Source organism: Sphingobium psychrophilum (assembly GCF_012927105.1).
GTDB lineage: Bacteria > Pseudomonadota > Alphaproteobacteria > Sphingomonadales > Sphingomonadaceae > Sphingobium > Sphingobium psychrophilum.
In genome coordinates, this window is record NZ_JABBFV010000001.1 from 445,001 (window position 1) to 667,053 (window position 222,053).

The window sequence follows — 222,053 nt, forward strand, 5'->3', positions numbered from 1 at the left end:
CACCGTCGATTGCACCGATCCGGTTGTGGGATCGACATAGACCATCTCGCCGCGGGTCGATACGACGATCAGGCGGCCGCCAGCCAGCAGCGGGCCGGTCCAGCGGATCGCCTTGTCCTTCTTCTTTTCCTTCTGCCAGCGGCGCAACTGGCTGACCCAGCGGATCTTGCCGGTGGCGCGCGCGACGCAGAGCAGCCGGGCGTCGCTGGTCACCGCGAACACCCATTCGCCGACGACGGCCGGGGTCGAAATGCCCGCAATGTTGATTTCCCACAGGCGCTGGCCGCTGGTCAGTTCGTAAGATGCCATGCGGCCGCCCTGGCCGATCGCGAAGACGCGGCCGCGGTCGATCACCGGATCGGCGTCGATGTCGGTCAGCGACGCCACGGCGGTCGAAATGCTGGTGCGCGACAAGGCGTCGCCCCAAAGCGTGCGGCCGTTTTCGTACCGATAGGCGTTGATTTCGCCCGAACTATAACCTGCGATGACCGTGCCCTGCGCAGCGGCGGGGGCCGCGACGCCGAAAATGCCGGTGACCTGCAACGTGCCGCTATCGGTCCACTGGGTTTCGCCGTCGGACTGGTTGAGCGCGAAGACCTGATTATCTTGGCCCATCACATAGACATGGCCGTTTTCCAGCGTCGGCGCGCCGCGCAGCGGGCCGGACAGATGCTTTTTCCAGAGGATCGCGCCGTCGGCGCCATTCAGCGCGAAGACGTCGCCAAAGCCCGTGCTGGCGAACACCCGGTCGCCCAGGACGCTGACGCCGCCGCCGAACAACACGCGGCCATTGCCCTTCCCCTCGGAGGGCAGGTTGGTCTGCCACAGCTTTGCGCCGCTCGCGGCGTCGAAGGCGATGACATGTGCGCCCGCGTCGGTCACGAACAGCTTTCCGCCGGCGACGACCGGCGATGCCGCCAGGCGCGCCTGGGGCGAGCTGCCCTCGATCGAGGCGGTCCAGACCTGCGCGGGCGATCCGCCCAGCGAGACATGGCCCATCGCCTTGGACGGGTCACCGCCCGGCTGCGACCAGCTGTCGTTGACATAGGGGGCGGGCAGCGTGACCTGCACATCGGCCAGGCTAGGCTCGATCTCGACGCCCTGTTCGTTGTTCAGGATCGACGTGCGGTTGCCGACGACCGGCGTCTTGGGGCCACCCTTCTTGCCGCCGATCACGCCGCAGCCAGCCAGCAGGGCGACCATTGCGGCCATCGTTACGACACGGCCTATCGGCGCGAATTTCATGCAGGTCATTCCCATCCGCTCGGTCATCCTTCGCTCGGCTCGGCCGGAATCTCGACCGCGTCGATCCCCATTAATCCTGCCATCTGTCGCGCGCGTGAACGGATCGACTGCGGCACATTGGCGTCCTTCGCCATGGCGGCGAAGATCGGACCGGCCAGGTCGGTCTTGCCCATCTTCATATAGGCGATCGCCACCAGTTCACCGGCGCTGCCGAACCAGGGCGCGCCCTCGATCGCCAGCGGCTTCAATCGATCGACCACCTGCTGGGGCTTGAGGCTTTCGAACTCCAGCGCGGTCTGGCGGATCAGCGCCAGGTCGCGATAGGGCTGGTCCAGATTGGTGTCGGCGGCCATCGCTGCATAAAGCGCGATCGCGCCCTTGGCGTCGCCTTTACGCGACGCGGCGCCGGCCTGCGTCAGCAGCGCGGACGCGCGATAACCCGGCTGGTCGGCCTTGGTCAGCGCATCGAGCTGCTTGGCGTCGGGCGTGCCGCCGCCGGCCGCCGTCGTCAGCACCGCGTCCATCTGCTCGGATACCGCTTGCGATTGGGTCTTGCTGTAATGCTGCCAGTAGAGCCAGCCGCCAAAGGCGACCAGGCCCAGTATGACGGCGACCAGAATCCAGCGGCCAAAGCGCTGCCAAAAGCCCAGAAGCTGGTCCTGGCGGACGGCATCGTCCACCTCGCGCATGAAGGCTTGGCTATTTTGCGGCGTCAGGGCCACGATATTCTCCGAGAAATGGATCAGAAACTAAGCGCACAGGGCGCGATCAATAGCGGTGCTTATGCCACAGGCAAATCAATTTTTAGGTCGATAGACCTGATCGTCGGTGGGAAAGGCGCGGGTCCGTACTTCGGCGGCATAGCGGGCGGCCGCGCCGTCGATGGTCTGCGCCAGATTTTCATAGCGCTTCACGAAGCGGGGCACCCGATCGAACATGCCCAGCATGTCTTCGGTCACCAGCACCTGCCCGTCGCAATGGGCCGATGCGCCAATGCCGATGACGGGTACATCCACGCTGTCGGTGATGGCCACGGCCAGTTCCTCCATCACGCCTTCCAGCACCATGGCGAAGGCGCCGGCCTGCGCCACCGCGCGGGCGTCGGCCATGATCTTGGCATGTTCCTGCTGGCTCTTGCCGCGTGCGCCATAGCCGCCCAGCGCGTTCACCGCCTGCGGCGTCAGGCCGATATGCGCCATCACCGGGATACCGCGCTGGCTGAGGAAGGAAATCGTCTCCGCCATCGCCTCGCCGCCCTCCAGCTTGACGGCAGCGCAACCGGTTTCGGCCATCACCCGGCTGGCGCTGGCGAAGGCGTGTTGGGGCGAAGTTTCGTAGCTGCCGAAGGGCATGTCGACCAGGACGACGCTGTGATAGCTGCCCCGCACCACCGCCGCGCCATGGGCGATCATCATGTCGAGCGTGACGGCAAGCGTGGAGGGCAGGCCGTAAATCACCTGGCCCAGCGAATCGCCTACCAACAGCATGTCGCAATGCGGGTCGAGCAATTGCGCCTGGCGCGCGGTATAGGCGGTCAGCATCACGAGCGGTTCGGCCGTCTTCCCCTCAAACTTGCGCCGCTGGATGGCGGGCACGGTCAGGCGCTTCATCGGTGCGGGCGTGGGGTTGGCGCGGCTGGTCGCGGTGTCGATCGTGAAGGTCGTGGACATGGACGCGCTCTACCGCAGCCCGGCGCGGCGCGCAAATGCCGGACGGGCCGAAGCGGCATGATGCGCCGCCCCGGCCCGTATCGCTATGATCAGAAGGAAACCTTGATCGTGCCGCCCCAGGTCTGCGGATCGCCGACCTGGCCGGCGATCAGGCCGGTGTTGCCCGGCGCGACCTGGAGATTTTCGATATAATCGACGTCGAAGGCGTTGCGCACCCAGCCGAAGATGTCGAACCCTTCGCCACGGAAGCCGGCGCGGAAGTTGGTCAGGGCATAGCCCTTCACGTCGGTATAGATGGACGGCGAGGCGTTGCTGTTCCAGTGCGACCGGTAGTTGCCATCGACGCCCAGATAGGCCTGACCTTCTTTAGCCAGTAGCGTGACAGGGATGTTATATTCCGCGCCGTAGGAGAAGGCCCATTTCGACACCCCGGGCAGGGTCTGGCCGGAAATGTCGCACTGGCGCGGGCTGAGCGCACCGGGGACGCCCGGCTGCGAATAATCGGCCGCCTGGCCAGATGGCTGCAACGTGCCCCCCGACAATTCGGGCGGGCAGGGGGCGTTGGTGAACTTCTTATATTGGGCGTCGGTGTAGGCGCCATTGGCATAGGCGGTGAAACGGTCGCTCGCGACGATCTTGAGGTCCGCCTCGATCCCCTGCGACCGGACCTTTTCCGCATTGGCGAGGTAGCCACGCACGGTGCCGAACTGACCGCCATTCACGGTCGCCTGGAAATTCTTGATGTCGGTGCGGAAGGCGGAGAGGTTGAATGTTGCCCGGCGATCCCAGAACTGGGTCTTGAGGCCGATTTCATAATGGTTGACCGATTCCGGCTTCACCGTGCCGGCGTCATAATTGACGCTGTTATCGGCGTTGAGCGGCAGGCCGTTCTGGTTGATGCCCAGCGTCTTGAAGCTCTTGGCATAGGTCGCATAGGCAAGAACGTCGCGCGCGACCTTGTAATTGACGTTGAAATCATAGGTGAAGTTCCAGGCGCTGTCGGACGGCGCGCTGACCTGCGGCTGATAGACGCCGCACTGGGCGGCCAGCACCGATCCGGCGGTCGGCGTCGGCGTGCAACTGATGACCGCGCCGGCACCATTGGTGACGATGCGTTCGTAGAAGCCCGATTTCTTGTCATAGTTGATGCGCGCGCCCGGCTGGATCGTCAGCGCGTCGGTGACCTTCCAGCTGACCTGGCCGAACAGCGCGGCGCTGGTGCTCTTGAGCCATTGCGTGTTGCTGGCGGTCAGCCCTTCCAGGACGCTCGGGTCGTTCGCCAATGCGCCGGTCAGGCTCCACTTGCTGGCGGCGCTGCCCTGCTGTTCGGTGCCCTGGGTGTCGATCCGCTGCTTGAAGCCGAACAGGCCGAGGACGAAATCGACCTTCTCGCTTTCGTAATTATAGCGGAACTCCTGGCTATACTGATCCTGCTGCGACGGGTTTTGCGATTTGGCGACGATCGACAGGCCGGTGAAGTCGCGGTCATTTTCCGGTTTCCAGTCCCAGAAGCGCCAGGCGGTGACGGAGGTCAGCGTACCAGGGCCGACATCCCATTTGATCTTGGCCGACACGCCGCCGATCTTGTTGCCGGCGTTCAGGTTGCTGTCTAGGTCGGATAGCCGATCGTAGGGATTGCGGCTGGGGACGACATAATTTTGCGCGGCGGCCAGCGCATCATATTGGCGGGCGAGCGCGCGTTGGGTCTTGCCCACGCGCACGAAGGTCGTGCCGCAACATTCCGGGTCTTGCTTGCTATAGTCGCCCGACAGGGTGACGCTGAAATCGTCATTGGGCTTGAACAGCAACTGGCCACGAATACCCAGATTATCCTGTTCGTTGATCCAGCGCTGGCTCGTCACATTGTAGAGCGTGCCGCGGCGGCTGGTCGCGGCGATCGCGATGCGGGCGGCGATCGTGTCGGTCAGCGGACCGGACACGGCGGCCTTGGCCTGCTTGTAATTGAGGTTGCCGACGGTCAGTTCGGCGCGGCCTTCGAAATCGAAGGTCGGCTGGTTGGTCGTGATGTTGATCGCTCCGGCCGTCGTGTTCTTGCCATAGAGCGTGCCCTGCGGCCCGCGCAGCACTTCGACCTGGGCCACGTCGAGGAAGTCGAAGGTCGCGGCGGCCACGCGGCTGTTATAGACGTCATCGACATAGATGCCGACGCCCTGTTCGAAGCCGTCGCTGGTCAGGCCGAACGGCACGCCCAGGCCGCGGATATTGACAGACGTGTTGCGCGGGTTGGTGGTGTAAACCTGCAATGTCGGCGCGAGTTGCTGGAGCTTCACGATGTTGAAGTTACCGGTCGCCTCGATGCTGTCACCGCGGATCACGGATATAGCCAGTGGCACTTCCTGCGCGGTTTCCTGACGGCGGCGAGCGGTGACGACGATCACATCGCCGCGCACATTGGGTTGCTGGACGTCATCGGCGGCCGGCTGAGCCGCATCCTGCGCAAAGGCGTCGGGCGTGATGATGGAAGCGCCCGCGACGCTCGCGAGCAACAGAAAACGCGCAATCATGATTATCCCCTTTATCCGGCTGTCCGGTGATCATTTTATCGCGGCATTTCCGGTGGTCCGGTCAAAGCCGATACTATGGGAATGAAATGGCAATGCGGCTCACCCCCTGCCGCCTGGGCCGCTTGTCGCAGCCCGAAACTCTATGGCCCCCACCTGATCGCTCAGTTGGACAAGCGCGTTTTTTCCGTCACGTCGATCTGGACCACGCGCGCATCGTGTACGGTCAGCGTGATCGATCCGAAACGCAGCGCCTCCAGCACGCTGCGCACCTTGTCGACGCTGGCGGCGATGTCGGGACGCAGCTCTGCGCGAGCGCCATCGATACGGGCGTGGCGGAGTTCGATCGGTTTATGTTCGCTCATGGGCACCTCTGGCTCCGTCTAATATCTCAACTACAAAGATAGACAAAAAAGCAAATATAAGGGGCGCGCAAGTTTGTCTTGTCGCGCCCCTTTGGGGTGAGTCTCTACGGGTGGATGGTCGGGCGCACGGACTTGCGCTCCTGCTGGGCCATCGGCAGCGCCGGGCGCATCTGGCGCATGGCCGACGCCTGTTCCTGTGCATTGTCGATCAGCCGTTCGAGCAAAGATTGCCCAAACTGCCAGTCGCCCAGGCCCGATTGCGCGTTGATGTGGCCGGCATGGCCCGCATCGACAAATTGACTGCCCCAATATTTGCCGACGCTATGGGCGCGTTCGAAGAAGATATAGGGGTCGTCGCGACTACCCACCAGGATCGAGGGGAAGGGCAGTTGCGCGCGCGGGGTCGGGCCGAAGCCGCCGATCGTCTCTGGCGTTTCCATCCGGTCGCAGTCGGGCGGCGCGACCAGCAATGCGCCGGTCACCGGCCAGCCATAGGCTTGGCTTTGCAAGGCGCCCCACCAGGCGACGGCCAAGCAACCCAGGCTGTGCGCCGCCAAAATCACCGGGCCGTTCGCTTCGCGAATGGCGGCGTCGAGCCGCGTCACCCAGGCATTGCGATTGGGGCTGGCCCAACTGCCCAGGTCCACCCGCTCGCAATCGCCGCGCGTTTCTTCCCAGATTGTCTGCCAGTGACCCGGCCCGCTATTGTTGAGGCCAGGGATGGTCAGCACGACCGGTTGGCGCGTGTCACCCGAAAAACCGAATCGCTCCATGGTCTGATCCTCATCCTTGCTATCGAGGCTCTGACAATAATTCTATTTATCTGGTAGACAATAGGCAAGCGGCGAAATGTGGTGAAATCTAGGCAGCCGGAAAAACGCTCATCAAGCCGGATCGTCAACAGCGATGCGGCCGGACCGGCATGATGCCGGCCCGCCGATCGGTGGTGCTTGGCGGTGATTTACCAAGGGTAGATGAGGCCATAATATTGGTAGACGTTGCGGCCATAGCCGTCGTCATAATGCGGCCGCTGGTCGGCGCCGTAGCGCGGCGCATCGTCGAGCAGTTTCTTGTCGAGGTCGACGACATAGCCGTGCTGGCCGGTGTCATAGGCCAGCATCGACCAGGGCAGGGGATAATGGTCGTGCCCGATGCCCAGAAAGCCGCCGAAGGAGAGGACGGCGTAGCGCACCTGTCCGCTGCGCTTGTCCACCATGAAGTTGGAGATCTTGCCCAGGCGGTCGCCCTGGCGGTTGTAGACCGCGGTGCCTTCCACCCGGTCGGACGCGATAAGGTCGCCATGATTTTCCATCGTCAGGTCAGTCATTGTCATGCTCCTGTGAGAAATGACGCTATGATGATGCAACCATGGGGGACCGCTGGGGTTCCTCCGGCTCATACAACCACGCATCATCGGGAGCATAGGCCATGAAGATCAATCGCAGCGGTTCGGCAGTCTGGACGGGCGGCCTGAAAGACGGGAAGGGCGCGATCTCTACCCAGAGCGGCGCGCTGGACGCCTATCCCTATGGTTTTGCGACGCGCTTCGAAGGACAGCCGGGCAGCAACCCGGAGGAGTTGATCGCCGCCGCCCATGCGTCCTGCTTCACCATGGCGCTGTCGCTGATCCTGGGCGAAGCAGGGCTGACGGCGGAGAAGATGGAGACGACCGCGGTCGTGACGCTGGAAAAGCAGGATGACGGTTTCGCCGTGACCGCAAGCAAACTGACGCTCAAGGCGACCATCCCCGGCACGGACGAGGCGACCTTTCAGGAACTGGCTGGCAAGGCCAAGGCGAACTGCCCGATCTCCAAGCTGCTGAAGGCCGATATCAGCCTTGAGGCGGAACTGCTGAGCTGACCACCGGACGCCTGGCGCGGACATGTTCGCGCCAGGCGATATAGAGGCCGCTGGCGACAATCAGCGTCGCGCCGGCCCAGGTCGTCGCCATCGGCCAATTCTCCCCGATCGCGACGCCCAGCAGGGTGGTCCAGATGATCGTCGTATAATCCATCGGCAGTACCACCGACACCGGTCCCCAGCGCAGCGCGGCGGTCAAGCAGAGTTGCGCGATGCCGCCGAACAGGCCGATCACCAGTAGTAATCCCCAGGTCAGCGCATCATGCGCCTGCGCGACGAAGGGCATGGCGATGCCCAGCGGGATCATCGACAGGACCGTGAACCAGAAGACGACGACGCCCGCCGATTCGGTCCGGCCCAGTTCGCGCAGCACCAGGCTGACGCTGGCGGTCACCAGGGCGGCGGTGATGGCGACGGCGACCCCCTGGATCGGGAAATGGCCCGCATCCGGGCGTACGATCACCAGCACGCCGACGAAACCGACCAGCACCGCGGCCCAGCGATGGATGCCGGTCGCCTCCCGCAGAATCAGCGCCGACAATATCGTGCCGAAGATCGGCATGGTGAACCCGATCGTCGCGGCTTCTGCCGGGGGCAGCAGGATGTAGGACAGGAAATTGAGCAGCATCCCCGTCAGCCCCAGCATCATGCGGCTGGCATGGATGCCGATCCTCTGGGTGCGCACGGTGCGCAGGCCACCCGCCAGCGCGACCCAGATGAGGATCATCGGCAGTGCAAAGGCCTGCCGGTAAAAAAGGGATTCGACCACATGGACGCCATGTTCGCTCGCCACCCGCACGGTCACGAACATCACCGACAGGCACAGCACGGCGATCAGGCGCAGCCCGATGGCGAAGAGCGGGCGATGGGGACGGGTAGGTGCGGTCACGCCGCCGCCTTAGAGCGATTTCTAATCAGATGGAATCATCTGATGACTCGGAAATCGCGGTAAAACATAAACCTTGAGCGGTTGATCCAATGTAATCGGATCAACCGCTCAAGCCCGGTTGCGCCGTGACGCAACCGGGCCAGTCCTTATTTAATAGGCTTGCGGAATTTCAGCGTCATCCGGTCGCTTTCGCCGATGGCCAAATATTTGTCCTTGTCGACATCCTTCTGGCTGAGCGAGGGGGGCAGGGTCCACACGCCCTTGGGCCAGTCGGCCGTATCCTTGGGATTAGCGTTCACTTCCGACGCGCCGACATATTCGAAGCCGGCCGCCTGCGCGATGCGGCGGATGGTGGAAACCTTCAGGTAACCGCTGCTCTTTTCCAGCGCACTGTCGCGATCTTCGGGCAGGCGATGATCGACCACGCCCAGCGTGCCGCCGGGCTTGAGCATGTCGAAAAAGGCCTTGAAGGTCGCGGCCTCGCTCCCGGCCATGACCATGTTGTGGACGTTGCGGAAGGTCAGCACCGTGTCGACGCTGCCAGCGGGGATACTGGCGGCTTCTTCGGGATAGGCGGCGACCTTCACCTTGTCATAGACGGCCGGATTGGCGGCGAGGAACGTCTTGTAGCCGTCCAGATAGCGGCCGGTGGGCTGGAGCGCGTAGAAAGTGCCATGGTCGCGCAGCAGCGGCGCCAGGACTTCAGTGTACCAACCGCCGCTCGGGCTATATTCCACAACTGTCTGACTCGGTGTCACACCGAAGAAGGCGAGCGTTTCGGCCGGGTGGCGATATTGGTCGCGGGCGACATTTTTGGGCGTGCGGCTGGGGGCTGCAATGGCGGCGGCGATCGGGTCTGTCGCCTGGTGGGCGGCGTGATCGGCATGTTGAGCGGCGAGCGGCAGCAGCGGCAGGGCGAGGCCGGTCAGCAGCAAGGCCGTGCGGGCGAGACGATTCATCGGGGGCATCCTCTCTTTTCAGGGAGAGGGTGATGTGCCGGTCCCTTGTGCCGGGCGCAAGGGGGCGGTGGGGACAAATCCCCGCCAGCCAAATTATCTCATGCCAAAGCGCGATGATCATGACGCATCGGAGACAGTGATGGTGCTCCCCGGCGAAGGCCGGGGTCCAGTCCAGAGCGTAGAACTGGACCCCGGCCTTCGCCGGGGAACACCATGCTATAGGTGCCTGGTCAATGCAGCTTGATATTAAAGACAGGCTTCCAGGAATGGCTGGTCGAAGCCGAACATGCGCGCCTTGTCGAGCGTATAGGGACGCAGGCCCATCGAGCGATATTCGCCGATGATCTTTCCGCTGTCATCCTCGTCATGATATTCGAACTTGAACAGTTCCTGGGTGACGATGACGTCGCCTTCCATGCCGATGACTTCGGTAATGTTGGTGATGCGGCGCGAACCGTCGCGCAGGCGCTTCACCTGGATGATCAGGTCGACCGAATCGGCGATCTGCTTGGAAATCGCTTCCTTGGGGATCTTGATGTCGCCCATCAGGATCATGTTTTCCATACGGCCCAGACATTCGCGGGGCGAGTTGGCGTGGAGCGTACACATGGAGCCGTCATGGCCGGTGTTCATCGCGGCGAGCAGATCGAAACATTCCGCGCCACGAATTTCGCCCAGGATGATGCGGTCAGGGCGCATACGCAGGGCGTTCTTGACCAGGTCGCCGATGGTGATCGCACCATTGCCTTCCAGGTTCGGCGGACGGGTTTCCAGCGGCAACCAGTGCGGCTGCTGGAGTCTCAGTTCCGCCGCATCCTCGATCGTCAGCACGCGCTCGCCCGGATCGATCATCTTCGACAGGGCATTGAGCATCGTCGTCTTGCCCGAACCCGTACCGCCTGAAATGACCACGTTGAAGCGGCACGCGCCCGCGATCTTCAGGGCGGTCGCCATTTTCGGGCTCATCGCGCCCCATTGGGCCAGCATGTCGATGGTGATCGGCTTGGCGGAGAATTTACGGATCGAGATCGCCGTGCCCTTCAGGCTGAGCGGCGGCACGATCACGTTGACGCGCGAACCGTCGGGCAGGCGGGCGTCGGCCAACGGCGTGGTCTGATCGACGCGGCGGCCAACCTTGTTCACGATCCGCTGCGCGATCTGGAACAGATGCTCCTCGTCGCGGAACTTGATCGGGGCGATGATCAGCTTGCCCTTTTTTTCGATATAGGTCTGGTCCGGCCCGTTCACCATGATGTCGGTGATGTCCGGGTCGTTCAGCAATTCTTCGAGCGGGCCAAGGCCGAGCAACTCGTCGACCAGCACCTTTTCCAGCGCGAACTGCTCGCGCCGGTTGAGGGTCAGCTTCAACTCCGCCAGCACTTCCATGATGATCGGGCGGAATTCCTCCGCCAACTCATCCTTGGTCAGCGTTGCGGCGGCTTCGGGGTCGACCCGTTCCAGCAGGCGGGGGAGTACCTGTTCCTTGATCTTGTGGACGCTGGCTTCGAACCCCTGCGGCCCGGCGTCGGGCACATGGTCGGCATTGGCGCGGTCCGACAGGCGGGCCATCGCGTCGGAATTGCGCTGCATCTGGGTGGTCGGGGCCGACAAGGGGTCGAACGGGATTTCGCCCGGCAACGCCGCGATGTCGAGCGGGGGGAACTGGTCGCCGCCGCGCGGCGCTTCCTCTTTGGGGCTGCCGCCCTGCATCGGGCGGGCAACGCCAAAGCCGGGCTTGATACCGGCGGGTCCATTTTTCCGTCCAAAGGCGCTCATATTTCTCCGCCATCTCGTCGCGATCGTTCCGGTCGGTCCCTGAGGGCGCCGACCCGATCTGGGTGATCAAGGTGAATAAGCTGGAAACTTTGACAAATGGCTAATGGCACGTTGCCGTAATGCCAGCATCGCCAGCAGCAGCAGCGCGACCAGGCTGATGCCGCCGCCCAGCGTTTCCTGCCACAGGCGCAGCCGTTCGACGCGATAGAGGCCCGGCGTCGCCTGGAAATGCAGCAATGGTCCGCTGCTGGGCACGGGGCGGCCGTCGCGGGTCACTTGCCAGATGGGGAAGGCGGCATGGCCCAGCGTCACCGGGCCCGCCCGTTCGACCAATATCGCGTCGCCACGCGGCAGCGCGCGCCACGGCGTCAGATCGACCCAGCGATTGCCAGGCCGCACGCGCGATAGGTCGAAGCCGCGCGGCAGATATTCGGGCGCATCCGGCGCGACCCGCGCGATCAGCGCCTGATCGACGGGCTTGCGCAGGAAGGCGGCGGTCAGCAGGCCACCGAATAGATAGGGGAACAGCAGCAGCACGCCAGCGCCGACCAGCAGCGCCGGGCGCAGCCGACTGCCCGCCAGCGCGGTGATCGCGGCGAACTCCGTGATGCAAAAGACGCGCCAGGGAAATTGCACCTTGTTCAGCAAGGATATCCCCCAGACGAAGGGGATGAGGCGGACGGACAGCAACGCCGTCAATATCGCGATCACCCCCCATGGCGTCCGTGCCGCAGGCCAGGCGAGCAGGATCAGCCCCAAGGCCAGGCAAGGGAAGAGTTCGAAACTACTGTTCCAGATCGACCAATCGGTCGCCCGGTAATCCTGTACCCATAATATCGACGTCGACACATGGGATTGCAGCGTCAGCGCCGGGATCAGGAAGAAGGCGGCAAGCGCAAAGGCGAGAGCGCCCGCTGCGATGGCCGATGGCAATATCGGCGCGCGCTGCCACAATCGCCAGCCGATCAGCGGCGCGATCACCAAAAGGCCGGTCAGCATGGCCAGCGGCAGATGGCTGATCAACAGGCTCGCATAGGCCGCCGCCAGCAGCATGACGCCCCGCCTAGCCGGGAGTCGGTCGATCGCCAGCGCAATCAGCGGCAGCCAGACGAACGCGGTCGCTTCGGCCAGCGCGCCGCGCACATAGATGTCATAAAGATGATAGGGTGCGGCCATATAGAGCATCGCGCCCAGCAACGGCCGGGTGCCGCGCGTCGCCAGCCAGTGATGCATGGCCAGGCCAGACGCTACCAGCAGCGCCAACCCGGTCAGATTGACCGCCGTCGGCACGGTAAAACCTGCCGCATGAAAGGCGCCGCCTATCCAATAGGCAAAGGGCGGATAAAAATAGAAGGTGGGGCTGCCCAAACCCTCGAAGCTGCCACGCAACCAGCGCTCGTAGAGTTGACCGGCGGCCATTTCCTGCCCGAAATGCGCGGTCCAGAGCAGATTATACTGGTGCGAATGGGTGAAGCCCGGTCCCCACAACAAGGCCGGCAGCATCAGCAAGACGCCAAATAGCGTCAGGATGCAGGCGGGACGGCGGATGAACGGCAGGAAGCGCGATCGCATAACGACGCCATGCCGGAATATGGTAAATAAATCCTGTGCATGCCTAGGCGCTTACGCGCCGTTAACCATTTCGGCCGATAGCAGGGGGGTTCTCTGGTGAAAGTTGCGCACGATGTCGACCCTGTCCATCGTCATTCCTGTCTATAATGAGCAGGATGCGATCTCGTTGTTCCTGGACGCGGCGCGCCCGGCGGTGACGGCGGCGCTCGCGCTGATCGGGCCGGATGCCCGCGCCGAATATCTGTTCATCGACGATGGCAGTTCGGATCGGACCGCCGACATATTGGCGATCCTGGCGCGCCTGAACCCCGACATACGCTGCCTGTCGCTGTCCCGCAATTTCGGCAAGGAAGCGGCCTTGGCCGCTGGCATTGACCATGCCGCGGGCGATGCCGTCATCCCGATCGACGTCGATCTGCAAGATCCGCCGGGCGTGATCGTGGACATGGTGCGCGCCTGGCTGGCCGGGGCGCAGGTGGTCAACGCCCGCCGCGCCGACCGGTCAAGCGACAGCTGGCTAAAGCGCGCGAGCGCGCAGGGCTTCTATGCGCTGCTCAATCGGCTGTCCGACTATCCCATCCCCGAAAATGTAGGCGATTTCCGCCTGCTGGACCGGCAGGCGGTGGACGTCATCAAGCAGCTGGGCGAACAGGCGCGCTTCAACAAGGGGCTTTTTTCGTGGATCGGCTTTCGCGTCGCGACGGTGGACTATGTCCGTGCCGCGCGCGGAGCGGGCACGACCAAATGGCGGCTGGGCAAGCTCTGGTCGCTGGCGATCGACGGGATCACGACATCCACCACCATGCCGCTGCGCATCTGGTCCTATATCGGCGGCGGGATTGCGCTGCTGGCCTTCGCCTATGCCACCGTCCTGGTGCTGCATACGATCGTCACCGGGGTCGATGTGCCCGGCTATGCGTCGATCATGGTCGCGGTGCTGATGCTGGGCGGCCTCAACCTGCTCAGCCTGGGGATCATCGGGGAATATCTGGGACGGGTCGCGCGCGAAGTCCGCAAGCGGCCGCTCTATGTCGTGGACGCCCCCGTCGCGCACGCTGCGCATCAACCGCTCGAAGAAGAGACATTATGGACCGATCAGCCTATGCGAGCATGAGCGCGCAGGAGGGGACCCATTGGTGGTTCGTCGCCCGTCGCGCCATATTGGATCGGTTGATCCACACCCAGGTCGCGCCGCGTGCCGACGCCCGTATCCTGGAAGCGGGGTGCGGCACCGGCGGCAATCTGGCGATGCTGGCCCGCCATGGCAGGGTGGAAGCGCTGGAATATGATGGCGAGGCGCGCGCGCTGGCGACGGCGCGCGGGGTGGCGCAGGTGGAACCGGGCATGTTGCCGGGCCGGATCGGCTTTGGTGAGCAGCGCTACGACCTGATCGCGCTACTGGACGTGCTGGAACATGTGGAGGAGGATCGCGCGTCGCTGAACGCCCTGCGGGGGCGACTGGCGGCAGGGGGGCGCATCCTGCTGACCGTCCCGGCGGTGCCCTGGCTCTGGTCCGACCATGACGTGCTGCATCATCACAAGCGCCGCTATACGCTGTCGGGACTGCGCAGCGTGGCGGAGGCGGCCGGGCTGAAAGTGGAATCCGTCGGCTATTTCAACAGCCTGCTGTTCCCGATCGCCGTCGCCACGCGGACGGCGCATCGTCTGCTCCGCCGTAAGGGCGGGCTGGATGCCGAGCCTTCGCCGATGGTCAATGGTGCCTTGCGGACGATATTCGGGTGGGAGCGGCATGTGCTGGGCCGTTTCCGCTTTCCGATCGGCTTGTCGCTCTACGCCATATTGTCAGCGTAGAAATTCGTCGGGATGATACCAATGTCCGTCCCAGCAGCGGGTGGGTTCGTCGGCGCTGACGCGCGTGGGATTGATCGGCCGTATCAGCCCCGGCATGGCGTCCAGCGGGGCGAGATACGACCCCATCGGGAAATAGGCGAAAGTCTGTTGCCAGGCCTTCACCACGGTACAGCGAACTTCAGGTGCGGCGGGGTGGACGAGCGCGCGGCGCACCTCATGAAAGCCGGTGACGGTGCCGATCAGCAGCGGCAGGATTAGCCAGGGGCGGCTGCGCGGTACGTGGATTAGCGCGTCGGCGACCATCACCGCCAATATGGCGAGCGCGCTGATCGATGCGCGCATCATGAAGTCGATCGACCAGCCGATCTGGACGAAAGGAATGGCAAGCAGTAGCAGGGCGAGCAGCGCCAGCGTGTCGCGCCCGAAGCGCGGTTGGCGTACTAGGAGGGCGAGCGGCACGACATAGACCAGCACCTCCAGCAGTTCGAACAAGCCCCATTGCAGCGGGACGAATGTCATCAACCGCGCCCCCACGCCGTCATTCGCCGCGCCGAGATAGAGGAGGCCGGGAATGCACAACAGGGTGGCGAGCGCCGGGACGCCAATGTCGTCCAGGCGCAATTCGCGTCGCAGAAGCGATCGCACCCCGGCCAGCGCGGCGAACGGCATCGCCCCCATCAATCCGAGCGGCGACCAAAGGGCGGTGAGCGGCAGCAGCGCCAGCACCGCGCCCAGCGGCGCTTTGCCACCGCGCCAGAGCAGATAGGCCAGCGCCCCGATCCACCCCGACAGCGCATGTTGCGGCACCCAGAAGGCCAGGGTGATGGTGGAGCTATATTGGAGATAGGCCCAGTTTTCGAGATGATCGGACAGGCCGCCGCGAAACAGGATACGGCCCAGCGCGTCCAGGCCCGAAAAGCCGATGACGACGGCCAGCGCCACCAGCCTGGCGCGGCGCGTGTCGAACAGGGTGGAACCGAGCGCCAGCACCGTGCCCAGCATCAGGGCATTCTGCACCAGGAGGGCAATGTCGCCCGCCCGCCCGCCCAGCGCCTTGGCGATCAGCGCCGGGGCCAGGAACATGCCGATCGGCGCGCGCAGCACATCGGGCGCGCCGCGGGCGGTGTAGACGAAAGGCCAGGGATTGACGACCATGTCCCGCATCGCCGCCAGCCGCACCTGCCAGTCGAGATTGGCATAGAAGAAGCGCCCCTCGCCACCCAGCAGCAGCAAGAGCAGCGCGATGGCGATGCATGTCAGCAGCGTTGCGGGCGGTGGTCCGGCAAAGCCGCGTGCGGCGCGTACGATCAGGACGCAGAGCGTCGCTAGCAGGACAGCGCCCAGCGCATAGGCCCATAAGGGCATGACATCGAGAAAGCGCCACAGCAGCAACTGGCCGACCCCCAGCCAGCCGGCCATCCCCGCGACCAGCCAACCGCCCGGCAGGGGACGGGCGATCGGGGACGAGGTGGGTAGGGCAGGGGCAGAGGCGGTCATCTGCATCGTTTCATGACAAGGATGCGGCGGCGCGGCAATGCGGGAAATGGTCAAGTCGTAGGCTTGGCACCCGTCGTGACCGGGCGGGGGCAGGCGATGGCCTTCCGGCAAAATATTTCCATTATATTTCTGTTACTTTTCCTACATCGGTCCGTTCATTGCCCTGCAATTGACACCTCCCATAGCCAAGCATAGAGATTCGCCGTGCCAGAATGGTTTCGTCAACGGTATCTCGACTTACTCGGGTCGATCTACATTTATAACGAGCATCGCGGCTATACGGCCATCGATCGCGTGCTGGATGCCATTCGCGTCCGCTCGCCGGAAGATTTTGCGCTGATTGCCGCGGTAGAGAAGCACCGCGCCGACGAACGCAAACATTATCTCATGTTCCGGCGCTGGTTCGAATTGCGCGGCACCATGCCCCTGTTCGTCGATCGCGCCTGCGGGCATATCGATCGCTTCGTGGAGATCATGTTCCGCACCGGGATCGACCAGCTCGATACGCAAAAGATCATCGATAGCGACGATCAGTTCGAAAAACTGTGCCGTGTAATCTCGCTGACGGAAAAACGCGGTTTCAAGCAGGTCGAGATATTGCTCACACATCCGCTGGTGCGCAACGACAAGGTGCTAATGACAATCCTGGCGATCGTCCACAAGGACGAGCCTAGCCATTGGGCACCTTATGACGGCTGGCTGCTGCATCATCGCCGGGGCGGATCGACGCGGTGGGAACGGGCGATCGACGGCTTCATCCATTCCGAATTGCTGTTCGTCAAACTGCCGCTTTTATTCCTCAGCCCCTTTTTGCGCCGGCGCGCGGACTGGCCCGACGCCGTCGACCGGGTCGAGGCGGGGGCGGCGCATTTCGACCTGGCTTGAGCCTGTCGCGCCACGCAAAAGGGGCGCCAACGGCACCCCTCCTGACGACCAAGCCGCGTGCGGCCGGTCGATTGCATATTCAGCGATGGCTGCGGTCAGCCGGCCTTTTCGGCCAGGACCGTCAGGCCCTTTTCATTCACTTCGGCAAAGCCGCCTTCGACCGGGATGATTTCCGGCGCGGCACCTGCCGTCGCGAAAATCTGGATGCTGCCGTCGCGGACCGTCGACATGAAGGGCGCGTGGCCCTCCAGCACGCCGAAGTCGCCATCGGTGCCGGGCACCACGACCTGCCAGACATCCGCCGAGCGGACGAGCTTTTCCGGGGTTACGAGTTCGAAATGCAGTGCCATTTTTTCTTACTCCCCCCTCCCTTTAGGGAGGGGTCGGGGGAGGGGATGTCATTGGCGAAGGCCTATTACAGGCCCTCCCCTAACCCCTCCCTAAAGGGAGGGGAATTATCAGCTTACGCCGCTTCCGCAGCCAGCTTCTTGGCCTTTTCGACCGCTTCGTCGATGCCGCCGACCATGTAGAAGGCGTTTTCGGGCAGATGGTCATATTCGCCGTCGACCACGGCCTTGAACGACTTCACCGTGTCTTCGATCTGGACGAACTTGCCGCTGATGCCGGTGAAGACTTCGGCGACGTGGAAGGGCTGCGACAGGAACTTCTGGATCTTGCGCGCGCGGGCGACGGTCAGCTTGTCCTCTTCCGACAGCTCGTCCATGCCCAGGATCGCGATGATGTCCTGCAACGACTTGTATTTTTGCAGGATCGACTGGACCGCGCGGGCGGTGTCATAATGTTCCTGGCCCACGGTGCGCGGCTCCAGCACGCGGCTGGTGGAGTCGAGCGGATCGACGGCCGGGTAGATGCCCAGTTCCGAAATCGCACGGTTGAGAACGGTCGTCGCATCAAGATGCGCGAATGAGGTCGCCGGCGCCGGATCGGTCAAATCGTCGGCGGGGACGTAGACGGCCTGAACCGAGGTGATCGACCCCTTGTTGGTCGACGTGATGCGCTCCTGCAACTGGCCCATGTCGGTCGACAGGGTCGGCTGATAGCCCACCGCCGACGGAATACGGCCGAGCAGAGCGGACACTTCCGCGCCTGCCTGGGTAAAGCGGAAGATGTTGTCCACGAAGAACAGCACGTCCTGATTTTCGACGTCGCGGAAATATTCGGCGATGGTCAGGCCCGACAGGGCGACGCGGGCACGCGCGCCCGGCGGCTCGTTCATCTGGCCATAGACCAGCGCGACCTTGGAGCCTTCGCTTATGGCGTTGCCGTCGGCGTCCTTGGCGATAACGCCGGCGTCGAGAAATTCGTGGTATAGATCGTTACCCTCACGGGTGCGCTCACCGACGCCTGCAAAGACCGAGGTGCCGCCATGGCCCTTGGCGATGTTGTTGATCAGTTCCTGAATGAGCACGGTCTTGCCGACGCCCGCGCCGCCGAACAGGCCGATCTTGCCGCCCTTCGCATAAGGGGCGAGCAGGTCGATGACCTTGATGCCGGTGACCAAGATGGAGCTTTCGGTCGACTGGTCGACGAACAGCGGCGCAAGCGCGTGGATGGGCGAGCGCATGTCGGTCTGCACCGGGCCGCGCTCGTCGATTGGTTCCCCGATGACGTTGAGGATGCGGCCGAGCGTGGCGGGGCCGACGGGGACGCTGATCTGCGCGCCGGTGTCGGTCACTTCCTGGCCGCGGGTTAGACCCTCGGTCGAGTCCATCGCGATGGTGCGGACGGTGTTCTCACCCAGATGCTGGGCGACTTCCAGCACTAGGCGCTGGCCGTTGTTGCTGGTTTCCAGCGCCGACAGGATCGACGGGAGCGCATCGGGGAAGGTCACGTCGACGACAGCGCCGATGACCTGCGAAATGCGGCCTACATTGTTGGTGGTTGCCATGACTTCTGTCCTTGCGTGCGGGGTCTTAGAGGGCTTCAGCGCCCGAGATGATTTCAACGAGTTCGGTGGTGATCGCGGCTTGGCGGCTGCGGTTATACTGGATCGTCAGCTTGCTGATCAGGTCGCCGGCGTTGCGCGTGGCGTTATCCATCGCGGTCATCGACGCGCCCTGTTCGGATGCGTTGTTTTCCAGCAGCGCCTTGAACAGCTGGATCGAGATGTTGCGCGGCAACAGATCGTCCAGAATAGCTTCCTCGCTCGGCTCATATTCCACCGTGGCGGGGATGGCGTTGCGGTCGGCATCGGCCGGGATCTTGACCGGGATGATCTGCTGCTCGGTCGGGATCTGCGCCAGCGCTGACTTGAAGCGCGAATAGAAAAGGTGGGCGATGTCGAACTTGCCGTCGAGGAACATCTTGCTGAGTTCCTGCCCGATCGCCTGCGCTTGATCATAGCCGGGCTGCTTGGCACCGGTGGTGTCGAACTGCGCGACGATCTTGCCCGGATATGCGCGGTTGATGACCGGGCGACCCTTGCGACCGATCAGGTAGAATTGCACCTTCTTGCCGTCCAGCTCCAGCGCGCGCGCCTTGGCCAGCGCGGCCTTGACGATGTTGGCGTTGAACGCACCGGCCAGGCCGCGATCGGAGTTTGCTACGACCAGCAGATGAACTTCGTCCTTGCCGGTGCCTGCGAGCAAAGGAGAGGCGCCTTCGCCGGTGCCGCCCGCGATCTTCGATGCCAGGCTGGCGACGACCGCTTCCAGGCGGCTGCTGTAGGGGCGTGCGGCCTCAGCCGCGGCCTGCGCCTTGCGCAGTTTCGCGGCGGCGACCATCTGCTTCGCCTTGGTGATCTTCTGGGTCGATTTCACCGACCCGATGCGGATCTTCAATTCTTTGAGGCTAGCCATGACGAACCCTTCAGTTCGTCATCCCAGCCTTCGCTGGGATGACGAAATTTATCTTATGCAAACGTCTTGCCGAAGCTGTCGAGCGCGGCTTTCAGCTTGCCCTTGGCGTCGTCGCCCAGATCCTTGGTATCGCGGATCATGGTCAGCACGTCGGCATGCTCGTGACGCAGATAGGCGAGCATCAGCTCTTCATAGCGGGTCACGTCCTTGACCGGGACGCTGTCCAGATAGCCGTTGGTGCCTGCGAAGATCGACGCGGTCTGCTCTTCGAACGGCAGCGGCGAGAACTGGCCCTGCTTCAGCAGCTCGGTCAGACGTGCGCCACGGTTCAGCAGCTTCTGGGTCGAGGCGTCGAGGTCGGACCCGAACTGGGCGAAGGCCGCCATTTCGCGATACTGGGCCAGCTCCAGCTTGATCGAGCCGGACACCTTCTTCATCGCCTTGGTCTGCGCGGCGGAACCGACGCGCGACACCGAGAGGCCCACGTTGATGGCCGGACGGATGCCCTGATAGAAGAGGTTGGTTTCCAGGAAGATCTGGCCGTCGGTGATCGAAATCACGTTGGTCGGGATGTACGCGGAAACGTCGCCCGCCTGGGTTTCGATGATCGGCAAAGCGGTCAGCGAGCCCGAGCCATTTTCCTTGTTCATCTTGGCAGCGCGCTCCAGCAGGCGGCTGTGCAGATAGAAGACGTCGCCAGGATAGGCTTCGCGGCCCGGAGGACGACGCAGCAGCAGCGACATCTGGCGATAGGCCACGGCCTGCTTCGACAGATCGTCATAGACGATGACCGCGTGCATGCCGTTGTCGCGGAAATATTCGCCCATGGTCACGCCGGTATAGGGGGCGAGATACTGGAGCGGGGCTGGTTCCGACGCGGTCGCGGCGACGACGATGGAATATTCCATCGCGCCATTTTCTTCGAGCTGCTTGACGATCTGCGCCACGGTCGAGCGCTTCTGGCCGATCGCGACATAGATACAGTAGAGCTTCTTGCTCTCGTCATCGCCCGCATTCGCGGCCTTCTGGTTGATGAAGGTGTCGATCGCGACGGCGGTCTTGCCGGTCTGGCGATCGCCGATGATCAGTTCGCGCTGACCACGGCCGACGGGGACGAGCGTGTCGATCGCCTTGAGGCCGGTCTGCACGGGCTCATGGACCGAGGTGCGCGGGATGATGCCGGGCGCCTTGCGTTCGACGCGCATACGCTGGTCGGACACGATCGGACCCTTGCCGTCGATGGGATTGCCCAGGCCGTCCACGACGCGACCCAGCAGACCCTTGCCGACGGGAACGTCGACGATGGTACCGGTGCGCTTGACGGTGTCGCCTTCCTTGATCTCGCTGTCCGAGCCAAAGATCACGACGCCGACATTGTCGGCTTCCAGGTTCAGCGCCATGCCTTGCACGCCATTGGCGAATTCGACCATTTCGCCCGCCTGGACGTTGTCGAGGCCATGGACGCGGGCGATGCCGTCGCCCACAGTCAGCACGGAACCGACTTCGCTGACCTGCGCTTCGGTGCCGAAATTGGCGATCTGGTCCTTGATGACCTTCGAAATTTCTGCGGCGTTGATATCCATGACTTAGCCTTTCATCGCCTGGGCGAGCGTATTCAAACGTGTGCGGATGGAGCTGTCGATCATTTGGCTGCCGATCTTGACGACCAGCCCGCCCAGGATCGCAGGGTCGACCTTTGCGTCGAGCATGACGTCGCGGCCGACGCGCGCCTTCAGGTTGCTGGTCAGGGCGCCGATCTGGGTCTTGGTGAGGGGGTGGGCGCTCGTTACTTCGGCGCGGACCTCACCCTTGTGATTCGACAGCAGCGTTTCATAGGCGCGGATGACCGCGGGTAACTGGCCAAGGCGCCGGTTCTGGGCGAGCACGCCCAGAAATTTCGTCGTCAGCGGGTCGGTCCCCATGGAGGATGCGACGGCGGCGATCGTCTTGCCACTTACATCCCGGCTGAGCACGGGGCTGTTGATCAGACCCTTGAAATCGGGGGATTGGGCGACAGCCGCCTTCAACCCGGCCAGGCTGTCCGCCACCGTGTCGAGCGATTGCGCGTCGCGAGCCAGATCGAACAGCGCCACCGCGTAGCGGCCGCTGAGGCTAGCCTGAATGCCGCTGTTAATCTCCACGCGCTTGCCGTCCTCCGTAATTGCGGGTCATGCAAAAAGAGGGCGCGGTCTGATCCCGTCCCGTGCCCCTGTTGCCCGGCCGGTTAGCAGTGGGATTATGACTATGCAAGTCATGTGACGCGATTCCATCGATAGTGCGAAATCGCACCTATTTGCCTGAGTATTTCAGCCGCGACGAATCGGTTATTCGGCAGGATCGGCCGGGGCAAGCCGTCCTTTTTGGCAATGATACACAATCCGCTCATTGGACTGAGGCGGAAGCAACGCTGTCAGGTCGCTCTGGAGCGTGGCGATCCGGGCGAGCCGGTCGGAGTCGGTGCCGCAGCCCTTGATCGGCGCCTTGCCCGTCTCGTCCTTCAAAAGCGCGCGGGCTTTGTCCATCGTATCGAGATCGGGCAGCCAGCGCTGCACCCGCAGCGTGCCGGTCGCCGGGTCGAATTGGCTGGTGGACACATAATTGGCCTCGTCGGGTACGCTTGCCCGCTGCCATAGCGTGCCGGACGCGACATATTGGGTGTCGCCATTGACGCAGCCGCCTTCTGCCCAGTTGAGGCCGACGTCGTTAGGCTGCGATATGGTCAGCCTGCTGCGCGCGAGGTCGATCTTGCAGATATTCTCACCGGCCCAGGCGAAGGCGGTGTTGCCGACGATCGACGTGTCCGCGGGCAGCTTCACTTTTTCGTCGATGCTGGAAAAACTGGGCTTGAGGAAGAAGATGCCCAGCGCCGCGAACAGCAGCACGCCGCCGCCCGCCAGGAACCAGGTCGACTGCTTTTCCTTACCCTGGGTGTAGAACAGCCCACCCGCGCCCATGCCCAGCACGGCTAGCGCCAGCAGCACGGCGGCACCGGCCATCGCATTTTCGCGCGCGGTGATGACGTCGCGTTCTGCCGCGTCGCGGGCGCGGGTCATGGCGTCTTCGCGCGCATCGGCGCTGGCCCGGCTCTTCTGCTCGGTCGCCTGCGATTCGCGCTGGGTGATGCTGGATTCCGCCGCGTCGGCTTCCGCCATGGAGCGGCAGGGGACGATGGTGTGGAGCGAGGAGACGCCCGCCTGGCGCAGGAAGGACGCGACCTCCCGCCATGATACGGCGAATCCGAACTCCGCGTCGTTGCCGTCCGATACGGACCCGAAGCTGTTGACCCCCAGAACTCGGCCGCAATCGTCGGTCAGCGGGCCGCCGCTATTGCCAGCCGCGAGCGGCGCGGTGTGGAGCAGCGTGTCGAAGCTCTGGCTGGCGCGGCCGGACGAGACATTGCCGCTGGTCTTCACCGTCGCGAGCGGCTCGACCATCTGCTTGAGACCCAGCCCCTGCGCCCGGTCGACCGTGCCGGGATAGCCGATCGCGGTGACATGCTGCCCGTCGCTGACCGCGCCCGCGTAAAAGGTCGATACCGGCAGGCGGCCTTCTTCCAACTGGATCAGGGCCAGGTCGTTGCCCGGCGAATAGGCAATGATTCGCCCGCCATAGGTTTTGCGCCCTTCGGACGGGATCACGCCGATAACGAGATTTTTCTCCTCGCGCGCCAGTTCGACGACATGGGCGTTGGTCAGCACCTTGTCCGGGGCGACGGCAAAGCCGCTGCCATGGCCGACGAAATAGGCGTCCGATCCGTCGGTCGCGACCAGCGCAACGCGCACCACCCCGCGCGCGGCGGCGGCGATGTCCTGCTGTTCGGCATGGAGCGAGGCTGGCGCAAGCAGGGCGAGCGCGCAGGCGAAGGCAGGGGTGAAGCGGCGGAGCAGGGCGACCATAGATGCGCGCATACATATTGGATGCCGGGCGCGGCGCAATCGGGAAATGCCCGACCTTTGACAGCAAGGCGCGGGAAGCATGGCCAAGCGCGCATGGCTATTCCATAGGCATGAACCAGATGACTCGCCGCAAACCCGCCCCGACGCCCGTTGCCGACGCCATGCCGGATGATGACGCATGCTGGGACGCTTTCCTGGCGCGCGACCGGGCGATGGATGGACGCTTCGTCGGCTGCGTCGCGACGACCGGCATCTATTGCAAGCCCAGTTGCGCCGCGCGGCACCCGAAGCGGGAAAATATGGCCTTCCTGCCCGATCCGGCGGCGGCGCAGGCAGCGGGCTATCGCGCCTGCCTGCGCTGCCATCCCGATGCGGTCGGGCGCGACCGGCTGGCCGTGGCGGCGGCGATCGCCTTTATAGAGGCGGCGGAGGAAACGCCCCGGCTGGAGGCGATCGCGGCGCATGCGGGCTATGCGCCGCATCATTTCCACCGCCTGTTCAAGCGCGAGACGGGGCTGACCCCCGCCGCCTATGCCCGCGGCGTGCGGGTTGGGCGGCTGAAGGCGACGCTGGCGCAGCCGGGCAGCGTGACCGCGGCCATCTACGATGCGGGCTATAGCGCGCCCAGTCGCGCCTATGCCGACGCGCGGCAGCATCTGGGCATGACGCCGAGCGCTTGGAAGGATGGCGGACGCGGCGCGACGATTCGCTGGCGCGTGGTGGATAGCAGCCTGGGTCCGATGCTGGTGGCGGCGACGGACAAGGGGCTGTGCCGGATCAGCTTCGGCGAAGGGGAGGCGGAACTGCGCGCTCGCTTTCCGCACGCCGCGTTACTGCCTTCGGATGACGCGCTCGATGCGATGGCGCAGCGGGTGTCGGCGCTGGTCGATGATCCTGGCACGCACGTCGACCTGCCGATCGACGTGCGCGGCACCGCCTTCCAGCAGGCGGTCTGGGCGGCGCTGCGCGCGATCCCGCCGGGCGAGACGCGCAGCTATGGCGAGATCGCCGCAGCGGTCGGACGCCCCGGCGCGGTCCGGGCGGCGGGGACGGCGTGCGGCGTCAACAATCTGGCCGTCCTCATCCCCTGCCACCGCGTCGTGCGTGGCGACGGCACTCTGGGCGGCTATGCCTGGGGCGTCGAAAAGAAGCGGGCGCTGCTGGCGCAGGAAAAGGGCAAGTAGCGGATTAAATTCATCTTTTCATTTCCGCCGCGCTCCCCCAACTTGGCCATGGTCTTTGGGGATATAGACGGATGATGCGATTCTGGATGAAGGCGCTGGTCGGATTGGCGCTGGCGCTGGGCGGCATGGGGACGGCCCATGCGGCGTGGTGGCAGGCGCAGACCCGGCATTTCACCGTCTATAGCGAAGGCAATGACGAAAAGTTGCGCGGCTTTGCCGAACGGCTGGAGAAGTTCGACTTCCTGCTGCGGCGATTGACCGGCGTGGCCACTCCCGAAGCAGGCAGCCCGGTCAAGGTCTATCTGTTGTCGAGCGAGGCCAAGGTGAAGGCGCTGGCGCGCAATCCCAATATTGCGGGCTATTATACGACATCGGAACGCACGGCCTATGCGTTCCTGTCGCGCGGAGGGAAGGACAGCAAGTTCGACATGGGCGCGGAAGAAGTGCTCTTCCACGAATATACCCATCATTTCATGCTGCACCATTTTCCCGCCGCCTATCCGACATGGTATGTCGAGGGGTTCGCAGAGTTTTTTTCGGTCGTGAAGTTCCCGAAGGATGGCTCAATCCAGTTCGCCCATGTCCCCATGGCGCGGGTGCCGGGGCTGGTGCTGGGCCAACCCTATCCGCTCAAGCAACTATTCGCCCGCGACACCGAAGGACTGAGCCTGCGCGATGGCGATCGCTATTATGGCACGGCATGGTTGCTGACCCATTATTATTTTCAGCAGAAAAATGCGCGAACCGCAGAAATGACGCGATATTTGAGGGATCTGGCTGGCGGGGTGCCAGACATCCAGCCGGACCGCTATTTCGATGGCGGACTGGACGCTCTGGAGAAGGATCTGAAGGCCTATATGCGCCATCGGCTCAATATTTCGGTGCTGACCCCCAAGGAAATGGTGATCGGTGAGATCGCCATCAGCCCGGTCGATCCGGCTCAGGGCGCGCTGTTGGAGGATGAATTACGGCTTATCCACCGCCCGCCCGCGGAAGAACTGCCTGGAATTGCCACCACGATCCGCACCGAGGCGGCGCAATATCCCGGCAGCGCCTATGCCCAGGCCCTGCTCGCCGAAGCCGAATGGGCGGTCGAGCAAAAGGAGGCTGCGCTGGCCGCCGCCGACCGGGCCATCGCGATCGATCCCCAATCGGCGCGTGCCTATGCGGTGCGGGCGAACGTGCTGCTGGAACGTGCGCAGGATAGCGATGCGGAAGGCGATTGGAAAGCCGCGCTCACATCCATCGTGCGCGCCAATCGGGCCGATACAGAAGATCCGGTGCCGCTGGCGCTTTTCTATCGCTATCATGCGATGCGCGGCGGCAAGATGCCTGACCTGGGCTATGACGGCCTCTACAAGGCGTTCACCCTGTTGCCGCAAAACCCCAATTATCGTTTCAACATGGCGCAGGCGATGGCGTTTCGCGGCGAATATGAGGCCGCATCGATCCTGCTCGATCCGATCGCCTTTTCACCCCATGGGTCGGGGATGCGCGACGCGGCGCTGAAGATGAAGGCGCAATATGAGGCGCGAGGTGAGAAGAAGGCCGCTGCTAAGCCCGGTGTTGGGCCGGCTGGAAATCCCGCACCCGCTTCATGACGGCGGCGCGCGCCGCTTCTGTCATGCTGCGCCAATGGACGATCTCATCTATCGTCCGGCCGCATCCGGTGCAGCTTTTCCGCTCCCGGTCGAGGGCACATAGATTACGGCAGGGCGTCTCCATCACATGAAGCTGTAGGGATCGACGTCCACCGCGACGCGCGTTCCCGATTTCCAAGCCAGATTGCCCAGCCATTCGCGGATCGCCGCCTGGATATCCACCGATCGCGTCGCATGGATCAGCAACCGATGCCGATGCCGCCCGCGCAGGACGGACAGCGGCGCAGGCGCAGGGCCATAGACGCGCATCCCCTCGATTACCGGGGCCGACTTGCCGATCAGCCGCGCGGTCTGCGCCGCCTCGTCCGCATTTTCGCTGGAAATGATGATCGCGGCGAAGCGGCCGAAGGGCGGGGCGTTGGCACGCCGCCTGTTCTCCGTCTCGACCGCATAGAAGCGTTCGGTATCGCCCTGGATCAGCGATTCGATGACTTCGCTGGTCGGCATCCGCGTCTGGATGAACACCTTGCCCGGCTTGGCCCCACGCCCGGCGCGGCCTGCGACCTGCACGATCTGCTGAAAGGTGCGCTCCGCGGCACGCAGGTCGCCGCCTTCCAGCCCCAGGTCCGCGTCGATCACGCCGACCAGGGTCAGGTTGGGGAAATGATAGCCTTTGGTTATCAATTGCGTACCGACGATGATGTCGATGTCGCCCGCCTCCACCGACTTGACGAAATCGGCGGCGCGGGCGGGGGAGGATAGCGTATCGGACGTAGCGATCGCGGTGCGCGCCTGCGGCCATAGCGCCTTCACCTCGTCGGCGATGCGCTCGACGCCGGGGCCGCAGGCGACCAAGCTGTCCTCTTCCTTGCAATCCGGGCAGCGGCGCGGGGCCGGGATCACATGGCCGCAATGATGGCAGGCGAGGCGATGGGTCAGCCGATGTTCGACCATCCAGGCGGTGCAATTGGGGCATTGGAAGCGATAGCCGCAATGGCGGCACAGCGTCAGCGGCGCATAGCCACGCCGGTTGAGGAACAGCAGGCTCTGCTCGCCCTTCGCCATCACCTCGTCGATCGCCTTGACCAAAGGCGGCGCGATCCAGCGGCCGCGTTCGGGCGGGTCGGTCAGCAGGTTGATGCCCTCGATCGTGGGCATCTCCGCCCCGCCATAGCGCGAGGGCAGCTTGATCTCCGCATAGCGGCCCAGTTCGACCTGATGCCGCGTTTCGATCGCGGGGGTCGCCGACGCCAATATGACGGGGAATTTCTCTATGAGGCCACGCATAACCGCCACGTCGCGGGCATGATAATGGACGCCATCCTCCTGCTTGAAGCTCGCCTCATGCGCTTCATCCACGACGATGAGGCCGAGGTTCGGATAGGGCAGGAACAGTGCCGAACGCGCGCCTACCACGACTTGCGCCTGACCCGTCGCGATCGCGCGCCACGCCCGCCGCCGTTCGGTCTGGCGCAACCCGCTATGCCAGTTGACCGGGATGGTGCCGAACCGTTTCTCGAATCGCTCCAGAAACGGCTCGGTCAACGCGATTTCCGGCAGCAGCACCAGCACCTGCCGGTCCGCGCGGATCGCCGCCGCGATCGCCTCGAAATAGACCTCCGTCTTGCCGGACCCGGTGACGCCATCCAGCAGGAAAGGCGCGAAATCATGCGCCCGCACCGCATCTGCCATGATGGTCGCGGCACTGGTTTGCGCTTCCGACAGGAGGGGTTGCGCATGGCCGGGATCGGGCATGGGAAAGGGGGTGTCGACGCTCACCTCCACCGGCTCGAAAATATCCTGCTTGATGAGGCCGCGGATAACCGCGTCGCTGACCCCGCCGATCATCGCCAGTTCGCGAATCAGACCCTGCCGATCGCCGATCCGTTCCAATGCCTGCGTGCGCTGCTCGGTCATCCGTTCGGGCACCGCCCCGGTCGCGCGATATTCGATCACCGTGCGCGTGCCCTCCAGCGCCGCCATGGATGACAAGGCCATGCGCAGCACGGCGGCAGGGGGGCTAAGATAATAATCCGCGGTCCATTCGATCAGCCGGCGCAGCGTTTCGGGCAAGGGCGGCGCGTCCACCACCTCCAGCAGGTTACGCAGGCGATTGTCGCCGACCGTCTCCACATCGGGGAAGCTGCCTTCCTCCCACACCACGCCGATCAACTGGCGCGGCCCCAGCGGCGCGACGACGATGCTGCCGGGCCTGACGGTCATGCCATGGGGCACGCGATAGTCGAGCGGCCCCAGGGCGGCATTGAGAATGAGGACACGGGCGCGCGAAGACATGGACCGTCCTTTAGCGCGCCGGGCGCGCCAGGCAAATCGTCACAGCCGCCAGCTCAGCGTCAGCCAGGGAATATGGGCGACTGTATCGGGCCGTCCGTCGCGAAAATTCTGCTGGCGCATATAGAGAAATTGGGCGTCCACCGCGCTGGCGATCGGGTGGCGCAGGCCGATCTGGTTGCGCATCGTCGCGAGGCCTGTCCGGTCGCTCGGCCGCGCGCGGTTGAGGTGGAAGAAGATTTCGGTCGCCGCGATCACGGTCCATCGCTTCGCCCGGTCGATCGGCACCGCCGCCTGCACCCGCTGGCGCAGCCGCCAGCTGGCCTCGTTCGCCGTGCTGAAGAAACGCTGCTCGATCCGGGTGCGACTGATCCAGATGCCGCTGGTCAGCGTGGCTTGCTGAAACAGGCGCATTTCCTGGTCCACTTCGCTGCGCAGATAGGCAATGCCGCTGCCCAGTTGCAGCGCCGGGGTGATCCGATGATCGATGGTGAGGCGGGCGAGAAACTGCTCGCCGCCGCTCTGGCCGTCGGACCGGATACGCTGGCTTGAATCGATAGTGACGATGTTTGTGTCGCCGGCATGCAGGATCGCCTGCTCCGTGGTCCAGGCCTGTGTTTCTTCCGTCGCGGCCCGTGCCGGCGATGCGCCCCACAGGGCCATCGGAATCGTCAGCAGACGGGCGTGGCGCTTCATATTTGGTCCTTTGGAAAGGTGCGTCGGCCTTAATCGCGCGCGTCAGGCGATGCAATTCATGCCGTCGCCATGGCGAATCCGGCCGCCAGCGGTTAAAGGAGCGCGATTCGCCCTATCCCCGGAGTCCCCCATGAAATTCTTCGTCGACACCGCCGACACCGCCGACATTCGCGAACTGGCCGCCACCGGCCTGCTGGACGGCGTCACCACCAATCCCTCGCTGATTCACAAGTCGGGCCGCAAGTTTCTGGAAGTGGTCGAGGAAATCTGCGGCATCGTGGATGGCCCGGTGTCCGCCGAAGTCGTTGCGCTCGACCATGAGACGATGATGCAGGAAGCCGCCGTGCTGCGGAAGATCGCCGACAATGTGTGCATCAAGGTGCCTCTGACGATCGACGGCCTCAAGACCTGCAAGGCGCTGACGGACGACGGCGCGATGGTCAATGTCACGCTCTGCTTCTCGGCCAATCAGGCGCTGCTGGCGGCGAAGGCCGGCGCCAGCTTCATCTCGCCCTTCGTCGGCCGGCACGATGATAACGGGTTTGACGGCATGGCGCTGATCGCCGACATCCGCCTGATCTACGACAATTACGGCTTCGACACCGAAATCCTGGTCGCGTCGGTCCGGCACCCCATCCATGTGCTGGAAGCGGCTCGTATCGGTGCCGACGTCATGACCGCGCCGCCTTCGGTCATCAAGATGTTGTCCAAGCATGTGCTGACCGACAAGGGGCTGGAAGGCTTCGCCGCTGACTGGGCCAAGACCGGCCAGACGATTCTGTGATGTGACGGTGCCGGCCCGCGGCCCCACCCGGCTTTCCACAGTTTATCTTGGAAGGTCGGGTGGTGCCGCGAGCCGGTGCGGCCTTCAAACAAAGATGTCGCTGGAACCAGCGGCCGGCCCCGCTCATTGTCCTTGGACAAAGGAGGTTGCCGATGTTCGTCGCGGTCTATTGGTGGCGGGTCCATCCGGGCAAGGAGGATCAATTCCGTGCCGCCTGGCGGCGTGGCACCGATCTGATACGGGAAATTTATGGCAGCTATGGTTCACGACTGCATCGCGATGCCGACGGTCGCTTCGTGGGCTATGCCGAATGGCCGGATGAGGTGACATGGCGCAAGGCGTTCGACCAAAAGATGGTCTATGATGATCCTGCAACCCGCGCCGCCTTTATCGATGCGATTGCGCAAGTGCCGACCGATGCCGATCCTATCTTCACCATGTCCGTGACCGACGACTTGCTCGCGCGGGCAACATCCCGGCAAAGGCAGCCATGACATGTGAGATCCTGATGCGCCCGATTATGGCTTTCTATGGTTCGCCTTGCTGCTGACGTTCATCGGCCTTGGCGTCATGCTTTTTGGCGTTTGAATGGTGACCCCGGCGTGATTCGAACACGCGACCATTCGCTTAGAAGGCGAATGCTCTATCCAACTGAGCTACGGGGCCGTGCGCGTGTCGCGATAGCGGGCGTCAAGCCAGCTTGCAATCACCTGACCACGCGATATGCAGGTTCGCATGAGCGACGGGGCAGTTCACAAAGTCGATGCAGGGGCGCTGGGTGCGCGGCCGCTGCGCTATTATGACTTCTTCATGGCGGCTTTCGTCGCCATCCTGCTGCTGTCCAACCTGATCGGCGCGGCCAAGCTGTCGACGCTCGGCGGGTTCACCTTCGGCGCCGGCATCCTCTTTTTCCCCCTGGGCTATGTCATCGGCGACGTGCTGACCGAAGTCTATGGCTATGCCCGCGCCCGCCGCTGCGTGTGGGCGGGGTTTGGCGCGATGCTGTTCATGGCGTTGATGAGCTGGGTGGTGGTCGCGCTGCCGCCCGCGGACGGCTGGCCAGACCAGAAAGCCTATGAGGCGGTGTTCGGCAGCACGTGGCGCATCGTCTTCGCGTCGCTCGTCGCCTTCTGGGCGGGCGAACTGGCCAACAGCTTCGTTCTCGCTCGCATGAAAATAAGGACGCAGGGGCGGCATTTGTGGATGCGCACCATCGGCTCTACCGTCATCGGCCAGGGGGTAGACAGCCTGATCTTCTATCCACTCGCCTTCTGGGGCGACTGGAGCAATGCGCAGGTGCTGACGGTGATGGTCACCAATTGGGCGATGAAGGTAGGCTGGGAAGCGGCGTTGACGCCGGTCACCTATATGGTGGTCAATGGCCTCAAGCGCCGCGAAGGGCTGGACGTCTATGACAGTGGCACCGACTTCACGCCGTTTCGCACTCGCCTCTGACAATTGTACAACCGCGCGGCGGCGTAATCGCCTGTTTACCATTTGCCGTGCAAGAGCGAAGGATGAGCAGGCAGTCGCACCGGCAGTTCACCGGAACATTTTTACGCAAACCTTTTCTTGCATCGGCTCAGGTCGTTGCGTTGGACGATACGGCGGCCTCTGCCCTCGCGCTGGCGCAGCGCCGGTTCGAGGCGACCTTTCTCCATGCCCCGGTCGGTATCGCCCATGTCGGGCTCGACGGTCGCTTCCTGTTGGTCAATCCGCGCTTTTGCGAAATAAGCGGCTATGACGCGGAAACGCTGATCCGCACCGGCTTCCAACAGATCACCCATCCGGACGATCTCAACGCGGACGAAGCGCTGCTGGCGCGGCTCAATGCGGGCGAATTGCCGCGTTACGCGATGGAAAAACGCTATATCCGTGCCGACGGAACGATCATCTGGATCAACCTGACGGTCGCGATGGTGCGTGACGATGATGACCGGCCCGAACTGTACGTAGCGGTGATCGAGGATATGTCGGACCTGCGCCAGGCCAGTTTCGAGGCAGTGCATGATCCGCTGACCGGGCTGCTCAACCGCCGTGGTTTCGCGTGCCGCGCGAAAGACGTGCTGGCTCATGCGGCCCATGCCCGGCATTGCATCAGCCTGCTGTTCCTCGATCTCGATGGCTTCAAACAGTTGAACGACGAGCAGGGCCATGCCGCCGGCGACGCCTGCCTGGTCGATATCGCGCAACTGCTGAAAGCGCAGGCCGATGCGGGCGATGTCGTTGCACGGATCGGGGGAGACGAATTTCTGGTCCTGCTGGCGGATCGGGACGCACAGGCGATCCAGGCCTTTGGCGAGGAAGCGCGGCTGGCGCTCGCGGCCTATGGCATGGGCATCAGCGGCAGCTTCGGCCTAGTCACCGCAGACGCGCCCGATCTTGCCGATCTCGACCGGCTGATCGCCTGCGCCGACGATGCCATGCGCGCCGCCAAGCGGGCCGGCAAGAATCAGGTCTGCGCCGCCGCCTTCATCTGAAAGGCGCGTCAGGATAGGCCGCCTGCACGAAATACAGCCCGTCCGGCGGCGCGTTGAGGCCCAGTGCCGCGCGATCCTTCGCCTCCAGCGCGGCGCGTAGATCGTCCGCACGCCATCGTCCCATGCCGACCATCGCCAGGCACCCGACCATCGATCGCACCTGATGATGCAGGAAGGAGCGGGCCGCCGCATGGATCGCGATCCGATCGCCGTCGCGTATCACATCCAGTCGGTCGAGCGACTTGACCGGGCTTTGCGCCTGGCAATGGGCCGACCGGAAAGTGGTGAAGTCGTGTTGCCCGACCAATAGCTGCGCCGCGTCCTGCATCGCGGGTACATCAAGCGGCTGGATCACCCGCCATGTCAGACCCCGCTCGAACGTCAGCGGCGCACGGCGGTTGGCGATGCGATAGATATAGGATCGCCCGATACAGGAAAAACGCGCGTGCCAGTCATCGTCCACCGGCTCGCACGCCAGGATGGAGACGGGGGCAGGGCGCATCCGGGCGTTGATCGCCCCCATCAGTCGAAAGGGCGCGATGGTCTTGTCGATATCGCCATGGGCGCGCATGGCCAGGCCGTGAACGCCAGCATCGGTGCGCCCGGCGGCATGGATCACGGCGCGCTCGCCGGTCACGGCGAAGATCGCATCCTCGATCGTCTGCTGCACGCTGGGGCCATGCGCCTGGCGCTGCCAGCCCATGAAGGGGCGGCCATCAAATTCGACGGTGAAGGCGAAACGGGTCATGTCCGGGCTGCGTTCCGCCTATTCATCCACCCGGCTCCCGGCTGGCATTTCATAACCGCGCAGCAATTCGCCCGGCGACATCGCCGCCTTGCCCGCGCGCTGGATCAGCGTCGGGCGGATCGCATCATGGCCGCAGCCGATCAGCAGGCTGTCGTCCAGCAGTTCGCCCGCTGGCCCTGCATGATGTTCGACATGGGCGGCCAGGATGCGGAAGCGTTCGCCGCGATATTCGAAGAAGGCGCCGGGGAAGGGATTGAAGGCGCGCACCTGCCGTTCGACCTGATGCGCGGAGTGGCTGAAATCGATCCGCGCCTCCGCCTTGTCGATCTTCGACGCATAGGTGACGCCGTCTTCCGGCTGGGCCATGGGGGGATGCTGCGTGATATCGTCCAGCACCTCGACCATCAGCGCCGCGCCCGCCTGCGCCAGTTCGGCGGTCAGTGCGCCCGCGGTCTTGTCCTCGATCGGGGTGACATGCTTGGCGCGCATCGGCCCGGTGTCGAGGCCTGCTTCCATGTCCATGATCGTGATGCCGCTCAGATTGTCGCCGGACAGGATCGCCCGCTGGATTGGCGCGGCACCGCGCCAGCGGGGCAGCAGGGAGGCGTGGATATTCAGGCAGCCATGACGCGGCGCATCCAGCACGGCGCGCGGCAGGATCAGGCCATAGGCCGCGACCACCGCGACATCGGCGTCGAGCGCGGCGAAGGCGGCCTGCACATCGCTGTCCTTCAGCGATATCGGCGTTCGGACCTCTATCCCCATCTCTTCGGCGCGGGCGTGGACGGGGGAGGGGCGTAACGCCTTGCCGCGACCGGCCGGGCGGGGCGGCTGGCTGTAGACCGCGACGATGTCATGACCCGCCTCCGCCAGCGCGTCGAGCGCCGGAACGGCGAAATCGGGGGTGCCCATATAAATGATACGCATAGTCTGTTTCCAGTTTCCGCACCGGCGCGAAATGCGCGGCGAGGCGCATTTCCAAAGAAGCTGCTCAAACCCCTTGTCTCTCCCGGTTGCAACCCCTTATCTCACGATATGGCCTCACCAGAAATCGAAGCGTTGACCCAGGCGTTGTCCCGCCTGCCCGGCCTTGGCCCCCGTTCGGCCCGGCGCGCGGTGCTGCACCTGCTGAAAAAGCGCGAGGGCGCGATGGAGCCGCTGCTGCGCGCGCTGGAGGCGGTGAACGAACGGCTCGTCACCTGCCATGTCTGCGGCAATGTCGATACGGTCGATCCCTGCGGCATCTGCGCCGATCCGCGCCGCGACGCCCGCGCGCTCTGCGTGGTGGAGGATGTCGCGGACCTTTGGGCGCTCGACAAGTCGCGGCTCTTCCCCGGTCGTTTTCACGTGTTGGGCGGGCGGCTGTCGGCGCTGGAAGGGATAAGGCCGGAAGATCTGACCATCGACGCGCTGGTCGCGCGGTTGGAACCGGGCGGCGTGGACGAAGTGGTGCTGGCGATGAACGCGACGCTGGAAGGCCAGACCACCGCCCATTATCTGGCCGAGCGGCTGGAGCGATTCCCCATCCGCCTGACCCAGCTCGCTCATGGCGTGCCGGTCGGCGGCGAGCTGGATTATCTGGACGAAGGCACGCTGGCCCAGGCGCTGCGGGCGCGCAGGCCGGTGGGGTAGGCGACGCATAGCGCCACGCTGTCCTACAGGATCATTTTCCGTTAAACGGTCTGGCGTGCTAGCGGGTTTTATAGTTTAATTTCCTATTATTGATCTGGAATTTCAAGATTGGCGGGAAATATGCGAAGTTAAGCGTCTGTCCGGCCGCCGCTGATGCGGACGTGCGTCGGTCTGCCCGCCTTCTTGAAATATCGCGCCGTTCCATCTATGTTCGGGCCATGGCAATCCTACCGATCCTTGAAGCGCCCGACCCGCGCCTGCGCACCATTTCGACCCCCGTCGATACGATCGACGACGATCTGCAACGGCTGATCGACGATATGTTCGAGACGATGTATGACGCACCGGGCATCGGCCTGGCCGCGATCCAGGTCGGCGTGCCAAAGCGTGTGCTGGTGATGGACCTGCAGGAACCCGAATCGGAAGAAGAAGACGCCAAACCGGTCAAGAAACCGATGGTCTTCATCAATCCGCAGATTTTGAAGGGTTCGGAAGAACTGTCGGTCTATCAGGAAGGCTGCCTGTCGGTTCCCGACCAATATGCCGAGGTGGAGCGCCCCGCGGTGATCCGCGCCAGCTGGATGGACCGCGACGGTCGCATCCATGAGGAGCAGCTTGAAGGCCTGCTGGCGACCTGCCTCCAGCATGAGATGGATCATCTGGAAGGCGTGTTGTTCATCGACCATCTGTCGCGCCTGAAGCGCGATATGCTGCTCAAGAAACTGAACAAGGCCCGCCGCGCGGCCTGAGCAGACTTATCGGCACATACAAAAACGCCCCAAGTCACCTTGGGGCGTTTTTTATGGCCATCGCCGGGGATGGTTCAGCCTATCCCGTCGGTATCCAGGGCATAGCCCGCCGACCGCACCGTGCGGATGATGTCCTGATACTGCCCGTCGCCGTTGATCGCCTTGCGCAGGCGGCGGATATGGACATCCACCGTGCGCAGTTCGATGTCACTGTCCTGGCCCCAGACGCTGTCGAGCAGCCGCTCGCGCGAGAAGACCCAGCCGGGATGCTCCAGGAAATGCTTGAGCAGGCGAAACTCGGTGGGACCGAGCGGGATCACCTGGCCGCTGCGGCGCACTTTGTGGCCGACCGTATCCATCTCCACGTCGGAGAAGGTCAGCGTCTCGCCGGCCAGCGCCGGGCGCACGCGGCGCAGCACCGCACCGACGCGCGCTACCAGTTCGCGGGGGCTGAACGGCTTGGTGACATAATCGTCCGCGCCGGTTTCCAGGCCCCGGACCCGATCCTCTTCCTCGCCGCGCGCGGTCAGCATGATGATCGGAATGTTCGCGGTGCCGTTCATGCGGCGCAGTCGGCGGCACACTTCGATGCCGGACAGGCTTTCGACCATCCAATCGAGCAGCACGATGTCGGGCACATTTTCCTGCGCCATCAGCAACGCTTCTTCGCCGTCGACCGTGTGGGCGACCTCGAAATCCTCGCGCTTGAAATGCCAGATGAGGAGTTCGGCCAGCGCCGCATCATCCTCGACCAGAAGCATTTTCGCTCGTGCCATGGTCTAGTTCTCCGGCTGCATGTCGGCGCCGCGCTCACGCTCCGGCAGGGTCTGGCCGGTCGCGGCATAATAGACCATTTCCGCGACATTGGTCGCATGGTCGCCGATCCGTTCGATATTCTTGGCGATGAACAGCAGATGCGCGCACTCGCTGATCGTCTTGGGATTTTCGACCATGAAGGTGACGAGCGTGCGGAACACGCTGTTGTAGAAATCGTCGACCACCGTGTCGCGCTCCACCACCGCCAACGCAAGGTCCGCGTCGCGCGCGGCAAAGGCGTTGAGCGCATCATGCACCATTTCGCCCGCAACCTGGCCCATGGAGGGCAACAGCGAAATGGGTTCGAGGATACGGGTGTTGGTGGCGATCAGCGGCACGCGCTTGGCGATATTCTTGGCATAATCGCCAATGCGCTCGACCACGCTCACGATCTTCAAGGCCGCGATCACGTCTCGCAGATCGTTGGCCATAGGCGCGCGGAGCGCAATCACCTGGATCACCAGCTTTTCGACTTCCGCCTCGATCGCGTCGATCCGCTTGTCGCCCTCGACCACCTCGGCGGCCAGCACCTTGTCCTGTCGTTGCAGCGCCAGCATCGCATTTTCGATCGCGGCTTCCGCGCGCCCGCCCATTTCGGCGATCAGCCCGCGCAGCCGGTCGATTTCCTCGTCAAATGCCTTGATCGTATGTTCAGCCATTGTCTCTCTCCCCCGGATCAGCCGTAGCGGCCGGTGATATAATCCTTGGTCCGCTCCTGGCGGGGATTGGTGAAGATGTCGGACGTCACCCCATATTCGACCAGGTCGCCCAGGTGGAAGAAGGCGGTGCGTTGCGACACGCGCGCGGCCTGCTGCATGTTATGCGTGACGATGACGATCGCATATCTGCCGCGTAGTTCGTGGATCAGTTCCTCGATCTTGGCGGTCGCGATGGGATCGAGCGCCGAGCAGGGTTCATCCATCAGGATGACTTCAGGCTCCACCGCAATGGCGCGGCCGATGCACAGCCGCTGCTGCTGGCCGCCCGACAAGGCCGTACCGCTTTCGGTCAGCCGATCCTTCACTTCTTCCCACAGGCCTGCACGGCGCAGCGACTTTTCGACGATCACGTCCATGTCCGCCTTGCCCGCGGCCAGGCCGTGAATGCGCGGGCCATAGGCGATATTCTCGTAGATCGACTTGGGGAAGGGATTGGGCTTCTGGAACACCATGCCGACCCGCGCGCGCAACTGCACCACGTCCATCGACGCAGCATAGATATTCTCGCCGTCCAGCGTAATCTCACCTTCGACCCGCGCCGATGCGACGGTGTCGTTCATGCGGTTGAGCGTCCGCAGAAACGTCGATTTGCCACAGCCCGACGGGCCGATGAAGGCGGTGACATGGTCCATGCCGACGTCGATCGACACGCCCTTGATCGCTTGCTTGTCGCCATAAAAGACCTTGACGTCGCGTGCCGACATCTTCGGGTTTTCGATGGCCAGCTTGGTTTGTTCTTCTGTCATGGGTGCGTTTACCACCGTGTTTCAAACTTGTTGCGCAGGTAGATTGCGAGGCCGTTCATCGCGAGCAGGAAGGCGAGCAAAACGATGATCGCGGCGGAAGTCTTTTCGACGAAGCCTTTTGAGACTTCATCGGACCAGAGGAAGATCTGCACCGGCAGCACGGTCGCCGGATCAGTGATGCCGCCCGGCGGGGTGGCGATGAAGGCGCGCATGCCGATCATCAGCAGCGGCGCGGTTTCACCCAGCGCGCGGGCCATGCCGATGATCGTGCCGGTCAGGATGCCGGGCAAGGCGAGCGGCAGGACATGCTGGAACACGACCTGGACGGGACTTGCCCCGATGCCGAGCGCCGCGTCGCGGATGCTGGGCGGGACCGATTTGATCGCGTTGCGGCCAGCGATGACGATGACCGGCATCGTCATCAGCGCCAGCGTCATGCCGCCGACCAGCGCGGCGGATCGCGGCAGATGCGCCAGGTTCAGGAAGATCGACAATCCCAGCAGGCCGAAGATGATCGAAGGCACCGCCGCCAGATTGTTGATCGACACTTCGATAATGTCGGTCCACCAGCTTTTGCGGGCATATTCCTCCAGATAGAGCGCCGTGGCGACGCCGATGGGGAAGCTGAGCAGCAGCGTCACGATCATCGTCAGCAGCGACCCCTTGAACGCGCCCCAAATGCCGACCTGGGTCGGATCGGTGCCGTCGCTGGCGGTCAGGAAGCTGAAGTTGAAGCCGGTGGACAATACGCCCTGTTGCTTAAGCCGCGCCGCCGCGGCCTCCATTTCCGGCGAACCATTGCTCTTGGCGGCCAGATCCAGCCCAGTCGAGGCGGGCACGCTGATCGTCTCGGTCCGGCTCAATATCTTCGGATCGGCCTTGATCGCATCGCGAATGCTGATCCAGGCGGTCGGCGACAGCAGCGCGTCGGCATCGGCGCCCAGCAGCTTTTTCGCGACCGTGTCCGTCACCATCGGCAGATTGGCCTGGTTCAGCGATTCGTCCGTGATCGCGGCGGGATCGAGCAGTAGCGGCGAAGCCGGGAAGTCGATCTTGAGGGCGATTTCGGTCCTGGTGAAACCACGCAGGCCGTTGCCCATCATGGTGAAAAGCAGGAAGGCCAGGAAGGAAGCGGACAGGACGACCGCGAACAGGCCTGCGAACTTGAAGCGGCGTTCGGCGGCGTAACGCCCCGCGATCCGCTTCTGCATAATATCCGACTTCCAGTCGGTGGGGGTGCGTGTCGCGCTCATTCGTAAGCCTCGCGATATTTCTTCACGACCCGCAGGGCCACGATGTTGAGCAACAGGGTGACGATGAACAACACCAGGCCCAGCGCAAAGGCGGCCAGCGTCTTGGCACTGTCAAATTCCTGGTCGCCGGTCAGCAACTGGACGATCTGGGTCGTCACCGTCGTTACGCTGGCAAAGGGATTGAGCGTCATGTTGGCGGCAAGGCCCGCGGCCATCACCACAATCATCGTTTCACCGATGGCGCGGCTGACGGCCAGCAATACGCCGCCCACCACGCCGGGCAGGGCGGCGGGGATCAGCACCTTGCGGATCGTCTCGCTGGTGGTTGCGCCCATCGCCAGGCTGCCGTCGCGCATCGATTGCGGCACGGCGGCGATACTGTCGTCGGCCATGGAGGACACGAACGGGATAATCATCACGCCCATGACGAGGCCGGCGGCGAGCGCGCTTTCGGACGATGCGCCGTGGATGCCGATCATCACCGCGAAATCGCGGAGTGCAGGGGCGATGGTGAGCGCGGCAAAATAGCCATAGACCACCGTGGGCACGCCAGCCAGCATCTCCAGCGTCGGCTTCATCCACTTGCGGACCGTCGGGCTGGCATATTGGGTCAGGTATATGGCGCTCATCAGGCCGAGCGGAATGGCCACGATCATGGCGATGATCGCGCCGATGAAGATGGTACCCCAGAATAGCGGCACTGCGCCGAACGCATCGTCATTGCCATATCCCATGGCGGCCGACTGCGGCGACCATTTGGTGCCGAACAGGAAGTCGATGGGATTGACCATCGAGAAGAAGCGGAAGCTTTCCCACAACAGCGAAGCGACGATGCCGACCGTCGTGACGATCGCGATCAGCGACGCGATCAGCAGCGACGCCATCACCAGCCGCTCAACCCGCGTACGCGCCCGGAAATCGGGGCGGACGCGGGTGAAGGCATAGGCGCCACCGGCAAAGGCCAGCACCAGCGCCAGCACCCCGCCGGCCACGCCATATTTGTTGAGGGCGGCGCGATAGGGTTCGACCAGGCCCTGCGACAGCGGGTTGAACGCGCCCGCCTGATCGCCGCTGGCGATCGCCCGCGCTTCGCCAAGGATGGCGGAGCGGGAGAAGCCGTCCAGCGGCAGGCTCTGGGCCGCCGGGTCCGCCAGCACGCTTTGCGTGACCAAGCCGGGGGCGACATTGGCCCAGATCGCCAGGAAGATGACCGCCGGGATCAGGGTCCATAGCGCGACATACCAGCCATGATAGCCCGGTAGCGAGTGGACGGCGTCGCGCCGCCCGGTCGCCCGCGCTACGGTCTGGAGCCGCATGGCGCGGGCGCGGGCGCTGACCCAGGCGATCGCGCCCAGGCCCGCCAGCAGCAGGATGATGGCTGGTCCGGTCATATCGCCCTTACTTCAGCTGCGAACCGTCAAGGACGGTCAGCGCCTTGACGATCTCGGCGCTCTTCTTGCGCACGTCTTCGGGCGCGGCAACCATGCCACGCTTGGTCAGCGGGCCATCCGGGTTCCAGTTGGCAGCGAAGGCGTTCAGGAAGCCCTGAAGACCGGGGATGGCCGTCATGTGCGCCTTCTTGACATAGATGTAGAGCGGACGCGCGCCAGGATATTGGCCTGTCGATACGGTTTCATAGGTCGCCTCGACGCCGTTGATCGACACGTCCTTGAGGGTATCCTTGTTCTCCTCAAGGAAGCTGTAGCCGAAGACGCCGACCGCATTGGGATTGGCGCCCAGCTTCTGCACGATCAAATTGTCGTTCTCACCGGAGTCGACATATTTGCCGTCTTCGCGAACGCGGGTGCAGGTCGCCTTATATTCGTCCTCGTTCTTTTCCTTCAGCGCCTTCATCGCCTCGTCCGACTGGCAACCCTTTTCCAGGATCAGTTCGGCAAGCGAATCGCGCGTGCCGCTGGTCGACGGCGGGCCAAAGACGGAGATGGCGATCGCGGGCAGGCTGGGGTCGACGTCCTTCCAGGTCTGGGCCTTGTTAGGCCCCTTGCCATAAGGATTGGCGGCCAGCGCCTCATAGACGATCTTGGGGGTCAGCTTCAGGCCCGGACCCTGCTTCGATTCGGCAAAGGCTAGGCCATCGACGCCGACCTGGATCTCGATGATATCTGTCACGCCGTTGGCGGCGCACATATCGAATTCTGCCTTCTTCATGCGGCGCGATGCGTCGGCGATGTCGGGATGCTGGGCACCCACGCCCGCGCAGAACAGCTTCATGCCACCGCCCGTGCCGGTCGATTCGATGATCGGCGACTTCATGCCGGCGTTGCTCTGCACGAACAGTTCGGCGACCGCGGTCGCGAAGGGATAGACGGTGGAGGAGCCGACCGCGCGGATCTGGTCACGCGTCTGGCCTGCGCCGCCACCGGACTGGTCGCCGCAAGCGGCAAGGCTGAGAACGCTCACGGTCGTCGCGGCGAGCAAGGCGAATGTCTTCACGGGAACCTCCAAACAACAGAGCCGCGATTCGCTTGTCGCCGCCCCCTTGGGAAGCGCCCTAGTCGCGGACCATCGCGCCTTTGTGACAGTCAGGTTTCATTTTCATGACATAGTGCCCGAAAGCGCTGAGGGACGCCTTTTCTCGTCGCTTTTATTTGGCACGTCTTCCATCGGCGGGGGCAGCAGCACGGTGATAGTGGTGCCCTTGCCCAACGTACTGGCAATGTCGAAGCGCCCACGATGCCGCTCCACGATATGTTTGACGATGGCTAGGCCCAGGCCCGTGCCGCCCATCGCCCGGCTGCGCCCCGAATCGACGCGATAGAAACGCTCGGTCAGGCGGGGCAGGTGATCGGGGCCGATGCCTTCGCCTTCATCGGCCACGGTCAGGCGCGTCATGCTACTCGGCCCCTCATTCAGGATAACCCGAATCGGCGTGCCGGGGCGGCCATATTTGACCGCATTGCCGATCAGATTGTGCAGTAGCTGGGATAGCTGCGCCCGGTCGCCCTGGACGCTGGGCAATTGCGGCGCGATCTCCATCTCCACTTCGCGGCCGCGATCGCCATGGCTGGATCGGAAGACGCCGACCACTTCGGCCGCCAGTTCCGACAGGTCGACCAGCGTGTCAGGCGCGCGATATTTTTCTGCCTCGATCCGGCTCAATGAAATGAGGTCATCGATCAGCCGTTGCATTCGCCGCGCCTCGCCATCCATGATCTTCAGGAAGCGCTGGCGGGTTTCATCGTCCTTGCCCAGTTCGGGATCGGCCAGCGTTTCGATGAAGCCCAATATCCCGGCCAGCGGCGTGCGCAGCTCATGGCTGGCATTAGCGACGAAATCGACCCGCATCCGTTCGGCCGCATGGGTGCCGCTATGGTCGACGAGATGGACGAGGCGGCGCATATCGGCAACCTGCCCGATGGGCGCGATGCGCATCTGCCAGCGCTGGTCGCGGCTACCCAGGCCGACAAGTTCGACCATGACCGGCTCGGCAAGCGGCGCGGTGCTGGCCAGCCGCTCGGCGGCGGCGGGGTGGCGGATCGCGATACGCGCATCCTCACCTTCGATATGCGTGCCCAGCAGGCGTTGCGCGGCGCGATTGGCACGGACGATGCGGCTGCGCTCGACCAGCATCAGAGGATCGGAAATCCCCTCCAGCAGGCTGATGAAATCGGGATGGCCGATCAGGTCGGGCACTTCCTGCGCGACGGGGGCTGACTGCCGCGTCGCCACGCCCTGCGCGCAGATCAGCAGGACCAGCAGGCCGCCCAAAATCGGCAGGGCTATGGTGATGGGCGATGCGCCCAGCAATAAAGCGCCTCCGGTGCCAAGCAACAGCATGGCGAGGGAGGCGGTGATCTGCGAAGTTGTCAGTCGATTCATGGTTACCGCGCTGGATTTGTCGCGCAATTGCTGCGATGGCTTATTGCAATAGCGTGCAATCTTTACGCTTTGGCAAGCGTGACGAGCGGATCATGATGATATGAGCGACCCGAAGCCCGAACAAGATAGCCCCGAAGCCCGCGATGACGCGCCATCGCTGGCCGTACCGTCGCGTCGCCAATTGCTGATGGGCGGCGCGGCCGCGGCATCGGCGATCGTATCGATCCGTCCCGCGCTGGCCAACACCGCTGCGTCGGTGCTCAACTGCACCATTCCCGTGCCCGACCAAAGCCGCGCGGGTAATTTCATCGCGCCCAACGGCCAACTGGTCCCGGCCGGCACGCCCGGCGCCTATCCCGGCACCGGCCGCAGCTTCACCGGCGAGCAGGTCAAGCAGGCGCTGCGCGGCCGTCCGCTGCCCGGCACCGGCTATGAGCAGAACCAGGCCTATCTCAATTATATCCGCCGGCTACAGCGCGGAACGAGCGGATTTACCTGCTACGCCTCGCTGCAAATGCCGCGCTGAACCGATCGTCGCACCCGTAATGGTTTGAACGGATACGGATTGCCCGCGTTGACGACGTCGAACCTGCAATGGTTCGACGTTTGGCGAGGCACATTCCATGTTTCAGTTCGGCCGCCCTGCGGGGCGCGCTTTTTCGGTGGCGGTCTATCTGTACCAGCCGGGTGATGGCGGCCTTGATCGCGTCGCCATACTGCTCGCCAATCATCTGCTCCAGCGCGGCGTCCCGGTCGAATTGTGGATGGCCCGCACTGATGGTCCGGCCGCGCACCTGATCGATCCCGCACTAACGGTGCGGCGCGTGCCCGCGCCCGGCGGCAAGCGTCGCCTGTCGATGATCGCCCAATTCCCGGCGCTGGCCGCAATGGTGCGGCGCTATCGGCCCGACATCCTCTATTCGGCCGGTAACCAGAGCAATATGCTGGTCGCGCTCGCCGCACTGGGCACCGATACGAAAGCAGTGGGCCGCATTTCGAATCCCATCGTGCGGCCTGGCCAGCGCGGCCCCGGCGCAATAGCCCGCTTGCTTCGTTTCCGCGGCATCGCCCGTCTGAGCGATCTCACCATCGTCATGGGCGAACATGACCGCGCCCTGCTGGCGCAAAGCGGCGACATCCGTCTGCTGCCCCGCCCAACGGTGACGCGCGCCATGGAACAGGCCCGCAACGGGCGAACCGCGCGCGATCCGGGCGATCCATGCCGGCTGTTGATGGTCGGGCGACTGACGCCGCAAAAGGATCAGGCGACAGCGCTGGCCGCGCTGGCGCGACTACCCCATCTCGACTGGCGGCTGACCATCGCCGGGCAGGGGCCGCTCCGCGCCGATCTGGAGCGGCAATGCGCGGCTTTGGGCATTGCCGATCGCGTGGATTTTGCGGGCTATGTGGGCGACCCCGACGCCCTTGCCGCGCTGATGGCCGACGCGGACTTGTTGCTCCAGCCGTCTCGCTGGGAAGGCCTGTGCGCCACCCTGATCGAGGCGCTGGCCTGCGGCGCGGGCGTAGTGGCGACCGACAGCACGCCCAATATCGGCCCGCTGTTGGCGGCAGCGGGCCAGCATCCGGCGGTGCGCGTAGGTGACGCGGCGGCCTTCGCCCGCGCGATCGAACGGACATTGGCGCACCCTGCGCCGCCTGCAATGCTGGCGGCGGCCACGCGCGATCATGGTGTCCAGCGCGCGCTCGACCGCTATCTGCGCACGTTCGAAGGGTTGGTCGGCGCGCCCGCGCCGCAACCCGTCCGGTCGCCAGCGCTATCCTGATGCGTTAGGCACTTGGCTACGCCTTCGCGCTACAGCGAGATGGACAGTAGTTTGGGATGCCGGATTTGGACGGAGTGACAGCCTATCGCCGGGACGAGGCGGACGCGGTGGCGACCTGCGTCCTCGACGACCTGACTCTGCTCTACCATCATCGGTCGGGGCAGACCCATATGGTCATCAGCCCGGTGCCTGAGATATTGGAGCGCATGGCCGACGGCGCACCGGTTACCGTGCAGGCGATGCACGACCGGCTGGCGCGCGACTATGATCTGGGGCCAGTGGACGATGCCGTGGTGGAGATCGGCGTGCATCTCGACGCGCTCGTCGCGCTGGGTCTGGTGCGTCCGGCATGAAGCACGCCATCACCCTACGCATCGGCCCGGCCACCTTCCGCATCGGTTCTGCCTGGCGACAGCCGATCGCGGACCTGGCGCGGCTCTATGCCGCCTATCCCGATATGGGCGGCGCGATCGCCGATTTCACCGTCCGGCTTCAGCCCACCAGCCTGGCCCGGCGATGGGTGCGGCCGTCCATCTTCATCACCGGCGATCATGGCCTGGCCGACGCCGCGCCGATGAGCCTGGCGCATGGGCTTCTGGCGGCCGAAATGGGCATGAACCTGCAAATGGCGTTGGGTTGGCGGCGGCACCTGCTGCTTCACGCGTCGAGCGTGGAGAAGGACGGGCGCGTGCTGGTGATGACCGGCGAATCGGGGTCGGGCAAATCGACGCTGGCGGCCTTGCTGGGGGAGCGCGGCTGGCGATTCATGGGCGACGAGTTCGCGCTGCTCGACATGGATAGCGGGGCGATCCTGCCCTTTCCTCGCCTCGTCAGCCTGAAGAACCGGGCGATCGAGGTGGTGACGCAGGCAGTCGGCGACGCGCGCATGGGACCGCTGCTGGCCGCGACGGCCAAGGGCGACATCCGCCATATGGTGCCGCGCACCGACGCGGTGGCGCGCATGGGCGATGGCGGTATGCCGGCTTTGCTGCTCTTCCCCCGGTTCGGCCATGATGCGGCGGTGCGGCCGCTGGGGCAGGGCGAAATCTTCATGCGGCTGACCCAAGCATCGACCAATTATGTCGCGCTGGGCGAGGCTGCTTTCACCGCGCTCACCCGCTTCGTCGCCCATGTCCCGGCGCGGGCGATCGATTTTCCCACCGGCGACGACGCCATCGCCATGGTCGATCGGCTGTGGGAGGAACTGGCATGAGCGCGGTTTTGTTGGTGCGTACGCTGCGCGATCCGGCATCGGTCGGGGTGCTCGACGCAGATGGCTGGAACCGCCTGCTCGCCGCGGCGCGGGCGGAAAGGTTGATCGGGACGCTGGCCTATCGGCTGGAGGGCGTCGCCCTGCCGGACGCGGTGCGGCCGATCCTGGGCGACGCCCGCCGCGACAGCGGGCGGGAGGCGCAGCAGGCGCTGTGGGAGGCGGACCGGGCGGCACAGGCGCTGCGCGGCCTCGACGTCAAACTGGTGCTGCTCAAGGGCGCGGCCTATGTAGCGGCGGACCTGCGCGCCGGACAGGGGCGGTTTATCGGCGATCTCGACATTCTCGTGCCGCGCGACGCCATGCCGGCGGTGGAGGCCGCGCTGATCGTGGCGGGATGGGAATGGGTCAAGGAAGACCCCTATGACGACGCCTATTATCGTCAGTGGATGCATGAACTGCCGCCGATGATCCATGTCGATCGCGACCGGATGATCGACGTGCATCATACTATATTGCCGCTGACTGCGCGCCAGACCCCGGATGCGACGGCGATGATCGCCGATGCGGTTCACATAATCGATGGATTATATATTCTGTCGGTCGAGGACCGGATCGTCCATTCGGTCGCGCATATGCTGGCGGATGGCGACATGCAGGGCGGCCTTCGCAACCTGTGGGACATATATTGCCTGCTGCCCGATGCCGATCCCGCCGCGCTGGCGGCGCGCGCGACGCGCCATGGCGTTGCCGCCCATGTGCGGCAGGCGCGGCGACTGGCGGGTGCCGTCTATGGCGCGGGCGCCCGCCTGACCCTGTGGGACCGGCTTGTGCGTGCGCGATTGCTGGCGCGCGACGGATGGGGCCGGGAAAGCCGCAAGCTGCTGGTCTTCGCCTTCTTCGTGCGGTCGCATTGGCTGCGGATGCCGCCGCTGATGCTGGCGCGGCACCTGCTTACCAAATGGCGCAAGGGGCATCGCCCGCAATAGGCGAATCGTCCCGGCAGACAGTCAGCCTTCGTCCAGCATCGCCGCGATCGCCAGCCCCGCCATGTCCGCGACAGCGACCAGCCGATCCGTAGACGTCCCTGCGCGCGCGTCCGCCGACAGGCCCGACATGACCGTCACCATATAATCGGCCACGACCTGCGCCTTGTCGGCATGGGTCGGGATCAGGAAATCGCGCACCCGCTGCGCGCTCGCCGCCTTCCAGTTGCGGGCGCAGCAGGCGGCTTGCGCATCCGCGCCACGCGCGCCCTCCAACACCATGCAGCCGGCCGTCTGCGGATCAGCGGCGTAGATGCGCGCGGCCTCGCGCAGCAGCGCACCCAGCGCCGCCGCAGGTTCTGCACCCGGCGCGAGCAATGCGTCGATCGGCAGGCCGTTGCGCGCATAACGGCCCAGCACCTCGTCGAACAGGGCGGCCTTGCTGCCGAAGGCGGCGTAAAGGCTGGGCGGATTGACGCCCATCGCCTGCGCCAGCGCGGCCACGCCGACTCCGTCATAGCCCTGCGCATGGAACAACGCCTGCGCCTGGTCCAGCGCGGCGTCCCGGTCGAAAGCGCGGGGGCGCCCGCGGCTTTTCGATTTTTCTTTAACGGTCACTACATAATTCCTTGACCCGGTCGATCGTCGATTTATATAGCGATCATTACACAAATACAAGGAAGACGAAGATGACCGATTCCACCTCCAAAAAAGCCCTGGTCCTGGGCGGCAGCCGGGGCATTGGCGCGGCCATCGTGCGGCGTTTTGCTGCCGACGGCGCGCAGGTCGCCTTCACCTATGCCGGGTCGCACGATGCCGCGCAGGCGCTCGCCGCCGACACCGGGGCCAGCGCGATCCGCTCGGACGCGGCCGATCGCCAGGCGGTGATCGATGTCGTCGCCGGGCAGGGGCCGCTCGACATATTGGTGGTCAATGCCGACGCTGCGATCCTGGGAGATCCGCTGGAGCAGGATGCCGACGCGATCGACCGAATGATCGATCTCAACGTCCGCGCGCCCTATCACGCCGCGGTCGAAGCGGCGCGGCGGATGCCGGACGGCGGCCGCATCATCGTGATCGGATCGGTCAATGGCGACCGGATGCCGTTCGAAGGCGGGGCGGCCTATGCGCTCACCAAGTCGGCCCTGCAAGGCATGGCGCGCGGACTGGCGCGCGATTTCGGAGCGCGCGGCATCACCGTCAACATCATCCAGCCGGGTCCGACCGACACCGACATGAACCCGGCCGATGGCCCGATGAGCGGCCTGATGCACGGTTTCATGGCGATCAAGCGCCATGCGACGGGGGAAGAGATTGCCGGCCTGGCCGCCTATCTGGCAGGACCGGAGGCCGGCATCATCACCGGCGCGATGCACACGATCGACGGCGGCTTCGGCGCCTGATCATCCGTCAGGCGGCGACGATGCCCGGCGGTTGCAGATCGTCGGACATCAGCCACATTTCCGCCGGCAATTGCGAGGAAAAGGCCGCGACGATCGCCTTGCCCAGCCGCGCGCGGACGTAAAGCTTGTCCGCGACATTGGCGACCAGGATCGCGACCCGGTCGGTGGGCAGGTAGGTGCGATTCATATGCCACAGGATACGCGCCTCGATATCATGCGCCTGTCGTTCCGCCTCGGTCACGTCGGACAGGATGCGGATCGGCAGTCCGTGGCGTCGCCGGTCGTCCAATATGAGGGTAAGATGGCTATAATGGCGATCGACGTCGGCGATCGTCCATACGCCGGTAGCGTGCACGAAGATGATTCCGTCGGGATCGTCCAGTTCACATGCGATCATAGGGCACCTTAAGGATCGCGGTGAGCATAACGCTGAATATGTTTCGGTAGCAAACGGCTTTCCACCATGGTTGCAGGAAAATATCGTCCTGCAACCATGGCTGCGCAGTTTTATTTCTTCATTATATCGAGCGCCAGCATTGTCATAGCCTCGCTGGCGGTGGCGATCACCTTGTCGGCTTCCGGCGCCCAGAAAGGACTGTGCAGCGACGGCAGGCTGGTCTGGCCCGCCTGCGCCGCCGCCAGCTTTTCCGCTGGCACACCTCCGACCCAGAAGATGAAGCTGTTGATGCTCTTGTCAGCACGATAGAAACGGCTGAAATCTTCGCCGCCCATTACTGCGCTCGTCTTGATCACCCGGCCGTCTGGGAAGTGGCCTTTGAGCAGGCCCGCCATCTGTTCGGCAAATTCGGGCGGGTTGAAGGTGGAAGGGGTGAATTCATCCTTCACGCTCACCACCGGCATCTTGTCTTCCGGCATGCCCGCCGCGATCGCTTCGCCGCGGCTGATTCGCCTGATCCCTTCGATCAGCTTTTCGCGCGTCTCGTCCGAATAGCTGCGGATGGTGAGCAGCAGCTTCGCCTCGTCGGGAATGATATTATGCTTGGCCCCGGCCTGGAAGCTGCCGACGGTGACGACGGCGGGATCTTGCGGATCTTGTTCGCGGCTGACGAGGGTCTGCAAGGAGGTGACGATGCGCGCGCCAAGCACGATCGGGTCGCGGGTCGTCTGCGGATAAGCGCCATGACCGCCTAGGCCTTTCACCAAAATATCGACGCTATCGACATTGGCCAACGCATAGCCGGGGGTATAGCCGATCTGCCCCGCCGCCATATTGGCCGCGTCGTGGAAGGCGATGGCGTGGGTCGGCTTGGGGAAGCGGGTGTAAAGCCCGTCCTCCAGCATCATCCGCGCGCCCTTGCCCACTTCCTCGGCCGGTTGCAGGATCATGACCAGCGTGCCCTTCCACTCGTCCTTGCGGGCGGCGAGCAGCTTGGCCGTCTCGATAAAGGCGGTCATGTGCGTGTCATGGCCGCAGGCGTGCATGACGCCGGTTTCAACGCCTTCGGGCGTTTTGGTGCGGACCTTGGACGCGAAGGCGAGGCCCGTCTGCTCGACTACCGGCAGCCCGTCCATGTCGGCGCGGATCAGCAGGGTCGGGCCGGACCCGTTCTTCATCACCGCGACGACGCCGGTGCCGCCGACCTTCTCGGTCACGTCGAACTTGAGGGCCTTCAACCGCTTGGCGAGCTTGGCCGCGGTGTTGACTTCCTGCAACGACAGTTCGGGATTGGCGTGTAGGTCGCGATAAAGCGTCATCAGGCCATCCATGTCCTTAGCGACCGCCGAGCCGAGGGCGCTCTGCGCGGTGGGAGCGGGCGGGGCGGCCGGGGGCGGCGCTGTCTGGGCGGTGGCGATGGATGAAAGGCTGGCGGCGGCCAGGACGGCCGTGAGCGCTTGGCGCATGTTGATAATCTCCCTTGCTGGGTATGAGCATAAGGGGATTTTACGACTGTTAAAGGGGGAGTTTTGCCGACCGTAGGGTGCAGCAGCCCCGACACGCCTGCCGCCACATGCCGGCCGGATGGCGCATCCTTGCAATTTTGCCGCCGCGACACTATTTCGCAAGTGAAAGGAACAATCTGGCGCGCCATGCGTCTTTATGATTGTCCGCCCGTGTTGCGCCATGGCTGCGTCTGCGCTGATCCTCACGCGCCTCCCTGCCGCCGCTCCGTTCTAATCCCTCGCTCGAAAAAAAGGAGCCTGTCCCATGGCCCAGACATCCGCATTCTGCCTTGCGCAGCAATCGTTGCATCAGGCGCGCGCATCGTCCGAAACCCTGCCCAATGCACGTCAGATCGCGCAGCGGGCGGCCAATGCCTGGGGACGGGAGGCGGAATTGGCCGCTGGCGCCGAACGCCGCCGCGCCACCCGCGCGGTCCTGTCGGAAGACGAAGCGATCGCCGCCGAATTTCGCGCCGAAGACGACGCTGCCCTACTCGCCGCGCGCTGATATTTGCTGATTTTCAGGAAGGACTGACCATGGCCAAGAGCCAGAAGAAATCGAACCGTGAAGTGCGCAAGCCCAAGGCGGAAAAACCGCCCAAGGGCAATGCATCCAACCCGTCGTCCAAGCCCGGCGTGGTCGGCATCGTGACGTTGAAGAGCTGAGCATGGCGGACGATATACCTGCCGATCAGGCCCAGGCCCCCTCGACCGGAGGGCGCAGCATGTCCGGGCGGCGCTTTACCCCGCGTAATGCCGTGCGCTTGGCCCCCGATGCCGCCGAACGGCAGGGGCGCATCACCCGCATGGCGATAGAGACGCTGGGTGCGTCGGACGCCATCCTGTTCCTCAACAGCCAGCATGACGGCCTGGCCGATCGCCCGCTGGCGCTGGCGACGACCAGCGAGGACGGGTTGCAATCGGTGCTGCGCCTGCTGACGCCGGCGGCGACCTGACAGCTATGAAGCCCATCGGCCGTTCATCGGCCGATGGGCATTTCTATGCTACTGCGCGGTCCAGCCGCCATCGATGCTGAGATTCGCGCCGGTGATGTTGGCCGCGGCATCGCTGCACAGGAACAAGGCGGTGGCCGCGACCTGTTCGGCCGTCACGAACTCTTTGGTCGGCTGGCCTGCCAGCAGCACATCGTTCATCACCTGATCGCGCGTCATGTTCCGCGCCTTCATCGTGTCGGGGATCTGATTTTCGACCAGCGGCGTCCAGACATAGCCTGGCGAAATGCAGTTGGCGGTGATGCCGTCGGTCGCCACTTCCAGCGCCACCGTCTTGGTAAAGCCGGCCAGCCCGTGCTTGGCGGTCACATAGGCGCTCTTGAACGGTGACGCGACCAGCGAATGGGCCGACGCGGTCTGGATGATGCGCCCCCATTTTTTTGATTTCATGTAGGGAATTGCCAGCCGGCTGGTGTGGAAGGCCGCGTTCAAATTGAGCGCGATGATGAGGTCCCATTTGTCGATCGGGAATTCCTCGACCGGCGCGACATGTTGCATCCCGGCATTGTTGATGAGGATATCGACCCCGCCGAACATGTCGGCGGCTTGCTTCATCATCGCCTCGATCTGGTCGACCTTGGTCAGGTCGTGGCCGCAATAGAGCGCCTTGGCACCGCTGAGCGCCTCCAGCCCGACGCGCTCCGTCTCGATCGCGTCAGGGTCGCCGAAACCGTTGATGACGATATTGGCGCCTTCGCCGGCCAGCGCCTTGGCATAGGCAAGGCCGATGCCGGATGTGGACCCGGTGATCAGCGCGGTCTTGCCTGACAAGCTCTTGCTCATGCCTTTTTCTCCTTGAGATGATCCGGTTCGTCGAGGTCGAACGTCGCGCTCTTGCCGTCGAGGATGTTGCGCGCGATCAGATCGCCCTTGTGCATGACTTCCTCCACCGCCTCGCGGCCCTGGCTCCAATGGTCGAGCATGGTCGAACGGGAAAATTCGAAATCCTTCGCGCCGCTTTCCCAGGCGCGTGACCTGTAGATCAGGTGGACGATGTTGACCGATCCGCCATCCAGCATTGCGCGCAGCTTTTGCGCTTCGGCATTGTCGCACAGTTCGGGTGGCAGCTTGTCGAGCAACGCCTTGATCGCGCCATGCTCGCGCCGCAGCTGTAGATACTGGTCCGTCACCTGGCGGGTACGGCTGCTATACTGGATGTCCTTCATGCGCGAATAGACATCGGTCATCTGCCGCGGCATCGGCCCTTCGGCGGGGAAGAGGTCGACCTGGAACACCAGCATGTCTTCCGTCTGGCGGCTGAGCACATGGGACAGTGGCGTGTTGGACACCAGGCCGCCGTCCCAATACCAGCGCCCGTCAATCTCGACCGGCGGCAGGCCAGGGGGCAGCGCGCCCGACGCCATGATGTGGCGCGCGTCGATCCGCGTGTTGCCGCCGGGACCGCGCGTATCCCAATAGGCAAAGTTGCCGGACTCCACGTCAACCGCGCCCACGGACAGGCGGACTGGACCATCGTTGAGAAGATCCCAGTCGATGCAGGCGTCCAGCGTCTCCTTCAACGGCGCGCTGTCGTAGAAGCTGATCGCGCCCTGCGAGCCTTCGGGCATCATCATCGCGGGCCACAGGCGCGGGCGAAACATGCCGGGCACGCCGAAGGTCGCGACCGTGCCCGCAGCGGCCAGATGCACCGCCTCGCGCACATGATCGATATCGGGCAGCAGGATATTGGGCATGCCGCCCGAAACGGTGTACCAGAATTTCTTGAGACGGCTGATCCGGCGATGCGGCAGGTTGCCGGCGATGATGGCGGCGTTGATCGCGCCGATCGATATGCCCGCGACCCAGCTGACATCGACCCCCAGTTCATCGAGCCGTTCATAGACGCCGGACTGGAACGATCCCAACGCCCCGCCGCCCTGCAGCAACAACGCGACTTCACGGGGGAGGGGGAGGGGTGTGCGGGCGCGGCGAAGCGGTTTCGCTTCCTGCGCCTTGGGTTCCATATCTGCCATGTCGCAGTGCAATATAGTCTTTGGCGTCATGATTCCAACTTAATGTATCGTAACAAATCACCTGTCGCCGCAACCTTCGTGTTGGCTGACTGTTCCCCGAACGCATTGAATCGCGTAGGCAACGATCAAGAGAAAGGGAGGGCGTCATGCGGCTCGACGACGAACAAGAAAGCAGTCATTACGAGGTGCAGGACGGCCGTGGCGGCGGCGGTGGTGGCCTGGGCGGCGGCCTTGGCATGTTGCTGCCGCTGATCGGCAGCCGTTTCGGGTGCGGCGGGATCGCCGTGGTGCTGATCATCATGGTGGTGATGGGTATGAACCCGTTGAGCCTGATCGGCGGCGGCGGCGGTGGACAGCAGGTTCAGACCGAACGCCCGGCGACCGGCGAACTCAGCGCGGTTCAGCGCACCTCGCTCAAGGTGCTGGGATCGACCGAACGCCGCTGGACCGACATTTTCAAGGCGGAGGGGCAGCAATATCCGCCGCCGACCCTGGTCTTCTTCAGCCAGAATGGCCAGTCGGGCTGCGGCGCGGCGCAATCGGCGATGGGGCCATTTTACTGCCCGGCCGACCAGCGCATCTATATCGACACCGATTTCTTCAACGAGATGGAAAGCCGCTTCAACGCGCCTGGCGATTTCCCGATCGGCTATATCATCGCGCATGAGGTCGGCCATCACATCCAGACCATCACTGGTGAGGCGGACAAGATCCGCAAGGCGCAGCAGCGCGCCAGTGAGGCGGAGGGTAACGCGCTACAGGTGAAGATGGAATTGCAGGCCGACTGCTATGCCGGGGTCTGGGCCGCGCGCGACACCAATTTGATGGAGGCGGGCGACCTGGAGGAAGGGATGCGCGCGGCGCAGGCGATCGGCGACGACACGCTTCAGAAATCGGCCGGGCGGCGGCCTGTACCCGAAAGTTTCACCCACGGCACTGGCGCGCAACGGATGGAATGGCTGCGCAAGGGGCTGTCCACCGGCGATCCTGCCGAGTGCGACACGTTCCAGGGCGCGATCTGACCCTTATTCCGAATTGGGCGATCCGGCGGGGGCGTCCTGCGGCGAAAAGCCAGCGGCCATGCCCCCGGTCATCGGCGGCGCGGATGTGTCGGGCAGGCCGGTGCCGGGCATCATCGCCGGTTGGTCGGCCCCGACCATCGGCTGGCCGAAGGCGGATGGGGCATCGACCGATGGCGCGCCGGGCGTCACCACCGGTGCGACTGGCATGGGTGGCGGCGGGGGCGGTACATCGGGCTTGATGGCCGGTTCGCCCTGTTGCTGCGGGGTGCCGGGTTTGGGCAGCAGAGCCTGAGTCGCCATCACGATCAACGGCGCGGCCAGCAGCGTGGCGATGGCGAAATTGCGATACATCATAAATGTGCGACTTTTCTGGAACGATAATCGCCGACTTTTATCCGAAATGGGTAAATAAAGCCCTGCCATGCCCTCACCCTGGACGGCTGGTCGCTCCCGTCAATGGCGGTCGAGCTTCGCCAGCAGCGCCATCATGTCATCGGGCACCCCATCGCGTCCGGGCGCATAAGTGGCGCGCAAGGCGTTGCCAACGCCTTCATAAGGCTCCGGCAAAGCGACGGTCACGATGCGGCTGCCGCCGCCATCGCGTCCCGGTGCCGATCGGCCATAGGCTTTGCGCTGGATATCCATGGAGCGTGAACGGCCGGAGAGGCCAAAAGTTTCTGGCATTCGTCGCAAGCCCAAGCGATAGCGCCCGGACATAAGGGAGAGCAGACGTGACCGACTGGCTGGAAACGCAGGCCCGGATCAGGGGCCATTCGCCTTTTTTGACACGCGCGCTAGATCGTTTTCCTGAGGTGACCGGAAGGCTGGCGGCCGGTGACCATGACGGCGCGCTGGCCGCGGCGCAGGCGGCGGGAAGCCCGGAAGACGGCGTGGCCCGGTCGCTGCGCCGCCGTCGCGGGGCGATCGCGCTGGCGGTGGCCGCCGCTGACCTGGCGGGCGCCTGGGACATGGATCGCGTCACCCGCATCCTCTCCGACTTTGCCGACCAGGCGCTGGAGGAAGCGCTCGCCGCCGCAATGCAGGAACGCTATCCCGATGCCGAGCATCGCGGCTTCGTTGTGCTCGCGCTGGGCAAGCATGGTAGCCGGGAACTCAACTATTCGTCGGATATCGACCCGATCCTGCTCTACGATCCCGCCACCCTGCCGCATCGCGAGCGGGAGGATGTGGCCGACGCCGCCGTGCGTATCGGCCGCCGGATGAGCGAGTTGCTCAGCGCCCGCGATGGCGATGGCTATGTCTTCCGCGTCGACCTGCGCCTGCGGCCCTCGCCCGAAGCCACGCCGATCGCGTTGCCGGTGGAGGCGGCGATCGGCTATTATGAATCGACCGCGATGGGATGGGAGCAGGCCGCCTTCATCCGCGCGCGTGCCGCAGCGGGCGACATCGCGCTCGGCGACTATTTCATGCGCCAGATCCGGCCCTTTGTCTGGCGACGCAGCCTGGATTTCGGCGCGATCGACGCGATCGTCGACATCAGCCGCCGCATCCGCGACCATTATGCGCAGGGTCAGGCGTTCGGGCCGGGCTATGACCTGAAACGCGGACGGGGCGGCATCCGAGAGGTCGAATTTTTCGCCCAGGTTCACCAGCTCATCCATGGCGGCCGCGACCGGTCGCTGCGATCGGGTAACACGCGAGAGGCTCTGGCGGCGCTCGCGGCGGCGAACGTGATCGAGGGCGACGTCGCCGCGCGGCTGGACGAGGCCTATATCCTATTTCGCACGATCGAACATCGGCTCCAGATGGTGGAGGACCACCAGACCCATGAGCTGCCAAAGTCGCCCGCCAGCCTCGACAATGTCGCGCGCTTGCATGGCCTGCCGGACGCCACGGCGCTGCTCGATCTGTTGCGCCCGCATGCGGAATGGGTCGGCCGCAACTATGATCGCCTCAGACCGCAAAAGGACGATGCCGGCCTCTCCCAGGACGAGGAGCGGTTGAAAGCGCAACTGATCGAGATCGGTTTTGCCGACCCCGAAACGCCGATCGCCCGCATTGCCCACTGGCGCGGCGGCACGATCCGGGCGCTGCGCAGCGCGGCGTCGCGCGACGCGCTGGAGGCGCTGATGCCCGGCCTGATGCGCGCGCTGGCCAAGGCGCCCGATCCCAGCCGCGCGCTCAACCGGCTGGACGATATGATCGGCCGCCTGCCCAGCGCGATCAACTTCTTCAAACTGCTCGCCGCACGCCCCGCCTTGGTCGAATTGCTGGCGGAGATATTGAGCCATGCCCCGACCCTGGCCGATGCGCTGGGACGCCGCGCGGAACTGATCGATGGCCTGATCGACGCCACCGCCTTCGACCCGCCACCGTCCGTGCCGCAACTGGCGCAGCAACTGGGCGCGCTGGAGCCGGGCGAGGATTATCAGGCGCTGCTTGACCGGGTGCGTCAGCGGGTCGGCGACCGCCGCTTCGCATTGGGCGTGCAGATCATCCGCGGGGGCGATCCGCTGGAGGCGGGCAGGGGCTATGGCCGCGTTGCCGAAGCCGCGATCGAGGCGCTGGCCACCGCCACCGTCGCCGAATTTGAAATCGCCCATGGCAAGGTGCCGGGCGGCGAGATGGTGATCCTGGCGCTGGGCCGCATGGGCGGTGGGATACTCACCCACGCTTCAGACCTTGATCTCGTCTATCTTTTCACCGGTGATTTCTCCACCGAATCCGATGGTCGCAAGCCGCTCGGCGCGACCCAATATTTCAACCGCCTTGCGCAGCGCGTCACCAACGCCCTGTCGGTCGCCACGGCGTTCGGCCCGCTCTATGAGGTCGACACGCGGCTGCGCCCGTCCGGCGCGCAGGGACTACTGGCGGTCAGCCTCGACAGTTTCGCCAAATATCAGCGGGAGGACGCCTGGACCTGGGAGCATCTGGCGCTCACCCGCGCCCGTCCTGTCTTCGGATCGCCCCATGCGCGCGCCGCGATCGACGCGGTGCTGACCGAAACCTTCCAGCGTCCGCGCGATTTCGACGATCTGGCGCGGCAAGCGGTGAAGATGCGCGGCGATATCGCCAAGCACAAGCCGCCGGCCAGCGCCCTCGATGTCAAACTGGTGCCGGGCGGCCTGGTCGACCTGGAATTTCTGATCCATGTGAACCAGTTCCATTATCGCATGGCCTTCGACCCGGATCTGGGTCAGGCGCTGGCCGAATTGGTCGCGGCTGGCCATCTGCCTGCCGGCCTTATCGCCGCGCATGACCTCATCACCCGCTATCTGGTGGTGTCGCGTTTGGTTTCGCCCAAATCGATCGAGCCGGCGGAGGCCACCCGGCCCCTGGTCGCCCGCGCCTGCGGCATGAACGATTGGGATGGGCTGCTTGCAAGCTATGCCAAGGCGCGGCAATGCGTAGGCGAGGCCTGGGCCGCGCTTGCCGCGCCCTATCAGGAGGAAATATGATGCTGGAACAGGGTGAGTCCGTCCCCGCCGTGACGCTGACCGACGCCGATGGCGTGGACTTTGCGCTGGACGTCTATCAGGGCAAGCCGCTGGTCGTCTATTTCTATCCCAAGGCGGACACGCCCGGTTGCACCAACCAGGCGAAGGATTTCACCGCGCTGGCCGATGATTTCGCCGCCGCGGGCGTGCCGATCGTCGGCATTTCCAAGGACAAGCCGGCCAAGCTCAAGAAATTCGCCGACAAATATGGCCTGCGCGTCATCCTGGCGTCTGACGAATCGGGCGCAGCGTGCGAGGCGTTCGGCACCTGGGTCGAAAAGTCGCTCTATGGCCGGAAATATATGGGGATCGAGCGTGCGACCTTCCTGATCGGGGCGGACGGCGCGATCCTGCGGGTCTGGCCCAAGGTGAAGGTGAAGGGCCACGCCGCAGAGGTGCTGGAGGCGGTGCAGGGGCTTTGACCCTGCCCAGCGCTGTGAGCAGCGTGGGCGCGGGGTGCGCCCATGTCCTGCTGACGCCCGATCCGCGCGCTAAGGTCATGGCGGCGCGCGCGGTGGCGCGGGCATGGCGGCAGGAGCGGCTGGCGCATCGGTTCGACGTCGCCTTGCCGGATCGCCCCGCGCGACCCGCCACGCCCGCATTGTTGCCGCCCGGCCAGATGCCCCGGCGCGGCAAGATTGGATCGGAGCGGGCAAGGATCGCCATGGTCCACGCGATCGCCCATATCGAATGCGTCGCGATCGATCTTGCCTTCGACATGATCGGCCGTTTTGGCGGGCAGTTTCCCGCGGCCTTTACCGACGAATGGATGCAGGTCGGCGCGGAGGAAGCGATGCATTTCGCGCTGCTGGAACGCCGTCTGCGCCAGATGGGCAGCCATTATGGCGCGCTGCCCGCCCATGATGGCCTGTGGCAGGCGGCGGAGGAGACGGCGGGCGACGCGCTGGCCCGGCTTGCCATCGTGCCCATGGTGCTGGAGGCGCGCGCGCTCGACATCACGCCCGCCACTATCGACCGGTTCGAAGCGGTGGGTGACATGACATCCGGCCGCATGCTGCGACGCATCATGACGGACGAGATTCGCCATGTCGCCGCGGGGACGAAATGGTTCGTCGCGGCGACGAACGGAATGGGCGTGGATGCGGCCAACCATTACCAAATGCTTGTGAAACGCCATTTTCGGGGCAGCGTTAAGCCACCGTTCAACGACTCGGCGCGTCGACAGGCCGGTCTGACGGAAGAATTCTACGTCGCGCTTGCAACATGACCGGCGATTTGCAGTCTGCATCCGGCGGGGGCGATCCAGGTCGCCAATAAATTAAACACGGGAAGCGCCGAGGGGCATAAAGCCTCCGGTGACATAGTCGGGGTCTGCATGTCGGTTCTTCACACGGTAAATGCTCGCGGTTCGCGTTGGTTCCAAACGAGCAAGGTTAAGACAATTTTAGCCAGTATCGGGATTGTCGGCGCGCTTTGCGCAACCGCCCCGGTCCACGCCACCGAAGGCGACGACCCCTATGGCGACGCTTCGGAAATCAACACCAGCGCGCTTGGCCCGTCCGATGTGGGCTTCTCCAACCTCTTTTCCAGCCTGCAACGCCTCGACGGCAACGCCAAGACCGCGGCCTACATCCCGTCGGGCCGCCCGGTCGAAAAGCTGATCCTGACCTCGAACTTCGGCGTCCGTTCCGACCCGTTCAACCGCGCTGCCCGGATGCACAAGGGCATCGACATTCCCGGCCCGATCGGCACGCCGATCCACGCCACGGCCGACGGCATCATCAGCCGCGCCGGCTGGGCCAGCGGCTATGGCAATCTCGTTCAGATCTCGCACGGCAGCGGCATGGAAACGCGCTACGGCCATATGTCGAAGCTGCTGGTCGCTGAAAATAGCTATGTGAAGCGCGGCCAGATCATCGGTCTGATGGGCTCGACCGGCCGCTCGACCGGCAGCCACCTCCATTATGAAGTCCGCGTCGATGGCGCGGCGATCAACCCGCTGCCTTTCGTCGCCGGCCCCGATTATCTGGTCGCGATGAACACCAAGCCGCCGCTCGCCATGGGCGGCCCGACCAAGGCGCAGGAAAAAGCTGCCGACTAAGGGCCATTTCCCCGACATTCGCACAAGGCCCGGTGGTTATTCGACTCCGGGCCTTTTTGTTTGCCCGTCAAATGTGTGCCGGCGAGTGCTGGCTATTTCGGTCAGGTTGAGGCGAAAATGGGGCTTTCTGAGAACCGGCGCGCATCGTGCTCAATGAACGTGAGCACCGGAAGCGAAGGAAAGTGCCATTTGCAGCCCGGCCTGGGCGAAATGGTTAGCATTCGCGGGTTGCCGGGCCTTTTGCTTGACCCTATCTAGGCACCATGGCCGACATTGATCTCACCCCTTCCGCTGCCGCGCGTGTCGCTGCGATCGCCGCAAAGCAGGGCAAGCCCGCGATCCTGCGATTGGCCGTGGAGGGCGGCGGCTGTTCCGGCTTCCAATATCGCTTCGGCCTGGCTGATGCGGTGGAGGCTGAAGACCTGTCGGTCGAGCGCGACGGCGTGACCCTGGTGGTCGATGACGTCAGCCTGGACCTGGTGCGCGGCTCCGCCGTCGATTTCGTTTCCGACCTGGGTGGTCAGGCCTTCAAGGTGACCAATCCCAACGCGACCGCCGGCTGCGGCTGCGGGACCAGCTTCTCGGTCTGAATCCTTCCGTTTGAAAATCCGCGTGCGCCTGCGTAGGCAGGAACCCAGACCGAACCTTGGAACTGGGCTCCTGCCTGCGCAGGAGCACGCATAGATTGAACGGATTGCCAGCCATGCGCATAGCCACCTTCAACATCAACGGCATCAAGGCGCGCTTGCCGCGCCTGCTGGAATGGCTGGGCGAAACGCAGCCCGACATCGCCTGCCTTCAGGAAATCAAGACCAGCGACGAAACCTTCCCGGTCAAGGATATCGAGGCGGCCGGTTACGGCGTGATCTGGCACGGGCAGAAGGGGTTCAACGGCGTCGCCATCCTCGCGCGTGGCGAAACCCCGGTCGAGGTGCGCCGCGGCCTTGAGGGCGAGAGTGAGGATGAGCATAGCCGCTATCTGGAAGCCGACGTGAAGGGCGTGCGCGTCGCGTCCATCTACCTGCCCAACGGCAATCCGCAGCCCGGCCCCAAATTCGATTATAAATTGCGCTGGATGAAGCGCCTGCGCGACCGCGCGACGCAAATCTGGGCGGAGGAAATCCCCGCGATCCTTGCGGGCGATTATAATGTCATCCCGCGTGACGTGGACACTTTTTCGGTCAAGGCGATGCAGGACGACGCGCTGATGCAGCCGGAAAGCCGCGAGGCCTATCGCCGGCTGCTGGGCGACGGCTGGACCGATGCGCTGCTGACCCGCCATCCCGCAGGCGGCGTGTGGACCTTCTGGGACTATCAGGCGAACAGCTGGCCGCGCGACGCGGGCTTTCGCATCGATCATCTGCTGCTCAGCCCCGCCGCCGCCGACCGCTTGGTCGATGCGCAGGTCGACAAAGAATTTCGCGGCCGGGAAAAGGCCAGCGACCACGCGCCGACCTGGGTCGAATTGCGCGCCGATTAATTACCCGGATAATATTGACTCAATTAAATCCGGGTAATAATGGCCGTGCCGAAGGAGATTCGGTATGGAACGGACATTGACGGCTTTTGCAGGCGATCTGTGGATCGCCACCGGCGATGAAGCGGAGGTGCGGGATGCTTTGCGCGCCATGGGGGACGATGCGCAGGCCGTCCTGCTGTTCGACGACGCCACCGGCCGTCAGGTCGATATCGACCTGCGCGCCAGATCGGCAGACGCGCCACGGGGCAGGGGCCGTCCGAGGCTGGGCGTGCAGCCGCGCGAAATCACATTGCTGCCACGCCATTGGGACTGGCTCGCCAGCCAGTCGGGCGGCGCATCCGCCACGGTGCGGCGACTGGTGGAAGCGGCGCGCAAGGCCGACGCGGACAAGCCCAGCCCGCGTGCCGCCATGGATGCAGCCTATCATTTCATGACGGCGATAGCGGGTGACCGGCCCGGCTATGAAGCGGCGATCCGGGCGCTCTATGCAAAGGACGAACAACTGTTCAACTCGTTGTCTCAGGACTGGCCATCGGGCATCCGCGACCACGCCCGCGCGCTGGCGGGACCGGCTTTTGGGTAGTATCGCGCAGTTGCGGACTTTCGAGCGTTGAGCCATCATCCAAACATGGCAACGCTTCTGCACGAATATTGGGAAAACGATGATGGAGCCGAGTTCGCCGTAGTGAGGGAACGAAATGACGAGTTGCGGCCAGTTCTAACGCCGAACGCGCGCCTTGTATTCAGCGTGTTGGCAACCTCATGGCATGAGGCCATGCAGCTTCAATATGACCGTTTGGATTATGGCACATATGATGCGGTTGGCTTAGAGAATTACATCTACACTGATGATGAAGCGGTGCAGCAACAAGAATATCTGAAGCATCGGAACGACAGCTAACCACTCATTCGAGCGGCCCTACAAAGCCGTATTTCAGTAGCGCCCTTAAGCCGCCAGTCGCAGGAACGGCACCGGCTGGGTCGATCGCAGGACGATCGGCTTGCCTTCGGACGCTTCGAACAATTCGCCGTCCAGTATCACGCTGCTCCGGTCGCCCTCGATGCGGATCACGTCGCCCTGTTCCAGATGGATGCCCTGCATCTTATGCTTGCCCACCCGCTTGAACAGGCTGGCCCATACCAGCCGCAGCAAGGATGGCAGATTCTGGTCCACCGCCATCAGTTTCATATTGCCGCTCCTGCTGTCGCCGGGGTCTACGCCCAGCAGCAGCCGTTCCAGCGTGGTCACGATCAGCACCGCAAAACGCCCGACCAACTGGCCGTCGCGAATCAGGGAAATCCGCACCGGGTTGCCTGACGGCGGCAGAAACTTGGCGCTGATGCCAAACAGCAGCGAAAACACCACCGCCAGCGCGGTGATGACATGGCTCAGGCCATTGGACAGGCCCAGCGGATAGATCTGGTTGCGGCAATAGAGCATGTAATCTGCCAGCCCCGCTCCCCCTAAGAACATGCCCAGCACCGGACGGCTGCCGACCGCGCCGTCGGACAGGGCGATCAGTTCGCGCGCGACGACATGGTCGTCCACGCCCGCCTTGGCGATCGCCACGATCCGCTCCAGCGCCTTGATAGGGTCGCCATGGATGCCAAGGTCCAGGGCGATCAGGTTGGTCTTGCCATTGGGCAGCACCGCGATCGGCGGCACCCGGCCCTTGAAATGTTCGCCCTGGTAGAGTTCGGTCAGCGACGCCTGCACCGTGCCGTCGCCGCCATTGATGACGATGACGACCGGATCGACGCGAGCGATCGTCTGGAACGCCCGGCCGATCTGGTCGACCTGTTCCACTTCATAATGGAAAATGTCGGGGTTGCTGGCGCAATAGCTGCGCACGAGGGGAAGGGTCTGCCGGTTGCCCGTGGACTTCGGATTGGACAGGAGCGCGACGCAGACCATGGCTTTGGATCACATATATTTGAGGTTGATCGTGATTTTCGTCACGCCCGGTCCAACATGAAAGGCCGCCTTCTCCACGCCTGGTTTCCCCAGGTTGAAGATGCTGATCGATGGATTGTTGGAAAATCCACCGCCATCGCGCGAAATGTCCGTCTTGCCATTGCCGTCGCGATCGTGCCGCACGGCGATGCCATATTCGCCTGCTCTGGGCACCGGGACGCAAAAGCGCATCGCCCCATTGGCCGGTCGTACCGCCGTGTCGATGCGGTTGAGCCATTCACCCTTGGCGAGCCACGCCGCCTTGGTGGCGGGATAAGACTGGACGCGCACCTTGCCGGTGGCGGCGGTGAAACCGCGCACATCGACCAGCACGGCCGGGCCTTTGGCGCTGCTTTCGCACCGCCCCAGATCGTTCGCGATTTCCTCGCCATGGGCCATGGCCGGTATCGCCGCGATCATCGCTGCACCCGCCATCACACCCATTGCAACTTTTACCATGACCATCAGACTCCTGGAAGCTATAGCCGCCGATATGGACCGGCGGACAAACCCCTGTTCGCCCCGCTTTTCTACCTGACTCGCATATGAGATGGGTTTGCGGCCAAAACATGGTGATGGGACGACGACTTAGAGAATGCTGACCGCCACCGACCGTTATCTCGCCCGCCTGATCGCGGTGCCCATGCTGGGTACGCTTGTGATCGCCGCGATGCTGCTGGTGCTCGACAAGATGCTCAGCCTGTTCGATTTCGTCGCGGCGGAAGGAGGGCCGGTCAGCGTCGTGTGGCGGATGCTCGCCAATATGCTGCCCGAATATCTCTCGCTCGGCATCCCGATCGGTTTGATGCTCGGCATCCTGCTCGCCTTCCGCAAGCTGGCCCTGTCGTCGGAACTGGACGTCATGCGCGCGGTCGGCCTGTCCTATGGCCGGCTGCTGCGCGTGCCCTATATGTACTGCGTCGCGCTGGCCCTGCTCAATTTCGGCATCGTCGGTTTTGTCCAGCCGCTCTCTCGCCATGCCTATGAAGCACTGCGATTCGAACTGCGATCGGGTGCGCTCGGCGCCTCGATCAAGGTCGGGGAGTTCACCAATTTGGGCAAGCGCATGACCCTGCGGATCGAGCGCAGCCTGGACGAAGGTCGCAATCTCCAGGGCATCTTCGTCCGCGCGGTGAGCCGCGATGGCCAGTCGGTCGCGGTCACGGCGGCGCAGGGCACGTTCCTGGCCACCGACGATCCCGACGTCATCATCTTCCGCCTGCGCAACGGCGTGCTGGTGAATGATGCGCCCAAATATAAGACGCCGCGCATCCTCTCCTTTTCCAGCCATGACCTGCCGATCGACCTGCCGCAGATCGAAAATTTCCGCGGCCGCGACGTCGACAGGGAAAAGACGATTCCCGAATTGATGGTGATCGGCAAAAATCCCGCGACGCCGGAAAAATTGAAGGACGAAGTGCGCGCCAACTTCCATTTCCGTATGGTCGAGGTCGTGTTCATGTTCCTGCTGCCGCTCGCCGCGCTGGCCTTCGCCATCCCGCCCAAGCGATCGACCTCGGCGCTCGGCGTCTTCCTCTCGATCGTGTTCATCGTCACCTATCATAAGGTGAACCAATATGGCGAAGGCATCGGCGCGCTGGGGAAGGTCGATCCGATCATCGCGCTGTGGGGACCGTTCCTGCTCGCCTCTGGCCTGGTGCTATGGATGTATCATGTGATCGCCAACCGACCCGGCGGCCAGCCGATCGGCGCACTGGAAGTGGCCTTCTCCAAGCTTGGCAAGCAGATCGTCCGGCTGCTGCGCTTCGGGCGGCGACGTCCCGTTGCGCAAGGAGCGGCCTGACCCATGCAGTTCAACTTCTTCCCGTCGCGCCAGATCAGCTGGTATATGGCGCGCCTGTTCCTGACCCGCACCTTCGCCGTGCTGATGCTGCTGGTGGTCGTCCTCCAGACGCTCGACCTGCTGGGCAATTCGGGCGATGTGCTTTCCTATCCCGGCAATGGCGACCCGGAATTATGGCATTATGTCGGTCTGCGCGCGCCGCAGATCGTCGCGCGCTTCCTGCCATTCTCGGTGCTGCTGGGCACGCTGGTCATGCTGGCGACGCTTAACCAGAATAGCGAAATCATCTCGATGAAGGCGGCGGGCCTTTCCGCGCACCAGATACTAGCGCCGCTGATCGCGACAGCGCTCGGCGTATCGGTCATCAGCTTCGTCTTCAACGAACGGATCGTCGCCCGCTCGACCGCGGCGCTCAGCGCCTGGCAGGCGGTCGATTATGGCCCGATCCCGCGCGACAGCGGCGTCAAGAGCAATCCCTGGGTGCGCGACGGCAACAATCTGGTCAACGCCGCCATCGTCGCGGGGCGCGGCAATGAAGTGCAGCTGCGCAAGGTCCAGATCTACAATCGCATCAACAACAGCCTGACGACCATCGTCCAGGCACCCAGGGGCCGTTACGACGCCGCCAGTAAAAGCTGGCTGCTGGAAGGCGCGCGCCAGTTCGATGTAGCGCGCGGCACGGTCCGCAATGTCGGCACCGTCCGCTTCGGCCGCGACATCCGCCCGGACCAGTTCACCCTGGCAAAGGTCGATCCCGACGCGCTGACCTTCCGCGAACTGGAAGCAGCGATCTCCGACCTGCATGACGCCGGCCGTCCCACCGCGGAGTTGGAGGGTAGTTTGTGGCACAAATTGTCGGGTCCGCTCTCCGCGTTGCTGATGCCGATCCTGGGATCGGTCGCGGCGTTCGGTCTGGCGCGATCGGGCCAATTGTTCATGCGGGCGGTGCTGGGCATGGCGCTCGGCTTTGCCTATTTCGTCGCCGACAATTTCTCGCTCGCGATGGGTAGCCTGGGCGCCTACCCGCCGGTGCTCGCCGCATGGGCGCCCTTCTTCCTTTTCCTTCTGGTCGGCGAAACCGTGCTGTTCCGAACAGAGGAATGAAGGCCGAATAAAAAGGCCCCGGCGACCAAGGGACGTCGCGCGGGGCCTCCAGAGGGGGCGTTCCGATCCTCATAGGGGGAGGGAAAGAGACCGGAACAACCCAGATATAAGTCGGGTCAAATCAGGTTTCAACAGGCAACTGAAATAATATGCAGGCCTGTTCCCAGCCTCTTACCGCCACAACTTGGCAAGCGTCGCCAGCAGGCCAGCCTCATCCGCGGCGTTGCCCGCCCTTGGAGCGCCATAGCCGCGACATTCCAGGCAGTCGGCGCGGACACCTGCGCCCATGACCAGGGCTTTGACGTCCGACACTGCCTGCATCGCCCAGCCGCGCTGGATCAGCGCCTGGCGCGCGAGCATGTCGCGCGGGGCGCTGGCGTCGCCCTGTTCGCGGTCGGCGATCGACTGGACGAAGGCGGCGAAGCTGTCGGGCTGCTTTTCGATATAATAGGCTTTCGCCTTGGCGGGATCGAGTTTCGCCCGGCGCGCGGCTTCGGCGATGGCGTCCTCCAGCCCGCCGAACCGATCCACCAGGCCGATCTGGCGCGCGGTGCCACCGTCCCAGACGCGGCCCTGCGCGATGGCGTCAATCGCTTGCGGAGACTTCTTGCGTGATTGCGCGACGAGGCCCACGAAGCGGCGGTAGATATCCTCGACGCCCAATTGCATGATCTGGTCGAATTCCGGCGTGGTGCCGCCGGCTACGTCGGGCTGGCCGGACAGTGGCGTGGTGCGCACGCCGTCGGTGGTGACACCGATCTTCGCCAGCGTCCCTTCGAAGCTGGGCAAGATGCCAAACACGCCGATCGATCCGGTGATCGTGTCCGGCTCAGCGAAGATGACGTCGGCCGGGGTCGATACCCAATAGCCGCCGCTGGCCGCGACATTGGCCATGGAAACGACCACGGGCAGCCCATCAGCCTTGGCCTTGAGGATCGCGCCGCGGATCTTCTCCGAAGCCATGACGGAGCCGCCGGGCGAATCGACGCGCACGACGAGCGCCTTCAATTCCTTTTCATCGAGCGCGGTCAGCAGCAGGTCGGATATAGTGTCGCCCGCCGCCGTGCCGGGACCGGCTTCGCCATCGACAATGTCGCCTGCGATGGTCAGCACGCCGATCTGGCCGTCATTGGCGGGCTTATGCGCCTTCACATAGGCGGCGAGGTCAATCGTGGCGAAACTGCCCGCCTTGGCGCTGGCCGCTTCGCCTGCAATCTGGGCCACATGTTCGCCGAAGGCGGCTTCGTCGCCCAGCTTGTCGACCAACCCGTTGGCCAGCGCTGCCTTGCCCATGTCGCCCCCGACCGCCTGCGCGGCGGCCAGCGGGTTGGCGGCATAGGCGGCGATCTTCGCCTTGGGCCGCGCTTTCGCGACATCGTCCTGCCAGTTCTGCCACAGCGCCCCGGCCAGCGCCTGGTTCGCCTGCTTCGCTTCGGGCGATTGTTCGGTGCGGGTGAAGGGTTCGACGAAGCTCTTGTAGGTGCCGACGCGATAGACATGGGTGTTGATGCCCAGCCTGTCGATCAGCCCCTTATAATAGAGGTTCGATCCGCCCCGGCCCATGATCGCGACGCCGCCCAGCGGGTCGCTCCACACTTCGCTGGCATGGGCGGCGATCTGGTAGCCATCATCACTATAGAGAGTGGCATAGGCCAGCACCGGCTTTTTAGCGGCGCGCACCGCGTCCAGCGCCTTGCCCACGCGCGCCATCGCGACCTGACCGCCGCCCATGAAACCGTCGAGGTTCAGCACGACCGCCTTGACCTTGTCGTCGCCCTTGGCTGCGTCGAGCGCGGCGACGATGTCGGATAGGCGATATTCCTTGGCGTCCGGGCCAGAGCCGGAAAGCAGGGCCATCGCGCCGACTTGCGCGGGCTGTTCGACGATGCTGCCGTCCAGGTCGAGCAGCAGAGCGCCCGACGATACGGTCTTGCCGGGCTTTGGCGAGTAGGAGAGGGCGGCGTACAGCGCACCGAAGAAGAGCAGCAGGAAGAGGAGGACGAGGCCGTCCTTGATCGCGACCAATATGCGCCAGGCGCCCTTCACAAATGCCAATTGCTGCTCCTGTTGTTATACCCTGCCGGGCTATCGTAACGACGCGCCGACTGCAATGTGGGGGGCGTAGATGGGGCGACAAGCTTGCGCGTGCGATTTAGCGCGTTATGGGAAGGCGATCATTCGCCGTTATCGTGCAGGAGACGCGCCCAATGCCCACTCTCGTCCTCATCCGCCATGGCCAGTCGTCGTGGAACCTGGAAAACCGCTTCACCGGATGGTGGGACGTGGACGTGACCGAGAAGGGCGCGGAAGAAGCGCGCGCCGCCGGTCGCCTGATGGCGGAGAAGGGGCTGGATTTCGACCAATGCTATACCAGTTTCCAGACACGCGCGATCAAGACGCTCAATCTGGCGCTGGAGGAAATGGGGCGGCTGTGGCTTCCGGTCGAAAAGGACTGGCGCCTGAACGAGCGCCATTATGGCGGCTTGACCGGTCTCAACAAGGCGGAGACGGCGGCCAAGCATGGCGACGACCAGGTCAAGATCTGGCGCCGCAGCTTCGACATTCCGCCGCCGGTGTTGGAAGCGGGCAGCGAGTTCGACCTGTCGGCCGACCGCCGCTATGACGGCATCGCGATCCCCTCGACCGAAAGCCTGAAGGACACGATCGCGCGCGTTCTGCCTTATTGGGAGGCAACGATCGCGCCCGACTTGAAGGCGGGCAAGCGCGTGTTGATTTCGGCGCACGGCAATTCGCTGCGGGCGCTGGTCAAGCACCTGTCGAACATTCCTGACGATGAGATCACCCATCTGGAAATCCCGACCGGCCAGCCGATCGTCTATGAACTGGCGGACGATCTGAGCGCGACCGATCGCTATTATCTGTCGGAACGCTGACGGTCTAATAGCAAAGCTACATTGACTGGAACCTACAGCACGTTGTTCCCCGGCGAAAGCCGGGGTCCAGTTCAGACGCTGAAACTGGACCCCGGCCTTCGCCGGGGAACGCCATGATATCCCCAATGAGCCAGTATAATCGCGCTTTGGTATAAGCAGCGCCGCGCGTATTGCGGCCGCCGGCAAGATGACAAAAAGGCGCCCTTCCGTACGGAAGAGCGCCTTCTTTCACCGTTGCTATCGGTTCAGAACTTGAACCGGCTTTCCACCCCAATCACACGTGGCTGCGCGACCGACTGGGCGTAGCCGCGATAGATCACGCCGTCATTGACCTGGCCATAGCGGGTCAGGTCGTTGCCGATGCCGGTGATCGCATATTTGTCGAAGATGTTGTTGGCGAACACCCCGATTTCATAAGCGTCGGTCTTGTAGCTGATGTTCGCGCGGCTCATCGTGTAGGACGGGATGTGCTCGCCGCCGCCACGCAGGCCGGCGCGGCTGTAGATGCCGCCGGTATAGGTGGTGGTCCAACCCAGCACGATCGCATTGTCGCCCATGGGTATGTCATAGGTGATGCCTATCGCGCCGCTATTCTTGGTCGAACCGGGCAGGCGATCGCCCGCAAAGGCGCCGACCAGATCGCCACCGGCGACGGAGAGCAGGGCGGGTACGTCTTCGGTCAGCTTCGCGTCGAGATAGCTATAGTTACCGCGGATGGAGAGGCCCTGGATCGGTCGCGCATCGAAGGAGAATTCGATGCCCTTCGATTCCGCCGCGCCGCCATTGGTGATGATGCCGATCGCGCCATTGACGGTCTGGCCGTCCAGCTGGATGCCGTCCCATTTGATCTTGAACGCCGAAAGGCTCATCGACAATTTGCGGTCGAACAATTGGGCGCGAACGCCGATTTCCGCATTTTTTACCTTGTCCGGGCCGTAGGATAGCTCGTTATCCAGCGCGCAGAGATTCTGGCCTGCCGGGAGCGGCAGGACGCACGGCGCGACGCGGTTGACGCCGCCGATGCGATAGCCCTTCGAATAGGTGGCCCACGCCATCAGGTCCGGCGTTATGTTGTAGGAAGTGTTGAATTTCCAAACCGTGCCGTCCTTGCCGGTCGAACCGGCGCGCGAACGGAAATTGATGGCGGGGAAGGTCTGGAAGAGCGGCAGAGCGGTGCCGCCCAGAACGTCGGCGGCATATTTGAAATAGCGGATACCGGCCGTAACCTGCCATTGCGGCGTGATCTTGAAGCTGCCTTCGCCGAAGATCGCCTTTTCGTCGAGCTTGGTCTTCACATAAGACGCATATTCGACTTCGTCGGGCCGGTTGATGCCCGCATAAGCCGGGTAGCCAGGAACGATCTCACGATAATCGGAATTGGTGTTCTGCCGATTCCAGAAGCCGCCCAAGACCCAGCTGAACGGGCCGCCATGGGTGGAAACCAGCCGCACTTCCTGGTTATATTGTTCGTCCGTGCCACGCGACTGGGTGTAGCCGGAGAAGGCCGGGAACAGCTCATAATCATAGTCGAGGTCAAGCAGCAGATCGGTGACGTCGATCGAGCTGCGGCGCTTCTTGTTGGTGTAAGCCGACACGAATATCGCCTGCGCAACGTCGGCGATATTGCCCTGCACTTCGAGCGAGACGAGCTGCGAAGTACGCTTGGACGGCTCGGCGGAGCGCCATGGCGCTTCATATTTGCCTTCGCCAATCACGTTGCCGCCAGTTGCCTGACGGCCCTGGGTCTTGGTCTGCTGGAAAGCGTAGGTGAAATAGGCCTGGAAATCCTCGCCCGTGAAACCGAGCTGGTTGCGGCTGGTAAAGGTCTTTTCGGAGTTCAGATCCTTGCGGCCAGCAAAGTTCGCCGCCTTGTCGGCATCGGTGCCGGTGGGGTTGGCGACGCTGCCGGGCTGGGGCAGGGACGTGCCGGGCGACTTCAGGATGAAGGGATAATCGATGAAGCCGGGATCGTAATAATAGCCGGTGACGGTGCGGAACGCGATCACGTCCTTGACGATCGGGATGTTGAGCACGCCATAACCGACATAGCCGATACCCTTGCTATGGGCGACGTCGTAGGCGCGACCATAGACTTCGCCGCTGAACTGGGTCGGATCGGGACGGTTGGGAATGTAGCGGATCGCGCCCGCCAGCGTGCCCAGGCCGTAAAGCGTACCTTGTGGCCCCAGCAGCGTTTCGACCCGCTCCAGATCGATCAGCTTGTAATCGACATAGAGTGGCACGTCGCCCAGATAGATGCCGATCGCGGTATCGCTGTTGCCGCCGGTCGAGCTGGTGTCGCTGGCCGACAGGCCACGCATCACGATGTTGGCGGCACCATAGGGGCCGGTATCGGTAATGGTGATGCCCGACGTGAAGGCGGCTATGTCGCGAATGTCATCGATCTGCTGGCTGGCCAGCTGTTCGGCGCCCACGGCCGAAATATTGATCGGCGTTTCCATCAGCGTGGTGCTGCGGCGGGTGCCGGTGACGACGATGACGTCGCCGTCCGCTTCGGCCGCTGCCTGCGGGGGCGCGGTCTGGGCCATGGCGGGCATGGCCGCCGCAGCGCTGGATATGATCGTCGCGGACAATAGTCCCAGCTTGAGCTTTGCGCGATACGACATGGTCTTCCCCTTCATTTGCAATATTCTTCCCCGGTCGTAATCCTCTGCCTTGATCGGCCATCGCGCGCAGGTGACGCATCAATGGCACGGCGGGTGGCATGAACTGCCGCCTCTTGGTCTTTGGCTTGGGAGGAAGTTATGGAGCGCGCAGGCACACAAACATGGGGCATTTGACGTAGCATGGCCGCCTCTCCCGGCATGGGGTGGTCCTACGTCAAACGCCCCATTGGGATGGAAGGGCTGGTCCGCCTACCCATCGGGTCGAAGGCGGATTTTCCGTCCCTTATCTGACGCCTATGCCCGCTTGCGGGGCTGGAGACTATGCATGCCGTCAATGACCGCCATCACCGGATGGAGCATGGCCGGGATCGCGGCGATCGGCGCTGTGGTCGCCGGAACGCCCGACCGGAACGCCGGCACCCCCGCGATGCAGACGCCGCTGGAAGACGATATGGGCCGGCCCAAGCCGCTGGAACTGCCAAAGGATGTCGAGGCGAAACTGGCGGGCGTCGACAAGGCGAAAGTGGATTTCCTGAAAAGCGGCGTTACCGGCCGCTACGTCGAAAAGGACGCGCTGTTCGACCGCATCCGCAAGGGCAAGCCGGAAGAGATCAGCACCTATATCGACGCGATGCAGGCGCTGCATGCGCAGGTTGAATATAAGGCCGGGCGCGATCTGGCCGCCATTCCGCTGAATACCAAATCTCCCTGGTTCAACGCCTGGAAGGCGAAGCGGTCGGGTGCGCTCGATCCCAAGCGGGCTGCGGGTCCGATCGAACTGACCCGCTATATCGGCGGCTGGGGCGGCGGCTTCGCGACTTTTGCGGGCGCGCCGGTGGCGATGACGCCGGAAGATCTGAAGGCCGGGAAGGTGGACGTCGCGATCGTCGGCGCGCCGCTGGACATGGGTTCGGGCTGGCGCAACGCGATCGACGGGCCGCGCGCCATGCGCATGACGGGCGGCGCGGCCGGCAATGACATGTATTCCATGATAAACCCCAATGCCGCGCTCAAGATCGTGGATTATGGCGACATCGCCATCGACCAGAACAGCACCGAACGCAGCGTCGATCACGTCCGCGACATGGTGGGCGAGATCGCAAAGACCGGCGCGATCCCGATCGTCATCGGCGGCGACCACAGCCTGGAATATCCCAATGTCGCGGCGGCCGCCGACGTGCATGGCAAGGGCAATGTCAGCGTCATCCACTTCGACAGCCATTATGACATCGGGCGCGGGCGCGTGCACCTGCTCGACCATGGCCAGCCGGTCTATCGCGTCATCAGCGAAGGCCATGTCCGCGGTAGCGACTATATTCAGGTCGGCCTGCGCGCGCGCGGGCCGGACCTCGAAACCTTCGGCTGGATGCGCAACAAGGGGATGCGCTATCACACCATGGTCGAAGTCGAAAAATGGGGTTGGGACAAGGTCATGGCCCGCGCGCTCAAGGAAGCGCGAGAAAAGGCCAAGAAGCTGTGGATCAGTTTCGACGTGGACGTGCTGGACCCCGCTTTCATGCCCGGCACCGGCACGCCGGTCCCCGGTGGCCTGACGATGCGCGAAGCCCAGCCGATCATGCGCAACCTGTGCGCCCAGAATGACATTGCCGGCATCGATATCGTCGAAGTCGCGCCCTATCTCGACACCAGTTACAAGACGGCGCTCAACAGCAATTTCCTGCTGAACGCCTGCCTGGCGGGCATCGCCATGCGCAAGAAGGGGCTGAAGCCCGGCTATCTCAACCCTGTTTCGGTCGATCACGGGCTGGACGCTTATTATGGGAAGAAGAATTGATGGCACGCTCCACCTTGCTGGCGCGGTGCGCCGCCGCCTGCCTGACCCTTGTAACGCTGTCCGCACCCGCATTCGCGCAGAGCGATCCGCTCGCCAGCTTGTCGCCTGAGAAGAAAGCGTTCCTCTCCGATCCGGCGACGCTGGAGCGCTTCGGCCTGACACCAGAGAAGCTCCAGATCGCGCTCGCTGGCCGTCCGGCGGCCGATGTCGATGCTTATGCGACCGCGCTGATGGCGGTCGTCGAGGACAGCAAATATAAGGCTGGCCGCGACCCGGCGGAAATCGCGCTCAACCCGCAAGCGCGCGGCTGGAACGCCAGCACCACGGTCCGTCCCAAGATGTTCGACAAACTGGCGCGCGACGACGGCCCGTTCAGCCTGAAACGCTATATGTTCCAGAAGGGCGGCATCCCAACCTTCGCCGACGCGCCGGTCGCGATCCGCAAGGAAGATCTGGTCGCGGGCAAGGTGGAGGTCGCCTTCGTCGGCGTGCCGCTCGATTTCTCGTCGGGCTGGCGTGATGCCAAGCACGCGCCGATGGCGCTGCGCGGCATGGACGGCCTGGTGGGGGCGGATGCCGATGGCGGGGTTGATCCGGGCCTTGTCCTCTCTATCGCCGACTATGGCGACCTGACCCCCGATTATATGGCGCCCGACCGGGGCCTCGACCATATTCGCGCCATGATCGCCGAAATGGCGAGCGTGGGGGTGGTGCCCTTCATCGTCGGCGGCGATCATACGATCATGTTCCCCGATGTCGCCGCGATGGTCGATATCTATGGCGCGGGCAAGGTCGCGCTGGTGCAGTTTAATGCCCATGCCGACGCCGAACTGAACGGCGACCATCTGATTTCCGACAATCAGACGCTCACTCGCCTGCTGGAGCAGAATTTGCTGCGCGGCAGCGACGTGACGCTGGTCGGCCTGCATGGCCGCGATGCTGGCCCCGCCACGCAAAAGCGATTGATCGATGCTGGCGCGAAGATCGTCCCGACCACGGCGATTCAGGAAAAGGGCTGGCAGGCGGTTACGACCGATCTGATCGCGGGCCTGAAGGCGGGGCCGGAAAATATCTTCGTCTCCTTCGACATGAGCGTGCTCGATCCGGGCGATGCGCCCGCATCCGGTCGCCCGGTGCCCGGCGGTATCACCATGCGCGAAGCGATTCCGATGATCCGCCAGCTATGCGCCCAGACCAAGGTGGTGGGCTTCGACCTGCTCGACGCCGCCCCAATTCTGGACCCTACCTATGTCAGCCGGATGAGCGCCAACTATATCCTGCACGCCTGTTTGAGCGGCATCGCAATGCGCAAGACGGGCGCGACGCCGGTCCAGACCGCCAAGCGCTGAACCGGGGAGAACCGCCATGCCATCGATCAATGCGATAAGCGGATGGGGCATGGCGGCGGCCGCGGCAGCCTCCGCCGTGGTGGCGGGCAACAGCTTTGACACGCCCAACCCGCCGCCGCCCCTGCCGCAGGAAGATATTATGGGCGAACCCAAGCCCATCGATCTGCCTGCCGATGTCGCGGCAAAATTGACGGGCATCGCGCCGGAAAAGGTCGCGCTGATTAAGGAGGGGCGCACCGGCCGCTATGTCGATAAGGATGCGCTGTTCGACCGCATCCGCACCATGCCTGCCGCCGAACTCACTACCTATATCGACGCGATCGCGGCGCTCCATGCGCAGGTCGAATATAAGGAAGGGCGCGACGCCAAGACGATCCCGCTCGACACCCGATCCGCCTGGTTCAACGCCTGGAAGGCCAAGCGCCCGCTGGTGATGGACCCGAAGCGCGATGCCGGGCCAATGGACCTGGGTCGCTATATCGGCGGGCGGCGCGGGGGCTTCGCGACCTTTGCAGGCGCGCCGGTGGCGATGACGCCGGAAGATTTGAAGGCGGGAAAGGTCGATGTCGCGATCGTCGGCGCGCCGCTCGACATGGGATCAGGCTGGCGCAACGCCATCGACGGGCCGCGCGCAATGCGCATGACCGGCGGGGCGGGCGGCAACGACATGTATGCGATGATCAACCCCGGCTCCGTGCTTGAGATCGTCGATTATGGCGATATAGCCATCGACCAGAACAGCACCGAACGCAGCGTCGCGCACGTCCGCGAGATGGTCCGTGAAATCGCCCAGACCGGCGCGATCCCGATCGTCATTGGCGGCGACCACAGCCTGGAATATCCCAATGTGGCGGCGGCCGCAGACGTACATGGTAAGGGCAATGTCAGCGTCGTTCATTTCGACAGCCATTATGATGTCGGCCGCAATGGCGTCCATTGGATCACCCATGGATCGCCCGTCTATCGCGTGCTGCACGAAGGGCATGTGCGGCCGCAAGATTATATCCAGGTCGGCCTGCGCGCGCGCGGCCCCGACCTCGAAACCTTCGGCTGGATGCGCAACAAGGGGATGCGCTATCACACGATGGTCGAGGTGGAGAAATATGGCTGGGACAAGGTGATGGACCGCGCCATCGCCGAAGCGCGGCAGAATGCCAAGAAACTGTGGATAAGCTTCGACGTCGATGTGCTGGACCCCGCCTTCATGCCCGGCACCGGCACGCCCGTTCCCGGCGGCCTGACCATGCGCGAAGCGCAACCGATCATGCGGCGGCTGTGCGCGAAAAACGACATTGCGGGCATCGATATCGTCGAAGTCGCGCCCTATCTCGACACCAGCTACAAGAGTGCGCTCAACAGCAATTATCTGCTGAATGCCTGCCTGACCGGCATCGCCATGCGCAAGAAGGGCCTGCCGCCCCGCTACTGGAGCCCGGTGTCGTCCGAACATGGGCAGGATGCTTATTATGGTGCAAAAAAGAAATCCTGACACTCGTCAAGATTCTGATGGCGGATTGCGCAGCCGCCATACGTCATTTGGGCAATAGCGCCGTTCGAGCGCCTGCTTAGGCTTCGACATGCGCCCAGGGCAAATGGCCGGGTGCGAAGGGGGACATACAGGGTGAAGCGGCTTCCCGTCACGAAATTTGGCCTGTTGGCGCTCTTCTCCGCGTCGGTCGTGTTCGCCCAGGCCGATGGCGGCCCGAATGGCGCGACGCTGAAGGAAACGGAGGCGGGCATCCCTGTCACCGATCCGCTCGTCGCCGAAAAATGCAGCGCCTGCCACGCCGCCGATGCCAAGGGCAATTTGTCGCGGATCAGTTGGGTCCGCACCACGCCGGAGGGCTGGGCGCAGGCGATCAAGCGCATGGTGCGGCTGAACGGCCTGGCGATCACGCCGCAGGAAAGCCGGGCGATCGTCAAATCTTTGTCCGCCTCGCACGGATTGGCGCCCGAAGAGGCGAGGCCGGTCATGTACCTGCCCGAAAAGCGGATGCTCGATGAGGTGCTTCCCAACGAAACCATGCGCGGCGCCTGCGCCAGCTGCCACAGCTTTGCCCAGCCCCTATCCTGGCGCCGGTCCAAGCTGGAATGGAAGACGTTGCAGGACTTGCACGTCGCCCTTTATTCGCAGGCCGACGCCCAATATCGCCGCCCGGCCGAGGACAGCGAACAGCCGGTCGGCCACGATCCCAAGGACAAGCTGACCCGCGGCGATTATGCGCTGACCTATATGCCCAAGGTTGCCCCGCTCCATACGCCCGAATGGGCTGCCTGGCGCGCGCGCCAGCGCAATCCGCGCCTGGCTGGCGATTGGCTAGTTGTCGCATCGGTGCCAGGCAAGGGCCGCTATGTCGGCGAACTTACGGTGGCACCGGGCAAGCAAACGGACGAGTTTACCACTAGCGCGACCCTGCGATCGCTGACGGACGGCGGCACGATCGGGCGGACCGGCACCGGCATCGTCTATGCCGGGTACAGCTGGCGCGGGTCGTCCACCGGCGCAGCCGCGGCCAAGCCAGATGACCTTAGCAGCGCCGCGCGCGAAGCGATGTGGTTCGCGCCCGACCAGCAAAGCGCGCAGGGTCGCTGGTTCTGGGGCGACTATCAGGAATTTGGCTATGACGTGAAGCTGGTCCGCGCGACCGCTGCGCCTGCGATCCTTGCGGTGATGCCGGGGCCGGTGAAGGCTGGAACGAAGGGCGTGCAACTGCGCATCCTGGGCCATAATCTGCCAGCCTCGCTCAGCGCCGCCGATGTCGATCTGGGCGCAGGCGTGACGGTTACAAAGATCGTGTCCGCCAGCCCCAAAGAACTGGTCGTTACCGCCGATGTCGCACCCGGTGCCTCGTCCGGCCAGCGCGACGTCGCCATAGCGGGCGCGGTTCTGGAGCAGGCCTTCCCGGTCTTCCACAAGATCGACTATATCAAGGCGACGCCCGAAACCGCATTGTCGCGGTTGGGCGGCATCAAATTCCCCAAGGGCTATCAGCAGTTCGAAGCGATCGGCTATGAAAACGGCCTCGACGGCAAGCCCAATACGTCCGACGACATCGCCGTGGGACCGGTTGAGGCCGACTGGGCGATGCAGGAATTTCTGTCGGTCTTTTACGACGACGACACCAAATATGTCGGCGCGCTCAGCCCCACCGCCTTCTTCACGCCTGCCGAGGAAGGGCCGAACCCGGCCCGCCGCTTCGGCCGCAACAATTATGGCGAAGTCTGGGTCGTCGCGACCGCAAAGACGGAGAAGGACAAGTTCGGCAAACCGCTGAGCGCCCGATCCTACATGGTCGTGACCGTGCCTGCCTATCAGAAATGGGATCAACCGGAGGTGTCGCGATGACCGTCATGCAGGCCCCCGGCTATCGCCGCGCTGAATATCATGGGTTCGAAGCGGGCGGTGGCCACTTCGTCTATCTGGTGAGCGCAGGTGCGATCTTCGAGATCGACGCGGATGTCCGCGCTGTGCTGACCCGGCTGGATGGGCAGGAACTGTCCCATGCTGCGTTGGTGCGCGAATTGTCGAGCGACGGGACCGATCCGGCCGATGCCGAAGCGCTGGTCCGCGAACTGCGCGCCGCCCGGCTGATCCAGCTTGGCGCGGCCGCGCCGGTCATGCCGCAGGCACCGCCGGCCGATTTTCCGCTCCAGGCGCTGGTGCTGAACGTCACCAACCAATGCAACCTTGCCTGCACCTATTGCTATGAATTTGGCGCGGACAAGATCGCGACGCCGGCGGGCAAGCCCAAATATATGACGCTGGAAACGGCGCAGGCTTCGGTGGATCTGCTCATCAGAGAAGCCGTCGGCCGCAAGGCGGTGCATATCACCTTCTTCGGCGGCGAAACGCTGATGAATTTCAAGCTGCTGCGCGATGTAGTGGACTATGCCAACACGGCCACGGCCGCGGCGGGGAAGGGGATCACCTACAGCCTCACTACCAACGCGACGCTGCTGACCCCGGAGATCGTGACCTTCCTGTCCGACAACCGCATCGGCGTGACCGTATCGATGGACGGCCCGCCCGAATTGCAGGACAAGCATCGCGTCTATAAAAATGGCAAGGGCAGCTATGCGGTGATCGAACCGCGCCTGCGCACGCTGATCGCGCATCACAAGACCCGCGCCATCACCGCGCGCGTGACGCTGACCGAAGGCGTCACCGACGTCGTGCGCATCTTCCGTCACCTCAAGGATGATCTGGGCTTCCACGAAGTCGGCTTCGCCCCGGTGACGACGGGGGAGGAGCGCGCCTATTCGCTGGACGATAATGGCATGGACAGCGTGCTGGCGCAGTTCAGCCTGCTTGCGGACGAATGGCTGGAATATGCGCTGCGCGGCGAATCGCACGGCTTTACTAATGTCAGCGAGACGATCAGCGAGTTGATATCGGGCGTCAACAAATCGCATCCTTGCGGCGCGGGATTGGGGCTGATGGGCGTCAGCCCGTCGGGCGACCTGTCCCCCTGCCACCGCTTTACCGACGCCGACACGCACAGCATGGGCCATGTCTCCAGCGGCATCGACCGCGCCAAACAGGGCGCGTTCCTGAAAAAGGGGCATGTCGAGGCCAAATATGACTGCCAGAGCTGCTGGGCGCGGCCGCTTTGCGCGGGCGGATGCCATCATGAGGCGTTTGTGCGCTATGGCGACACCGGCCACGCCAACCTCCATTATTGCGACTGGATACGGCAATGGACCGACACCTGCCTGCGCATCTACGGCGTTCTGGCGGTGCAGAATCCCGGCTTCCTCGAACGCTTCGCTGAACGAAAGGGCCTGTCATGAAGCATCTTCGTGCCATCAATAAAAAGGCGCGCGCGATCGGCGAAGCAGTGGCCGAGATTGAGGCCGCGTCGGCCGGGACACCCGCAGACATGGAAGAGGATGTGGTCGCCCTCCAGCAGCAACCGCGCCCGCATGTGCCGATGGGCTGCACCCTGTCCTTTTCGCCCGGCTGGGAAGTCGATGCCGGCGGCGGCACGGCGGGCCTGTGCCAGCCGGTAGAGCGCGACATCTACGACTGCTACGTCACCTGCTTCTGGCCCGTTCAGGTGCCTGACCATGTGAATTATTCGCCCGACTGGGCCAGCAACTGCGCCACCGCCACCAAGGACTGGCGCAGTCTCGATCTCGTTTTTCCATGAGGCGCGCCATGTCGATCTATCGCACTATCGTCGCTGCCGGATTTGCGGCGCTCGCCGCTCTCCCGGCGTCCGCCGCCACCCTGTTCATGGGCAGCTATCCCGACGAACTGCTGGTCTTCGACGAAGGCAAGGCAGCGGTGACGGGCAAGATCAAGCTCGACACCGGCCTGCCGACATCGATGCTGTTGTCGGATGATGGCAAGCGCATCTATGTCACCACCATCACCACCAGCGGGATCGAAGTGATCGACACCGCGACGCGCAAGGTGATCAACAAGTTCAGCCTGAACGACAGCACGACCCGCTATCGTTTTTGGGGTGGGACGGCCGATCCGACAGGGCGCTATTTTTACACCGTCATCAGCCGCTTCGACAAGGAAATCGACCGCTACAAGGTTAGCAAGCCGATGTACGGCGTGGTCGACCTGAAGCTGCAAAAGGTCGTGCGCACCGTCGATATCGACAAGGAAGACGAGAAGGCCGGCGGGGGCTATCGCGCGGCCTATAAAGTGTCGCAAGACGGCAAATATCTCTACATCTTCGGCGACAAGGTGCTGATCCTGACCGTCGCGGACATGAAGGTCATCGACCGCATCGACCTGGCCAAGCCCGAAGGGACGGGCCTGGAGAATGTAGGCTTTGGCGGCGCGATCGACACGATCCGAACGCCTGGCCAGTTCGTGTCGCTGTTCAACGCGGCCGACCCCTATATCCACAACAAGATGTTCGGCCTCGCCCGCTTCGACCTCAACAGCCGCCAGTTTGATTTCACCCCGATCGGCCCTGCGCCGGACAATATGGCCGGCCTGCAAATGACGCCCGACGGCAACCAGGCCTATACCGTCGTGACCAACGGGAAGCTCGGCAACAAGCGCTGCGAATTCTGGCACATGGACATGAAAACCAACGCGGTCGTGGACAAGGCGGAGTTTCAGTGCCGCTCCCGCTTCCGCTTCGGCATGTCGATGGATGGGAAGAAGCTTTATATCTATGGTGCCAGCTATGACGTGGAAGTCTATGACGCCAAGACGTTGAAGCTGGAAGCGACCTGGGATCTGGGCAACGACACCACTGGCGCCGGCATGGTCGCGGTGGAATGAAGTTCACTATGTCCTCCGTTCGCTTCGAGCGAAGTCGAGAAGCAGGTAGCACCACCCATGCGTTTAGCCCCGCTGAACTCGGCTTTGCCTCGTTTCTCGACTGCGCTCGAAACGAACGGACTTTGAGGTAATGACCATCGTCGCCATCCGGGGCAGCGGCATCGCCGCCAAAGGATGCGCGCATATATTGGCTGGCGCGGGCTTTCGGGTCGCAATCGAAGAACGCCGCCGCCCGTCCGTGCCGACGATCATGCTGAGCGATCCGGCCCTGCGCCTGATCCGCGGCGTGTTCGATCGGCCGGACCTGTTTGCCGACCGGCCGCGCGTAAAGCGGCGGATGGTCGCCTGGGGCGGGGCACCAGTGACGGTGCCCCATGACGCAGCGCTGGCGTCGGAGGATCAGGTCCAGGCGGCCTTGCCATCCATCCCTGCGTCCGAAGCAGGCCCGGTTGACTTCACCATCCATGCCGCGCCGCCCGCGCCGCTGGGGGACATGCACATCTTCGGCGAACGCAACGCGGTAGCGACCAAGGTGACATTGCGCGATCCCGCCTGCATCGAAGAGGCGCGGATCGAAGCCGTGGCGGCAGGCTGGCTCTATCTGGTGCCGGCGGAACCGGGCTTTGGCTGGTTGCTAGGCGTAGGTGGCTTGCTCGACAAGCTGTTGGGGCAGAGCGCGCTGATCGCGCCGGTCGTGGATGCGGTCGGCGCGACATCAACGCCCTTTCCGGCTGCGCCGCGCCTGCAATTGCCGCTCCATGGCGATGATTGGCTGGCCTGCGGCACGGCGGCGCTGGGCTTCGACCCGATTTGCGGCGACGGCACGGCGCAATCGGTGCGCGAAGCAATACTGGCGGCGGCGGTCTTCATCGCGATCGCCGAAGGTGGGGATCGCGCCGCGCTCCTCTCCCACTATCAATCGATGCTGATTGCGGCGATGCGCCGCCACCTGCTGCTTTGCGCGAAATTCTACGCCAATGGCGGGCAGGGCGATTGGTGGCGCGCGCAGCATGACGCGCTGATGGAGGGGCATCATATGTGCACCGGTTTGCTGGCTAGGCTGCCCGAACCACGCTTTATGCTGGACGGTTTCAGGCTGGTGCCGCGGCAGGTCGCGGCATGATTCGTGTCGCCCCACCACAATGTGTTCCCGCGCAGGCGGGAACCCATTCCTACCGTCCGAACTGGGTTCCCGCCTACGCGGGAACACGATGGAAATGAGCGGCCAGTCCCCACCCCCCATCGCCGATTGGGGCACCTACAAACGGCTGGCGCCTTTCCTGCGCCCCTATCGCGGCGCTTTGCTCGTCGTGCTGGCGATCAGCCTCGTCTCGACCATGCTCGGCCTCGCCCAGCCCTATCTCTCCAAGCTGATGATCGACCAGGCGCTGCTCAAGCGTGACATGGGGGCGCTGGTCAACATCGCCGCGATCATGGTCGCCGTCACCATCGCGGGCTTCGCCGTCAATATCCTCGCCAGCTATCGCTATGTCTCCCTTTCCGCCGCGATGCTCTACGACATCCGCGCTGCGCTGCTCCGCCATCTCCAGACCCTGTCGCCCCGTTTCTACGGCAGCTTCCGGCTGGGCGACCTCGTGTCCCGCATGAACAGCGACGTCAGCGATGTGCAGCGCATCGCGTCCGACACATTGCTGTCGGTGGTCAGCAACCTGCTTTTCTTCGTCGGCTGCGTCGCGATGATGCTCTGGCTCGACTGGCGGCTCTTCCTGGTGAGCGTCGTGCTGGTGCCCGCCAGCCTCGCGACGTTCAGCTATTATCAACGCCGCCTGACCGCACTGACCCGCGACATGCGCGAACGAGGCGCGGACCTGGGCAGTTTGCTCGTCGATACCGTCATGGGGATGCGCGTCGTCGCCTCGCTGCGTGCGGGCGAGCATGAGGTGGGTCGGTTCAAGACCAAGAACGACGCCTTCGTCGCGTCGATGCTGCGGATGCAGGTCGCGTCCTTCATGACCGGCGCGCTGCCCGGCACGCTGATGACGGCGGCGACTTCGGCGGTGATCCTCTATGGCGGCTGGCGGATCATTCATGACGGGATGAGCATCGGCACGCTCGTCGCGTTCATGACCTATCATATGCGGCTGCTCTCACCGATCCAGACGCTGATGGGGCTGACATCCGGCCTAGCGTCGGCGCGGGTGTCGCTGGGGCGCATCTTCGAACTGTTCGACACGAAGCCCGATGTCGTGGAGCGCAGCGAGGCCCTGCCCATGGCACGCGCGGGCGAGATGCGCTTCGAGCGGGTCGCGATGCGCTATGATCGCGATGCCGTACTGCGCGACATCGACCTGACGATCCCGGCGGGCAGCCTAAGCGCCATCCTTGGTCCCAGCGGCGTCGGCAAATCGACCATGGCCGATTTGATGGTCCGCTATCTCGATCCCGACCGCGGCCGGATCACGGTCGATGGCCGCGACCTGCGAGACTACGCCCTCGACGATCTGCGGCGGGAGATCATCCTGGTCGATCAGGCACCCTATCTGTTCAACGACACGATCGCGGCCAATATCGGGTTCGCTATGGTGGATGTGTCGCAAGAGGCGATCGCGGCGGCTGCCCACGCCGCCGGGCTGGACGGCTTCATCGAAAAACTGCCCGAAGGCTATGAAACGCGCGCGGGTGAGCGCGGCATGGCGTTATCGGCGGGCGAGCGGCAACGGGTGGTGCTGGCCCGCGCCTTACTACGCCAGCCCAGCATCCTGATCCTTGACGAACCGACATCGGCGCTGGACGGCGACACCGAACAACTGGTGGCGGGACGCCTGCGCGATGCGCTGCCCCACGCCACGATCATCGTCATCACCCACAAGCCCGCACTGGCGCGCATGGCCGACCATATCATCACGCTGGCGCAGGGACGGGCGCAGATGACGGCGCGCGCAGAGCCTGTCGATGCCTGATCCGATCCGTATCGCCATCATCGACAGTGGCGTGCATCCCGATCATCCGCATATCGACGCAACCCGTCTGTTGCCCGGCATCGCCATAGCGGGCGACGGTGCGATCAACGAGTGCGACACCATCGACGCCCTTGGCCATGGCACCGCCGTCACCGCCGCCATACAGGGGCAGGCACCCGACGCGCTATGCCTGCCGATCCGCGTGTTCCATGATGCGTTGCGCACCACCGCGCGCGCCTTGGTAACCGCGATCGATTGGGCCGTGGGGGCGCAGGTGGATATCATCAACCTCAGCCTTGGCACGGTGAACCCGGCGCATCGCGACCTGTTCACGGCGGTCGCCGATAGGGCGCTGGCGGCGGGCGTGCTGATCGTCGCCGCGCGGGAGGCGGAAGGGACGCCCTGCTATCCGGGCAGCCTGGCCCAGGTGCTGGGCGTGTCGCTCGACTGGGACTGCCCGCGCGAAGAGCATGTCGTGCGCGACGGGATCATCTTCGCGTCCGGTCATCCCCGGCCGATCCCCGGCGTGCCGCAGCGGCGCAACCTCCATGGTGTCTCGTTCGCTGTCGCGAATATGAGCGGCATCGTCGCGCGGGGCGGGCGAGCGGCGATCGCCCGCTATCGCGATCAGGCGATGCCGAACCCCGCGACCCGCTCGACCATCCAGAAGCAGCCGATCGCGCCGACCGCATAAAGCGCCGCGACCCGCACTGGCGTCGCCAGCGATATCGCGCGCAATCCGGCCAGCGCCGCCAGGATCGCACCGACGAACAGCAATTGTCCTGCCTCCACACCGATGTTGAAGAAGACCAGCGCCGGCAGCTTCTCGCCAGCCTGCACGCCCAGTTCGCCCAGTGCCGTCGCGAAGCCCAGGCCATGCAGCAGGCCGAACAGCGATACGACGATCGCCTGCCGCCGGAACGCAAATGCCTGTTGTCCCTTGCCCACTAATAATGCTTCCCGCGCCATGAAGGCGATGGACAGGGCGATGGCGGCCTCGACCGGCGGCACGGGCACGCGCACCAATTCGAAGAAGGCGATGGCGAGCGAGATGGAGTGGCCGGCGGTAAAGGCGCTCACCAGCCAGAGCAGGTCGCGTCCGCGCGCCAGCAGCGCCAGGCACAGGACGAAGGCGAGGTGATCCCAGCCCAGCCAGATATGCCAAACGCCCTGCGCCAGAAATTCCGGTGCAATCTGGGCGATCGGCCGCGCCGTCGCGGCGGTTTCGCCGACCGGTACGGTAATGCCTTGCGCGTCGCCGGTCAGGCTGCGATCGACCTGCCCGCCCATGACATTGGTGACGAAGCGGCCGCCATCGGCCTTCCACGGCGTCTGGATGGTATCGCCAGCGGCAAAGGGCCGGTCGCACGCCAGCTCAAACGCATATTGCGCCCGTCCGCTGCCGGTCTGGCGGCTCATGCCGGTCTGGCGACAGCCGTCGGGCAGGGCGAGCGGCGCGGGCTGGCCCACCGCTTCGGGGACGGCGGCGGTAAATTCATAGGTATTCGGGTCTTCGCCGCGGGTCAGGGCGAAGTCGGCGGACAGGAAGATGTCGGCCATCGCCGTGCCTGGCGCCAGCGCCGCCAGCGCGAGCAGCAGCAGGGCGAACAGCTTATTCCTCGACATCGAACTTCTCCTTAAGGCCCGCCAGCACCTGTTGAATGGCGGCATTGCTGTGGGCGATCACATAATCCTGCCGCACCTGATCCTTGATCGCGGGGAAGGGGATCATGGCGGACGCGATGCTCTCGCTCTTCTTCACGAAATGCCAGCCGCGCGGGGATGGGATCGGGCCGATCCAGCGGCCTTCCGGCGCGGTCTTGAGCGTGTCGACGAAGGGCTGGCCGAAAATGCCGCGCACCATGGAGTCGCCATAGCGGGGGAAGTCGCGGCCCAGCCAGAAATCCTCGCCGCCGATCGTCTCCCCCGCATTGAGCTGCGCCAGCAGGACGCCTGCGTCGGCGGGCTTTTGTTGGCGGAAAATCTGGGTGAAGCTGGTGCGCGGTTCGGCGCGATACAGGTTCAGATGCTCCGAATAATGATCGACCAGTTGCTCGTCGCTTGGTTCGGGCGGGGCGCCGGCGATCAGGTAGCGGACCTTGTCGACCAGCCGCTTGCGCGTCTCGCCATCGGTCAGGTGCATGTTGCGGTCGATCGCTTCGCGGAACAGCAATTCTTCGGCCAGATATTCGGCCTTTAGCTGCGCGCGGTCCTGCGCCGTCGCCTTGCGCCCGGTCAGCGTCTCCAGGTCCGCGACCTGCGCTTGCTCGATCTCTGGCGTGAAGATGACTGGCGGCTTTTCGAAATGCTGGACGACTTGATAACCGCCGAACAGCGCAACGCCGGCCAGCAGAAACGCGAAGAGCGGATCGCGCGCTACCCGGCCGATCCCCCGCATCGGATTGCGCCATGGACGCGGCGACGTCGCCGCCTTGCCCGTCGCCATAATATCCATGGATTCCGCCCTGTTCGCCATGTCCGCAATATTAGAGGGAAGCGGTGCGGCCAAGCCTACGTCAAATGACGCATACGGGGGCTAGGCGGCTTTCCATAGCCTTTAGGCACCAGATTGCTGCGGTGCCGCATTCGGTCCTGCCTCAGGGAGACCTTCACATCATGATCCGTTCTAGGCTGCTTTTGCTTGCCACTTCCGCCTGCGCCCTGGCGCTGACCGCCTGTTCGGGCGGCGGCGGCAACGCCAGCGCGCCTGCGGGCGATACTGTCTCGGTCGGTGTTCTCCAGTCGCTGACCGGCACTATGGCGATCAGCGAGATCACCGTGAAAAATGCCGAGATGCTGGCGATCGAAGAGATCAACGCGGCCGGCGGCGTGATGGGCAAGCAGATCAACGCCCTGGTCGAGGATGGCGCATCCGACCCATCCACTTTCGCGCAAAAGGCGTCGAAGCTGATCGAAAGCGACGGCGTGTCGACCGTCTTTGGTGGCTGGACCTCGGCCAGCCGCAAGGCGATGCTGCCGGTGTTCGAGCGGACCAAGAACCTGCTCTGGTATCCGGTGCAGTTCGAGGGCAATGAATGTTCGCCCAACATCATGTATTCAGGCGCGCAGCCCAACCAGCAGGCGCTGCCCGCATTGGAATGGGCCGTGGCGCAGGGGCATAAGAGCTTCTTCCTGGTCGGCTCCGACTATGTCTATCCCCGCACCGCCAACCTGATCCTGAAAAAGCATATCGAAAAGGGCGGTATGCAGGTACTGGGCGAAGCCTATGTGCCCTTGGGCGGCACGGACTTTTCCGGCGTCATCGCGAAGATCGCGCAGGCCAAGCCCGCGATGATCATCAACACGCTGAACGGCGACAGCAATGTGGCCTTCTTCAAGCAGTTGCAGGCGGCGGGCATCAATACCAAGACCATGCCGGTCATGTCCTTCTCCATCGGCGAGCAGGAAGCACAGGCGATGGGCGCGGGCCTGGTAGAGGGTAGCTATGCCGCCTGGAATTATTTCCAGAGCCTGCCCAGCGACGCCAACAGCAAGTTCATCGCCGCCTATAAGGCGAAGTTCGGCAAGGACGCGGCGATCACCGATCCGATGGTCCATGGCTATCTCGACGTCTATGCCTGGAAGGCGGCGGTGGAGAAGGCCAAGAGCTTCGACCCACAAGCGGTGCGCAAGGCTGCGGCGTCGCTCGGCGGTTTCGACACGCCGATGGGCAAGGTCAGCTTCGCGGCCAACCAGAGCCTGGTGCAGAAGGCCTATATCGGCAAGCTGAAGGCCGACGGCCAGTTCGAGATCATCGCCGACAGCGGCAAGGACATCGCGCCGGAGCCGTATGACGCGCTCGCCTTCCCTGGCAAGACCTGCAAGCTTTGATGTGAAGGTGGGCGATGCCCTTTCTTCTCCCCTCCCTTCGAGGGAGGGGTTGGGGGTGGGTAGCCTCCAAAGGAGGCTCGCTTCGCTCGCCACCCACCCCCTGCCCCCTCCCTGGAAGGGAGGGGGGGAGTAGGTTATGGACGCCCTTTTCCTCAACCAGCTATTCAACGGCGCTTCGCTGGCTTCGCTGTATCTGCTCGCCGCACTGGGCCTTGCGCTCTCCTTCGGACTGATGCGCGTCATCAACATGGCGCATGGCGAAATGCTGATGCTGGGCGGCTATCTCGCCTGGATGACGCTGCTCGTCGTGCCTGGGGCGCTGGGGATCATCCTCGCCATCCCGGTCGCTTTCGTCGGCGCGGCGGCGATGGGCGGCCTTATCCAATCGACCTTGATCCGCCGCCTGTCCGCGCGCCCGCTCGACACGCTGCTTGCGACCTGGGGTGTCAGCCTGATCCTGCAACAGGGCGCACGCGACCTGTTCGGCGCGGTCGGGGTGGAGGTGCGCGCACCCGAATGGCTGACCGGCAGCTTCGTGGTTTTTGGCGTGACCCTGCCATCGGCGCGCCTGTTCATCATCCTGATCGCGGCCCTCGTGCTGGGCGGCCTGGCGCTGCTGCTGCTCAAGACCCGGATCGGCTTGCTGGTCCGTGCCGTCAATCAGGATCGGATGATGGCGTCGGCCTCCGGCATCGACGTCAAGCGGGTGGATTTCACTATCTTCTGCCTCGGCTCCGGCGTCGCGGGTCTGGCCGGCGTCATGCTGGCGCTGCTCGGCCCGGTCACGCCCAATGTCGGGCAAAGCTATATCATCCCGGCCTTCCTCGTCGTCGTGATGGGTGGCCTGGGTAGCATCGTCGGCACGACCGCCTCGGCGATCATTCTCGGCCTGTTCGCCGCGCTGGCGCAGATCTTCGTCGACGTGAGCGTCGCACAGATGCTGCTGCTCGTCTTCGTCATCCTCTTCATCCAGGTCCGCCCGCAAGGGGTGATCGCCGTAAAGACCCGCCAGCTCGATGCCTGACCTGTCCCGCCTTGATCCGCTGAAACCGTTCCTACCCTGGCTATTGCTGGCGCTGGGATTGGTCGCGCCCTTTGCGCTGTCGGCCTATGACCTCAACCTGCTCGCCCGCTTCATGGCGATGGGCATCCTTGCGCTCGGCCTCGTCCTCATCTGGGGCCATGGCGGCATTTTGAGCCTGGGGCAGGGGGTCTTTTTCGGCCTGGGCGGTTACGCCATCGCCCTGCACATGAAGCTGGCCGACCTGCCTTCGGGCGAAATACCCGATTTCATGGTGTGGAGCGGCCGGGACAGCCTGCCCTTCTGGTGGACGCCCTTTTCCAGTCCCGCCTTCACCATCGCCGCGATCCTGATCGTGCCGACTTTGGTGGGTGCGCTCTTTTCCTGGGCGGTGTTCCACCGGCGCGTCGGCGGCACTTATTTCGCGCTCATTACGCAGGCGCTGGCGCTGGCCTTCTCCACCCTCATCATCAGCCGGCAGGATGTGACCGGCGGCTTCAACGGCCTCACAGATTTCTACTCCGTCTTCGGGTTCGGCCTCGCCAGCCCCGGAACCGGATCGGGCCTCTATTGGGTGACACTGGCGGTTCTGTGCGTCGCCTTCGTCGCGCTGCGCTGGCTGCTGGCCTCGCGCTTCGGCATATTGCTGCGCGCGGCGCGCGACGGGGAGAATCGCGTGCGCTTCCTCGGCTACAGCCCTACGCCCTTCAAGGTCGTCGCTTTCGCCATCGCCGCGATGCTAGCCGGGGTCGGCGGCGCACTTTTCACCCTCCACGCGGGCGTGGTGTCGCCGGCCTTGATCGGCGTCGTGCCCTCGATCGAAATGGTCGTCTGGGTCGCGATCGGTGGCCGATACAGCCTGGCCGGGGCGATCGTCGGCGCGCTGCTGGTCAATCTTGCACGCGACGCCGTGTCCAGCGCCTTCCCCGAATTGTGGCTTTATCTCATGGGCGCACTCTTCATCTTCGTTGTCACGCTGCTGCCACGTGGCCTTGCCGGTCTGGTCAAGAGGAAGGCGGCATGAGCGGGTCAGCCATTTCCGATCTGCTGCTCAGCGTCGATGGCGTCACCATCGACTATAGCGGTTTCAAGGCGCTCGACAATTTCAGCATGACGCTCAACCGCGGCGAAACCCGCGTGGTGATCGGTCCCAATGGCGCGGGCAAGTCGACGCTCTGCGATACGATCATCGGCCGCGTCCGCCCCAGCCAAGGGCGCGTCCTGTTCAAGGGTGAGGAAATCCAGCGCCTGCCTGAACAGCAGATCGTCGCGCGCGGGATCTGTCGCAAATTCCAGGCGCCCGGCGTCCTCCTGACGCTCAGCGTGCGCGACAATCTGGCGCTCGCCGCCCGCAAGGACCGACGCTGGTGGAAGAGTTTCGGCACCGGCATCCCGGCGGACGAAAAGCTGGCGGTGGAAGAGGCGCTGGAAAGCGTTGGCCTGACCCATCGCGCTGCCGTGGAGGCCGGGACGCTCGCCCATGGCGAGAAGCAATGGCTGGAGATCGCGATGGTCATGGCGACCGGGGCGGAATTGCTGCTCCTGGACGAGCCGACCGCCGGCATGGGGCCGGCCGAAACCAGCCGCACCGCGCAACTGATCCTGGGTCTGGGCGACAGCCGCACCGTCCTGGTCATCGATCATGATATGAGCTTTGTCGAACAACTCGCCGCGCCCGTCACCGTCATGCACCAGGGCAAGTTCCTGAAACAGGGCAGCATCGCCGAAGTCCGCGCCGACGCCGAAGTCGCCGCCGTCTATCTTGGCCACACAGCATGAGCGCGCCGCTGATTGAAATCACCGCCCTGTCGAGCGCCTATGGCCAGAGCCAGGTGTTGTGGGACGTGGACCTGGCGCTGGAGCGAGGGCAGGTGATGGCTCTGATTGGCCGCAACGGCGTAGGCAAGACGACGCTGCTCCACGCGATCATGGGTACGCGGCCGTCGGCGGGTGGCACGATCCGTTTCGACGGGCAGGAGATTACGAAGCTGCCACCGCACAAGCGCTCGCGCGCCGGCATCGGCTTCGTGCCGCAAGGACGGCATGTCTTCCCGCAACTGACCGTCATGGAAAATCTGGAGACGGGCCTGTCCGCGCTCGCTGGCCGGGGTAAAGGCGCGGCAAAAGTGCCGCAGCATATCTTCGACCTGTTTCCCAAGCTGTACGATATCCGCGCCCGCGCCGCCGGTTTCCTGTCCGGCGGCGAGCAGCAGCAATTGGCCATCGGTCGCGCGCTCGCTGGGGAGCCCAGCCTGCTGCTGCTCGACGAACCGACCGAGGGTATCCAGCCCAATGTAGTGCAGCAGATCGAGGCGGCGCTCGTCCATGTCCGCGATGAACTGGGCATGACCGTGTTGGTGGTCGAGCAATATCTCGACTTCGTTTGGCGCTTCGCCGACCGATACTGCGCGATGCAGAACGGCCGGATCATCCGCCACGGCAGCATCGCCGAAGAAAGCGCGAAGGATGTCGCGCACTTGGTCCAGATCTAGCGCACCGGCATCCAGGTCTGGGTCTTGCACAGGAAGGATGCGATGCAGCCCTGTACCTTCAGCGTGCCATTGCCGTTGCGGGTCAACTTGGACATATAGCTTTTGCCACCTTCGGGATCGTAGATCGTTCCTTTCCAATGTTCGCCGGCATCCTCGAAGCCGGTGAGCAGGGCGAGGCCGACGAGCGGCTTGGACCTTAGCGCGGCATCGGGGTTCTTGATGTCTGTCTGCGGGCGACCGGGCGTCGGTTTCACGATCTTTTCGATCTTCCCGCACAGATGCCTACCGCATGGCGCGATCTGGACGATCGCCTTGCCATCGACGGTCGCCCAGCGGCCGGTGACGGGCTGGGCCGCCTGCGCGGGCAGGCTGGCAAAAGCGGCGGTCAGGGTTGCAATGGCGAAAACGGCCAGCTTCATGCGATCCACTCCTTGTGTTTGACGCAAGGATAGCCACGAAAAAGTCCGCCCGCCACCGCCTTTTTGGGCGGGGCGGGCGGGTCTTTCGGGCGACGCTACGGCAGCGCCTGTCCCTCTCCTGCTTTTTTAGAAAGCGGTGCTGATCGAACAGGCCGCCGGACCCAGGATGACGACGAACAGGGTCGGCAGGATGAACAGAATCAGCGGCACCGTCATGATCGCGGGCAGACGCGCGGCCTTTTCCTCGGCGCGCATCATGCGTTCATGGCGGAATTCGGCGGACAGCACGCGCAACGCGGAGGCGAGCGGGGTGCCATATTTCTCGGTCTGGATCATGGTCGTGACCACGCCCTTGACCGCATCCAGCTTCACGCGCGTCGCCAGATTTTCGAACGCCATGCGCCGTTCAGTCAGGAAGCTAAGCTCGATCGCGGTTAACTGGAACTCGTCGCCCAGTTCAGGATAGGCCTTGCCCAGTTCGCGCGACACGCGGTTGAAGGCGGCATCGACGGTCAGGCCTGCCTCGGCGCAGATGACCAGCAGGTCGAGTGCATCAGGCAGCCCCTTGCGGATCGCGGCCGACCGCTTCTGCACCTTGTTGTCGATGTAGATGTCTGGTGCCTTATAGGCGAGCAGCAGCGCTACGGCGAAGGCAAAGAAGCGTTTCAGCGGACCCCATTCAGGTTCGATGCCGACGCCATAGAGCAGGACCGCGGCCAGGCCGCCGATCGCGATCGGCAGGATCATCCGGCCAAAGATGACCGCGACGGCCCAGTCCTTGGATCGGATACCGGCCTGCGCCAGACGGATCTGCGCGTCTTTCAACTGGTCGTCCTGCAAGACCTTCAGGCTCGACAGGAAAGACCGCATATTGTCGGTGGTCTGGTTGCGTGTGACCAGTTTGGCGCGGCGCTTGGCGGTCGATGCGGTGATGCCCGCTTTCAACTGTTCGCGCCGGTCGTTGAGCGCCTTGACGCGCTTGGCCATGGGATCGCGCACGGTCATGACCGCGTAGAGTGCGAACAATATGGCAAGGGTGGCGAGCGCAGCGAGCAGCGTGCCGAAATCGGTCGCTGTCAGGCCAAAGAGCGTGCCGGCTGGGGTAGGGGCGTCCATATCTTTTATCCCTTCCCGATCAGATTTCGAAGTTGACCATCTGGGCCATGATGAACGCGCCGATGCCCATCCAACATGCGCCGCCGATGCCGATCACCTGCATCGTGCTGAGCCCGAACAAACCTGCCGGGTCCGGCGTGAAGAAGGGGGTCATGTAATTGAAGTTGATGTAGCAGATCATGCCGAACACCAACGGAGGCAGCGCACCGATAATATAGGCCGACGCTTTCGATTCCGATGACATGGCTCGGATTTTCAGCTTCATCTGCGCTCGCTGGCGCAGCACGGTAGCGAGGTTGGACAGGGTTTCGGCCAGGTTGCCGCCCGTTTCCCGCTGGATCGACAGGGTGATGACAAAAAACTGAAATTCGGCCGTGCCCAGCCGGTCGGCGGTTTCCTGTAACGCCTGCTCCATGGTCCGGCCGATCTTGATGCGTTCGGTGATCAGCTTGAATTCTTCGCCCACCGGCCCAGGTATTTCGGTCGATACGATACCCAGCGTTTCGGCAATCGGCAGGCCCGACCGCAAACCGCGCGTTAGCAGTTCCAGCGCATCGGGAAATTTGGAGTTGAATTTCTGAACACGCTTGCCGATCAGCCGCCCGACCCACCAGTGCGGCAGGCCAAGCCCGGCGGCGAGGCCGAACATCACCGCGAACAGGAAGGGGAAGCCACGGATCATCAGCAACGCCGACAGCAGCAGGAATATGCCGGCGCTGGCCGTCATATACTGGCTGAGCGTCCACTTCTTGCCGGTCATTTTCAGACGCTTGGTCAGATTTTCCGGGTTCGGGATCAGCGACACGAGCATCTTGGCTTCGACGCCGGTCGCGCGATTGGAAATGACTTTGCGCATCCGCGCTTCCAGCAGGGCTTCGGCGGACTCGCTGTGGCGGCCGCGGATCATCGCGACGCGCCGCTTGCGCGCCTTGTCCGGCGACGGACCGGCGAACGCGATCACGCCCAGCCCCAGCAGGGTTGCGATCAGCACCGTTATCAGGATGAAATTGCCGTCCATCTCGTCGCCTGTCTTGTAAGATGCAGCGCCGCCCCTGTCGGGGCGACGGATGCGATCAATTGTCCAGCGCTGCCTTGTCCTTGCGGCGCGATGGCATCATCGACCGGAAGTCGCCGATCTTGCCGAGCAGGGAGTCGCCCTTTTTGCGCACGCCTTTCGGCGCTGCGGCCTCATCCTCGCGTTCGGCGGCGCCCAGTACCTCGTCCAGCAAGCTGGCGCAGGCTGCGCCGACCTTGCTGCCTTTGGCGGTTTCGGCCAGCGTCTTGCCCAGCTTCGCCGCCTGCGATGCGATCCGCAGGTCGAACGGTATGATGACGTCGACCTTACGCTCGATTGATTGCTCGAAATCCTTGCGGCTGATTTCCGGCGCGCCGGGATGGACGCGGTTGGCGATTACCAGCGTGCGGGTTTGCGGCGCATTGCTCTTTAGCCAAGAGAGGATGCGAATGGTGTCGCGGGCCGAAGCCAGTGTCAGCTCCGTCACGACCAGCGTCACATTGACGTCGGTCATCAAGTGCGGATGCTGGATCAGCATATTCCGCGGCAGATCGATGACGCTACATTCGAAGGCGAGGCGAAATTCTTCCAACAACTGGTAGAAAGCGCCGCCATCGGTCATCATCGGCTGGCTGATCGGCGCTTCGGCCGACAGGATCGCCAGCGTGTCGCTCGCCCGCACCATGGCGCGTTCGATGAACAGCCCGTCGATACGGCTGGGATTTTCGATCGCGTCGGTCAGGCCGCGTCCCGGCTCCAGGTCCATCGCCAGCGCATTGGTGCCGAAATGAACGTCGAGGTCGAGCAGCGCGGTCGGGCGCTTCTTCTTTTCCGACAGCATCCAGGCGAGCGAGGTGGCGATGCTGGACGCGCCCACGCCGCCACGGGTGCCGATCACGGCCATCGTGGCGTGCGGGCGTTCGGGTGCGGCGTCGCGCGGGGCCATGAAGACGGCCTGCGCCTGCGCCAGTGCGTCGCGTAACTGATCCGCGCCGAAGGGCTTGAGCAGATAATCCTGAATGCCGCTGGCGACGAGATCGCGATAGAGGCGTACGTCATTGACCTGCCCCGCCGCGATGACGACCGTGCCAGGTTCGCAGACTTCCGCCAGGCTGTTGATATCGTTCAGAGGATCACCGCTTTCGGACATATCGACGAACAGAATCTGTGGGCTGGCGGTGATCGACAGGCTCTGCACCGCGTTGCGCATGCCACCCTTGTTCACCTTTTCCGGCGCCCAACCCAGTTCGGCGGCGACGGCGCGCAGCATGTCGAAGCTATGATCGTCACAGACGAAGGCATGGAAGGGGTCGCGTGGCCCGGTCGCGCCGGGTTTCCAGGGTGCGTTCATCTTATTGCCCTCCCGCCGTCATCTGCTTCAGCTCGCCAGCGCCGGTCGGCGCCTTGTCACGATAGGTGGAAATGGCGCGGTTTGACGTCGCCGTGCGCAGGCCGCTGTCGGTGCCCTGGCCACGGACCAGATCTTCGGGATTGGCGACCATGGCGGCCAGGTTGCTGTTGACGCCGCAGCCGAAATTGGAGCTGGTGCCGAGGTTCATGTCGGTTTCCTGCTTTTCGTGCCAATCCGGGCAGGTGGGAACGCTGGCGGTAGCGCGACGCACGATCAGGCGCACGCTGCCAGCGGGTGCCTGGCCGGCTTCGGCCGAACTGTCGGTCGCGACCAGTAGCCCATAGCGGGCCACGACATTGTCGATATCTTCCCGCAGGACGGGGCTGAAATAGCCGCCATCGGTAACGACGGCGATATTGTCGCCATAGCCAAGGGCGATCGAGGTGAACCAGTCGTTGAGCCGGATGGCTTCGTTCGGGGTCAGGCCGCCATTCGATCCTGCCTGCACGTCGAAGGTGTAGGCGCTATGCCCGACCACCGGCTGGTGGATGGAATCTACGGTGCGATTGGAACGGGGCAGCGCCTGGGCCGTCATGGGCAGCGCAAGGATCGCGATGGTCGCGAACGCTTTGATGGACAGAGAGGTCATGTCTTATTCCTTCCGTCAGAAGCTGAAGCCGGGCGCAACGGCTCCGGACTTCGCCTTGTTGTCGCTGCGCACGGTTGCTGCGGCCTGCGGGCCTACGGGCGTCGGAGAACCCGGCGCGCGCGTCGGGCCTTGGCCGCGTGCGCCGCTGATGCCGTCATTGCCCTGCTGCAACAGCAGCCCCTGCGCCTGTGTGGCGTTGCGGAAGCCGTCGGTCGGCAGGCGCACGTCCGACGCATTCATCGGTTTCGCCAGATAAGGCGTGACGATGATGACCAGTTCGGTTTCGGACCGCTGGAAGGAACGTGACTTGAACAGGCTGCCCAGGATCGGGATGTCGCCCAGACCTGGCACCTTGTTTATGCCGTTGCTGGTTTCATTGTTGAGCAAGCCCGCGATCATGAAGGCCTGACCCGATCCCAGTTCCACCGTCGTTTCGGCGGTACGGCTTTTGAGCGCAGGAACGCTGGCATTGAGCGTGAAATCCAGGCTCGACACCGTCGGGCGGACACGCAGCGAGATGCGGCCATCGGCCAGCACGGTCGGCGTGAAGGCCAGTTGCACGCCATATTGCTTGAATTCGATGCTGTTGCCCTGCGTCCCGTTGCTAACGGTGTAGGGATATTCGCCGCCGGCCAGGAAGCTGGCGGTTTCACCCGACAGGGCGGTCAGGTTCGGCTGGGCCAATGTCGTGGACAGGCCGCTCGATTCGGCCAGGTCCAGCGCCGCCGCGACGTCGATGCCCAAAAGCTTTGCAACGCCACCGATGCTGTAACCGCCATTGATGATGTTGTTGAACGTCCAGTAGCTAGGTGTGCCGGTTACGGTCGAGGTGCCGTCGGAGTTCGCCGTCACGGTCGTTTCGCCGCGGGTATAGTTCGCAAAATTGCGCGTGCCGCCGCCGATATAGCCCGACGTGCCTGTTCCGCGATCGACCGATGCGAGGTTGACGCCGATCTTGTGGCCCAGATCCCTGCTGACTTCGGCGATCTTGACCTGCAACATCACCTGCAACGGGGTCGCCATCCGCAGGCGGCTGACCACGGTCACATCTTTGCCGACAAAGGCCTGCGTCAGCCGTTCGGCTTCCGCTGCGTCCTCGGGTGCCTGGATCGTGCCGGTCAGCAGGACCATGCCGTTCATCTTGTTGACCGCGATTTCTGCGCCCGGCATCGCCAGGTCGAGCATGTCATCGATGCTGGTCAGGTTGGTGCCGACCCGGACGGTGCCGGAAAACAGCACCTTGCCGTTGGGTGCGGTGGCGAACACGGTGGTTTCACCGGCCTTCTTCGCGATTAGGTAAAGCTGGTTCTGCGAACGGACATGAACGTCGACCACATCGGGATTGGCGATCACCACGTCCGACATCTTGGCAGGCAGGTTGACGACCCGGCTGCCACCCACCGACATCAGGATCGCATTGTCCTGATTGCTGGCAGGGGCGGCGTTGAGGGCCGTCGTGGGCGCTGCGATCGTGGCGATGGCAAGGCCGAGGGCAATTGCCGGAGCGGCAAGCCGCGGAGCGCGATTGTGCAAGCTCTTCATCTTACTTCCCCCCGACCGGAACTTCGGTCACGTTGGTTCCGCGGGCCACGCGGATCACCGGCCCCTTGAAGGCGACGGTGCCCATGGGCGCACCATTGGCGATGGCCATCGGCGGCAAGGGCGCTTCGGCCTTGGCCGGGACTGAACTGCGCTGGTAGCGCGACACGTCAGCACCGGTCGAATAGGTGGAGCCGCGATCGACCGGGCGTGAGGCGAGCTTCGCGATGATCGACTTTTCGGTGTTCGGATTGGCACCGTCGGGCAGGTCGACGTCAGTGCCGGCAATGGCGGCGTCGAGGTCCGACGCGGTGTCCGCGATCGACCGGAGCGACATGGACAGCGACCCGATGGTCTGCGAAACCGCGATCTTCTCGGCGATCTTGGGCGTCACTTCGATGGTGACGTTGGAATAGGTGCGGACCTCCGGCTTGCCGTCGGCGCCCATCGCATCCATGCGCTGGTCAGTGGCGAGCACGCGCAGGTTACGCAGGATGGTTTCGGATACCTTGAGCGGATCGCCGTCGCCACCGCCATTGACGCTCTGCGTCAGGACGAGGTCGATGCGGTCGCCGGGGAAGACAAAGCCTGCGACCGAGCTTTGCGCCGATACCGGCACCGTCACGGCGCGCATGCCAGGGCCAAGCGCCGCAGCGAGGAAGCCGCGATCGCCGGGCTTGACGATGCCGCCCTGCGTCAGCGGCTGCCCGGCCGTGATGGCGGAGCGCACGACGCTGCCAGCCAGCTTGGCGGGATCGGCCTGACCCTTGAGATAATAGACCTGTTCGATCAGATCCTTGGGCCATGGCTGGAAGCGGAAGCTTTCCGCGTCCAATATGGTGCCCACGGGCAGAGCCTTGGTCGCCACCAGCACATGCGGCTGGTCGGCTTCGTTCGGCATCGCCGCAGCGTTCACCTGTGGCGCGCCCGACGAACTCAACATGCTGCGCGCAAGCAAGGCTGTAGTGACCGCTATGATAAGCGCCCCCACCAGCAGCACGATCTTCTTAGCATCCATGACGAAATTCGCCTCCCTCAAATGGGTGCACTGCCCCCAGTGCCCCACTCATCACGCAAAATGGTTAAAATATCGTTCGCCAAGCAACCACAGCGCTGCGATCGAGATGGCGACGCCATAAGGTATTTCAGGCTGGCCGAGCCTTTTTGTCATCCGATGGTGGATGACCGTGACGATGGTGACCAGGCCGCCCAGGATCGCCATCAGGACGATCATCGACAGCACGGCCTGCCATGGAAACCACAGCGCCAGCGCACCAAGCAGCTTGACGTCGCCGCCGCCCATCATGCCGAACGCGAACAGCGCGGTAAAAAGGGCGAAGACGATGGCCCCGACCAGCAATTGCACGGCAACGCCCGGCCAGAGGTCAAGGCCACTGGCCAGCCACCATAGCGGCGCCAGCGCCGCGACGGCCAGGTTCAGCCGGTTGGAAATGATGCGGGATCGCAAATCCGTGATCGCCGCCGCAATCAGCAGCGCGGCCAAAGCGCCTAATAGCGCCAATCGGAAAATTTCCCCGTTCATGGGGCTTATCCCCTAGACCATATGGCTTACCAAAGGGTAACCACAGGCCAGATGGATTCACCCGACTTCCCTGTTGCCGCATTCGACCGGCGGGCCTGGCCGATGGGCGGGCGGCTGGACTATTGGACCGCGCCCGATGGCTGGCCGATCCGTCGCTATCGGCTGGGGTCCGGCTCGCGCGGGCGGATGATGGTCATGGGCGGCCGCGGCGACATGATCGAAAAATATCTGGAGGTCATCCACCACTGGGCGGCGCGCGACTGGGCCGTGACCAGCTTCGACTGGCGCGGGCAGGGCGGATCGGGCCGACTGACCGACGATCCTCTATGCGGTCATATTGGCGATTTCGCCGAATGGATTGCCGATCTGAACGGGCTGGCGACCGACTGGCGGGCGGAAGGCGACGGGCCGACCGCGATGGTGGCGCATAGCATGGGCGGCCATATGCTGTTGCGCGCGTTGGCCGAAGGGATGCCTTCGCCCGATGCTGCGGCGGTGATAGCGCCGATGCTGGGCGTCCATAGCGCGCCGTTGCCGCGCTGGCTGGCCATGGCGATCGCTTGTTTCATGGTGCGTACCGGCCGGGGCGCGCTGCCCGCCTGGACGCAGAAGGAACAGTCGGACCGGCAGCGGCGGATGCGGCAGAAGCGACTGACGCATGATCCTGATCGCTATGCCGACGAAATCTGGTGGCGCGACCATAGTCGTGAGATCGCGCTAGGTCCGCCGAGCTGGAACTGGGTGCTCCAGGCCCTGGAATCGACGCAGGCTCTGGCGCAAGGTGACGCCATCGCCCGTATCGCCACGCCGCTTCTGATTCTCGCGACCAAGGCGGACCAGCTTGTGTCCACGCCCGCCATCGTCAAGGTCGCGAGGCGGATTGCGGGCGCGCAGCTGCATATTTATGGCCGGGAGGCGGCGCACGAGATATTGCGCGAGCTGGACCCGGTGCGGCGCGATGCGCTCCACCGGATCGATGCTTTTCTGGACGAGTTCGCCTGTTGAATCACCCCGACATCGTCATCATCGGCGGCGGCATCGCCGGAGCCAGCCTGGGCGCGCATCTGGCGGCTGACGCCCGCGTGCTGATTCTGGAGATGGAAGATCGGGCGGGCTATCACGCCACGGGTCGTTCGGTCGCCTTCTGGGAGGAAACCTATGGCGGGGCGGTGGTGCAGCCGCTGACCACGGCGTCGGGGCCGTTCCTCGCCACGCCTGATTCCGATTTTCATGACGGCACTTTTCTGTCGCCGCGCCGGACGCTGCATATCGGACGGGCGGGTGATGAAGCGCGTCGCGATGCGCTGCTCGCCCAATTTGCCGGCAAGGTCGATTTGCGGCTTGTCGATCCCGCTGCGCTGGTGCCGGGGCTGCGGCCCGATTGGACGCTGGGCGTGCTGGAGGCGAGCTGCCAGGATATCGACGTGGCGGCGCTCCATGCGGCCTATCTGCGCCGTTTCCGCCATTTGGGCGGCGAAATTCGGCTCGACACGCGGCTAGTGGCTGGTCAGGCAACGGCAGGTAGCTGGCGGATCGAGACGAACGATGAGACGATCCAGTGCCGCCTGTTGGTCGATGCGGCGGGGGCATGGGCCGATGAAGTCGCGGTCGCCTGCGGCGTTGCCCCGATCGGCATCCAGCCGTTGCGGCGGACCGTGGCGCAATTGCGCGTGCCCACGATGCCGTCGGCCGACCTGCCGCTGGTCATGGACCTGTCCGAACGCTTCTACTTCAAGCCGGAGGGGCAGGGACGGTTGTGGTTGACCCCGCATGACGAGGCATGGTCGCCGCCCTGTGATGCCGCGCCGGAGGAGCTGGCGGTGGCGGAGGCGATCGCCCGGTTCGAGGAGGCGGTCGACTGGCCGATCGCGGCGGTGGAGCGGAAATGGGCGGGGCTGCGCAGTTTCGCCCCCGATCGCGCACCCGTCTATGGCTTCGATCCCGATGTTCCGGGCTTCTTCTGGTTTGCCGGGCAGGGCGGCTTTGGCATCCAGACCGCGCCCGCCGCGGCGCTGCTGGCGAGCGCGTTGGTGCGGGGCGAAACGCCGCCCTTCGCCAGCCTCGAGCCGGGCGCCTATTCGCCCGCCCGGTTTCGCTAACGCCGTCAGCCGCGCATCGCGCGACGGCTGGCCAGCCCCATCATCGCGAAACCAACAAGCGCGGCGGCGACATTGGCCATCGCCGCGCCCTTCGTGCCGTAGAGCGGCAAAAGCGCTGCCTGCGCGCCCAGCAGCAGCAGGGTCGAGACGAAGGTGATGCGCAGCGACAGGCCCGCCCGGTCGGTCGCCATCAGCAGCGGGCGATAGCTGACCCCGATCAGGTCGATGCAGGCGGCGACGCCCAGCATCAGCAGCAGCGGATAAGCGGGCAGGAAATCCTGCCCCGCGATCAGCCCCAGCAGCGGGTGGCCGATCGTCACGATCAGGCCGATGATGACCGCACCTGCCAGCAGCGCCAGCCGGTTGGTGCGGCGGAACAGCGCGCCTAGCGCTTCCTTGCCATGGCTGCTGGTGCGGGACAGTTCGACGAAGATGCTGCGCGAGAGCAGGCTGGAAATCTTCGTCAGCGAATTGGCGAGCTGATTGGCGAGACGATAGAGGCCCGCGCCTGCTGGCCCCACGAAGCCGCCGACGATCAGCACCGCGACCTGCTGGCCGATGGACGACAGGCTAGTCTGGAGATTGGTGGCGGTCAGGAAACCGATGATGCCGGGATTTTCGTGGCGCGCGTCCAGCGCCCGGCCCGCGCGCCAGCGGCCGATCCTTCCACGCCCGACCTTCAGCGCAAGATACCAGTAGCTTATGGCGCATAGCAGTTCGGCAAAGGCCCAGGCGATCAGGAAGCCGCTGATGTCGGGCATGACCGCAAGCGCTACGGCTGCGCCGATCATTCGCCCCACGGGGATCATAGTTTCGGCGAAGGCGGCCGAATCGAACCGGTCGAACAGGCGCAATATGCCGGTCGGGCTGGAGCGGATGGTGACCATCATGACCATACAGAAGGCCCAGACCTGCCATCCCATGTCCGGCCCGATCCCTAGCAGGTCGCCGAAGAGCAGGATGATGGCCGCGGCGATCAGCCCACCTGCGACCGCCGAGGCGAGGTCGATCAGGATGCAGAAGCGCAGCACGCGGTTGAGGGCGTCGCCATTTCCATCGGTCAGATGTGGCTGGCCATAGCGGACGACGATCTGCCAACTGTCGAAGCTGACCAGTGTCTTGATGACGTTGGCGGCGCTCAGCACCAGGGCGAAACGGCCGAAATCGGCCACGCCCAGCGTGCGGGTGACGATGGCAAGATAGGCGAGGCTGAGCACCGCGCCCACGCCCTTGCCGCCCAGCAGCCAGCCGGTATTGGCCAGGATGCGGGCGAAACCGTCCCCCGCCGCGCCCGATCCGCGCTTGAACATCGTCACTCCGTCTGACCAAAGAGCCGTTCGCCCTGAGCCTTTCGAAGGGTCATCCTGCCTTGAAGAAAAGGACGGGGCTTCGACAGGCTCAGCCCGAACGGGCATGGTGCTACCGAAGCGCGCTGTAGGCGAGCGTCGGGGTGAGTGCAAACGCCGCCTTTTTTTTGGCAAAATTGCCCGCTAACAGCGCGCCCATGACGATTACCAAAGCCATCATCCTGTCGGCGGGCCAAGGCTCGCGCCTGTTGCCGCTGACCCGCGACGTGCCCAAATGCATGATCGAATTCAACGGCCGCACCCTTATCAGTTGGCAGATCGCCGCGCTGGTCGCCAATGGCGTGACCGACATCGTCGTCGTCACCGGATTCCGCACCGAGCGGGTCGAGGATCATGCGCTGCAATTGTATCGGGAGACGGGCGCGGGCATCCGTTGCGTGTTCAACCCCTTCTTCCAGGTCGCCGACAATCTGGGCACCTGCTGGATCGTGCGGGAGGAGATGGACCGCGACTTCATCATCCTGAACGGCGACACCATCATATCGGACGAGATAGTCGCGCGCCTGATCGCCGGGGCGCAGGACGCCATCACCGTGACCGTCGATATCAAGGCGGACGGGGACTATGACGATGACGACATGAAGGTGAACCGGGACGCAAGCGGCCGGCTGCACCATATCGGCAAGCGGCTGCTGCCGCCCGACACCAATGCCGAATCGATCGGGATGCTGGCTTTCACCGGCGAAGGCCCGGCGATTTTCCGCAACCAGATCGACCAGATGATGCGCACGCCCGAAGGGGTCGAGCGCTGGTATCTGCGCGCCATCGACATCATCGCGAAGGGCAACCGCGTCGGCACCGCGTCCATCGAGGGGCTGGAGTGGCAGGAGGTCGATTTCCACCAGGATGTCGAGGCCGCGATGGCGCTGACGGCGAAATGGGTCGCGCAGGGGCGCTATGGGAGATAGGCGTCGCTTGGGGCATCGCGGTGACGCGGCGGGCCGAAGTATACAGTGTCATGGGGCGATTCCGGTCAATAGTATCGGTAAAGTCAGCGCGACGCCTCTGTGACGCCCTTGTGGGGTCACGATAGGGTCACGACTGGGGTGCCGGCGGGTCATATCCAGGTCACGCCGACGCGACAGGGACGCTACGCTTATGCGCCGGCGACGCGCCACCTGCGCGACGGCTGGACGCTGCTTACGATTGTGGGGCAGGCGGAGCGGGTTCATCCTTGAGGATAAACCAGACAAAATCCTACATTGGAAGGCTGTTTTGCGGGGTGGACGGGCGGACGGGAACGACCATTTGTTGCCGTTAGATTAAGTTAAATCACCCCCTGATTGCAGACCTTATGCCTCCAAGTTATTCTTCGTCCGTGATCTATCGAATTCGTCATATAATCGCCCGGCCTGCTGGTGGCGGCAGGGGCAATTTTCGCAAACTTTGTTTGATTGCGACACTCTTGCTGGCCTCCGGCTGTTCGATCATCGAGCCGGAGAAAGAGGTTTCTTTTAAAATTACGGTTCGAATAGACACGCCCGAAGGAATTGTGTCGAACTATTCAATATGGAAAGTTTGCATAAAGGATGCTTGGCTAAGTTCTGCCCATGGGACTATATCATATAAATATTTTGGACAGGCGATACCAATAACCTATAAAAGCCGAACAGTTTATGGTCTTCTCAATTCCAAATCAAACCCGGACTTGCCAGTCATCATAATCGCCTACTTATTGAATCAACAGTTTCCTCAAAGAGATTGGCGTAAAAGTTGGAATTCGGCGTTCCCAAGATGGAAATCGGAAAAGAGAAGGTTCACGCTTCCTAAAGAACTTTATCCTCTTTTTGTTCACTTTTCTGACAACAAAAGCTTATCAAGAAATCTTGTTGTCGACGGAAAATCGTTATCTAATGCGCTCGGCAAGAGCGTGAACATTAAGGATATTTATATAGAAATGGTGAATACACAATCTTTGAAGGTTCACAACCTAGATATACCAAAGGACACATATAATGGCCTATTAAATTGGCGTCCGGGAATGAAAGGGTCTCAGTTCGAAATCATTGGTGTGAGCCATTTTGAAAAAGGGCCGCTAGAATAGGCTTTAGCTTTCTATCGGCAGCGAAATACCACCCCGTCGCTTAAACCAGACGGTCGCCTAGCTACCCTTCTTCGTCATTCCCGCGGAGGCGGGAACCCATCTCCCACCCTCTCGACACGGCGCAAAGTCTGGAGATGTTCAGAAGAGTCACGTGCCTCTTCTGAACCCGCCTCCTCGGGGATGACGGTATAGAAACGCGGCGTCCGCTCCCCACCCCCTTTTCGTCATGCCCGCCTGCGCAAGCGTGACGAGCGTTGGCGTTATGCCATTCCCCCGTCGAACCAGCCCTTCAACCAATCCCGCACATCGTCCAACGCGCCGTCCAGCTTGACTGCTGCGCCCAGGTCCGGCTGTACCGGCCAGCCTGCGTCCGGCACCGTCACCCCCGCCGCGCTCCGTTCGCCCTCATAGCGCGGGATGACGTGGAAATGGACATGGGGGTCGACCATCATCAGCATCAGATAGTTGATCTTCGCATAGTCCACCGCTTTGGTCAGCGCCGCCTCGATCGTGGCGGTGACGGTCTTTAACTCAGCATGGGCCTCTGCCGGCAGGTTGCCAAACGCGGTCGCGTCGCTCTTCGCCGCAAGTATCAGCGATCCCAGCGTCGGCTGGGCGGCGCGGAGCAGGACGACCCAATGATCGAAATCCGCGATCAGGGTCGCGGGGTAGCCGAATTTTTCGATCGTGCTGTTCATAGAGCCGCCTCCGCTTCGTCCATCCAACTGACGATCGGCTGGCCGCTGCTTTTGACGGCATAGGCCTGGGCCAGCCGCACGGCATGGACGATCAGCGAGATGACCGTCCACCAGGCCAGCGCGATCAGGCCGATGTCGGGGCGGGCGAAGAGCAGCGACACGAACAGGATCACCATGTTCGGGTTGCGGCGCGCAGTGATGAGGCGGAACTGGCTGTCGAAGGGGCGCCAGACATGGATGTCCATCTTGAAGTCCTTGAGGAACATGCCCTCGATCAGCCGTTGGAGGATATAGCCTGCGATCACCGCGACCATGACCAGCGTGAAGGCCTGGGTCGAGAGCGAGAGGCCCCAATAGGCTAGGCCCGTGCCCCAGAAATACCACCAGAAGGGCGGGTGGACGAGGTCGACGCCATGGTCGATCACATTGCCCCATTTGGACGAGGTGATGGTGCAGCGGGCGAGTTTGCCGTCCACAGTGTCCAGCACCATGAAGATGAAGCCGCTCAAGAAGCCGGTCCAGTACATGCCTTCCGCAAACAGGAAGGTCGCGAGCAGGCAGAGGGTGACGCCGATCACCGACACCATGTTGGGCGTCATCTTGAGCTGCGCGGCGATGCGGGTCAGGATCAGGGCGAGTTCGGGCCAGAGATATTTGGTGAGGATATCGGTGACGCCCTTATAGGCGCCGAAATAGCTTTGCCGCTCGATCGCGCGCCGGGTCGCGGGGGTCAGCTCGCGCACCATCGGCTGTTCCAGCTTGCGCAACTGGCGGTTGTAGAGCTTGCGGCCGTTCGACAGGTCGATGACATGGGGCGCGGCCAGCGGATCGCTGCCCTGCGGCACTTGGCCCACGATCGGCGTGCTGCCCCAGGCGAACAGCGTGCCCGGCGTTTCGAGCACCAGGCGCAGCAGCAGCGGGTCGAAGGCATAGGTCAGGTTGAAGACCAGCTCATGCCCCGGCGCGAGGGTGCTGCCATTCTTCGCGGCGCTTTCCGCCATGCGGCGATTGCGTTCGGCATTGGTCATGCCCCAGATCGGCGTGGCGTTGTCGCCCAGCAGACGGACCGGGCCGAGGGTGGTGGTGAGGCTCTGGGTCATGCTTTCAGCTCTTTGCGGGATGAGAGGTTTGGGCAAAATTCAGGATGAGGTCGGCCTGACGCTGCGAGGCGGGGACCGGGGACAGATCGATCGATTGCTGCATCGCGGCTTCCTGCGCAGTAACGAAGCCGGGTTGCAAGTCGGCGGCGCGAGCGAGGGCTTGGGGAAGGGCGTCGGCGCTGTCGATCACCTGCCCCAGCCGCCAATGGGCGAAGGCGTCGCCTGCGCCGTCGCGATGGTTAAGGTTGAGGAAGATGCAGGGGCGGGGGTGGAGCAGAAACTCATACACCTGGCTCGACACGTCGCCCAGATAGACGTCCGCGCTCATCGTATAGCTCATGTCGATCGAATGGCGGCTGCCCATGTCGACGCGGATATGGGGCGCGTGGCTGACGATCGGGGCGGCGGTGCGCGCCAGCTTGGTATGCGGCGCGATGATGACGTTCCAGCCGGATAGCGATTCCAGCGCGGCGAGCATCTGCGGCGCATGATTGACCCAGGAGGACAGGGCCGGGTCGAAATGCGGATTATAGAGCAGCACCGGATCGTCATTGTAGAAGTAACGCTGGCGCGGCGCCTTCAGTTCGAACTTGGGATAGCCGCCGACGGCGACCGTTTCGGGCGTGCACAGGCCGCGGTCGATCATGCGGTGGCGGTCCTTTTCGCCCGCGACCAGGGTCAGGTCGAAATCGGCATGGCGCCTCTTATAGCCGCCCTCCCGGTCGCCCGCGCCATGTTTGATGAGGATGAGGCGGGACGCGAATCCGGGTACGCGGCGCAGCCAGGCGCTGCTGATCTCCGTCGTCACCAGCGTCGGGAAGCGGGCGATGGTCGCATAATTGAGCAGCAGCGTGGCAAGGCGCGAGGGCTGGCGGAACAGCGAGTCGGGACGCGAGGGCGGACGGCGCAGCCGGACCTGGTGCAAAATCCCCTGGGGATCATAGCTGGCGACCAGCGCCAATAGCTGGTCCGAAGGCGACAATATGCTGACCCGCATGTCGGGACGCCGGGCCAGTTCGAGCGCGGCGGGCAGCCAGTGATAGAGCTGTTGCGCTTCGGCGATGGCGAGAAAGGCGATGTCAGTGGGCAATGAAAGCAAGTCCTACAACGGGAAATCCTGCCCTAGCGATCAGGGCGTAGGACGCAAGCCGGGGCGGGCTTGGCTGCGTGCCCAAATGGGCAGGCTGCGCAGAAACATGGCTTAGGCGCTGGACCTTTGCTCAATTTTTGTTATGCGCAACGCCAACCCTACAGACATATTCGAAGAGGCTCCACGAGCGATGGCCGAATTTGCGTTGCCCAAGAACAGCAAGATCAGTGGCAAGGGTGTGTCCCACCCCGCACCCGCCGGCGCGTCCAATGTGCGCAGCTTCAAGGTCTATCGCTACGATCCCGACTCCGGACAGAATCCGCGTTACGACACGTTCGAGATCGATCTCGACACATGCGGACCGATGGTTCTGGACGCGCTGCTGAAGATCAAGAATGAATATGATCCGACGCTGACATTCCGCCGGTCGTGCCGCGAGGGCATTTGCGGCAGCTGTTCGATGAACATGAACGGCAAGAACGGCCTGGCCTGCACCACCGCGATCGACGAGTGCAGCGGCAAGGATGTGCGAATCACGCCGCTGCCGCATATGGACGTGATCAAGGATCTGGTGCCCGACTTCACCCATTTCTACGCCCAGTATAACTCGATCCAGCCCTGGCTGAAGACTGTGTCGCCGCCGCCGTCGGGCAAGGAGCGGCTCCAGTCGCCCGCGGACCGTGAGAAGCTGGACGGCCTGTACGAGTGCATCCTGTGCGCCTGCTGCTCGACCAGCTGCCCGTCCTACTGGTGGAACAGCGACAAGTTCCTCGGCCCCGCGATCTTGCTCCAGGCCTATCGCTGGCTGGCCGACAGCCGCGACGAATATACCGGCGAGCGGCTGGACGAGTTGGAAGATCCGTTCCGCCTCTATCGCTGCCACACGATCATGAACTGCGCGAATGTCTGCCCCAAGGGCCTCAGCCCGGCCAAGGCGATCGCCGAAACCAAGAAGATGATGGTCGAGCGGCAGCTCTGATCTTGGCCAGTGACGGCGTTGCGGGCGGCGTGCTGCTGACCGACGGGAAATGGGCGGGCTGGACCGGATGGTCCGACCCGCATCCCGACACCTTCCTCCAGGCCATCGGCCGCGGCTATATGCGCGCGACCGGCCCGAACCGGGCACTGGTGGCGCTGGAGACGCGCAGCAGCCATCGCAACAGGATCGGCACGCTGCATGGCGGTTTCCTGGCGGCCTTTGCCGACCATGCGTTTTTTGCCGGGCTGTGGATCATGGGCCTGAAGGACCATGCCAACGGCATGACCATCGACCTGTCGATGCAATATCTGGGCGTAGGCAAAGTTGGGCCGGACTTGGTTGCGGAAGTCGAATTGCTGCGCGAAACCGGGCGGATGCTGTTTCTGCGGATGATCCTGACCCAGGATGGCGCGCCGGTCGCCGCGTCGAGCGCGACCATCCGCAAGGTATCCCCGCCCAAATGACGACGGTTCTGTCCCGCTATCGCGCGCTGGTCGCGGCCGGCGAGTTGCGGCCCGACCCCGACCAGGAGGCCGGCGCCGCACGGCTGGACGCGCTGCAACAGGAACTAGAAGCAGCGCCCGCGCGCGGATCGACGCTGTGGAAGCTGTTGCGCAAGGCACCCGAGCCGCCCCGCGGCCTTTATATGTGGGGCGGGGTCGGGCGCGGCAAATCGATGCTGATGGACCTGTTCTTCGACACGGTGCAGGTCACGCGCAAGAAACGCGCGCATTTCCATGAATTCATGCTCGACGTCCATGCCCGGCTGGCGCAGGCGCGCAAGTCGGAAACGGGCGATCCGATCCCGCCGGTGGTCGAGTCGCTGGCCGACGAAGCGCGATTGCTCTGCTTCGACGAGATGGTCGTGAACAATATGGCCGACGCGGCGATCATGTCGCGGCTGTTCACCGGGCTGCTGGAAAAGCGAGTGACGATCGTCACCACGTCCAACCGCGAGCCGGACGAACTTTATAAGAACGGCCTCAACCGCCAGCTCTTCCTGCCTTTCATCGACCTGATCAAGGTGAAGCTGGACGTGATGACGCTGAACGGGCCGGTCGATTACCGGCGCGACCGGCTGGGCGACGCGACGCTGTGGCATTGCCCCAATGGCGATGACGCGACCCAGGCGCTCAGCACCGCCTTCTTCCGCCTGACCGACTATCCGCCGTCCGACCGCGCCCATGTGCCGTCGGAGGATATCGCCGTGCAGGGCGGCCGGACGCTGCATGTGCCCAAGAGCCTGAAGGGCGTTGCGGTCTTCTCGTTCAAGCGGCTGTGCGCGGAAGCGCGGGGGGCACCCGACTATCTGGCGATCGCGCGCAAATATCATACGGTCATCATCGTCGGCATCCCCGTGCTGGGGCCGGAAAACCGCAACGAGGCCGCGCGCTTCGTGACGCTGATCGACTCGCTCTATGAGTATAAGGTCAAATTGCTGGCGTCGGCCGATGCCGAGCCGGCCCGCCTTTACCCGCAAGGGGACGGTGCCTTCGAATTCGAGCGTACCGTGTCGCGGCTGATGGAAATGCAGTCGGACGACTATCTCGCTTTGGGGCACGGACCCAAATAGGCAAATAGCGTGCTCCCGCGAAGGCGAGAGCCCAGTTTACGCGTCTGGACTGGACTCCCGCCGTCGCGGGAGCACGTATCGCTGTGGATATGATGCATGCAACTCGTCGCCGGGTGGAATCCACCCGTCGGATGTCGTGCGTGCCATTCATCAGGCCGCAATCTTAAGATGCAAAACGGGCCGGGCGCCCCCGAGGAGAAAGGCGCCCGGCAGGATACCGCTGCAGGGAAGGCTGAGGACCAGGGTAGAAGTCCGCAGCGACAGGGTGTGAATCGCTTCTAATGCAATTGCGAATGAATTGCAAAGATAATTTGGACTTGCGGCTTTTGGTAGGTTGAAACCCCCGTCCGAAGGGCGTAGGCGAACCAGCAATTCCAGTAGTCATGGCTCGGAGGACGATTGCAATATGGCCCGTAAGAAGATTGCGCTGATCGGCGCTGGCAATATCGGCGGCACGCTGGCGCACCTGGCGGCGATCAAGGGACTGGGCGACATCGTCCTGTTCGACGTTGCAGAAGGCGTGCCCCAGGGCAAGGCGCTCGACCTGTCGCAGTGCGCCTCGGTCGAAGGGTTCGACGCCAAGATCACCGGCAGCAACGATTATGCTGATATCGCAGGCGCGGACGTCATCATCGTCACCGCCGGTGTCGCCCGCAAGCCCGGCATGAGCCGCGACGATTTGCTGGGCATCAACCTAAAGGTCATGAAGGCCGTGGGCGAGGGCATCGCCGCCAATGCGCCTGACGCTTTCGTCATCTGCATCACCAACCCGCTCGACGCGATGGTGTGGGCGCTGCGCGAATTTTCGGGCCTGCCGCACAATAAGGTCGTGGGCATGGCTGGCGTGCTCGATTCGTCGCGCTTCAACCATTTCCTCGCCGAGGAATTCCAGGTTTCGGCCAAGGACGTCACCAGCTTCGTCCTGGGCGGCCATGGCGACACGATGGTCCCCGTGATCGAATATTCGACCGTCGCGGGCATTCCTGTTCCTGACCTCATCAAGCAGGGTCGTTCCACGCAGGAGCGCATCGACGCCATCGTCGCGCGCACCCGTTCGGGCGGCGGCGAGATCGTCGCGCTTCTGAAGACCGGTTCGGCCTTCTATGCGCCCGCCACCAGCGCGATCGCGATGGCGGAAGCCTATCTGGGCGACAAGAAGCGCCTGCTGCCTTGCGCCGCGAACCTGACCGGCCAATATGGCATCGACAATCTATATGTCGGCGTGCCGGTCATCATCGGCAAGGATGGCGTCGAGCAGATCATCGAGATCGAACTGAACGAGGAAGCCAAGGCGAACCTCACCGTGTCGGTCGATGCCGTCAAGGAATTGCTGGAAGCGTGCAAGGGTATCGATCCCTCGCTCGCCTGAGCTTTTGGTTAGGCTGCTGTTCCCCGGCGAAGGCCGGGGTCCAGTCCCACGCTCCGAACTGGACCCCGGCCTTCGCCGGGGAACAGCATAAGGAAGTGGGAAATGAATAAAGCCGGTTACGTCTACATCATGGCCAGTCAACAAAATGGCACTTTGTATATCGGCGTAACCAGCAATCTGGTGCAGCGGGTTTATCAGCATCGCAACGGGCTGATCGATGGGTTCACCAAAAAATATAACTGCAAAATTCTGGTCTGGTATCTGGCTTTTGATAATTTGGATGAAGCAAGGCACCGGGAGTTGCAAATGAAAGAGTGGCGACGGGCCTGGAAGCTTCGGGAAATCGAAGCGGTTAATCCACAATGGAACGACCTCTACCTGTCGCTGATGTAGGAACTGGACCCCGGCCTTCGCCGGGGCACGCAAAGGACCGGAAAATATATGTCGATCCTCATTAACAAGAACACCAAGGTCATCACTCAGGGTATGACCGGTGCCACCGGCACCTTCCACACCGAACAGGCCCTGGCCTACGGCACCCAGATGGTTGCCGGCGTGACCCCCGGCAAGGGCGGCACCAGCCATATCGGCCTGCCCATGTACGACACCGTCGCGGAAGCCAAGTCGAAGACCGGCGCCGACGCATCGGTCATCTACGTGCCGCCGCCATTTGCGGCCGATTCGATTCTGGAAGCGATCGACGCGGAAATCCCGCTGATCGTCGCGATCACCGAAGGCATTCCGGTCCTCGACATGGTCCGCGTGAAGCGCGCTTTGTCGGGCAGCAAGTCGCGCCTGATCGGCCCGAACTGCCCCGGCGTGCTGACGCCCGGCGAATGCAAGATCGGCATCATGCCCGGTTCGATCTTCTCCAAGGGTTCGGTCGGCGTCGTGTCGCGTTCCGGCACGCTGACCTATGAAGCCGTGTTCCAGACCACCAATGCGGGCCTGGGCCAGACCACCGCGGTCGGCATCGGCGGCGATCCGGTCAACGGCACCAACTTCATCGACGTGCTGGAGCTGTTCCTGGCCGACGAGGCCACCCATTCGATCATCATGATCGGTGAAATCGGCGGCGACGCCGAAGAACAGGCCGCCCAGTTCCTGATCGACGAGGCCAAGCGTGGCCGCAAGAAGCCGATGGCTGGCTTCATCGCCGGTCGTACCGCCCCTCCGGGTCGTCGCATGGGTCATGCCGGCGCGATCGTGTCGGGCGGCAAGGGCGACGCGGAAAGCAAGATCGCGGCGATGGAAGCGGCCGGCATCAAGGTCGCTGCCAGCCCGTCCGAACTGGGTTCGACGCTGGTTGAAGTGCTGAAGGGCTAATCAGCGCCACTCTATGAAGGGCGGCCGGGCTGCACCCCGGCCGCTATTTTCCCGCTCCGCGACTGCACGCGGCTGGGATGGGACAAGGCAATGGGTTACGAGAACCAGGAATTCGAGACAGAGCGCGGGCCAAGCTGGGCGCGCGACAATTGGCCGCTGACGGAAACGGACGACCTGACCGGGGCGCTTGACCCCACGCAGATGCAGGTGGCCGTGAAGGCCGCCGCCAAAGCGCAGGGGAAGCCCGCATCCGAAGCGGACATCGCCGAAGCGGCCGAAGACGCCATCCGCGCGCAGATGCTGATCCGCACCTATCGCGTGCGGGGCCATCTGGCCGCCAATCTCGATCCGCTGGGCCTGACCCAACGCGATCTGCCGGCGGACCTGACGCCGGAATATCATGGCCTGACCAACCCGGCCAAGAAGGTGTTCCTGGGCGGCACGCTGGGCCTGCAATTTGCGACCGTGGCGGAAATCGTCGCGATCCTGCGCGCCAATTATTGCGGCAATGTCGGCCTGGAATATATGCACATCGCCGATGTGGAGGAACGCCGTTTCCTTCAGGACCGGCTGGAGGGCAAGGACAAGGAAATCCAGTTCACGCCCGAAGGCAAGAAGGCGATCCTGGCCAAGGTCATTCAGGGCGAGCAGTATGAGAAGTTCCTGGGCCGCAAATATGTAGGCACCAAGCGGTTCGGCCTGGACGGCGGCGAATCGATGATTCCCGCGCTCGAAGCCATCATCAAATATGGCGGCGCGCTGGGCGTGCGCGAGATCGTCTATGGCATGGCCCATCGTGGCCGGCTGAACGTGCTGGCCAATGTGCTGGCCAAGGGTTTTCGCGTCATCTTCCACGAATTTTCGGGCGGCACTGCCAATCCCGAAGATGTCGGCGGTTCGGGCGATGTGAAATATCATCTTGGTACGTCCACCGACCGCGAGTTCGACGGCATCAAGGTGCATATGTCGCTGGTGCCCAACCCGTCGCATCTGGAAACGGTCGATCCGGTGGTCCTGGGCAAGGTCCGCGCGCAGCAGACCTTCCGCGACGACCTGCGCAAGCATGAGCAGGTGTTGCCAGTGCTGATCCACGGTGACGCGGCGTTCGCTGGCCAGGGGATCGTCTGGGAATGCCTGGGCTTTTCCGGTGTGTCGGGTTACAATACCGGCGGCTGCATCCATTTCATCGTCAACAACCAGATCGGTTTCACGACCAGCCCGCAATTTTCGCGCGGCTCGCCCTATCCAAGCGACGTGGCCAAGGGCGTTCAGGCGCCGATCCTGCACGTCAATGGCGACGATCCCGAAGCGGTGACCTTCGCATGCAAGCTGGCGATCGAATATCGCCAGACCTTCCACCGCGACATCGTGATCGACATGTGGTGCTATCGCCGGTTCGGGCATAATGAAGGCGACGAGCCTTCGTTCACCCAGCCGCAGATGTACGCCAAGATCCGCCAGCATCCCCCCGTCAGCGACGTCTATTCGGCGCGGCTGAAGGCGCAGGGCGTGGTCGACGACGATTATGTGAGCCAGGTGACGGGCGAATTCGTCAACCATCTGGAGGACGAGTTCGAGGCGTCCAAGAGCTACAAGGCCAACAAGGCCGACTGGTTTGCGGGCCGCTGGTCTGGGCTGCACAAGCCAGCCGACGCGGAAACCAGCCGCCAGAGCGTGGAATCGGCGATCTCCAACAAGCTGTTCGACAGCCTGGGCAAGACGCTGACCACCGTGCCGCAGGGCCATGTCGTCCACAAGACGTTGCAGCGCGTGCTGGACGCCAAGGCCGAGATGTTCAAGTCCGGCGCCGGTTTCGACTGGGCGACCGGCGAGGCCCTCGCCTTTGGATCGCTGTTGTCGGAAGGCTATGGCGTGCGCCTGTCGGGCCAGGATTCGGGTCGCGGCACGTTCAGCCAGCGGCACGCGGTCTGGGTCGACCAGGGGTCGGAGAACAAGTACATCCCGCTCGCGACCGTGCCGCATGGCCGGTTCGAGGTGCTGGACAGTCCGTTGTCCGAATATGGCGTGCTGGGCTTCGAATATGGTTTCGCGCTGGCGGACCCCAAGAGCCTGGTGATCTGGGAAGCGCAGTTCGGCGATTTCGCCAATGGCGCGCAGATCATCTTCGACCAGTATATCGCGTCGTCGGAAACCAAGTGGCTGCGCTCCAACGGGCTGGTCTGCCTGTTGCCGCACGGCTATGAGGGGCAGGGGCCGGAACATAGTTCGGCGCGTCTGGAACGCTTCCTTCAGCTGTGCGCCGAAGGGAATATCCAGGTCGCCAACATCACGACCCCGGCGAATTATTTCCACGCGCTGCGTCGTCAGATGCTGCGGCCGTTCCGCAAGCCGCTGATCATCATGGCGCCCAAGTCGCTGCTGCGCCACAAGGGCGCGGTCAGCAAGGCCGAGGATTTCCTGGGGCAGACGCACTTCAAGCGCATCCTGTCGGACCCCAACGGGTCGGCCGACAAGGACACCAAGCGGTTGGTCCTGTGTTCCGGCAAGGTCTTCTACGACCTGATGGAAGCGCGTGACGCGGCCGACGACAAGGACGTGCAGATCGTTCGCATCGAACAGATCTACCCGTTCGCGACCGACGCCCTGGCCACGCGCATCGAGCGCATGACCAAGCTGGAAGAGGTCGTTTGGTGCCAGGAAGAACCGCGTAACAATGGCGCATGGTTCTTCGTCGAACCCTATGTCGAGGAAGCGCTGGACAAGGCCGGCAAGGCGCCGATGCGCGCCCGCTATGCCGGTCGCAAGGCCGCCGCGTCGCCCGCCACGGGCCTCGCCAAGCGCCATGTCGCCGAGCAGGGCGCTCTTGTCGCCGATGCGCTGGGTCACAGCGTCCGCACCGAAATCCGTCGCCAGAAGAAAGGCTGATCAAGCTCATGGCTACCGAAGTCAAAGTCCCAACACTGGGCGAATCCGTTACCGAAGCAACCGTTGGCCAGTGGCTGAAAAAGCCCGGTGAGGCCGTGAAGGTAGACGAACCGATCGTCAGCCTGGAAACCGACAAGGTTGCGGTCGATGTGCCGTCGACCGTCGCCGGTGTCATGGGCGATATCGTCGCCAAGGAAGGCGACACGGTCAATGTCGGCGCGTTGCTGGCCTATGTGAACGAAGGTGCGGCTGCTGCGGCCGCACCTGCCGCTGCTGCTCCCGCGCCCGCTGCCAAGGCGGAAGCCGCTGCGCCGGCTCCGGCCGCTGCGACCCCGGCCGTGTCTGACGATGAGGATAGCGGCAACCTGACGCTGTCACCGGCGGTCCGCCGCCTGGTGCTGGAACATGGCCTTGACCCCAGCAAGATCAAGGGCACCGGCAAGGACGGCCGCCTGACCAAGGACGACGTCACCGCCGCCGTCGCCGCCGGTACGGCCAAGGCCGCCGCGTCGACCCTGGCCGCGGCGCCCGCCGCCGCCGAAGCGCCCGCCGGCACGTCGGTTTCTGGCCCAAGCCGCGCGCAGGAACGGGTGAAGATGACCCGCCTGCGCCAGACGGTCGCCAAGCGGCTGAAGGAAGCGCAGAACACCGCCGCGCTGCTGACGACGTATAACGACGTCGACATGACCAACATCATCGAGGCGCGCGCGAAGTATAAGGATCTGTTCGAGAAGAAGCATGGCGTCCGCCTGGGCTTCATGGGCTTCTTCACGAAGGCCGTCTGCATGGCGCTGCGCGACATTCCGGGCGTCAATGCGCAGATCGAAGGCGACGAGATCGTCTATAATAATTTCTGCGATATCTCGGTCGCCGTGTCGGCACCCACCGGCCTGGTTGTTCCGGTCATCCGCAACGCCGAGGCGCTGAGCGTCGCGGACATCGAAAAGACGATCGGCGGCTTTGGCAAGAAGGCCAAGGAAGGCAAGCTGACCATGGAAGATATGAAGGGCGGCACCTTCACCATCTCCAATGGCGGCGTGTTCGGTTCTCTGCTGTCCAGCCCGATCATCAACCCGCCCCAGTCGGCGGTCCTGGGCCTGCACCGCATTGAGGAACGCCCGGTCGTCCGCAACGGGCAGATCGTGGCGCGTCCGATGATGTATTTGGCGCTTAGCTACGACCATCGCATGGTTGACGGTCGCGAAGCGGTGACGTTCCTGGTCGCGGTGAAGAACGCGATCGAAGATCCGACCCGGCTGCTGATCGACCTGTAAAGGTCGGAAGCAGACACCATATCCGTTCGGGCTGAGCCTGTCGAAGCCCCGTCCTTCCTGAAGGACAAAAGAAGAAGTACAGCCCTTCGACAGGCTCAGGGCGAACGGAGATTGTTATGTCTGACTTCGATTATGACGTTCTGGTGATCGGCGCTGGTCCCGGTGGTTATGTCGCCGCGATCCGCGCGGCGCAGCTGGGCCTCAAGACCGCCTGCGCGGAAAGCCGCGAGACGTTGGGCGGCACCTGCCTCAATGTGGGGTGCATCCCGTCCAAGGCAATGTTGCACGCATCGGAACTGTATGACGAGGCGGCCAATGGCACGCTCGCCAAGCTGGGCGTCAAGATCGACAAGATGAGCCTGGACCTGCCCACCTTGCAGGGCCAGCGCGTCGACGCGGTGAAGGGCCTGACCGGCGGCATCGAGTTCCTGTTCAAGAAGAACAAGGTGACCTGGCTGAAGGGCCTGGCCAGCTTCACCGGCGCGAACACCGTCGAGATCAATGGCGAGAAGGTGACGGCGAAGAATATCGTCATCGCCACCGGATCATCGGTCACGCCGCTTCCGGGCGTTGCGGTCGATAATAAGGGCGGCAGAATCGTGGACTCCACCGGCGCGCTGGAACTGGACAAGGTGCCGGGGCATCTGGTCGTGGTCGGCGGCGGTGTCATCGGTCTGGAGCTGGGTTCGGTCTGGAAGCGGCTGGGCGCGAAGGTCACCGTGGTCGAATATCTCGACCAGATCCTGCCCGGCATGGACGGCGAAGTCCGCAAGGAAGCCAATAAGATCTTCAAGAAGCAGGGCTTCGAATATCGCTTGGGCACCAAGGTAACGGGCGCGCAGGTCGGCAAGAAGGGGGTGACCCTGACCGTCGAACCCGCCGCCGGTGGTGAAGCCGAGACGATCGAGGCGGATGTCGTACTCGTTTCGATCGGCCGTCGTCCCAACACCGAAGGGCTTGGCCTCGACAAGATCGGCCTGGAACTGAACGCGCGCAGCCAGATCGAGACGGACCATGAGTTCGGCACGAAGGTTCCGGGCGTCTGGGCGATCGGCGACGTCATCCCCGGCCCGATGCTGGCGCACAAGGCCGAGGATGAAGGCATTGCCGTGGCGGAGAATATCGCGGGCCTGACCGGCATCGTAAACCATGACCTGATCCCGTCGGTAGTCTATACCAAGCCTGAGATTGCGGGCGTGGGCCTGACCGAAGAAGCCGCCAAGGAAAAGGGCGCGATCAAGGTCGGCAAATTCCCGATGATGGCCAACAGCCGCGCCAAGACCAATCATGAGCCGGACGGCTTCGTGAAGATCATCGCCGACGCCGAGACCGACAAGGTGCTGGGCGTGTGGATCATCGCCGTGCCCGCGGGCACGATGATCGCGCAGGCGGCGCAGGCGATGGAATTCGGCGCGTCGAGCGAGGACATCGCCTATACCTGCCACGCGCATCCCACGCATAGCGAGGCGATCAAGGAAGCGGCGATGGCCGTGCAGGGCAAGCCGATCCATATGTGATCGGGTTTGCTATCGTGGGTTGAAGGAAGGGGCCTCCGCCATGCGGGGGCCTTTTCTTTTCGAGTTAGGCGTCAGGCCCAATCCTGCCGGAACTGGTCGATCTGGTGCATCCGTTCATGCAGAATCGTCACGATACCGACGGCACCGTCCGGCAGGATACGCCAATAGATATAATGGCGCTCATAACGGGAATAGAAGCCGCCGACGTCCATCTCCGCAGGAATGTCCCGCCAGATGCAGCGTCGCGCGCCGATAGCTTCAAACTGCGCGAAAAGGCCGCGAATATAATGTTCGGCCTGATCTTGGCCCCAATGGTCGCGTGTGTAACGAAAGATGTCGTCGATCCGCCGCCCTGCGGCCTGCTGTACGCGATAGACGGGCATCCGCTTATCGGCGGGCGTTACGAGCGATGATCATATTGGCATCAAGCGATTCATAGTCGTTCTCAGGCGCAGCAAATGCTTGGGCCAGCTCCGCCTTGAGTTTTGCCAAACGCTGGCCTTCCACCCGTTCCTTGTCCCGTCGGATGAGGTCGCGAACATATTCGCTGATATTTTCATAAGCGCCATCATCGCCGACATTGGTCGAGACGAAATCGCTAAGCGCGCCGCTGACTCGCACATTTAAGGTCATAAGCTTGGACATGATGCCACCTTTTGTCCACAGGATATGGAATAATCAGGACAGTGGCAAGGCGCGCAGGTATATTAAACGCGCCATATTAGGCACCCTGTTAAGGCCCGCCATCCTCGCCATCATCGGGCTGCGTCGGCGCCATCCTTGGCGGTTGCGTGCCTGACGGTCCCGCGGGCTGGTCGCTCGGCAGCCGTATCTGCCCGCCGCCGATATTCACGGTCATCCCGCCCCCATCTTTGTCAAAGTCCACGCCGAGGCCGACATTGCCGATGCCGGTTTCGACCGTCACATTGGCGATGGCGTTGACCAGGTCCGCGTCCTGCGTTTCTTCCGGCGCGTCCTCGACCGGCTCGTTGATGGCGCCGCTCATGAAATTGCGCCAGATGCGTGCGGGCACGCCGCCGCCGGCTGCGCCGCCGGGCAGGGGGGTGTTGTCGTCATTGCCGATCCATACCGCCGTCACCAAGCCCCCGGCATAGCCCACGAAAATGGCGTCGCGGCTGTCCTGCGTCGTGCCCGTTTTCCCGAAGGTGCTGGTGCGCAGCGCCGCCGCGCTGCCGGTGCCGCGATTGGCGGCGGAGGAGAGGAGGTCGCGGATCATGTCGAGCTGATCCTGGCTGAATTGCCGCTGGCGCTGCATCAGCTTTGCGAACCAGCCCTGTTCTTCGGGCGGCAGGCCATGGGCCAGCACCGGATAGGCGCCCGCTGCGACCGACGCATAGGCTTCAGCCAGTTCGACCAGCGGGATTTCCGACGTGCCAAGCGCGAGGCTGAGATCCTCGGTCAACGGCGCGGTGACGCCCAGGTCGCGGGCGACCTTGATGACATTGTCGACGCCGACCTTCTGCGTCAGGCGAACGGCCGCGACGTTGCTCGACGCAGCAAAGGCCTGACGCAGGGTGATGCGGCCGCGATATTTGCCGCCATGGTTGGCGGGCCGATAGGTGCCGGTGGTGATCGGCGTGTCGTCTATCATGTCGTCCGGGGTCATCCCCGCGCGGAAGGCGGCGAGATAGACGAACAATTTGAAGGTCGATCCGGGCTGACGCTTGGCCTGCACCGCGCGGTTGAAGCTGCTCTTGGCATAATTTTTGCCGCCGACCATGGCGACGACGCTGCCGTCTGGCTTCATCGCCACCAAGGCGGCCTGCGCGCCGCCCAAAGGCGCGCGGCGGATGGCGGCTTCGGCGAGGCGCTGGATGCGCCAGTCGAGGGTGGTTTCGATTTTCTGCTCGCCATAGACCGCACCCGCGCGGTCGCGCGCCTGGGGCAGCACCCAGTCGGCGAAATAGGTGCCGGTGGTGGCGTCGGGCGTGTCATGGACGTTGAGCCGCGCTGGGGGCAGGGCGTTGCGCTCCGCCTGGTTGATATAGCCCGCATCGACCATCGCCTGCGTCACCAGCGCGGCGCGGGTGCGCGCGCCTTTCAGGTTGCTGGTGGGGGCGAGGCGGGAGGGCGCCTTCAAAAGCCCTGCCAGCATCGCGGCCTGCGGGATGGTCAGCCGTTCGGGCGCGCGGTTGAAATAATGGAGCGCGGCGGCGCGCAGGCCGTACACATTGTCGCCGAAATAGACGTTGGAGAGATAGCGCTCCATGATCTGGTCCTTGGTCAGCCAGGCTTCCAGCCAGAGCGCGATCAGCGCCTCGCGCGCCTTGCGGCCGAAAGTGCGGTCGCTGGACAGGAAGACGCCCTTGGCCAGCTGCTGCGTGATCGTGCTGCCGCCCTGCGACGATCCGTCCGACCAGAGATTATGCCACATGGCGCGGGCGATGCCGCGCGGATCGACGCCCCAATGGGTCATGAAGCGGCGATCCTCGATCGCCATGAAGGCTTGGGGCACATGGGCCGGCAGGTCCGCCATCGTCACGGGCTTGTCGATCACCGCGCCGCGCCGGGCGATCAGGTGGCCGTCCGCCGACGTCAGGCTGATGCTGGGCGGGGCGATCGGCTTCAAGGAACGGGAGAGCGGCGCGGTGACCGCGAGCCAGGCGATCAGGATCATCAGCACGGCCAGGCCCGCCGCGACCACCCAACCGGCGATCTGGAGCCGGCGACGCCAGGGCGTAGGGCGAGCGAAGGCACTGGGCGGACCCGCGCCGAATTCGCGCGGGGACTGCGCGAAAGGATCGAGTGGAGCGGAGTCGGGCATCTCTTCGGTCATACTGTGTTGTTCACATCATACAGTCAAGCCTGTCCCGCACCGGGACAGCCCGAAATTAGCCTCGATCGGGACTGGTCCAAATGGTAAATTTCGCGTTAACCAATCATCATGCGAAACCGACCCCTTGTCCTCACCACCGAATCGGCCCGCCATCCTTTCCGCCAGCGGCTGCCCGCCCATGTGCTGCGCGTGGCGGAGGATATGCCTGGCCGCAAGAAGCGCATCAGCGATGACGACAGCGACTGGAAGCTGTTCGGCCTCAGCTTCGCGGCCTTCTTCACGGCCTTTTACAGCTTCATTTTCTGAACGTCTGACCGGGCGTCCGGTCAGTGGCATAGAGGGCCGTCGCAGGCCTTGTGCAGTTTCCACGCCATTGCGGCGCAGGGCAGCGTCAGGAAGGCGACCAGCAGCAGCTGCATCACCACCGATACGCCCGCAATGCTCAGCCCGATGGCGCACACCGACCCCAGCACCATCGCGCCTGAATTGACGATGTTGTTCGCCGCCACCGTCCGCGCCGCTTCGCATTTTTCGACCGTGGTGGTGAGGAAGGCGTAGAGCGGCACCACGAACATGCCGCCGAAGGTCGCCACGCCCAGCAGGCAGAGCGACAGGGGAATGGCGAGCGGATGGGCCAGGAAGCCGGTCAGTGACAGCATCTGCCCGTCCGGCGACGGCGTCCACAGGTCGCATACGATGTGGAAGGCGACGATGCACAGCCCCATGCCGATCACCGAGGCGGGGGCATATTTGGCCGACACATGGCCCTGCAACAGCCGGTTGATCGCCACGGAACCGATGGCGATGCCGATCGAGAAGATGGCTAGGAAGAGGCTGGCGACAGCTTTGTCAGCGGTGAGGACATTCTTCACCAGCGGCGGAAACTGGATGAACAGGATCGATCCCACCGCCCAGAACAGGCTGATCGCCATGATCGCCAGAAAGAGGCGGCGGATATGCATCGTCCCGCGCACCAGCGCGATCGACGATCGGACGATATGGAAATCGATCGGGTGCTGTGCGAGCAGCGATGGCGCGGAAGGCACTTCGCGACCGGCGACATAGCCGATCAGCGCGGTGATGATGATGCCGATCGCGGCGATTTCCACCGGGATTAGGCCGGCCAGGATCGTGCCGGCCAGGATCGCGATATAGGTGCCCGCCTCGACCAGTCCGGTGCCGCCCAGCACTTCATCGTCATGCAGATGCTGAGGCAGGATCGCATATTTGATCGGGCCGAAGAAGGTCGAATGGATGCCCATGGCGAACAGCGCGACCAGCAGCAGCGGAATCGCCAGCATATGGACCGCAATGCCGCTCCAGATGAGGCCAAGGCCGATGGCGCCGACGCACATGATCACTATTTCGGCCGCCTTCACCCAGCGGATGATGACCGCCTTGTCGCGCTGGTCGGCCAATTGGCCCGATATGGCGGACAGCAGAAAGAAGGGCAGGATGAACAGCCCTGTGGCAAGCGCGCTGAACCAGGTTTCGGACCGTTCGTCATTGTAGACCTGATAGACGACAAACAGCACCATCGCGTTCTTGAACAGATTGTCGTTGAACGCACCGAGCAGCTGGGTGATGAAAAGCGGCAGAAAACGGCGCTTGTTCAAGAGCCTGAGAGAGGCTTGCATGGATAGGGGCGTCTTCTTTTCCGTGAGCGACCGGGGCGGGGTCTAGCGGTTGCCGGCGTCTGTGTCCAATGGGTTGGGCATGGGCGTACAGCTTTGCTTGTATGCCGCGCCGGACTGTGGCAGTTCGCGGCCATGCTCACGCTGCCCAATTTGCTGACGCTTTCGCGGATCGTGACGGTGCCGTTGCTGGTTGCGCTGCTATGGCCGGCGGAACTCGGCGCGCGCTGGACCACCGGCTATGCGCTGGCCTTCGCCCTTTATTGCCTGATGGGCGTGACCGATTATTTCGACGGCTATCTGGCCCGCGCACAAGGCACGGTGTCGAAGCTGGGCGTATTTCTGGACCCGATCGCTGATAAGATCATGGTCGGCGCGGTCATCCTGATGCTGGCCGCGACCCGCGACATTGCCGGCATCCATATCGCCGCCGCGATGATCATCCTGCTGCGCGAGATCGCGGTATCGGGCCTGCGCGAATTTCTGGCGGGGTTGCAGGTGTCGGTGCCGGTATCTCGACTCGCCAAATGGAAGACGACGTTGCAGATCATCGCATTGGGCGCGCTGATCCTGGCCGGGGCGGTGCCCCATATCCCCTTCGTGCAGACGGTCGGCATAGTGACGTTATGGGCCGCGGCGATGCTGACGCTGGTGACCGGCTGGGACTATCTGCGCGTCGGCATCAAGCATATGGACTGACCGAAGATGGCGGACCTGACCATCGTCTATTTCGCCTGGGTGCGCGAAGCCATTGGCCGCGACGAGGAACGGGTCGCGCGGCCCGCGCCAACCGCCAGCGTGGCCGATCTGGTCGCGACGCTGGCTGCTCGAGGTGGCGGCTATGCCGAGGCGCTGGGCGATCCGGCGCGGCTGCGCGCGGCGATCGACCAGCGTTTCGTGCCGTTGGACACGCCAATCGGCGACGCGCGGGAAGTGGCGCTGTTCCCGCCGGTGACGGGCGGATGAAACGGGTTGCCATTCAGGCGGCGGATTTCGATGTGGCCGCCGAACTGGCCGCGCTGGAGGCGCTGGGCGGGGGCGGCGTGGCGAGCTTTATCGGCGTGGTGCGCGGGGAGGGCGGCCTGATTGCGCTGGAACTGGAACATTATCCGGCGATGACGCAGGTGCAGGTCGACCGGATCGTGGAGGAGGCGCTGGCGCGCTGGCCGCTGCTGGGCGTCAGCGTGATCCATCGCTTCGGGCGTCTGGTGCCGGGCGCGCGCATCGTGTTCGTCGGCACGGCGTCGCGCCACCGCACCGCTGCGCTGGAAAGTTGCGCTTTCCTGATCGACTGGATGAAATCCGAAGCGCCCTTCTGGAAGAAAGAGCATTTTGGTGATGGCGCGACTCAATGGGTGGAGGCGCGCGCCGAGGATGAGCTCAAAGCGAAGGGCTGGAAGAGCTGACCAACGGCTGTTTGTTTTCAAGCCGCTTCGGGTAGTCGGCAATTCAGCGCCGCAGCGTCACGCAAAATGCCAGCCAGCAGGTGAAATTCCTTCTCGCGCGGGCTGTTCTTCCGCCACACCAGCGCGATGTCACGCCAGGCGCGTTCCGACTGCAACGGCCGCGCGACGATCCGCGTATGCTCCAATATGCCGCTTGCGATCGCCATTTCGGGGATCATCGTCATGCCCAGGCCATTATCGACCATCTGGATCAGCGTGTGCAGCGACGTGCCCATCATCGTCGCGCTGGCGCGCAGGTCGGGGCGGTTGCAGGCGGCCAGCGCATGGTCCTTCAGGCAATGGCCGTCCTCCAGCAGTAACAATTTGCTTTCGTCGATCATGTCGGGGCCGATCCATTCGGGCGGATCGCGGGGTTCGTCATGCGGGAAGGCGACATAGAGCCGGTCCTGAAACAGGATTTCGCTGTCCACCTCGCCCATGGCGAAGGGCAGGGCCATGAGCACGCAGTCGACATTGCCGTGACGCAGCGATTCGATGCCGGGCTGGGTCGTTTCCTCGCGCAGATAGAGTTTGAGGTCCGGCCGTTCCGCGCGCAGCCGGGGGAGCAGGCGCGGCAGCAGGAAGGGCGCGATGGTCGGGATCACGCTCATCCGCAATTCGCCGGTCAACGGCTTGCCCGACGCTTCGGCGATGGCGACCAGTTCCTCCGCCTCGCGCAACACGCGATGGGCCTTGTCCACGATGCGATCGCCGAGCGCGGTGAAGCGCACCACCCGGCGGGTGCGTTCGACCAGGGTGACGCCGATCAGCGATTCCAGTTCGCGGATGCCGGCCGACAGGGTCGACTGAGTGACATAGCAACTGTCCGCCGCCTTGCCGAAATGACCCTGCTCTTTCAGCGCAACCAGATATTGCAACTGTTTGAGCGTGGGCAGGTAACTGGACATTTATCGGATTCCTCGATTAGAAATCCGAATATAAGCGCTTTAGCCGATATATCCAAGATACTTCGCTACGCCGAACAGCGAGGTGATGGTCAGGATCACGCCGACTGCGGTGAACAGCAGGCGGGGGGCGACATGGCGGGCCAGCATTGCGCCGAAGGGAGCGGCGATGACGCCGCCGATCAGCAGGCCCAGCGTGTAGGTGGTGAAGGTTTCCCAGCCCAGATGGATCAGGAAGGTCAGGCTGATCGACAGGGTCAGGATGAATTCGACCGTGTTGACCGTGCCGATCGTGTGGCGCGGACTGGCCCCCTGGAGCAGCAGGTTGGACGTCACGATCGGTCCCCAGCCGCCACCGCCGCTGGCATCCATGAAACCGCCGAACAAGCCGAGCGGGCCGACCCATTTGGGATCGCGCGGCTTGGGCGGCAAATGGAAGCCGCGCCAGATGAGGTAGAAACCGATCGCGGCGAGATAGGCCAGGACGAAGGGCTTGATCACCGCGCCGTCGATATTGGAGAGGAAATAGGCGCCGCTGACTCCGCCGATGACGCCGGGAATGATGAGTCGCGCGAAAAGTTTCCAGTCGACATTGCGGTGCAGGATATGGCTGATCGCGGACACGCCGGTCGTGAAGGTTTCCGCGACATGGACGCTGGCGGACGCACGGCTGGGCGATACGCCCATGGTCAGCAGCAGCGTGCTGGAAATGACGCCATAGGCCATGCCCAGGGCACCGTCGATGATCTGGGCACCGAAACCGACAAGGATGAAGGGCAGGATTTCGCCGAAATGGGCGATAAAAGTGTCGATCATCCGCTACCCTTTATGGAATTGTCTATCGCCATGATTGGAATATCGCGGGCTGCCAAGCAAGTTTCTATTTGCAGCGAAAAAGCGGGATTAGCGCGCCATCTGGAAAAGCAGCACGATCTCCCTTATATGCAGCGCTCATAACAAGTCTAGGAACGGTCAGGGACGTCTGGATGGTGCGCAACCTCATTTCCTATCTGGATTCGATCAAATCCCGCGATCCGGCGCCGCGGTCCCGCGCGGAAATCCTGCTCTACCCCGGCGTTTGGTCGCTGGCCTTCCATCGGGTCGCCCATCGCCTCTATCGCGCGCGGCTGTTCTTCCTTGCGCGCGCGGTGAACCATTTGTCGCGGTTCCTGACCGGCAACGACATCCATCCGGGCGCGAAGATCGGCAAGCGCTTCTTCATTGATCATGGTTTCACCGTGATCGGCGAGACGGCCGAGATCGGCGACGATGTCACGCTCTACCAGAATGTCACGCTGGGCGGGACCGATCCTGCGAATGGCATCGCCGGCAAGCGTCACCCCACGCTGAACGATGGCGTGATCGTGGGGTCGGGCGCGCAGGTTCTGGGACCGATCAATGTCGGCGCGCGCGCGCGGGTCGGCGCGAACGCGGTTGTGACGAAGGATGTGGCCGATGGCGCGACCATGGTCGGCATACCGGCGCGCGCGATGCTGATTGACGTGACCGCCTATCAGCGCGACTTCATGCCCTATGGCACGCCCTGTTCGGACTGTTTCGACCCGGAAAAGCAGAAGCTGGAAATGCTCCAGTGTGAGGTCGAGCAATTGCAGAAGCGCCTTGCCGAACTGATGGCGGAGCGCCAGACTCCCGTGATGGGCGCCGATGACGATGCGCCGCTGTTCAAGGAGCGCGGCCGGGCCTGATGAGCAATGTGACGCCGTTTCCCCATCAAGGAGCGGGGCCAGGAGCAGGACCGGTGCCCAAGGGCGGCCAGGTCGGGTTCGACCGGCTGGAACTGCAACGCATCATGGATTTGTACGGCCGCATGGTGTCGGCGGGCCATTGGCGTGACTATGCGATGGACATGGGGCAGGAGGCGGCGATTTTCAGTGCCTTCCGCCGTTCCGCCGAGCGGCCCGAATATCGGATCGAGAAACGCCCCGCGCTGCGCCATCGGCAGGGCGTGTGGGCGCTGGTCGGGGAAAGTGGCCAGATTTTGAAGCGCGGCCAGGAATTGCAGGGCGTTCTGGCCCCGGTCGAACGCAAATTGCTGCGGATTGTCGAGGATTGACGATCGCTTTAGCTGCCCCCTCCGCGATGGGAGGGAGCAGCCCGTCGTCTTTTAAGCGACCGCGCGATCCAGATAGGGCAGGCGTTCTGAGAGACGCGGCGGCAGGCCGCCCACAACCAGCGCGCGGGCATGGTGCCAAAGCGCCGACAGCAGCAGCAGCGCCGACCCGATCACCAGCGCGGTGAGCGCCCAGGACAATTCCACCGCACCGGCCTGGCGGAACAGGCCGTAAAGGGCCAGGAGGACATAGGCGAGGCCGGAGACGAGCAGCGCCCGCCGATCGATCGCCAGCGCCATCAGGCCGAAGGCGACATACAGCGCGATCACGAGCGCCGCGCGACCGGCGCTGATCTCATCGCCTTTCAGCACGCCCAGCAGGTAGAAGAGCGAGTGCGCGATCATTGGAGCGGCGGCCAGGTGCAGCCAGAAGGCGACGTCGGACCGGCGCGTGGTGCGGGCGCGGTCGCTCATGTCCCACCACATGGCGAGCGCGAAGGTGGCGAGGCCCGCGACGAGCAGTAGCGCGAACGGCAGCGTCGCGCTGCCGGGCATGGCGGCGACCACAAGACTGACGCCGACGCCTGCCGCCGCCGCCGCGCCGACCGCCACGGTGATCGGCACCATGAAACGCCGCCAGTGCGCCCAGGCCGCCAGCACGCCCGCGCCAGCCGCGACGCACAGGATCATCGAGGCGAGGCTGTCGCCCGCATCGGGGAAGATCTGCGCGCCCAGCGCACCGACCGCAAAGACGATGCCGCCGACAAATCCGCCCAGCAAAAGAATGGAGGGCAGCGCCATGTGCCGGCGACGGGTGAAATATTCGGCCAATCCCCAACTGACCGCAGCGACCAGCAGGCCGGCCATGACAGCGGGATGATGGTCCGGCGCGCCGAATCGCAGTCCGTTGCCCAGCCAGCCGACGGCCACCAACAGCAGGACGCTGGCGATCGCGACGAAGATGTCGTTGAACCCGGACAGCAGCCGGAAATGTTCTTCATCGACCATCGGCGAAGCGCGCTGCGCCGCCACATGATCTCGCAATGCCTGCGCCGCCTGTGCGGGGATCGCACCCGCCGCTACGGCATCCTGTAGATCGCTCTCGCTATACATCGTCCTGCTCCTGGGACCGTCTGGAGGGTGCATAATAGCATTGCTGTATTAATACATCAACACAGCTTATTTTGGCCTTTTTCCGCAGGTCTAGCGGTGTTAGCGCATGGCCGATAATAAAGGAGAAGATCGATCATGACCCTGCCGACATTGCTGAAAGGCCGCCTGTCGCTGCCGCTGATCGGATCGCCGATGTTCATCATCTCGCAACCGGCTCTGGTCATGGCCCAGTGCCGGGCGGGCATCGTTGGTGCCTTCCCCTCGCTCAATGCGCGCCCATCAGGGCTGTTCGAGGCGTGGTTGCAGCAATTGCAGGCGGAACTGACGGACGCCGACGCGCCCTTCGCCGTCAACCTGATCGTCCATCGCAGCAATGCGCGGCTGGAGGAGGATCTGGCGCTGTGCGTCAAATATCGCGTGCCGCTGGTCATCACCTCGCTCGGCGCGCGGGAGGATGTCAATGCGGCGATCCACAGCTATGGCGGCATCGTCCTGCATGATGTCATTGACGACCGATTTGCGCGCAAGGCGATCGAGAAGGGTGCCGATGGCCTGATCGCGGTCGCCGCCGGGGCGGGCGGCCATGCCGGCACCCTGTCGCCGTTTGCGCTGATCCAGGAAATCCGCCAGTGGTTCGACGGGCCGCTGGCGCTGTCGGGATCGATCGCCACCGGGCGCGCCATCGCCGCCGCGCGGATGATGGGGGCGGACCTGGCCTATATGGGGTCGCCCTTCATCGCCACGGCGGAGGCCAATGCCGATCCGGCCTATAAGCAGATGATCGTCGACAGCCACGCCGCCGACATCGTCTATTCCGACGTCTTCACCGGCGTCCACGGCAATTATCTGCGCCCCAGCATCGTCGCGTCCGGGCTGGACCCCGACAGCCTGCCCAAGGCGAAGGACATGGATTTCGCGGCGATGACCGGTGGCGACAAAAAGGCGTGGCGCGACGTATGGGGCTGCGGCCAGGGCATCGGCGCGGTCGACAAGGTGCAGCCGGCCGCCGATTTCGTGGCAGAGCTAAAGGCTGACTACCGTGCGGCTGTCGCCGGCCTCACCCTCTAGAAACCCGCGCAGTTCGCCGATGAAACGGTCAAACTGGTCATGGTGCAGCCAGTGGCCGGCATCGGCGAACTCGACCAGCCGGGCGTCGCTGAAATGGCGGATGCGGCCGTCCTTTTCCGGGTTAGATGCCCAGCTGTCCTGCCCCAGGCAGAGCAGGGTTGGGCAACTGATCCGCTTCCAGAAGTCGGGCAGTTCCTCATCGGTGGCCGCCTGGGGTGCCAAGCCTTTGAGATAAGGATCGAATTTCCAGCCATAGCTGCCGTCTTCGTTGCGATTGACGCCGTGGCTGGTCAGGTGCAGCGCCTGTTCGACCGTCAGATGCTCGTTGCGTTCGCGCATCCGGCCGATCGCCGCCTCGATCGTGGGATAACGCCGCGGCGTGCGGCGGGCGCTGTCGCGGCGGGTGTCGATCCATTCGCGCCAGACGTCCGGCACCAGGCGTTCGGCCTTGTCCTTCAGGCGGTCGGGGGAAAGGCCAAGCCCTTCGATCGCGACGAGCTTGCGCAGCTTGTCGGGGAACAGGCCCGCATAGCGCAGGCTGATCGCACCGCCGAGCGAATGGCCCACGATCGTTACCGGCGACCGGTCGAGCAGGTCGACCAGTTGCGCCAGGTCATAGACGAAATTGGCCATCATATAGGAGCCGTCGGGCGACCAGTCGCTGTCGCCATGGCCGCGCAGATCGAGCGCGATGACATGATAATCCCGCGCCAACGCCCGCGCCGTCCAGTCCCAGCTGCGGGCATGGTCAAAGCCGCCATGCACCAGGATCAGCGTGGGAGCGGATGTATTGCCCCAGTCGAGATAATGGAGCCGGGTCCGCAGCGACGTGAAGAAATGCGAAGTCGGGGTCGGCGCGGTGGGGATGTCCATGCGATCCTGCAGGCTGGGAACAGATATGGTCCCCATCAGCGAAGTGCACCGATGTTGCAAGCAAAGAGCGACGAAAAATGCCGCTTTTCCAATATTTCTGCCGGACTTTTCGAAAGTCGGTTCAACAATCGGGAAGTATTGGGTCGGGTCCGCGCGCCGCGACAGCCGGGATCAGCGCGCCGCGCATCGCGGTCGCGACCGTGCGGACCAGTTCTGCCTGTTTGAATGGCTTGTCCAGGCGCAGGCGTTGCGTGGCATGCGGCGGCAGTTCGGCAAAGCCGGTGACGATGACGACCGGCAGGCCGGGCTGTATCTGCTCGATCGCATCGGCCAGCTGCGCGCCGGTCATGCCCGGCATGGCATGGTCGGTGACGACCAGGTCGACGCTGCCGCGCTCCAGCAACCGCAGCGCGTCGGCACCGGACGACGCCTGGAACACGGTATGGCCCAGATCCTCCAGCATGCCGGCGGTGTTCATCAGCACCAGATCGTCATCGTCCACCGCCAATATGACCAGGGGGGTGTCGGGGTCATGCATTTCCTCCACCACCATGGCGACGTGCCGGGCATCCGCATCCGCCGCCGCCATCGGCAGCCACAGCGATACGCTGGTCCCGATGCCCGGCTCGCTGGCGATGGTCAGCGATCCGCCGCATTGCTGGGCGAAGCCGTGCACCATCGACAGGCCAAGGCCGGTGCCCTTGCCCACGCCCTTGGTGGTGAAAAAGGGTTCGCGGGCGCGCTCCAGCGTCGCGGCGTCCATGCCCTCGCCCTCGTCGATCACGGACAGGCGGATATAGTCGCCCGCGCCCAGATCCGGCCGCTCGTCCTGCGTGATGGTCGTTTGCGTTGCATCGATGATGATCCGTCCGCCGCCCGGCATGGCGTCGCGCGCATTGACGGCCAGGTTGAGCAGCGCCAGTTCCAGTTGCGAAGGGTCGGCGTGGGCCGCACCCAGCATTGGCGGAAAGCGCATCTCGATCGACACCGCCGCGCCCAGCGTGGTGCGGAACAATTCGGCCATGCCCTGCACCAATATGACGCAGTCGATGCTTTGCAACTTCAATTCCTGCTTTCGGGCGAAAGCCAGCATGCGCTGCGTCAGGGTCGCGCCGCGCTCGGCCGCGGTCATGGCGTTGTCGAGATAGCGGTTGATGTCGCCGCCGGTCGCCATCCGTTGCCGGGCCAGGTCCAGGCTGCCCACGATCACCGCCAGCAAATTATTGAAATCATGCGCAACGCCGCCGGTCAGCTTGCCGATCGCATCCATCTTTTGCGTCTGGATGATGGCGTCGCGCGCTGCGTCGATAGTGCGCTGCGCCTCGCGTCGTTCGGTCAGGTCGCGGGTGATCTTGGCAAAGCCCAGCAAGGTGCCGTCCGGCGTGTGGATCGGGTCGATCACGACATTGGCCCAGAAACGAGAGCCGTCCTTGCGGATGCGCCACCCTTCCGCCTCGAACCGGCCCATGCTCTGCGCGGTATGAAGCGCGCGGGAGGGCAGGCCCGCAAGCCGATCCTCCTCGCTGTAGAAGCGGGAGAAATTCTGGCCCAATATCTCTTCGGTCTTATAACCCTTGAATCGTTCCGCGCCCATGTTCCAGCTCGTCACCGTTCCGACGGGGTCGAGCATATAGATGGCGTAATCGGTCACGCTCTGCACCAGCAGCCGGAATCGATCCTCGCTGGCGCGCAGGGCATCCTGCGCGGCGCGCTGCTCGGTCAGGTCGCGCGTCACTTTCGCAAAGCCCAGCAAGCGGCCATCGGGCGACCGGATCGGATCGATCACCACATTGGCCCAGAAGCGTCCCCCGTCCTTGCGGACGCGCCAGCCTTCCGCTTCGAACCGGCCTTCATGCTCGGCGGCGTAGAGCGCCATGGCGGGGACGCCGCTCGCCTGATCCTCCGGCGTGTAGAAACGCGAAAAATGCTGGCCGATAATCTCGTGGGCCTCATAGCCCTTGAAACGGCGTGCGCCCGCGTTCCAGCTGGCCACGATGCCCGTGGAGTCGAGCATATAGATGGCATAGTCGGTGACGCTTTGAACCAGCAGTTCGAAGCGATTGCCTGTTTCGTCAGTGGAGGCGGTAATCATTATGTCCCCGAATCAAGCGCCGGTGGACGGTGCTCTCTTTGCCATCGGCAAAACGGCGCTGGGACGCAATCGTTCCTTAGCCTCGCATAGGGAGCCCCTCTTGACTTGAAACGCCGCCCTGCGCACCACGCCGGCTCTATTGCGCAGGGAGCGGGCATGACGACGAAGGCGACGATCACGGTCATTGGCGAAGCGATGCTGGAATTGAGCCGCGGCGAGGGCGACAGCTGGAACCTGCGCTATGGCGGCGACGTCATCAATACCGCGATCCATCTGGCGCGGGCGGGCGACAAAGTCCGCCTCGCCAGCGCGCTGGGCGCCGATCCGATGAGCGCGCAGCTATGCGCCCAATGGGAGGCGGAGGGCGTGGACACGTCGCTGGTGATCGCGGCGCAGGACAGGCTGCCTGGCCTCTATGCGATCGAAACGGACGCGGCGGGCGAGCGCAGCTTCCATTACTGGCGAAGCGAGGCGGCGGCGCGGCGGATGTTCGACCTGCCGCAAAGCGCGGCGATGGTGGCGCAGGCAGCGCAATCGGACCTGCTCTATTTCTCGCTCATCACGCTGGCGATCCTGCCCGATGCCGGGCGAGAGGCATTGCTGGACCTGTGTGCCCAGGTGCGCGCCCATGGCGGCCGCATCGCCTTCGACGGCAATTATCGGGCGCGGCTGTGGGACGATGCGGCGATCGCGCGCCACTGGCGCGACCGGGCAATCGCGGTCAGCGACATGGGGTTGCCCACCCTGGCGGACGAGGTCGAGATGGGCGAGGCGGACGACGCCCGCGACGCGGCGGCGCGCTGGGGCGCGGGGGAAGACAAGGATGTTGTCGTCAAGCTGGGCGGCGACGGCTGCCTGGTGGCGGGCGAGATCGTGCGGATACCGCGCCAGTTGGACGTCATCGATTCGAGCGGGGCGGGGGATGCTTTCAATGGCGGCTATCTCCACGCCCGGCTGGTCGGGGCCGGCCCGCATGAGGCGGCGCTGGCCGGGCATCGCCTGGCCGGCTGGAACATCGGCCGTCGCGGCGCGATCCCGGCGCGCGATGCCAATGCGCCTTACGGCTGATCCCCGTTGACAGGCTCCCATTGACAGGCCCCCATGGCTTGCGCCATGGGGCGGGAACAGGCGCGCGGGTGTAGCTCAATGGTAGAGCTTTTGCTTCCCAAGCAAGTGACGAGGGTTCGATTCCCTTCACCCGCTCCAAATATCCAAAATCAACCGACCTGCCGCTTCGCCAATTTCCGCGCGAGCGTGCGGCGATGCATGCCCAGCCGCCGTGCCGCTTCGGAGATATTGAACTCGCTGTCCTTGAGCACTTCATGGATATGCTCCCATTCCAGCGTCTTGATCGACGTCGGCCGGGGCGCCAGCGGCGCGGCGGGGTTGCCGCCCGATCGAGCGAAGGCCGCCTCGATATCGTCGGTGTTGGATGGCTTGGCGAGGTAATTGGTCGCGCCCAGCTTGATCGCCTCCACCGCCGTCGCGATGCTGGCGAAGCCGGTCAGCACCACGATCAGCATGGCAGGATCATGGGCATGCAGCGCCTGCACGCAGGCCAGGCCCGATTGCGGGCCGAGCTTGAGATCGACGACGGCGAAGCCGGGGCGGTTTTCGGCCAGTATCGCCGTTACCGATTCCAGACTGTCGGCCGACAGCACGCTGTAACCGCGCCGCTCGAACGACCGTTTGAGCGTGCGGGCGAAGCCTTCGTCATCCTCGACGATCAGCAATTGCCGTTCATCCGCCATCATTCGCCTCCTCCAGCGCCAGCGTCGCGAGCGGCAGGCGCAGCAGGATCATCGCGCCGCCTTCCGCGCCGTTGCTCGCGTCGACCCGTCCGCCCAGCTTGCGCACCACATTGACGACCAGGAAGAGGCCAAGGCCGCCACCCTGCTTGCCTTTGCTCGACCGGTAGGGCTTGCCGACATCGGCCAGCATCGCCGGATCGAAGCCGCGGCCATTGTCGCGCACCGCGACGTGCAGCCACTGGCTGTCGCGGCTGACCATGATATTGATATAGGTCGCGCCAGCCTCCCGCGCATTGTCGAGCAGGTTGGTCACCGCCTGGCGGATCACCGGATCGGCGATGATGCGCGGATAATCATGCGGGCCGAAATCGCAGCGCAGCGGCATGCCCGGATTGGCGATGCGCCAGTCGCGCGCGATGATGTCGATGAAATCGCGGACATTGGTGACCTGGGGCGCTTCGCCGCGCGCTTCGCCTGCGGACATGAGGATGCCGGTCAATATGGTCTTGCAGCGTTTGACCGCCGCTTCCATTTCGCCCACTTCCTCGACCAGGGCAGGGTGTGCCTTGATTTCGGGCATGTGCCGCCAATCGCCCAGCACCACGGCAAGCTGGGCGAGGGGGGTGCCCAGTTCATGCGCCGCGCCCGACGCCAGCAGGCCCATGCGCACGATATGCTCTTCCTCGACCGCCTGCTGCCGCAATTCCGCCAGATAATGTTCCCGCTGTTGCAGGTTGCGGGTGACGCGGGTGATGAACAGCACCAGCAGTACCGCGGTCATGCTTATGCAGATCCAGGTGCCGACGATGTGCAGGTCGAACAAATGCCCTTCCAGCGTCTCGCTAAGGTCGAGCGGACGATAGACGAAGGCCAGCATCGCCGCGCAGAGCGTCGATACCGCCACGATGCCCCATACGCTCCAACGGTGCAGCAGGACGGCACCGAGCGCAACCTGCACCAGGTAGAGCGACACGAATGGATTGGTCGCGCCGCCGCTCAGGTAAAGCTGCGTGGTCAGCGCAAACACGTCGAACAGCAGCGCCAGGAACAGCTCGGCATGGGTGATGTCGGTGCGCCGGCGCAGCACCATCAGGCTGCCGATGTTCATCGCCGTCGCGATGCAGGGCACGACCAGCATCGATGGCAGCGGCAGGCGGATGTCCATGGCGAAATGGACGAAAAGGATCGTCGCGACCTGCCCGGCGATAGCGATCCAGCGCAACTGCACCAGCAATGCCATGTTGCGGCGTCCGGCGGCGTCGGCAGGCCACCGGCCGGGCAGCCAGCGCATACGTCTTGCAGGCGGTGCGGTCATCCCCGGCGATCTTTTCCCGACTGGCGCATGACGAGGCTATAGGCCCCCACGACCATGGCCGCCAGTATGAACCAGGTGATGGCATATTGCAGATGGCTATTGGGGAAACGGACCACGGTCAGCCCGCCGACCGGCAAGGCTTCGGGCGAAGGACCGGCCTGCGCGTCGATGAAATAGTTGGCGACCGGCTCCAGCTTGCGCGTTGCGGCGATGACGGCGACGTCGCGCGAATACCAGCGGTCGGCGCCGGGATCGTTGCTGCGCAGGAAGCCGCCGCCCGGTTCGGTCAGGCGCAGCAGGCCGGTGACGCGCACCGTGCCGTGGGGCCGGTCATAACGGGTCTTGGCCTCCGGTGGCACGAAGCCGCGGTTTACGAGCAGGATCACGCCGCTGGGCTGGCGCAGCGGGGTGAGCACCCAATAGCCCGCGCCGCGCACGGTGGCGGCCTGCACCAGCGCGGCCCTGTCATGCAGGAAAATGCCGGTTGCGGTGACGCGGCGATATTCGTCGGTTTGGGTTGCCCTGGCCGGGGCCGATGTCGGCGCGGCGTGGATACGGGCATCGACGCGGGCGATTAAATCGCGCTTCCATGCCAGCCGCTCCACCTGCCAGACGCCGAGGGCACAGAGGCCCATGAACAGGATGAGCGCGGCCAGCGTCAGGCCGACCGGGAACCCCGCCTTTTGGGGGCGGGGGTCCATGGCTGTCACGGCATCTGGCTCATGTCATGCGACATGGTCGGCATCATATTATGGTTGAGGTGATACATGACCCAGGTCGAACCCGACAGGGTGATGACGACCAGCACCAGCGTAAAGATCAACGCCATCATCGACCAGCCGCCTTCGGAGCGGGTGTTCATGTGCAGGAAGTAGATCATGTGGACCACGATCTGCACCACCGCAAAGGCCATGATGATGATCGCGGTGGTCTGCGGATTGGCGAAGAAGCCGGTCATGACCAGCCAGAAGGGGATGGCCGTCAGGATCACCGACAGGCCGAACCCGATCATATAGCTACCCATGGTTCCGTGCGCGCCTGCATGGGCGTCGGGGTGGTCATGGCCGGGCTTGGGGTGGGCGGCATCGCTCATCGCAGCATTCCCATCAGATAGACAAAGGTGAAGACGCCGATCCAGATGACGTCGAGAAAGTGCCAGAACATCGACAGGCACATCAGGCGGCGCTGGTTGGCCGGGATCAGGCCATGCCTGGCGACCTGCACCATCAGCGTCACCAGCCAGATGCAGCCGAAGGTGACGTGCAGCCCGTGAGTGCCGACCAGCGTGAAGAAGGCCGACAGGAAGCCGGACCGCATCGGCGTCGCGCCCTCATGGACGAGGTGCGCGAACTCATACATTTCGATGCTGAGGAATGCCAGGCCGAACAGGCCGGTGATCGCCAGCCAGCCCTGGGTCGCGGCGACCCTGTTCTTTTCCATCGCCAGCATGGCAAAGCCGTAGGTGATGGAGGAAAAGAGCAGCATCGCGGTGTTGAGCGCTACCAGCGGCAGGTCGAACAGGTCTTTTGGCCCCGGTCCCGCCGCATAATTGCCGCCCAGCACCGCATAGGTGGCGAACAGGCAGGCGAAGATGAGGCAATCGCTCATCAGGTACATCCAGAAGCCCAGCATGGTGCTGGACCCTTCGGGATGATGCGGCTCGTGGGCCAGGTGGAAGAGCGGGTTACCGTCCTTGTCGAGGAAGGCGGGATCGATCGGAGATGCGCTTGCCATGATGGTTTAACCCTTGGCTGCGAGCAGCGCGGTGCGCTCGCCCTCGGTGCGCTCCACCACATCCTTGGGGATGTAGAAGTCGCGCTTATAGTTGAAGGTGTGGCCGATCGCGACGGCCAGGATGCCGACGAAGCTGAGGCCTGCGAGCCACCACATGTACCAGATCATGCCGACCGAGAAGGCGATGGAAAGCCCCGCGATGATGATGCCGGTGCCGGTGTTGCTGGGCATATGGATCGCTTCATAGCCCGACAGAGGCCGCTGATAACCGCGCTTCTTCATGTCGGCCCAGGCATCATTGTCGTGGATGACGGGGGTGAAGGCAAAGTTATAGTCTGGCGGGGGCGAACTGGTCGCCCATTCCAGCGTGCGACCGTTCCACGGATCGCCGGTCGTATCGCGCAGCTTCTCGCGGTTGATGATGCTGACCGCGAACTGGACGAACATGCAGGCGATGCCGGCCGCGATCATCAGCGCGCCGAAGGCGGCGATCTGGAACCAGATTTGCAAGCTGGGATCGTCGAACACGCGCATCCGGCGGGTCACGCCCATCAGGCCGAGGATATAAAGCGGCATGAAGGCGAACCAGAAGCCCACGACCCACAGCCAGAAGCTGCGCTTGCCCCATTTGGTGTCCAGCGTGAAGCCGAACGCCTTGGGCCACCAGTAATTGATCGCCGCGAACAGGCCGAACAGCACGCCGCCAATGATGACATTGTGGAAATGCGCGATCAGGAACAGCGAGTTGTGGAGCACGAAGTCGGCGGGCGGCACGGCGAGCAGCACGCCGGTCATGCCGCCGACGGTGAAGGTCAGCATGAAGGCGACCGTCCACATCATCGGCAGGTCGAACCGGATGCGGCCGCGATACATGGTGAATAGCCAGTTGAAGAGCTTGGCACCGGTCGGGATAGAAATGACCATCGTCGTGATGCCGAAGAAGCTGTTGACGCTGGCACCCGACCCCATGGTGAAGAAATGGTGCAGCCAGACGAGATAGCTGAGCAGGGCGATGACGATCGTCGCATAGACCATCGAGCTATAGCCAAAGAGCCGCTTGTTCGAGAAGGTCGCGGTGACTTCAGAGAAGACGCCGAACAGCGGCAGGATGAGGATATAGACTTCCGGGTGACCCCAGATCCAGATCAGGTTCACATACATCATGGGGTTGCCGCCCATGTCGTTGGTGAAGAAGGCCGTACCGACATAACGGTCGAGCGACAACAGAGCGAGGACGGCGGTCAGCACCGGGAAGGCCGCGACGATCAGGACGTTGGCGCAGAGCGAGGTCCAGGTGAAGACCGGCAGCTTCATCATGTTCATGCCCGGCGCGCGCATCTTCACGATGGTCGCGATCAGGTTGACGCCAGACAACAGCGTGCCGATGCCCGCGATTTGCAGGCCCCAGATATAATAATCGACGCCCACGCCCGGCGAATAGGCGATGCCCGACAGCGGCGGATAGGCCAGCCAGCCGGTACGCGCAAATTCCCCTACGAACAGCGACATCATGACGATCACGGCGCCCGCCGTGGTCATCCAGAAGCTGAAATTGTTGAGGAAAGGGAAGCTGACGTCGCGCGCGCCGATCTGGAGCGGGACGATATAGTTCATGATGCCGGTGATCATCGGCATTGCGACGAAGAAGATCATGATGACGCCATGCGCCGTGAAAATCTGGTCGTAATGATGGGCGTTCAGATAGCCTTCCGAGCCGTTGAACGCCATCGCCTGTTGCAGGCGCATCATGACCGCGTCGGCAAAACCGCGCACGAACATGATGAGCCCCAGGATCATGTACATGATGCCGATGCGCTTATGGTCGACGGTGGTGAACCAGTCGTTCCACAACATGCCCCACAGCTTATATTTGGTGATGCCCGCGACGACGACGAGGCCGCCGAGCATGACCATGAGGAAGGTGCCGACGACGATCGGCTCGTGCAGGGGCAGCGAACTCCAGTCGAGCCGACCGAATATCAGCTTCCAGATGCCGCTATTTTCAGAGGCGGGGGAGGGGGACATGGCGTCTAGCCTTCAGGCGAGAGAGAAATGAAAGAACGGGGACAGGTCATGGGCATCACATGCCTTCATGACCGGCATGGCCACCGCCATGCCCATCGCCATCCTGCTGGCCGGGGGCTTGCTTGCCCTGCGCGGCCGGAGTGCGTTTCGCCGCCGGGGTCATGCCCGCGGGCTGGGCGATCTCGCCCTTCTTGCCCGGTTCGACCGGGTGGAAGCCGCCGACGTCGATCGTGCCGTCGTGGCGCAACCCTTCGACGTCATGCGCCGATTCCTTGCCCGCGCCGCCCATGGAGTCGGTCATCATCACCGCGTCCATGCACTTCTTGCCCGGCTGAACGCACATGTTGAGCGCCGCGTGGAACAGCTTGGGTTCGACACCGCTGAAATACATTGGCGGCACCTTCTCGCTGGGCTGTTCCAGCTTGACATAGGTGGCGCGGTCCAACGTCGCGCCGCTGGCCTTCACCTTGGCGACCCACCGATCGAAACCGGCCTGGTCCATGGCGTGGAAGCGAAAACGCATGTTGGAGAAGCCCGCGCCCGAATAATTGGCGGAAAAGCCCTCATAATTGCCCGGCTTGTTGGCGACCGCGTGCAACACCGTCTGCATGCCTGGCATGGCGTAGATCTGCCCGGCCAGCGCCGGCACGAAGAAGCTGTTCATGATGCTGGACGAGGTAATCTTGAACGCGATCGGCCGATCGACCGGCGCGGCCAGTTCGTTCACCGTCGCGATGCCGAGTTCAGGGTAGATGAACACCCATTTCCAGTCCATCGCCACCACTTCGACCTGTAGCGGCTTGGCGGTCGGATCGACCTTGCGCGCATGATCGACGCGATCGAGCGGACGGTAGGGGTCAAGCAGATGGGTGCTGCTCCACGTCACCGCGCCCAGCGCGATGATGATCAGCAGCGGCGCCGACCAGATCAGCAGTTCCAGGCTGGTCGAATGGTCCCATTCGGGATCATAATCTTCCGCCTTGGCCTTTTCCCGATATTTCCACGCGAACCAGATCGTCATCGCCATCACGGGTATGATGATCAGCAGCATCAATGCGGTCGAAATCAGGATCAGGTCGCGTTGCTGCATTGCAACATCGCCGGCGGGGGACATGACCACCCAGTTGCATCCGCCCAGCGGCAGCAGCAGGAATGGAGCGATTCGGCGCAGCAATGCGCGCTTGGTGGCAGGATGACGGGCTATCATGCCGCCCGCATTATCAGGATGGCCGGCGCGCGACATTGGACCTTTTGTCCTATCCCTGTGCATCTGCAAAATAGGGCATGGAGTAATTAACCAACGGGATGATTCGTCGTGCAACGAAGTGCGGCGCGGATCGTTCCCGCAGCATGAAGGTCCGTTTTACCCCATGACTTCCGCCCAATGACCTCCGCGAAGACCACGCCCAATTCGACCCAGGCGGAACGCGACGTGCGCCAGCTGCATGCGCATGGACACAAGAAAATCGCGCCCGGCGAGATCGCGATCGGCGTCATCATCGGGCGGACGTCGGAATTTTTCGACTTCTTCGTCTATGCGATCGCGTCGTGCATCGTCTTCCCGGCGCATATCTTCCCCTATATGTCGCCGCTGATGGGGACGCTCTGGTCCTTCGCCATCTTCGCACTCGCCTTCATCACACGCCCGATCGGGTCGTTCATCTTCATGGCGGTCGATCGCGCCTATGGCCGCGGCGTCAAGCTGACCATCGCATTGTTCCTGCTGGGCGGATCGACCGCGGCGATCGCCTTCCTGCCGGGCTATGAGACGATCGGCCATTGGGCCGCGATCCTGCTGGCGCTGTTCCGCGCCGGTCAGGGCGTGGCGCTGGGCGGCACCTGGGATGGCTTGGCCTCGTTGCTCTCGCTCAACGCGCCCCAGAACAAGCGCGGCTGGTATGCGATGATGCCGCAATTGGGCGCGCCGCTGGCGCTGATGGTCGCGGCGGGCCTGTTCGCTTACTTCCTCAACATTCTCTCGACCGCCGACTTCCTCGACTGGGGCTGGCGCTATCCCTTCTTCGTCGCCTTTGCGATCAACGTGGTGGCGCTGTTCGCCCGTCTGCGCATCGTCGTGACAGAGGAATTTGCGCGGCTCTATGAAACCCGCGAACTCCAGCCCTCGCCGGTCATCGAAACCGTCCGCAGCGAAGGGCGCAACATCGTCATCGGCGCGTTCGCCCCGATGGCCAGCTTCGCCCTGTTCCACATGGTCACCGTGTTCCCGCTGTCGTGGATCGCGCTCTATACCGACCAGCCGCTGGAACGATTCCTGATGATCGAGGTGATCGGCGCGTTCGTCGGCGTGCTGGCGATCATCGTGTCGGGCTTCGTCGCCGACATGGTCGGCCGCCGCACCCTGATCGGCTGGTCAGCGGTGGGCATCGCCATTTTCGCGGTCGCAGCGCCCTTGCTGCTCAATGGCGGCGATCTGGGCGAAGTCGCCTTCATGGTGCTGGGCTTCATCCTGCTGGGGCTGAGCTTCGGCCAGTCATCGGGCATCGTCGCCTCCAATTTCCGCACCGCCACGCGCTATACCGGGTCGGCGCTGACGTCGGACCTGGCCTGGCTGGTCGGCGCGGGCTTTGCGCCGCTGGTCGCGCTCTCTGTGTCGGCCGAATTTGGCCTGGCCGCGTCGGGCGTGTATCTGCTGTCGGGTGCGGTGGTGACCGGGGTCGCACTGTTCGTGAACAAGGAACTGGCTGGCCGCGACCGTTAAACCGCGGCGCGCATCCGCTTGAGCGCCTTGCGGTCGAACCAGGCGGTGAGGCCGGGGCGCGGTCGGAAACGGGGCAGCCAGTCGGGATAGAGGCTCGCAAGACGCGCGGGGATGCCGGCTGGCCCCTCGCGCGTCATGATGTCCGACACGATCCGGTTCTGGTAGAAACGCACTGAATAGTTGATCAGCCGCTTATAATGCATGCGCCAAGTCTGGGGCCGGGCCAGGCTGACCTGTTCACACAGGAAGCCCGCGTCGTCGCAGGGCACGATTCCCGCCAGATCCCAGGCGATATCCTTCTGCAACCCGGTATGCGCCCAGGACGCCACCAGCCCGTCGTCGCCAATCAAATCGTCGGGCAAGCGCAGTCTGCGGGCGCGGATCTCCCGCACGAAATTACCTGACAGCGCATAGAGATCGCCGAACAGCCCGCCTTCGCTGCGCAGCGTGCCACGATAGGTTGCGGCCATCCGGCCGTTCATCGGCATGCCCGACGCGGCATTGGCGTCGGGATGAGCGGCCAGATCGGCGACCAGCGCATCGATCGATCCCGCCACGATCTGCGCATCGCCATCCATGAAGATGACGGCCTGCTCGGTCCCGGTCAGCAGGTCATGGACCATATGGTTCCAGGTGCGCGACTTGCCGCCTGCCTTGATGTCATGGACGACGACATTGGCCCGCCCGCCCGCCGCCTCCCGCGCCCGCGCCACGGTCGCGTCGGTGGTGCCGTTGACCAGCACATGGAAGAGCGTATCGCGCCGATCGAGCGGGAGTGACGCCAGACAGGCACCGATCCGCCGTTCTTCCTGATGGGCGAAGATCGCGACAGCGACGGAAGAAGGGGCGGCGTAAGAGGGGTGGGGCGGCATGGCGTTAGCGGAAGTCCCAGCCCTGCTGGCCGTGCTGGCTGGCGTCGAGGCCGTCGGACTCTTCCTGTGCGCTCACCCGCATGGGGATGACGACCGACACGATCAGCGCGGCGATCGCGCTTCCAACCATGGCCCACAGTGCGACCACGACCAGGCCGATGGCCTGCGACGTCAACGCGCCGGGCAGGCTGATATTGGCGTCGAAGCCGACCCCGCCCATCAGCGGCAGGACGAAGACCGGCAGCAGCAGCACACCGGTCAGGCCGCCCAGTCCATGAATGGCAAAGACGCCCGCGCCGTCATCGACCCGACCGGACAAGATGCCGCCACCGATGCGGGACACGAAAGCGGCGATGACGCCGATCAGCATCGCGCCGCCGGTGCCGACCAGCGCGGCGCTGGCCGATATGGCGGCGATGCCCGCCAGCGCGCCGGACATGATGCCGGTGGCGCTTGTGCGGGCGCTCAGCATCCGGTCGAGCAACCCCCAGGTCAGCGCCGCGGCGCAGGCGGCGAAGAGGTGATTGAGGATCGCGGTCGCGGCGTCGTCAGTCGCGCCCAGCGCCCAGCCGCCGACCACGCCGGACAGGCCGACCCAGAGCAGCCCGCCGCCCGCCATGCTGAGCAACGGGGCATGGCCGGGATCGGACGGCTCACGCCGACCGCCTGCGATCAAGGCAAGGGCGAGGGCGGAAAAGCCCGCCGTGCCGTGCAGGACCAGCCCGCCGGCGAAATCCATGACGCCCAGGTCGGCGAGCCAGCCGCCGCCCCACACCGCATGAGCGACCGGTGCATAGACCAGCAGCAGCCAGAGCGGGGTGAAGGCGACCCACCAGCCGATCCGCGTCCGTTCCGCCACCGCGCCCACCAGCAGGCAGGCGGCGAGCAGGGCGATAGTGAGCTGGAACAGCACGAAGGCCGATTCGGGCACGGTCAGCCCGTCGCGCAACTGGGCGAGATTGGCGAGCAGCAGGTTTCCGCCGCCACCCAGCCAGGCGCTGCCCGGCGCATAGGCGATGCTATAGCCCGCAATGCCCCAGGTCAGCGCCGCGACGGCCGCGACCGCCGCCCCCTGCGCCGTCACCGACAGGGCGCTGCGCACATTGACCTGCCCTGCGTGGCGCAGCATCAGCCCCGGCAGCGCGGCCAGCAGCACCAGCAGCGCGCACAGGATCATCCAGCCGGTATCGCCGCTGTCGGCCACCGCCACCTGCGCCCAGGCCGGTTGCGGCAGCGCCAGGGCGATCAGAAGGGGCAGGGCAAGAGAAAAGCGCATGATCAAAACCCGGCTGTGGACAAGTACGCTGTGTCTAGCGGCGCTCTGGTAAAGTTTTCGATAAGTAAGGTCGATGGGAGGAAAGGATGGCGCGGCAGGCCGTCACGGCCGAAGTATACAGCGTCGTCGGGCAAAATCGGCCAATAGTCGCTGTGAGGATGCGGCGACGCGCCTTTGAAGCCATCGCGACGCGCCATATGGGTCACAGGCGCGCGACATGGGTGCGACACGGGCGCCACGCCCGCGCGACAGCGATGCGCCGATCGCGCGACGGCAGGGCTGTTGGGGGGGGAGCGGAGGATTCATCTAGAAGGATAGACCAGACAAAATCCTACATTGGAAGGCTTTCGTGGACGTGTGTCTGGCTCGTCTTTCCGCCGATGGGTGGCAAGCGCCGGTGTACAGGTTCAGCGGTGGTAATGGCGCTCCCTTCCCTTTAGAGGGGGCGGCACAGTTCCCACGACATTCACGTAGAAGATGGCAGGTAGATGATGGCCCGCAAACATTCGAAACATGGTCGCTACGAAGACGTGGTGGTCGAGGAAGACGCGCCGCCGCCGGCGGTAGACTGCTGGCTGTGCGGGCGGCCGACCGGCAAGACGATCGTCTGGCACCATCCCGTTCCCAAGAGCCGGGGCGGGCGCGATGTCGTTCCCATGCATGGCATCTGCCAGCAGACGCTGATCGCCAATTTCACCAATTCCGAATTGCAGCGCCACGGGACGGATGTCGAGGGGCTGCTGGCCCATCCCAATGTGCGCAAATTCGTCGATTGGGTGGCGAACAAAGACCCCGATTTCACCGCCACCACGGCGAAGAAGCAGCGGTAGGCGGGCGAGGATTTGGTGGCTGCGCTGGGATAGAAGCGGGATGCGGGGTAAAGCTTGGCATGATGGAGCTGCAAGCGACCATTTTTTGCCGTAGGCAGCGTCACGCGCCGCGCCCGGAGGCTGCCGTTCGTTTGGCACTCACCCCGACCCTTTGAATAGCGACTTTGGGCAGGTCTATCAGGCAGTTGTGACCGGTCGAGGTTGTACGGCCACTACCCGATGGTTGAAGCTGTCCGATTTGAGCCGTCTGTACCCGAACCGTAAATATCCAGATACGGACTTTTGCGCAGAAGCATTGTCACAGTAAGCCAAAGAAGACTGAGAGCCAAAAAGGGGCTCACGAAGACGGCCAACGCAGCAGTCTGGTTCCGTCCGCCGCGCACGAGCATTTGTTGCACGACGAACGGCACGATCGCGATCGTATCATAGGTAAGAAGATAAGGCGACATCAGCGCGCTGGCGAGGATGATCAGTCCGGCTAATTCCAGACAATCCGCACCGCGTGAACGCTTGGTAATGAGAAGAACCGCTATCGTGACGCCTAGTATGAAGAACGGCCAAGTGGATAAATGGAAGTTCGATGCCACGCCCATTGGGCTGACCGAACCAGCATAAGCATGAGCATGATCGACCGCCTTTGGAAATGCTCTTAGCGCTTTTGCCCAATCGAGCCATAGCTGAGAACCGAGTGCGAGGAGTTCGATCGTAATGGTTGCGGCAACGGCGATGCTGGCACCGATCAGCGCCCCCCAATCCTTCCTGGTCAGCAAGATCAGCGGCGCAGCTAAAAGTATCTGAGGCTTGATCGTTGCAGCTAAGCCAAGCAGAAGACCCTGACGCCAACCCTTGAGCGAAACAGCGATGAGGATCATAGCGGCAACCAACGCACCGAATTGGCCGACGGCAATGGTTGTTACCAGCGCGGGGCTAAACACAACCAGCAGTGCAACGCGAGGCCCCGCTAGGCGATTGCTCGCCCAGGCAATGGCACCGATCGACAGCGTGACCCACAGCACAAATCCCGACTTCAAGCTGAGCCAAGCCAGCGGTTGCAACCAAAGGAGCGTGGTGGGCGGATAGGCAAAGGGGTTCGCCTCGCGCAGTGCATACACGCTGCTAAGCGGTTCACTGGCCGCGCGGTGGAACACGCCGAAGTCGTTGCCGATCATTCCGAGATGGAAGGCGTAAGCAATGTAGCAAAGCCAAAAGACCGCACCATAGGCCAGTGCGGCGATGAGGACGCGCTGGCTATCCACTGTGGTGACAGGCGTTCGACTATCGATTGGGGCCATCTCTTGCAAAAATTCCGCCATAGGGCTTATCCCGAACACTATCGCTCATAACGCGGATTGATTAAGAAATCTGAACGGCGGATACCTGGATCGCGTCTACTGGCTCGGTTCGACACGGTCGCTGCCGGGCCTCCTGAAATCACGGCTGATCTACACATTGGCCATAGTCCGCCATGTGGGCTTACCTGAAACAACCGTCAGCTATATTATTATTGCCGCCTCAAAGCTGACAATCCGCAAACCACCCTTTCTCGACATTCAAGACATTCGATATTGTCCCTTCTCCGTGCCCTCCGCGCCTCCGCGCGAAAAAATCTAATCGCGCAGAGGCGCGGAGGACGCAGAGATAAAGCGGAAAGACACCTGGGATGGCTTTTTCCGCATTGTTGAAGTGGGATGAAAAACGCGGCGATCTTCCACCCATCTCAACACCGCTAGAAACTCTCGCCCCCGCAGCGCACACGGCCGGTGCCGCGATTGTCGATGGTGCAGGCGGCTTTGCCGGTGATGGTGACGTCGCCCGATCCCGTTGTCGTGACCCGCGCGGTGACGTCGGCGGTCAGGGTGATGCTGCCTGGCCCTTCGTTGGTGACGCTGGCCTGGCGCGCGATCAGGGGTTCGGCCGCCAGCGCGCCGGGGCCGTTGACGCGGATATTGGCGACGCCCGCGCGGCCCGCCATCGTCACCCGGCCGCCGCCCGCCAGCGCCACGTCGATCCGGTCGAGGTCGACCGTGCCCACGCTGACGTCGCCATTGCCGCCCAGCACGATCTGCCCCGACTGGCCCTTCATCCGGTCGATCGACACCGAACCGCCGCCGGTCAGCACGATCCGCTGAACCATGGCGGTGGACAGGCGCAGCGTGGCCGCGCCGCCGCTTTTCTCGCCTGGCCGCGTCCGCTCCATGGCGATGGTGAGCAGCCGGCCCGACACATCGACCTTCAGCCGGTCGAGCGCGTTCTGGTCGCCCTCCGCCCGCGCCGATGCGCCTGCGCCGGTCGTCAGGACGACCGTGACGGGCGCATCCACGCGGATCGCGTCGAAGCTGGTGATGGTGTAGCCGCGCGTCGCCGCATTGGCGGGCGCGACGAGGAACAGCGCGGCGGCCGTTAGTGCGCGCAGCGCGCTTCGCCCGGCCCCGTTCCGCTCGTCGTGCATTGCGCCTTGCCCTTTACCGTTACGTCGCCCGGACCCATGATGCTGATAGCGACCCTGCCGTCGGAGGCAATGTCGATGTCGCCCGCGCCCAGGACATCGATCTCCGCGTTGCCGACCTTCAGCGCGGCGGCGTCGATGTCGCCTACGCCGGTGATGGACAGTTTCGCGGTGTCGGCGGTGCCCGCAATCTTGATCGATCCCGCGCCGGTGATGTCGGCGCTCAGCGTCTTGAGCGCCACCGTGCCGATGCGGAAATCGCCAGCCCCGGTCAGCGCGAGGTCCAGCCGGTCGCCCTGCGCCTTGTCCAGGTCGAAATCGCCAGCCCCGGTCAGCGCGGCGGCGGCGATGGCGGGCATCGTCACATGGACGGTCGCCCCCTTGTCCCCATCCTTGCGGCCCCAGTTCCAGTCGCCCTTGGACTTGCGACCGATCACCAGCTTGCCGTCCTTGACCCGGATGTCGAGGTCGGCCACCGCTTTGGCATCGCCATCCGCTTTGACCGCGAACCCGCTGCCGATGGTGACGGCGACATTGTCCGGCCCGGTCGCGTCGATTTCCGTGAAATCCTTGCGCGTCGACCAGTCCTGCGTGCTGCTCGCGGCGGCGGACGACTCGTCGGTGCGCGAACAGGCGGTGGTGGACAGCGCCATGCCCGTCAGGGCCAGCGCCAACAGGGGAAAGGGGCGGGGCATCGCAATCTCCTCAATGTGTGTTGCTTGAACAATACACGTTGTCCGTGGCGGTTCCAAGCCTCTTGTTCGTCGGACCGGTTCAGGCATGATAGATGACTGAAATTACGGAGTGTCCCGTCCATGCGCCTTTCCCTGCTCGCTCTTCCCCTTCTCGCGATGATCGCCGCACCCCCTGTCAGCGCCGCGCCGGAGGGCGATGCCGGTGCGCGCTGGTGGGCGCATGTGCAGGCGCTGGCCAATGACGGCATGGAGGGGCGCGGCACCGGCACGCCGGGCTATGATCGCGCGGCCGACTATGTGATCGCCCAGTTCAAGGCGCTGGGCCTGAAACCGGCGGGTATCGATGGCTATAAGCAGCCGGTCGCCTTTATCGAGCAGGTGATACTGGCGGACCAGAGCCGCGCATCGCTGGTCGGGCCGCAGGGCGAGGTGGCGCTGGCGGTGCCGGGCGACCTGATCTTTTCCGGCGGCGGCGGCCCGGTGCCCGAAAGCATCGACGCGCCGATGGTGTTCGCAGGCTACGGCCTGCATTTGCCCGAAGCGGGGCATGATGATTTCGCCGGACTGGACCTGAAGGGCAAGATCGTCGTCGTGCTGTCGGGCGGGCCGGCCACCCTCTCCGGCGCGCTCAAATCGCATGCCCGGTCGGAACGGGCGCATTGGCTGGCGGGGCAGGGCGCGCTGGGCCTCATTACGCTGGTGACGCCCAAGCAGGTGGAAATCCCCTGGATCCGCCGGGTGGCGCTGGCGGGCGCGCCCGCGCTCTATTATGCCGACGCAAGCCTGCGCGAAACGCAAACGCCGTTCCTGGGCGCGCAGTATGATCCCGCCAAATCGGCGCAATTCTTCGCCGGGACGGGCCAGGATTTCGCCGCGATCGCTGCGGCGGCCGATGCCTCCGCCCCGGTCGCGAGCTTCCCGCTCGCGCTGCGGTTCAAGGCGCAGGTTGCGGCGAAACGGCGTGATCTGTCGTCGCCCAACCTGATCGCCGTGCTGCCGGGGAGCGATCCGAAGCTGCGGCCGGAGCATGTCGTGCTGTCGGCGCATCTGGACGGTTATGGCGTGGGCACGCCGATCAAGGGCGACGCCATCTATAATGGCGCGTTCGACAATGCGTCCGGCGTCGCCAGCCTGCTGGAGATTGCGCGGGCGCTCAAGGCCAGCAAGGTGAAGCCCAAGCGGTCGATCCTGTTCGCGATCGTCACGGCGGAGGAGAAGGGGTTGCTGGGCGCGCGCTATTTCGCGCGGCGGCCGACCGTGCCGCAGAAAAGCATCGTCGCCGACCTCAATTTCGACATGGCGCTGCCGATCTTCCCACTGACCAGCGTGACGCCGATCGGCTATGACCAAAGCTCGCTTGGCCAGGATGCGGCGGCGGTGAGCGCGCAGATGAACCTGCCGATCACGCCCGATCCCTTCCCCGATCGCAACGTCTTCATCCGGTCCGATCAATATGCCTTCATCCGCGAAGGCATCCCCGCGCTGTTCTTCAAATATGGGTTCAAGGCCGGGACGCCGGAGGCCGACACCGAAAAGGCGTGGCGGGCGAACCTCTATCATTCGCCGTTCGACGACCTGAACCAGCCGGTCATGCCTGCCGAGAGCGCGAAGCTGAACGACTATGTGACCGCGGTCACGCTGCGCATCGCCAATGCGGATGCGCGCCCGGCCTGGAATAAGGACAGTTTCTTCAAGCGGTTCGCGCAATAAGTGCAATGTGCTCCCGCGAACGCGGGAGCCCAGTCCCGCCGTCTGAACTGGGCTCCCGCCTTCGCGGGAGCACGTTAGCTTTTTACCTGCTCATAAAGTTCGAGCGGCAGGCCGTCGGGGTCGGTGAAGAAGGTGAAGCGCTGGCCGGTATGTTCGTCGATGCGGATCGGTTCGCAGGACACTCCGGCGGCGTCCAGTCGCGTCACTTCCGCGTCGATATCCGCGACCGTGAACGCCAGGTGGCGCAGGCCGCAGGCTTCCGGGCGGCTGGGCCGGGAGGGGGGCGCGGGGAAGGAGAAGAGTTCGATCTGCGCATTGCCCGCGTGAAGATCGCATTTCCACGATTGCCGCTCGGCGCGCCACACTTCGCGGATGACGGGCAAGCCCAATATGTCGCGGTAGAAGGCGCGCGAGCGGTCATAGTCGGAACAGATGAGGGCGATATGATGAATGGCGCGCATCGATCCATCATAGGCGATGGCTGCATGGCCCGCCAGTTTCGATCGGTTCAGGCGACGCGGCGCTGCTGCCCGACGTCGAACAGCCAGGCTTCCGCTTCCTCCACCGACGCGAATATCTCGGCATCGTCGCGCACGCTCAGGATGCGACGGGTCTGCAACCGGGTGAGATTGTCGTGCCGCACGACCGCCAGCTTTTTCGATTTGAACCGCGTGTCCAGCACGACGCGGGTGAAGGCGGCCACGACCTCCTGCGACTGGATGACGCAGCCTTCGGTATTGATCAGGATGACATAGTCGCCTGATCCCAGCCCCATCGCCGTCACAGCGGCTTCCTTGTCCGCGTTGAAGCGGTCGACGTCCGCGGCATCGAGGAAACCGGACATTTCGGCGATAACGAGCTTGCGGCTCCGGTCCGATGTGACTTTGATCATGATGCTTTCCTGTGGGTTGCTGGGTAAATTCCTGCCGCGAAGGGGTTAATGAAATATGAGCGACTCCCGCCGCTTCGACCAATGTCTAAACCTTCGCTAAACTTGTGCGGTCGCCATGGGCGATGTGCCCGGCTTGATCCCTTGGCGCGCGCCGCCTACACCCGCGCCATGACCTACGCACCCTATCCCGCGCTGCGCCTGCGCCGCACCCGCGCATCGGCCTGGAGCCGGGCGATGCACGCTGAAAACCGCCTGTCGCCCAGCGATTTCCTCTGGCCGCTGTTCGTTACCGAAGGACAAGGCGTGGAAGAACCGATCGCCGCGCTACCCGGCGTGTCGCGCTGGTCGGTGGACCTGATGGTGGAGCGGGCAAGGGACGCGCGCGACGCGGGCATTCCCTGCCTCGCCCTCTTCCCCAACACACAGGCCGATCGCCGCAGCGACGACGGGGCCGAAGCGCTCAATCCCGACAATCTGATGTGCCGGGCGATCCGCGCGATCAAGGATGCGGTGCCCGACATCGGCATCCTGACCGACGTCGCGCTCGACCCCTATACCGCCCATGGGCAGGACGGGCTGCTGGACGACACGGGCTATGTGCTGAACGACGCCACGATCGACATACTGATCGGCCAGTCGCTCAACCAGGCGGCGGCGGGGGCTGACATCATCGCGCCCAGCGACATGATGGACGGCCGCGTCGGCGCGATCCGCGCGGCGCTGGAGCAGGGCGGCCACCCCAATGTCCAGATCATGGCCTATGCCGCCAAATATGCGAGCGCCTTCTACGGCCCGTTCCGCGACGCGGTGGGATCGCGCGGCCTGTTGAAGGGCGACAAGAAGAACTATCAGATGGACCCCGCCAATGGCGAGGAAGCGCTGCGCGAGGTCGCGCTGGACCTGGCCGAGGGGGCGGATAGCGTGATGGTGAAGCCGGGCCTGCCTTATCTTGACATCGTTGCGCGGGTGCGCGATCGCTTCGCCGTGCCGGTCTTCGCCTATCAGGTGTCGGGCGAATATGCGATGATCGAACATGCCGCCGCGGCGGGGGCGGGGGACCGCGACGCGCTCATTTTGGAAACATTGCTGGCGTTCAAGCGGGCGGGATGTTCAGGCGTGCTGACCTATCACGCGCTCCACGCGGCCAGGCTGCTGGGGGCCTGATGCAGATCGGAACCCGCCCGCGCTTCGTCGTCACGATCTGCGCAGGCTCGTTCCTGCTCTTCCTGGTCCAGCCGATGATCGCCCGCATGGCGCTGCCGCGTCTGGGCGGCGCGCCGTCGGTGTGGAATTCGGCGATGCTGGTCTATCAGGCGCTGTTGCTGGGCGGCTATGCCTATGCCCATATGCTGGGGCGGTTCCCGGCGCGGCGGCAGGCGCTGATCCACCTCGGCCTCTTCCTGGTCGCCGCCATCTTCCTGCCGATCGGCCTGATGGGCTGGCAACCGCCGCAGGACATGGAGCCGGCGCTGTGGGTGCTGTGGCTGCTGGCCGCGTCGATCGGGCCGCTGTTCTTTGTGGTCGCGGCGCAGGCACCGCTGCTGCAACGCTGGTTCGCGCTGGCGGACGGCAGCGATCCCTATCCGCTCTATGCCGCGTCCAACCTGGGCAGTTTCGCCGGGCTGATCGCCTATCCGCTGCTGGTCGAGCCGCTGCTGACCTTGAAGGCGCAAAGCCTACTCTGGTCGCTCTGCTACGGCGCGCTCTTCTTTCTGGTCTATGCCAGTGCCCGCCGCCTGCCGCCCGGCAGCGCGGGGGAAGTCACCGCGCAGGCGGGCGATGCGCCGCTGCCCGATCGGCGCAGGATGCTGCATTGGATGGCGTTGGCGGCGGTCCCGTCGGGCCTGATGATGTCGACCAGCCTCTACCTCACCACCGACATCGTGGCGATGCCGCTGCTTTGGGTGCTGCCGCTTGGCCTCTATCTGCTCAGCTTCTCGGTCGCCTTTGCGGCGCGGCGGGGCGCGGCGGACCTCTGCATCCTGATCGCGCCGCTGGTGCTGCTGATCGGCGCCTGCATCGCTTTTACCGGCGGCATCCATTTCCCGGTCTTCATCGCGCTGGGCATATTGGCGGTCCTGTTCGTCGTCGCCACCGCGCTCCACGCGCGCCTCTACGACCTGCGCCCCGAACCGGTCCATCTGACCCGCTTCTACCTGCTGATGTCGGTCGGCGGCATGGTGGGCGGGCTGTTCTGCGCGCTGCTGGCCCCGTTGATCTTCGACTGGACCTATGAATATCCGATTCTGCTGATCGCCGCCGCGCTGTTGCTGCCGGCGCGGGAGGCGACGATGCGTCTGCCCCGACTGCTGTGGGAAGATGCGCGCCGTCGCGTCTGGCTGGTGCCGCTCATGCTGTTGCTGGGCCTGGCGTTGTCGACGCTGGGCGGCGGGCTGGCCCTGGGCGACGATACGCCGCCGCTGGTCAAGTCGCTCAGCTTCTGCGGGATCATCGCGATGGCCATCCTGACTCTGGGCCAGCGGTTCATGACCGCGGCAATGCTGGTCTATCTAATGCTGTGCCTCAGCGGTTGGGAAAAATTGTCCCAGTCGGCCAGCGGGATGCTGACGCGCAGCTATTTCGGCGTCTATGGCGTCGCCAACAAAAGCCCGACCGAACGCATCCTGTTCCACGGCACGACGTTGCACGGCGTCCAGAATCTGGAGCCGGGCCGGGAACGCGACCCGACCAGTTACTATGCGCCCAAGTCCGGCGTCGGGCTGGCGCTGGGCCATGCGCCCGAAATGTTCGGGGGCAAGGCGCGGATTGATGTGGTCGGACTGGGGGCGGGGACGCTCGCCTGCTATGCCCGCCCCGGCCAGACATGGCGTTTCTACGAAATCGATCCGGCGATGGTCGCGATCGCGCGCGATCCGGCCGATTTCAGCTTTCTGGCGCGGTGCCAGCCGCGCGCCGACATCATCATCGGCGACGCGCGCATGACGCTGGCCCGGCAGCCGGCGGGCGGCACGGACATATTGGTGATCGACGCCTTTTCATCCGATTCCATCCCTATGCATTTGCTGACGCGCGAAGCGATGGCGATTTATGGCCGCCGCCTGGCACCGGGCGGGCTGCTGCTGATCCACATTTCCAACCGCTATCTCGACCTGCGGCCGGTGGTAGCGGGCGACGCTGTGGCCGGCGGCTGGCACGCTCGGTTGCGCCATTATAAGCCCGCCAAGCGCGATGCCGCGCGTCGCTACGCCGCGTCGATCTGGGTCGCGCTGTCGCGCGATCCGGCGCAACTGGACCGGCTGGCGCGTGTATCAGGCGGCGAGCCGTGGGATCTGCTCAAGCCGAAGCCCGGTTTTTCCGCCTGGACCGACGACCATGCCAGCATCCTGCCGGTGCTCAAGATCAAACCATGAGAGGAGAGACGCCGTGAGCGGTCCCGCCCATTCCGACGCGCATCCTGGCGCCAGCATTATCCCCTTCAACGGCAAGACGCCGGTCATCCACCCCAGCGCCTTCATCGCGCCGGGGTGCCGCATCATCGGCGATGTCGAGATCGGGCAGGACGCCAGCATCTGGTATAATTGCGTCATCCGCGGCGACGTGAACCGGGTGCGGATCGGCGCGCGGAGCAATGTTCAGGACGGCACGGTCATCCATTGCGACAGCCCCGGCGACCGCGCCGATGGCCGCCCGGCCGACGGATGGCCCGCGATCATCGGCGAGGATGTGCTGATCGGCCATATGGCGATGATCCATGGCTGCGTGTTGCAGGATCGGGCGTTCGTTGGGCTTGGCGCGATCGTGATGAGCGGATGCACGGTGGAAAGCGACGCGATGCTGGCGGCGGGCGCGTTGCTGTCGCCCGGCAAGAGGGTGCTGCATCGCCAGCTCTGGGCGGGGCGGCCAGCCAAATATATGCGCGACCTGTCCGACGCGGCGCTGATCGACATGCGCGAAGGGGTGGATCATTATGTCCACAACGCCAAGGCGCATAAGGGCGCGGTGCGGGCGATGGAGGCGTAGGCGCGCGGCTATCGGTGGGAAGGGCGGTTCGCCCTCAGCAGCAGGGTTCGGCCAGAAAGCCGTGGTGCGGGCGGTCGGAATCGAACCGACACTCCTTGCGGAACCGGATTTTGAGTCCGGCGCGTCTACCAGTTTCACCACGCCCGCACGGCTGGTGTCGGCCAGATGACAAAATCCGGGGCGGGCGTCCAGCCGAAAATCGGAAAGAGGCGCAAAAGTCGTTCTGTCCCGGTTGACAGCCCCACCACGCAAGCCCACATGCGCCGCTTATATGTAATGTTATATCATGTTTGGATTGATGATGGCGGCTTGTGACGATCGACGGAAAAGCGAGGAATCCCTGCCCAGGCGCACTGGGTTGCTCGATGGTTTCGCGCTCTGCGCCTCGTCGCTTTGCACGCTGCACTGTCTGGGCCTGCCCTTGCTGTTCGCGCTGCTCCCTGCTTTCGCCAGCCGCATCGATCCGGGCGAATCATTCCACCTCGTCATGCTGGCGCTGGCGGTGCCGACCAGCCTGTTCGCGCTGGGGCAGGGCTGGCGTCGGGGTGGCGCGCCCGGCCCGATGCTGCTGGGCGTCGCCGGGCTGGGGCTGATGGCGGTGGGCACGCTGGCGGCGACGGGTGCGATCGCGGAGGCGACCTGGACGGTGGCGGGCAGCGCCTTGCTGGCCGGGGCGCATATCCGCAACTGGCGGCGCGGACGATGATAGCGTCGGTGGAAAGGGCTACCCCGTATCGCGTTGTGACGGCCAATGTCGGGGCTGCACCCTGATCGCCAGGGCTCAGCCTCCCAGGAAATCGATCAGGTCGGCGTTGAGCCGGTCCGGCGCGGTGGCGAACAGGCCATGGGGTTCACCCTCATATTCGATGAAGGTCGCATGGGGGATGCCCGTCGCGGCTGCACGGCCGGTGGGATCGATCGGCACCGTCTTGTCCGCGGTGCCATGGATGATGAGCGTGGGTATGGTGAAGGCGGCCAGGTCGCCGCGGAAATCGGTCTGGCCAAAGGCATCCACGCAGTCGATCGTCGCCTTGGGGCTGGCCATCACGCCCAGGATGAAGCTCCAGTCGAGCAGGCCCTGGCTGACCGGGCTGGTGACCCAGCCGACGCCGTAGAAGGTCTTGGCGAAGCTCTGGAGGAAGGCGAACCGGTCCTTGCGCACCTGGTCCTTCATGTCCTGCAACACACCGATCGCCACGCCGTCGGGATTGCTGTCGTCTTGCAGCAGATAGGGTACGACCGACGCGATCAGCGCGACGCCGGCGATCCGGCCGGCACCGTGGCGCGACAGATAACGGGCGATTTCGCCACCACCCATCGAGAAGCCGACCAGCGCGGCCTGTTGCAGGTCGAGATGGTCGAGAACATCGGCCAGGTCATCGGCGAAGACATCATAGTCATAGCCGGTGGCAGGATGGCTGCTATGGCCAAAGCCGCGGCGGTCATAGGTGATGACGCGATAGCCCGCCTCCAGCAACGCCAGCGTCTGATATTCCCACATATCGCCGGTCAGCGGCCAGCCATGGATCAGCACCACCGGCGGGCCATCGCCCATATCCTTAACGTGCAGCGACGCGCCATCGCGGGTTGCGACCTGGGCCATCAGACATTCTCCTGATTTTTTGTGGATTGGAATAGGGTGGCGGCAGGCCGTCAGGCCTACCCATCGTGCAGCGATCATGCCATCGGGTGATCGGCCCCTTCGGCATATACAGCCCTTCAATCGCGCGACGGCCGGGGAAGTTCCCGCCACTATTCCGCCTTTTCGCGCCATCTTGTTGCAGCGCACCGACTTGATCGATAGCCTTCTTGCGTAACGATCCGCGACCGCTATAAGGGCGGCTTCGTGCAGACATAGACAACTTCAAACGGAGAAGGACCATCCTTTGACCGAGCCGTCTGCTACGTTCCTGTTATTTGGTGCCACGGGTGACCTGGCCCGCCGCATGATCTTCCCATCGCTCTACAATCTTCTGTCGGACGGGTTGCTGCCCGACGACTTCCTGATCGTGGCGTCGGGCCGGTCGGAGATGGACGACGATGCCTTCCGCAAGGAAGTCGATGCCGCGCTGCACCAGTTCTTGCCCGCCGACCGTTATGACGCGGAGCGCGCGGCGCGGTTCGTCGCACTGATCGGTTATCAGCCGGTCGATGCCGGCAATGCCGATCAATTCGCGAAACTGGCCGAGCGGATCGACGGGCGTCTGGAACGCGGCCTGTCGGTCTATCTGTCCACCCCGCCATCCCTATTCGCGCCGACCGCGCAGGGGCTTAGCGAGGCGGGCCTGATCACGCCGCGCACCCGGATTGCGATGGAAAAGCCGATCGGCAAGGATCTGGCCTCGTCCCGCCAGGTGAATGACGGGATCGGCGCGCTGTTCGCCGAAGAGCAGATTTTCCGCGTCGATCATTATCTGGGCAAGGAAACGGTCCAGAACCTGCTCGCGCTACGCTTTGGCAACGTCATGTTCGAACCTTTGTGGAACGCCACCGCGATCGACCATGTGCAGATCACCGTGGGTGAAACGGTGGGGCTGGAAGGCCGCGTCTCCTATTATGACGGGGTCGGCGCGCTGCGCGACATGGTGCAAAACCACATGCTCCAGATCCTGTCGATCATCGCGATGGAGCCGCCCGCCCGCATGGACCCGACCGCGGTGCGCGACGAAAAGGTGAAGGCGCTGCGCTCGCTGCGGCCGATGACGGCCGAGACGGTCAAGCATCTGAGCGTGCGCGGCCAATATACGCCGGGCGCGGTCGGTGGTCAGATCGTCACCGGCTATGCCGACGAACTGGGCCAGCCGTCCGACACCGAAACCTTCGTGGCGCTCAAAGCCCATGTCGACAATTGGCGCTGGCAGGGGGTGCCCTTCTACCTGCGCACCGGCAAGCGGATGCCCGCGCGCCAGTCGGAAATCGTGATCCAGTTCAAGCCGGTGCGCCACAGCATCTTCGGCCGCGACGGGCAGCATGGCGGCGGCGGCACCGGGCTGGAGCCGAACACATTGGTCATCCGGTTGCAGCCGGAGGAATATATCCGCCTCCAGATCATGACCAAGCGGCCGGGGCTGGAGCGGCAGGTGCAATTGGAGGAGGTGACGCTGGACGTGTCGCTGACCGCCGCCTTTGCCGGACAGCGCCGCCGCATCGCCTATGAACGGCTGATCCTGGACCTGCTGGCCGGCGACCAGACTTTGTTCGTGCGCCGCGACGAAGTGGAGGCGCAATGGACCTGGATCGACAGCATCATCGACGGGTGGAAAGAGGCGCATGTGAAGCCCGCCGCCTATTCTTCGGGGAACTGGGGTCCGTCTTCGGCCATTGCCCTTATCGAACGTGACGGAGCCAGCTGGCATGACTGAACTGAACCCCGTGATCGCCAAGGTCACCGACCGTATCGTGCAGCGCAGCGCCGCGTCGCGCCTGAAATATCTCGACCTGATCGAACGGGGCCGTGACGCCGGCACCAACCGCGACCAGCTGTCCTGCGGCAACCTGGCCCATGGCTTTGCCGCGAGCGGCGAGGACAAGGCCGTGATCCGCACCGGCCGGGCGATGAACATCGGCATCGTGACGTCGTATAACGACATGCTGTCGGCGCATCAGCCCTATGGCCGCTACCCGGAGCAGATCAAGATCGCGGCGCGCGAAGTCGGCGCCACGGCGCAGGTGGCAGGGGGCGTGCCGGCCATGTGCGACGGCGTGACGCAGGGGCAGGCGGGCATGGACCTGTCGCTGTTCAGCCGCGACACGATCGCGCTGTCGACCGCCGTGTCGCTGAGCCATGCGATGTTCGAAGGCACGTTGCTGCTGGGCATATGCGACAAGATCGTGCCGGGCCTGCTGATCGGGGCGTTACGCTTTGGGCATTTGCCCACCATCCTGATCCCGGCCGGGCCGATGCCATCGGGCCTGGCTAATAAGGAAAAGGTCCGCATCCGCCAGCTTTATGCGGAGGGGAAAGTCGGCCGCGACGAACTGCTGGAGTCCGAAAGCGCCAGCTATCATGGCGCTGGCACCTGCACCTTCTACGGCACGGCCAACAGCAACCAGATGATGATGGAGATGATGGGCCTGCACATGCCCGGCTCTGCCTTCGTCAATCCGGGCACGAAGCTGCGCAGCGAACTGACCCGCGCAGCGACGCATCGGGTGGCGGACATTGGATGGGATAGCGACGACTACAGGCCGCTGGGTCATTGCGTCGATGAAAAGGCGATCGTCAACGCGATCATCGGCCTTATGGCGACGGGTGGTTCCACCAATCATGCGATCCACGTCCCCGCCATCGCGCGGGCGGCGGGCATCCATGTCGACTGGACCGATTTTGCCGAGATTTCCGACGTCGTGCCGCTGCTGGCGCGGGTCTATCCCAATGGATCGGGCGACGTGAACCATTTCCACGCCGCGGGCGGCATGGCCTATATCATTCGGGAATTGCTGGACAATGGCCTGCTGCATCGGGACGTCATGACGGTCGCGCGCGCCGACCTGACCGATTATGGCAAGGAACCGGTGCTGGAGGACGAGGCGCTGCAATGGCGCGAGGTGCCCGCGTCGCGCGACGATGCGATGCTGCGCCCGGTCGCCAACCCGTTCAGCGCGGACGGCGGCATGAGGCTGCTCCAGGGCAATCTGGGCCGTTGCGTCATGAAGGTGAGCGCGGTCGATCCGGTCCGCTGGACGATCGAAGCACCCGCCGCCGTATTTCAGGACCAGGACGATGTGCTGCGCGCGTTCAAGGACGGCGAACTGGAGCGCGACGTCGTGGTCGTCGTCCGCTTCCAGGGGCCAAAGGCCAACGGGATGCCCGAACTGCACAAGTTGACCCCGGCGCTCGGCGTCTTGCAGGATCGCGGGTTCAAGGTCGCGTTGCTGACGGACGGGCGCATGTCCGGCGCGTCCGGCAAGGTGCCCGCCGCCATCCACCTGTCGCCTGAAGCACTGGGCGGCGGCCCGATCGGGAAGCTGCGCGATGGCGACGTCGTGCGGGTGTGCGCGGAGACGGGCATGGTCGAAGCGCTGGTCGATGCAGCGACATGGGCGGCACGGGACATCCCCGCCGCCCCGCCGCCGCCCTATGACACCGGCCGCGAGTTGTTCGCGCTGTTCCGCCATCATAGCGACCTGGCCGAACAGGGCGCGTCGCCGATCCTGGCGGCGATGGAAAGCGAGCTTTGAACCATTAATCCTCGTCATTCCCGCGAAGGCGGGAATCCATCTCCCGACATGGCGGCCAGCCGTTACGCTTGGAGATGGATCCCCGCCTTCGCGGGGATCACGATTAAATATCAAGGGGTCTGAACATGACCGACATCATCGCCGCCGATATCGGCGGGACCAACGCCCGTTTCGCCCGCGCGTCGCTCGACGCGAAGGGCGTGCCGACGCTCGGCACCGTGCGCAAATATAAGGTGGCCGACTATCCCAGCCTCCAGGCCTGCTGGGCCGCCTTCGCCGAAGACGAGAAGGCCGACGGTGCCCTGCCCAGGGCGGCCTCGATCGCCTTCGCCACCGCGATCGGGCGGGACGTCATCAAGCTGACCAACAGCAGCTGGGTGATCCGCGCCGATACGCTGGCCGCCGACATTGGCGTCGATACGGTGCGGCTGGTCAATGATTTCGAAGCGGTGGCCCATGCCGTGTCGCGCCTGCCGGACGAAAATCTGCCGCTGCTGTTCGGTGAGGACAAACCCTTTCCCACCGATGGTGGCGTCACCATATTGGGGCCAGGTACGGGGCTGGGCGTCGCGCTGATCGCCTACGACCAGGGCCATCCCCATGTCATCGCGACGGAGGGCGGCCATCTCGACTTCGCGCCGCTCGACCCCATCGAGGAAAAGATCCTTTCCTATCTGCGCGACAAATTCCTGCGCGTATCGACCGAACGGATCGTGTCCGGGCCGGGCCTCAACTATATCTACAAGGCGCTGGGCACGATCGGTCATGACCGCGTCGTGCTGATGGAAGACCCCGAATTGTGGCAGGCCGCGCTTGACGGTAGCGATTCCTTTGCGCGCGCCGCGCTGGAGCGTTTCTGCCTCTGTTACGGATCGATCGCGGGCGACCTGGCGCTGGCCCATGGCCCCCACGGCGTCGTGCTGGCCGGCGGCCTGACGCAGCGGATGCGCGATTTCCTGCCGCACAGCGGCTTCCACACCCGTTTCAAGGCCAAGGGCCGGTTCGAAAGCCTGATGGCGACCGTGCCGATCCGCATGGCCATTCATGATGAAATCGGCCTGTTCGGGGCCGCCGCAGCGTTTCGGGAGAAATAAAATGAGCAAGTTGACCGTCGAACAGGTGATGGAACTGGCCCCGGTGATCCCGGTGCTGGTGGTGGACAGGGTCGAGGACGCGCTGACGATCGCGCGCGCGCTGGTCGCGGGCGGCCTGCCCGCGCTGGAAGTGACGCTGCGCACCCCCGCCGCGCTGGACGTGATCCGCGAAATGAGCAAGGTCGAGGGCGCGGTGGTCGGCGCGGGCACGGTGCTCAACCCGGCGCAACTGGACGCGGCGATGGAGGCGGGGGCGCGCTTTATCGTCAGCCCCGGCCTCACCAAGCCGCTGGGCAAGGCGGCGATCGCCGCCAAAATCCCCTTCCTGCCCGGCACCGCCACCGCCGCCGACATCATGCGCGGGATGGACATGGGCCTGACCCACTTCAAATTTTTCCCCGCCGAAACATCGGGCGGGCTGCCGGCGTTGAAGGCGCTGGCCGCGCCGCTGCACACGGCGCGCTTCTGCCCGACCGGCGGCATCACGCCGCAAAACGCGCCCGAATGGCTGGCCCAGCCCTTCATCAAATGCGTCGGCGGCAGCTGGGTCGTGCCCAAAGGGCCGGTGGACGCAGCGAAGATCGAGGCGCTGGCGCGCGAAGCCGCCGCGCTGCCGCGATGATTTGAATAGCTTTACCTATGGTCCGTTCGTTTCGAGCGAAGTCGAGAAACGAGGCAAAGCCAAGTTCAGCGAAGCGAAAAGGCAGCACCGCGCTGGCCGCTTCTCGACTATGCTCGAAGCGAACGGAAAATACTGTAAATCCGGGCGTCGACCGAATGGTGAGGGCGCGCACGCCATTGCGCCTGATCGCCCGCGGCCCTAGATGAAAGCCATGACACCGCGCCGCCTCCTCACCGCCCTGGCCCTGTTCCTGTCCGGTTGCGCGGGGGCGCCGCAAAGCTATCCTTCGCTCGCCAAGCGGCCGATCGAGAGTGCGCCTGTTGCGACTGTCGCGCCGCCCGCCGCGCCTGTGCCGGCCGACGCGGCGCTGTCGGCGGAAATCACCCGCCATGTCGCGCAGGCGGACAAGGGTGCCGCCGCCTTCGACGCAGCCTATGCGCGCGCCGACCGGGCGGTTGGCGCAGCGAAGGGCGCGGGCGTATCCAGCGACGCCTGGGTCGCGGCGCAGGTGGCGATCAGTTCGCTTGAATCCGCGCGCAACGACAGCGTATCGGCGCTCGCCAGCCTCGACACCCTCTATGTCACGCGCAGCAACGCCGTGGCTGACGGTAAGGCAGCGGGCGGCCTTGAAGACATCGACGCCGCCCGCAGCGCGGCGCTGGCGCTGGTGGACCAGCAGAATGACCGCATCGACGCCATGAAGGCCCGCCTGCCGCAGCCTTAAGGGAAGCGTCTGCCGGAGCGGTGTTTGGGGACGACCATTTAGCGGTGAAGTCGTTTCCTGATTACAGGCATCACCGAAAGAAGTAGGATTTCGGCATGATCGATGTCGCCGGATACGCCTTCCCAGAAAATCGGGCATCAATCGTATGTAAGCATGTGTGGAGCGGTGTTCCGGTACTTCTTTTTGCGCATGATAGCGATGGAGACATTCAGTTCTACTGCGGAGAGGAGAGCCACTCCATGTCCGATGCATGGGTCTTAGGCTTGTCCGAGATAAAGGATCATCTGCGATCAATGGATAACATGCCCACCGTCAGGCCCGGACAGTTCGCGGAGCGTGCTACCATCGAAAGCGCTTGGATTGTACGGAACATGAACGACTAATGTTCGCTAACCGGCGATGCGCATCCGAGAGCCGACCTTCGTAAACCCGCCACCACTCTAACGTCCGCCCTGCGCCTCGAACCACGGCACCATCCGCGCGATCGCATCCTCGACCCGGTCGGTCGACACGGCGAAGCTGAAGCGGATGAAGCGGTGGCCGTCTACGGGATCGAAATCGATCCCCGGCGCGGTCGCGACCCCGGTGTCGCGCAGCAGCTTCTGGCAGAAGCTGAGGCTGTCATCGGTCAGGTGGCTGATGTCGGCATAGATGTAGAAAGCGCCGTCGGGCGGCGCGATGCTGGCCAGGCCCAGCGCGGGCAGGGCGTCCAGCAGCAATTGCCGGTTGCGGCGGTAGCTTTCGACATGCCCCTCAAGTTCGTCGGTGCAATCGAACGCGGTCAGCCCGGCGCGCTGGGCCAGCACCGGCGGTGTCAGGAACAGATTGCCCATCCGCGCCCGCGCCGCGTCGATCAGCGCGGGCGGCACCACGATCCAGCCCAGCCGCCAGCCGGCCATGCTGTAATATTTGGAAAAGCTGTTCACGATCACCGCGTCGGGCGCATATTCCAGCATCGAATGGGCCGGTTCGCCAAAGCTCAAGCCATGATAGATTTCGTCGGATATAATGCGGATGCCGCGATCCGCGCACACGGCCGCGATCCGCGCGAGTTCGTCCGCCGGGATGATCGTGCCGGTGGGGTTGGCCGGGCTGGCGAGGATCAGGCCATCGGGCGCAGGATCGATCGCGGCCAGCGCGTCGGCGCTGATCTGATAGCGTTCGGCCGGTCCGCAGGCGACCTCGACCGGTTCCAGATAAAGCGCCTTCAAATTATTGCGATAGGCGACATAGCCCGGCCGCGCCGTCGCCACCCGCGCGCCCGGCGCGAACAGGCAGGTCAGCGCCAGCACCAGGCCGGGCGACGCGCCGCAGGTCAGCAAAATCTGTTCGGGGTCCACCGCCACGCCATGCCGTTCGCCATAATGGCGGGCGATCCGTTGCTTGAGCGGCATGCTTTCCCAATAGCCCATCGCTTCGGTGTCCAGCACATGATGCGCCATGGCGATGGCGTCGGCGGGCGCGCCGGTCGACGGTTGGCCAAATTCCATATGCAGGATGGACCGGCCCGCCGCTTCGAGCGCATGGGCTTCGCGGCTGATGGCGATGGCGTGGAAGGGGGATATGTCGGCGATCATGCAGGCGTGCCTAAAGCCGCGCCGCAACCATGTCGATAGCCGGGACGTTCGATGGCCATGAACAGCACGCTGCTCACGGCTCTGCAATATTATGGCGCGGGGGCGGCCACGATCGCCGCGCTGGTCGTATCGCTCAACCTGGGACGCCGCATAACCGGGTGGGCATTCGTACTGTTCGTCACATCCTCGATCGCGCTCACCGCCTGGGGTTTCCTCGACAAGGACAGCGAGGGGATAGGCTGGCAGAATGTCGCGTTGCTGGTCATCAATGCGGTCGGCGTGTGGCGCTATCTGATCTCGACGCATGAGGTGCGGGATTAGCGCAATCTGGGCCTGATCCGCACATTTCTCTTCCGTTCGGGCTGAGCCTGTCGAAGCCCTCTGTTTCCCTCTAGAAGATCGGAAGAAAAGAAAGGCCCTTCGACAGGCTCAGGGCGAACGGCTCTTAGATTAGATTTCCGCGATCCAGACCTCGACCGGCACCTTGTCCTGCAACAGCGCCAATCGGATCGGCAGTTCTGCAATCGAACCACCCGCCAGCGCGCGGTCATAGACCGCCTTCTTGCCCGCACCGCTGATTTGCAGGAAGATATGGCAGCTCTGCAAAATCCCGTGCGCCGTCAGCGACATACGCTGATGCGGCGCGGCCGGGGGCGTCGCCGCGATCGTCAGCGCCTGGCTCGCCAGCCCCTCGGCCAGTTCCTTGCCCAGCGGAAAGAGCGAGGCGGTATGCCCGTCATCGCCCATGCCGAGCAGGATGATGTCCAGCGGCCAGGGCAGGTCGGCGAAAGCCGCCTCGACCGCCAGCTGCCCGGCATAGGCGTCCGCGGCTGGCGTCTTCATCGGCACGAAACGCGCCCGTGCCGCCGCGCCCTTGAGCAGCGTGTCGCGCACCAGTCTCTCATTGCTGTCGGCGCTGTCGGGCGCGACCCAGCGTTCGTCGACCAGCGTCACCACGACCTTGCCCCAGTCGAGATCGGCGTGGCTCAGCGCTTCCAGCACCGGTCGGGGCGATCGGCCGCCGGACAGGGCGATGCTGGCGACGCCGCGCCGCGCGATCGCATCGGACAAGATGGCGGCAATGCGTGCGGCGATATCGGCGGCGGCTTCAACCCCGGTGACGAAAAGATGTTCGGTCGGCATGGAGCTACTCCGTAATTTCAGGCAGCGCGCAAATGTCGATCCACTGTCCGCCGGTCAAGGCCGCCAGCCGATCGGGCGTCAATTCGACTGATGTGGTGCGCGACCCGGCAGCGGGAAAGACGGTGGCGAAATCCCTGAGCGACACGTCGCAATAGACGGGCAGGGGAGAGGCGAGGCCGAAGGGGCACACGCCGCCGACCGGATGGCCGGTGATCGCCTCCACCTCGTCCGCGCCCAACATCCGCGGCTTGGCGCCCAGCGCCGCCTTCGCCTTGCCGTTGCTGAGCCGTGCGTCGCCCCGCGCGCACACCAGCATGATCGTTTCGCCGACGCGCAGCGACAGCGTCTTGGCGATCCGCGCCGGTTCCACGCCCAGCGCGGCGGCGGCCTCCATCACCGTTGCGGTGCTGACGCCCTGTTCGATGATCGCCACATCGGGCGCGTGGGTAGCGAAGAAGGCGCGGACGCTCGCCTCGCTCATTAGCGTTCCCCCAACTTGCGCTCCCACGCCAGCGCGTGAGCGACGATCTGGTCCAGATCGGCATGGCGCGGCGTCCAGGGGAAGGTTTTCAGGATCGCGCCATTGTCGGAAATCAGCTTGCCCGGATCGCCCGCCCGGCGGCCGGTCATGACCCGCTTGACGGGCATGTTGGTCGCGCGATCGACCGCGTCCAGCACCTCCAGCACCGAAAAGCCCCGGCCATAGCCGCAATTGAGCAGATGGTTGCGATCCGGCTCCGCCATCAGTGCCTCCAGCGCCAGCAGATGCGCGGCGGCCAGATCGCTGACATGGATATAGTCGCGCACGCCCGTTCCGTCGGGCGTATCGAAATCGGTGCCGAATATGGCGACGCTCTCGCGCTTGCCCAGCGCCGCCTCGACCGCGACCTTGATGAGGTGGGTTGCGCCGGCCGTCGATTGGCCGGTGCGCCCCTGCGGATCGGCACCAGCGACGTTGAAATAACGCAGCGCGCAGAAATTCATGGGATGCGCCGCGGCCACGTCGCGCAGCATATATTCGGTCATCAGCTTGGACATGCCATAGGGATTGATCGGCTGTTGCGGCGTATCCTCCCGCACCGCTTCAACGTCCGGCGTGCCATAGGTGGCGGCGGTGGACGAAAAAATGAAATGCGGCACGCCAACCCGCACCGCGCTCTCGATCAGGTCGCGGGTCTTTGCGCTGTTGTTATGATAATATTTCAACGGGTTGTCGACTGACTCCGGCACGACCACCGAACCGGCGAAGTGCATGATCGCCTTGACGTCATGTGCGCGCAACGTCGCTTCGACCAGCGGCTGGTCGGCTATGTCGCCGCGCACCAATGGCACGCCGTCCGGCACCGCCCAATCAAATCCGGTGACCAGATTGTCGATCACCACGACGCCATAGCCGGCATCCTTGAGCGCCAGCACGGCATGGCTGCCGATATAGCCCGCGCCGCCCGTGACAAGGACCGTTGGTTTGTCGCTCATGCTTTCACCCCAAATAGCGCGTGTTCCCGCGCAGGCGGGAACCCAGTCCGGCGGTAGAACTGGGTTCCCGCCTGCGCGGGAACACATATTACGGGGGAGACCTAACCTACAGTCTTTACGATTTATACCCCCATCATGCGGCCTGCGCGATCGCAGGCCGATAGAAGGTCGCCCCGCTCGCCGCCATCTCACGAAGCTGCGCCGTCGGTGAAAAGCGCGGGCCATGTTCCGCCGCCAGCCGATCCAGCACAGCGACGACATGAGCGATGCCGACCGTGTCCATATGGCTGAACGGCCCGCCGGTATAGGGCGCAAAGCCCCAGCCGAAGATCGCGCCGATATCGCCGTCTTCGGGCGTTTCCAGCACGCCTTCCTCGAAGCAGCGGGCACATTCGATCAGCTGGCGATAGAGCAGCCTTTCCTTCACCGCCTCGACAGCGGGCTGCTGCGCCGCGCGCGGGAACATCTCGCCCAGCACTGGCGACAGATGCTTCTTGCCGCCTTCGGGATAGTCGTACCAGCCCTTGCCATTCTTCCGGCCCAGGCGACCTGCCTCGACCATCTGCACCATGATGTCATCCGACGCCTGCGGCACATAGGCGTCGCCCAGTTCCTTCCTGGCCGCGCTCATGATCTTTACGCCGAGTTCGATCGACACTTCATCGCTGACCGCCAATGGCCCGGTGGGCATCCCCAGTTGCTTGCCCGCATTTTCGATCAGCGCCGGATTGACGCCTTCGCCCACCAGTTCCGCACCCTCCTGAACATAGGTGCCGAAGCTGCGCGAGGTGTAGAAGCCACGGCTGTCATGCACGACGATCGGCGTCTTCTTGATCTGCGCGACGAAATCCAGTGCTTTGGCGATCGCGGCGGGGCCGGTCTTCTCGCCCAGGATGATCTCCACCAGCGGCATCTTCTCGACCGGCGAGAAGAAATGAACGCCGATGAAATTCTCCGGCTTCGTCCACGCCTGCGCCAGTTTCGTGATCGGCAAGGTGGAGGTGTTGGACCCGAAGATGGTGTCCGCGCCCAGCACGGCTTCCACCTGCCTGGTCACTTCCGCCTTGATGGCGACATCCTCGAACACCGCCTCGATCACGAAGTCCGCGCCCGCCAGGTCGGCATAGTCGGTGGTCGGCGTGACGCGGGCCAGCGTCTCGGCCAGCTTCTCCGGCGTCATGCCCTTGCCCAACCGCTTCTTCAGCACTTCCTCGACATGCGCCTTGCCCTTCTGCGCATAGGGCAGGTCGCGGTCGAACAGCACGACCTCCATCCCCGCCTGCGCGGCGACGGTGGCGATGCCCGCGCCCATCATGCCCGCGCCCAGCATCGCCAGTTTCTGCGTCGGCGCCTTGGCCTCGCCCTTGGGCCGGCGCGCGCCGCGTTCGGCGGCCTGCTTGTTGACGAACAGGGTGCGGATCATGTTGGACGCCTGCGGGTCGGCGGCGACCTTGGCGAAATATTGGCTCTCGATCTGGATCGCCTTGTCCATTGGCAGCGTGATGCCTTCATAGACGGCCGACAGCAAAGCGATCGGCGCGTGCATGTTGCGCTGCGTCTGTTTCAGCGTCATCGGCAACGCGCCCGCCATCGTCTGGACGAAGCCGGGGTTGAAGCCGCCCGCGCCGCCGGGCACCTTATAGCCCTTGACGTCCCACGGCTGGGTGTTGGCGTTGGGATTGGCCTTCACCCATTCGCGTGCCGCCGTGACCGCCGTGCCCTGGGGCACCACGGCATCGACCACCTTCAGCATCGCCGCTTCGGCCGGGCGGAACAGCTTGCCCTGGAGCATGTACATCAGCGCCGCCTGCACGCCCATGATGCGCGGCAGGCGCTGCGACCCGCCACCGCCGGGGAACAGGCCGATCAGGATTTCGGGCAGGCCCAGCTGCGTCTTCGGGCTGTCGCCCACGAAACGGCGATGGCAGGCCAGCGCCAGTTCGAACCCGCCACCAACGCAGGTGCCTTCGATCGCGCAGGCGACCGGCTTGCCGCTGGTTTCCAGGCGACGGAACAGCGCGTTCAGCACGAACAGATCGTCGTACAGCGCGGCCGGGGCGGGGGCGTCGCCCGCCTTCGCCAGCATCGACCCGAAAAATTTCAGGTCCATGCCCGCCATGAAGCCGCTATCCTTGCCCGACGCGATCACTGCGCCCTTGATGGCGTCCTCCGACGCGATACGGGTGATCGCGGCGTCCAGGTCGGCCAGGAAGTCCATGCCGATGACGTTCATCGACTGGCCGGGGACGTCGATGGTCAGCGTGGCGATGCCGTCGGCGTCGATGTCGAAGTTTATGGTGTTCATTGGTATGGCTACCTTTCCCAACATCCGTTCGTCCTGAGTAGCCATTGAGCCCTTCGACTGCCTGCTTGCAGCAGGCGCTCAGGATAAACTTCACCACAGGTGAAGTCGAAATGGCGTATCGAAGGATGCTTCGATACGGGGCTTCGACAGGCTCAGCCCCTACTCAGCACGAACGGGTCCTATTTTCTGTCTCAGATACGCTCGATGATGATCCCGGTGCCCATGCCCGCGCCGACGCACAGGTTGACGAGCGCGGTGCCCTTGCCGGTTCGTTCCAGCTCGTCCAGCGCGGTGCCCAGCACCATCGCCCCGGTCGCGCCCAGCGGATGGCCAAAGGCGATCGCGCCGCCATTGACGTTGATCCTGTCGTGGTCGAGGTTCATCGCCTGCATGTAGCGCAGCACGACCGAGGCGAAGGCTTCGTTCAGTTCCCACAGGTCGATGTCGGCCGTGGTCATGCCCGCGCGGCTCAGCAGCTTGCCCGCGACGAATTCCGGCCCAGTCAGCATGATCAGCGGTTCCGACCCGATAGACGCCATGGCGCGGATGCGGGCGCGGGGCTTCAGGCCGTATTTGTCGCCCATATCCTTGTTGCCGACCAGCACGGCGGCCGCACCATCGACGATGCCGCTGCTGTTGCCGGCATGATGGACATGGTTGACCTTCTCCAGTTCGGGATAGCGCAATAGCGCCACCGTATCGAAGCCCGGCATGTCCTCGCCCAAGGCCAGAAAGCTGGGCTTCAAAGCGCCGAGCGACTGCATCGTCGCGTCGGGCCGCATATGTTCGTCATGGTCCAGCGCCACGCGGCCGATCACATCCTTCACCGGCACGATCGACTTCTTGAACCGGCCTTCGTCCCAGGCGATCTTGGCGCGCTTCTGGCTCTCGACCGCATAGGCGTCGGCATCGTCGCGGCTGATGCCGAACTTGGTGGCGATCACGTCGGCGCCGATGCCCTGGGGCGCGAAATAGGTTTTGTAGGCGACCGACGGGTCCATCGCCCAGGCACCGCCGTCCGACGCCATCGGCACGCGGCTCATCGATTCGACGCCGCCGCCGATCGCGAACATCGCTTCGCCTGAGTAGACCTTGGCAGCGGCCATGTTGACGGCTTCAAGGCCGGAGGCGCAGAAGCGGTTGATCTGCACGCCCGGCACGGTTTCGGCATAATCGGCGTTCAGCACCGCAACGCGGGCGATGTCCGCGCCCTGTTCGCCGACCGGGCTGACGCAGCCCAGGATGACGTCGTCCACATCGGCGGTATCGATCTGCGTGCGATCGCGCACAGCTTCCAGCACCTGCGTCGCCAGTTGAAGGGGCGTGATCTCATGCAGCGACCCGTCGGCCTTGCCCCGGCCACGGGGCGTCCTGACGGCGTCGTAAATATAGGCTTCCATGTCTTTCCCTCTCCGTGGGCTGCCCTGTGGGCGCACTGGATGTGGGGGAAATGTATTTACGTTTACGTAAAGTGCAAGGGCAAATGCATGACGGCCGTGCCGTCCCGCCCTGCCGTAGCGGCAGGTGGAGCGGCTTTTGCGAAACAGCGCAGCTACTGTCCAACTCCCTGTCGCACGCCGCCCTTTCGCGGCGCGAATCCCTGTGCCATTCAGGGGCGATGCGGATCGCCATCCTCTCCGACATTCACGGCAATATCGCCGCGCTCGATGCCGTGCTGGCCGATGTCGAGGGACGGGGCGTGGATGCGATCGTCAACCTGGGCGACATCCTGTCCGGCCCGCTTTTCCCCTGCGAAACGGCCGACCGGCTGATGGCGCTCGACCTGCCCACGATCCGCGGCAATCATGAACGGCAATTGCTGACCCAGCATCCGGATCGCATGGGCGCGTCGGACCGCTATACGGATGCGGTCCTGCAATCCCGTCATCGCGACTGGATCGCGTCGCTACCCGACAGCCTGTGGCTGGCCGACGATGTGCTGATGGTCCACGGCGCGCCGGGCGACGATCTTTGCTACTGGCTCGAAACGCTCGACCCCACAGGGTTGCGGCCCGCGACCGCGGAGGAGGTGGAAGCGCGGGCAGGGGGTGTCGCCGCCCCGCTTGTCCTGTGTGGCCACACGCATGTCCCGCGCATCCACTATCGGCCGGGCGGCGGGCTGATCGTCAATCCGGGCAGCGTCGGCCTGCCCGCCTACGCAGACGATCACCCCTTTCCGCATAAGGTGGAGACGGGATCGCCCCATGCCCGCTATGCGATCGCGGAGCGGACGGCGGCCGGATGGACGGCAGAATCCATCGCGATCCGCTATGATTGGGACGCCGCCGCCCGCGCGGCGCAGGCGCATGGCCGGGCCGATTGGGCCGCCGCGCTGCGGACAGGGCGCGCCTAGAAGCGTTGCGCGCCGGCCATTGCGGCTTATATCCCCCTGCTATGGATAGCCTGACGCAAGCCCCGAATCAGCAAACCCCTTCGCCGCTTTCCATCCCCATCTTCCGCGCAATCTGGACCGCCAGCCTGGCATCCAACTTCGGTGGCCTGATCCAGTCGGTCGGCGCGGCCTGGATGATGACCTCGCTTTCGGCCTCCCCCCAACTGATCGCGCTGGTCCCGGCCGCGACGACTTTGCCGATCATGCTGTTTTCCCTGTGGGCCGGGGCGGTCGCGGACAATCTGGATCGGCGCAAGGTGATGATCGTGTGCCAGGCGTCGATGCTGATCGTGTCGACCGCGCTGGCGCTCACCGCCTGGGCCGGACTGGTTACGCCCGGGCTGCTGCTGGGTTTCACCTTCCTTCTGGGGTGCGCCACCGCGATCAACGGTCCCGCCTGGCAGGCGTCGGTCGGCGACATGGTGCCACGCGCCATCCTGCCCAGCGCGGTCGCAATGAATTCGATGGGCTTCAACCTGGCGCGCAGCGTCGGCCCGGCGCTGGGCGGCGTGATCGTCGCGGTGGCGGGGGCGGCGGCGGCGTTCCTGACCAATGCGGTCAGCTATATCGCGCTGCTGACGGTCCTGTCCCGCTGGCGGCCGGACCTGCCGCCCAAGCTGCTGCCGCGCGAGCGGCTGGGCGTCGCGATGCAGGCAGGCCTCAGCTATGTCGCCATGTCGCCCAACATCCGGCTGGTGCTGCTGCGCGGCGCTACCTTCGGTATCGGCGCGAGCGCGGTGTCGGCGCTGATGCCGCTGGTCGCGCGCGACGTGCTGGGCGGAGGGGCGCTGACCTTTGGCCTGACCAGCGGGGCGTTCGGCATCGGCGCGGTGCTCGCGGCGCTCTCGACCCGCCATTTGCGCGCGCGCTTCTCGGTGGAAACCATGGTGCGGTCGGCCGCGCTGATCCTGGCGCTGGGCACCGCCATCACGGGCGCGAGCAGCTGGCTGGCGCTGGCGCTGCTCGGCTATCTGCTGGCGGGCATGGGCTGGGTGACGGCGCTGGCGACGTTCAACGTGTCGGTGCAGATGTCGGCGCCGCGCTGGGTCGTGGCGCGGGCGGTGTCGCTCTATCAGATGACCGCGTTCGGCGGCATGGCGATCGGCGCCTGGATGTTCGGCTGGATCGCCGAGCATCATGGCGTGGTGGAGGCGCTCTATGCCTCCGCCGTCGCGCAATTCGCCGCCGCCATGCTGGGTTTTCTTCGCCCGCTGGCGCAGACCGGCGAGGATAATCTCGACCTCCAGAACAGCTGGCGCGAACCCGATACGGCGGTCCCGGTGGAGCCGCGCAGCGGGCCGGTGGTCGTCACTATCGAATATCGCATCCCGGCCGGTTCGATCGTCCCCTTCCTCTCCGCGATGAGTGAGCGGCGGCGCATCCGTCGCCGCGACGGCGCCCATGGCTGGACGTTGATGCGCGACCTGGGCGATCCGTCCCTATGGGTGGAGCGCTATCATGTCTCGACCTGGCTGGATTATGTCCGCCACAATCAGCGGCGGACCGTGGCCGACATCGACAATAGCCAGGCCATCCACGCGCTCCATGCCGGCCCGAACCCCCCGGTGGTCCACCGGATGTTGGAGCGCCAGACCGGATCGCTGCCGATCAGCCGCGCGCCCGATCCGCGCGAAATGGGCGATCCCATGACCGATCCGACCCGGTCCAACTAAAGCCGCTCTGGGCCTATTGCGGCGTCACCGGCCGCCAGCCGGGCAGATCCTCCGGCGTGTCGATATCGTGCAGCACATTGCCGCTCGTTTCGATCTGGATACCGTGGCTCAGCAGCGCGCGCGCCCCCTGGTCGCCCTTCAACGCCAGCAATTCGGGGAAATGCTTGCGGCCGATAAAAGCGGGCGGGGAGGAGGAGAAGCCGTCGGTGGAGGCGACCACGGACCGGATATCCTCCGCCGCCAGGCAGATGCGGTTATAATGGGTCTGCGGCACGTCGGGCATGTCGGCCAGGCAGATCAATATACCCCGTATCTTCATGTTGGGCATGACATGTTCGACCGCGCGCACGATGCTGCCCGATATCCCCTCTTCGGGCCGGTCGTTGACGATGATGCTATAACCGCGCCGGTCCAGTTTGCGATGGATGACCGGGGCGTCCGCGATCGGGCGCACGACCGCGATCAATTCGGCAAAGGCCATGGACGCAACCGTTTCCAGCACATGCGCGGCGAGCGGCTTGCCGCGCACATTGGCCATCAGCTTGTCATCTTCGCCAAAGCGGGTGGATGATCCGGCCGCCAGCAGGACAGCGGCGATCCGTTCAGTGCGCATGGATGACGATGGGTAGAGACATTGTGATGTGGCGATCCCGATTATTCCCTGACTTGCCACCACGGCGATCTTGTGTCCAGCATCCCCGAAAGACACTGGCCATCGCGCACCTCAGCCGCCATATGCCACCCCAACGCATAAGGAGTGGCCCTGTTCATGGCATGTGAACTCGAAACGGAAATTGTTGGCGACGGCAAGGCGCCGGTCCCGGCCGAAGTCAGCGAGGCGATCCGTACCCTGATCCGCTGGTCGGGCGATGCCCCCGAACGCGAAGGCCTGTTGGAAACGCCCGAGCGTGTTGCCCGCGCCTGGAAGGAATATTGCCGCGGTTATGGCGACGACCCGGCCTACCATCTCTCGCGCATCTTCCATGAAGTGGGCGGCTATGACGATGTCGTGCTGCTCAAGGGTATTCCGTTTCAGTCGCATTGCGAACATCATATGGCGCCGATCGTGGGCAAGGCGCATATCGCCTATCTGCCCGGTGACTATGTGGTCGGCATTTCCAAGCTCGCCCGCGTGCTGCACGCCTATGCCAACCGCCTCCAGGTGCAGGAACGGCTGACGTCCGAAGTCGCCAATTGCATCTGGGAGCATTTGAAGCCCCAGGGCGTCGCTGTTGTGATAGAGGCGACCCATGGCTGCATGACCGGGCGCGGCGTCCGCACGCCGGGCGTCGTCATGAAGACCAGCCGTATGCTCGGCGTGTTTCGCGACAGTGAAAAGTCGCGGGAGGAAGTGCTGAAGCTCATCGCTTCATGAGCGACGACAAGGAACCTGCCTATCGTCCCTTGGGCAAGGCGCGTAGCAACGCCACGCCGGTCGGCGCGCCGCTGGCGCCCAAGCGGCTGGCGCTTGTCACTGGCGGGCATCGGCGGCTGGGCGGCATCATTGCCGCTGCGCTGGCCAAGGCGGGCCATTCGCTCGCCGTCCATGGCAGCCACGACACGCGGCTCGATTCCCATTTGGCGCTGACCTTCGAGGAGGAGCGGACCGAATGGGATGGCTTCGTCGTGGATTTCGCCGATCCCGAAGGGGCGGAAGAACTGGTGGCCAGGGTGGCGGAACGGTTCGGCCGCCCGCCCGACATATTGATCAACAGCGCCGCCCTGTTCGGGCAAGACCGGCTCGACACGGTCACCGCCGACGATCTGATGCGCCATTATGCCGTCAACTGCGCCGCGCCAACTTTACTGACGAAGGCGTTCGCCACCATACCGGCGGGCGTGGGCGACCGCTGCATTGTCAACATACTCGACCAGCGGATCGACCATCCCCATGCCGACCAGCTGGCCTATACATTGTCCAAGCTGGCGCTGGCCGGGCTGACGCGCACCAGCGCCGCCAGCCTCGCGCCCAAAGTGCGGGTCAACGCCGTCGCGCCGGGCCTGACGATCGCGACGCCCGACTATGATGCGGCGCAGATGGAGCGTCTGGCGGAGATGATGCCGCTTGCCTGCCTGCCGCAGGCCGAGCAGATCGCGCAGGCGGTGCTCTATCTGGTCGAAGCGACCGCCGTGACTGGGCAGACGCTGTATGTCGACGGCGGCGCGCATCTTAAAAGCTATGATCGCGACTTCATGCATCTGTGCCGATAGGCTCGGCGCAAATGCGTTGCGTTGGGGCTGGCGAAGCGTCGCCCATGCCAATAGAGCGGTCTCAAAGCTTAGAGGAGACGGCGATGACCTATGAAACCATCCTGGTCGAACAGCGCGACGCGGTAACGCTGATCACGCTCAACCGGCCGCAGGCACTGAACGCGCTCAACAGCCAGGTGCTGGCCGAGCTTAGCGCCGCCTTTGGCACCTATGACGCCGATCCGACGCAGCGCTGCGCAGTGCTTACCGGCAGCGGCGAAAAGGCGTTTGCCGCGGGCGCCGACATCAAGGAAATGGTCGACAAGGACGCCGCCGACTTTTTTCTGGAGGATTTCTTCTCCGGTTGGCAGACCGGCGTGGTCGCGACCCGCAAGCCGTGGATCGCGGCGGTGCAGGGCTTCGCGCTGGGCGGCGGTTGCGAACTGGCGATGATGGCCGACTTCATCCTGGCGGGCGACACCGCCAAATTCGGCCAGCCCGAAATCAAGCTGGGCGTTGCGCCCGGCATGGGCGGGTCGCAGCGGCTGACCCGCGCCATTGGCAAGGCCAAGGCGATGGAAATGTGCCTGACCGGCCGGATGATGGACGCCGCCGAAGCGGAGCGTTCGGGCCTTGTCAGCCGCATCGTGCCAGCTGCCGAATTGCTGGACGAAGCGTTCAAGACCGCAGCGGCGATCGCCGCGATGCCGCCCATGGCGGCGATGGTGAACAAGGAAATGGTCAACATCGCCTTCGAAACTGGCCTGGCGCAGGGGCTGCTGACCGAGCGCCGCCTGTTCCAGATACTGACGGCGACGCAGGACAAGAAGGAAGGCATGACCGCCTTCGTCGAAAAGCGCCCCGGCGTCTGGCAGGGCCGCTGAGCGCCTATATCGATCCAATACCATAATGCGATGACGCTGACTTACGGGGCGTGTTCCCCGGCGAAGGCCGGGGTCCAGTCCTGACCGTGGGACTGGACCCCGGCCTTCGCCGGGGAACACGGGCTATAGGTTCCCATCAATGCATCTTGGTATACGCAGCGTGTTCCAGCGATCCGCTGAGAAATTCTCATTGGTCGATGGCGGGTCTTTCCGGCACTCTCGTTTCACAAGGAAACTGAAGAACGAATTGGCGGGCGCAGCGATGCGTCCGCTTTCATCGTCCGTGGGAGAGGTGCGGCGCCATGCGCCCCTGATTGGCTTGTTGTGAAACAGGGAGCCTTTGCATGTCCGTTATCTCGTCCATCCGCCTTTCCTCGCGCGCGGCGTTGCTGCTCGCCTGCGCCACCGGCGCGCTGAGCGCCGCCCATGCGCAGGAACCGGTCGGGGATGGCGACGAGACGATCACCGTTACCGGCCGCCGCATCTCGCAATCGGCCGAAGCGATCGGCGAAGACAAGGTGAGCAATGTCGTGGCAGTCACGCGCGAGGCGCTGCTGTCGGCGCCGTCGGGCATTTCGGGCCTCAAGATGCTGGAGCAACTGCCCGGCTTCAACGTCCAGACCGACGGCGCGCTGGGCCTGTACGAGTTCGGCAACAGCGTCCAGACCCGCGCCTTCAACCTCGACCAGATCGGCTTCGTGGTCGACGGCATCCCCACCGGCCGCAGCGACGCCTTCGGCGGCAGCCCGGTATTCCGCTATGTCGACAATGAAAATCTGGGTGTGGTGGAGGCCGCGGTCGGCGCGGGCGATGTGGGCCTGCCCAGTTACTCGACGCTTGGCCCGGTCGTGCAATATAACAGCATCGCGCCGCAGGAAGAGATGGGCCTGTTCGTGTCCCAGAGCTTTGGCGATTTCGACATGAAGCGTACCTTTATCCGCGCCAGCACGGGCCAAGTCGGTCCGTTCCGCGCCTATGTCAGCCGCACCAAGCTGGACACCGACCTGTGGCGCGGCGACGGCACGGTGGACCGCGAACATTGGGAAGGCATGGTCCATGCCGATCTGGGCGGGGACAGCTGGGCGCGCTTCAAATTCGTGTCGAACAAGTTCAACGACTTCGATTCCCCCTCGCTCAGCCGCAGCCAGTATCTGACCGGCACCGATATCGGCGGCAAGAGCGGCCGGGATCGCGGCTACATCTCGGTCGTGCCCAACACCACGCCGGGCTTCGCGCCTGTCGCGGGTGGACCCGCCTTTAGCAACGCCAACTATGCCTATACCAACACACTCGCCATCAACGTGCGCGATGATAAGCTTTATGGCGGCACGGTCCATGCTGGCATCGCCGATGGCATCTGGGCGGAAGCGACCGCCTATTATGAGGATAAGGGCGGCTATGGCGTGTCGCCCGATACCTATGCCAACAGCCTGCTGCAATATCAGCGGCAGACGACCGCCGGCATCGCGCTCAGCGCGCCCAAGGGCACGCAATATGGCCTCTCGACCGTGGGCGGCGAGCGCTATGGCCTGACCACCAAACTGCATTGGGAACTGGGCGTCCAGACGATCGAGGTCGGGCTGTGGGCCGAAGTCGATACCTATAACCGCACCCAGGCGCGCTACAACACCATCGACGGATCGCCCGCCAGCTCGCCCGACCTGAACGATCTGGTCTATGTCCGCCGCGATTATCAGTCGGAACGCAACACGACCCAGGCCTTCGTCAAGGACCGGATCGCGCTGCTGGACGACAGCCTGATCTTCGATCTGGGCGTCAAGGCGCTGAACATCGACTATCGCTATAGCGGCTATCGCGACTTCAACGATTATTACCGCAATGCCGGCACGACCGCTGCGCCGATCTGGGTTGCGGGCTGGGGTCCGCAGACGCTGCGTACCAGCTATAGCGACGGCTTCCTGCCGATGGCGGGCGTGCTTTACAAGATCAACAACCAGACCCAGATTTTCGCATCCTATGCCGAAAATATGGCGCTGCCCAAGGGGCTGGACGATGTCTTCTCCGTCTCCCTGAACAGCAGTTCGGCCGGCGTGCCCGCGCCCGCGCCCGAACGGTCGCAGAATTTCGAGGCGGGCATCCGCACGAACCAGGGCCAATTCTACGCCTCGCTGGCGGGCTATTACACCAAGTTCAAGAACCGCATCCAGTCGATCGGATCGATCCTGCCCGGCACCACCAACGTCATCGAAACCTTCTTCCAGAATGTCGGTCGGGTCAGCGCCTATGGCGCGGAATTCAGCGGCACGTTCAAGCCGTCGGCGCTCAATGGCCTCGCTTATTTCAACCTCAACGCCACTTATAATATCGCCAAGTTCAAGGACGATATCGTCACCGCCACGACCTCCTACCAGACCGACGGCAAATATATTCCCGACAGCGCCAAGTGGATCGTCAATGGCGGCGTGACCATCGAACCGGCCAGCTGGCTGGTAGGTAACTTCAGCGGCAAATATACGTCGCGCCGCTGGTCGACCTTCGACAATTCGGCCGGGTCCAGCGTCAAGGGCTTCACCGTCTTCAGCGCCTATGTCGATATCGGCGACGGCTTTAGCCTGGGTCCGGTCAAGGGCATGAAGGCGCGGTTCAACATCGACAACATCTTCGACAAGGATACGCTGTCCTATATCTCGGCCGCTGTGACGGGCGACGGCAATTTCCGTCCGTTATCCCCGCGCACCTTCCAGTTCACCATCTCGGGCGAAATCTGATGCGGGCAAGCTGGATGATGGGGGCAGCGCTTCTGGCGCTGCTCCCCGCCGACACATATGCGCAGGATGTGTCCAAGAAAGTGTATCAGCTGCACCAGAAGCTGATCACCCTCGACAGCCATCTCGACACGCCCGCCTCGCTTGACCTGCCCGGCTGGTCGATCGACGAGGAGCATGGCGTCCATAGCGACTTCACCCAGGTTGATTTGCCCCGCATGAAGAAGGGCGGCCTGGATGGCGGTTTCTGGGCGATTTATACGGGGCAGGGGCCGCTGACGATCGAGGGATTCCGCAAGGCGCGTGACTTCGCGATCCTGCGCGGCCTGTCGATCCGCAACATGGTGGCCGCCGACCCGGCCAATTTCGCACTCGCGCTGGAGGCGAAGGACGCCGCACCGATCGCCGCGGCGGGCAAGCGCATCGTCTATATGTCGATCGAGAACGCCTATCCGCTGGGTGAGGACGTCTCGCTCATCAAGACCTTCTACGACATGGGCGTGCGCGTGTCGGGCTTTGCCCATTTCGCGCACAACCAGTTCGCCGACAGTTCGACCGACCCGTCGAAGAAGCCGCGCTATGGCGGCCTCAGCCCGCTGGGCAAGGAATTGCTCAAGGAGATGAACCGCCTGGGCATCGTGCCGGACGGGTCGCACAGTAGCGATCAGGTGCTGGACGATCTGCTGGCGCTGTCTACGACGCCGGTTCTGCTGACCCATTCGGGTTGCAAGGCGGTCTATGACCATCCGCGCAACATTGATGACGATCATCTCAAGGCGCTGGCGGCCAAGGGCGGCGTGATCCAGATGAACGCCTATGGTGCCTATCTGCGCGCATCCAAGCCCAATCCCGAACGGCAGAAGGCGCTGATGGTGCTTTACGGCCAGATGCGCGAAGACGCCAAGATATCGCCGGAAAAGCGCGCCGAACTGCTGGCCAGGCGGCAGGAGATCGACAGGCTCTATCCCGACACCGACAAGCCGACCTTCGATGATTTCATGGCGCACATGCTCCATGCGCTCAAGGTCGTGGGGCCGGACCATGTCGGCATTGGCCTCGACTGGGACGGCGGCGGCGGCGTCGTTGGCATGGAGGATGTGGTCGCCCTCCCCAAGATCACCGACGCGCTGCTCAAGGCTGGCTATAGCGAGGCTGACATCCAGAAAATCTGGTCCGGCAACGTGCTGCGCGTGCTGGCGGCGGCGGAGGCGGGCAAGGGGAAATAGGGCGAAGACCCTGTACCCCGGCGAAGGCCGGGGTCCAGTTCAGACCATCGGACTGTACCCCGGCCTTCGCCGGGGTACAGCATCTTTTGCAGGGAGCGTCATTTCCCCTCCAGCATCTCGATCATCAGCGAAAAGTCGCGGGCAGCTTCGCCTTGGTTGGCGAGCATTTGATAGAGCGCTTCGGCGGCGTTCCCCATCGGCACGCTGGCCCCGACCGACGCGGCGGCTTCGGTCGCCAGCTTCAAATCCTTGAGCATCAGGCCCACCGCAAAGCCGCCCTGATAGCCATTGTCGGCCGGCGTTTGCGGGCCGACGCCGGGGACGGGGCAGTAGCTGGTCATCGACCAGCTCTGGCCCGACGACACGCTGCTGATGTCGTAGAAGGTCTGGGGGTCGAGGCCGAGCTTCTTCGCCATCGCGAAACTTTCGCAGGTGGCGACCATGGTCGCGCCCAGCAGCATATTGTTGCAGATTTTCGCGCCTTGGCCATTGCCCGCGCCGCCGGCATGGATCACCGCCTTGCCCATGGCGGACAGGATCGGCTTGGCCTTGGCGAAGGCCGCGTCCGCGCCGCCGACCATGAAGGTCAGCGTGCCGCCATTGGCCGCCGCGATGCCGCCCGAAACGGGTGCGTCGACCATCTCGAAACCCTTCGCGACCGCCGCCTCGATCACCCGGCGCGCGGTGGCGACGTCGATGGTCGAACAGTCGAGGAAGAGCGCGCCCGGCTTCGCCACGCCGAACACCTGGTCGTTATAGACGCTCTCGACATGCTTGCCGGCGGGCAGCATCGTCACCACCGCGTCGGCCCCGGTCACCGCATCGGCGGCGCTGGAGGCGCGGACGGCGCCATGGCCTTCCGCCTTGGCCAAAGCCTCCTCCGACAGGTCGAAGGCGCGCACGGCATAGCCGTTTTTCAGCAGGTTGGCGGCCATCCCGCCGCCCATATTGCCAAGGCCGATGAAGGCGATCGTCTGGGTCATGTTCCGGGCTTCCTCTTGTCGATTATAAATCAGGCGCTGGCGTCTGCGACAGCCGGCAGCGGTGTCCATTGCTTCTCCGCAGGCAGCGGCGCAAAGATCGCATCGATCATCGCATCGCTCACCCCCTCCAGCGTGGCCGGGTTCCATTGCGGCGCATTATCCTTGTCGAATATCACTGCGCGGACGCCCTCGACGAAATCGGGGCGGCGGATGATCGCACAGGCCAGGCCATATTCCATCGCCATATTGGCGGCGAAATCGGGCTGGGCTGCGCCTTCGACCAGCTGGCGCAGCGCCACCTTGATGGTCTGGGGTGATTTGGTGGCGAGCACGGACAATTGCTTGGTCGCCCATGCGCCACCATCTGCTTGCAGCGCCGCGACGATCTCCTCCGCCTTGTCGGAGGCGAACAGCCGGTCGATATCGGCGCGGTGCGCGTCCAGCTTCGAAGGCGGCGGGACTTCGTCATTCTCCGCCAATATTTCGTCCAGCCCCAAGGGATCGGCCAGGATGCGCGCCTTGATCGCATCCAGTCTGTCCGATGCGATATAGTGGGTGGCGATGCCGATGGCGGCGCAATCCGCCCCGTCGATCCGCGCGCCCGTCGCTGCCAGCCACGCGCCGACCCGGCCGGGCAAGCGCGGGAGGAACCAGCCGCCGCCCACGTCGGGGAACAGGCCGATGCCGGTTTCGGGCATGGCGAAGGTCGTCCGCTCGGTCGCGACGCGGAAGCGGGCCGGTAGGGAGATGCCGACGCCCCCGCCCATGACGATACCGTCGATAAAGGCGACGATCGGCTTCCCATAAACGAACAGCAGATGGTTCATCCGATATTCGACATGAAAGAATCGCTCCGCCTCGATACAGTCGGCCTTGGCGCTGTTGGCGATCAGCGCGATGTCGCCGCCGGCGCAGAAGCCGCGCGACAGCTTGGGATCGCCATCGGCGGCGGGCAGATGATCGATCATGACCGCGGTGACCGCATCGTCCTGCGCCCAGCCAAGCAGAGCATCGTTGATCGCCTCGCACATCTCCGGGGTAAGGGCATGGATCGCCTTGGGCCGGTTCAGGCGGATGCGGCCGACGCCGTTTTCGATGATGGTCAGGACTTGGTCAGTCATTCTTATCTCCTTCCTCGCCCCTTTGGGGGAGAGGGATGCGAAGACTTGGCAGCTTGCTGCCTAGTCGGAGCTGGGAGAGGGGGAACGCGCGCCGGCCCCTCTCCAACTTCGCCTAGGCGCGTGCCGCGCCAAGGCTTCATATCCTCTCCCCAAAGGGAGAGGATTGGTTTACCGCAACATGTCCCGCGCCACGATCATCCGCATGACCTGGTTGGTGCCCTCCAGAATGGAATGCACCCGCAGGTCGCGCCAGATGCGTTCGATCGGATAGTCCATCAGATAGCCATAGCCGCCATGGAGTTGCAGCGCGCGGTCGGCCACCGACGATCCGGTGTCCGTAGCGAAGCGTTTCGCCATCGCGGCGAAGCGGGTCTTGTCGGGGGCATTATCCGTCACCTTGACCGCGGCCGCATAGAGCAGCGTGCGGGCGGCCTCCAATTCGGTCTGCATGTCGGCCAGGGTGAACTGCGTATTCTGGAAATCGGCGATGGACTGGCCGAACTGCTTGCGATCCTTGGTATAGCGCACGCTTTCATCGATGCAGCGTTGCGCCCCGCCCAGCGAGCAGGCGCCGATATTGAGGCGGCCGCCGTCTAGCCCCATCATCGCGATGCGAAAGCCTTCGCCCTCCGCGCCGACCAGATTTTCCACCGGCACGCGCACGCCATCGAAATTCACCTGCGCGGTCGGCTGCGAATGCCAGCCGAGCTTGCGTTCCTGCGCGCCGAAGCTGACGCCGGGCATGTCCTTTTCGATGACGAGGCAAGAGATGCCTTTCGGCCCATTTCCTTCCGGTGTATTTGGCCCGGTGCGGACCATGGCGAGGTAGACCTCATTCTCGCCGCCGCCGGAGATGAACTGTTTGGAACCGGTCACGACATAATGGTCGCCGTCCCTGACTGCCTTGGTCTTGAGCGCCGCGGCGTCCGATCCCGCGCCCGCTTCGGTCAGGCAATAGCTGGCCATGCGCGCCATCGGCACCAGGTCGGGCAGATACTTGTCCTTAACCGCCTGGCCGCCGAATCGGTCGATCATCCACGCACCCATATTGTGGATCGATATGAAGGCGCTGGTGGACGGACAGCCATAGGCCATCGCTTCCATGATGAGCGCGGATTCCAGGCGACCAAGGCCGATGCCGCCCGAATCCTCCGACACATAAATGCCGCCAAAGCCGAGGTCCGCCGCGGCGCGGATCGTGTCGCGGGGGAAGATATGCTTTTCGTCCCACTCCGCCGCATGCGGGGTGATCGCATCGGCGGTGAACCGCTGCGCCATCTCCTGAATGGCGCGCTGGTCCTCGGTCAGGTCGAACTGGGTCATGCTCTCCATCCTCCGCAAGCCTGTCCGGCACGCCAATGATGGGCGCGGCGCAGCAGGATCGCTTGTCCAGATGCTTCTAGCAATGCCGCGTTATTGCAAGCAATGGCGAAGTTGTGCATGGACAGGCTGCAAATTTGCAGGATAGGCGCGTGCATGTTCGACTGGGACGATCTCAGGGTATTTCTGGCGGTCGCCCGCGCCCGCAAGGTCGCGCCTGCCGCCCGCGCGCTGGGCATTGATGCGACCACCATCGCGCGGCGGCTGGCGCGCCTGGAAAAGGCGCTCGACGCCGAATTGTTCGAACTGGCTGCCGGGGAACGGACGCTGACGGCGCGCGGACAGGCGCTGCTCCACCATGCAGAAGGCGCGGAAAGCGCCGCGCTCGCGGCGATGGAGGATGTGAAGGGGCAGGAGCATCGGCTGGCCGGGCAGGTGCGCCTGTCGGTGGCCGAAGGGTTCGGCACCTGGGTATTAGCGCCAGGCATGGGCGATTTCAACCGGCGGCATCCGGGCATCAGGCTCGACCTTGTGACAGCATCCGGCTTCCTCAACCCGTCCAACCGCGAAGCCGATATGGCGGTAATGCTGGCGCGGCCGCAGCGCGGGCGGCTGACGGTCCGGCGGCTGGGCGATTATCGGCTGCATCTTTATGCCGCGCCGGCCTATCTGGCGCGGGCTGGTACGCCGGCCGCCCCGGTGGACCTGCGCGACCATGTGCTGGTCGGCTATGTGCCCGAATTCATCTTCTCCCCCGAACTGGATTATCTGGACGAGGTGGAGGCGGGGCTGGAGGCGACGTTGCGATCGACCAGCATCATCATGCAGCAGCGGATGATCGCTGACGGCGCTGGGATCGGCGTGCTGCCCGACTTTATCGCGCGGCGCGACCCCGCCCTGATGCCGCTGATGGCCGACCGGGTGGAAATCACCCGCAGCTTCTGGCTGGTCATGCATGGCGACCTGCGCAAGCTGGCGCGGATCGGCGCGGTGGCCGACTGGTTGCAGGAACGGGTCGACATGCTGTCGGGCCAACGCGATGCGGGCTGACCTAAGCGAAAGGCAATCGACGCAGCCCCTTGTCCCCGCTAAGGGAGTCGGGATGGAAATAAAGCGGTCGCATTTCGCTTATGCAGCATAAGCCCAAGCGTAGTCGGGCGATCGCCTTGCCGGGCGGGGAGTTTCGCGCCCGCGCCACCGAATATCTGGATTTCCTGGCCGCCTGGGTGAAGAAGCCGCGCCAGACCGCGTCGGTGGTGCCGTCAAGCCGCTATCTCGCCCGGTTGATGGTGGCGCAGATCGATCCGCTGGACGGTCGCGTGCTGGAACTGGGCGGCGGGACCGGGGTGTTCACCCGCGCGATTCTGCAAACCGGCCTGCCGCCTGAAAAGCTGGAGGTGGTCGAAATCAATCCCGCCTTCGCGCGCGGGCTGCGCCGGCATTTTCCCCATGTGTCGATCTTGGAGACGCCCGCGCAGATCGTGTCCACCGCAACCGCGGGCGAGCCGGGCGATTATCAGACTGTCGTCAGCGGCCTGCCTTTGCTGGCGATGGACCGCTACATGCACCACGATATCCTCTCGGAATCCTTCCGCATGCTGCGGCCCGGCGGCAGCTTCGTGCAGTTCACCTACTCGATGCGCCCGCCGGTCAGCCGTGACGTGATCGACATGCTGGGGCTGGACGTGGTGCGCGCCGGCCAGACCGTGCGCAATTTCCCGCCCGCCACCGTCTTCCGCTTTTCCCGGCGCGGCGAATAGGTTGCGTTCGGCTATCGGCTTCCTATCTTTGCCGCAACGCAAAAAGGGGCAGAGCCATCCATGGCATCCATCATTGAGATCAAGGGCCTGACGAAACGCTATGCGTCGGGTTTCGAGGCGCTCAAGGGCGTCGACCTGACCATCGCGGAAGGCGAGATTTTCGCGCTGTTGGGGCCGAATGGCGCGGGCAAGACGACGATGATTTCGATCGTGTGCGGCATCGCGCGCGCCACCGGCGGCAGCGTGAGCGTCGCGGGCCACGACATCGTGCGCGACTATCGCGGCGCGCGCACCGCGATCGGCCTGGTGCCGCAGGAATTGTCGACCGACCAGTTCGAACGGGTCATCGACACGGTGAATTTCAGCCGCGGCCTGTTCGGCAAGCCCCGCAACGACGCCCATATCGAAAAAGTGCTGCGCGACCTGTCGCTCTGGGACAAGCGCCATGCCAAGATATTGGAACTGTCCGGCGGCATGAAGCGGCGCGTGATGATCGCCAAGGCGCTGAGCCACGAACCGCGCGTGCTGTTCCTCGACGAGCCGACCGCGGGCGTCGACGTAGAACTGCGCCGCGACATGTGGAAGCTGATCGGCGAATTGCGCCAGACCGGCGTCACCATCATCCTGACGACCCATTATATCGAGGAGGCCGAGGAAATGGCCGACCGGGTGGGCGTGATCAACAAGGGCGAACTGATGCTGGTCGAGGACAAGACCGCGCTGATGAAGAAGCTGGGCAAGAAGACGCTGACCGTCGTCCTGGCCGAACCGATCGATGCGGTGCCCGCAGACCTTGCCGAATGGGGCGTCACGCTGGGCGGCGAGGGTCATGAACTGGACTATATCTTCGATACCCAGGCGGAGCGGACCGGCGTGTCGTCGCTGCTGCGCAAGCTCGGCGATCTTGGCATCGGCTACAAGGATCTGAACACGCGCCAGAGCAGCCTGGAGGATATTTTCGTCAGCCTCGTCCATCAGGAGAAGGCCGCATGAGCCTCCAGAATCTGCGCGCCATCGCGTCCATCTATGCGTTCGAACTGCATCGTTTTCGCCGCACCCTGCTGACCGGCCTGCTTGTGCCGGTCATCACCACATCGCTCTATTTCGTCGTGTTCGGCGGGGCGATCGGGTCGCGCATGACGGAAGTGGACGGCATCCCCTATGCTGCCTTCATCGTGCCCGGCCTCATCATGATGGCGATGTTCACCGAAAGCATCTTCAACGCCAGTTTCGGCATCTACATGCCCAAATTCACCGGCACTATCTACGAACTGCTATCGGCCCCGGTGTCCGCGACGGAGACGATCATCGCCTATGTCGGCGCGGCGGCGACCAAGTCGCTGATCGTAGGGAGCATCATCTTTCTGACCGCGCATCTGTTTGTCGACGTGCCGGTGGCGCACCCGTTCGCTATGGCGGGGTTCATGATCCTGATCGCGGTCAGCTTCTGCCTGTTCGGCTTCATCCTGGGGATATGGGCGCAGAGTTTCGAACAGTTGCAGGTGATCCCGCTGCTGCTCATCATGCCGATGACCTTCCTGGGCGGCGCTTTCTATTCGGTCAAGATGCTGGCCGAACCGTGGCAGACGATCACGCTGTTCAATCCGATAGTCTATCTGATTTCCGGCTTCCGCTGGACCTTTTTTGGCAAGGGGGACGTGGCCATCGGGCTGAGCCTGTTGTTCGTCATGGGCATATTGGCCGTGTGCATCGGCGTCATCGGCTGGATGTTCCGCACCGGATACAGGCTGAAGAAATAGAGGCGACGAGCAACTCCAACCTCCGTTCGCTTCGAGCGTGTCGAGAAGCGTATAGCGCGGCGCTTCCATTTCTCGACTACGCTCGAAACGAACGGACGTCGGTGGATGTCCTATTGGATCAGGCCGCCTGGCTCTCCGGCGTCACGGCGAACAGCGTCACATTCTTATATTTGTCGTCGCCGTCATTGTAGAGGCCGTACATCGCCTCGAACGGCTCATCCAAGACCACGATGTCGGACAGGCCGACGATCTTGAACGTGCCGAGCTTCAACTCGCGCGGCGGTCGGCCATCGCGGTCGGTCGTCACCGCGTCGATGAACATTTCGTCATGACGGGTGTAGAGGATGTGGGGTGCCAAGGTCACGACCATTTTATTATAGGTCACCTTAAGGCACTTCTGGAGCGCGATCGCTTCAAAAATCTCGGTAGGGGCTTGCATGATGCCCCATCCCTTATCGAATCGGGCGATTTTTTCAATTGCTTTGTGCGTTGCACCATATCCATCCCGTGCAATCAACGCGATGGATCGTGTCAGGCTGGCACCAATCCCAGCCGTTCGCGCAGCGTCCAGCGGCTGATGAGCAGCACAGCCACAGCGCCCAGGCCACTCGCCAGTCCCAGCCAGATGCCCAGCCCCTCCATGCCCAATGGGAAGGCGAGCAGGGTGCCGACGCCGATGCCGACCACCCAATAGCCGATCAGTGCAAAGATCATCGGCACGGTCGTATCCTGCACCCCGCGCAGCACGCCCGCGCCCACCGCCTGCGCCGCATCGACCAGCTGAAACAGGGCGGCCACGGCCAGGAAGCTGACGGCCAGCGTCGCGGTGCGGGCATTGGCGGGGTCGGACAGGTCGAGGAAGGCCGATACCAGTGTGCGCGGCATGAAGATCAGCAGCGCGGCGGCGCAGATGGCAAACCCGGTGCCGATCATCAGCGCCAGCCAGCCTGCCCGACCGATGCCGGCGCGGTCATGCCGGCCATAGGCGATGCCGACCCGGATCGTCGCCGCCTGGCCGATGCCCATCGGCACCATGAAGACGAGCGCGGCGATCTGGATCGCGACGGCGTGGGCGGCGAGCGAATCGCGGTCGATCAGCCCCATCAGGAAAGCCGAAGCGTTGAACACGCTGGTTTCGAAGCCCAGCGTGATCGCGATCGGCAGGCCCAGCGCCCAAACCTGCCGCTGCCGTTCGCGATCGCGAGTCCAGAAACGGCCCATCAGGCGATAGCGGCGAAAGCGCCGGTCGATCAGGATGACGGCAAGCAGGCCGAAGAAGAGGAAGCAGGAAGAAAGCGTGCTCGCCAGCCCGGCACCGTACAGCCCAAGCGAGGGAAACCCCAGATGACCGAAAATCAACGCCCAGCCCATCAACACGTTTAACGGGATAGCGCCCAGCATGACGATCAGGCCCCAGATCGGTCGTTCCAGCGCCGCGATGAAATTGCGCAATGTGGTGAAGCCCAGAAACGGCAGCAGCGCCCATTGCAGGCCATGCATCAAATGGCCGGCCTCTCGCGCCAGATCGGCGTCCTGACCCATCGCGAGCAATATCGTCTCGCATTGCCACAGCAGCAACCAGGCGGGAGCCACGAAGAAGACGGCGGCGCGCAGCGTCTGATGGACGGTGCGGCGCACGTCGCGCACGCTGTTGCGGCGGCGGCCCCGTTCGCTTGCGATCAGGGGCGATGCGGCGGTGACCAGCCCCATGCCGAACAGCAGCAGCGCATGGAACAGGTTGATCGCCAGCGCGCCGGCCGCAACCGCCTCCGCCCCGATCCGGCCAAGCAGCAGCAGATCGGTGGCCGCAATCGCCGACCAGGCGATGTTGCCCGCGATCATCGGCAGCGCCAGCGCGATCAACGCGCCGGCCTCGATACGCCAGGGGGAGGGGTGGGACATCACGCTATTCCTGCAAATCCGTGCGCCCGCCTGCGCGGGAGCGCGGACGCTTTGGCTCAATGCTTCTTCGAGGGCAACAGGTGCAGCGCGCCAACGATGATCCCGCCGACCACCAGCCCGACGATCGCGCCGCCGATGGCGGTCACTGTCCAGTGAAGGAAGCCGCCGATCGCCGGCACGGCCAGGGCGGCGCCCTGGGCGATATGCTCGATCGTGCCGGGGATCAGGTCGATATGAAATTCGTGCAGGCCATGCACGATCAGACCGCCACCGACCCATAGCATGGCCGCGGTGCCGACCACGGACAGGAACGCCATCAGCACCGGCATCGCCTTCACCAGGCCGCGACCCAGCAGTTTCGTGCCAGCCCCGTCCTTTTTGGCGAGATGCAGCCCGATATCGTCCATCTTCACGATCAGGCCAACGACGCCATAAACGCCCGCGGTAATCAGGATGGCGACGACGACCAGAATGATCGCTTGCTCCCACACCGGCTCACCCGCGACGGTACCCAACGAGATGGCCATGATCTCTCCCGACAGGATGAAATCGGTGCGGATCGCGCTCGATACCTTCTGGTTTTCGATTTCGGTCGAAGTGAGCGTCTGAGCCGCTTCCTCAACGACGTCATGGCCGCCTTGGACAGCCTCCAGCAGCTTTTCCACCGCCTCGAAACACAGGAACGCGCCGCCCAGCATCAGTAACGGGGGCAGCAGCCAGGGCGCGAAGGCGCTCATCAAAAGCGCGGCGGGCAACAGGAAGAGCAACTTGTTGCGCAGCGATCCCTTGGCGATTTTCCAAATGATCGGCAATTCGCGGTCGGGGGTCAGGCCCATCACATATTTGGGCGTCACGGCGGCATCGTCGATCACGACGCCTGCCGCCTTCGTGCCTGCCTTGCCAGCAGCCGCTGCGACATCGTCCAAGGAGGTCGCCGCCATTTTTGCGATGCCCGCAACATCGTCGAGCAGCGCGATCAGACCCGAAGGCATAGATAGTATATCCCCTGTTATGGGCGGCGATACCGCCTTTGGCTTTGCCTCATAAGGGGCAGGCATCGGGGGGGCAATGGACCGCGTCCATTCAATAGGCGTGCGTCAGTAATTGCCGGGCGGGTCGCTGGCAGGGAAGGATTCGTCGGATTGTTCGTCCACCTTGTCCCAGTCCGACCGCGATACGCCCTCCTGCGGTCCCGCATCGCGAACCACGCCCGATGAACCCACAGGGCCGCGGTCGTCAGGCGCGGCGGCGTCGCCCATCCAGTCGCGCCATCCCTTGATCGCAAAGGCACCCAGCCCCGTGACGATGGCCAGTTTCAATAGCCCCTTCATATAGTCTTCTCCTGCCCATGATGCAGATGAACCCAATCCGCAGGGTCATGCCCGACCACATCGGACGTCATCATGATCTCGCCTTCCTCGTCCGCTCCACCCGATTCGGACAGGTCGGCGGCGGGCTGCGCGATCGCCCAGCGCGCCCGCAAGGCGGCGTCGATCATCGCGCCCCATGTCCCCACATCGCCCGCCTCGCGCATGGCGGCGTCGGGTTCCTTGACGATGGCGAGGATGCTGGCCGCATCCTCTATCCGGGCCTGCCATCCGCTTGGGTCGGCGGCGGCCAGATGACGCGCCAAGCGTTCGATGAGGGTGCGGTCTTCCATATCGGTCGAACGCGCACGGACGGCGGCCGTTCCGCTTGTCTGCTGTCGACCAGATGCAGGCATATAGCCCTCCCCCTCAGGGCAGGGGTTGGGGTGGGGGCATGCCTTAATAAAGCACCGCTAGTGGGATAGCCCCCAATCCACCCCAACAAAAAAGCCGCCCGTTGCGGGGCGGCTTTCTCGTTCGATCCTGTCGGAAGAAATCAGGCCTCTTCGGCCGGCTCTTCTTCGTCTTCGCTGGCGACCGAAGCGATTTCGCCCGGTTCCGCGTTTGGATCATAATCTTCGGTGAAGCCGCTCTCGTCCTTTTCGAACAGGTCGGCCATCACGTCGACGCCCTGCGACTGCAGTTCGGCTTCTTCTGGCGAACGAGCGACGTTGACGGTGATCGTCACGGCGACTTCGGGGTGCAGCGCGACCTTGACGTCGAACACGCCCAGCGTCTTGATCGGGCGTTCCAGCACGACCATCGCCTTGGTGACGTTGGTCACGCCATCAGCGTGCAGCGCGTCGACGATGTCGCGCACGGCAACCGAACCGTACAGCGCGCCGGCGTTGGACGACTGGCGGATCAGGACGATCTGCTTGCCGTTGACGCCATCGGCAGCGGCTTCGGCGTCCGTGCGACGTGCGGCGTTATCGGCCTCGATCCTCGCGCGGTTGGCCTCGAAGACCTTCTTGTTGGCGTTGTTGGAGCGCAGCGCCTTCTTGTTGGGCAGCAGGAAGTTACGTGCGTAACCGTCCTTGACGGTGACGACGTCGCCGATTGCGCCCAGCTTCTCGATGCGTTCGAGCAGGATGATTTCCATGGGTTTCTACTCCCTTACTTCACGATGTAGGGCAGGAGGCCCAGGTGACGGGCGCGCTTGATGGCTTGGGCCAGTTCGCGCTGCTTCTTGGCCGAAACGGCCGTGATGCGGCTGGGGACGATCTTGCCGCGCTCGGACACGAAGCCCTGGAGCAGACGAACGTCCTTATAATCGATCTTCGGCGCATCCTTGGCGGCGAAGGGGCAGCTCTTGCGGCGGCGGAAAAACGGGCGTGCCATGTCTCAGATCTCCTTATTCAGCAGCCGGGGCGTCTTCGCGGTCGCGGCGCGGGCCACGATCGTCGCGCGAACCACCTTCGCGGTCGCCGCGCGGGCCACGGTCACCACGATCGCCGCGGGGACCACGGTCACCACGCTCGGGGCGGTCCTGCTTGCGCATCATCACCGACGGGCCGGTTTCCAGCTCATCGACCTTGACGGTCATGTAGCGGATGATGTCTTCGTTGATCTGGGTCTGGCGCTCCAGTTCCGCGATCACGCCACCGGGGGCGTCGATGTTCAGCTGCACATAATGCGCTTTGCGGTTCTTGGCGATCTTGTAGGCCAGGCTACGTAGGCCCCAGGTCTCGACCTTGGTCACCTTGCCGTTGTTGTCCTCGACGATCTTCGTGGCGGTTTCCGCCAGAGCGTCCACCTGCGCCTGTGCCAGATCCTGGCGCGCAAGGAACACATGCTCGTAAAGAGCCATGTATATTACCTTCTTCTGTTGGCCGATCGCTGACGCCCACCCCATGTGGAACGCCCCTCCGGCTGTCGTCTTGCATATTCGCAGGCCCGCCGAGTCACCCCGCCGTTCGTGCGAAGGCGCGCCTATGACGGAAAGGGGGGGCAAAGGCAAGCGGCATCGCTGCGCAGGGCCAAGGCAAAAAAGCCGTTCGGCCTGAGCCTGTCAAAGGCTCTTACTCCTTTCTATCGTTGCAAGAAGCAGTAAGGCACTTCGACAGGCTCAGTGCGAACGGATGAGAGGGTTAGCTTATGGCAGTCGCGATCGCAGCATTGTCGCTCATCCTGCTAATGATCGCCGCCTATCGCGGCATGAGCGTCATCGTCATGGCGCCGTTGCTAGCGATGCTGGCCGTATTCCTGACCGATCCCGCCGCCGTCCCGGCCGCCTTTTCCGGCTTGTTCATGGAAAGGGTCGCGAGTTTCCTCAAACTCTATTTCCCGGTTTTCCTGCTCGGCGCGCTGTTTGGCAAGCTGGTCGAGATTTCGGGCTTTTCCCGCGCGATCGTGACCGCGGTGATCGGCGTCATCGGCGCGGGCCGCGCTATCCCAGCGATCATGGCGGTGACGGCGCTGCTGACCTATGGCGGGGTGTCGGTGTTCGTCGCGGTCTTCGCCGTCTATCCTTTCGCCGCGGAGATGTTCCGCCGCGCCGACATTCCCAAGCGGCTGGTCCCCGCCACCATTGGGCTTGGGGCACTGACATTCACCATGGATGCGCTGCCGGGCACGCCGCAGATTCAGAACATCATCCCGACCAGCTTTTTCGGCACGACGACATGGGCGGCGCCGGTGCTGGGCCTGATCGGGTCGCTCTTCATTGCGGGAACCGGCCTTGCCTATCTTGGCTGGCGGCGGCGCGCGATGCTGGCGGCGGGGGAGGGCTATGGCGCTCCCGAAACGCTGGTGAACGAACCGGAAGCGATCGAGGATGAAGCGCCCGTCCATCCGCTGATCGCGCTGCTGCCGCTGGTGGTGGTCGGCGTCGGCAATCTGCTGCTGACGCTGGCCATCCCGCGCTGGGTGGCGGGGGAGGAGGTGTCGCTGTCGTTGCCCGGCATGGCGGAGCCTGTCGCCGTCAAGGTGGCGCAGGTGTCGGCGCTCTGGGCGGTGGAAGGCGCGCTGCTGCTGGGCATCGGCACGATCCTGCTGTTCGCATTCCGCACCGTGGCAAAGCGCTTTGCCGACGGGTCGAAGGCGGCGGTTGGCGGCGCGCTGCTGGCGGGCATGAACACGGCAGTCGAATATGGGTTTGGCGCGGTGATCGCCGCGTTGCCCGGCTTTCTGGTGGTCAAGGATGCGCTGCGCGCGATCCCCAATCCGCTGGTCAATGAAGCCATTACCGTGACCTCGCTCGCCGGCATTACCGGATCGGCGTCGGGCGGGCTGTCGATCGCGCTCGCCGCGATGGCGGAACAGTTCGTGGCGGCAGGGGACGCGGCCGGCATTCCGCGCGAAGTGCTGCACCGTGTCGCTTCCATGGCGTCGGGCGGCATGGACAGCCTGCCGCATAATGGCGCGGTCATCACCCTGCTGGCGGTGACGGGCCTTACCCATCGCCAGGCCTATAAGGATATCTTCGCGCTGACCCTCATCAAGACGGTGACGGTCTTCATCGTCATCGCCGTCTATTATCTGACCGGGCTGGTGTAAGGCTCAGGCGGCCGGGCGGTGCATGTCCGCCGAACCGATGAAATGCGCGCGGGTCGAAGGCCCGGCCTGCACGAGCAAGGCGGCGACCTTGTCCTTAAGATCGACCGAAGGGCGTGCGGGATCATCGAACGCCATCGCCCATTCGCCAAATTCCCGCGTGTCGATCAGTCCCTCGCGCAGCTTCACGACGGCGCGGTGGCGCGGATCGCCATGGATGCGGGTGAAGACCCGATCCACTGCGTCCTTTGGCCCTTCCAGCACCTGCAAAAAGCGCCGCGAATTGAACAGCAACAGCCCGGTGACGTCGTCCCGCCGATTGTTCGTCGCGGACAGTTGCGCGATCATCGCGCATTGTTGCGGCGTGACCGTCCCGACGACAGTGCTGATATACATGATCTGATATAAGGACATCGACATTCCCGACATGGCCCCCCGGCTCGGCCCCTATGCGGCATAATCCCTTAATATCGGGTATTTAACCTCGATCATGGTCGATGACGCAAAGATGCCCCAAGGGGAGAGAACCCCTGGGGCATCGTGCGACCTTTCGGCCGGCAAGGATTTAGCGGATCGCGTTGCCGACGACGGCGCCGATCAGGCCGCTGGTGATGGCGATCATCACGGCATCATTGCCCGACTGGACCCACTGATAACCGCGCGGCGGGGCGTTCAGGCGATAGCCGCGATAATTGCTGATGACCCGATAGTTATTGGCCTGGCGACGATCGAAACGCTGGCCCTTGGCCCAGCGATGATTGACCACCGCATTGCGATTGGGACGATAGTCGTTGGCGCGTTGGGCATTACCATTTTTGCGGACGACGGTCTTCTGCTTGACGACGGTGCGGCCATTGGGCTTTTGCTTCACGACCGTACGGGTCTGTTCCTGGCGATGCTGGACGCCATGGCTCTGGGCCTGCGCCTGAGCGGACACGATGGGGCTGGCAACCAGCGTGGTGGTGGCCAGGGCGATGAGGATCTTCTTGAACATGGTTGGCTCCTTTGCCTTGTTACGGGCGCCATTCCGTGGCGTCGAACACAGAGATAGGGCGCGCATGTCGCGAGGATGTGTCATGGGCGGGGTTAGATTGTCGGAAATTGTAACAATTTGAAATTTAAGCTGAACATTTGTTCAGTTACGGTCGATGGCAACGATTTGGGTGCGCGCCTCATCGGTCCGCACCCGCATTCGTTACTCGTGCCGGAGCGCGTCGATCGGGTTCAGCGCCGCCGCCCGCCTGGCTGGAAAATAGCCGAACACCACCCCGATCGCGGCGGAAAAGACGAAGGCGATGATGTTGACCTTGATGTCGAACAGGAAGGGCACCTGCATTAGCGGGGCGATGGCGGCCGTCGCGATCAGCGCCAGGAACAGCCCGATCAGGCCGCCCAGGCAGGACAGCACGATCGCCTCCACCAGAAATTGCAGCAGCACCTCACGCGCGACCGCGCCGATGGCGAGGCGGATGCCGATCTCCCGCGTGCGCTCCGTCACCGATACCAGCATGATGTTCATGATGCCGATGCCGCCGACCAGCAGCGAGATGGCCGCCACCGCGCCGACGATCTGGGTCAGGATGGTGGTGGTGCCGGTCAGCGTGTCACTGATCTGCTTGGTGTCGAAGACGTTGAAATTATCCTCCGCAGCCGGCTTGATCTTGCGTCGCTCGCGCATCAGCTCCTCCAGACTGGCCTGGACCGTGCTGGTGTCATAGGCATCGTCCACCGCGACCATGATCTGGCTGATGTCACGGTCGCCGGTGAAGCGGCGCTGCACGAACTTGATCGGCATGACGACGACATCGTCCTGGTCGCCAAAGCCGCCTTGGCCGCGCGTCGCCAGAACGCCGACGACCTGGCACGACACGCCCTTGATCCGCATCCGCTTGCCAATCGGCTCCGTGCCCTGGAACAGGTTGGTGCGCACCGTATTGCCGATGATGCAGACGGGGCGGCCGGCCTCTTCTTCCTCCGACAGGAAAAGGCGGCCGTCGGCAATCTTCCACTGCTGCACCTCCGAATAGGCGGACGTGGTGCCATAGACGGTGGTGGACCAGTTATTGCCTTCATAGATGGCGGTGCCGCTCGACTGCACCACCGGCGCGACCGCGCGCACGCCGGTCAGCTGGTTTTCGATCGCGGTCAGATCGCGTTCCTTGAAATCGGGCGGACGCGGCCCGCCGCCCCCCCGGCCAAAGCCCTGGCCGGGGCGCAATTGCAGCACATTGGCACCCAGCGAGCTGATCTGTTCGCGCACCGCGGCGGTCGCGCCATTGCCCAGCGTCACCATGGTCACGACCGCGGCGACGCCGATGATGATGCCCAGCGTGGTCAGGAAAGACCGCAGCTTGTGCCGGTTGATCGCACGAAAAGCGAGCGTGATGGTGGTGCCTAGCATCCCAATGCTCCTCGCCCCTTGGGGGAGAGGATAGCGGAGCTTGCCAGCTTGCTGGCTAGCGTCGCTTGGAGAGGGGGCAGCGCGCGCGTCCCCCTCTTCCAACTCCGCCTAAGTCGCTCCGCGCCTAAGGCTGCATATCCTTCTCCCCCGAGGGGAGAAGGTTTCGCTTCGTGCCCCATCACGCCGTCACCTTCTGTTCCACCCGCTCGACCAGCCCGTCCTTGAAATGGACGATGGTGCGGGCGAAGGCGGCCATGTCTGGTTCGTGCGTCACCATCAAAACCGTGATGCCGCTATTCTTGTTGAGGTCGGTCAGCAATTCCATGATCTCCACCGACCGTTCCGAATCGAGATTGCCGGTCGGTTCGTCCGCCAGCAAAACGTCGGGATGGGTCACGATGGCGCGGGCGATCGCCACGCGTTGCTGCTGCCCGCCCGACAGTTCGGCCGGCGTATGGTCCCACCAATCCTTCAGCCCGACCTTGTCGAGCGCGGCCATGCCCATGTCGTAGCGGGTTTTCTTGTCCTCGCCGCGATAGATGAGCGGCAGTTCGACATTTTCCAGCGCGGTGGTGCGCGACAGCAGGTTGAACCCCTGGAACACGAAGCCGAGATAGCGGCGGCGCAGCAGGGCGCGCTGGTCGCGGTCCAGCGTCTCGACATGATGGTTCTTGAACAGGAAAGTGCCTGCCGATGGCACGTCGAGGCATCCCAATATGTTCATCGTGGTCGACTTGCCGGAGCCCGACGGCCCCATGACCGCCACGAAATCGCCCTGCGCGATGTCCAGGTCGATGCCCTTAAGCGCCTGGAACGCGGTCGGACCTTCGCCGTAAACCTTGGTCACGCCGCGCAGGGAGATGATCGGATCAGCGATCGGCATGGCGGGTTAGCTTCCGCTCTGGCGGCCGGCGCCGGACGATGGCGCGGCGGGCGCGGTGTTGGTCGGCGCAACCGGCGCGGTTTCGGGCGCGGCGTCGCCCGAATTGCCCAGCTTGCCGACCGTTGCCGGGCTGCCGTCGGCTGACGGATTGCGGCGGCGGTCGTCGCTTTTGACGTCGCGGCCCGTATCCGTCTTCTGGTCCTCCGCCGGCGCTTCCTGCCCGGCGGCCAGCTGGCCGGTGATGACGCGCATCCCCGGCTTCAATGCGCCGCCGGTGACGGCGGTGCGCGACCCGTCGCTCGCGCCCACGGTCACCTGCATCGCCTTGGGATTGCCGTCTTCGCCGACGATATAGACGGTCTGGCTGCTGCCCGCGCCGAAATTGACCTGACGCTTGGCCCCGCCGCGGCGCATCCGGCCCGGACCCGGCAGGACGCTGGTGATGCCGCCGCCCTGCGCCGCGCTGACGGGCTTGAAACGCAGCGCGCTGTTGGGGACCAGCAGCACATTCTGCAACTCCTGCGTCACGATGTCGGCCGTCGCGGTCATGCCGGGACGCAAGGTTTCGTCGCTGTTGTTGACAGTCAGCACGGCGGTATAGGCGACCACCGTCCCGGTCGTGCTGGTCGTCGTCGCGCTGGAGGAGGACGACGTGCTGGCGCTGTTGGACCCGACATTGACCCGCGTGACCTTCGCCGGGAAGGTGCGGCCGGGGAAGGCGTCCACCGCGAAGGTGGCGCTCTGGCCTTCCTTCACCTGGCCGACGTCAGCTTCGTCCACCGACACCTCGACCTCCATTTGCGTCAAATCTTCGGCCAAAGTGAACAGCACCGGCGCGTTCAGCGATGCGGCGACGGTCTGGCCCGGTTCGATGTCACGCGATAGCACGACGCCGTCCACCGGCGACACGATCTGCGCGATCGACAGGTTGGTCTGCGCGGTCGAAAGCTGCGCGCGCGATACGTCCACCTGCGCCTGTTGCGATCGCAGCGTAGCGATCGCCGACTGATAATTGGCGCGCGCCGTGTCGATCTCCGTCTTGGCTGGCACCTTGCCGCCCGACAGGGTGAAGACGTTCAATTGCCGATCCAGCGTCGCCTTCGTCAGGGCGACCTGCGCCTGCGCCTGCGCGACACTGGCCTGCGAAGACACGACCTGCGCCCGGTTCTGGTTGATCGTATCGACCAGGCGGCGGGTGTCCAGTTCGGCCAGCTTCTGTCCCTTGGTCACGCGATCATTGACGTCGACATAGACCGCGGTGATCTTGCCCGATTGTTCGGACCCGACATCGACCTGGTTGATGGGTTTCAAATTGCCGGTGGCCGATACGCTGACGGTCAGGTCGCCGGTGCGGACCTCGCGCGTTGCATAATTGGGCTTGTCGTCGCTGGAGAAGCAACGGGCCAGCACAAGGATCGCGACCAGCAGGACGACGCCGATGCCGCCCCGGATCACCCATTTGCGCCACGGCTTTTCGGGCTTCGCGCCCAGAAAGTCGTCAAGATCCTGATCCTTGGTCACATCATTGCTCATTGTTTTGCTCATTTGGGGGGCGACCATCCATGCTCTGCCAGCCGCCGCCCAGCGAATCATACAACTGGGCGATGGCCAGAACCTCGTCGGATTGCGCGGAAGCCAGGCTGTTGCGCGCGTTCAATAGGGTGGATTCGCTGGTCAACAGCGTCTGGAAGTCGGTCAATCCCGCCTGATACTGGCTGCGCGCCAGGATCGCGGCGTTGTTCGACGCATCATAAGCGACGGCGAACTCGGCCTTGCGCGCGCTGGCGCTGGTCAATTGCGCCATGGCATTTTCGACATCCTCCAGCGCGGTGAGAACGCTCTGCTTATAGGCGGCGAAAGCGGCATCGGTCGCGGCCTTTTGCGATCGCACCTGCGATTGCAGCCGCCCGCCGTCGAAGATCGTTTGCGCCACATTGGCGAAGACGCCGCCGGTAATCAGGCTGAACAGGTCGCTGAACGCATTGGACGTGGTGCCGATATTGCCGCTGATGCCGAGCGAGGGGTAAAGCTGCGCCTGCGCCACGCCGATCCGCGCGGTGGCGGCGGCCAGCGCCCGTTCGGCGCTGCGCACGTCGGGCCGTTGGCGCAGCGTGTCGGCCGGGATGCCGATCGCGATCTGGGTGGAGGCGACGGGAATGGGCGCGGGCGTTTCCAGCGCGCGGGTCGCTTCACCCGGCGCCTGGCCCGTCAGCACCGCGATGCGGTTAAGGCTGCCCCTCAGGCCCGCCTCTATCTGCGGAATGGTCGCATTGGTCTGGGCCAGCTGCGCCCGCGCCTGTTCGGCATCGAGCGACGACACAAGGCCTGCCTGCAACCGCCAGTTGGCGATGTTGTAATTGTCCCGCTGCACCGCCTGGCTTTCGCGGGCGATGCGCAACTGTTCCTGCGCCAGCCGCGCCTGGATATAGTTGGTGGCCAGCTCGGACAGGATCGTCATGCGGACATTGGCCAGGTCGTATCCCGACGCCGCCAGGTCCGCCCGCGCGGCTTCCGCGGTGCGGGACAGTTCGCCGAACAGGTCGATCTGCCAACTGGCATTGGCGCCCAGCGAATAGGTGCTCGACCATTTGCTTGCACCCGTGCTGATGACGTTGCCGCTATCGTCGACGCGGGTGCCGCCGGCCTGGCTGCGGTAATTCTTGCCGCCGCTGCCCGATCCGTTGACCTGCGGCAGGAAGCTGGCATTGGCCTGGCGCAGCGATTCCCGCGCCTGCCGCAAACGGGCCTGCGCCTGCACGATGTCCAGATTGTTGGCGATCGCTTGGTCGATCAGGCCGGTGAGCGCCGGGTCGTTCAGCCGCGTCCACCAATGGGCGAGGTCGGCATCGCTGACCGGCGCGGCGTCTTCCTGACTATAGGCGCCCTGGCTGTAGGCGGCGGGCAGGCCCAGCGCAGCGCCCTGCGGCGCGCGATAGTCCGGCCCCGCCGCGCAGGCGGCCAAAAGCGCAGGCAGGAGGAGCGCCGTGCCGCTGATCAAGCTTATGCGATATCGCACCTTTTCCTTGCACTCCGTCGTCGTTAAAGGGGCGGCCACGCTGCCCCGATCGCAAAAGGGGATTGAAACGTCCGACCCCTGACTGCCGCAGGGGTATGTACGGCTCAATGACATTTATGTCTCAAAGTGTATCGTGTTTGAATTTATGCGCTTTTTTACGCGCTGCTGGTCAGGGGATTATCGATGCGGGCATTTCTTTTTCCGGGGCAGGGCAGCCAGTCCGTCGGCATGGGCAAAGCGCTGGCCGACGCCAGCCCGGCGGCACGGGAGCTGTTTCAGGAGGTGGACGCCGCGCTCGCGCAGAATCTGTTCCGCATCATGGTGGAGGGGCCGGACAGCGACCTGACCCTGACCGAGAATGCCCAGCCCGCGATCATGGCCAACGCCATCGCCACGCTGCGCGTGATGCAGAAGGAAGGCGGCTTCACCCTGGCCGACAAGGGCGATTATGTCGCGGGTCACAGCCTGGGCGAATATAGCGCGCTGTGCGCCGTCGAAGCGTTCGACATCACCACCACCGCGCGCCTGCTCAAGCTGCGCGGTCAGGCGATGCAGGCGGCCGTGCCGGTGGGCGAAGGCGCGATGGCGGCCTTGCTGGGCGCGGACATCGACAAGGCGCAGGCGCTGGCCGATGCCGCGGCGCAGGGCGAGGTTTGCACCGTCGCCAACGATAACGATCCCAGCCAGGTCGTGATTTCCGGCCATCGCGCCGCGATCGAGCGCGCCATCGCCATGGTGAAGGACCATGGCATCAAGCGCGGAGTGCTGCTGCCCGTGTCCGCCCCCTTCCACTGCCCGCTGATGCAGCCCGCCGCCGATGTTATGGCCCAGGCGCTGGCCAAGGCGTCCATCAACGCGCCGCTGCTGCCGGTCTACGCCAACGTCCTTGCTGCGCCCATCGCCGACGGCGAAGAGATCAAGGCCCGCCTGGTCGAACAGGTCACCGGCCGCGTCCGCTGGCGAGAATCCGTCGCCGCGATGTGGGACGCGGGCGTCACCGACTTCGTGGAAATCGGCGACAAGGTGCTTGGCCCCATGGTCAAGCGCATCGCCCCCGACGCGACCGTGCGCAGCATCGTGACGATGGACGACATCGAGGCGGCGCTGGCGGCTTTTTGATTTTCGCGCGGAGGCACAGAGGACGCGGAGGGGATTTGGTCGAGACCGACCGCATCAGTGGCGATGTCCTGATCCTGGCCTCCGCGTGAACCAAAAAGAACAAGGAGACTGATATGTTCGACCTAACAGGCATGACCGCGCTGGTGACCGGCGCTTCCGGGGGCATCGGTTCGTCGATCGCCAAGGCGCTGGCCGCGCAGGGCGCGACGCTCGCGCTTTCGGGCAGCAATGAGGACAAGCTCAAGGCCTTTGCCGCCGAATTGGGTGGCGACCACAAGACGATCGTCTGCAACCTGTCCGACCCCGCCTCGGTCGATGCGCTGGTGCCGCAGGCGGTCGAAGCGCTGGGCGGCCGGCTCGACATCCTCGTCAACAATGCCGGCATTACCCGCGACAACCTGATCCTGCGCATGAAGGATGAGGAATGGAGCCAAGTGATCCAGGTCAATCTGGAAGCCGCCTTCCGCCTGGTCCGCGCCGCCGCCAGGCCGATGATGAAGGCGCGCTTCGGCCGCATCATCTCCATCACCTCGGTCGTTGGCGTCACCGGCAACCCCGGCCAGTCCAACTATTGCGCGTCGAAGGCGGGCATCATCGGCATGTCAAAATCGCTGGGCCAGGAACTCGCCAGTCGCGGCATCACCGTCAACTGCGTCGCGCCGGGCTTCATCCGCTCCGCCATGACCGACGCGCTGAACGATGCGCAGAAGAGTGCGATCCTGACCAAAATCCCGGTCGGCGACCTGGGCAGCGGCGATGATATCGGCGCAGCGGTCGTCTATCTGGCGAGCAAGGAAGCCGGTTACGTCAATGGCCAGACGCTGCATGTGAATGGCGGCATGGCGATGATCTGACCTGGCGAAGCGCGCCGTCCAGCAGGATGGCGCGCCGCATCGCCAGCGCCAGCACGGCGATGGCGGCGATCAGGTTCACCGGCACATGCGTCAGTTCCGACAGCGATCGGCCGAACAGCGGGGCGATCCAGGCATAGGCGAGCCATGTCGGCTCCCAGGCCAGCGCACCACGCTTGCGCATGTCCGCCACCATGAAGGCGATGGCCACGCCCAGCAGCACGAAATCATAATCCAGCACATAGGGGGTGCAGAGCAACGCTGCGCTCAGCGCCGCCGCGCCGCGCACCTCCATCGACCCGCGCCGGGCGGCGAGTCCGGCGGCCGCGATGGCGATGGCGGTGACGATGCCCTGCACTCCATAGGCCAGCGGGATCGATCCGCCCCATTGGCGGATGGCCGAAAAGGGACTCTGAATCTTTTCCCAGCCCGTGGCGCCGGCCTCAATGATGATATGCCGGGTCAGTGGCAGGGACTCGATGAACGCCTGCCATACCGGCCAGCCCCAGATGGCGATCGTCACCAAACAGAGCGCGGCGACGGTCAGGCCCGCCGACGCGAAAGCGCGAATATTGCCCCGCGCCAGGATCAGCACCGGGATCAGCACGGCAAATTGCGGTTTATAGACCAGTGCGCCCAGCAGCATCCCGGCGATCCACGGCCGCCGGTCGAGCAGCAGCATCCCCGCGCCCAGCAGGCTGGCGGTCAGGAAAGCGTTCTGCCCATGGCCCAGGCACACCAGCACGACCGGCGCGCCCAGCGCCGCCAGCATCGCGTCGCGATCGCCCGGCAGGATGCGCCGCACCAGCGCCAAAGCCAGCATCAGCGTCAGCCCCTGCCAGATCAGCAGTGCCGCGACATAGGGAAATTGCGCCAGCAGGGTGGCGATGATCAGGAAGGGCGGGGGATAATGCCAGCCGTAAAAGGGGATGGCGGGATCATGATGAACCTGTTTCTGGACTTCATAATGGGTCGGCCAGTCCCAGGCCAGCGCCGCACGGCCATGATCGGCCATCTGTCCCGCGGTCCAGACATTGGAAAAATCGGTGCCGAGCGGCCGGCCGAGCGAATCCACCGTCCCATGGGCCGTCGCGAAGAGATAAAGCAGGCCGATCACCGTCGCCGCCAGCACCAATATCGCCGTCAACCGGACGCGCGCGCGCGTGACGAAGGGGTCAGGGGAAGAAACGATGGCCATGCCGCACCCATGGCATAAGCGGCTGAAATTTTGGTAAACAGACGGTTATCGGGGGGCGATGGGCCTTTTTTTCTGGCCAGATCGTCGTGTCAGGCAATCTGGGGGCTTGGCGACCTAGCCTCTTGCCTCTATCGGAGCTTGGCACTAGGGCTGCCTTAACGGTTGTTCAGACCACCAACGATACCAGTCAAGAAGGACCACTCATGAGTGAGACCGCGGATCGCGTAAAGAAAATCGTCGTCGAGCATCTGGGCGTTGAAGCCGAAAAGGTGACCGAGGACGCCAGCTTCATCGACGATCTGGGCGCGGACAGCCTGGACATCGTCGAACTGGTAATGGCGTTCGAAGAAGAATTCGGCGTCGAAATCCCTGACGACGCTGCCGAGAAGATCGCGACCGTCAAGGACGCGATCGACTATATCGACAGCAAGCAGTAAGGCGTTTTGCGGCCCGCGCCTTCGCGCGCCGGGCCGCCATGCGCGTTAGGAAATGGCTCCTCCTGTCCGGTGAACCCGGAATGTGGGGAGCCTTTTCGTATCTGGCGCGCCGTTCACAAGTCCGCCGCAAACGGCTAGACGGGACGGCGCGAAGCCAAATGGAATATTTCGGAGCAAGCATATGCGTCGTGTCGTCGTAACCGGCCTTGGCATGGTCAGCCCGCTCGGCGGGGATGTGGAAACCAGCTGGAAGAACATCATCGCGTCCAAATCCGGCGCGGCGACGATCACGCGCTTTGATCCCACCGATTATAAATGCCGCATCGCCTGCGAAGTGAAGCCCAAGGACCATGAATATGGCTATGATGCTTCGTTCGACGTCGATCACAAGATCCAGCGCCAGGTCGACCTGTTCATCGTGTTCGGCATTTCCGCCGCTAGCCAGGCGCTGCGCGACGCGGGCCTCGACAATATGTCGGAGGAAGAACGGCTGCGCGCGGGCTGTTCGATCGGGTCGGGCATCGGCGGCCTGCCGGGCATCGAAAGCGAATCACTGGTATTGGCGAACAAGGGACCAAGCCGGGTGTCCCCGCACTTCGTTCATGGCCGCCTCATCAACCTCATCTCCGGTCAGGTCAGCATCAAATATGGCCTGATGGGTCCGAACCATGCGGTCGTCACCGCCTGTTCGACCGGTGCCCATTCGATCGGCGACGCCGCGCGCATGATCGCGATGGACGACGCCGACGTCATGCTGGCGGGCGGCGCGGAAAGCGCGATCTGCCCGATCGGCATCGCCGGCTTCGCGCAGGCACGCGCGCTCAGCACCAATTTCAACGACACGCCCGAAAAGGCGAGCCGCCCCTATGACGTCAACCGTGACGGCTTCGTCATGGGCGAAGGCGCGGGCGTGGTCGTGCTCGAAGAATATGAGCATGCCAAGAAGCGCGGCGCGAAAATCTATGCCGAAGTGCTGGGCTATGGCCTGTCGGGCGACGCCTATCATGTCACCGCGCCGCACCCCGAAGGCTCTGGCGCGTTCCGTTCGATGCAGATGGCGCTCAAAAAGTCGGGCCTTGCGCTCGAAGACATCGACTATGTGAACGCGCACGGCACATCTACCCCACTGGGCGACGAACTGGAACTGGGCGCGGTGCGCCGCCTGTTCGGCGATCAGATCGGTGCAATGTCGATGTCGTCCACCAAGTCGGCGATCGGCCATCTGCTGGGCGGCGCGGGCGCGGTGGAAAGCATCTTCTGCATCCTCGCCATGCGCGACGGCATCGTCCCGCCGACGCTCAACCTCGATGAACCGAGCGAAAGCTGCAAGGGCGTGGACCTGGTCCCGCACGTCGCCAAGGAGCGCAAGGTGCGCGCGGTGCTGAATAACAGCTTCGGCTTCGGCGGCACCAACGCATCGCTCATCATGAAGGCGATCTGACGTTGATCTTAGGCTGACGGCTATGGCGAAACGATCAGGCAATCCAACGCGCCGCCTCGCTGGCATCATCCTGCTGATCGGCCTGGCCGTCGCGGCCTTCATCGGCTTTCGCTTCGTCTATGGCTGGAGCGAGCAGGGGCCGGCCAAGCAGGATGTCAGCATCACCGTGCCGGAAGGATCGACCCTGTCCGACGCCGCGGTGCTGCTCAAACGGGCGGGCGCGGTGCGCTCGGCCGACGCCTTCCTGACGCGGGCGAAGATATTCGGCGCGGGCAAGTCGATCAAGGCGGGCGAATTTATCATCCCCGCCGGTGCCAGCAACAGCGACATCCTGTCGATCCTGCAGGGCGGCAAGACGCTGACCCGGCTCATCACTATTCCCGAAGGCATGCCGTCCCTTCTGGTCCACGAACGGCTGATGGCGAACGACCAACTGACCGGCAGCATCCCCGTGCCGGAGGAAGGGAGCGTGCTGCCCGACAGCTACGCCTTCGACAAGGGCGAGCCGCGCGCCGCCGTCCTCAAGCGGATGCAGACGGCGATGGACAAGGCGCTGGCGAAGCTTTGGGCCGAACGCGCGCCCGAAACCGTCGCCAAATCGCCCAGGGAAGCGATCATCCTGGCCAGCATCGTCGAAAAGGAAACCGGCGTCCCGTCCGAACGCCCCATGGTCGCGGGCGTCTATAGCAACCGGCTGCGCACCAATATGATGCTCCAGGCCGACCCGACGATCATCTACCCCATCACGCGCGGCAAGCCGCTCGGCCGTCGCATCCGCAAGTCGGAAATCGCGGCGGTCAACGATTACAACACATACGCCATGGTCGGCCTGCCCAAGGGGCCGATCGCCAATCCGGGGCGGCTCTCGATCCTGGCGGTGCTCCACCCGGCGCAGACCAAGGCGCTCTATTTCGTCGCCGACGGCAAGGGCGGCCATATCTTCGCCGATACCTACCAGCAGCATAATGAAAATGTGCGCAAATGGTTCGAAATCCGCCGCGCCCGCGGGGAATTGTGACGATATCGTTGGGAGCCCGCAGCTTTAACCAACCCCGTTCGTGCTGAGTAGGGGCTGAGCGAAGCCGAAGTTGAACAGGTCGGATCGTCCCCCGGACGATCCTGAACCATCCGGGGGATGGTTCACCTGTTCAAGTATCGAAGCATCACGCCCCGCGCGCGATCCTTCGATACGCCATTTCGACTTCGCTCAATGGCTACTCAGGACGAACGGATGAGGCCACTCTACCGCAACACGCCCTTAGCCACCAGCGATCGCGCATAGAGCCATTCGAACACAGCGACCGCGATGACGAACGCGGGGAAGGGGATGGCGACCGCCCAGCCCTTGTCCGCCAGCAGGTCGGTGCCCAGGAAGGTGAAGCCGAACTGCACGATCACGCAGACCAGCGATATCAGAAACAGGAAAGCTGCGATCGCCTTGCGCAGCAGCAGCGCGATCGCGCCCAGCGTGCCGGTCGCCACGGCGATGGCATAGACGATCCACACCCAGGCGGGCATCAGCGCAAAGGCGCGCGCCCCGGCGGGATCGGTCCGCGCCAGTGCGTCGAGGTCCATGCTATATTGCAGGGTGAAGGCGGCGATGCCGATCAGCCCCCAAAGCAGCAGGATGACGCCAATGATCGTGACGCTGCGCGACGTGGCCATGATGTCCCACTCCTTGCCTCGCGCCGCTGCGCCGTGCAGGACGCTAGGCGCAGATCATACACCCGATGGCGACAGACAGGAAGATAGATGACGACAGCGGAACAAAGCGCCCCGATCATCGTCACGGCGCTGATGGGCGCGGCCGATTTTGCCTGGGCGGACGGGCTGCGCCGCGCGCATTTCCCGCCGGAGCGCAATATGTTGTCGGCGCATGTCACGCTGTTCCACCATCTGCCGCCCTCGCTACTGCCGGAACTGTCGGATCGGCTGAAAGGGCTGTGCCGCGGCCCAGCGCCAGTGGCGACGCTCGCCGCCGTCATGCCGCTGGGGCAGGGCGTCGCCTATCGCATCGACAGTCCCGGCCTGATGGCGATCCGCGATGAACTGGCCGACGCCTTCACCGGCCTGCTGACCCCCCAAGACCAGGCCCGCCCGCGCCTCCATGTCACGGTCCAGAACAAGGTGAAGCCCGACGTGGCGAAGGCGCTGGCCGCGCAACTGACGGCCGACTTCCGCCCACGCTCCTTCGCAATCGCGGGCCTCGCTGCATGGCATTATCGCGGCGGGCCTTGGGATCTGGCGATGAAGGCGATGTTCCGGGGGTAGGGGGGAGAGAGGCAATGCGGACGGTCGGAAAGCGACCAATTTAAGACATTGGCGCACGGCGGTCGGCAAGTTATTGGAAGACTATGCCAGAAAATCTGTTGGGTGATATAGCATGACTAAGTTGCCAGCTTCGATGCTTCCGCAACTCTATGCTCAGCTTATGGAAGAGGTTAAAGAGCGCTTAGATGCGGTCGAAGATCAATCTCAGCAGGCACAGCGCGCCATCGGCAAGCCCGCAGGCTACATTCATTGCGAATATGCCTATCTACAAATTCGTAAAGTCATCGAGCTAATTGGGATCGCGGTACTCCTCGCGCATAATGAAATCGACGATTTCCGTACTAGGGATTTTATGAAGGCTTGGAACGCCGAAGCGCTATTCGGACGACTGGAAAAATTGAGCAACGATGCGTTCCCTGAGCCGGCAACGGAAGAAAACATCGACACCGAAAAGGGGTCTGCTGATCTTCTGATAGGCGACTCCACAGATACGAATCGCCGAAAACTCAAGGAAATATATCTAGCCTGTTCTGAGGGACTGCACGCAGGCAGCTTGAGTAATCTCATCAAGTCGGGTGGAAAACGGTACGATATTGGAAAGTTTGTCGAATGGAAAAATTTCATCGTGTCGCTTCTCAATCATCACGTCATTCTTCTTCCTGACCGGAAAAGCATCATGATTGTTATAATGTCGAGTTTACCGAAAGGTGCAGTTCATTGCCGTTTTGAGCGACTTGTCGAAAATGATATCACGTTCGGGCAGAAGTGGGAGCCAAGATAATAGTTGTGCCTGCCTGTTGTGCATAGCAGCCGTTCCGCTACCCACCCTTATTTGCCGTGTTGGGCAATAGTCGCAAGCCGCTCGCCGCATTCAGCAAGCAAGCGGCATACCCCCCCATTCAGGCCAGCCCCACTTCCTTCAGCGGCACGCTCGCATCGGCCAACTGCGCCACGTCCAGCGCCGCGCCGCCAATCACATGCGCCCGTCCCTGCACATAATCCTTAACCATGTTGACGCAATCGAGCGCGATCACCTTGCCGCCCTTGAGATACACGACGGAAAAGCTGCGTGTTGCGGTGTCGCCGCGCAGGATCGCCTGATCGAAACCGGTGGACAGCCCCACCGTCTGCAACTTCAGATCATATTGGTTCGACCAGAACCAGGGGACGGCGTCATAGGCGTCTTCCTTGCCCATGATATGCGCCACCGCGACCTTCGCCTGGTCGTTGGCGTTCTGCACCGATTCCAGCCGCATTTGCGCGCCGCCGGCGAAGCGGTTGGCATGGGCCGCGCAATCGCCCACGGCATAGATGTCGTCCAGCGAGGTGCGACAAAATTCGTCGACGTCCACGCCATTGCCACCCGTCGCGCCCGCCGCAATCAGTGGCCCGGTTTCGGGGATGATGCCGATGCCCACGATTACCATGTCGGTTTCGATCCGCTCGCCATCCTGCATCAGCACGGCGGTCGCTTTCCCGTCGGTCACCTCGATACAATCCATCCGCGCGCCAGTGCGCAGGTCGACGCCATGGGCACGATGCTCGGCCTCGTAAAAGCGTGACAAGTCTTCGCCCGCGACGCGCGCCAGCACCCGGTCCAGCGCTTCCAGCAGCACGACGGTCTTGCCGAACTTGGACAGGACGGCCGCGGCCTCCAGCCCGATATAGCCGCCGCCGATGATGGTCACATGGTTGATGCTGTCGATCTTGGCCATCATCGCATCGACATCGTCGCGGCGGCGCACGGCATGGACATTATGCGCGTCCGCGCCGTTGCAGGTTAGCATCCGCGGGCTGCCGCCGGTGCACCAGATCAGCTTGCCATAACCGATCTCCTCGTCGCCCGCGGTCACGAACTTGCCGACCGGATCGACGCTCTTCACCCGCCGGCCCAGCAGCATGTCGATATTGCGTTCGCCCCAGAAGGTTGCGGGGCGGATCAGGATGCGGTCGAAGCTCTTGTCGCCTGCAAAATATTCCTTGGACAGCGGCGGACGTTCATAGGGCGGATATTGCTCGTCGCCGATCATCGCGATCGATCCTTCAAAGCCCGCCTGCCGCAGCGCGATCCCCGCCTGCGCGCCCGCATGACCCGCGCCCACGATCAGAACGTCATAATAGCTCATCCGCCCACTATCCTCTTTGCCCTGTTTGCGCCGGTGATTGGCGCGCTTTTGGGCGGGAGGCAAGGGCGTTATCTATCGTTGGGATGATATTTGGTAGCGGAGGAGGCGCTAAAACTTTCGTATCAGGCAGGTTCAGAGCGTCCCCAAGTCCACTGTAAAATCAGCAATTTATATTGCAGTATGTTCGCGGTCGGTCGCCCTCATTTGCCTGAATCCACGTCGAAATGTGGGAACGAAAGTGGGACGATTTTTGGCCTCATAATGTGGGAACCGAGGCGAAAAATTCCCTAACAGGGAACCAAACCCGATGGCGCTGACAACCTTGAAAGTGAAGAACGCGAAGCCTGGTCGGCATACCGATAGCAGAGGTCTTTGCCTGCTCGTGAAGGACAGCGGGGCGCGGACATGGGTTCTGCGAATGCAGAGAAACGGGCAACGCCGTGACTACGGGCTGGGATCAGCGTTGGACGTATCGCTAGCCGAGGCACGCGAAGCAGCAACAGCGTTACGCCGCCGTGTTCGAGAGGGCTTCGATCCAGTCGCCGAGCGTCGGAAGGCGCGAAAGATCGTGCCCAACTTCGAGGCCGCGACTCGAATTTGTCATGAGACGCTGCGTGAAGGCTGGAAAGGTGGGCATCATGCAAAGTGGCTGTCCAGCTTCGAAAAGCACGTCTTCCTTAAAATCGGCAAGAAGCCGGTAGACCAAGTGGACAGCGCCTGCGTGGTCGAGGCGCTTGCGCCAATCTGGCTCGAAATACCGGAAACCGCGCGCCGCATCCTCCAGCGCATCAGCGTCGTTCTGGATTTTGCGCACGTCAAGGGATGGGTACCGGAGGAAGTGTCACTCCGCTCCGTTCGGAAAGGGCTTCCCCGCCAGAACGACAAGCGCGGTCATATGGCAGCCATGCCCTATGCCGAAGTCCCGGCGCTCATGCAGAAGCTTGCGGGAGCTTCGCCCACAACCGGGCGCGATGCCTTGCGCTTTACCATCTACAACGCTGTACGGTCGAATGAGACGCGCTTTGCGGTATGGTCCGAGTTCGACCTTGATAATGGCATCTGGAGCATTCCCGGCGAGCGCATGAAGGCGCGGGAAGCCCATATCGTGCCGCTTTCCGCGCCTGTCGTTGCGCTGCTGCGCAAGCGTTGGAACGAGCGCACCAGCGACACCGGGCTTGTGTTCTCACATAATGGCGAGAAGGCGATCAGCGACGTAACCATGACCAAGCTGTTGCGAGATGACGGAATCGCAGGGATAACGGTCCACGGCTTCCGTTCATCCTTTACCGATTGGGCAGCGGAGCGAACGCGCTTCCCGAAAGAGGTTGCCGACAAGGTGCTGGCGCACAAGCTGCCCAACAAGGTCGAAGCCGCTTATCGCCGGACCGACTTTTTCGACAAGCGGCGCAGCCTCATGGCGCGTTGGGCCGAGTATCTCGACCGCACAGAGACATAGAGCGGCAAGGGGAAGGACGCCGCAGGAACGGCGTCCGACCCTACAGCGCTCCGCGTTGCCGCCTGACCAAATCGTGCAGGCTGGCGGTGGTGATACGGGTTGCCTTGCCGAGCTTCACCGTTTCAACCTCGCCAGCCGCGATCAGTTCATAGAGCTTGGTGCGACCGACGCCGATCATGCGCGCCGCTTCATTAACGCGGACGCAGATTGGATCGGGGGGCGGGAGCGCGGTCATTGGGCATGGCTCCCGGCCCGTTCTTCGCGATAGCTGACAGGATCGGCCATCCAGCGTTCGATGGACGACTCCCGCCAGCCAGCGCCATGAACGCTGATTCTGATTTGAGCGGGAAACGTCCCGTCCGCGATCTTGCGGTAAATGGTTGAACGGGAAAGCCCGGTGCGGGCCAGAACGGTCTTTAATCGAATGATACGATCGGTGTTGGACATCTACTTATTCCATACGTGCGCCAGTTATACCTTTCCCCCATGAGAGTTGAACAATGCGGGCCGTCCCTCAGCCCGCAAGGGGCAATCGGCGCGCATAGGGCTATGGCGGGCCTACGGCGGCAAATGTCGGGGATCGGCGGAGATTTCGTGCAGACGGCAGCCATAGCGGATCATCGGTAGCCCCAGGCGGCAAGAGGCGGTCGCCTTTTGCCCGGAGAGAGCAGGGCGGTGCCTTGCAAGGGCAAGCAGCGGGCGCTTCGCCCTTAAAATGATAGCAATCGACCTGTTCGAGTCGTACGCCATGGCGGACCTCTTGTTGACGACCCGCCAAGCCGTCTTTTGCTATGCCTCCGGTGCGTATGCTGTCTCGGTTTTTCGGAGTGTGCAAGTGGATAGGAAATGAAGTTCCGGAAGTAGGCACTACACTGCCGCTTTCGGCATTTCAGTGCCGATTTGTACATTTTGGTGGCACTTGTAACACCGTGACTGCCGTTTCCTGATGGCAATTGTCATGCGATTGAATTACATAAAAGCCCAAGGAGTGATCCGATGGCCAATAATGCCCTGATTCAGACACGCATCGATTCGGACGTAAAGGACCGCGCCTCCGCCGTGTTCGAGCGGATGGGGCTTACCGTATCAGACGCCGTGCGCATCCTTCTGACCCGCACCGCACGCGAGGGCGTTGCCCCCATGGAGCTGCTGGTAGAGCGGCAAGCCTATGACCAGTGGTTCCGGGCGCGGGTGCAGGAGGCGCTGGGCGACGATCGGCCTGACATTGACGACGCCGAGGTTTCCGCGCGATTTTCCGAGCTTCGCGCGAACGCGCGAAAGGGCATCAAGCCGGTGCAATGAAACTCGCTTGGTCCAATCGGGCGACGACTGATCGTCTGGCGATATTCATTTGGATTGCCGAGGATAATCCGCAAGCCGCTGCCGATGTGGACGATCGGATTGAAGCAGCGGCCCAGCGCCTCAAAGACTTCCCGAATAGCGGGCGTCCGGGCCGGATCGAATGCGCGCGCGAATTGGTGATCGCGCGCACGCCTTATATCGCACCTTACCAAATCAATGGGGATACCGTGCGCGTCCTTCGCGTAATCCATGGCGCGCGCATGTGGCCCCACGATATTCCCCAGGAGTTCGCCCCGGAGTAAGCTGCCAGATACCCCCCGTTGGTGTACGATTGGCCGGTAGCGGAATGGCGGCTCTTTATTGGAGGATGTCGATAGCCGACATTTGGGGCCGCCAAGCGTGGTGCGGCAACGGGGCGGGGCAAAAATGTAGATATCCATATGCTTACGTATTACGGTTGCAACGAACAAAGTCGGTATCGCCGTGAAAAGCAAATTCGGTCCCAATGGAGGGGTTTTCAATGGATTATCAGTCTTACTCTATCCGTAAGATACTGGATGCCGTTACTAGCGGCGAGATCAGAATACCTGCTTTCCAGCGCGGCTTCGTTTGGGAGATGGATAGAGTAGCGCATCTTTTAGATAGCATCTATAAGGGATATCCATTTGGCTCTCTTCTATTCTGGCGTACTAAGCAACAGTTAGCTGCTGAACGTAGTCTAGGTACATTTACATTACCTGATCCAGAGGCAGAGTATCCGATAGACTATGTGTTGGACGGGCAGCAACGCCTGACATCTATCTTCACGGTGTTTCAGACCGAGCTGAAGCCTGAAAAAAATCCTGAATGGATGGACATCTACTTCGACCTAGACGCGGGCGACAATCCTCAAGACAGCGCTTTTGTTGCACTGGAAAAAGTTGAGGATGCCGAACGCCAACGATATTTCCCTATGCGTGTCTTGTTTGATTCCGTGGGCTACCGATCCAATACCGAACATTTGGACAAAACAAGAATTGCGACCATCGATAAACTCCAAGAGAAGTTTAAAGAGGTTACAATTCCCGTTCAGGTACTCAAAAGTGAAGATCGGTCAATCGTCGCAATTGTCTTCGAAAGAATTAATCATCTCGGCGTAGCGTTGGATACGCTGCAACTGCTGTCGGCTTGGACTTGGAGTGAGGATTTTGACCTTTTAGACAAGTTCCGTGACCTTCGAGACGAATTATCAGATTTCGGATTTGCTGGCGTTGGGGATGACTCCGATCTGATCCTTAGTTGCGTAGCAGGGATTTTAGCAGGTGAGCCAGGCCCTGAAACGCTACTAAACTTAAACGGATCAGATGTTCGTGCACAATTTCCTCGCGTCGAACAGGGCATTCGCGGCGCGATCGACTTTCTCAGAACTCAGCTGAAGGTTGTACACCTAAAGCTACTACCCTATCCATCAATGCTCGTCCCGCTAGCCGTCTTCTTCGCCGAACCCGAAGGAAAGGATGTCGTATATAATGCGGCAACTTATAACCGTTTGAAACGGTGGTTCTGGCGAACTTGCTTTTCTGCTCGATATTCCAGCCAAACACGCAAGACGACTATCTACGATATTCAACAGGCAGAGCTTCTGAAAAATGGCCAGCCAAACACCTTTGGCGAAATTGACCTGAAAGTTGACGAAGCGTTCTTCAAAAGTTCGTTTCGCGTAGGCGCTGCTGCCACAAAGACTTTCGTTTTGCTGCTATCTAATAATTATCCAAAAAGCTTGTTGTCGGGTAAAGAAATTGATCTCGACCGAGTGTTGCAAAGCTACAACCGGTCTGAATTTCATCACACTTACCCGCGAGCATTTTTGCGTGAAAATGGATATGATGAGCCATCAATAAATATGCTTGCTAACTTTTGCTTTCTTAGTGCTGCGGAGAATAGAAATATTGGTAGAAAGCGGCCCTCTGTGTATCTGCAAGATTTGGGGGGCACGGAACATAACGTCGATGAGACACTCGCTTCTGCCTTTTGTGCAGCGGAGGAGTTTAACGACGACTATGACGGTTTCATAAAGGCGCGGATGGCCCGTCTTGTTGCCTTCGCGGAAAAATTAACAGCCTAGGATATGAAGCAGCGCACTTACCATCCGGGGTTTCAACGACGGATTTCAGGACCATTAGAATTGCGGGAGATCGACCGAAATCGGCGCAAAGCAGTTTTGCCGGGAGGTACGCGAACCGTCGGCTTTCGGTAGGCCTTATCGGACCTGCCGTTGTCGGTTAACTCCATACGTTGGCAGACGCAGCGTCATAGAATTCAACTTCGAGCGGCACCTTCTCGTGTCGTTGCGCGGCCAAGCCATGCGCGCGCGTAATGATGCGGTTGTTATCGTCGCTGTCGGGATCGCCATAGAGACCGAGATAGAGTTTTGGGAACTTCCCGCGCGCCATCCGGATCAGGATGTGATCGTCATTGGCGGCGAGTGAATGACCGAAGATGAAAAAGCAATGCTTGCCCTGCTTAACATTTGCAGTGAATTGCTTAAAGCCTTGGTACAAATAGGCATTGTGACGAATCTTAGCCTTCTTCTGGCTACTCGATCCCTCGGCAACGAACAATGGATAGGCGTCGCCATCGATCGCTTCACGGGCCTGTTCGATCAGCGGTATGCCCTTGCGGACCCAGGTATATTTCTTCAGTTCCGAGCCGGAGTCGAACAGGTGCAGCGCGCCATGGAGGAAATGAATGCGGGCATCATGTGCGCCGACTTCGCCCTGCCACACCACATATTCGGCGTCGGGCGCATCCTCGTGATTTCCAAACCCGTCGTTCCGTGCAAGGTTGAGCGTCGTACCGAGCGGATCGTCGTCGTGCATCAACGCCCAATAGAGCAACAGATCATAATTGAGCGTGAAGACCTGTCCGTCCTCGCCAAGGAAATGGTTGAGGAATGCCCGGCATGCCCAGAATTCCTCATCGGCAACTTCAGGTGGTATTGCGGGATGGTTGCCGGCAATCGTCTGAATGAGGATTTCCTTTAATGCCCCAGCGTGCGCTTGCATCTTGGCGATCGCACCGGCACCGTCGGGCACATAAGCTGGCAAGATGCGCGCGGCGTTTTCGAGTGAGCGTATCGCGGCTTCGAAGTCTTGGGTGCCGAGCGCCTCGAACACCGTCTTCACTTCAGGGCAAGCACTGAAGTCAGCCTGCGCGAATAGCGAGCCGTAATGGAAGATGTGCTTCCGGCAGGCAATGCTAAAACCATTGCCGAGCAGAAGATGCCGTTTCGAGAACCTAGCGGAATCCGCGATTGCCTCGTCGAAAGTCAAAAGCGCCATCGTCGCCATTCCCCTATAATTTCCCCGACATCTTCAGTATCCTAGATACTGACGGATGCGAAACTTCCAAATATCTGCGGTCTAGGCGGCCGCTCCTGCTGGCACAGTTGGTGAGGAAGATGGCACTACAAGCCGTAGCGAGGCTCCGCAGGCGGCTAAACGAATTTCCGCTTTCGCCGATTTCGTTGGCGGTGACGTACCAACCGTCAATGGCGCATTGCCGTCTGTCGGGAAGCGCATTGGCTTCAGGCACGAGCCACACAATTCTGCGGCGACACTGCAAATCACGATGTCACAAGAACTGGTGAATGGCGGAATGCGTGAGAATTACCGCCGGATTGGCGAGTTGCCCGACAACCGCAGCCGAAGGCTTCTTTCAGGTTGAAGACTGCCTGCCGGACTTTGCGGTACGTTCGCTCTCCAATCGTTCGACCTCCTTTTCGACGAGGCTGCGGATGAACTGAGCGCGCCGATTGGGGCCGATCAGATCGTCAATGCGCTCCGCCAAGCCATTCGGCAGACGGACAACGGTTGTTTTTACTCCGAGCGGCGGTCTTCCCATGGAAGTTTCGTAACCGACGATGACGCCTGTTCAATCACAAGTTCATTAAGGGATATCGGTTATTGATTAATGCCATTCTTTTGTCGTATAAGCGATATCTGATAGTCTTTTGCGAGATGTAATCCAAAGGACGTAGCCGATGGAGGCAAGGCAATGGCGAAAGGTGAATATCCGTCTGACGATTCGAAAATCGGTACATCTCGCCGCGCTCTGCTACGCGGATTAACCGTCATACCAGTTACGGCGTCGGCGATTGCCTCGCCCTGGGAGGGCGCACTGGCGGCGTTTCACCAACGCTACGAGGATGAACCCGCCAAGCTTGAGCGGACGAAGGAGGGCCGAAGCATAAGCCGCTTCCGCTATCACAATGCCGAACGCTGGATGACCACGCTCGAACCAGATTTCTTCATCGAACCGCGACATGCAAAGGAAGCGCTGCATCAGGCCGGTTTCGTGACCCAGCAGGCGCTGTGTGCCTATCTGCTCGACATGGGCTTTGCCGATGCGTGGAACGCCCGCCACATCAAGCAGGACATCGCCAAGGCGCTGGCCTACGCCAATGCCTGCGGCTTCGGTCACAACTGCCCCGACATGGCGCGGCTGGCTGAGGTTCTCTCGCCCTACTGGAAATGGGGCTATCATTATCATGAGTGGGAGGAAGACCGGCCCCGCACGGGTGGCTTCATTCCCGCCATGATTACGCCCCTTGTGCGTGCCTTGGTGGACCGCGTGCATGACGTGACAGGCCACCCGCGCCCGAAGGGTTGCCAGCGTCGCCCACAGGAGGCGCGGTCATGATGCTGCGTATCGACGCCGATCATCTGCCCGCGCCGATCCGGGACGAGCTTCTTCACATCACCACGATCCTGTTCGATGCGTTCGAGGAAACGACCAAGGGCCGATGCTCTGAACATTTCCGGGCGGGCCGCATACTCACCCTCATCCTGCACGGTCCCCATGCCGAGATGGACTGGGGAGAGGTCGCGCCGGGGGAAGCGTTCCGACTGCTGGCGATCGTCAACTATTCCCGGCTTGCCCGCAGCGAACGCGACTGGCGACTGGTGCGTGATCGGCTCCGCCGCGCGTGGGAGCATGGCGAAATTACCCGTCCGGTGCGGCTGAGCGTGGAAAGCCTTGAGCGGATGAACGGCGCTCTTGTCGAAGGCGTCCCGCATTTTGTCACGATCGCTGAGCAGGGCATCGCGCTCTATCAGATGGAAGGCTTGCGGCTGAAAGAGCCGCGCTACCTGCCAGCGCGAGAACGGGCGATCCGGGGCGTGGCGGAGTTTATCCGGTGGTATCAACGCGGCACCGGATTTCTGGCTGGCGCGGCTTTCTATCGGAACCGGGGCGATGCGCCGATGGCGGCGCTGCTGCTGCATCAGGCGTGCGAACATTTCTATCTCTGCGTGTTGCGATCCATCAGCCTGCACGCGCCGCGCACCCATGCATTGGATGAACTGCGCGAGGCAGCGGAAGCGCTGGACCCACGCCTGTCTTCGGCGTGGCCACGAGACAGTCGGTTCGAGCGCCGGGCGTTCGGCTGCATTCGCCGCGCCTATGTCGAAGCACGCTATGGGCAATCCTACCGCATTTCGGGCGAGGAACTGGCATGGGCATTCGAGCGGGTGGAGATATTGCAGGAGCGGGCAGCGTCCGCCTGCGCAGATCATCAGGCTTCGCTTGCCGTGATCCTGCCAGCAGCGATGATTCCACCACCGCCAGCGCAGACGACAGCGATAGCGCTTTCCCGACCTGTGCGCCGCGCCAATATGCTGCAACGGACATGGCGGATCGTGCGTCGTGTCGCCCCATCACCGGGCCGATGGAATCCGCTCATTCCCATTCGCCGGTTCTGGCGCTCCGACAGGTTCATGGACTGGGTTGACCATCTGCCCTTGGCGATTGTCTGCCTGTGCTTCTTCATGGCGGGGGCCGAGGCAACGCTATGGCGGGTGAAGTCTGCGCAGGCCGTCCGTTCCGAACCGGCAGACCTGTCCGCCGTGCTGGACTTCGACGTGCGGGCGGACACGGTGTTAGGCGCGGTCATGGATGTTGCGCAAAGGGCGGGCTACAGGGTCAAGGCCAATGAGGACATTTGGACGGTGCGGTGGACCGGAGCCTATCGCGCCAAGGCGACGACCTTCGACGCGCTGGCGGACATTCTCTATGGCTCCGGCCTGTGTCCCGCGATCCGAGATGGCTTCATCACCGTGCGCTATTGCGACAAGAGCAGCCCGCCCATGGCGGCGATGGTCGAGTATCAGGCAAAACCGGACAGCAATGTGCGCTTATCGGTTTCGCGCTAACCGCTGCTCTCGTCCGCCTCGAAGGCCCGCTTACCCTTGCGCTTCCAAAGGGCAAGTGCGTTGGCGCGTTCCTCACTGCGCAGTCGGTCGGCAACCGTGAGGAACGCGCCATAGAGCGTGGCGCGGTCATCGTCGGTGAGTTCGACCAGCCCCGCCTTGATGACGAGGCCACCCAGTTCGATCAGGTGCCGCGTTCTTTCCCGCCGCTTGACCTGCCACTCGCGCATGTCCGTTCGCGCCTTTCGAGCTTCAAGCCGATGCCGCGCCGCCGTCGCGCGGGAGAGTGCCGCTCTGCTGGCCAGAAGGTCCGCCCGCAGGTTTGCCGCCTTTGCCGAGAAAGAAAGCTGCGCCCGTCTTGCGCCATCCCTCCTTTGTCGGCGCGTCTTTCACGGTAGCGGCATGGAGCAGCGCCCCGGCCAGCACATCGGCGTCGAGCGCATCGGCCCCGGTCGCGGTCACCAGTTCGCCAAGCTGGCGCACGCGCCGTTCTTTGAGGGTCTTGGCCTTGTCAGCGAGGGCTTTGAGTTCCGAATCAAAATCGCGGGGCTTGCGCATCGTAAAGTCTCCATTGAGTGACGATGACGCTATGATAAGATGATCGCTCCGCAAGCGCAGTAGAGTCGCCGGGACAGTCTGACACCGCCTAGTCCCGTCCGAGAAATTTTCGAGAAGGGCGCGCTTATACGTCGTTCCGACGTGCGCTTGAGCGGTGTAGATGGACGATCGTCATGGCGATCTTCCATTTCTCCGTTCAGGTCATCTCTCGCGCGACGGGGCGTTCCGCCGTCTCTGCCGCCGCCTATCGCGCAGGCGAGCGCCTGCACGACGAGCGCCTTGATCGGCCCCAAGATTTCCGCGCCCGCTCCGGCGTCGAGCATAGCGAAATCCTGTTGCCAGAAGGCGCGCCCGAGCATTGGCGCGACCGCGAGCGCCTCTGGAACGATGTCGAGGCATTCGAGAAGCGCAAGGACGCCCAGCTTGCCCGCGAGGCCGAGTTCGCCATTCCGCGCGAAATGACCAAGGTGCAGGGCATCGAGCTTGCCCGCGATTTCGTGTCTGCGCAGTTCGTGGATCGCGGCATGATCGCCGACCTCAATGTGCATTGGGATATAGGCGCGGACGGCCAACCCAAGCCGCACGCCCATGTCATGCTCACCATGCGAGAGGTCGTGCAGCGCGAGGACGGCACCGCTGGCTTCGGAGCGAAGGTGCGCGAGTGGAACGATCATGAGAATGTCGAGCGCTGGCGCGAACGCTGGGCCGATCATGTAAACACCCGCCTTGCCGAACTCGACATTGACGCCCGCATCGATCACCGCAGCCTTGCCGATCAGGGGATAGACCTTGAGCCGCAGAGCAAGATCGGCGGCCCTGCACATCGGATGAACGCCCAGGGGCTGGAAGCCGACCGCGCGGAAATGCACCGCGAGATCGCGCGGGAGAATGGCGAACGCATCATCGCCGATCCCGGCATCGCGCTCAACGCCATCACCCACCAACAGGCAACATTCACCAACCGCGATATGGCGATGTTCATCCACCGGCATAGCGACGGGCAGGAGCAGTTCAACGCCGCCATGCGCGCGGTGCGTAATTCGCCGGTACTGATCGCGCTGGGCAAGGACGGGCGCGGCGACGAGCGGTTCACCTCGCGCGATATGATCGAGACCGAACAGCGGATGAGCCGTGCGGCGGACAGGCTTGCGATGGACCGGAGCGATGGTCTCTCGGCGGCGGCGACCTACGCCAGCCGCGCCGCCGAGAGTGGTGGCCTTGCCCTGGGAGCAGAGCAGAAATCTGCGTTGCGCCATATAACGGGCGAGCGCGGATTGTCACTGGTGCTGGGTTATGCCGGGACGGGCAAAAGCGCCATGCTGGGCGCGGCGCGCGACGTGTGGGAAAGCGCGGGTCTCAACGTGCGCGGCGCGGCGCTTGCGGGCATCGCCGCCGAGGGACTTGAAAATGGTTCCGGCATCGCCTCAAGGACCATCGCCAGCATTGAGCATGGCTGGGCGCAGGGCCACGATTTGCTCAACTCTCGCGACGTGTTGGTGATTGACGAGGCGGGTTTGGTCGGCACGCGCCAGATGGAGCGCGTCCTATCCCATGCCGCCGAAGCTGGCGCGAAGGTGGTTCTTGTCGGTGATCCGCAGCAATTGCAGTCGATCGAGGCGGGCGCGGCGTTCCGCGCGATCCATGAGCGCCATGGCGGAGTGGAGATCACGCAGGTTCGCCGCCAGCACGAAGGCTGGCAGCAGAGCGCCACCCGGCATCTGGCCACCGGCAGAACCGGCGAGGCGATCGCCGCCTATGCTGACAAGGCCATGGTGCATCAGGCCGAGACGCGCGAGGATGCGCGGCATGAGCTGGTCGAGTGCTGGGACCGCCAACGGCAGGCCGATCCAGACGCCAGCCGCATCATCCTAACCCACACCAATGCGGAGGTGCGCGACCTCAACGAGGCCGCGCGCGCGGCGATGCGCAACGCGGGCGAATTGGGCGAAGAGCGCCAGGTGAAGACAGAGCGCGGCGACCGCCTGTTCGCGTCCGGCGACCGCATCATGTTCCTACGCAACGAACGCAGCCTTGAGGTGAAGAACGGCACGTTGGGCACCATCGAGAAAATAAGCGAGGGCCATATGTCCGTCCGCACCGATGACGGGCGTTCCGTATCGTTCGACACAAAGGATTATCGCGACCTCGCCCACGGCTATGCCGCCACCATTCACAAAGCGCAGGGCATGACCGTGGACAGGGCGCATGTGCTGGCGACGCCGGGGATGGATCGCCACGGGGCTTATGTCGCCATGTCCCGCCATCGTGACGGCATGGCGCTCCATTATGGCCGTGACGATTTTCGCGATCAGGCCCGGCTTGTCCGCACGCTTTCGCGCGAGCGCGGCAAGGATATGGCGACCGATTACAGGCAAGACGACCCGGCGAGGGAATATGCCGAGCAGCGCGGCATTAGCTTCGGCGAGCGCGTCGCGGAAATCTTCAGGCCCATTGTCGAGAAGTCGCGGGGGATGTTCGACAGCTTCCGGCCCACTATCCTGCCGCAGCAGGATCGCGACATCTTTGCGGGCTTCCAGCCTAAGGCCGAGCCGCCCATGCAGGAGCGGGCCGTTCAGCGCCAGCCCGAATATGATACGCAGCGGATGCGCGCAGGCGGCGTGCGCGGCGCGGTTGAGCGCTACGCCAGAGCGCTGGACGCAATCCAGCAGACCCGCGCACAGGGTCTGGACGCCATGCCGCACCAGCGCGAAGCGTTCGACAGGGCGCGCGCTGCTCTGGACGCCATCCGCCCCGAAGGTTCGTCCGACTTGAACAGCGCGTTCCGCAGTAGTCCGGAGCTTGTCCGCGAGGCCGCCGACGGGCGTGGTCAGGCCGCCGTGCGGGCGATGCAATTGGAGACCGAAATCCGCATGGACCCCTACAGCCGAGCCGACCGGTTCGTGGAAGGGTGGCAGCAATTGCAGCGTCATCATGCGGAATTGGTGCGTGATGGCAATTTCCGGGGCGCGAAGAGCGCCGCGCAGCAGATGGCGGGCATGGCGAAAAGCCTCGAACGTGACGCCCAGCTTGAATCGGTGCTGGGCC

Annotated in this window: 221 protein-coding genes and 3 tRNA genes (2 of these 224 running past the window's edge); 111 read left to right on the forward strand and 113 right to left on the reverse strand. The window is 63.7% G+C overall.

Annotated elements, in window-relative coordinates; translation table 11 throughout:
* The 7 genes from HHL08_RS02285 to HHL08_RS02315 form a co-directional block, all read right to left on the reverse strand.
* Positions 1–1,260, reverse strand: the 5' portion of a protein-coding gene (locus tag HHL08_RS02285; RefSeq protein ID WP_408021747.1) for an outer membrane protein assembly factor BamB family protein. 93 nt of this gene lie to the left of the window's left edge; the window shows 1,260 of its 1,353 coding nt (coding positions 1–1,260); its start codon is at positions 1,258–1,260; its stop codon lies off the left edge, out of view.
* Between the two features lie 8 nt (positions 1,261–1,268).
* Positions 1,269–1,967 carry a tetratricopeptide repeat protein gene (locus HHL08_RS02290; protein ID WP_169570840.1) on the reverse strand — a complete coding sequence of 233 codons (699 nt, stop codon included), beginning with the start codon at positions 1,965–1,967 and terminating at the stop codon, positions 1,269–1,271.
* Positions 1,968–2,042: 75 nt separating this feature from the next.
* On the reverse strand, positions 2,043–2,915 hold the full coding sequence (gene panB / locus HHL08_RS02295; RefSeq protein WP_169570841.1) for a 3-methyl-2-oxobutanoate hydroxymethyltransferase: 873 nt from the start codon (positions 2,913–2,915) through the stop codon (positions 2,043–2,045).
* Between the two features lie 89 nt (positions 2,916–3,004).
* Complete coding sequence (locus HHL08_RS02300; RefSeq protein ID WP_169570842.1) at positions 3,005–5,440, reverse strand: TonB-dependent receptor; 2,436 nt, start codon at positions 5,438–5,440, stop codon at positions 3,005–3,007.
* A gap of 161 nt (positions 5,441–5,601) precedes the next feature.
* Positions 5,602–5,802 (reverse strand): YezD family protein, encoded by a 201-nt coding sequence (locus HHL08_RS02305; protein WP_169570843.1) that lies wholly within the window; start codon positions 5,800–5,802, stop codon positions 5,602–5,604.
* A gap of 104 nt (positions 5,803–5,906) precedes the next feature.
* Positions 5,907–6,575, reverse strand: a complete 669-nt coding sequence (locus HHL08_RS02310; protein ID WP_169570844.1) for an RBBP9/YdeN family alpha/beta hydrolase — start codon at positions 6,573–6,575, stop codon at positions 5,907–5,909.
* Between the two features lie 188 nt (positions 6,576–6,763).
* Positions 6,764–7,129, reverse strand: a complete 366-nt coding sequence (locus tag HHL08_RS02315; protein WP_169570845.1) for a PRC-barrel domain-containing protein — start codon at positions 7,127–7,129, stop codon at positions 6,764–6,766.
* Between the two features lie 101 nt (positions 7,130–7,230).
* Here HHL08_RS02315 and HHL08_RS02320 point away from each other — a divergent pair, with 101 nt between their 5' ends.
* Positions 7,231–7,662 (forward strand): OsmC family protein, encoded by a 432-nt coding sequence (locus HHL08_RS02320; protein WP_169570846.1) that lies wholly within the window; start codon positions 7,231–7,233, stop codon positions 7,660–7,662.
* Here HHL08_RS02320 and HHL08_RS02325 read toward each other — a convergent pair.
* The 4 genes from HHL08_RS02325 to HHL08_RS02340 all read right to left on the reverse strand — a co-directional run bounded on the left by HHL08_RS02325 (position 7,634) and on the right by HHL08_RS02340 (position 12,858).
* Positions 7,634–8,512 carry a DMT family transporter gene (locus HHL08_RS02325; RefSeq protein ID WP_328804554.1) on the reverse strand — a complete coding sequence of 293 codons (879 nt, stop codon included), beginning with the start codon at positions 8,510–8,512 and terminating at the stop codon, positions 7,634–7,636. The two genes, HHL08_RS02320 and HHL08_RS02325, sit on opposite strands and share 29 nt — an antisense overlap.
* 185 nt (positions 8,513–8,697) lie before the next feature.
* The gene (locus HHL08_RS02330) at positions 8,698–9,510 is read right to left on the reverse strand and encodes a class I SAM-dependent methyltransferase (RefSeq protein WP_169570848.1); all 813 of its coding nucleotides are present in this window, start codon (positions 9,508–9,510) and stop codon (positions 8,698–8,700) included.
* A gap of 246 nt (positions 9,511–9,756) precedes the next feature.
* Positions 9,757–11,286 (reverse strand): CpaF family protein, encoded by a 1,530-nt coding sequence (locus HHL08_RS02335; protein ID WP_169570849.1) that lies wholly within the window; start codon positions 11,284–11,286, stop codon positions 9,757–9,759.
* A 66-nt stretch (positions 11,287–11,352) separates the two neighbouring features.
* Positions 11,353–12,858, reverse strand: coding sequence for an integral membrane-like protein (locus HHL08_RS02340; protein WP_169570850.1), 1,506 nt, complete (start codon positions 12,856–12,858; stop codon positions 11,353–11,355).
* A 112-nt stretch (positions 12,859–12,970) separates the two neighbouring features.
* Here HHL08_RS02340 and HHL08_RS02345 point away from each other — a divergent pair, with 112 nt between their 5' ends.
* Both HHL08_RS02345 and HHL08_RS02350 read left to right on the forward strand, forming a co-directional pair.
* A complete protein-coding gene (locus HHL08_RS02345; protein WP_169570851.1) occupies positions 12,971–13,972 on the forward strand; it encodes a glycosyltransferase family 2 protein in 1,002 nt (333 codons plus the stop codon).
* Positions 13,945–14,670 (forward strand): class I SAM-dependent methyltransferase, encoded by a 726-nt coding sequence (locus HHL08_RS02350; RefSeq protein ID WP_169570852.1) that lies wholly within the window; start codon positions 13,945–13,947, stop codon positions 14,668–14,670. The genes HHL08_RS02345 and HHL08_RS02350 overlap by 28 nt, the downstream gene beginning before the upstream one ends.
* Here the strand turns inward: HHL08_RS02350 and HHL08_RS02355 are convergent.
* On the reverse strand, positions 14,662–16,167 hold the full coding sequence (locus HHL08_RS02355) for a hypothetical protein (RefSeq protein ID WP_169570853.1): 1,506 nt from the start codon (positions 16,165–16,167) through the stop codon (positions 14,662–14,664). The two genes, HHL08_RS02350 and HHL08_RS02355, sit on opposite strands and share 9 nt — an antisense overlap.
* Positions 16,168–16,371: 204 nt before the next feature.
* On the opposite strand from HHL08_RS02355, the gene HHL08_RS02360 reads away from it, so the two are divergent.
* Positions 16,372–17,052 (forward strand): ferritin-like domain-containing protein, encoded by a 681-nt coding sequence (locus HHL08_RS02360; protein ID WP_169570854.1) that lies wholly within the window; start codon positions 16,372–16,374, stop codon positions 17,050–17,052.
* A gap of 95 nt (positions 17,053–17,147) precedes the next feature.
* Here HHL08_RS02360 and HHL08_RS02365 read toward each other — a convergent pair whose 3' ends face one another.
* The 6 genes from HHL08_RS02365 to HHL08_RS02390 form a co-directional block, all read right to left on the reverse strand.
* A complete protein-coding gene (locus HHL08_RS02365) occupies positions 17,148–17,402 on the reverse strand; it encodes an ATP synthase F1 subunit epsilon (protein ID WP_169570855.1) in 255 nt (84 codons plus the stop codon).
* 113 nt (positions 17,403–17,515) lie between these two features.
* A complete protein-coding gene (atpD, locus tag HHL08_RS02370) occupies positions 17,516–18,961 on the reverse strand; it encodes a F0F1 ATP synthase subunit beta (RefSeq protein WP_169570856.1) in 1,446 nt (481 codons plus the stop codon).
* A 25-nt stretch (positions 18,962–18,986) separates the two neighbouring features.
* Positions 18,987–19,871, reverse strand: a complete 885-nt coding sequence (locus tag HHL08_RS02375) for a F0F1 ATP synthase subunit gamma (RefSeq protein WP_169570857.1) — start codon at positions 19,869–19,871, stop codon at positions 18,987–18,989.
* A gap of 53 nt (positions 19,872–19,924) precedes the next feature.
* A complete protein-coding gene (atpA, locus tag HHL08_RS02380; protein WP_169570858.1) occupies positions 19,925–21,454 on the reverse strand; it encodes a F0F1 ATP synthase subunit alpha in 1,530 nt (509 codons plus the stop codon).
* Positions 21,455–21,457: 3 nt separating this feature from the next.
* Entirely contained in the window at positions 21,458–22,012 is a 555-nt protein-coding gene (locus HHL08_RS02385) for a F0F1 ATP synthase subunit delta (protein WP_169570859.1), read from the reverse strand.
* A gap of 183 nt (positions 22,013–22,195) precedes the next feature.
* The gene (locus tag HHL08_RS02390) at positions 22,196–23,767 is read right to left on the reverse strand and encodes a S1C family serine protease (protein ID WP_169571100.1); all 1,572 of its coding nucleotides are present in this window, start codon (positions 23,765–23,767) and stop codon (positions 22,196–22,198) included.
* 110 nt (positions 23,768–23,877) lie between these two features.
* Here HHL08_RS02390 and ada point away from each other — a divergent pair, with 110 nt between their 5' ends.
* Together ada and HHL08_RS02400 are read left to right on the forward strand one after the other, a co-directional pair.
* Positions 23,878–24,951, forward strand: coding sequence for a bifunctional DNA-binding transcriptional regulator/O6-methylguanine-DNA methyltransferase Ada (ada, locus tag HHL08_RS02395; protein WP_169570860.1), 1,074 nt, complete (start codon positions 23,878–23,880; stop codon positions 24,949–24,951).
* A 71-nt stretch (positions 24,952–25,022) separates the two neighbouring features.
* Positions 25,023–26,552: a hypothetical protein gene (locus HHL08_RS02400; protein WP_169570861.1), complete on the forward strand. Its 1,530-nt coding sequence runs from the start codon at positions 25,023–25,025 to the stop codon at positions 26,550–26,552.
* Here the strand turns inward: HHL08_RS02400 and HHL08_RS02405 are convergent.
* Genes HHL08_RS02405 through HHL08_RS02415 form a run of 3 tightly spaced genes read right to left on the reverse strand, consistent with a single transcriptional unit; the run spans position 26,506 to position 29,540 of the window.
* A complete protein-coding gene (locus tag HHL08_RS02405; protein WP_328804543.1) occupies positions 26,506–26,748 on the reverse strand; it encodes a DUF1289 domain-containing protein in 243 nt (80 codons plus the stop codon). The genes HHL08_RS02400 and HHL08_RS02405 overlap by 47 nt on opposite strands.
* Positions 26,676–28,847 (reverse strand): primosomal protein N', encoded by a 2,172-nt coding sequence (locus HHL08_RS02410; protein ID WP_169570863.1) that lies wholly within the window; start codon positions 28,845–28,847, stop codon positions 26,676–26,678. The genes HHL08_RS02405 and HHL08_RS02410 overlap by 73 nt, the downstream gene beginning before the upstream one ends.
* Before the next feature lie 39 nt (positions 28,848–28,886).
* Positions 28,887–29,540, reverse strand: coding sequence for a DUF2490 domain-containing protein (locus tag HHL08_RS02415; RefSeq protein ID WP_169570864.1), 654 nt, complete (start codon positions 29,538–29,540; stop codon positions 28,887–28,889).
* A 130-nt stretch (positions 29,541–29,670) separates the two neighbouring features.
* On the opposite strand from HHL08_RS02415, the gene fsa reads away from it, so the two are divergent.
* A complete protein-coding gene (gene fsa / locus HHL08_RS02420; RefSeq protein ID WP_169570865.1) occupies positions 29,671–30,324 on the forward strand; it encodes a fructose-6-phosphate aldolase in 654 nt (217 codons plus the stop codon).
* A 152-nt stretch (positions 30,325–30,476) separates the two neighbouring features.
* Positions 30,477–30,818 (forward strand): antibiotic biosynthesis monooxygenase family protein, encoded by a 342-nt coding sequence (locus tag HHL08_RS02425; RefSeq protein ID WP_169570866.1) that lies wholly within the window; start codon positions 30,477–30,479, stop codon positions 30,816–30,818.
* Positions 30,819–30,913: 95 nt separating this feature from the next.
* Here HHL08_RS02425 and HHL08_RS02430 read toward each other — a convergent pair.
* Positions 30,914–30,990 (reverse strand) — tRNA-Arg (locus HHL08_RS02430).
* A 69-nt stretch (positions 30,991–31,059) separates the two neighbouring features.
* On the opposite strand from HHL08_RS02430, the gene HHL08_RS02435 reads away from it, so the two are divergent.
* Both HHL08_RS02435 and HHL08_RS02440 read left to right on the forward strand, forming a co-directional pair.
* Complete coding sequence (locus HHL08_RS02435) at positions 31,060–31,779, forward strand: queuosine precursor transporter (RefSeq protein WP_169570867.1); 720 nt, start codon at positions 31,060–31,062, stop codon at positions 31,777–31,779.
* A gap of 62 nt (positions 31,780–31,841) precedes the next feature.
* Positions 31,842–32,804 carry a GGDEF domain-containing protein gene (locus tag HHL08_RS02440; RefSeq protein ID WP_169570868.1) on the forward strand — a complete coding sequence of 321 codons (963 nt, stop codon included), beginning with the start codon at positions 31,842–31,844 and terminating at the stop codon, positions 32,802–32,804.
* Here the strand turns inward: HHL08_RS02440 and truA are convergent.
* Positions 32,797–33,552, reverse strand: a complete 756-nt coding sequence (truA, locus tag HHL08_RS02445) for a tRNA pseudouridine(38-40) synthase TruA (protein WP_169570869.1) — start codon at positions 33,550–33,552, stop codon at positions 32,797–32,799. The two genes, HHL08_RS02440 and truA, sit on opposite strands and share 8 nt — an antisense overlap.
* An 18-nt stretch (positions 33,553–33,570) precedes the next feature.
* Positions 33,571–34,479 (reverse strand): methionyl-tRNA formyltransferase, encoded by a 909-nt coding sequence (fmt, locus tag HHL08_RS02450; RefSeq protein ID WP_169570870.1) that lies wholly within the window; start codon positions 34,477–34,479, stop codon positions 33,571–33,573.
* Positions 34,480–34,587: 108 nt separating this feature from the next.
* Here fmt and recR point away from each other — a divergent pair, with 108 nt between their 5' ends.
* Together recR and def are read left to right on the forward strand one after the other, a co-directional pair.
* On the forward strand, positions 34,588–35,184 hold the full coding sequence (gene recR / locus HHL08_RS02455) for a recombination mediator RecR (protein ID WP_169570871.1): 597 nt from the start codon (positions 34,588–34,590) through the stop codon (positions 35,182–35,184).
* A 218-nt stretch (positions 35,185–35,402) separates the two neighbouring features.
* A complete protein-coding gene (def, locus tag HHL08_RS02460; protein WP_169570872.1) occupies positions 35,403–35,933 on the forward strand; it encodes a peptide deformylase in 531 nt (176 codons plus the stop codon).
* A 74-nt stretch (positions 35,934–36,007) separates the two neighbouring features.
* On the opposite strand, the gene phoB is transcribed toward def, so the two are convergent.
* The 7 genes from phoB to HHL08_RS02495 form a co-directional block, all read right to left on the reverse strand.
* Positions 36,008–36,709, reverse strand: coding sequence for a phosphate regulon transcriptional regulator PhoB (gene phoB, locus HHL08_RS02465; RefSeq protein WP_066600767.1), 702 nt, complete (start codon positions 36,707–36,709; stop codon positions 36,008–36,010).
* Between the two features lie 3 nt (positions 36,710–36,712).
* Positions 36,713–37,408, reverse strand: a complete 696-nt coding sequence (gene phoU / locus HHL08_RS02470) for a phosphate signaling complex protein PhoU (RefSeq protein ID WP_169570873.1) — start codon at positions 37,406–37,408, stop codon at positions 36,713–36,715.
* Between the two features lie 17 nt (positions 37,409–37,425).
* Entirely contained in the window at positions 37,426–38,214 is a 789-nt protein-coding gene (gene pstB / locus HHL08_RS02475) for a phosphate ABC transporter ATP-binding protein PstB (protein WP_169570874.1), read from the reverse strand.
* 8 nt (positions 38,215–38,222) lie between these two features.
* A complete protein-coding gene (pstA, locus tag HHL08_RS02480; protein WP_169570875.1) occupies positions 38,223–39,467 on the reverse strand; it encodes a phosphate ABC transporter permease PstA in 1,245 nt (414 codons plus the stop codon).
* Positions 39,464–40,858, reverse strand: coding sequence for a phosphate ABC transporter permease subunit PstC (gene pstC / locus HHL08_RS02485; protein WP_169570876.1), 1,395 nt, complete (start codon positions 40,856–40,858; stop codon positions 39,464–39,466). Before pstC ends, pstA begins: the two co-directional genes overlap by 4 nt.
* A 7-nt stretch (positions 40,859–40,865) precedes the next feature.
* Entirely contained in the window at positions 40,866–41,921 is a 1,056-nt protein-coding gene (locus tag HHL08_RS02490; RefSeq protein WP_169570877.1) for a substrate-binding domain-containing protein, read from the reverse strand.
* Positions 41,922–42,023: 102 nt separating this feature from the next.
* The gene (locus tag HHL08_RS02495) at positions 42,024–43,307 is read right to left on the reverse strand and encodes an ATP-binding protein (protein WP_169570878.1); all 1,284 of its coding nucleotides are present in this window, start codon (positions 43,305–43,307) and stop codon (positions 42,024–42,026) included.
* 100 nt (positions 43,308–43,407) lie between these two features.
* On the opposite strand from HHL08_RS02495, the gene HHL08_RS02500 reads away from it, so the two are divergent.
* The 5 genes from HHL08_RS02500 (at position 43,408) to HHL08_RS02520 (ending at position 47,290) form a co-directional block, all read left to right on the forward strand.
* Positions 43,408–43,833 carry a hypothetical protein gene (locus HHL08_RS02500; protein WP_169570879.1) on the forward strand — a complete coding sequence of 142 codons (426 nt, stop codon included), beginning with the start codon at positions 43,408–43,410 and terminating at the stop codon, positions 43,831–43,833.
* A 97-nt stretch (positions 43,834–43,930) separates the two neighbouring features.
* A complete protein-coding gene (locus HHL08_RS02505) occupies positions 43,931–45,091 on the forward strand; it encodes a glycosyltransferase (RefSeq protein WP_169570880.1) in 1,161 nt (386 codons plus the stop codon).
* 74 nt (positions 45,092–45,165) lie between these two features.
* Positions 45,166–45,444 (forward strand): HPr-rel-A system PqqD family peptide chaperone, encoded by a 279-nt coding sequence (locus HHL08_RS02510; RefSeq protein ID WP_328804555.1) that lies wholly within the window; start codon positions 45,166–45,168, stop codon positions 45,442–45,444.
* Positions 45,441–46,304 (forward strand): HprK-related kinase A, encoded by an 864-nt coding sequence (locus HHL08_RS02515; protein ID WP_169570882.1) that lies wholly within the window; start codon positions 45,441–45,443, stop codon positions 46,302–46,304. Before HHL08_RS02510 ends, HHL08_RS02515 begins: the two co-directional genes overlap by 4 nt.
* On the forward strand, positions 46,301–47,290 hold the full coding sequence (locus HHL08_RS02520) for a nucleotidyltransferase domain-containing protein (RefSeq protein ID WP_169570883.1): 990 nt from the start codon (positions 46,301–46,303) through the stop codon (positions 47,288–47,290). Before HHL08_RS02515 ends, HHL08_RS02520 begins: the two co-directional genes overlap by 4 nt.
* Positions 47,291–47,311: 21 nt before the next feature.
* On the opposite strand, the gene HHL08_RS02525 is transcribed toward HHL08_RS02520, so the two are convergent.
* On the reverse strand, positions 47,312–47,905 hold the full coding sequence (locus HHL08_RS02525) for a TetR/AcrR family transcriptional regulator (RefSeq protein ID WP_169570884.1): 594 nt from the start codon (positions 47,903–47,905) through the stop codon (positions 47,312–47,314).
* Positions 47,906–47,976: 71 nt separating this feature from the next.
* On the opposite strand from HHL08_RS02525, the gene bdcA reads away from it, so the two are divergent.
* On the forward strand, positions 47,977–48,690 hold the full coding sequence (gene bdcA, locus HHL08_RS02530) for an SDR family oxidoreductase (RefSeq protein ID WP_169570885.1): 714 nt from the start codon (positions 47,977–47,979) through the stop codon (positions 48,688–48,690).
* A gap of 7 nt (positions 48,691–48,697) precedes the next feature.
* On the opposite strand, the gene HHL08_RS02535 is transcribed toward bdcA, so the two are convergent.
* Positions 48,698–49,087, reverse strand: coding sequence for a hypothetical protein (locus HHL08_RS02535; RefSeq protein WP_169570886.1), 390 nt, complete (start codon positions 49,085–49,087; stop codon positions 48,698–48,700).
* A gap of 110 nt (positions 49,088–49,197) precedes the next feature.
* Positions 49,198–50,553, reverse strand: coding sequence for an amidohydrolase (locus HHL08_RS02540; protein WP_169570887.1), 1,356 nt, complete (start codon positions 50,551–50,553; stop codon positions 49,198–49,200).
* 304 nt (positions 50,554–50,857) lie between these two features.
* On the opposite strand from HHL08_RS02540, the gene HHL08_RS02545 reads away from it, so the two are divergent.
* The 3 genes from HHL08_RS02545 to HHL08_RS02550 are packed head-to-tail and all read left to right on the forward strand — an operon-like array spanning position 50,858 to position 51,548.
* On the forward strand, positions 50,858–51,100 hold the full coding sequence (locus tag HHL08_RS02545) for a hypothetical protein (RefSeq protein WP_235954639.1): 243 nt from the start codon (positions 50,858–50,860) through the stop codon (positions 51,098–51,100).
* 29 nt (positions 51,101–51,129) lie between these two features.
* Positions 51,130–51,258, forward strand: coding sequence for a hypothetical protein (locus HHL08_RS25885; RefSeq protein WP_254913757.1), 129 nt, complete (start codon positions 51,130–51,132; stop codon positions 51,256–51,258).
* A gap of 2 nt (positions 51,259–51,260) precedes the next feature.
* Positions 51,261–51,548 (forward strand): hypothetical protein, encoded by a 288-nt coding sequence (locus HHL08_RS02550; protein ID WP_169570888.1) that lies wholly within the window; start codon positions 51,261–51,263, stop codon positions 51,546–51,548.
* A gap of 48 nt (positions 51,549–51,596) precedes the next feature.
* Here HHL08_RS02550 and HHL08_RS02555 read toward each other — a convergent pair whose 3' ends face one another.
* Positions 51,597–52,388 (reverse strand): 3-hydroxybutyrate dehydrogenase, encoded by a 792-nt coding sequence (locus tag HHL08_RS02555; protein WP_169570889.1) that lies wholly within the window; start codon positions 52,386–52,388, stop codon positions 51,597–51,599.
* Complete coding sequence (locus tag HHL08_RS02560) at positions 52,385–53,578, reverse strand: DUF3734 domain-containing protein (RefSeq protein WP_169570890.1); 1,194 nt, start codon at positions 53,576–53,578, stop codon at positions 52,385–52,387. Before HHL08_RS02560 ends, HHL08_RS02555 begins: the two co-directional genes overlap by 4 nt.
* A gap of 146 nt (positions 53,579–53,724) precedes the next feature.
* On the opposite strand from HHL08_RS02560, the gene ypfJ reads away from it, so the two are divergent.
* Entirely contained in the window at positions 53,725–54,600 is an 876-nt protein-coding gene (ypfJ, locus tag HHL08_RS02565) for a KPN_02809 family neutral zinc metallopeptidase (protein ID WP_169570891.1), read from the forward strand.
* Positions 54,601–54,603: 3 nt separating this feature from the next.
* Here the strand turns inward: ypfJ and HHL08_RS02570 are convergent, their stop codons facing one another.
* The gene (locus HHL08_RS02570) at positions 54,604–54,954 is read right to left on the reverse strand and encodes a hypothetical protein (protein WP_169570892.1); all 351 of its coding nucleotides are present in this window, start codon (positions 54,952–54,954) and stop codon (positions 54,604–54,606) included.
* A gap of 99 nt (positions 54,955–55,053) precedes the next feature.
* Positions 55,054–55,284 (reverse strand): hypothetical protein, encoded by a 231-nt coding sequence (locus tag HHL08_RS02575; protein WP_328804546.1) that lies wholly within the window; start codon positions 55,282–55,284, stop codon positions 55,054–55,056.
* Between the two features lie 47 nt (positions 55,285–55,331).
* Here HHL08_RS02575 and HHL08_RS02580 point away from each other — a divergent pair, with 47 nt between their 5' ends.
* The 8 genes from HHL08_RS02580 (at position 55,332) to HHL08_RS02615 (ending at position 62,501) form a co-directional block, all read left to right on the forward strand.
* Positions 55,332–58,019, forward strand: coding sequence for a bifunctional [glutamine synthetase] adenylyltransferase/[glutamine synthetase]-adenylyl-L-tyrosine phosphorylase (locus HHL08_RS02580; protein ID WP_169570893.1), 2,688 nt, complete (start codon positions 55,332–55,334; stop codon positions 58,017–58,019).
* The gene (bcp, locus tag HHL08_RS02585) at positions 58,019–58,480 is read left to right on the forward strand and encodes a thioredoxin-dependent thiol peroxidase (protein ID WP_169571102.1); all 462 of its coding nucleotides are present in this window, start codon (positions 58,019–58,021) and stop codon (positions 58,478–58,480) included. The genes HHL08_RS02580 and bcp overlap by 1 nt, the downstream gene beginning before the upstream one ends.
* Positions 58,477–59,286, forward strand: coding sequence for a ferritin-like domain-containing protein (locus tag HHL08_RS02590; protein ID WP_169570894.1), 810 nt, complete (start codon positions 58,477–58,479; stop codon positions 59,284–59,286). The genes bcp and HHL08_RS02590 overlap by 4 nt, the downstream gene beginning before the upstream one ends.
* Before the next feature lie 108 nt (positions 59,287–59,394).
* The gene (locus HHL08_RS02595; RefSeq protein ID WP_169570895.1) at positions 59,395–60,120 is read left to right on the forward strand and encodes a M23 family metallopeptidase; all 726 of its coding nucleotides are present in this window, start codon (positions 59,395–59,397) and stop codon (positions 60,118–60,120) included.
* A 263-nt stretch (positions 60,121–60,383) separates the two neighbouring features.
* The gene (locus HHL08_RS02600) at positions 60,384–60,710 is read left to right on the forward strand and encodes a HesB/IscA family protein (protein WP_088182575.1); all 327 of its coding nucleotides are present in this window, start codon (positions 60,384–60,386) and stop codon (positions 60,708–60,710) included.
* 113 nt (positions 60,711–60,823) lie between these two features.
* Positions 60,824–61,600 (forward strand): exodeoxyribonuclease III, encoded by a 777-nt coding sequence (gene xth / locus HHL08_RS02605; RefSeq protein ID WP_169570896.1) that lies wholly within the window; start codon positions 60,824–60,826, stop codon positions 61,598–61,600.
* Positions 61,601–61,664: 64 nt separating this feature from the next.
* Positions 61,665–62,183, forward strand: a complete 519-nt coding sequence (locus HHL08_RS02610; protein WP_169570897.1) for a DUF2239 family protein — start codon at positions 61,665–61,667, stop codon at positions 62,181–62,183.
* A 45-nt stretch (positions 62,184–62,228) separates the two neighbouring features.
* A complete protein-coding gene (locus HHL08_RS02615; RefSeq protein WP_169570898.1) occupies positions 62,229–62,501 on the forward strand; it encodes a hypothetical protein in 273 nt (90 codons plus the stop codon).
* 45 nt (positions 62,502–62,546) lie between these two features.
* On the opposite strand, the gene HHL08_RS02620 is transcribed toward HHL08_RS02615, so the two are convergent.
* On the reverse strand, positions 62,547–63,515 hold the full coding sequence (locus tag HHL08_RS02620; protein ID WP_169570899.1) for a diacylglycerol/lipid kinase family protein: 969 nt from the start codon (positions 63,513–63,515) through the stop codon (positions 62,547–62,549).
* A gap of 9 nt (positions 63,516–63,524) precedes the next feature.
* The gene (locus HHL08_RS02625) at positions 63,525–64,019 is read right to left on the reverse strand and encodes a DUF2141 domain-containing protein (RefSeq protein WP_169570900.1); all 495 of its coding nucleotides are present in this window, start codon (positions 64,017–64,019) and stop codon (positions 63,525–63,527) included.
* 130 nt (positions 64,020–64,149) lie between these two features.
* Here HHL08_RS02625 and lptF point away from each other — a divergent pair, with 130 nt between their 5' ends.
* Together lptF and lptG are read left to right on the forward strand one after the other, a co-directional pair.
* Positions 64,150–65,358, forward strand: coding sequence for an LPS export ABC transporter permease LptF (lptF, locus tag HHL08_RS02630; RefSeq protein ID WP_169570901.1), 1,209 nt, complete (start codon positions 64,150–64,152; stop codon positions 65,356–65,358).
* A 3-nt stretch (positions 65,359–65,361) separates the two neighbouring features.
* Positions 65,362–66,462, forward strand: a complete 1,101-nt coding sequence (gene lptG, locus HHL08_RS02635; RefSeq protein WP_169570902.1) for an LPS export ABC transporter permease LptG — start codon at positions 65,362–65,364, stop codon at positions 66,460–66,462.
* A gap of 171 nt (positions 66,463–66,633) precedes the next feature.
* Here the strand turns inward: lptG and sppA are convergent, their stop codons facing one another.
* A complete protein-coding gene (sppA, locus tag HHL08_RS02640) occupies positions 66,634–68,517 on the reverse strand; it encodes a signal peptide peptidase SppA (protein ID WP_169570903.1) in 1,884 nt (627 codons plus the stop codon).
* Positions 68,518–68,669: 152 nt separating this feature from the next.
* Here sppA and gpmA point away from each other — a divergent pair, with 152 nt between their 5' ends.
* A complete protein-coding gene (gene gpmA, locus HHL08_RS02645; RefSeq protein WP_169570904.1) occupies positions 68,670–69,356 on the forward strand; it encodes a 2,3-diphosphoglycerate-dependent phosphoglycerate mutase in 687 nt (228 codons plus the stop codon).
* A 245-nt stretch (positions 69,357–69,601) separates the two neighbouring features.
* On the opposite strand, the gene HHL08_RS02650 is transcribed toward gpmA, so the two are convergent.
* Positions 69,602–71,983 (reverse strand): TonB-dependent receptor, encoded by a 2,382-nt coding sequence (locus HHL08_RS02650; RefSeq protein WP_169570905.1) that lies wholly within the window; start codon positions 71,981–71,983, stop codon positions 69,602–69,604.
* Positions 71,984–72,308: 325 nt separating this feature from the next.
* Here HHL08_RS02650 and HHL08_RS02655 point away from each other — a divergent pair, with 325 nt between their 5' ends.
* The 10 genes from HHL08_RS02655 to qhpE all read left to right on the forward strand — a co-directional run bounded on the left by HHL08_RS02655 (position 72,309) and on the right by qhpE (position 84,992).
* Positions 72,309–73,778, forward strand: coding sequence for an agmatinase family protein (locus HHL08_RS02655; protein WP_235954641.1), 1,470 nt, complete (start codon positions 72,309–72,311; stop codon positions 73,776–73,778).
* Positions 73,778–75,127, forward strand: coding sequence for an agmatinase family protein (locus HHL08_RS02660; RefSeq protein ID WP_169570906.1), 1,350 nt, complete (start codon positions 73,778–73,780; stop codon positions 75,125–75,127). Before HHL08_RS02655 ends, HHL08_RS02660 begins: the two co-directional genes overlap by 1 nt.
* A 16-nt stretch (positions 75,128–75,143) precedes the next feature.
* Positions 75,144–76,616, forward strand: coding sequence for an agmatinase family protein (locus HHL08_RS02665; RefSeq protein WP_235954644.1), 1,473 nt, complete (start codon positions 75,144–75,146; stop codon positions 76,614–76,616).
* A gap of 132 nt (positions 76,617–76,748) precedes the next feature.
* The gene (gene peaA / locus HHL08_RS02670; RefSeq protein ID WP_169570907.1) at positions 76,749–78,473 is read left to right on the forward strand and encodes a quinohemoprotein amine dehydrogenase subunit alpha; all 1,725 of its coding nucleotides are present in this window, start codon (positions 76,749–76,751) and stop codon (positions 78,471–78,473) included.
* Positions 78,470–79,918, forward strand: a complete 1,449-nt coding sequence (gene peaB / locus HHL08_RS02675) for a quinohemoprotein amine dehydrogenase maturation protein (RefSeq protein ID WP_169570908.1) — start codon at positions 78,470–78,472, stop codon at positions 79,916–79,918. The genes peaA and peaB overlap by 4 nt, the downstream gene beginning before the upstream one ends.
* Positions 79,915–80,277 carry a quinohemoprotein amine dehydrogenase subunit gamma gene (qhpC, locus tag HHL08_RS02680; protein WP_088182562.1) on the forward strand — a complete coding sequence of 121 codons (363 nt, stop codon included), beginning with the start codon at positions 79,915–79,917 and terminating at the stop codon, positions 80,275–80,277. Before peaB ends, qhpC begins: the two co-directional genes overlap by 4 nt.
* Before the next feature lie 8 nt (positions 80,278–80,285).
* The gene (locus HHL08_RS02685) at positions 80,286–81,377 is read left to right on the forward strand and encodes a YncE family protein (RefSeq protein ID WP_169570909.1); all 1,092 of its coding nucleotides are present in this window, start codon (positions 80,286–80,288) and stop codon (positions 81,375–81,377) included.
* 130 nt (positions 81,378–81,507) lie between these two features.
* On the forward strand, positions 81,508–82,500 hold the full coding sequence (locus tag HHL08_RS02690; protein ID WP_169570910.1) for a hypothetical protein: 993 nt from the start codon (positions 81,508–81,510) through the stop codon (positions 82,498–82,500).
* 94 nt (positions 82,501–82,594) lie between these two features.
* Positions 82,595–84,298 (forward strand): ABC transporter ATP-binding protein, encoded by a 1,704-nt coding sequence (locus HHL08_RS02695; protein ID WP_169570911.1) that lies wholly within the window; start codon positions 82,595–82,597, stop codon positions 84,296–84,298.
* Complete coding sequence (gene qhpE / locus HHL08_RS02700; protein WP_169570912.1) at positions 84,291–84,992, forward strand: subtilisin-like serine protease QhpE; 702 nt, start codon at positions 84,291–84,293, stop codon at positions 84,990–84,992. Before HHL08_RS02695 ends, qhpE begins: the two co-directional genes overlap by 8 nt.
* On the opposite strand, the gene HHL08_RS02705 is transcribed toward qhpE, so the two are convergent.
* Positions 84,926–85,924 carry a HupE/UreJ family protein gene (locus HHL08_RS02705; protein ID WP_169570913.1) on the reverse strand — a complete coding sequence of 333 codons (999 nt, stop codon included), beginning with the start codon at positions 85,922–85,924 and terminating at the stop codon, positions 84,926–84,928. The two genes, qhpE and HHL08_RS02705, sit on opposite strands and share 67 nt — an antisense overlap.
* Positions 85,911–86,753, reverse strand: coding sequence for a peptidyl-prolyl cis-trans isomerase (locus tag HHL08_RS02710; RefSeq protein ID WP_169570914.1), 843 nt, complete (start codon positions 86,751–86,753; stop codon positions 85,911–85,913). The genes HHL08_RS02705 and HHL08_RS02710 overlap by 14 nt, the downstream gene beginning before the upstream one ends.
* A gap of 161 nt (positions 86,754–86,914) precedes the next feature.
* Here HHL08_RS02710 and urtA point away from each other — a divergent pair, with 161 nt between their 5' ends.
* The 5 genes from urtA to urtE all read left to right on the forward strand — a co-directional run bounded on the left by urtA (position 86,915) and on the right by urtE (position 91,642).
* The gene (urtA, locus tag HHL08_RS02715) at positions 86,915–88,129 is read left to right on the forward strand and encodes an urea ABC transporter substrate-binding protein (RefSeq protein ID WP_169570915.1); all 1,215 of its coding nucleotides are present in this window, start codon (positions 86,915–86,917) and stop codon (positions 88,127–88,129) included.
* A gap of 136 nt (positions 88,130–88,265) precedes the next feature.
* A complete protein-coding gene (gene urtB / locus HHL08_RS02720) occupies positions 88,266–89,153 on the forward strand; it encodes an urea ABC transporter permease subunit UrtB (RefSeq protein WP_169570916.1) in 888 nt (295 codons plus the stop codon).
* Positions 89,146–90,174: an urea ABC transporter permease subunit UrtC gene (gene urtC / locus HHL08_RS02725; protein ID WP_169570917.1), complete on the forward strand. Its 1,029-nt coding sequence runs from the start codon at positions 89,146–89,148 to the stop codon at positions 90,172–90,174. Before urtB ends, urtC begins: the two co-directional genes overlap by 8 nt.
* Entirely contained in the window at positions 90,171–90,929 is a 759-nt protein-coding gene (locus tag HHL08_RS02730; RefSeq protein WP_169570918.1) for an ABC transporter ATP-binding protein, read from the forward strand. Before urtC ends, HHL08_RS02730 begins: the two co-directional genes overlap by 4 nt.
* The gene (urtE, locus tag HHL08_RS02735) at positions 90,926–91,642 is read left to right on the forward strand and encodes an urea ABC transporter ATP-binding subunit UrtE (RefSeq protein ID WP_169570919.1); all 717 of its coding nucleotides are present in this window, start codon (positions 90,926–90,928) and stop codon (positions 91,640–91,642) included. The genes HHL08_RS02730 and urtE overlap by 4 nt, the downstream gene beginning before the upstream one ends.
* Here urtE and HHL08_RS02740 read toward each other — a convergent pair.
* The 8 genes from HHL08_RS02740 to HHL08_RS02775 form a co-directional block, all read right to left on the reverse strand.
* The gene (locus HHL08_RS02740) at positions 91,639–92,061 is read right to left on the reverse strand and encodes a DUF2147 domain-containing protein (RefSeq protein WP_169570920.1); all 423 of its coding nucleotides are present in this window, start codon (positions 92,059–92,061) and stop codon (positions 91,639–91,641) included. The two genes, urtE and HHL08_RS02740, sit on opposite strands and share 4 nt — an antisense overlap.
* Before the next feature lie 126 nt (positions 92,062–92,187).
* Positions 92,188–93,177 (reverse strand): type II secretion system F family protein, encoded by a 990-nt coding sequence (locus tag HHL08_RS02745; protein ID WP_169570921.1) that lies wholly within the window; start codon positions 93,175–93,177, stop codon positions 92,188–92,190.
* A gap of 19 nt (positions 93,178–93,196) precedes the next feature.
* Positions 93,197–94,195 carry a type II secretion system F family protein gene (locus HHL08_RS02750; RefSeq protein WP_169570922.1) on the reverse strand — a complete coding sequence of 333 codons (999 nt, stop codon included), beginning with the start codon at positions 94,193–94,195 and terminating at the stop codon, positions 93,197–93,199.
* Between the two features lie 55 nt (positions 94,196–94,250).
* Positions 94,251–95,543: a pilus assembly protein CpaE gene (locus tag HHL08_RS02755; RefSeq protein ID WP_169570923.1), complete on the reverse strand. Its 1,293-nt coding sequence runs from the start codon at positions 95,541–95,543 to the stop codon at positions 94,251–94,253.
* Position 95,544: 1 nt separating this feature from the next.
* Complete coding sequence (locus tag HHL08_RS02760) at positions 95,545–96,192, reverse strand: CpaD family pilus assembly protein (protein ID WP_169570924.1); 648 nt, start codon at positions 96,190–96,192, stop codon at positions 95,545–95,547.
* Between the two features lie 15 nt (positions 96,193–96,207).
* Positions 96,208–97,734, reverse strand: coding sequence for a type II and III secretion system protein family protein (locus HHL08_RS02765; RefSeq protein WP_169570925.1), 1,527 nt, complete (start codon positions 97,732–97,734; stop codon positions 96,208–96,210).
* Between the two features lies 1 nt (position 97,735).
* Positions 97,736–98,749 carry a Flp pilus assembly protein CpaB gene (gene cpaB / locus HHL08_RS02770; RefSeq protein ID WP_169570926.1) on the reverse strand — a complete coding sequence of 338 codons (1,014 nt, stop codon included), beginning with the start codon at positions 98,747–98,749 and terminating at the stop codon, positions 97,736–97,738.
* A 51-nt stretch (positions 98,750–98,800) separates the two neighbouring features.
* Entirely contained in the window at positions 98,801–99,274 is a 474-nt protein-coding gene (locus tag HHL08_RS02775) for an A24 family peptidase (protein WP_169570927.1), read from the reverse strand.
* Positions 99,275–99,325: 51 nt separating this feature from the next.
* Here HHL08_RS02775 and HHL08_RS02780 point away from each other — a divergent pair, with 51 nt between their 5' ends.
* Positions 99,326–100,279, forward strand: a complete 954-nt coding sequence (locus HHL08_RS02780) for an alpha/beta fold hydrolase (protein WP_169570928.1) — start codon at positions 99,326–99,328, stop codon at positions 100,277–100,279.
* Positions 100,276–101,373 carry an NAD(P)/FAD-dependent oxidoreductase gene (locus tag HHL08_RS02785; RefSeq protein ID WP_169570929.1) on the forward strand — a complete coding sequence of 366 codons (1,098 nt, stop codon included), beginning with the start codon at positions 100,276–100,278 and terminating at the stop codon, positions 101,371–101,373. Before HHL08_RS02780 ends, HHL08_RS02785 begins: the two co-directional genes overlap by 4 nt.
* Before the next feature lie 5 nt (positions 101,374–101,378).
* Here HHL08_RS02785 and HHL08_RS02790 read toward each other — a convergent pair whose 3' ends face one another.
* Positions 101,379–102,683 carry a lipopolysaccharide biosynthesis protein gene (locus HHL08_RS02790; RefSeq protein ID WP_169571105.1) on the reverse strand — a complete coding sequence of 435 codons (1,305 nt, stop codon included), beginning with the start codon at positions 102,681–102,683 and terminating at the stop codon, positions 101,379–101,381.
* 194 nt (positions 102,684–102,877) lie between these two features.
* Between HHL08_RS02790 and HHL08_RS02795 the strand changes: the two genes are divergently transcribed.
* Together HHL08_RS02795 and HHL08_RS02800 are read left to right on the forward strand one after the other, a co-directional pair.
* Positions 102,878–103,648: a phosphocholine cytidylyltransferase family protein gene (locus tag HHL08_RS02795; protein ID WP_169570930.1), complete on the forward strand. Its 771-nt coding sequence runs from the start codon at positions 102,878–102,880 to the stop codon at positions 103,646–103,648.
* A 410-nt stretch (positions 103,649–104,058) separates the two neighbouring features.
* Positions 104,059–104,784 (forward strand): hypothetical protein, encoded by a 726-nt coding sequence (locus HHL08_RS02800; protein ID WP_169570931.1) that lies wholly within the window; start codon positions 104,059–104,061, stop codon positions 104,782–104,784.
* A gap of 260 nt (positions 104,785–105,044) precedes the next feature.
* On the opposite strand, the gene HHL08_RS02805 is transcribed toward HHL08_RS02800, so the two are convergent.
* Genes HHL08_RS02805 through HHL08_RS02815 form a run of 3 tightly spaced genes read right to left on the reverse strand, consistent with a single transcriptional unit; the run spans position 105,045 to position 107,672 of the window.
* Positions 105,045–105,482, reverse strand: coding sequence for an HIT family protein (locus HHL08_RS02805; protein WP_169570932.1), 438 nt, complete (start codon positions 105,480–105,482; stop codon positions 105,045–105,047).
* Complete coding sequence (locus HHL08_RS02810; protein ID WP_169570933.1) at positions 105,479–106,582, reverse strand: CDP-alcohol phosphatidyltransferase family protein; 1,104 nt, start codon at positions 106,580–106,582, stop codon at positions 105,479–105,481. Before HHL08_RS02810 ends, HHL08_RS02805 begins: the two co-directional genes overlap by 4 nt.
* Positions 106,583–106,586: 4 nt before the next feature.
* A complete protein-coding gene (locus tag HHL08_RS02815; protein WP_169570934.1) occupies positions 106,587–107,672 on the reverse strand; it encodes a glycosyl transferase in 1,086 nt (361 codons plus the stop codon).
* Between the two features lie 190 nt (positions 107,673–107,862).
* Between HHL08_RS02815 and HHL08_RS02820 the strand changes: the two genes are divergently transcribed.
* From HHL08_RS02820 to lpdA, 9 genes are all read left to right on the forward strand, one after another.
* Complete coding sequence (locus HHL08_RS02820) at positions 107,863–108,651, forward strand: succinate dehydrogenase iron-sulfur subunit (protein WP_169570935.1); 789 nt, start codon at positions 107,863–107,865, stop codon at positions 108,649–108,651.
* Between the two features lie 2 nt (positions 108,652–108,653).
* Entirely contained in the window at positions 108,654–109,115 is a 462-nt protein-coding gene (locus HHL08_RS02825) for a PaaI family thioesterase (protein WP_169570936.1), read from the forward strand.
* Positions 109,112–110,224 (forward strand): cell division protein ZapE, encoded by a 1,113-nt coding sequence (zapE, locus tag HHL08_RS02830; protein WP_169570937.1) that lies wholly within the window; start codon positions 109,112–109,114, stop codon positions 110,222–110,224. Before HHL08_RS02825 ends, zapE begins: the two co-directional genes overlap by 4 nt.
* Positions 110,225–110,630: 406 nt before the next feature.
* A complete protein-coding gene (gene mdh, locus HHL08_RS02835) occupies positions 110,631–111,593 on the forward strand; it encodes a malate dehydrogenase (protein ID WP_169570938.1) in 963 nt (320 codons plus the stop codon).
* 102 nt (positions 111,594–111,695) lie between these two features.
* On the forward strand, positions 111,696–111,986 hold the full coding sequence (locus tag HHL08_RS02840; protein ID WP_169570939.1) for a GIY-YIG nuclease family protein: 291 nt from the start codon (positions 111,696–111,698) through the stop codon (positions 111,984–111,986).
* 48 nt (positions 111,987–112,034) lie between these two features.
* Positions 112,035–112,919 (forward strand): succinate--CoA ligase subunit alpha, encoded by an 885-nt coding sequence (gene sucD, locus HHL08_RS02845; RefSeq protein WP_169570940.1) that lies wholly within the window; start codon positions 112,035–112,037, stop codon positions 112,917–112,919.
* Positions 112,920–113,009: 90 nt separating this feature from the next.
* Entirely contained in the window at positions 113,010–115,805 is a 2,796-nt protein-coding gene (locus tag HHL08_RS02850) for a 2-oxoglutarate dehydrogenase E1 component (RefSeq protein WP_169570941.1), read from the forward strand.
* Positions 115,806–115,813: 8 nt separating this feature from the next.
* Positions 115,814–117,079 carry a 2-oxoglutarate dehydrogenase complex dihydrolipoyllysine-residue succinyltransferase gene (gene odhB / locus HHL08_RS02855; RefSeq protein ID WP_169570942.1) on the forward strand — a complete coding sequence of 422 codons (1,266 nt, stop codon included), beginning with the start codon at positions 115,814–115,816 and terminating at the stop codon, positions 117,077–117,079.
* A 116-nt stretch (positions 117,080–117,195) separates the two neighbouring features.
* Entirely contained in the window at positions 117,196–118,596 is a 1,401-nt protein-coding gene (lpdA, locus tag HHL08_RS02860; protein WP_169570943.1) for a dihydrolipoyl dehydrogenase, read from the forward strand.
* A 71-nt stretch (positions 118,597–118,667) separates the two neighbouring features.
* Here lpdA and HHL08_RS02865 read toward each other — a convergent pair whose 3' ends face one another.
* The 3 genes from HHL08_RS02865 to HHL08_RS02875 all read right to left on the reverse strand — a co-directional run bounded on the left by HHL08_RS02865 (position 118,668) and on the right by HHL08_RS02875 (position 121,393).
* Positions 118,668–118,979, reverse strand: coding sequence for a type II toxin-antitoxin system RelE/ParE family toxin (locus HHL08_RS02865; protein WP_169570944.1), 312 nt, complete (start codon positions 118,977–118,979; stop codon positions 118,668–118,670).
* 4 nt (positions 118,980–118,983) lie between these two features.
* Positions 118,984–119,241: a ribbon-helix-helix domain-containing protein gene (locus HHL08_RS02870; protein WP_169570945.1), complete on the reverse strand. Its 258-nt coding sequence runs from the start codon at positions 119,239–119,241 to the stop codon at positions 118,984–118,986.
* Between the two features lie 88 nt (positions 119,242–119,329).
* Positions 119,330–121,393 (reverse strand): transglycosylase domain-containing protein, encoded by a 2,064-nt coding sequence (locus HHL08_RS02875; protein WP_169570946.1) that lies wholly within the window; start codon positions 121,391–121,393, stop codon positions 119,330–119,332.
* A gap of 108 nt (positions 121,394–121,501) precedes the next feature.
* Between HHL08_RS02875 and HHL08_RS02880 the strand changes: the two genes are divergently transcribed.
* Positions 121,502–121,699 (forward strand): hypothetical protein, encoded by a 198-nt coding sequence (locus HHL08_RS02880; protein ID WP_169570947.1) that lies wholly within the window; start codon positions 121,502–121,504, stop codon positions 121,697–121,699.
* A 20-nt stretch (positions 121,700–121,719) separates the two neighbouring features.
* Here HHL08_RS02880 and HHL08_RS02885 read toward each other — a convergent pair whose 3' ends face one another.
* On the reverse strand, positions 121,720–123,030 hold the full coding sequence (locus tag HHL08_RS02885; protein ID WP_169570948.1) for an MFS transporter: 1,311 nt from the start codon (positions 123,028–123,030) through the stop codon (positions 121,720–121,722).
* A 132-nt stretch (positions 123,031–123,162) separates the two neighbouring features.
* On the opposite strand from HHL08_RS02885, the gene pgsA reads away from it, so the two are divergent.
* Genes pgsA through HHL08_RS02900 form a run of 3 tightly spaced genes read left to right on the forward strand, consistent with a single transcriptional unit; the run spans position 123,163 to position 124,433 of the window.
* Entirely contained in the window at positions 123,163–123,726 is a 564-nt protein-coding gene (gene pgsA / locus HHL08_RS02890; RefSeq protein ID WP_169570949.1) for a CDP-diacylglycerol--glycerol-3-phosphate 3-phosphatidyltransferase, read from the forward strand.
* Positions 123,727–123,732: 6 nt separating this feature from the next.
* Positions 123,733–123,993: a molybdopterin converting factor subunit 1 gene (gene moaD, locus HHL08_RS02895; protein WP_169570950.1), complete on the forward strand. Its 261-nt coding sequence runs from the start codon at positions 123,733–123,735 to the stop codon at positions 123,991–123,993.
* The gene (locus HHL08_RS02900; RefSeq protein ID WP_169570951.1) at positions 123,990–124,433 is read left to right on the forward strand and encodes a molybdenum cofactor biosynthesis protein MoaE; all 444 of its coding nucleotides are present in this window, start codon (positions 123,990–123,992) and stop codon (positions 124,431–124,433) included. Before moaD ends, HHL08_RS02900 begins: the two co-directional genes overlap by 4 nt.
* A 17-nt stretch (positions 124,434–124,450) precedes the next feature.
* On the opposite strand, the gene HHL08_RS02905 is transcribed toward HHL08_RS02900, so the two are convergent.
* Together HHL08_RS02905 and HHL08_RS02910 are read right to left on the reverse strand one after the other, a co-directional pair.
* A complete protein-coding gene (locus HHL08_RS02905; protein WP_169570952.1) occupies positions 124,451–125,380 on the reverse strand; it encodes a hydrogen peroxide-inducible genes activator in 930 nt (309 codons plus the stop codon).
* A gap of 39 nt (positions 125,381–125,419) precedes the next feature.
* The gene (locus HHL08_RS02910) at positions 125,420–126,193 is read right to left on the reverse strand and encodes a sulfite exporter TauE/SafE family protein (RefSeq protein ID WP_169570953.1); all 774 of its coding nucleotides are present in this window, start codon (positions 126,191–126,193) and stop codon (positions 125,420–125,422) included.
* A gap of 12 nt (positions 126,194–126,205) precedes the next feature.
* On the opposite strand from HHL08_RS02910, the gene HHL08_RS25890 reads away from it, so the two are divergent.
* Genes HHL08_RS25890 through HHL08_RS02920 form a run of 3 tightly spaced genes read left to right on the forward strand, consistent with a single transcriptional unit; the run spans position 126,206 to position 127,451 of the window.
* Complete coding sequence (locus HHL08_RS25890) at positions 126,206–126,334, forward strand: hypothetical protein (protein WP_268932667.1); 129 nt, start codon at positions 126,206–126,208, stop codon at positions 126,332–126,334.
* 29 nt (positions 126,335–126,363) lie between these two features.
* Entirely contained in the window at positions 126,364–127,083 is a 720-nt protein-coding gene (epsC, locus tag HHL08_RS02915) for a serine O-acetyltransferase EpsC (RefSeq protein WP_169570954.1), read from the forward strand.
* Positions 127,083–127,451 carry a DUF2794 domain-containing protein gene (locus HHL08_RS02920; RefSeq protein ID WP_206377643.1) on the forward strand — a complete coding sequence of 123 codons (369 nt, stop codon included), beginning with the start codon at positions 127,083–127,085 and terminating at the stop codon, positions 127,449–127,451. The genes epsC and HHL08_RS02920 overlap by 1 nt, the downstream gene beginning before the upstream one ends.
* Positions 127,452–127,502: 51 nt before the next feature.
* Here HHL08_RS02920 and HHL08_RS02925 read toward each other — a convergent pair whose 3' ends face one another.
* Entirely contained in the window at positions 127,503–128,561 is a 1,059-nt protein-coding gene (locus tag HHL08_RS02925) for a hypothetical protein (RefSeq protein WP_169570956.1), read from the reverse strand.
* A 135-nt stretch (positions 128,562–128,696) separates the two neighbouring features.
* On the opposite strand from HHL08_RS02925, the gene HHL08_RS02930 reads away from it, so the two are divergent.
* Positions 128,697–129,629: an NAD(P)H-dependent flavin oxidoreductase gene (locus HHL08_RS02930; protein WP_169570957.1), complete on the forward strand. Its 933-nt coding sequence runs from the start codon at positions 128,697–128,699 to the stop codon at positions 129,627–129,629.
* Here HHL08_RS02930 and HHL08_RS02935 read toward each other — a convergent pair.
* Both HHL08_RS02935 and HHL08_RS02940 read right to left on the reverse strand, forming a co-directional pair.
* A complete protein-coding gene (locus tag HHL08_RS02935; RefSeq protein ID WP_169570958.1) occupies positions 129,585–130,502 on the reverse strand; it encodes an alpha/beta fold hydrolase in 918 nt (305 codons plus the stop codon). The genes HHL08_RS02930 and HHL08_RS02935 overlap by 45 nt on opposite strands.
* 121 nt (positions 130,503–130,623) lie before the next feature.
* Positions 130,624–132,594 carry a hybrid sensor histidine kinase/response regulator gene (locus HHL08_RS02940; RefSeq protein WP_169570959.1) on the reverse strand — a complete coding sequence of 657 codons (1,971 nt, stop codon included), beginning with the start codon at positions 132,592–132,594 and terminating at the stop codon, positions 130,624–130,626.
* 156 nt (positions 132,595–132,750) lie between these two features.
* Here HHL08_RS02940 and HHL08_RS02945 point away from each other — a divergent pair, with 156 nt between their 5' ends.
* Both HHL08_RS02945 and HHL08_RS02950 read left to right on the forward strand, forming a co-directional pair.
* The gene (locus tag HHL08_RS02945; protein WP_169570960.1) at positions 132,751–133,662 is read left to right on the forward strand and encodes a sugar kinase; all 912 of its coding nucleotides are present in this window, start codon (positions 132,751–132,753) and stop codon (positions 133,660–133,662) included.
* 64 nt (positions 133,663–133,726) lie between these two features.
* Positions 133,727–133,800: transfer RNA gene (locus HHL08_RS02950), tRNA-Gly, on the forward strand.
* Positions 133,801–133,811: 11 nt separating this feature from the next.
* Here HHL08_RS02950 and HHL08_RS02955 read toward each other — a convergent pair.
* Genes HHL08_RS02955 through cyoA form a run of 7 tightly spaced genes read right to left on the reverse strand, consistent with a single transcriptional unit; the run spans position 133,812 to position 140,626 of the window.
* The gene (locus HHL08_RS02955) at positions 133,812–134,345 is read right to left on the reverse strand and encodes a response regulator transcription factor (protein WP_169571106.1); all 534 of its coding nucleotides are present in this window, start codon (positions 134,343–134,345) and stop codon (positions 133,812–133,814) included.
* Entirely contained in the window at positions 134,335–135,660 is a 1,326-nt protein-coding gene (locus tag HHL08_RS02960; protein WP_169570961.1) for an ATP-binding protein, read from the reverse strand. Before HHL08_RS02960 ends, HHL08_RS02955 begins: the two co-directional genes overlap by 11 nt.
* Positions 135,657–136,361, reverse strand: a complete 705-nt coding sequence (locus HHL08_RS02965) for an SURF1 family protein (RefSeq protein WP_169570962.1) — start codon at positions 136,359–136,361, stop codon at positions 135,657–135,659. Before HHL08_RS02965 ends, HHL08_RS02960 begins: the two co-directional genes overlap by 4 nt.
* 5 nt (positions 136,362–136,366) lie before the next feature.
* The gene (gene cyoD / locus HHL08_RS02970; RefSeq protein ID WP_169570963.1) at positions 136,367–136,753 is read right to left on the reverse strand and encodes a cytochrome o ubiquinol oxidase subunit IV; all 387 of its coding nucleotides are present in this window, start codon (positions 136,751–136,753) and stop codon (positions 136,367–136,369) included.
* Positions 136,750–137,394: a cytochrome o ubiquinol oxidase subunit III gene (cyoC, locus tag HHL08_RS02975; protein WP_169570964.1), complete on the reverse strand. Its 645-nt coding sequence runs from the start codon at positions 137,392–137,394 to the stop codon at positions 136,750–136,752. The genes cyoD and cyoC overlap by 4 nt, the downstream gene beginning before the upstream one ends.
* Positions 137,395–137,400: 6 nt before the next feature.
* Positions 137,401–139,419 (reverse strand): cytochrome o ubiquinol oxidase subunit I, encoded by a 2,019-nt coding sequence (cyoB, locus tag HHL08_RS02980; protein ID WP_169570965.1) that lies wholly within the window; start codon positions 139,417–139,419, stop codon positions 137,401–137,403.
* A 55-nt stretch (positions 139,420–139,474) separates the two neighbouring features.
* On the reverse strand, positions 139,475–140,626 hold the full coding sequence (gene cyoA, locus HHL08_RS02985; RefSeq protein WP_169570966.1) for a ubiquinol oxidase subunit II: 1,152 nt from the start codon (positions 140,624–140,626) through the stop codon (positions 139,475–139,477).
* Between the two features lie 177 nt (positions 140,627–140,803).
* On the opposite strand from cyoA, the gene HHL08_RS02990 reads away from it, so the two are divergent.
* The gene (locus tag HHL08_RS02990; protein ID WP_169570967.1) at positions 140,804–142,138 is read left to right on the forward strand and encodes an MFS transporter; all 1,335 of its coding nucleotides are present in this window, start codon (positions 140,804–140,806) and stop codon (positions 142,136–142,138) included.
* Here HHL08_RS02990 and HHL08_RS02995 read toward each other — a convergent pair.
* A complete protein-coding gene (locus HHL08_RS02995) occupies positions 142,135–143,010 on the reverse strand; it encodes a glycosyltransferase (protein ID WP_169570968.1) in 876 nt (291 codons plus the stop codon). The two genes, HHL08_RS02990 and HHL08_RS02995, sit on opposite strands and share 4 nt — an antisense overlap.
* A 4-nt stretch (positions 143,011–143,014) precedes the next feature.
* Positions 143,015–144,286 carry an ammonium transporter gene (locus HHL08_RS03000; protein ID WP_169570969.1) on the reverse strand — a complete coding sequence of 424 codons (1,272 nt, stop codon included), beginning with the start codon at positions 144,284–144,286 and terminating at the stop codon, positions 143,015–143,017.
* A 491-nt stretch (positions 144,287–144,777) separates the two neighbouring features.
* Between HHL08_RS03000 and HHL08_RS03005 the strand changes: the two genes are divergently transcribed.
* Positions 144,778–145,116: a hypothetical protein gene (locus HHL08_RS03005; RefSeq protein ID WP_169571107.1), complete on the forward strand. Its 339-nt coding sequence runs from the start codon at positions 144,778–144,780 to the stop codon at positions 145,114–145,116.
* A gap of 212 nt (positions 145,117–145,328) precedes the next feature.
* Here HHL08_RS03005 and HHL08_RS03010 read toward each other — a convergent pair whose 3' ends face one another.
* The 3 genes from HHL08_RS03010 to HHL08_RS03020 all read right to left on the reverse strand — a co-directional run bounded on the left by HHL08_RS03010 (position 145,329) and on the right by HHL08_RS03020 (position 148,257).
* Positions 145,329–146,429: a glycosyltransferase family 87 protein gene (locus tag HHL08_RS03010; protein ID WP_169570970.1), complete on the reverse strand. Its 1,101-nt coding sequence runs from the start codon at positions 146,427–146,429 to the stop codon at positions 145,329–145,331.
* Between the two features lie 413 nt (positions 146,430–146,842).
* Positions 146,843–147,565: a head GIN domain-containing protein gene (locus HHL08_RS03015; RefSeq protein ID WP_169570971.1), complete on the reverse strand. Its 723-nt coding sequence runs from the start codon at positions 147,563–147,565 to the stop codon at positions 146,843–146,845.
* Positions 147,517–148,257, reverse strand: a complete 741-nt coding sequence (locus tag HHL08_RS03020) for a head GIN domain-containing protein (protein ID WP_169570972.1) — start codon at positions 148,255–148,257, stop codon at positions 147,517–147,519. The genes HHL08_RS03015 and HHL08_RS03020 overlap by 49 nt, the downstream gene beginning before the upstream one ends.
* A 120-nt stretch (positions 148,258–148,377) precedes the next feature.
* Here HHL08_RS03020 and HHL08_RS03025 point away from each other — a divergent pair, with 120 nt between their 5' ends.
* Positions 148,378–149,967 carry a M28 family metallopeptidase gene (locus HHL08_RS03025; protein WP_169570973.1) on the forward strand — a complete coding sequence of 530 codons (1,590 nt, stop codon included), beginning with the start codon at positions 148,378–148,380 and terminating at the stop codon, positions 149,965–149,967.
* Between the two features lie 74 nt (positions 149,968–150,041).
* On the opposite strand, the gene gloA2 is transcribed toward HHL08_RS03025, so the two are convergent.
* Both gloA2 and HHL08_RS03035 read right to left on the reverse strand, forming a co-directional pair.
* Positions 150,042–150,428: an SMU1112c/YaeR family gloxylase I-like metalloprotein gene (gene gloA2 / locus HHL08_RS03030; protein ID WP_169570974.1), complete on the reverse strand. Its 387-nt coding sequence runs from the start codon at positions 150,426–150,428 to the stop codon at positions 150,042–150,044.
* A 47-nt stretch (positions 150,429–150,475) separates the two neighbouring features.
* Complete coding sequence (locus tag HHL08_RS03035; RefSeq protein WP_169570975.1) at positions 150,476–150,859, reverse strand: hypothetical protein; 384 nt, start codon at positions 150,857–150,859, stop codon at positions 150,476–150,478.
* Positions 150,860–151,027: 168 nt separating this feature from the next.
* Here HHL08_RS03035 and hemB point away from each other — a divergent pair, with 168 nt between their 5' ends.
* The 3 genes from hemB to HHL08_RS03050 are packed head-to-tail and all read left to right on the forward strand — an operon-like array spanning position 151,028 to position 154,840.
* A complete protein-coding gene (gene hemB / locus HHL08_RS03040) occupies positions 151,028–152,023 on the forward strand; it encodes a porphobilinogen synthase (RefSeq protein ID WP_169570976.1) in 996 nt (331 codons plus the stop codon).
* On the forward strand, positions 152,023–154,230 hold the full coding sequence (locus tag HHL08_RS03045) for a fused MFS/spermidine synthase (protein ID WP_169570977.1): 2,208 nt from the start codon (positions 152,023–152,025) through the stop codon (positions 154,228–154,230). The genes hemB and HHL08_RS03045 overlap by 1 nt, the downstream gene beginning before the upstream one ends.
* Before the next feature lie 13 nt (positions 154,231–154,243).
* Positions 154,244–154,840 carry a gamma carbonic anhydrase family protein gene (locus HHL08_RS03050; RefSeq protein WP_328804548.1) on the forward strand — a complete coding sequence of 199 codons (597 nt, stop codon included), beginning with the start codon at positions 154,244–154,246 and terminating at the stop codon, positions 154,838–154,840.
* A gap of 62 nt (positions 154,841–154,902) precedes the next feature.
* Here HHL08_RS03050 and HHL08_RS03055 read toward each other — a convergent pair.
* Positions 154,903–154,987 (reverse strand) — tRNA-Leu (locus HHL08_RS03055).
* Positions 154,988–155,126: 139 nt separating this feature from the next.
* Here HHL08_RS03055 and HHL08_RS03060 point away from each other — a divergent pair.
* Positions 155,127–155,546: a MerC domain-containing protein gene (locus tag HHL08_RS03060; RefSeq protein ID WP_235954646.1), complete on the forward strand. Its 420-nt coding sequence runs from the start codon at positions 155,127–155,129 to the stop codon at positions 155,544–155,546.
* 75 nt (positions 155,547–155,621) lie between these two features.
* Here HHL08_RS03060 and HHL08_RS03065 read toward each other — a convergent pair whose 3' ends face one another.
* Positions 155,622–156,443, reverse strand: a complete 822-nt coding sequence (locus HHL08_RS03065; protein ID WP_169570979.1) for an alpha/beta fold hydrolase — start codon at positions 156,441–156,443, stop codon at positions 155,622–155,624.
* A 283-nt stretch (positions 156,444–156,726) separates the two neighbouring features.
* On the opposite strand from HHL08_RS03065, the gene zwf reads away from it, so the two are divergent.
* The 6 genes from zwf (at position 156,727) to HHL08_RS03095 (ending at position 162,844) form a co-directional block, all read left to right on the forward strand.
* Positions 156,727–158,202 carry a glucose-6-phosphate dehydrogenase gene (gene zwf, locus HHL08_RS03070; RefSeq protein WP_169570980.1) on the forward strand — a complete coding sequence of 492 codons (1,476 nt, stop codon included), beginning with the start codon at positions 156,727–156,729 and terminating at the stop codon, positions 158,200–158,202.
* On the forward strand, positions 158,195–160,021 hold the full coding sequence (gene edd, locus HHL08_RS03075; RefSeq protein ID WP_169570981.1) for a phosphogluconate dehydratase: 1,827 nt from the start codon (positions 158,195–158,197) through the stop codon (positions 160,019–160,021). Before zwf ends, edd begins: the two co-directional genes overlap by 8 nt.
* Before the next feature lie 125 nt (positions 160,022–160,146).
* Positions 160,147–161,115 carry a glucokinase gene (glk, locus tag HHL08_RS03080; RefSeq protein WP_169570982.1) on the forward strand — a complete coding sequence of 323 codons (969 nt, stop codon included), beginning with the start codon at positions 160,147–160,149 and terminating at the stop codon, positions 161,113–161,115.
* Position 161,116: 1 nt separating this feature from the next.
* The gene (gene eda / locus HHL08_RS03085) at positions 161,117–161,737 is read left to right on the forward strand and encodes a bifunctional 4-hydroxy-2-oxoglutarate aldolase/2-dehydro-3-deoxy-phosphogluconate aldolase (protein ID WP_169570983.1); all 621 of its coding nucleotides are present in this window, start codon (positions 161,117–161,119) and stop codon (positions 161,735–161,737) included.
* A gap of 211 nt (positions 161,738–161,948) precedes the next feature.
* Positions 161,949–162,461 (forward strand): hypothetical protein, encoded by a 513-nt coding sequence (locus HHL08_RS03090; RefSeq protein WP_169570984.1) that lies wholly within the window; start codon positions 161,949–161,951, stop codon positions 162,459–162,461.
* Positions 162,462–162,556: 95 nt separating this feature from the next.
* The gene (locus HHL08_RS03095) at positions 162,557–162,844 is read left to right on the forward strand and encodes a hypothetical protein (RefSeq protein WP_169570985.1); all 288 of its coding nucleotides are present in this window, start codon (positions 162,557–162,559) and stop codon (positions 162,842–162,844) included.
* Positions 162,845–162,901: 57 nt separating this feature from the next.
* Here HHL08_RS03095 and HHL08_RS03100 read toward each other — a convergent pair whose 3' ends face one another.
* Complete coding sequence (locus HHL08_RS03100) at positions 162,902–164,038, reverse strand: pyridoxal phosphate-dependent aminotransferase (protein ID WP_169570986.1); 1,137 nt, start codon at positions 164,036–164,038, stop codon at positions 162,902–162,904.
* A gap of 57 nt (positions 164,039–164,095) precedes the next feature.
* Between HHL08_RS03100 and HHL08_RS03105 the strand changes: the two genes are divergently transcribed.
* The gene (locus HHL08_RS03105; RefSeq protein WP_169570987.1) at positions 164,096–164,359 is read left to right on the forward strand and encodes a hypothetical protein; all 264 of its coding nucleotides are present in this window, start codon (positions 164,096–164,098) and stop codon (positions 164,357–164,359) included.
* A gap of 129 nt (positions 164,360–164,488) precedes the next feature.
* On the opposite strand, the gene pgl is transcribed toward HHL08_RS03105, so the two are convergent.
* The 5 genes from pgl to HHL08_RS03130 form a co-directional block, all read right to left on the reverse strand.
* Complete coding sequence (pgl, locus tag HHL08_RS03110) at positions 164,489–165,181, reverse strand: 6-phosphogluconolactonase (protein ID WP_169570988.1); 693 nt, start codon at positions 165,179–165,181, stop codon at positions 164,489–164,491.
* 4 nt (positions 165,182–165,185) lie between these two features.
* Positions 165,186–165,662 (reverse strand): YbaK/EbsC family protein, encoded by a 477-nt coding sequence (locus tag HHL08_RS03115; RefSeq protein WP_169570989.1) that lies wholly within the window; start codon positions 165,660–165,662, stop codon positions 165,186–165,188.
* A complete protein-coding gene (gene galE / locus HHL08_RS03120; RefSeq protein WP_169570990.1) occupies positions 165,662–166,657 on the reverse strand; it encodes a UDP-glucose 4-epimerase GalE in 996 nt (331 codons plus the stop codon). The genes HHL08_RS03115 and galE overlap by 1 nt, the downstream gene beginning before the upstream one ends.
* 133 nt (positions 166,658–166,790) lie before the next feature.
* Positions 166,791–168,962, reverse strand: a complete 2,172-nt coding sequence (locus HHL08_RS03125) for a 3-hydroxyacyl-CoA dehydrogenase NAD-binding domain-containing protein (protein WP_169570991.1) — start codon at positions 168,960–168,962, stop codon at positions 166,791–166,793.
* A 191-nt stretch (positions 168,963–169,153) separates the two neighbouring features.
* The gene (locus HHL08_RS03130; protein WP_169570992.1) at positions 169,154–170,362 is read right to left on the reverse strand and encodes an acetyl-CoA C-acetyltransferase; all 1,209 of its coding nucleotides are present in this window, start codon (positions 170,360–170,362) and stop codon (positions 169,154–169,156) included.
* A 218-nt stretch (positions 170,363–170,580) separates the two neighbouring features.
* Here HHL08_RS03130 and HHL08_RS03135 point away from each other — a divergent pair, with 218 nt between their 5' ends.
* Together HHL08_RS03135 and HHL08_RS03140 are read left to right on the forward strand one after the other, a co-directional pair.
* On the forward strand, positions 170,581–171,315 hold the full coding sequence (locus HHL08_RS03135) for a metallophosphoesterase family protein (RefSeq protein WP_169570993.1): 735 nt from the start codon (positions 170,581–170,583) through the stop codon (positions 171,313–171,315).
* Positions 171,316–171,356: 41 nt separating this feature from the next.
* Positions 171,357–173,027: an MFS transporter gene (locus tag HHL08_RS03140; RefSeq protein ID WP_206377645.1), complete on the forward strand. Its 1,671-nt coding sequence runs from the start codon at positions 171,357–171,359 to the stop codon at positions 173,025–173,027.
* Between the two features lie 13 nt (positions 173,028–173,040).
* Here HHL08_RS03140 and HHL08_RS03145 read toward each other — a convergent pair whose 3' ends face one another.
* Positions 173,041–173,640: a nucleotidyltransferase family protein gene (locus HHL08_RS03145; RefSeq protein ID WP_169570994.1), complete on the reverse strand. Its 600-nt coding sequence runs from the start codon at positions 173,638–173,640 to the stop codon at positions 173,041–173,043.
* 156 nt (positions 173,641–173,796) lie between these two features.
* Between HHL08_RS03145 and folE the strand changes: the two genes are divergently transcribed.
* From folE to HHL08_RS03170, 5 genes are all read left to right on the forward strand, one after another.
* The gene (gene folE / locus HHL08_RS03150) at positions 173,797–174,402 is read left to right on the forward strand and encodes a GTP cyclohydrolase I FolE (protein ID WP_169570995.1); all 606 of its coding nucleotides are present in this window, start codon (positions 173,797–173,799) and stop codon (positions 174,400–174,402) included.
* Positions 174,399–175,238, forward strand: a complete 840-nt coding sequence (locus HHL08_RS03155) for an SDR family oxidoreductase (protein ID WP_169570996.1) — start codon at positions 174,399–174,401, stop codon at positions 175,236–175,238. Before folE ends, HHL08_RS03155 begins: the two co-directional genes overlap by 4 nt.
* 83 nt (positions 175,239–175,321) lie before the next feature.
* Positions 175,322–176,101 carry an enoyl-CoA hydratase-related protein gene (locus HHL08_RS03160; protein ID WP_169570997.1) on the forward strand — a complete coding sequence of 260 codons (780 nt, stop codon included), beginning with the start codon at positions 175,322–175,324 and terminating at the stop codon, positions 176,099–176,101.
* Between the two features lie 344 nt (positions 176,102–176,445).
* A complete protein-coding gene (locus HHL08_RS03165; protein WP_169570998.1) occupies positions 176,446–178,830 on the forward strand; it encodes a TonB-dependent receptor in 2,385 nt (794 codons plus the stop codon).
* Positions 178,830–180,053 carry a dipeptidase gene (locus HHL08_RS03170; RefSeq protein WP_169570999.1) on the forward strand — a complete coding sequence of 408 codons (1,224 nt, stop codon included), beginning with the start codon at positions 178,830–178,832 and terminating at the stop codon, positions 180,051–180,053. The genes HHL08_RS03165 and HHL08_RS03170 overlap by 1 nt, the downstream gene beginning before the upstream one ends.
* 98 nt (positions 180,054–180,151) lie before the next feature.
* On the opposite strand, the gene mmsB is transcribed toward HHL08_RS03170, so the two are convergent.
* The 3 genes from mmsB to HHL08_RS03185 form a co-directional block, all read right to left on the reverse strand.
* Positions 180,152–181,183, reverse strand: a complete 1,032-nt coding sequence (mmsB, locus tag HHL08_RS03175) for a 3-hydroxyisobutyrate dehydrogenase (RefSeq protein WP_328804552.1) — start codon at positions 181,181–181,183, stop codon at positions 180,152–180,154.
* Positions 181,066–182,157, reverse strand: a complete 1,092-nt coding sequence (locus HHL08_RS03180; protein WP_169571001.1) for an enoyl-CoA hydratase/isomerase family protein — start codon at positions 182,155–182,157, stop codon at positions 181,066–181,068. The genes mmsB and HHL08_RS03180 overlap by 118 nt, the downstream gene beginning before the upstream one ends.
* Positions 182,158–182,325: 168 nt before the next feature.
* The gene (locus HHL08_RS03185) at positions 182,326–183,480 is read right to left on the reverse strand and encodes an acyl-CoA dehydrogenase family protein (RefSeq protein WP_169571002.1); all 1,155 of its coding nucleotides are present in this window, start codon (positions 183,478–183,480) and stop codon (positions 182,326–182,328) included.
* Positions 183,481–183,633: 153 nt separating this feature from the next.
* Here HHL08_RS03185 and HHL08_RS03190 point away from each other — a divergent pair, with 153 nt between their 5' ends.
* The 4 genes from HHL08_RS03190 to HHL08_RS03205 all read left to right on the forward strand — a co-directional run bounded on the left by HHL08_RS03190 (position 183,634) and on the right by HHL08_RS03205 (position 186,997).
* Positions 183,634–184,527: a LysR family transcriptional regulator gene (locus tag HHL08_RS03190; protein WP_169571003.1), complete on the forward strand. Its 894-nt coding sequence runs from the start codon at positions 183,634–183,636 to the stop codon at positions 184,525–184,527.
* 80 nt (positions 184,528–184,607) lie between these two features.
* Entirely contained in the window at positions 184,608–185,237 is a 630-nt protein-coding gene (locus HHL08_RS03195; RefSeq protein WP_169571004.1) for a class I SAM-dependent methyltransferase, read from the forward strand.
* 60 nt (positions 185,238–185,297) lie between these two features.
* Entirely contained in the window at positions 185,298–186,230 is a 933-nt protein-coding gene (locus HHL08_RS03200; RefSeq protein WP_169571005.1) for an ABC transporter ATP-binding protein, read from the forward strand.
* Entirely contained in the window at positions 186,227–186,997 is a 771-nt protein-coding gene (locus HHL08_RS03205) for an ABC transporter permease (protein WP_169571006.1), read from the forward strand. Before HHL08_RS03200 ends, HHL08_RS03205 begins: the two co-directional genes overlap by 4 nt.
* A 118-nt stretch (positions 186,998–187,115) precedes the next feature.
* Here HHL08_RS03205 and HHL08_RS03210 read toward each other — a convergent pair whose 3' ends face one another.
* From HHL08_RS03210 to rpsF, 8 genes are all read right to left on the reverse strand, one after another.
* On the reverse strand, positions 187,116–187,436 hold the full coding sequence (locus HHL08_RS03210; RefSeq protein WP_169571007.1) for a hypothetical protein: 321 nt from the start codon (positions 187,434–187,436) through the stop codon (positions 187,116–187,118).
* A gap of 92 nt (positions 187,437–187,528) precedes the next feature.
* Positions 187,529–188,899, reverse strand: a complete 1,371-nt coding sequence (locus tag HHL08_RS03215; RefSeq protein ID WP_169571008.1) for an MATE family efflux transporter — start codon at positions 188,897–188,899, stop codon at positions 187,529–187,531.
* Positions 188,900–188,955: 56 nt separating this feature from the next.
* A complete protein-coding gene (locus HHL08_RS03220; protein ID WP_169571009.1) occupies positions 188,956–189,891 on the reverse strand; it encodes a DUF808 domain-containing protein in 936 nt (311 codons plus the stop codon).
* A 105-nt stretch (positions 189,892–189,996) separates the two neighbouring features.
* Positions 189,997–190,230, reverse strand: a complete 234-nt coding sequence (locus HHL08_RS03225) for a hypothetical protein (RefSeq protein WP_169571010.1) — start codon at positions 190,228–190,230, stop codon at positions 189,997–189,999.
* Complete coding sequence (locus tag HHL08_RS03230) at positions 190,227–190,622, reverse strand: hypothetical protein (RefSeq protein WP_408021748.1); 396 nt, start codon at positions 190,620–190,622, stop codon at positions 190,227–190,229. The genes HHL08_RS03225 and HHL08_RS03230 overlap by 4 nt, the downstream gene beginning before the upstream one ends.
* Before the next feature lie 140 nt (positions 190,623–190,762).
* Positions 190,763–191,368 carry a 50S ribosomal protein L9 gene (gene rplI / locus HHL08_RS03235; RefSeq protein WP_169571011.1) on the reverse strand — a complete coding sequence of 202 codons (606 nt, stop codon included), beginning with the start codon at positions 191,366–191,368 and terminating at the stop codon, positions 190,763–190,765.
* Positions 191,369–191,382: 14 nt separating this feature from the next.
* A complete protein-coding gene (rpsR, locus tag HHL08_RS03240) occupies positions 191,383–191,607 on the reverse strand; it encodes a 30S ribosomal protein S18 (protein ID WP_004212076.1) in 225 nt (74 codons plus the stop codon).
* A gap of 13 nt (positions 191,608–191,620) precedes the next feature.
* On the reverse strand, positions 191,621–192,076 hold the full coding sequence (gene rpsF / locus HHL08_RS03245) for a 30S ribosomal protein S6 (protein ID WP_169571012.1): 456 nt from the start codon (positions 192,074–192,076) through the stop codon (positions 191,621–191,623).
* Positions 192,077–192,363: 287 nt separating this feature from the next.
* Between rpsF and HHL08_RS03250 the strand changes: the two genes are divergently transcribed.
* A complete protein-coding gene (locus HHL08_RS03250; protein WP_169571013.1) occupies positions 192,364–193,764 on the forward strand; it encodes a GntP family permease in 1,401 nt (466 codons plus the stop codon).
* 3 nt (positions 193,765–193,767) lie between these two features.
* Here the strand turns inward: HHL08_RS03250 and HHL08_RS03255 are convergent, their stop codons facing one another.
* From HHL08_RS03255 to HHL08_RS03280, 6 genes are all read right to left on the reverse strand, one after another.
* Entirely contained in the window at positions 193,768–194,157 is a 390-nt protein-coding gene (locus tag HHL08_RS03255) for a BLUF domain-containing protein (RefSeq protein WP_169571014.1), read from the reverse strand.
* A 169-nt stretch (positions 194,158–194,326) separates the two neighbouring features.
* The gene (locus tag HHL08_RS03260; RefSeq protein WP_169571015.1) at positions 194,327–194,755 is read right to left on the reverse strand and encodes an RcnB family protein; all 429 of its coding nucleotides are present in this window, start codon (positions 194,753–194,755) and stop codon (positions 194,327–194,329) included.
* A gap of 201 nt (positions 194,756–194,956) precedes the next feature.
* Positions 194,957–196,162 (reverse strand): ABC transporter permease, encoded by a 1,206-nt coding sequence (locus tag HHL08_RS03265; RefSeq protein ID WP_169571016.1) that lies wholly within the window; start codon positions 196,160–196,162, stop codon positions 194,957–194,959.
* Between the two features lie 178 nt (positions 196,163–196,340).
* On the reverse strand, positions 196,341–197,045 hold the full coding sequence (locus tag HHL08_RS03270; protein WP_169571017.1) for an ABC transporter ATP-binding protein: 705 nt from the start codon (positions 197,043–197,045) through the stop codon (positions 196,341–196,343).
* A gap of 6 nt (positions 197,046–197,051) precedes the next feature.
* A complete protein-coding gene (locus HHL08_RS03275) occupies positions 197,052–198,578 on the reverse strand; it encodes an efflux RND transporter periplasmic adaptor subunit (RefSeq protein WP_169571018.1) in 1,527 nt (508 codons plus the stop codon).
* On the reverse strand, positions 198,568–200,061 hold the full coding sequence (locus HHL08_RS03280) for an efflux transporter outer membrane subunit (RefSeq protein ID WP_169571019.1): 1,494 nt from the start codon (positions 200,059–200,061) through the stop codon (positions 198,568–198,570). The genes HHL08_RS03275 and HHL08_RS03280 overlap by 11 nt, the downstream gene beginning before the upstream one ends.
* 183 nt (positions 200,062–200,244) lie before the next feature.
* On the opposite strand from HHL08_RS03280, the gene fabD reads away from it, so the two are divergent.
* The gene (gene fabD / locus HHL08_RS03285) at positions 200,245–201,180 is read left to right on the forward strand and encodes an ACP S-malonyltransferase (protein ID WP_169571020.1); all 936 of its coding nucleotides are present in this window, start codon (positions 200,245–200,247) and stop codon (positions 201,178–201,180) included.
* 113 nt (positions 201,181–201,293) lie between these two features.
* A complete protein-coding gene (gene fabG, locus HHL08_RS03290) occupies positions 201,294–202,034 on the forward strand; it encodes a 3-oxoacyl-[acyl-carrier-protein] reductase (protein ID WP_169571021.1) in 741 nt (246 codons plus the stop codon).
* On the opposite strand, the gene HHL08_RS03295 is transcribed toward fabG, so the two are convergent.
* On the reverse strand, positions 201,988–203,229 hold the full coding sequence (locus HHL08_RS03295) for a glycosyltransferase family 87 protein (protein ID WP_169571022.1): 1,242 nt from the start codon (positions 203,227–203,229) through the stop codon (positions 201,988–201,990). The genes fabG and HHL08_RS03295 overlap by 47 nt on opposite strands.
* Before the next feature lie 203 nt (positions 203,230–203,432).
* On the opposite strand from HHL08_RS03295, the gene HHL08_RS03300 reads away from it, so the two are divergent.
* From HHL08_RS03300 to mltG, 3 genes are all read left to right on the forward strand, one after another.
* Positions 203,433–203,666, forward strand: a complete 234-nt coding sequence (locus HHL08_RS03300; protein ID WP_007689016.1) for an acyl carrier protein — start codon at positions 203,433–203,435, stop codon at positions 203,664–203,666.
* 181 nt (positions 203,667–203,847) lie between these two features.
* Positions 203,848–205,107 carry a beta-ketoacyl-ACP synthase II gene (fabF, locus tag HHL08_RS03305; RefSeq protein ID WP_169571023.1) on the forward strand — a complete coding sequence of 420 codons (1,260 nt, stop codon included), beginning with the start codon at positions 203,848–203,850 and terminating at the stop codon, positions 205,105–205,107.
* Between the two features lie 22 nt (positions 205,108–205,129).
* Positions 205,130–206,125 carry an endolytic transglycosylase MltG gene (gene mltG / locus HHL08_RS03310; protein WP_169571024.1) on the forward strand — a complete coding sequence of 332 codons (996 nt, stop codon included), beginning with the start codon at positions 205,130–205,132 and terminating at the stop codon, positions 206,123–206,125.
* Positions 206,126–206,349: 224 nt separating this feature from the next.
* Here the strand turns inward: mltG and HHL08_RS03315 are convergent, their stop codons facing one another.
* Entirely contained in the window at positions 206,350–206,772 is a 423-nt protein-coding gene (locus HHL08_RS03315; protein WP_169571025.1) for a sugar transporter, read from the reverse strand.
* An 87-nt stretch (positions 206,773–206,859) separates the two neighbouring features.
* On the opposite strand from HHL08_RS03315, the gene HHL08_RS03320 reads away from it, so the two are divergent.
* Together HHL08_RS03320 and HHL08_RS03325 are read left to right on the forward strand one after the other, a co-directional pair.
* Complete coding sequence (locus HHL08_RS03320; RefSeq protein ID WP_169571026.1) at positions 206,860–207,378, forward strand: 2'-5' RNA ligase family protein; 519 nt, start codon at positions 206,860–206,862, stop codon at positions 207,376–207,378.
* Between the two features lie 112 nt (positions 207,379–207,490).
* Entirely contained in the window at positions 207,491–208,159 is a 669-nt protein-coding gene (locus HHL08_RS03325; protein ID WP_169571027.1) for a hypothetical protein, read from the forward strand.
* Between the two features lie 118 nt (positions 208,160–208,277).
* On the opposite strand, the gene HHL08_RS03330 is transcribed toward HHL08_RS03325, so the two are convergent.
* Positions 208,278–209,504, reverse strand: coding sequence for an NAD(P)/FAD-dependent oxidoreductase (locus HHL08_RS03330; protein ID WP_169571028.1), 1,227 nt, complete (start codon positions 209,502–209,504; stop codon positions 208,278–208,280).
* A 307-nt stretch (positions 209,505–209,811) separates the two neighbouring features.
* On the opposite strand from HHL08_RS03330, the gene HHL08_RS03335 reads away from it, so the two are divergent.
* The gene (locus HHL08_RS03335; protein WP_169571029.1) at positions 209,812–210,960 is read left to right on the forward strand and encodes a tyrosine-type recombinase/integrase; all 1,149 of its coding nucleotides are present in this window, start codon (positions 209,812–209,814) and stop codon (positions 210,958–210,960) included.
* Between the two features lie 40 nt (positions 210,961–211,000).
* On the opposite strand, the gene HHL08_RS03340 is transcribed toward HHL08_RS03335, so the two are convergent.
* Both HHL08_RS03340 and HHL08_RS03345 read right to left on the reverse strand, forming a co-directional pair.
* Positions 211,001–211,195 (reverse strand): helix-turn-helix domain-containing protein, encoded by a 195-nt coding sequence (locus tag HHL08_RS03340; protein WP_096060525.1) that lies wholly within the window; start codon positions 211,193–211,195, stop codon positions 211,001–211,003.
* Positions 211,192–211,407: a helix-turn-helix transcriptional regulator gene (locus HHL08_RS03345; protein WP_169571030.1), complete on the reverse strand. Its 216-nt coding sequence runs from the start codon at positions 211,405–211,407 to the stop codon at positions 211,192–211,194. The genes HHL08_RS03340 and HHL08_RS03345 overlap by 4 nt, the downstream gene beginning before the upstream one ends.
* 549 nt (positions 211,408–211,956) lie before the next feature.
* Here HHL08_RS03345 and HHL08_RS03350 point away from each other — a divergent pair.
* The 3 genes from HHL08_RS03350 (at position 211,957) to HHL08_RS03360 (ending at position 214,366) form a co-directional block, all read left to right on the forward strand.
* Positions 211,957–212,262, forward strand: coding sequence for a type II toxin-antitoxin system RelB/DinJ family antitoxin (locus HHL08_RS03350; protein WP_169571031.1), 306 nt, complete (start codon positions 211,957–211,959; stop codon positions 212,260–212,262).
* The gene (locus HHL08_RS03355) at positions 212,259–212,564 is read left to right on the forward strand and encodes a type II toxin-antitoxin system RelE/ParE family toxin (protein ID WP_169571032.1); all 306 of its coding nucleotides are present in this window, start codon (positions 212,259–212,261) and stop codon (positions 212,562–212,564) included. The genes HHL08_RS03350 and HHL08_RS03355 overlap by 4 nt, the downstream gene beginning before the upstream one ends.
* Positions 212,565–212,782: 218 nt before the next feature.
* The gene (locus HHL08_RS03360) at positions 212,783–214,366 is read left to right on the forward strand and encodes a DUF262 domain-containing protein (RefSeq protein WP_169571033.1); all 1,584 of its coding nucleotides are present in this window, start codon (positions 212,783–212,785) and stop codon (positions 214,364–214,366) included.
* 157 nt (positions 214,367–214,523) lie between these two features.
* Here the strand turns inward: HHL08_RS03360 and HHL08_RS03365 are convergent, their stop codons facing one another.
* Complete coding sequence (locus tag HHL08_RS03365) at positions 214,524–215,591, reverse strand: DUF4917 family protein (RefSeq protein WP_235954661.1); 1,068 nt, start codon at positions 215,589–215,591, stop codon at positions 214,524–214,526.
* 706 nt (positions 215,592–216,297) lie between these two features.
* Here HHL08_RS03365 and HHL08_RS03370 point away from each other — a divergent pair.
* Both HHL08_RS03370 and HHL08_RS03375 read left to right on the forward strand, forming a co-directional pair.
* Positions 216,298–216,942, forward strand: coding sequence for a hypothetical protein (locus tag HHL08_RS03370; RefSeq protein ID WP_169571034.1), 645 nt, complete (start codon positions 216,298–216,300; stop codon positions 216,940–216,942).
* The gene (locus tag HHL08_RS03375; RefSeq protein ID WP_169571035.1) at positions 216,939–218,453 is read left to right on the forward strand and encodes a HEPN domain-containing protein; all 1,515 of its coding nucleotides are present in this window, start codon (positions 216,939–216,941) and stop codon (positions 218,451–218,453) included. Before HHL08_RS03370 ends, HHL08_RS03375 begins: the two co-directional genes overlap by 4 nt.
* On the opposite strand, the gene HHL08_RS03380 is transcribed toward HHL08_RS03375, so the two are convergent.
* Together HHL08_RS03380 and HHL08_RS03385 are read right to left on the reverse strand one after the other, a co-directional pair.
* Complete coding sequence (locus HHL08_RS03380; RefSeq protein WP_169571036.1) at positions 218,450–218,680, reverse strand: conjugal transfer protein TraD; 231 nt, start codon at positions 218,678–218,680, stop codon at positions 218,450–218,452. The genes HHL08_RS03375 and HHL08_RS03380 overlap by 4 nt on opposite strands.
* Before the next feature lie 22 nt (positions 218,681–218,702).
* Positions 218,703–219,008 (reverse strand): conjugal transfer protein TraD, encoded by a 306-nt coding sequence (locus HHL08_RS03385; protein WP_169571037.1) that lies wholly within the window; start codon positions 219,006–219,008, stop codon positions 218,703–218,705.
* Positions 219,009–219,181: 173 nt separating this feature from the next.
* Here HHL08_RS03385 and traA point away from each other — a divergent pair, with 173 nt between their 5' ends.
* A protein-coding gene (gene traA, locus HHL08_RS03390; protein WP_169571038.1) for a Ti-type conjugative transfer relaxase TraA crosses the window boundary here: on the forward strand, positions 219,182–222,053 show its 5' portion. The gene runs 122 nt beyond the window's last position; only the first 2,872 of its 2,994 coding nucleotides appear in the window; the start codon lies at positions 219,182–219,184; its stop codon lies beyond the right edge, outside the window.

What these genes read in the sequence shown, in the direction of transcription:
- HHL08_RS25890 (WP_268932667.1), top strand. Translation starts at nt 126,206, where the DNA reads ATGGAATTGTCTATCGCCATGATTGGAATATCGCGGGCTGCCAAGCAA.
- HHL08_RS02655 (WP_235954641.1), top strand. Translation starts at nt 72,309, where the DNA reads ATGCCGTCAATGACCGCCATCACCGGATGGAGCATGGCCGGGATCGCG.
- HHL08_RS02850 (WP_169570941.1), top strand. Translation starts at nt 113,010, where the DNA reads ATGGGTTACGAGAACCAGGAATTCGAGACAGAGCGCGGGCCAAGCTGG.
- HHL08_RS02940 (WP_169570959.1), bottom strand. Translation starts at nt 132,594, where the DNA reads ATGATTACCGCCTCCACTGACGAAACAGGCAATCGCTTCGAACTGCTG.
- HHL08_RS02320 (WP_169570846.1), top strand. Translation starts at nt 7,231, where the DNA reads ATGAAGATCAATCGCAGCGGTTCGGCAGTCTGGACGGGCGGCCTGAAA.
- HHL08_RS03115 (WP_169570989.1), bottom strand. Translation starts at nt 165,662, where the DNA reads ATGAGCGAGGCGAGCGTCCGCGCCTTCTTCGCTACCCACGCGCCCGAT.
- gpmA (WP_169570904.1), top strand. Translation starts at nt 68,670, where the DNA reads ATGCCCACTCTCGTCCTCATCCGCCATGGCCAGTCGTCGTGGAACCTG.
- HHL08_RS03180 (WP_169571001.1), bottom strand. Translation starts at nt 182,157, where the DNA reads ATGACTGACCAAGTCCTGACCATCATCGAAAACGGCGTCGGCCGCATC.
- mltG (WP_169571024.1), top strand. Translation starts at nt 205,130, where the DNA reads ATGGCGAAACGATCAGGCAATCCAACGCGCCGCCTCGCTGGCATCATC.
- urtE (WP_169570919.1), top strand. Translation starts at nt 90,926, where the DNA reads ATGAGCGCGCCGCTGATTGAAATCACCGCCCTGTCGAGCGCCTATGGC.
- peaB (WP_169570908.1), top strand. Translation starts at nt 78,470, where the DNA reads ATGACCGTCATGCAGGCCCCCGGCTATCGCCGCGCTGAATATCATGGG.
- lptG (WP_169570902.1), top strand. Translation starts at nt 65,362, where the DNA reads ATGCAGTTCAACTTCTTCCCGTCGCGCCAGATCAGCTGGTATATGGCG.
- HHL08_RS03250 (WP_169571013.1), top strand. Translation starts at nt 192,364, where the DNA reads ATGGCAGTCGCGATCGCAGCATTGTCGCTCATCCTGCTAATGATCGCC.
- HHL08_RS02965 (WP_169570962.1), bottom strand. Translation starts at nt 136,361, where the DNA reads ATGGACCCCCGCCCCCAAAAGGCGGGGTTCCCGGTCGGCCTGACGCTG.
- HHL08_RS03145 (WP_169570994.1), bottom strand. Translation starts at nt 173,640, where the DNA reads ATGCGCACTGAACGGATCGCCGCTGTCCTGCTGGCGGCCGGATCATCC.
- urtC (WP_169570917.1), top strand. Translation starts at nt 89,146, where the DNA reads ATGCCTGACCTGTCCCGCCTTGATCCGCTGAAACCGTTCCTACCCTGG.
- HHL08_RS02910 (WP_169570953.1), bottom strand. Translation starts at nt 126,193, where the DNA reads ATGATCGACACTTTTATCGCCCATTTCGGCGAAATCCTGCCCTTCATC.
- HHL08_RS03325 (WP_169571027.1), top strand. Translation starts at nt 207,491, where the DNA reads ATGACTAAGTTGCCAGCTTCGATGCTTCCGCAACTCTATGCTCAGCTT.
- atpD (WP_169570856.1), bottom strand. Translation starts at nt 18,961, where the DNA reads ATGGCAACCACCAACAATGTAGGCCGCATTTCGCAGGTCATCGGCGCT.
- HHL08_RS02375 (WP_169570857.1), bottom strand. Translation starts at nt 19,871, where the DNA reads ATGGCTAGCCTCAAAGAATTGAAGATCCGCATCGGGTCGGTGAAATCG.
- HHL08_RS03045 (WP_169570977.1), top strand. Translation starts at nt 152,023, where the DNA reads ATGCAGATCGGAACCCGCCCGCGCTTCGTCGTCACGATCTGCGCAGGC.
- HHL08_RS02990 (WP_169570967.1), top strand. Translation starts at nt 140,804, where the DNA reads ATGACCTCCGCGAAGACCACGCCCAATTCGACCCAGGCGGAACGCGAC.
- HHL08_RS02405 (WP_328804543.1), bottom strand. Translation starts at nt 26,748, where the DNA reads ATGGCTGGGCAATCTGGCTTGGAAATCGGGAACGCGCGTCGCGGTGGA.
- ada (WP_169570860.1), top strand. Translation starts at nt 23,878, where the DNA reads ATGAACCAGATGACTCGCCGCAAACCCGCCCCGACGCCCGTTGCCGAC.
- pstC (WP_169570876.1), bottom strand. Translation starts at nt 40,858, where the DNA reads ATGACCGGACCAGCCATCATCCTGCTGCTGGCGGGCCTGGGCGCGATC.
- HHL08_RS02520 (WP_169570883.1), top strand. Translation starts at nt 46,301, where the DNA reads ATGAGCGCGGTTTTGTTGGTGCGTACGCTGCGCGATCCGGCATCGGTC.
- HHL08_RS02730 (WP_169570918.1), top strand. Translation starts at nt 90,171, where the DNA reads ATGAGCGGGTCAGCCATTTCCGATCTGCTGCTCAGCGTCGATGGCGTC.
- HHL08_RS03010 (WP_169570970.1), bottom strand. Translation starts at nt 146,429, where the DNA reads ATGGCGGAATTTTTGCAAGAGATGGCCCCAATCGATAGTCGAACGCCT.
- HHL08_RS02885 (WP_169570948.1), bottom strand. Translation starts at nt 123,030, where the DNA reads ATGCAAGCCTCTCTCAGGCTCTTGAACAAGCGCCGTTTTCTGCCGCTT.
- rplI (WP_169571011.1), bottom strand. Translation starts at nt 191,368, where the DNA reads ATGGAAATCATCCTGCTCGAACGCATCGAGAAGCTGGGCGCAATCGGC.
- ypfJ (WP_169570891.1), top strand. Translation starts at nt 53,725, where the DNA reads ATGCGGCTCGACGACGAACAAGAAAGCAGTCATTACGAGGTGCAGGAC.
- gloA2 (WP_169570974.1), bottom strand. Translation starts at nt 150,428, where the DNA reads ATGCGCGCCATTCATCATATCGCCCTCATCTGTTCCGACTATGACCGC.
- HHL08_RS03015 (WP_169570971.1), bottom strand. Translation starts at nt 147,565, where the DNA reads ATGCACGACGAGCGGAACGGGGCCGGGCGAAGCGCGCTGCGCGCACTA.
- HHL08_RS02535 (WP_169570886.1), bottom strand. Translation starts at nt 49,087, where the DNA reads ATGATCGCATGTGAACTGGACGATCCCGACGGAATCATCTTCGTGCAC.
- HHL08_RS03195 (WP_169571004.1), top strand. Translation starts at nt 184,608, where the DNA reads ATGCAGCATAAGCCCAAGCGTAGTCGGGCGATCGCCTTGCCGGGCGGG.
- HHL08_RS03220 (WP_169571009.1), bottom strand. Translation starts at nt 189,891, where the DNA reads ATGCCTTCGGGTCTGATCGCGCTGCTCGACGATGTTGCGGGCATCGCA.
- HHL08_RS02760 (WP_169570924.1), bottom strand. Translation starts at nt 96,192, where the DNA reads ATGACCTCTCTGTCCATCAAAGCGTTCGCGACCATCGCGATCCTTGCG.
- HHL08_RS02440 (WP_169570868.1), top strand. Translation starts at nt 31,842, where the DNA reads ATGAGCAGGCAGTCGCACCGGCAGTTCACCGGAACATTTTTACGCAAA.
- rpsR (WP_004212076.1), bottom strand. Translation starts at nt 191,607, where the DNA reads ATGGCACGCCCGTTTTTCCGCCGCCGCAAGAGCTGCCCCTTCGCCGCC.
- moaD (WP_169570950.1), top strand. Translation starts at nt 123,733, where the DNA reads ATGGCGGACCTGACCATCGTCTATTTCGCCTGGGTGCGCGAAGCCATT.
- HHL08_RS03095 (WP_169570985.1), top strand. Translation starts at nt 162,557, where the DNA reads ATGATCGATGTCGCCGGATACGCCTTCCCAGAAAATCGGGCATCAATC.
- HHL08_RS02595 (WP_169570895.1), top strand. Translation starts at nt 59,395, where the DNA reads ATGTCGGTTCTTCACACGGTAAATGCTCGCGGTTCGCGTTGGTTCCAA.
- pgl (WP_169570988.1), bottom strand. Translation starts at nt 165,181, where the DNA reads ATGCCGACCGAACATCTTTTCGTCACCGGGGTTGAAGCCGCCGCCGAT.
- HHL08_RS03375 (WP_169571035.1), top strand. Translation starts at nt 216,939, where the DNA reads ATGATGCTGCGTATCGACGCCGATCATCTGCCCGCGCCGATCCGGGAC.
- HHL08_RS02400 (WP_169570861.1), top strand. Translation starts at nt 25,023, where the DNA reads ATGATGCGATTCTGGATGAAGGCGCTGGTCGGATTGGCGCTGGCGCTG.
- HHL08_RS02540 (WP_169570887.1), bottom strand. Translation starts at nt 50,553, where the DNA reads ATGCGCCAAGCGCTCACGGCCGTCCTGGCCGCCGCCAGCCTTTCATCC.
- HHL08_RS02930 (WP_169570957.1), top strand. Translation starts at nt 128,697, where the DNA reads ATGACCCTGCCGACATTGCTGAAAGGCCGCCTGTCGCTGCCGCTGATC.
- HHL08_RS03190 (WP_169571003.1), top strand. Translation starts at nt 183,634, where the DNA reads ATGTTCGACTGGGACGATCTCAGGGTATTTCTGGCGGTCGCCCGCGCC.
- HHL08_RS03265 (WP_169571016.1), bottom strand. Translation starts at nt 196,162, where the DNA reads ATGCTAGGCACCACCATCACGCTCGCTTTTCGTGCGATCAACCGGCAC.
- HHL08_RS03255 (WP_169571014.1), bottom strand. Translation starts at nt 194,157, where the DNA reads ATGTATATCAGCACTGTCGTCGGGACGGTCACGCCGCAACAATGCGCG.
- urtB (WP_169570916.1), top strand. Translation starts at nt 88,266, where the DNA reads ATGGACGCCCTTTTCCTCAACCAGCTATTCAACGGCGCTTCGCTGGCT.
- HHL08_RS02900 (WP_169570951.1), top strand. Translation starts at nt 123,990, where the DNA reads ATGAAACGGGTTGCCATTCAGGCGGCGGATTTCGATGTGGCCGCCGAA.
- HHL08_RS02660 (WP_169570906.1), top strand. Translation starts at nt 73,778, where the DNA reads ATGGCACGCTCCACCTTGCTGGCGCGGTGCGCCGCCGCCTGCCTGACC.
- HHL08_RS03330 (WP_169571028.1), bottom strand. Translation starts at nt 209,504, where the DNA reads ATGAGCTATTATGACGTTCTGATCGTGGGCGCGGGTCATGCGGGCGCG.
- HHL08_RS02495 (WP_169570878.1), bottom strand. Translation starts at nt 43,307, where the DNA reads ATGAATCGACTGACAACTTCGCAGATCACCGCCTCCCTCGCCATGCTG.
- HHL08_RS03350 (WP_169571031.1), top strand. Translation starts at nt 211,957, where the DNA reads ATGGCCAATAATGCCCTGATTCAGACACGCATCGATTCGGACGTAAAG.
- HHL08_RS03385 (WP_169571037.1), bottom strand. Translation starts at nt 219,008, where the DNA reads ATGCGCAAGCCCCGCGATTTTGATTCGGAACTCAAAGCCCTCGCTGAC.
- HHL08_RS02995 (WP_169570968.1), bottom strand. Translation starts at nt 143,010, where the DNA reads ATGCCGCCCCACCCCTCTTACGCCGCCCCTTCTTCCGTCGCTGTCGCG.
- HHL08_RS02665 (WP_235954644.1), top strand. Translation starts at nt 75,144, where the DNA reads ATGCCATCGATCAATGCGATAAGCGGATGGGGCATGGCGGCGGCCGCG.
- HHL08_RS02865 (WP_169570944.1), bottom strand. Translation starts at nt 118,979, where the DNA reads ATGCCCGTCTATCGCGTACAGCAGGCCGCAGGGCGGCGGATCGACGAC.
- HHL08_RS02765 (WP_169570925.1), bottom strand. Translation starts at nt 97,734, where the DNA reads ATGAAGAGCTTGCACAATCGCGCTCCGCGGCTTGCCGCTCCGGCAATT.
- HHL08_RS03090 (WP_169570984.1), top strand. Translation starts at nt 161,949, where the DNA reads ATGACACCGCGCCGCCTCCTCACCGCCCTGGCCCTGTTCCTGTCCGGT.
- HHL08_RS02840 (WP_169570939.1), top strand. Translation starts at nt 111,696, where the DNA reads ATGAATAAAGCCGGTTACGTCTACATCATGGCCAGTCAACAAAATGGC.
- fabF (WP_169571023.1), top strand. Translation starts at nt 203,848, where the DNA reads ATGCGTCGTGTCGTCGTAACCGGCCTTGGCATGGTCAGCCCGCTCGGC.
- HHL08_RS02935 (WP_169570958.1), bottom strand. Translation starts at nt 130,502, where the DNA reads ATGGACATCCCCACCGCGCCGACCCCGACTTCGCATTTCTTCACGTCG.
- qhpC (WP_088182562.1), top strand. Translation starts at nt 79,915, where the DNA reads ATGAAGCATCTTCGTGCCATCAATAAAAAGGCGCGCGCGATCGGCGAA.
- HHL08_RS02705 (WP_169570913.1), bottom strand. Translation starts at nt 85,924, where the DNA reads ATGTCGAGGAATAAGCTGTTCGCCCTGCTGCTGCTCGCGCTGGCGGCG.
- hemB (WP_169570976.1), top strand. Translation starts at nt 151,028, where the DNA reads ATGACCTACGCACCCTATCCCGCGCTGCGCCTGCGCCGCACCCGCGCA.
- HHL08_RS03335 (WP_169571029.1), top strand. Translation starts at nt 209,812, where the DNA reads ATGGCGCTGACAACCTTGAAAGTGAAGAACGCGAAGCCTGGTCGGCAT.
- HHL08_RS02415 (WP_169570864.1), bottom strand. Translation starts at nt 29,540, where the DNA reads ATGAAGCGCCACGCCCGTCTGCTGACGATTCCGATGGCCCTGTGGGGC.
- HHL08_RS03380 (WP_169571036.1), bottom strand. Translation starts at nt 218,680, where the DNA reads ATGCGCGAGTGGCAGGTCAAGCGGCGGGAAAGAACGCGGCACCTGATC.
- HHL08_RS03315 (WP_169571025.1), bottom strand. Translation starts at nt 206,772, where the DNA reads ATGGCCACGTCGCGCAGCGTCACGATCATTGGCGTCATCCTGCTGCTT.
- HHL08_RS03105 (WP_169570987.1), top strand. Translation starts at nt 164,096, where the DNA reads ATGAACAGCACGCTGCTCACGGCTCTGCAATATTATGGCGCGGGGGCG.
- HHL08_RS03230 (WP_408021748.1), bottom strand. Translation starts at nt 190,622, where the DNA reads ATGCCTGCATCTGGTCGACAGCAGACAAGCGGAACGGCCGCCGTCCGT.
- HHL08_RS02875 (WP_169570946.1), bottom strand. Translation starts at nt 121,393, where the DNA reads ATGACCGAAGAGATGCCCGACTCCGCTCCACTCGATCCTTTCGCGCAG.
- HHL08_RS02300 (WP_169570842.1), bottom strand. Translation starts at nt 5,440, where the DNA reads ATGATTGCGCGTTTTCTGTTGCTCGCGAGCGTCGCGGGCGCTTCCATC.
- edd (WP_169570981.1), top strand. Translation starts at nt 158,195, where the DNA reads ATGACTGAACTGAACCCCGTGATCGCCAAGGTCACCGACCGTATCGTG.
- HHL08_RS03365 (WP_235954661.1), bottom strand. Translation starts at nt 215,591, where the DNA reads ATGGCGACGATGGCGCTTTTGACTTTCGACGAGGCAATCGCGGATTCC.
- HHL08_RS03215 (WP_169571008.1), bottom strand. Translation starts at nt 188,899, where the DNA reads ATGTCCCACCCCTCCCCCTGGCGTATCGAGGCCGGCGCGTTGATCGCG.
- HHL08_RS02315 (WP_169570845.1), bottom strand. Translation starts at nt 7,129, where the DNA reads ATGACTGACCTGACGATGGAAAATCATGGCGACCTTATCGCGTCCGAC.
- glk (WP_169570982.1), top strand. Translation starts at nt 160,147, where the DNA reads ATGACCGACATCATCGCCGCCGATATCGGCGGGACCAACGCCCGTTTC.
- HHL08_RS03275 (WP_169571018.1), bottom strand. Translation starts at nt 198,578, where the DNA reads ATGAGCAATGATGTGACCAAGGATCAGGATCTTGACGACTTTCTGGGC.
- mmsB (WP_328804552.1), bottom strand. Translation starts at nt 181,183, where the DNA reads ATGGAACCCGGCCACGCTGGAGGGGGTGAGCGATGCGATGATCGATGC.
- bdcA (WP_169570885.1), top strand. Translation starts at nt 47,977, where the DNA reads ATGACCGATTCCACCTCCAAAAAAGCCCTGGTCCTGGGCGGCAGCCGG.
- cyoA (WP_169570966.1), bottom strand. Translation starts at nt 140,626, where the DNA reads ATGATAGCCCGTCATCCTGCCACCAAGCGCGCATTGCTGCGCCGAATC.
- HHL08_RS03295 (WP_169571022.1), bottom strand. Translation starts at nt 203,229, where the DNA reads ATGGCCATCGTTTCTTCCCCTGACCCCTTCGTCACGCGCGCGCGCGTC.
- HHL08_RS03125 (WP_169570991.1), bottom strand. Translation starts at nt 168,962, where the DNA reads ATGAACACCATAAACTTCGACATCGACGCCGACGGCATCGCCACGCTG.
- HHL08_RS02945 (WP_169570960.1), top strand. Translation starts at nt 132,751, where the DNA reads ATGACGACGAAGGCGACGATCACGGTCATTGGCGAAGCGATGCTGGAA.
- bcp (WP_169571102.1), top strand. Translation starts at nt 58,019, where the DNA reads ATGCTGGAACAGGGTGAGTCCGTCCCCGCCGTGACGCTGACCGACGCC.
- HHL08_RS03065 (WP_169570979.1), bottom strand. Translation starts at nt 156,443, where the DNA reads ATGGCCCAGGTCGCAACCCGCGATGGCGCGTCGCTGCACGTTAAGGAT.
- HHL08_RS02740 (WP_169570920.1), bottom strand. Translation starts at nt 92,061, where the DNA reads ATGAAGCTGGCCGTTTTCGCCATTGCAACCCTGACCGCCGCTTTTGCC.
- HHL08_RS02955 (WP_169571106.1), bottom strand. Translation starts at nt 134,345, where the DNA reads ATGGCGGATGAACGGCAATTGCTGATCGTCGAGGATGACGAAGGCTTC.
- HHL08_RS02435 (WP_169570867.1), top strand. Translation starts at nt 31,060, where the DNA reads ATGAGCGACGGGGCAGTTCACAAAGTCGATGCAGGGGCGCTGGGTGCG.
- HHL08_RS02880 (WP_169570947.1), top strand. Translation starts at nt 121,502, where the DNA reads ATGCGAAACCGACCCCTTGTCCTCACCACCGAATCGGCCCGCCATCCT.
- HHL08_RS02710 (WP_169570914.1), bottom strand. Translation starts at nt 86,753, where the DNA reads ATGGATATTATGGCGACGGGCAAGGCGGCGACGTCGCCGCGTCCATGG.
- HHL08_RS02305 (WP_169570843.1), bottom strand. Translation starts at nt 5,802, where the DNA reads ATGAGCGAACATAAACCGATCGAACTCCGCCACGCCCGTATCGATGGC.
- HHL08_RS03370 (WP_169571034.1), top strand. Translation starts at nt 216,298, where the DNA reads ATGGCGAAAGGTGAATATCCGTCTGACGATTCGAAAATCGGTACATCT.
- HHL08_RS02310 (WP_169570844.1), bottom strand. Translation starts at nt 6,575, where the DNA reads ATGGAGCGATTCGGTTTTTCGGGTGACACGCGCCAACCGGTCGTGCTG.
- HHL08_RS02795 (WP_169570930.1), top strand. Translation starts at nt 102,878, where the DNA reads ATGACGATTACCAAAGCCATCATCCTGTCGGCGGGCCAAGGCTCGCGC.
- HHL08_RS25885 (WP_254913757.1), top strand. Translation starts at nt 51,130, where the DNA reads ATGGCCAAGAGCCAGAAGAAATCGAACCGTGAAGTGCGCAAGCCCAAG.
- HHL08_RS03170 (WP_169570999.1), top strand. Translation starts at nt 178,830, where the DNA reads ATGCGGGCAAGCTGGATGATGGGGGCAGCGCTTCTGGCGCTGCTCCCC.
- HHL08_RS02560 (WP_169570890.1), bottom strand. Translation starts at nt 53,578, where the DNA reads ATGGCAGATATGGAACCCAAGGCGCAGGAAGCGAAACCGCTTCGCCGC.
- folE (WP_169570995.1), top strand. Translation starts at nt 173,797, where the DNA reads ATGGCATGTGAACTCGAAACGGAAATTGTTGGCGACGGCAAGGCGCCG.
- HHL08_RS02505 (WP_169570880.1), top strand. Translation starts at nt 43,931, where the DNA reads ATGTTTCAGTTCGGCCGCCCTGCGGGGCGCGCTTTTTCGGTGGCGGTC.
- epsC (WP_169570954.1), top strand. Translation starts at nt 126,364, where the DNA reads ATGGTGCGCAACCTCATTTCCTATCTGGATTCGATCAAATCCCGCGAT.
- cyoC (WP_169570964.1), bottom strand. Translation starts at nt 137,394, where the DNA reads ATGGCAAGCGCATCTCCGATCGATCCCGCCTTCCTCGACAAGGACGGT.
- HHL08_RS03260 (WP_169571015.1), bottom strand. Translation starts at nt 194,755, where the DNA reads ATGTTCAAGAAGATCCTCATCGCCCTGGCCACCACCACGCTGGTTGCC.
- HHL08_RS03060 (WP_235954646.1), top strand. Translation starts at nt 155,127, where the DNA reads ATGTTTGGATTGATGATGGCGGCTTGTGACGATCGACGGAAAAGCGAG.
- HHL08_RS03020 (WP_169570972.1), bottom strand. Translation starts at nt 148,257, where the DNA reads ATGCCCCGCCCCTTTCCCCTGTTGGCGCTGGCCCTGACGGGCATGGCG.
- HHL08_RS02650 (WP_169570905.1), bottom strand. Translation starts at nt 71,983, where the DNA reads ATGTCGTATCGCGCAAAGCTCAAGCTGGGACTATTGTCCGCGACGATC.
- cyoD (WP_169570963.1), bottom strand. Translation starts at nt 136,753, where the DNA reads ATGAGCGATGCCGCCCACCCCAAGCCCGGCCATGACCACCCCGACGCC.
- HHL08_RS03100 (WP_169570986.1), bottom strand. Translation starts at nt 164,038, where the DNA reads ATGATCGCCGACATATCCCCCTTCCACGCCATCGCCATCAGCCGCGAA.
- HHL08_RS03185 (WP_169571002.1), bottom strand. Translation starts at nt 183,480, where the DNA reads ATGACCCAGTTCGACCTGACCGAGGACCAGCGCGCCATTCAGGAGATG.
- zapE (WP_169570937.1), top strand. Translation starts at nt 109,112, where the DNA reads ATGACGACGGTTCTGTCCCGCTATCGCGCGCTGGTCGCGGCCGGCGAG.
- fmt (WP_169570870.1), bottom strand. Translation starts at nt 34,479, where the DNA reads ATGCGTATCATTTATATGGGCACCCCCGATTTCGCCGTTCCGGCGCTC.
- lpdA (WP_169570943.1), top strand. Translation starts at nt 117,196, where the DNA reads ATGTCTGACTTCGATTATGACGTTCTGGTGATCGGCGCTGGTCCCGGT.
- HHL08_RS02500 (WP_169570879.1), top strand. Translation starts at nt 43,408, where the DNA reads ATGAGCGACCCGAAGCCCGAACAAGATAGCCCCGAAGCCCGCGATGAC.
- HHL08_RS02610 (WP_169570897.1), top strand. Translation starts at nt 61,665, where the DNA reads ATGGAACGGACATTGACGGCTTTTGCAGGCGATCTGTGGATCGCCACC.
- cpaB (WP_169570926.1), bottom strand. Translation starts at nt 98,749, where the DNA reads ATGGATGCTAAGAAGATCGTGCTGCTGGTGGGGGCGCTTATCATAGCG.
- HHL08_RS02390 (WP_169571100.1), bottom strand. Translation starts at nt 23,767, where the DNA reads ATGGTCGCCCTGCTCCGCCGCTTCACCCCTGCCTTCGCCTGCGCGCTC.
- HHL08_RS03355 (WP_169571032.1), top strand. Translation starts at nt 212,259, where the DNA reads ATGAAACTCGCTTGGTCCAATCGGGCGACGACTGATCGTCTGGCGATA.
- truA (WP_169570869.1), bottom strand. Translation starts at nt 33,552, where the DNA reads ATGACCCGTTTCGCCTTCACCGTCGAATTTGATGGCCGCCCCTTCATG.
- pstA (WP_169570875.1), bottom strand. Translation starts at nt 39,467, where the DNA reads ATGAGCGCGACACGCACCCCCACCGACTGGAAGTCGGATATTATGCAG.
- fabG (WP_169571021.1), top strand. Translation starts at nt 201,294, where the DNA reads ATGTTCGACCTAACAGGCATGACCGCGCTGGTGACCGGCGCTTCCGGG.
- HHL08_RS03135 (WP_169570993.1), top strand. Translation starts at nt 170,581, where the DNA reads ATGCGGATCGCCATCCTCTCCGACATTCACGGCAATATCGCCGCGCTC.
- cyoB (WP_169570965.1), bottom strand. Translation starts at nt 139,419, where the DNA reads ATGTCCCCCTCCCCCGCCTCTGAAAATAGCGGCATCTGGAAGCTGATA.
- lptF (WP_169570901.1), top strand. Translation starts at nt 64,150, where the DNA reads ATGCTGACCGCCACCGACCGTTATCTCGCCCGCCTGATCGCGGTGCCC.
- HHL08_RS02870 (WP_169570945.1), bottom strand. Translation starts at nt 119,241, where the DNA reads ATGTCCAAGCTTATGACCTTAAATGTGCGAGTCAGCGGCGCGCTTAGC.
- HHL08_RS03130 (WP_169570992.1), bottom strand. Translation starts at nt 170,362, where the DNA reads ATGGAAGCCTATATTTACGACGCCGTCAGGACGCCCCGTGGCCGGGGC.
- atpA (WP_169570858.1), bottom strand. Translation starts at nt 21,454, where the DNA reads ATGGATATCAACGCCGCAGAAATTTCGAAGGTCATCAAGGACCAGATC.
- HHL08_RS03140 (WP_206377645.1), top strand. Translation starts at nt 171,357, where the DNA reads ATGGATAGCCTGACGCAAGCCCCGAATCAGCAAACCCCTTCGCCGCTT.
- def (WP_169570872.1), top strand. Translation starts at nt 35,403, where the DNA reads ATGGCAATCCTACCGATCCTTGAAGCGCCCGACCCGCGCCTGCGCACC.
- HHL08_RS02545 (WP_235954639.1), top strand. Translation starts at nt 50,858, where the DNA reads ATGGCCCAGACATCCGCATTCTGCCTTGCGCAGCAATCGTTGCATCAG.
- HHL08_RS02960 (WP_169570961.1), bottom strand. Translation starts at nt 135,660, where the DNA reads ATGACCGCACCGCCTGCAAGACGTATGCGCTGGCTGCCCGGCCGGTGG.
- HHL08_RS02780 (WP_169570928.1), top strand. Translation starts at nt 99,326, where the DNA reads ATGGATTCACCCGACTTCCCTGTTGCCGCATTCGACCGGCGGGCCTGG.
- HHL08_RS03205 (WP_169571006.1), top strand. Translation starts at nt 186,227, where the DNA reads ATGAGCCTCCAGAATCTGCGCGCCATCGCGTCCATCTATGCGTTCGAA.
- HHL08_RS03210 (WP_169571007.1), bottom strand. Translation starts at nt 187,436, where the DNA reads ATGCAAGCCCCTACCGAGATTTTTGAAGCGATCGCGCTCCAGAAGTGC.
- galE (WP_169570990.1), bottom strand. Translation starts at nt 166,657, where the DNA reads ATGAGCGACAAACCAACGGTCCTTGTCACGGGCGGCGCGGGCTATATC.
- pstB (WP_169570874.1), bottom strand. Translation starts at nt 38,214, where the DNA reads ATGACAGAAGAACAAACCAAGCTGGCCATCGAAAACCCGAAGATGTCG.
- HHL08_RS02625 (WP_169570900.1), bottom strand. Translation starts at nt 64,019, where the DNA reads ATGGTCATGGTAAAAGTTGCAATGGGTGTGATGGCGGGTGCAGCGATG.
- HHL08_RS03025 (WP_169570973.1), top strand. Translation starts at nt 148,378, where the DNA reads ATGCGCCTTTCCCTGCTCGCTCTTCCCCTTCTCGCGATGATCGCCGCA.
- HHL08_RS02905 (WP_169570952.1), bottom strand. Translation starts at nt 125,380, where the DNA reads ATGTCCAGTTACCTGCCCACGCTCAAACAGTTGCAATATCTGGTTGCG.
- HHL08_RS02775 (WP_169570927.1), bottom strand. Translation starts at nt 99,274, where the DNA reads ATGAACGGGGAAATTTTCCGATTGGCGCTATTAGGCGCTTTGGCCGCG.
- HHL08_RS02925 (WP_169570956.1), bottom strand. Translation starts at nt 128,561, where the DNA reads ATGTATAGCGAGAGCGATCTACAGGATGCCGTAGCGGCGGGTGCGATC.
- HHL08_RS03345 (WP_169571030.1), bottom strand. Translation starts at nt 211,407, where the DNA reads ATGTCCAACACCGATCGTATCATTCGATTAAAGACCGTTCTGGCCCGC.
- xth (WP_169570896.1), top strand. Translation starts at nt 60,824, where the DNA reads ATGCGCATAGCCACCTTCAACATCAACGGCATCAAGGCGCGCTTGCCG.
- HHL08_RS03360 (WP_169571033.1), top strand. Translation starts at nt 212,783, where the DNA reads ATGGATTATCAGTCTTACTCTATCCGTAAGATACTGGATGCCGTTACT.
- fabD (WP_169571020.1), top strand. Translation starts at nt 200,245, where the DNA reads ATGCGGGCATTTCTTTTTCCGGGGCAGGGCAGCCAGTCCGTCGGCATG.
- HHL08_RS02365 (WP_169570855.1), bottom strand. Translation starts at nt 17,402, where the DNA reads ATGGCACTGCATTTCGAACTCGTAACCCCGGAAAAGCTCGTCCGCTCG.
- fsa (WP_169570865.1), top strand. Translation starts at nt 29,671, where the DNA reads ATGAAATTCTTCGTCGACACCGCCGACACCGCCGACATTCGCGAACTG.
- HHL08_RS03005 (WP_169571107.1), top strand. Translation starts at nt 144,778, where the DNA reads ATGGCCCGCAAACATTCGAAACATGGTCGCTACGAAGACGTGGTGGTC.
- eda (WP_169570983.1), top strand. Translation starts at nt 161,117, where the DNA reads ATGAGCAAGTTGACCGTCGAACAGGTGATGGAACTGGCCCCGGTGATC.
- HHL08_RS03165 (WP_169570998.1), top strand. Translation starts at nt 176,446, where the DNA reads ATGTCCGTTATCTCGTCCATCCGCCTTTCCTCGCGCGCGGCGTTGCTG.
- HHL08_RS02355 (WP_169570853.1), bottom strand. Translation starts at nt 16,167, where the DNA reads ATGACCGCCTCTGCCCCTGCCCTACCCACCTCGTCCCCGATCGCCCGT.
- phoU (WP_169570873.1), bottom strand. Translation starts at nt 37,408, where the DNA reads ATGGCTGAACATACGATCAAGGCATTTGACGAGGAAATCGACCGGCTG.
- HHL08_RS02790 (WP_169571105.1), bottom strand. Translation starts at nt 102,683, where the DNA reads ATGTTCAAGCGCGGATCGGGCGCGGCGGGGGACGGTTTCGCCCGCATC.
- HHL08_RS02810 (WP_169570933.1), bottom strand. Translation starts at nt 106,582, where the DNA reads ATGACCCAGAGCCTCACCACCACCCTCGGCCCGGTCCGTCTGCTGGGC.
- HHL08_RS02805 (WP_169570932.1), bottom strand. Translation starts at nt 105,482, where the DNA reads ATGAACAGCACGATCGAAAAATTCGGCTACCCCGCGACCCTGATCGCG.
- HHL08_RS02515 (WP_169570882.1), top strand. Translation starts at nt 45,441, where the DNA reads ATGAAGCACGCCATCACCCTACGCATCGGCCCGGCCACCTTCCGCATC.
- HHL08_RS02600 (WP_088182575.1), top strand. Translation starts at nt 60,384, where the DNA reads ATGGCCGACATTGATCTCACCCCTTCCGCTGCCGCGCGTGTCGCTGCG.
- HHL08_RS03035 (WP_169570975.1), bottom strand. Translation starts at nt 150,859, where the DNA reads ATGATCAAAGTCACATCGGACCGGAGCCGCAAGCTCGTTATCGCCGAA.
- odhB (WP_169570942.1), top strand. Translation starts at nt 115,814, where the DNA reads ATGGCTACCGAAGTCAAAGTCCCAACACTGGGCGAATCCGTTACCGAA.
- qhpE (WP_169570912.1), top strand. Translation starts at nt 84,291, where the DNA reads ATGCCTGATCCGATCCGTATCGCCATCATCGACAGTGGCGTGCATCCC.
- HHL08_RS03225 (WP_169571010.1), bottom strand. Translation starts at nt 190,230, where the DNA reads ATGAAGGGGCTATTGAAACTGGCCATCGTCACGGGGCTGGGTGCCTTT.
- HHL08_RS02620 (WP_169570899.1), bottom strand. Translation starts at nt 63,515, where the DNA reads ATGGTCTGCGTCGCGCTCCTGTCCAATCCGAAGTCCACGGGCAACCGG.
- rpsF (WP_169571012.1), bottom strand. Translation starts at nt 192,076, where the DNA reads ATGGCTCTTTACGAGCATGTGTTCCTTGCGCGCCAGGATCTGGCACAG.
- HHL08_RS03000 (WP_169570969.1), bottom strand. Translation starts at nt 144,286, where the DNA reads ATGCGCTTTTCTCTTGCCCTGCCCCTTCTGATCGCCCTGGCGCTGCCG.
- HHL08_RS02570 (WP_169570892.1), bottom strand. Translation starts at nt 54,954, where the DNA reads ATGATGTATCGCAATTTCGCCATCGCCACGCTGCTGGCCGCGCCGTTG.
- HHL08_RS02425 (WP_169570866.1), top strand. Translation starts at nt 30,477, where the DNA reads ATGTTCGTCGCGGTCTATTGGTGGCGGGTCCATCCGGGCAAGGAGGAT.
- HHL08_RS02350 (WP_169570852.1), top strand. Translation starts at nt 13,945, where the DNA reads ATGGACCGATCAGCCTATGCGAGCATGAGCGCGCAGGAGGGGACCCAT.
- HHL08_RS03300 (WP_007689016.1), top strand. Translation starts at nt 203,433, where the DNA reads ATGAGTGAGACCGCGGATCGCGTAAAGAAAATCGTCGTCGAGCATCTG.
- HHL08_RS02690 (WP_169570910.1), top strand. Translation starts at nt 81,508, where the DNA reads ATGACCATCGTCGCCATCCGGGGCAGCGGCATCGCCGCCAAAGGATGC.
- HHL08_RS02345 (WP_169570851.1), top strand. Translation starts at nt 12,971, where the DNA reads ATGTCGACCCTGTCCATCGTCATTCCTGTCTATAATGAGCAGGATGCG.
- HHL08_RS02920 (WP_206377643.1), top strand. Translation starts at nt 127,083, where the DNA reads ATGAGCAATGTGACGCCGTTTCCCCATCAAGGAGCGGGGCCAGGAGCA.
- HHL08_RS03270 (WP_169571017.1), bottom strand. Translation starts at nt 197,045, where the DNA reads ATGCCGATCGCTGATCCGATCATCTCCCTGCGCGGCGTGACCAAGGTT.
- HHL08_RS03155 (WP_169570996.1), top strand. Translation starts at nt 174,399, where the DNA reads ATGAGCGACGACAAGGAACCTGCCTATCGTCCCTTGGGCAAGGCGCGT.
- HHL08_RS02555 (WP_169570889.1), bottom strand. Translation starts at nt 52,388, where the DNA reads ATGAGCAAGAGCTTGTCAGGCAAGACCGCGCTGATCACCGGGTCCACA.
- urtA (WP_169570915.1), top strand. Translation starts at nt 86,915, where the DNA reads ATGATCCGTTCTAGGCTGCTTTTGCTTGCCACTTCCGCCTGCGCCCTG.
- mdh (WP_169570938.1), top strand. Translation starts at nt 110,631, where the DNA reads ATGGCCCGTAAGAAGATTGCGCTGATCGGCGCTGGCAATATCGGCGGC.
- HHL08_RS02755 (WP_169570923.1), bottom strand. Translation starts at nt 95,543, where the DNA reads ATGAACGCACCCTGGAAACCCGGCGCGACCGGGCCACGCGACCCCTTC.
- sucD (WP_169570940.1), top strand. Translation starts at nt 112,035, where the DNA reads ATGTCGATCCTCATTAACAAGAACACCAAGGTCATCACTCAGGGTATG.
- pgsA (WP_169570949.1), top strand. Translation starts at nt 123,163, where the DNA reads ATGCTCACGCTGCCCAATTTGCTGACGCTTTCGCGGATCGTGACGGTG.
- HHL08_RS03200 (WP_169571005.1), top strand. Translation starts at nt 185,298, where the DNA reads ATGGCATCCATCATTGAGATCAAGGGCCTGACGAAACGCTATGCGTCG.
- panB (WP_169570841.1), bottom strand. Translation starts at nt 2,915, where the DNA reads ATGTCCACGACCTTCACGATCGACACCGCGACCAGCCGCGCCAACCCC.
- HHL08_RS02330 (WP_169570848.1), bottom strand. Translation starts at nt 9,510, where the DNA reads ATGAATCGTCTCGCCCGCACGGCCTTGCTGCTGACCGGCCTCGCCCTG.
- HHL08_RS02335 (WP_169570849.1), bottom strand. Translation starts at nt 11,286, where the DNA reads ATGAGCGCCTTTGGACGGAAAAATGGACCCGCCGGTATCAAGCCCGGC.
- HHL08_RS02575 (WP_328804546.1), bottom strand. Translation starts at nt 55,284, where the DNA reads ATGCCAGAAACTTTTGGCCTCTCCGGCCGTTCACGCTCCATGGATATC.
- HHL08_RS02615 (WP_169570898.1), top strand. Translation starts at nt 62,229, where the DNA reads ATGGCAACGCTTCTGCACGAATATTGGGAAAACGATGATGGAGCCGAG.
- HHL08_RS02410 (WP_169570863.1), bottom strand. Translation starts at nt 28,847, where the DNA reads ATGTCTTCGCGCGCCCGTGTCCTCATTCTCAATGCCGCCCTGGGGCCG.
- HHL08_RS02550 (WP_169570888.1), top strand. Translation starts at nt 51,261, where the DNA reads ATGGCGGACGATATACCTGCCGATCAGGCCCAGGCCCCCTCGACCGGA.
- HHL08_RS03340 (WP_096060525.1), bottom strand. Translation starts at nt 211,195, where the DNA reads ATGACCGCGCTCCCGCCCCCCGATCCAATCTGCGTCCGCGTTAATGAA.
- recR (WP_169570871.1), top strand. Translation starts at nt 34,588, where the DNA reads ATGGCCTCACCAGAAATCGAAGCGTTGACCCAGGCGTTGTCCCGCCTG.
- HHL08_RS03160 (WP_169570997.1), top strand. Translation starts at nt 175,322, where the DNA reads ATGACCTATGAAACCATCCTGGTCGAACAGCGCGACGCGGTAACGCTG.
- HHL08_RS02750 (WP_169570922.1), bottom strand. Translation starts at nt 94,195, where the DNA reads ATGGACGGCAATTTCATCCTGATAACGGTGCTGATCGCAACCCTGCTG.
- HHL08_RS02695 (WP_169570911.1), top strand. Translation starts at nt 82,595, where the DNA reads ATGAGCGGCCAGTCCCCACCCCCCATCGCCGATTGGGGCACCTACAAA.
- HHL08_RS02820 (WP_169570935.1), top strand. Translation starts at nt 107,863, where the DNA reads ATGGCCGAATTTGCGTTGCCCAAGAACAGCAAGATCAGTGGCAAGGGT.
- phoB (WP_066600767.1), bottom strand. Translation starts at nt 36,709, where the DNA reads ATGGCACGAGCGAAAATGCTTCTGGTCGAGGATGATGCGGCGCTGGCC.
- HHL08_RS02745 (WP_169570921.1), bottom strand. Translation starts at nt 93,177, where the DNA reads ATGGACGCCCCTACCCCAGCCGGCACGCTCTTTGGCCTGACAGCGACC.
- HHL08_RS02685 (WP_169570909.1), top strand. Translation starts at nt 80,286, where the DNA reads ATGTCGATCTATCGCACTATCGTCGCTGCCGGATTTGCGGCGCTCGCC.
- HHL08_RS03320 (WP_169571026.1), top strand. Translation starts at nt 206,860, where the DNA reads ATGACGACAGCGGAACAAAGCGCCCCGATCATCGTCACGGCGCTGATG.
- HHL08_RS02340 (WP_169570850.1), bottom strand. Translation starts at nt 12,858, where the DNA reads ATGCGATCGCGCTTCCTGCCGTTCATCCGCCGTCCCGCCTGCATCCTG.